206 protein-coding genes, 1 tRNA gene, 1 other RNA gene, 1 pseudogene, 1 riboswitch and 7 other annotated features (1 of these 217 running past the window's edge) are annotated in these 220,676 nt (G+C 40.1%); of the genes and pseudogenes, 32 read left to right on the plus strand and 177 right to left on the minus strand.

Annotated features, from left to right (window positions below; translation table 11 throughout):
* Positions 1-348, plus strand: the end of a protein-coding gene (locus tag CYJ36_RS09070; protein ID WP_101566943.1) for a replication-associated recombination protein A. It extends 918 nt beyond the left edge of the window; the window shows 348 of its 1,266 coding nt (coding positions 919-1,266); the start codon falls outside the window, past its left edge; it ends in the stop codon at positions 346-348.
* A gap of 88 nt (positions 349-436) precedes the next feature.
* Here the strand turns inward: CYJ36_RS09070 and CYJ36_RS09075 are convergent, their stop codons facing one another.
* The 5 genes from CYJ36_RS09075 to CYJ36_RS23595 all read right to left on the minus strand — a co-directional run bounded on the left by CYJ36_RS09075 (position 437) and on the right by CYJ36_RS23595 (position 5,222).
* Positions 437-1,198 carry a tRNA threonylcarbamoyladenosine dehydratase gene (locus tag CYJ36_RS09075; RefSeq protein ID WP_101566944.1) on the minus strand — a complete coding sequence of 254 codons (762 nt, stop codon included), beginning with the start codon at positions 1,196-1,198 and terminating at the stop codon, positions 437-439.
* Between the two features lie 175 nt (positions 1,199-1,373).
* A non-coding RNA gene (gene ssrS / locus CYJ36_RS09080) (6S RNA) lies at positions 1,374-1,562 on the minus strand.
* Positions 1,563-1,624: 62 nt separating this feature from the next.
* Positions 1,625-3,403, minus strand: coding sequence for an aspartate--tRNA ligase (aspS, locus tag CYJ36_RS09085; protein ID WP_101566945.1), 1,779 nt, complete (start codon positions 3,401-3,403; stop codon positions 1,625-1,627).
* Positions 3,404-3,422: 19 nt separating this feature from the next.
* The gene (gene hisS / locus CYJ36_RS09090) at positions 3,423-4,685 is read right to left on the minus strand and encodes a histidine--tRNA ligase (protein WP_101566946.1); all 1,263 of its coding nucleotides are present in this window, start codon (positions 4,683-4,685) and stop codon (positions 3,423-3,425) included.
* A 72-nt stretch (positions 4,686-4,757) separates the two neighbouring features.
* Positions 4,758-4,988, minus strand: a binding site (T-box leader).
* A gap of 57 nt (positions 4,989-5,045) precedes the next feature.
* On the minus strand, positions 5,046-5,222 hold the full coding sequence (locus tag CYJ36_RS23595; RefSeq protein WP_180850197.1) for a hypothetical protein: 177 nt from the start codon (positions 5,220-5,222) through the stop codon (positions 5,046-5,048).
* Between the two features lie 135 nt (positions 5,223-5,357).
* On the opposite strand from CYJ36_RS23595, the gene CYJ36_RS09095 reads away from it, so the two are divergent.
* Complete coding sequence (locus tag CYJ36_RS09095; RefSeq protein ID WP_101566947.1) at positions 5,358-7,124, plus strand: SH3 domain-containing protein; 1,767 nt, start codon at positions 5,358-5,360, stop codon at positions 7,122-7,124.
* Positions 7,125-7,514: 390 nt separating this feature from the next.
* Here CYJ36_RS09095 and dtd read toward each other — a convergent pair whose 3' ends face one another.
* From dtd to CYJ36_RS09130, 7 genes are all read right to left on the minus strand, one after another.
* A complete protein-coding gene (gene dtd, locus CYJ36_RS09100) occupies positions 7,515-7,952 on the minus strand; it encodes a D-aminoacyl-tRNA deacylase (protein WP_101566948.1) in 438 nt (145 codons plus the stop codon).
* Between the two features lie 15 nt (positions 7,953-7,967).
* Positions 7,968-10,160 carry a RelA/SpoT family protein gene (locus CYJ36_RS09105; RefSeq protein WP_101566949.1) on the minus strand — a complete coding sequence of 731 codons (2,193 nt, stop codon included), beginning with the start codon at positions 10,158-10,160 and terminating at the stop codon, positions 7,968-7,970.
* Between the two features lie 156 nt (positions 10,161-10,316).
* Positions 10,317-10,829, minus strand: coding sequence for an adenine phosphoribosyltransferase (locus tag CYJ36_RS09110; RefSeq protein ID WP_101566950.1), 513 nt, complete (start codon positions 10,827-10,829; stop codon positions 10,317-10,319).
* Between the two features lie 16 nt (positions 10,830-10,845).
* Positions 10,846-13,194 carry a single-stranded-DNA-specific exonuclease RecJ gene (gene recJ, locus CYJ36_RS09115; RefSeq protein WP_101566951.1) on the minus strand — a complete coding sequence of 783 codons (2,349 nt, stop codon included), beginning with the start codon at positions 13,192-13,194 and terminating at the stop codon, positions 10,846-10,848.
* A gap of 60 nt (positions 13,195-13,254) precedes the next feature.
* Entirely contained in the window at positions 13,255-13,599 is a 345-nt protein-coding gene (locus CYJ36_RS09120; RefSeq protein ID WP_101566952.1) for a LapA family protein, read from the minus strand.
* A gap of 143 nt (positions 13,600-13,742) precedes the next feature.
* Positions 13,743-15,992, minus strand: a complete 2,250-nt coding sequence (gene secDF / locus CYJ36_RS09125) for a protein translocase subunit SecDF (protein WP_101566953.1) — start codon at positions 15,990-15,992, stop codon at positions 13,743-13,745.
* Positions 15,993-16,029: 37 nt separating this feature from the next.
* A complete protein-coding gene (locus CYJ36_RS09130) occupies positions 16,030-16,323 on the minus strand; it encodes a post-transcriptional regulator (RefSeq protein WP_101566954.1) in 294 nt (97 codons plus the stop codon).
* Between the two features lie 289 nt (positions 16,324-16,612).
* Here CYJ36_RS09130 and spoVB point away from each other — a divergent pair, with 289 nt between their 5' ends.
* Entirely contained in the window at positions 16,613-18,181 is a 1,569-nt protein-coding gene (gene spoVB, locus CYJ36_RS09135; protein WP_101566955.1) for a stage V sporulation protein B, read from the plus strand.
* On the opposite strand, the gene CYJ36_RS09140 is transcribed toward spoVB, so the two are convergent.
* Positions 18,182-18,832 (minus strand): DUF421 domain-containing protein, encoded by a 651-nt coding sequence (locus CYJ36_RS09140; protein ID WP_101566956.1) that lies wholly within the window; start codon positions 18,830-18,832, stop codon positions 18,182-18,184.
* A 291-nt stretch (positions 18,833-19,123) separates the two neighbouring features.
* Between CYJ36_RS09140 and CYJ36_RS09145 the strand changes: the two genes are divergently transcribed.
* Complete coding sequence (locus CYJ36_RS09145) at positions 19,124-19,504, plus strand: TIGR04086 family membrane protein (RefSeq protein WP_101566957.1); 381 nt, start codon at positions 19,124-19,126, stop codon at positions 19,502-19,504.
* 96 nt (positions 19,505-19,600) lie between these two features.
* Here CYJ36_RS09145 and yajC read toward each other — a convergent pair whose 3' ends face one another.
* The 12 genes from yajC to nadB form a co-directional block, all read right to left on the minus strand.
* Entirely contained in the window at positions 19,601-19,885 is a 285-nt protein-coding gene (yajC, locus tag CYJ36_RS09150) for a preprotein translocase subunit YajC (protein ID WP_101566958.1), read from the minus strand.
* 21 nt (positions 19,886-19,906) lie between these two features.
* Positions 19,907-21,052, minus strand: a complete 1,146-nt coding sequence (tgt, locus tag CYJ36_RS09155) for a tRNA guanosine(34) transglycosylase Tgt (protein WP_101566959.1) — start codon at positions 21,050-21,052, stop codon at positions 19,907-19,909.
* Between the two features lie 119 nt (positions 21,053-21,171).
* The gene (gene queA, locus CYJ36_RS09160) at positions 21,172-22,200 is read right to left on the minus strand and encodes a tRNA preQ1(34) S-adenosylmethionine ribosyltransferase-isomerase QueA (protein WP_101566960.1); all 1,029 of its coding nucleotides are present in this window, start codon (positions 22,198-22,200) and stop codon (positions 21,172-21,174) included.
* Positions 22,201-22,232: 32 nt separating this feature from the next.
* Positions 22,233-22,433, minus strand: a complete 201-nt coding sequence (locus CYJ36_RS09165; RefSeq protein WP_101566961.1) for a DUF2905 domain-containing protein — start codon at positions 22,431-22,433, stop codon at positions 22,233-22,235.
* On the minus strand, positions 22,430-23,431 hold the full coding sequence (gene ruvB / locus CYJ36_RS09170) for a Holliday junction branch migration DNA helicase RuvB (protein ID WP_101566962.1): 1,002 nt from the start codon (positions 23,429-23,431) through the stop codon (positions 22,430-22,432). Before ruvB ends, CYJ36_RS09165 begins: the two co-directional genes overlap by 4 nt.
* A gap of 11 nt (positions 23,432-23,442) precedes the next feature.
* Complete coding sequence (gene ruvA / locus CYJ36_RS09175; RefSeq protein WP_101566963.1) at positions 23,443-24,051, minus strand: Holliday junction branch migration protein RuvA; 609 nt, start codon at positions 24,049-24,051, stop codon at positions 23,443-23,445.
* Positions 24,052-24,163: 112 nt separating this feature from the next.
* Entirely contained in the window at positions 24,164-24,727 is a 564-nt protein-coding gene (locus tag CYJ36_RS09180) for an intercompartmental signaling factor BofC (RefSeq protein ID WP_308315276.1), read from the minus strand.
* A gap of 415 nt (positions 24,728-25,142) precedes the next feature.
* Positions 25,143-25,871 carry a YhcN/YlaJ family sporulation lipoprotein gene (locus CYJ36_RS09185; protein WP_180850199.1) on the minus strand — a complete coding sequence of 243 codons (729 nt, stop codon included), beginning with the start codon at positions 25,869-25,871 and terminating at the stop codon, positions 25,143-25,145.
* Between the two features lie 380 nt (positions 25,872-26,251).
* Positions 26,252-27,856, minus strand: coding sequence for a SafA/ExsA family spore coat assembly protein (gene safA / locus CYJ36_RS24355; RefSeq protein WP_257962433.1), 1,605 nt, complete (start codon positions 27,854-27,856; stop codon positions 26,252-26,254).
* 186 nt (positions 27,857-28,042) lie between these two features.
* Positions 28,043-29,152 carry a quinolinate synthase NadA gene (gene nadA, locus CYJ36_RS09195; protein WP_101566965.1) on the minus strand — a complete coding sequence of 370 codons (1,110 nt, stop codon included), beginning with the start codon at positions 29,150-29,152 and terminating at the stop codon, positions 28,043-28,045.
* Positions 29,153-29,164: 12 nt separating this feature from the next.
* Positions 29,165-29,995, minus strand: a complete 831-nt coding sequence (gene nadC, locus CYJ36_RS09200) for a carboxylating nicotinate-nucleotide diphosphorylase (protein ID WP_101566966.1) — start codon at positions 29,993-29,995, stop codon at positions 29,165-29,167.
* Entirely contained in the window at positions 29,982-31,568 is a 1,587-nt protein-coding gene (nadB, locus tag CYJ36_RS09205) for an L-aspartate oxidase (RefSeq protein ID WP_101566967.1), read from the minus strand. The genes nadC and nadB overlap by 14 nt, the downstream gene beginning before the upstream one ends.
* Before the next feature lie 219 nt (positions 31,569-31,787).
* On the opposite strand from nadB, the gene CYJ36_RS09210 reads away from it, so the two are divergent.
* Entirely contained in the window at positions 31,788-32,948 is a 1,161-nt protein-coding gene (locus CYJ36_RS09210) for an IscS subfamily cysteine desulfurase (protein ID WP_180850201.1), read from the plus strand.
* Positions 32,941-33,486: a transcription repressor NadR gene (locus CYJ36_RS09215; RefSeq protein WP_101566969.1), complete on the plus strand. Its 546-nt coding sequence runs from the start codon at positions 32,941-32,943 to the stop codon at positions 33,484-33,486. The genes CYJ36_RS09210 and CYJ36_RS09215 overlap by 8 nt, the downstream gene beginning before the upstream one ends.
* A 43-nt stretch (positions 33,487-33,529) precedes the next feature.
* Here the strand turns inward: CYJ36_RS09215 and pheA are convergent, their stop codons facing one another.
* The 12 genes from pheA to minC all read right to left on the minus strand — a co-directional run bounded on the left by pheA (position 33,530) and on the right by minC (position 43,156).
* Complete coding sequence (gene pheA / locus CYJ36_RS09220) at positions 33,530-34,390, minus strand: prephenate dehydratase (protein WP_101566970.1); 861 nt, start codon at positions 34,388-34,390, stop codon at positions 33,530-33,532.
* 15 nt (positions 34,391-34,405) lie between these two features.
* Positions 34,406-34,849 (minus strand): ACT domain-containing protein, encoded by a 444-nt coding sequence (locus CYJ36_RS09225; RefSeq protein WP_101566971.1) that lies wholly within the window; start codon positions 34,847-34,849, stop codon positions 34,406-34,408.
* 64 nt (positions 34,850-34,913) lie between these two features.
* Positions 34,914-36,200 (minus strand): GTPase ObgE, encoded by a 1,287-nt coding sequence (obgE, locus tag CYJ36_RS09230; RefSeq protein ID WP_101566972.1) that lies wholly within the window; start codon positions 36,198-36,200, stop codon positions 34,914-34,916.
* Between the two features lie 23 nt (positions 36,201-36,223).
* A complete protein-coding gene (locus tag CYJ36_RS09235) occupies positions 36,224-36,772 on the minus strand; it encodes a sporulation initiation phosphotransferase B (RefSeq protein ID WP_101566973.1) in 549 nt (182 codons plus the stop codon).
* A 404-nt stretch (positions 36,773-37,176) separates the two neighbouring features.
* Positions 37,177-37,470: a 50S ribosomal protein L27 gene (gene rpmA / locus CYJ36_RS09240; protein ID WP_070879464.1), complete on the minus strand. Its 294-nt coding sequence runs from the start codon at positions 37,468-37,470 to the stop codon at positions 37,177-37,179.
* Position 37,471: 1 nt separating this feature from the next.
* Positions 37,472-37,825 carry a ribosomal-processing cysteine protease Prp gene (locus CYJ36_RS09245; RefSeq protein WP_101566974.1) on the minus strand — a complete coding sequence of 118 codons (354 nt, stop codon included), beginning with the start codon at positions 37,823-37,825 and terminating at the stop codon, positions 37,472-37,474.
* 11 nt (positions 37,826-37,836) lie between these two features.
* The gene (rplU, locus tag CYJ36_RS09250) at positions 37,837-38,145 is read right to left on the minus strand and encodes a 50S ribosomal protein L21 (RefSeq protein WP_070879462.1); all 309 of its coding nucleotides are present in this window, start codon (positions 38,143-38,145) and stop codon (positions 37,837-37,839) included.
* A gap of 15 nt (positions 38,146-38,160) precedes the next feature.
* Positions 38,161-38,245: a sequence feature (ribosomal protein L21 leader region), on the minus strand.
* 52 nt (positions 38,246-38,297) lie between these two features.
* Complete coding sequence (locus CYJ36_RS09255) at positions 38,298-39,734, minus strand: Rne/Rng family ribonuclease (protein ID WP_101566975.1); 1,437 nt, start codon at positions 39,732-39,734, stop codon at positions 38,298-38,300.
* Positions 39,735-39,821: 87 nt separating this feature from the next.
* Entirely contained in the window at positions 39,822-40,688 is an 867-nt protein-coding gene (locus CYJ36_RS09260; protein ID WP_101566976.1) for a M50 family metallopeptidase, read from the minus strand.
* Positions 40,681-41,457, minus strand: a complete 777-nt coding sequence (locus CYJ36_RS09265; RefSeq protein ID WP_101566977.1) for a M23 family metallopeptidase — start codon at positions 41,455-41,457, stop codon at positions 40,681-40,683. Before CYJ36_RS09265 ends, CYJ36_RS09260 begins: the two co-directional genes overlap by 8 nt.
* A gap of 206 nt (positions 41,458-41,663) precedes the next feature.
* A complete protein-coding gene (gene minD, locus CYJ36_RS09270; protein WP_101566978.1) occupies positions 41,664-42,470 on the minus strand; it encodes a septum site-determining protein MinD in 807 nt (268 codons plus the stop codon).
* Positions 42,471-42,472: 2 nt separating this feature from the next.
* On the minus strand, positions 42,473-43,156 hold the full coding sequence (minC, locus tag CYJ36_RS09275; RefSeq protein WP_101566979.1) for a septum site-determining protein MinC: 684 nt from the start codon (positions 43,154-43,156) through the stop codon (positions 42,473-42,475).
* Positions 43,157-43,268: 112 nt separating this feature from the next.
* On the opposite strand from minC, the gene CYJ36_RS24360 reads away from it, so the two are divergent.
* Positions 43,269-43,394 (plus strand): hypothetical protein, encoded by a 126-nt coding sequence (locus CYJ36_RS24360; RefSeq protein WP_257962434.1) that lies wholly within the window; start codon positions 43,269-43,271, stop codon positions 43,392-43,394.
* On the opposite strand, the gene mreD is transcribed toward CYJ36_RS24360, so the two are convergent.
* The 16 genes from mreD to CYJ36_RS09355 all read right to left on the minus strand — a co-directional run bounded on the left by mreD (position 43,379) and on the right by CYJ36_RS09355 (position 58,513).
* On the minus strand, positions 43,379-43,897 hold the full coding sequence (mreD, locus tag CYJ36_RS09280; RefSeq protein ID WP_101566980.1) for a rod shape-determining protein MreD: 519 nt from the start codon (positions 43,895-43,897) through the stop codon (positions 43,379-43,381). The two genes, CYJ36_RS24360 and mreD, sit on opposite strands and share 16 nt — an antisense overlap.
* Entirely contained in the window at positions 43,897-44,787 is an 891-nt protein-coding gene (mreC, locus tag CYJ36_RS09285) for a rod shape-determining protein MreC (RefSeq protein ID WP_101566981.1), read from the minus strand. The genes mreD and mreC overlap by 1 nt, the downstream gene beginning before the upstream one ends.
* Positions 44,788-44,989: 202 nt before the next feature.
* A complete protein-coding gene (locus CYJ36_RS09290) occupies positions 44,990-46,012 on the minus strand; it encodes a rod shape-determining protein (RefSeq protein ID WP_101566982.1) in 1,023 nt (340 codons plus the stop codon).
* A 119-nt stretch (positions 46,013-46,131) separates the two neighbouring features.
* Positions 46,132-46,815 (minus strand): RadC family protein, encoded by a 684-nt coding sequence (gene radC / locus CYJ36_RS09295; protein WP_224768225.1) that lies wholly within the window; start codon positions 46,813-46,815, stop codon positions 46,132-46,134.
* A gap of 39 nt (positions 46,816-46,854) precedes the next feature.
* Positions 46,855-47,427 carry a Maf family protein gene (locus tag CYJ36_RS09300; RefSeq protein WP_101566984.1) on the minus strand — a complete coding sequence of 191 codons (573 nt, stop codon included), beginning with the start codon at positions 47,425-47,427 and terminating at the stop codon, positions 46,855-46,857.
* Between the two features lie 270 nt (positions 47,428-47,697).
* On the minus strand, positions 47,698-48,750 hold the full coding sequence (locus tag CYJ36_RS09305; protein WP_101566985.1) for a hypothetical protein: 1,053 nt from the start codon (positions 48,748-48,750) through the stop codon (positions 47,698-47,700).
* A 95-nt stretch (positions 48,751-48,845) separates the two neighbouring features.
* Positions 48,846-49,688 carry a hypothetical protein gene (locus CYJ36_RS09310; RefSeq protein ID WP_101566986.1) on the minus strand — a complete coding sequence of 281 codons (843 nt, stop codon included), beginning with the start codon at positions 49,686-49,688 and terminating at the stop codon, positions 48,846-48,848.
* Positions 49,669-50,325, minus strand: coding sequence for a PilN domain-containing protein (locus tag CYJ36_RS09315; protein ID WP_101566987.1), 657 nt, complete (start codon positions 50,323-50,325; stop codon positions 49,669-49,671). Before CYJ36_RS09315 ends, CYJ36_RS09310 begins: the two co-directional genes overlap by 20 nt.
* Positions 50,326-51,351 carry a type IV pilus biogenesis protein PilM gene (pilM, locus tag CYJ36_RS09320; protein ID WP_101566988.1) on the minus strand — a complete coding sequence of 342 codons (1,026 nt, stop codon included), beginning with the start codon at positions 51,349-51,351 and terminating at the stop codon, positions 50,326-50,328.
* 16 nt (positions 51,352-51,367) lie between these two features.
* Positions 51,368-52,117, minus strand: coding sequence for a prepilin peptidase (locus CYJ36_RS09325; protein ID WP_101567148.1), 750 nt, complete (start codon positions 52,115-52,117; stop codon positions 51,368-51,370).
* Between the two features lie 14 nt (positions 52,118-52,131).
* Complete coding sequence (locus CYJ36_RS09330; RefSeq protein WP_101566989.1) at positions 52,132-52,566, minus strand: type IV pilin protein; 435 nt, start codon at positions 52,564-52,566, stop codon at positions 52,132-52,134.
* A gap of 104 nt (positions 52,567-52,670) precedes the next feature.
* Positions 52,671-53,876 (minus strand): type II secretion system F family protein, encoded by a 1,206-nt coding sequence (locus CYJ36_RS09335; RefSeq protein ID WP_101566990.1) that lies wholly within the window; start codon positions 53,874-53,876, stop codon positions 52,671-52,673.
* Positions 53,876-54,916 carry a type IV pilus twitching motility protein PilT gene (locus tag CYJ36_RS09340; RefSeq protein WP_101566991.1) on the minus strand — a complete coding sequence of 347 codons (1,041 nt, stop codon included), beginning with the start codon at positions 54,914-54,916 and terminating at the stop codon, positions 53,876-53,878. The genes CYJ36_RS09335 and CYJ36_RS09340 overlap by 1 nt, the downstream gene beginning before the upstream one ends.
* A 7-nt stretch (positions 54,917-54,923) precedes the next feature.
* Complete coding sequence (locus CYJ36_RS09345) at positions 54,924-56,579, minus strand: GspE/PulE family protein (protein WP_101566992.1); 1,656 nt, start codon at positions 56,577-56,579, stop codon at positions 54,924-54,926.
* 4 nt (positions 56,580-56,583) lie between these two features.
* Positions 56,584-57,954 (minus strand): G5 domain-containing protein, encoded by a 1,371-nt coding sequence (locus CYJ36_RS09350; RefSeq protein WP_101566993.1) that lies wholly within the window; start codon positions 57,952-57,954, stop codon positions 56,584-56,586.
* A 1-nt stretch (position 57,955) separates the two neighbouring features.
* Positions 57,956-58,513, minus strand: a complete 558-nt coding sequence (locus tag CYJ36_RS09355) for a hypothetical protein (protein ID WP_101566994.1) — start codon at positions 58,511-58,513, stop codon at positions 57,956-57,958.
* Positions 58,514-58,679: 166 nt separating this feature from the next.
* On the opposite strand from CYJ36_RS09355, the gene CYJ36_RS09360 reads away from it, so the two are divergent.
* The 3 genes from CYJ36_RS09360 to CYJ36_RS09370 are packed head-to-tail and all read left to right on the plus strand — an operon-like array spanning position 58,680 to position 61,254.
* Positions 58,680-59,114, plus strand: a complete 435-nt coding sequence (locus CYJ36_RS09360) for a type IV pilus modification PilV family protein (RefSeq protein ID WP_101566995.1) — start codon at positions 58,680-58,682, stop codon at positions 59,112-59,114.
* Positions 59,111-59,614, plus strand: coding sequence for a prepilin-type N-terminal cleavage/methylation domain-containing protein (locus CYJ36_RS09365; RefSeq protein ID WP_101566996.1), 504 nt, complete (start codon positions 59,111-59,113; stop codon positions 59,612-59,614). Before CYJ36_RS09360 ends, CYJ36_RS09365 begins: the two co-directional genes overlap by 4 nt.
* A 14-nt stretch (positions 59,615-59,628) precedes the next feature.
* Positions 59,629-61,254 (plus strand): hypothetical protein, encoded by a 1,626-nt coding sequence (locus CYJ36_RS09370; protein WP_101566997.1) that lies wholly within the window; start codon positions 59,629-59,631, stop codon positions 61,252-61,254.
* 45 nt (positions 61,255-61,299) lie between these two features.
* Here the strand turns inward: CYJ36_RS09370 and CYJ36_RS09375 are convergent, their stop codons facing one another.
* From CYJ36_RS09375 to CYJ36_RS09385, 3 genes are all read right to left on the minus strand, one after another.
* Positions 61,300-63,012, minus strand: a complete 1,713-nt coding sequence (locus tag CYJ36_RS09375) for a sensor domain-containing diguanylate cyclase (protein WP_101566998.1) — start codon at positions 63,010-63,012, stop codon at positions 61,300-61,302.
* A 79-nt stretch (positions 63,013-63,091) separates the two neighbouring features.
* On the minus strand, positions 63,092-64,396 hold the full coding sequence (locus CYJ36_RS09380; RefSeq protein ID WP_101566999.1) for a bifunctional folylpolyglutamate synthase/dihydrofolate synthase: 1,305 nt from the start codon (positions 64,394-64,396) through the stop codon (positions 63,092-63,094).
* A gap of 146 nt (positions 64,397-64,542) precedes the next feature.
* Positions 64,543-67,185, minus strand: coding sequence for a valine--tRNA ligase (locus tag CYJ36_RS09385; RefSeq protein ID WP_101567000.1), 2,643 nt, complete (start codon positions 67,183-67,185; stop codon positions 64,543-64,545).
* A 57-nt stretch (positions 67,186-67,242) separates the two neighbouring features.
* Positions 67,243-67,474 (minus strand) — a binding site (T-box leader).
* Positions 67,475-67,635: 161 nt separating this feature from the next.
* On the opposite strand from CYJ36_RS09385, the gene CYJ36_RS09390 reads away from it, so the two are divergent.
* The gene (locus CYJ36_RS09390) at positions 67,636-67,827 is read left to right on the plus strand and encodes a hypothetical protein (protein ID WP_101567001.1); all 192 of its coding nucleotides are present in this window, start codon (positions 67,636-67,638) and stop codon (positions 67,825-67,827) included.
* Positions 67,828-67,859: 32 nt separating this feature from the next.
* Here CYJ36_RS09390 and ysxE read toward each other — a convergent pair whose 3' ends face one another.
* Positions 67,860-68,912, minus strand: a complete 1,053-nt coding sequence (gene ysxE, locus CYJ36_RS09395) for a spore coat protein YsxE (protein ID WP_219621079.1) — start codon at positions 68,910-68,912, stop codon at positions 67,860-67,862.
* A gap of 100 nt (positions 68,913-69,012) precedes the next feature.
* Entirely contained in the window at positions 69,013-70,032 is a 1,020-nt protein-coding gene (gene spoVID / locus CYJ36_RS09400; RefSeq protein ID WP_101567003.1) for a stage VI sporulation protein D, read from the minus strand.
* Positions 70,033-70,336: 304 nt separating this feature from the next.
* Between spoVID and CYJ36_RS09405 the strand changes: the two genes are divergently transcribed.
* Together CYJ36_RS09405 and CYJ36_RS23600 are read left to right on the plus strand one after the other, a co-directional pair.
* A complete protein-coding gene (locus CYJ36_RS09405; protein ID WP_101567004.1) occupies positions 70,337-70,525 on the plus strand; it encodes a CsbD family protein in 189 nt (62 codons plus the stop codon).
* Between the two features lie 288 nt (positions 70,526-70,813).
* Positions 70,814-70,981 (plus strand): hypothetical protein, encoded by a 168-nt coding sequence (locus CYJ36_RS23600; RefSeq protein ID WP_180850203.1) that lies wholly within the window; start codon positions 70,814-70,816, stop codon positions 70,979-70,981.
* Between the two features lie 39 nt (positions 70,982-71,020).
* Here the strand turns inward: CYJ36_RS23600 and hemL are convergent, their stop codons facing one another.
* The 6 genes from hemL to hemA are packed head-to-tail and all read right to left on the minus strand — an operon-like array spanning position 71,021 to position 77,275.
* Positions 71,021-72,307, minus strand: a complete 1,287-nt coding sequence (hemL, locus tag CYJ36_RS09410; RefSeq protein ID WP_101567005.1) for a glutamate-1-semialdehyde 2,1-aminomutase — start codon at positions 72,305-72,307, stop codon at positions 71,021-71,023.
* A gap of 19 nt (positions 72,308-72,326) precedes the next feature.
* Positions 72,327-73,310, minus strand: coding sequence for a porphobilinogen synthase (hemB, locus tag CYJ36_RS09415; protein WP_101567006.1), 984 nt, complete (start codon positions 73,308-73,310; stop codon positions 72,327-72,329).
* Positions 73,310-74,098, minus strand: a complete 789-nt coding sequence (locus tag CYJ36_RS09420; protein ID WP_101567007.1) for a uroporphyrinogen-III synthase — start codon at positions 74,096-74,098, stop codon at positions 73,310-73,312. The genes hemB and CYJ36_RS09420 overlap by 1 nt, the downstream gene beginning before the upstream one ends.
* Complete coding sequence (gene hemC, locus CYJ36_RS09425; RefSeq protein WP_101567008.1) at positions 74,098-75,030, minus strand: hydroxymethylbilane synthase; 933 nt, start codon at positions 75,028-75,030, stop codon at positions 74,098-74,100. Before hemC ends, CYJ36_RS09420 begins: the two co-directional genes overlap by 1 nt.
* 37 nt (positions 75,031-75,067) lie before the next feature.
* Complete coding sequence (locus tag CYJ36_RS09430; protein ID WP_101567009.1) at positions 75,068-75,901, minus strand: cytochrome C assembly family protein; 834 nt, start codon at positions 75,899-75,901, stop codon at positions 75,068-75,070.
* Between the two features lie 18 nt (positions 75,902-75,919).
* The gene (gene hemA, locus CYJ36_RS09435) at positions 75,920-77,275 is read right to left on the minus strand and encodes a glutamyl-tRNA reductase (RefSeq protein ID WP_101567010.1); all 1,356 of its coding nucleotides are present in this window, start codon (positions 77,273-77,275) and stop codon (positions 75,920-75,922) included.
* A gap of 332 nt (positions 77,276-77,607) precedes the next feature.
* On the opposite strand from hemA, the gene CYJ36_RS09440 reads away from it, so the two are divergent.
* Positions 77,608-78,093 (plus strand): LiaI-LiaF-like domain-containing protein, encoded by a 486-nt coding sequence (locus tag CYJ36_RS09440; protein ID WP_101567011.1) that lies wholly within the window; start codon positions 77,608-77,610, stop codon positions 78,091-78,093.
* A 471-nt stretch (positions 78,094-78,564) separates the two neighbouring features.
* Here the strand turns inward: CYJ36_RS09440 and yihA are convergent, their stop codons facing one another.
* The 26 genes from yihA to CYJ36_RS09570 form a co-directional block, all read right to left on the minus strand.
* Positions 78,565-79,158 carry a ribosome biogenesis GTP-binding protein YihA/YsxC gene (gene yihA, locus CYJ36_RS09445; protein ID WP_101567012.1) on the minus strand — a complete coding sequence of 198 codons (594 nt, stop codon included), beginning with the start codon at positions 79,156-79,158 and terminating at the stop codon, positions 78,565-78,567.
* Positions 79,155-81,479: an endopeptidase La gene (lon, locus tag CYJ36_RS09450; protein ID WP_101567013.1), complete on the minus strand. Its 2,325-nt coding sequence runs from the start codon at positions 81,477-81,479 to the stop codon at positions 79,155-79,157. The genes yihA and lon overlap by 4 nt, the downstream gene beginning before the upstream one ends.
* Positions 81,480-81,667: 188 nt before the next feature.
* Entirely contained in the window at positions 81,668-83,329 is a 1,662-nt protein-coding gene (gene lonB / locus CYJ36_RS09455; protein WP_101567014.1) for an ATP-dependent protease LonB, read from the minus strand.
* Positions 83,330-83,819: 490 nt separating this feature from the next.
* Entirely contained in the window at positions 83,820-85,085 is a 1,266-nt protein-coding gene (gene clpX / locus CYJ36_RS09460) for an ATP-dependent protease ATP-binding subunit ClpX (RefSeq protein ID WP_101567015.1), read from the minus strand.
* A 460-nt stretch (positions 85,086-85,545) separates the two neighbouring features.
* Complete coding sequence (tig, locus tag CYJ36_RS09465) at positions 85,546-86,832, minus strand: trigger factor (protein ID WP_101567016.1); 1,287 nt, start codon at positions 86,830-86,832, stop codon at positions 85,546-85,548.
* 232 nt (positions 86,833-87,064) lie between these two features.
* Positions 87,065-88,075, minus strand: a complete 1,011-nt coding sequence (locus CYJ36_RS09470) for a tetratricopeptide repeat protein (RefSeq protein WP_101567017.1) — start codon at positions 88,073-88,075, stop codon at positions 87,065-87,067.
* An 83-nt stretch (positions 88,076-88,158) separates the two neighbouring features.
* A complete protein-coding gene (leuD, locus tag CYJ36_RS09475; protein ID WP_101567018.1) occupies positions 88,159-88,755 on the minus strand; it encodes a 3-isopropylmalate dehydratase small subunit in 597 nt (198 codons plus the stop codon).
* Positions 88,727-90,166, minus strand: coding sequence for a 3-isopropylmalate dehydratase large subunit (leuC, locus tag CYJ36_RS09480; RefSeq protein ID WP_101567019.1), 1,440 nt, complete (start codon positions 90,164-90,166; stop codon positions 88,727-88,729). Before leuC ends, leuD begins: the two co-directional genes overlap by 29 nt.
* A gap of 70 nt (positions 90,167-90,236) precedes the next feature.
* Positions 90,237-91,349: a 3-isopropylmalate dehydrogenase gene (gene leuB, locus CYJ36_RS09485; protein ID WP_101567020.1), complete on the minus strand. Its 1,113-nt coding sequence runs from the start codon at positions 91,347-91,349 to the stop codon at positions 90,237-90,239.
* 27 nt (positions 91,350-91,376) lie between these two features.
* The gene (locus tag CYJ36_RS09490; protein WP_101567021.1) at positions 91,377-92,921 is read right to left on the minus strand and encodes a 2-isopropylmalate synthase; all 1,545 of its coding nucleotides are present in this window, start codon (positions 92,919-92,921) and stop codon (positions 91,377-91,379) included.
* Complete coding sequence (gene ilvC / locus CYJ36_RS09495; RefSeq protein WP_101567022.1) at positions 92,908-93,930, minus strand: ketol-acid reductoisomerase; 1,023 nt, start codon at positions 93,928-93,930, stop codon at positions 92,908-92,910. The genes CYJ36_RS09490 and ilvC overlap by 14 nt, the downstream gene beginning before the upstream one ends.
* Positions 93,931-93,959: 29 nt before the next feature.
* Entirely contained in the window at positions 93,960-94,478 is a 519-nt protein-coding gene (gene ilvN, locus CYJ36_RS09500; RefSeq protein WP_101567023.1) for an acetolactate synthase small subunit, read from the minus strand.
* Positions 94,475-96,193 carry an acetolactate synthase large subunit gene (gene ilvB / locus CYJ36_RS09505; protein ID WP_101567024.1) on the minus strand — a complete coding sequence of 573 codons (1,719 nt, stop codon included), beginning with the start codon at positions 96,191-96,193 and terminating at the stop codon, positions 94,475-94,477. Before ilvB ends, ilvN begins: the two co-directional genes overlap by 4 nt.
* A gap of 112 nt (positions 96,194-96,305) precedes the next feature.
* Positions 96,306-96,561, minus strand: a binding site (T-box leader).
* An 11-nt stretch (positions 96,562-96,572) separates the two neighbouring features.
* Positions 96,573-97,478: a branched-chain-amino-acid transaminase gene (gene ilvE / locus CYJ36_RS09510; RefSeq protein WP_101567025.1), complete on the minus strand. Its 906-nt coding sequence runs from the start codon at positions 97,476-97,478 to the stop codon at positions 96,573-96,575.
* Between the two features lie 788 nt (positions 97,479-98,266).
* A tRNA-Arg gene (locus CYJ36_RS09515) sits at positions 98,267-98,343 on the minus strand.
* 125 nt (positions 98,344-98,468) lie between these two features.
* Complete coding sequence (locus tag CYJ36_RS09520; RefSeq protein WP_101567026.1) at positions 98,469-98,981, minus strand: metallophosphoesterase; 513 nt, start codon at positions 98,979-98,981, stop codon at positions 98,469-98,471.
* Between the two features lie 18 nt (positions 98,982-98,999).
* Positions 99,000-99,587, minus strand: a complete 588-nt coding sequence (locus tag CYJ36_RS09525; RefSeq protein WP_101567027.1) for an XTP/dITP diphosphatase — start codon at positions 99,585-99,587, stop codon at positions 99,000-99,002.
* Positions 99,588-99,591: 4 nt separating this feature from the next.
* Positions 99,592-100,350: a ribonuclease PH gene (rph, locus tag CYJ36_RS09530; protein WP_101567028.1), complete on the minus strand. Its 759-nt coding sequence runs from the start codon at positions 100,348-100,350 to the stop codon at positions 99,592-99,594.
* A 119-nt stretch (positions 100,351-100,469) separates the two neighbouring features.
* Entirely contained in the window at positions 100,470-101,552 is a 1,083-nt protein-coding gene (locus CYJ36_RS09535) for a GerMN domain-containing protein (RefSeq protein WP_374702794.1), read from the minus strand.
* 182 nt (positions 101,553-101,734) lie between these two features.
* Positions 101,735-102,532 (minus strand): glutamate racemase, encoded by a 798-nt coding sequence (gene racE, locus CYJ36_RS09540; RefSeq protein WP_101567029.1) that lies wholly within the window; start codon positions 102,530-102,532, stop codon positions 101,735-101,737.
* Between the two features lie 9 nt (positions 102,533-102,541).
* A complete protein-coding gene (locus CYJ36_RS09545) occupies positions 102,542-102,994 on the minus strand; it encodes a MarR family winged helix-turn-helix transcriptional regulator (RefSeq protein ID WP_101567030.1) in 453 nt (150 codons plus the stop codon).
* A gap of 347 nt (positions 102,995-103,341) precedes the next feature.
* The gene (gene gerE / locus CYJ36_RS09550; protein WP_029279253.1) at positions 103,342-103,566 is read right to left on the minus strand and encodes a spore germination transcription factor GerE; all 225 of its coding nucleotides are present in this window, start codon (positions 103,564-103,566) and stop codon (positions 103,342-103,344) included.
* 135 nt (positions 103,567-103,701) lie between these two features.
* On the minus strand, positions 103,702-104,169 hold the full coding sequence (locus tag CYJ36_RS09555) for an acyl-CoA thioesterase (protein WP_101567031.1): 468 nt from the start codon (positions 104,167-104,169) through the stop codon (positions 103,702-103,704).
* Positions 104,170-104,238: 69 nt separating this feature from the next.
* Entirely contained in the window at positions 104,239-105,003 is a 765-nt protein-coding gene (gene sdhB / locus CYJ36_RS09560; RefSeq protein WP_101567032.1) for a succinate dehydrogenase iron-sulfur subunit, read from the minus strand.
* Positions 105,004-105,007: 4 nt separating this feature from the next.
* Positions 105,008-106,768, minus strand: coding sequence for a succinate dehydrogenase flavoprotein subunit (gene sdhA / locus CYJ36_RS09565; protein WP_101567033.1), 1,761 nt, complete (start codon positions 106,766-106,768; stop codon positions 105,008-105,010).
* A gap of 30 nt (positions 106,769-106,798) precedes the next feature.
* A complete protein-coding gene (locus tag CYJ36_RS09570; RefSeq protein WP_101567034.1) occupies positions 106,799-107,407 on the minus strand; it encodes a succinate dehydrogenase cytochrome b558 subunit in 609 nt (202 codons plus the stop codon).
* Between the two features lie 327 nt (positions 107,408-107,734).
* On the opposite strand from CYJ36_RS09570, the gene CYJ36_RS09575 reads away from it, so the two are divergent.
* Entirely contained in the window at positions 107,735-108,169 is a 435-nt protein-coding gene (locus tag CYJ36_RS09575) for a YslB family protein (protein WP_142382698.1), read from the plus strand.
* A 159-nt stretch (positions 108,170-108,328) separates the two neighbouring features.
* Here CYJ36_RS09575 and CYJ36_RS09580 read toward each other — a convergent pair whose 3' ends face one another.
* The 13 genes from CYJ36_RS09580 to zapA all read right to left on the minus strand — a co-directional run bounded on the left by CYJ36_RS09580 (position 108,329) and on the right by zapA (position 123,861).
* On the minus strand, positions 108,329-109,561 hold the full coding sequence (locus CYJ36_RS09580; protein WP_101567035.1) for an aspartate kinase: 1,233 nt from the start codon (positions 109,559-109,561) through the stop codon (positions 108,329-108,331).
* Positions 109,562-109,691: 130 nt separating this feature from the next.
* Positions 109,692-109,872, minus strand: a riboswitch (Lysine riboswitch).
* A 67-nt stretch (positions 109,873-109,939) separates the two neighbouring features.
* The gene (gene uvrC / locus CYJ36_RS09585; RefSeq protein ID WP_101567036.1) at positions 109,940-111,712 is read right to left on the minus strand and encodes an excinuclease ABC subunit UvrC; all 1,773 of its coding nucleotides are present in this window, start codon (positions 111,710-111,712) and stop codon (positions 109,940-109,942) included.
* A gap of 246 nt (positions 111,713-111,958) precedes the next feature.
* Positions 111,959-112,273 carry a thioredoxin gene (gene trxA, locus CYJ36_RS09590; protein WP_101567037.1) on the minus strand — a complete coding sequence of 105 codons (315 nt, stop codon included), beginning with the start codon at positions 112,271-112,273 and terminating at the stop codon, positions 111,959-111,961.
* Positions 112,274-112,438: 165 nt separating this feature from the next.
* A complete protein-coding gene (locus tag CYJ36_RS09595) occupies positions 112,439-113,416 on the minus strand; it encodes an electron transfer flavoprotein subunit alpha/FixB family protein (RefSeq protein WP_101567038.1) in 978 nt (325 codons plus the stop codon).
* Between the two features lie 56 nt (positions 113,417-113,472).
* Positions 113,473-114,246, minus strand: a complete 774-nt coding sequence (locus CYJ36_RS09600) for an electron transfer flavoprotein subunit beta/FixA family protein (RefSeq protein ID WP_101567039.1) — start codon at positions 114,244-114,246, stop codon at positions 113,473-113,475.
* Between the two features lie 74 nt (positions 114,247-114,320).
* Positions 114,321-115,094, minus strand: a complete 774-nt coding sequence (locus tag CYJ36_RS09605) for an enoyl-CoA hydratase (protein ID WP_101567040.1) — start codon at positions 115,092-115,094, stop codon at positions 114,321-114,323.
* 46 nt (positions 115,095-115,140) lie between these two features.
* A complete protein-coding gene (locus CYJ36_RS09610; RefSeq protein ID WP_101567041.1) occupies positions 115,141-115,725 on the minus strand; it encodes a TetR/AcrR family transcriptional regulator in 585 nt (194 codons plus the stop codon).
* 230 nt (positions 115,726-115,955) lie between these two features.
* A complete protein-coding gene (locus CYJ36_RS09615; protein WP_101567042.1) occupies positions 115,956-117,644 on the minus strand; it encodes an AMP-binding protein in 1,689 nt (562 codons plus the stop codon).
* 261 nt (positions 117,645-117,905) lie between these two features.
* Positions 117,906-118,310: a DUF350 domain-containing protein gene (locus CYJ36_RS09620; protein WP_101567043.1), complete on the minus strand. Its 405-nt coding sequence runs from the start codon at positions 118,308-118,310 to the stop codon at positions 117,906-117,908.
* A 19-nt stretch (positions 118,311-118,329) separates the two neighbouring features.
* Positions 118,330-120,687: an endonuclease MutS2 gene (locus CYJ36_RS09625; protein WP_101567044.1), complete on the minus strand. Its 2,358-nt coding sequence runs from the start codon at positions 120,685-120,687 to the stop codon at positions 118,330-118,332.
* A 28-nt stretch (positions 120,688-120,715) separates the two neighbouring features.
* A complete protein-coding gene (gene polX / locus CYJ36_RS09630) occupies positions 120,716-122,437 on the minus strand; it encodes a DNA polymerase/3'-5' exonuclease PolX (RefSeq protein ID WP_101567045.1) in 1,722 nt (573 codons plus the stop codon).
* A 600-nt stretch (positions 122,438-123,037) separates the two neighbouring features.
* Positions 123,038-123,580 carry a CvpA family protein gene (locus CYJ36_RS09635; protein ID WP_101567046.1) on the minus strand — a complete coding sequence of 181 codons (543 nt, stop codon included), beginning with the start codon at positions 123,578-123,580 and terminating at the stop codon, positions 123,038-123,040.
* An 8-nt stretch (positions 123,581-123,588) separates the two neighbouring features.
* Entirely contained in the window at positions 123,589-123,861 is a 273-nt protein-coding gene (gene zapA / locus CYJ36_RS09640; RefSeq protein ID WP_101567047.1) for a cell division protein ZapA, read from the minus strand.
* Between the two features lie 105 nt (positions 123,862-123,966).
* Here zapA and rnhC point away from each other — a divergent pair, with 105 nt between their 5' ends.
* Complete coding sequence (rnhC, locus tag CYJ36_RS09645) at positions 123,967-124,905, plus strand: ribonuclease HIII (RefSeq protein ID WP_101567048.1); 939 nt, start codon at positions 123,967-123,969, stop codon at positions 124,903-124,905.
* An 18-nt stretch (positions 124,906-124,923) separates the two neighbouring features.
* Here rnhC and bioD read toward each other — a convergent pair whose 3' ends face one another.
* Both bioD and CYJ36_RS09655 read right to left on the minus strand, forming a co-directional pair.
* Positions 124,924-125,646: a dethiobiotin synthase gene (bioD, locus tag CYJ36_RS09650; RefSeq protein ID WP_101567049.1), complete on the minus strand. Its 723-nt coding sequence runs from the start codon at positions 125,644-125,646 to the stop codon at positions 124,924-124,926.
* A complete protein-coding gene (locus CYJ36_RS09655; RefSeq protein WP_101567050.1) occupies positions 125,643-126,236 on the minus strand; it encodes a biotin transporter BioY in 594 nt (197 codons plus the stop codon). Before CYJ36_RS09655 ends, bioD begins: the two co-directional genes overlap by 4 nt.
* A gap of 142 nt (positions 126,237-126,378) precedes the next feature.
* Between CYJ36_RS09655 and bioA the strand changes: the two genes are divergently transcribed.
* Positions 126,379-127,758: an adenosylmethionine--8-amino-7-oxononanoate transaminase gene (bioA, locus tag CYJ36_RS09660; protein ID WP_101567051.1), complete on the plus strand. Its 1,380-nt coding sequence runs from the start codon at positions 126,379-126,381 to the stop codon at positions 127,756-127,758.
* Positions 127,759-127,808: 50 nt separating this feature from the next.
* Here the strand turns inward: bioA and pheT are convergent, their stop codons facing one another.
* From pheT to CYJ36_RS09680, 4 genes are all read right to left on the minus strand, one after another.
* On the minus strand, positions 127,809-130,223 hold the full coding sequence (gene pheT / locus CYJ36_RS09665; protein WP_101567052.1) for a phenylalanine--tRNA ligase subunit beta: 2,415 nt from the start codon (positions 130,221-130,223) through the stop codon (positions 127,809-127,811).
* Between the two features lie 14 nt (positions 130,224-130,237).
* Entirely contained in the window at positions 130,238-131,272 is a 1,035-nt protein-coding gene (pheS, locus tag CYJ36_RS09670; protein WP_101567053.1) for a phenylalanine--tRNA ligase subunit alpha, read from the minus strand.
* A gap of 62 nt (positions 131,273-131,334) precedes the next feature.
* Positions 131,335-131,578 (minus strand) — a binding site (T-box leader).
* A 39-nt stretch (positions 131,579-131,617) separates the two neighbouring features.
* On the minus strand, positions 131,618-131,923 hold the full coding sequence (locus tag CYJ36_RS24050) for a hypothetical protein (protein WP_219621080.1): 306 nt from the start codon (positions 131,921-131,923) through the stop codon (positions 131,618-131,620).
* A 105-nt stretch (positions 131,924-132,028) separates the two neighbouring features.
* Positions 132,029-132,787 (minus strand): TrmH family RNA methyltransferase, encoded by a 759-nt coding sequence (locus CYJ36_RS09680; protein ID WP_101567055.1) that lies wholly within the window; start codon positions 132,785-132,787, stop codon positions 132,029-132,031.
* A 159-nt stretch (positions 132,788-132,946) separates the two neighbouring features.
* Between CYJ36_RS09680 and sspI the strand changes: the two genes are divergently transcribed.
* Positions 132,947-133,159, plus strand: a complete 213-nt coding sequence (sspI, locus tag CYJ36_RS09685; protein WP_101567056.1) for a small acid-soluble spore protein SspI — start codon at positions 132,947-132,949, stop codon at positions 133,157-133,159.
* A 29-nt stretch (positions 133,160-133,188) separates the two neighbouring features.
* On the opposite strand, the gene CYJ36_RS09690 is transcribed toward sspI, so the two are convergent.
* Together CYJ36_RS09690 and CYJ36_RS09695 are read right to left on the minus strand one after the other, a co-directional pair.
* Positions 133,189-134,274, minus strand: a complete 1,086-nt coding sequence (locus CYJ36_RS09690) for a M42 family metallopeptidase (RefSeq protein ID WP_101567057.1) — start codon at positions 134,272-134,274, stop codon at positions 133,189-133,191.
* Between the two features lie 61 nt (positions 134,275-134,335).
* Positions 134,336-134,824 (minus strand): dUTP diphosphatase, encoded by a 489-nt coding sequence (locus CYJ36_RS09695; RefSeq protein WP_101567058.1) that lies wholly within the window; start codon positions 134,822-134,824, stop codon positions 134,336-134,338.
* 137 nt (positions 134,825-134,961) lie between these two features.
* On the opposite strand from CYJ36_RS09695, the gene CYJ36_RS09700 reads away from it, so the two are divergent.
* Positions 134,962-135,357: a sigma-w pathway protein ysdB gene (locus tag CYJ36_RS09700; protein WP_101567059.1), complete on the plus strand. Its 396-nt coding sequence runs from the start codon at positions 134,962-134,964 to the stop codon at positions 135,355-135,357.
* A gap of 7 nt (positions 135,358-135,364) precedes the next feature.
* On the opposite strand, the gene CYJ36_RS09705 is transcribed toward CYJ36_RS09700, so the two are convergent.
* The 26 genes and pseudogenes from CYJ36_RS09705 to CYJ36_RS09830 all read right to left on the minus strand — a co-directional run bounded on the left by CYJ36_RS09705 (position 135,365) and on the right by CYJ36_RS09830 (position 162,906).
* A complete protein-coding gene (locus tag CYJ36_RS09705; protein ID WP_224768223.1) occupies positions 135,365-135,955 on the minus strand; it encodes a TVP38/TMEM64 family protein in 591 nt (196 codons plus the stop codon).
* A 73-nt stretch (positions 135,956-136,028) separates the two neighbouring features.
* A complete protein-coding gene (locus tag CYJ36_RS09710) occupies positions 136,029-136,304 on the minus strand; it encodes a DUF1294 domain-containing protein (protein ID WP_101567060.1) in 276 nt (91 codons plus the stop codon).
* Positions 136,305-136,373: 69 nt separating this feature from the next.
* The gene (gene rplT, locus CYJ36_RS09715; protein WP_101567061.1) at positions 136,374-136,733 is read right to left on the minus strand and encodes a 50S ribosomal protein L20; all 360 of its coding nucleotides are present in this window, start codon (positions 136,731-136,733) and stop codon (positions 136,374-136,376) included.
* Positions 136,734-136,760: 27 nt separating this feature from the next.
* Entirely contained in the window at positions 136,761-136,961 is a 201-nt protein-coding gene (gene rpmI / locus CYJ36_RS09720; protein ID WP_101567062.1) for a 50S ribosomal protein L35, read from the minus strand.
* A gap of 21 nt (positions 136,962-136,982) precedes the next feature.
* A complete protein-coding gene (infC, locus tag CYJ36_RS09725) occupies positions 136,983-137,501 on the minus strand; it encodes a translation initiation factor IF-3 (RefSeq protein WP_180850219.1) in 519 nt (172 codons plus the stop codon).
* Between the two features lie 59 nt (positions 137,502-137,560).
* Positions 137,561-137,688 (minus strand) — a sequence feature (ribosomal protein L20 leader region).
* Positions 137,689-137,821: 133 nt separating this feature from the next.
* On the minus strand, positions 137,822-139,753 hold the full coding sequence (gene thrS, locus CYJ36_RS09730) for a threonine--tRNA ligase (RefSeq protein WP_101567064.1): 1,932 nt from the start codon (positions 139,751-139,753) through the stop codon (positions 137,822-137,824).
* Between the two features lie 332 nt (positions 139,754-140,085).
* On the minus strand, positions 140,086-140,925 hold the full coding sequence (ytxC, locus tag CYJ36_RS09735) for a putative sporulation protein YtxC (RefSeq protein WP_101567065.1): 840 nt from the start codon (positions 140,923-140,925) through the stop codon (positions 140,086-140,088).
* A gap of 665 nt (positions 140,926-141,590) precedes the next feature.
* Positions 141,591-142,526, minus strand: a complete 936-nt coding sequence (dnaI, locus tag CYJ36_RS09740) for a primosomal protein DnaI (RefSeq protein WP_101567066.1) — start codon at positions 142,524-142,526, stop codon at positions 141,591-141,593.
* Between the two features lie 18 nt (positions 142,527-142,544).
* Positions 142,545-143,957: a replication initiation and membrane attachment family protein gene (locus tag CYJ36_RS09745; RefSeq protein ID WP_101567067.1), complete on the minus strand. Its 1,413-nt coding sequence runs from the start codon at positions 143,955-143,957 to the stop codon at positions 142,545-142,547.
* Between the two features lie 181 nt (positions 143,958-144,138).
* Complete coding sequence (nrdR, locus tag CYJ36_RS09750; RefSeq protein ID WP_101567068.1) at positions 144,139-144,597, minus strand: transcriptional regulator NrdR; 459 nt, start codon at positions 144,595-144,597, stop codon at positions 144,139-144,141.
* 72 nt (positions 144,598-144,669) lie between these two features.
* Positions 144,670-145,068, minus strand: coding sequence for a cytosolic protein (locus CYJ36_RS09755; protein WP_224773411.1), 399 nt, complete (start codon positions 145,066-145,068; stop codon positions 144,670-144,672).
* A 142-nt stretch (positions 145,069-145,210) separates the two neighbouring features.
* A complete protein-coding gene (gene speD, locus CYJ36_RS09760; protein ID WP_070877709.1) occupies positions 145,211-145,591 on the minus strand; it encodes an adenosylmethionine decarboxylase in 381 nt (126 codons plus the stop codon).
* 609 nt (positions 145,592-146,200) lie between these two features.
* Positions 146,201-147,223, minus strand: coding sequence for a glyceraldehyde-3-phosphate dehydrogenase (locus CYJ36_RS09765; protein ID WP_101567069.1), 1,023 nt, complete (start codon positions 147,221-147,223; stop codon positions 146,201-146,203).
* 123 nt (positions 147,224-147,346) lie between these two features.
* The gene (gene coaE, locus CYJ36_RS09770; protein WP_101567070.1) at positions 147,347-147,952 is read right to left on the minus strand and encodes a dephospho-CoA kinase; all 606 of its coding nucleotides are present in this window, start codon (positions 147,950-147,952) and stop codon (positions 147,347-147,349) included.
* 18 nt (positions 147,953-147,970) lie between these two features.
* A complete protein-coding gene (ytaF, locus tag CYJ36_RS09775; RefSeq protein WP_101567071.1) occupies positions 147,971-148,606 on the minus strand; it encodes a sporulation membrane protein YtaF in 636 nt (211 codons plus the stop codon).
* A gap of 65 nt (positions 148,607-148,671) precedes the next feature.
* Positions 148,672-149,496, minus strand: coding sequence for a DNA-formamidopyrimidine glycosylase (mutM, locus tag CYJ36_RS09780; RefSeq protein WP_101567072.1), 825 nt, complete (start codon positions 149,494-149,496; stop codon positions 148,672-148,674).
* A 12-nt stretch (positions 149,497-149,508) separates the two neighbouring features.
* Positions 149,509-152,139, minus strand: a complete 2,631-nt coding sequence (gene polA, locus CYJ36_RS09785) for a DNA polymerase I (protein ID WP_101567073.1) — start codon at positions 152,137-152,139, stop codon at positions 149,509-149,511.
* Positions 152,140-152,645: 506 nt separating this feature from the next.
* Positions 152,646-153,581: a protease modulator HflC gene (gene hflC, locus CYJ36_RS09790; RefSeq protein WP_101567074.1), complete on the minus strand. Its 936-nt coding sequence runs from the start codon at positions 153,579-153,581 to the stop codon at positions 152,646-152,648.
* Positions 153,571-154,548, minus strand: coding sequence for an FtsH protease activity modulator HflK (gene hflK, locus CYJ36_RS09795; protein WP_101567075.1), 978 nt, complete (start codon positions 154,546-154,548; stop codon positions 153,571-153,573). Before hflK ends, hflC begins: the two co-directional genes overlap by 11 nt.
* Before the next feature lie 208 nt (positions 154,549-154,756).
* A complete protein-coding gene (gene pnpS, locus CYJ36_RS09800) occupies positions 154,757-156,517 on the minus strand; it encodes a two-component system histidine kinase PnpS (RefSeq protein ID WP_101567076.1) in 1,761 nt (586 codons plus the stop codon).
* A pseudogene (locus CYJ36_RS09805) lies at positions 156,510-157,228 on the minus strand (winged helix-turn-helix domain-containing protein). Before CYJ36_RS09805 ends, pnpS begins: the two are co-directional and overlap by 8 nt.
* Before the next feature lie 530 nt (positions 157,229-157,758).
* Positions 157,759-158,235 carry a MaoC/PaaZ C-terminal domain-containing protein gene (locus CYJ36_RS09810; protein WP_101567077.1) on the minus strand — a complete coding sequence of 159 codons (477 nt, stop codon included), beginning with the start codon at positions 158,233-158,235 and terminating at the stop codon, positions 157,759-157,761.
* A gap of 88 nt (positions 158,236-158,323) precedes the next feature.
* The gene (mdh, locus tag CYJ36_RS09815) at positions 158,324-159,262 is read right to left on the minus strand and encodes a malate dehydrogenase (RefSeq protein ID WP_101567078.1); all 939 of its coding nucleotides are present in this window, start codon (positions 159,260-159,262) and stop codon (positions 158,324-158,326) included.
* A 71-nt stretch (positions 159,263-159,333) separates the two neighbouring features.
* The gene (gene icd, locus CYJ36_RS09820) at positions 159,334-160,602 is read right to left on the minus strand and encodes an NADP-dependent isocitrate dehydrogenase (RefSeq protein WP_101567079.1); all 1,269 of its coding nucleotides are present in this window, start codon (positions 160,600-160,602) and stop codon (positions 159,334-159,336) included.
* A gap of 335 nt (positions 160,603-160,937) precedes the next feature.
* Positions 160,938-162,056: a citrate synthase gene (gene citZ, locus CYJ36_RS09825; RefSeq protein ID WP_101567080.1), complete on the minus strand. Its 1,119-nt coding sequence runs from the start codon at positions 162,054-162,056 to the stop codon at positions 160,938-160,940.
* A 391-nt stretch (positions 162,057-162,447) separates the two neighbouring features.
* Positions 162,448-162,906: a DUF441 domain-containing protein gene (locus CYJ36_RS09830; RefSeq protein ID WP_101567081.1), complete on the minus strand. Its 459-nt coding sequence runs from the start codon at positions 162,904-162,906 to the stop codon at positions 162,448-162,450.
* A 254-nt stretch (positions 162,907-163,160) separates the two neighbouring features.
* Here CYJ36_RS09830 and ytvI point away from each other — a divergent pair, with 254 nt between their 5' ends.
* A complete protein-coding gene (gene ytvI / locus CYJ36_RS09835; RefSeq protein ID WP_257962436.1) occupies positions 163,161-164,270 on the plus strand; it encodes a sporulation integral membrane protein YtvI in 1,110 nt (369 codons plus the stop codon).
* Positions 164,271-164,331: 61 nt separating this feature from the next.
* Here the strand turns inward: ytvI and CYJ36_RS09840 are convergent, their stop codons facing one another.
* The 8 genes from CYJ36_RS09840 to dnaE form a co-directional block, all read right to left on the minus strand.
* Positions 164,332-164,718 carry an FxsA family protein gene (locus CYJ36_RS09840; RefSeq protein WP_101567083.1) on the minus strand — a complete coding sequence of 129 codons (387 nt, stop codon included), beginning with the start codon at positions 164,716-164,718 and terminating at the stop codon, positions 164,332-164,334.
* Positions 164,719-164,806: 88 nt separating this feature from the next.
* A complete protein-coding gene (pyk, locus tag CYJ36_RS09845; RefSeq protein ID WP_101567084.1) occupies positions 164,807-166,567 on the minus strand; it encodes a pyruvate kinase in 1,761 nt (586 codons plus the stop codon).
* Between the two features lie 53 nt (positions 166,568-166,620).
* Positions 166,621-167,580: a 6-phosphofructokinase gene (gene pfkA, locus CYJ36_RS09850; protein WP_101567085.1), complete on the minus strand. Its 960-nt coding sequence runs from the start codon at positions 167,578-167,580 to the stop codon at positions 166,621-166,623.
* A gap of 399 nt (positions 167,581-167,979) precedes the next feature.
* The gene (accA, locus tag CYJ36_RS09855) at positions 167,980-168,957 is read right to left on the minus strand and encodes an acetyl-CoA carboxylase carboxyl transferase subunit alpha (protein WP_101567086.1); all 978 of its coding nucleotides are present in this window, start codon (positions 168,955-168,957) and stop codon (positions 167,980-167,982) included.
* Positions 168,951-169,814: an acetyl-CoA carboxylase, carboxyltransferase subunit beta gene (gene accD, locus CYJ36_RS09860; protein ID WP_101567087.1), complete on the minus strand. Its 864-nt coding sequence runs from the start codon at positions 169,812-169,814 to the stop codon at positions 168,951-168,953. Before accD ends, accA begins: the two co-directional genes overlap by 7 nt.
* A gap of 453 nt (positions 169,815-170,267) precedes the next feature.
* Complete coding sequence (locus tag CYJ36_RS09865) at positions 170,268-170,885, minus strand: FadR/GntR family transcriptional regulator (RefSeq protein WP_180850208.1); 618 nt, start codon at positions 170,883-170,885, stop codon at positions 170,268-170,270.
* A gap of 10 nt (positions 170,886-170,895) precedes the next feature.
* Positions 170,896-172,131, minus strand: coding sequence for an NAD(P)-dependent malic enzyme (locus tag CYJ36_RS09870; RefSeq protein WP_101567089.1), 1,236 nt, complete (start codon positions 172,129-172,131; stop codon positions 170,896-170,898).
* A gap of 124 nt (positions 172,132-172,255) precedes the next feature.
* Positions 172,256-175,618, minus strand: coding sequence for a DNA polymerase III subunit alpha (gene dnaE / locus CYJ36_RS09875; protein ID WP_101567090.1), 3,363 nt, complete (start codon positions 175,616-175,618; stop codon positions 172,256-172,258).
* 134 nt (positions 175,619-175,752) lie between these two features.
* Here dnaE and CYJ36_RS09880 point away from each other — a divergent pair, with 134 nt between their 5' ends.
* The 3 genes from CYJ36_RS09880 to CYJ36_RS09890 all read left to right on the plus strand — a co-directional run bounded on the left by CYJ36_RS09880 (position 175,753) and on the right by CYJ36_RS09890 (position 176,944).
* A complete protein-coding gene (locus CYJ36_RS09880; protein ID WP_101567091.1) occupies positions 175,753-176,091 on the plus strand; it encodes a YtrH family sporulation protein in 339 nt (112 codons plus the stop codon).
* A complete protein-coding gene (gene ytrI / locus CYJ36_RS09885) occupies positions 176,064-176,591 on the plus strand; it encodes a sporulation membrane protein YtrI (protein WP_257962437.1) in 528 nt (175 codons plus the stop codon). The genes CYJ36_RS09880 and ytrI overlap by 28 nt, the downstream gene beginning before the upstream one ends.
* A 167-nt stretch (positions 176,592-176,758) precedes the next feature.
* A complete protein-coding gene (locus tag CYJ36_RS09890; protein WP_101567093.1) occupies positions 176,759-176,944 on the plus strand; it encodes a hypothetical protein in 186 nt (61 codons plus the stop codon).
* Here the strand turns inward: CYJ36_RS09890 and CYJ36_RS09895 are convergent.
* Entirely contained in the window at positions 176,941-177,879 is a 939-nt protein-coding gene (locus CYJ36_RS09895; protein ID WP_101567094.1) for a DHH family phosphoesterase, read from the minus strand. The two genes, CYJ36_RS09890 and CYJ36_RS09895, sit on opposite strands and share 4 nt — an antisense overlap.
* Positions 177,880-178,028: 149 nt before the next feature.
* Between CYJ36_RS09895 and CYJ36_RS09900 the strand changes: the two genes are divergently transcribed.
* Positions 178,029-178,325, plus strand: a complete 297-nt coding sequence (locus CYJ36_RS09900; RefSeq protein ID WP_101567095.1) for a YtpI family protein — start codon at positions 178,029-178,031, stop codon at positions 178,323-178,325.
* Positions 178,326-178,437: 112 nt separating this feature from the next.
* Here CYJ36_RS09900 and CYJ36_RS09905 read toward each other — a convergent pair whose 3' ends face one another.
* From CYJ36_RS09905 to CYJ36_RS09925, 5 genes are all read right to left on the minus strand, one after another.
* Positions 178,438-179,757, minus strand: a complete 1,320-nt coding sequence (locus CYJ36_RS09905) for a DRTGG domain-containing protein (protein ID WP_219621081.1) — start codon at positions 179,755-179,757, stop codon at positions 178,438-178,440.
* 68 nt (positions 179,758-179,825) lie between these two features.
* Positions 179,826-180,065, minus strand: a complete 240-nt coding sequence (locus CYJ36_RS09910; RefSeq protein WP_101567097.1) for a hypothetical protein — start codon at positions 180,063-180,065, stop codon at positions 179,826-179,828.
* A gap of 317 nt (positions 180,066-180,382) precedes the next feature.
* Positions 180,383-181,063, minus strand: coding sequence for a metal-dependent hydrolase (locus tag CYJ36_RS09915; protein WP_101567098.1), 681 nt, complete (start codon positions 181,061-181,063; stop codon positions 180,383-180,385).
* A 396-nt stretch (positions 181,064-181,459) separates the two neighbouring features.
* On the minus strand, positions 181,460-182,581 hold the full coding sequence (gene ald, locus CYJ36_RS09920) for an alanine dehydrogenase (RefSeq protein WP_101567099.1): 1,122 nt from the start codon (positions 182,579-182,581) through the stop codon (positions 181,460-181,462).
* Between the two features lie 192 nt (positions 182,582-182,773).
* Entirely contained in the window at positions 182,774-183,535 is a 762-nt protein-coding gene (locus CYJ36_RS09925; RefSeq protein WP_101567100.1) for an SDR family oxidoreductase, read from the minus strand.
* 168 nt (positions 183,536-183,703) lie between these two features.
* Between CYJ36_RS09925 and CYJ36_RS24055 the strand changes: the two genes are divergently transcribed.
* Positions 183,704-183,946: a hypothetical protein gene (locus CYJ36_RS24055; RefSeq protein WP_219621082.1), complete on the plus strand. Its 243-nt coding sequence runs from the start codon at positions 183,704-183,706 to the stop codon at positions 183,944-183,946.
* Between the two features lie 142 nt (positions 183,947-184,088).
* Here CYJ36_RS24055 and CYJ36_RS23605 read toward each other — a convergent pair whose 3' ends face one another.
* The 3 genes from CYJ36_RS23605 to CYJ36_RS09935 all read right to left on the minus strand — a co-directional run bounded on the left by CYJ36_RS23605 (position 184,089) and on the right by CYJ36_RS09935 (position 186,926).
* Positions 184,089-184,259 carry a hypothetical protein gene (locus tag CYJ36_RS23605; RefSeq protein WP_180850211.1) on the minus strand — a complete coding sequence of 57 codons (171 nt, stop codon included), beginning with the start codon at positions 184,257-184,259 and terminating at the stop codon, positions 184,089-184,091.
* Between the two features lie 61 nt (positions 184,260-184,320).
* Positions 184,321-185,718 carry an argininosuccinate lyase gene (gene argH, locus CYJ36_RS09930; protein WP_101567101.1) on the minus strand — a complete coding sequence of 466 codons (1,398 nt, stop codon included), beginning with the start codon at positions 185,716-185,718 and terminating at the stop codon, positions 184,321-184,323.
* Positions 185,715-186,926, minus strand: a complete 1,212-nt coding sequence (locus tag CYJ36_RS09935) for an argininosuccinate synthase (RefSeq protein ID WP_101567102.1) — start codon at positions 186,924-186,926, stop codon at positions 185,715-185,717. Before CYJ36_RS09935 ends, argH begins: the two co-directional genes overlap by 4 nt.
* Positions 186,927-187,113: 187 nt before the next feature.
* Between CYJ36_RS09935 and CYJ36_RS09940 the strand changes: the two genes are divergently transcribed.
* Positions 187,114-187,425 (plus strand): hypothetical protein, encoded by a 312-nt coding sequence (locus tag CYJ36_RS09940; protein ID WP_101567103.1) that lies wholly within the window; start codon positions 187,114-187,116, stop codon positions 187,423-187,425.
* Between the two features lie 198 nt (positions 187,426-187,623).
* Here the strand turns inward: CYJ36_RS09940 and CYJ36_RS09945 are convergent, their stop codons facing one another.
* The 10 genes from CYJ36_RS09945 to sppA all read right to left on the minus strand — a co-directional run bounded on the left by CYJ36_RS09945 (position 187,624) and on the right by sppA (position 196,964).
* Entirely contained in the window at positions 187,624-188,142 is a 519-nt protein-coding gene (locus tag CYJ36_RS09945) for a MogA/MoaB family molybdenum cofactor biosynthesis protein (protein ID WP_101567104.1), read from the minus strand.
* Between the two features lie 5 nt (positions 188,143-188,147).
* The gene (locus CYJ36_RS09950; protein WP_101567105.1) at positions 188,148-188,984 is read right to left on the minus strand and encodes an EcsC family protein; all 837 of its coding nucleotides are present in this window, start codon (positions 188,982-188,984) and stop codon (positions 188,148-188,150) included.
* 110 nt (positions 188,985-189,094) lie between these two features.
* On the minus strand, positions 189,095-190,516 hold the full coding sequence (locus CYJ36_RS09955; protein WP_101567106.1) for a Na+/H+ antiporter NhaC family protein: 1,422 nt from the start codon (positions 190,514-190,516) through the stop codon (positions 189,095-189,097).
* A 195-nt stretch (positions 190,517-190,711) separates the two neighbouring features.
* A complete protein-coding gene (locus CYJ36_RS09960) occupies positions 190,712-191,899 on the minus strand; it encodes an acetate kinase (RefSeq protein WP_101567107.1) in 1,188 nt (395 codons plus the stop codon).
* A gap of 245 nt (positions 191,900-192,144) precedes the next feature.
* Entirely contained in the window at positions 192,145-193,137 is a 993-nt protein-coding gene (locus tag CYJ36_RS09965) for a class I SAM-dependent methyltransferase (RefSeq protein WP_101567108.1), read from the minus strand.
* A gap of 154 nt (positions 193,138-193,291) precedes the next feature.
* The gene (tpx, locus tag CYJ36_RS09970; protein ID WP_101567109.1) at positions 193,292-193,792 is read right to left on the minus strand and encodes a thiol peroxidase; all 501 of its coding nucleotides are present in this window, start codon (positions 193,790-193,792) and stop codon (positions 193,292-193,294) included.
* 388 nt (positions 193,793-194,180) lie between these two features.
* Positions 194,181-194,654, minus strand: coding sequence for a GerW family sporulation protein (gene ytfJ, locus CYJ36_RS09975; protein WP_101567110.1), 474 nt, complete (start codon positions 194,652-194,654; stop codon positions 194,181-194,183).
* Positions 194,655-194,669: 15 nt separating this feature from the next.
* Positions 194,670-195,368, minus strand: coding sequence for a DUF2953 domain-containing protein (locus tag CYJ36_RS09980; protein WP_101567111.1), 699 nt, complete (start codon positions 195,366-195,368; stop codon positions 194,670-194,672).
* Positions 195,369-195,428: 60 nt separating this feature from the next.
* Positions 195,429-195,944 carry an RDD family protein gene (locus tag CYJ36_RS09985; RefSeq protein WP_101567112.1) on the minus strand — a complete coding sequence of 172 codons (516 nt, stop codon included), beginning with the start codon at positions 195,942-195,944 and terminating at the stop codon, positions 195,429-195,431.
* Positions 195,945-195,959: 15 nt separating this feature from the next.
* Entirely contained in the window at positions 195,960-196,964 is a 1,005-nt protein-coding gene (sppA, locus tag CYJ36_RS09990) for a signal peptide peptidase SppA (protein WP_101567113.1), read from the minus strand.
* Positions 196,965-197,114: 150 nt separating this feature from the next.
* Between sppA and CYJ36_RS09995 the strand changes: the two genes are divergently transcribed.
* Positions 197,115-197,918: an NAD kinase gene (locus CYJ36_RS09995; protein ID WP_101567114.1), complete on the plus strand. Its 804-nt coding sequence runs from the start codon at positions 197,115-197,117 to the stop codon at positions 197,916-197,918.
* A 216-nt stretch (positions 197,919-198,134) separates the two neighbouring features.
* On the opposite strand, the gene CYJ36_RS10000 is transcribed toward CYJ36_RS09995, so the two are convergent.
* From CYJ36_RS10000 to CYJ36_RS10020, 6 genes are all read right to left on the minus strand, one after another.
* Positions 198,135-199,721 (minus strand): amidohydrolase, encoded by a 1,587-nt coding sequence (locus CYJ36_RS10000; RefSeq protein ID WP_101567115.1) that lies wholly within the window; start codon positions 199,719-199,721, stop codon positions 198,135-198,137.
* A gap of 241 nt (positions 199,722-199,962) precedes the next feature.
* A complete protein-coding gene (gene mbcS, locus CYJ36_RS10005) occupies positions 199,963-201,540 on the minus strand; it encodes an acyl-CoA synthetase MbcS (protein ID WP_101567116.1) in 1,578 nt (525 codons plus the stop codon).
* A 158-nt stretch (positions 201,541-201,698) separates the two neighbouring features.
* Positions 201,699-201,851, minus strand: coding sequence for a hypothetical protein (locus tag CYJ36_RS23610; protein WP_180850213.1), 153 nt, complete (start codon positions 201,849-201,851; stop codon positions 201,699-201,701).
* Positions 201,852-201,956: 105 nt separating this feature from the next.
* Entirely contained in the window at positions 201,957-202,166 is a 210-nt protein-coding gene (locus CYJ36_RS10010) for an alpha/beta-type small acid-soluble spore protein (protein ID WP_101567117.1), read from the minus strand.
* A gap of 89 nt (positions 202,167-202,255) precedes the next feature.
* Positions 202,256-203,455 carry a tRNA uracil 4-sulfurtransferase ThiI gene (gene thiI, locus CYJ36_RS10015; protein WP_101567118.1) on the minus strand — a complete coding sequence of 400 codons (1,200 nt, stop codon included), beginning with the start codon at positions 203,453-203,455 and terminating at the stop codon, positions 202,256-202,258.
* A gap of 4 nt (positions 203,456-203,459) precedes the next feature.
* Entirely contained in the window at positions 203,460-204,599 is a 1,140-nt protein-coding gene (locus tag CYJ36_RS10020; protein WP_101567119.1) for a cysteine desulfurase family protein, read from the minus strand.
* Between the two features lie 255 nt (positions 204,600-204,854).
* Between CYJ36_RS10020 and brnQ the strand changes: the two genes are divergently transcribed.
* Complete coding sequence (gene brnQ / locus CYJ36_RS10025; protein WP_101567120.1) at positions 204,855-206,195, plus strand: branched-chain amino acid transport system II carrier protein; 1,341 nt, start codon at positions 204,855-204,857, stop codon at positions 206,193-206,195.
* A 91-nt stretch (positions 206,196-206,286) separates the two neighbouring features.
* Here brnQ and ezrA read toward each other — a convergent pair whose 3' ends face one another.
* Positions 206,287-207,984 (minus strand): septation ring formation regulator EzrA, encoded by a 1,698-nt coding sequence (gene ezrA / locus CYJ36_RS10030; protein WP_180850215.1) that lies wholly within the window; start codon positions 207,982-207,984, stop codon positions 206,287-206,289.
* A 227-nt stretch (positions 207,985-208,211) separates the two neighbouring features.
* On the opposite strand from ezrA, the gene hisJ reads away from it, so the two are divergent.
* Positions 208,212-209,015 (plus strand): histidinol-phosphatase HisJ, encoded by an 804-nt coding sequence (gene hisJ / locus CYJ36_RS10035; protein ID WP_101567122.1) that lies wholly within the window; start codon positions 208,212-208,214, stop codon positions 209,013-209,015.
* 49 nt (positions 209,016-209,064) lie between these two features.
* On the opposite strand, the gene refZ is transcribed toward hisJ, so the two are convergent.
* Positions 209,065-209,703 (minus strand): forespore capture DNA-binding protein RefZ, encoded by a 639-nt coding sequence (refZ, locus tag CYJ36_RS10040; RefSeq protein ID WP_101567153.1) that lies wholly within the window; start codon positions 209,701-209,703, stop codon positions 209,065-209,067.
* Between the two features lie 136 nt (positions 209,704-209,839).
* On the opposite strand from refZ, the gene CYJ36_RS10045 reads away from it, so the two are divergent.
* Positions 209,840-210,319, plus strand: coding sequence for a GAF domain-containing protein (locus tag CYJ36_RS10045; RefSeq protein ID WP_101567123.1), 480 nt, complete (start codon positions 209,840-209,842; stop codon positions 210,317-210,319).
* Positions 210,320-210,379: 60 nt separating this feature from the next.
* Here the strand turns inward: CYJ36_RS10045 and megL are convergent, their stop codons facing one another.
* Positions 210,380-211,588: a methionine gamma-lyase gene (gene megL, locus CYJ36_RS10050; RefSeq protein ID WP_101567154.1), complete on the minus strand. Its 1,209-nt coding sequence runs from the start codon at positions 211,586-211,588 to the stop codon at positions 210,380-210,382.
* Between the two features lie 82 nt (positions 211,589-211,670).
* Positions 211,671-213,461 carry a sensor domain-containing diguanylate cyclase gene (locus CYJ36_RS10055; protein ID WP_101567124.1) on the minus strand — a complete coding sequence of 597 codons (1,791 nt, stop codon included), beginning with the start codon at positions 213,459-213,461 and terminating at the stop codon, positions 211,671-211,673.
* A 345-nt stretch (positions 213,462-213,806) separates the two neighbouring features.
* Here CYJ36_RS10055 and rpsD point away from each other — a divergent pair, with 345 nt between their 5' ends.
* The gene (gene rpsD, locus CYJ36_RS10060; protein ID WP_101567125.1) at positions 213,807-214,409 is read left to right on the plus strand and encodes a 30S ribosomal protein S4; all 603 of its coding nucleotides are present in this window, start codon (positions 213,807-213,809) and stop codon (positions 214,407-214,409) included.
* 39 nt (positions 214,410-214,448) lie between these two features.
* Here rpsD and CYJ36_RS24365 read toward each other — a convergent pair whose 3' ends face one another.
* The 3 genes from CYJ36_RS24365 to tyrS form a co-directional block, all read right to left on the minus strand.
* Entirely contained in the window at positions 214,449-215,114 is a 666-nt protein-coding gene (locus CYJ36_RS24365; RefSeq protein ID WP_257962438.1) for an NAD-binding protein, read from the minus strand.
* Positions 215,092-215,475 (minus strand): potassium channel family protein, encoded by a 384-nt coding sequence (locus CYJ36_RS24370; RefSeq protein WP_257962439.1) that lies wholly within the window; start codon positions 215,473-215,475, stop codon positions 215,092-215,094. Before CYJ36_RS24370 ends, CYJ36_RS24365 begins: the two co-directional genes overlap by 23 nt.
* Positions 215,476-215,656: 181 nt before the next feature.
* On the minus strand, positions 215,657-216,919 hold the full coding sequence (gene tyrS, locus CYJ36_RS10070; protein WP_101567155.1) for a tyrosine--tRNA ligase: 1,263 nt from the start codon (positions 216,917-216,919) through the stop codon (positions 215,657-215,659).
* A gap of 152 nt (positions 216,920-217,071) precedes the next feature.
* Positions 217,072-217,304, minus strand: a binding site (T-box leader).
* 133 nt (positions 217,305-217,437) lie between these two features.
* On the opposite strand from tyrS, the gene CYJ36_RS10075 reads away from it, so the two are divergent.
* Entirely contained in the window at positions 217,438-220,311 is a 2,874-nt protein-coding gene (locus CYJ36_RS10075) for a transglycosylase domain-containing protein (protein WP_101567126.1), read from the plus strand.
* Positions 220,312-220,676 lie beyond the last annotated feature (365 nt).

Genomic DNA, 220,676 nt, shown 5'->3' on the forward strand with positions numbered 1-220,676 from the left:
CTTGGGCTGCCTGAAGCGAGGATCCCGCTGGCAAATGCTGTTATTGAGCTTTGTCTTTCACCAAAATCAAATAGCGCTTATGCCGCACTCGATGCAGCAATAGCCGATATCCGTGCAGGCAAAAGCGGTGAAATTCCCGCCCACTTACGCGATGCCCATTATAAAGGGGCTGAAAAGTTAGGCAGAGGAATTGAATATCAATATCCTCATAATTTTGAAAATGGATGGGTTAAACAGCAGTATCTTCCTGATACATTGAAAAAGAAAAAGTATTATGAACCTAAAAAGACAGGAAAATTCGAACTTTCACTTTCTCAAATCTACGAAAAGCTGATGAAGCAGCAATAGAAAGGAGCATGACACAAGGTCATGCTCCTTTTCTATTTGTCTTATTTTACTTACCGTACAAATTATCAGCCAGAAGGCTCCGCCATCCTCAGTCATTCACTCGAGAAATTTTAATATCCTTGAGGAGATCCATAATGGCATGTCCGCCCATAATTAATCCTGCAACAGATGGCACCCAGGCATTAGATGATGGCGGCATTTTAGCTTTGCGGATTTGCGCAGCATCGTTGCCCACTCGCACTCGAACATCCTCACGAATGACAATCGGGCTTTCGTCAGAGAACACAACCTGAATTCCTTTGCGGATTCCTTCTTTACGGAGTCGTGTTCTGACAACTTTTGCAATCGGGTCTGTATGTGTCTTCGAAATGTCTGCAACCTTAAATCTGGTCGGATCCGTTTTGTTTGCAGCACCCATGCTTGAAATGATCGGAATGCCCCGATTTAAACATTCTTTCATTAAGTGAATTTTATAAGAAATCGTATCTGAAGCATCAATGACATAATCCAGTCCATAGCTGAAAAACTCTTCATATGTTTCTTCTGTATAAAACATCTTTAATGCAATGACATCACACTCTGGATTGATTTCTTTAATACGGTCTCTCATTAAATCTGCTTTTGGTTTTCCGACAGTAGAAACCAGCGCGTGAATCTGACGGTTAACGTTTGTAATGTCAACATCATCTTTATCAACAAGCAAGATGCGTCCCACACCTGAGCGTGCAAGCGCCTCTGCAGAAAAAGAACCGACTCCTCCGATTCCGAGGACTGCAACCGTGCTATTTTTCAGAATTTCAATGCCTTCTTTGCCTATCGCAAGTTCATTGCGGGAAAATTGATTCAGCAAAACTCTCAACTCCATTATTAACTATAGTATTAAACCATGACAGTATTTTACCTGAAAATGAATATATCATACTTTGAATGAAAAACAAGTGCTTCTACCTATTTAATAAGAATTCACAGTAATTAAAAACCTGCATAAGCAGTATGCTCATGCAGGTTGATTCGCCACTCGGGAAAGAAGTCCCAATCGTGCCGTCGCTGATATCTTGGTTTTGAACCCGCTCACAGCAGGTGGGTGCCCTGTTCCATGTATAGTAAGTCCTCTAATCAGATGATAAGGCATTTACATATCAATGGAAACGCGAACTCCCGGATCAAGTAATGTTGGATCAAAACTAAGTGTACGACGTACACATCAGGACTTCTTTTTATCTTGTAAAAAGATTACCACACAAGGGGAAGGTTTTCAAGTAAATCCATATAGGCATTATTCACTCTTTTTCAGCTTTAATGCAAGATGCAAATCTGTTAATTGCTCTGTGCTGACTTCACTTGGAGCATTAGTCAGCAGGTCGCTTGCACTTGCTGTTTTAGGGAAGGCAATTGTATCGCGCAAGTTTGTTCTGCCTGCTAAAAGCATGACTAAACGGTCAAGTCCGAGGGCAATTCCGCCATGGGGAGGAGTGCCGTATTCAAACGCTTCTAAGAGGAAGCCAAATTGTTCTACTGCTTCTTCCTCAGAAAAACCAAGCAGCTTGAACATTTTTTGCTGTACTTCCTTTTCAAAAATACGGATTGATCCTCCGCCTAGTTCATATCCGTTTAATACAAGGTCATATGCTTGAGCTTTCATGCTGACCGGGCTGGTCTCGAACAGTTCAAGATCTTCGCGTGCAGGCATTGTAAATGGATGATGTGCAGCAAAGTAGCGGCCAGCTTCTTCGTCATATTCAACAAGCGGCCAATCAATAACCCATAGGAAATTGAACTTGCTTTCATCAATTAAACCTAATTCTTTTCCAAGTTTCAGTCGAAGAGCTCCAAGTGCATCAGCAACAACTTGCTTCTTGTCAGCTACAAACAGCAATAAATCTCCAGCTTCTGCATCAGTTACTGCTTTCAGGCTTTCCTGTTCTTCTGCAGGGAAGAATTTAGAGATCGGACCTTTCAGCTCTTGCTCCTCTACTTTTAACCAGGCAAGGCCTTTTGCGCCATATTGAGAAACAAACTCGGTCATTGCATCAATATCTTTTCTTGAATAAGAGGCAGCTGAGCCTTTCACGTTTATCACTTTTACTTCTCCGCCATTTTGAACCGCACCGCTGAATACTTTAAAACCGCTGTCTTTCACTAATTCAGACACATTAATCAGTTCAAGGCCAAAACGTGTATCCGGCTTATCCGAACCATAGCGTCCCATCGCTTCATCAAATGTCATTCGCGGAAGAGGCAGATTAAGCTCAATACCTTTTGTTTCTTTCATTATGCGTGTCATCATTTTTTCCATTAATGACATAATTTCATCCTGGCTCATGAAGGACATTTCAATATCGACTTGTGTAAATTCCGGCTGACGGTCAGCACGTAAATCTTCATCCCGGAAACAGCGGGCAATTTGGTAATAACGGTCAAAGCCGGAAACCATCAGCAGCTGTTTGAAAATTTGCGGTGATTGAGGCAATGCATAAAATTCGCCTTCGTGCACACGGCTTGGGACTAGATAATCACGAGCTCCCTCTGGAGTGCTTTTTGTTAAAATCGGTGTTTCGACATCTAAAAATCCATTTTCATCTAAGAAGTTGCGGATTGATTTCGAAACATTGTGGCGCATTTTGAAAGTATCTAACAAGGCAGGTCTTCTTAGGTCTAAATATCGGTATTTTAAGCGAACATCTTCTGATACTTCTTCTGATTTATCTTCAATTAGGAATGGGGGATTTTTAGCAGCATTGATAATTGTTACTCTTTCAACCTTTACCTCAATTTTTCCGGTAGCTAAGATAGGATTGACTGTTCCCTCAGTACGTCCAACGACAATTCCTTCTATGTCCAGGACATATTCGCTGCGGATCTTTTCAGCAATTTTCAAAGCTTCTTCTGAAACTTCTGTATTGATCACAATTTGAACAATTCCCGATCTGTCTCTTAAGTCAATGAAAATAAGTCCGCCCAAATCGCGTCGTTTTTGCACCCAGCCTTTTAATACTACTTTTTCTCCAATTGCTGATTCTGTTACTTCTCCGCAATAATACGTACGTCCAAACATGTTTGTCTCTCTCCTTTTGCTATGCTTTTATATAAGCAATAAGTTCATCTAATGCAACTTCTGTTTGACTGCCTGTTTCCATGTTCTTTACTGATATGATGTTCTTTTCAAGCTCATCTTCGCCTAACACAGCTACAAACTTAGCTTGAAAACGGTCAGCAGCCTTAAATTGAGCCTTCATTTTTTTATCTTCATAGTCTTTTTCAGCTGTCAGTCCAGCTTTTCTCATCTCATATAAAAGAGATACGGAGCGATCTTTGGCTTTATCTCCGAGCGCAACGACGTAGCAGTCAATTGATTGTTCAATCGGCAATTCTACTTTCTCGGCATCAAGTGCGGCAAGAAGTCTTTCAATGCTTAAGCCAAAGCCTATTCCCGGCGTTTCCGGTCCGCCGACGTCTTCAACAAGTCCGTTGTACCTGCCTCCGCCGCATAATGTTGTAATCGCACCGAAGCCTTCTGCATCGCTCATTATTTCAAATGCGGTGTGATTGTAATAGTCAAGTCCGCGCACTAAGTTAGGATCCACTACAAATTCAATATTCAAATCTGTTAAGTATTGCTGAACTTTTTCAAAATAAGCTCTCGACTCCTCGTTTAAGTAATCCATAATTGAAGGAGCTGTTTTCATTAGTTCATGATTGCGATCCACTTTACAATCCAGGATTCTTAAAGGATTTTGCTGCAATCGTTTTTGACAATCTGAGCAAAATTCACCAATTCTAGGTTCAAAGTGGGCAATTAAAGCCTCTTTGTGTGCTTTGCGGCTGTCTGCATCCCCTAGACTGTTGATAATTAATTTCAGGCTCTTTAACCCAACAGCACGGTAAAGCTCCATTGCAAGAGAAATCACTTCCGCATCCATTGCAGGACTATTGCTTCCAAGCGCCTCAACCCCAAACTGAACAAATTGACGATAGCGCCCAGTCTGCGGTCGTTCGTAGCGGAACATTGGCCCGATATAGTAAAGCTTCGTAGGCTGAATTACCTGTGCATACAGCTTTTTCTCAACAAAAGCGCGAACTGTTGATGCTGTTCCTTCAGGCCGAAGGGTCATGCTTCTTCCTTTACGATCCTGAAATGTATACATTTCCTTTTGAACGATATCTGTTGATTCTCCGACTCCTCTTTGAAACAATTCGGTATGTTCAAAAATAGGTGTGCGAATTTCTTTATACTGATATAGTCTGCATATCTCACGAGCCGTATTTTCAATATATTGCCAGCGTTCAACATCTCCAGGCAATATGTCCTGTGTTCCTCTCGGAATTTGAAATGACATGATTTTCTCCTCCAATTATCTTTTACCCAAATAATTTTGAAAAATAAAAAAACTCTCATCCCTACATAAAAATGTAGGGACGAGAGTTAGATCCCGTGGTGCCACCCTAGTTGAAGCAAAATTGCTCCCACTCGAGACAGTTAACGCCTGTCACGTCCACCTCCTACTCAGCACGAATGCCGTTCAGAGGGAAACCTAAGGAGTGTTCTCTTCATCAAGTCATCATGTGAAAAGCTTTCAGCCACGGCTTTTCTTCTCTTATCATGTGTAATCTTGACTACTCTTCTCCATCAATGGTTCAAAAATATGTAGTTCTTGCTAAGATTTATATACTATCATACGAATGTTTCAGGCTCTGTGTCAAGAGCGATTTAACTGTTTTTTTAATTTCTTTGCTTCTCTCAAATTCAAACCATATTCAGAAGCCAGCTCATATAAATTTGAATGCTGTTCCTTTTCTGCAAACTCATGAAAATTGACCCCGAATACATCATTACTATTGTAATGGCTTATTTCACCTTTATCACTATGCCTCATCTCATTGCTCCTTTATTTTGCTTTCGATTTCCATAGTGTTTCCTTTTTCCGAAAAAATATATCAAATGTACCAAGGGAATGCCGATATAAAAAGAGAAAGTATTATAAGTTATCTATGAAAAGGAGGATCGGTCATTGTTTCGAAAAATTTGCTTTGCCATCATTTGCTCTCTGCTTTTAGTGAGTCAGCTTCAAATGATGCCAGAAACTGCTGCAGCTGAAACAAATAAAGCTGTGATTGCAGTTGACGGTTTAAATATCAGAAGCGGTCCAGGACTAAGCTACTCGGTCATTGCCAGTGTGAAAAAAGGGGCTGTGTATTCGATCACAGACCAGAAAAAGGATTGGTACCAAATCCAATTATCCGGAAAAAACAAAGGGTGGGTTGCTTCATGGCTCGTAACCCTTCAACAGACATCCTCCGGAAATAATGCAAGCACAACCAGCTCATCAGACACAGTAAAATCGAACGCTGAAGATTTACGTATTCGAAGCGGTCCAGGAACAAGCTTTCAAGTAACCGGTACATTTGATAAAGGAGAAACAGCTTCCTTTATTGAACAAAACTCAAACTGGGTGAAAATATCCTATCAAGGACGATTGGGGTGGGTTTCAAGCCAATTTGTATCCGTTCAGAAGAAAGTTCAGGCTCCTTCAAATACTGGATCATCAGTATCGATGAGCGGCAAAGTGTCGGCTACATCTCTTAATGTCCGCAACCAGCCTTCAACAAAAGGGTCTACAATCGGCAGTTTAAAAAAGAATGCGGCCGTTACCATTACGAAGACGCAGGACAAATGGTACGAAATACAATATAACGGCCAAAAGGGCTGGGTACATAGTGATTTTATTTCTGCCAGTTCAGGAAAAGCGCCAACACCTGCACCTGCCATAGGCGGAAAAACAGGAAAAGTAACAGCAAGCTCCCTGAATATTCGGAGCAGCGGCAGCTTAAATGGATCTGTTGTTGGTTCTATTTCAAAGAATACTCAAGTCACCATTCTTGAAACGAAAAACGGCTGGCATCATATTCGTTATTCAAACAATAAGAATGGCTGGGTCTCAAGTTCCTATATTTCGATTGTTAATGAAAGTACAAACACAGATAAAGGAACGGGTGCTCCAAATCAATCTAAAGTAAGCATTCTTCAAAATGGGACAAACATCCGAAAAAGCCCTTCAACAAATGCAAGCATTCTAAAACGCGCTAATGCAGGCGAACAGTTTTCAGTCGTCAGTAAAGAAGGCGATTGGTTTAAAATTCAGCTTTCAGGAAACGCAACTGGATTTGTAGCAGGATGGGTCGTATCCCAGTCAAATGGAGGCGAATCCGTTTCAAGACCTGGCGGTGACGTAACTTCTTATTTGAAAAATAAAACCATCGTGATTGATCCAGGTCACGGAGGACGTGACAGCGGTGCAATCGGCACTAGAGGATCTCTCGAGAAAAACTTGACATTATCAACAGCTAAACTTGTTTATGACAAATTAAAAGCATCTGGAGCGAATGTACACCTGACTCGAAGCAACGACAGCTACATCAGCCTAAGCTCTCGAGTAAGCACGGCACATTACCGAAATGCAGATGCATTTATCAGTCTGCATTTTGACAGCATCAGCAACAAAACAGTCCATGGTATGACAGCATACTACTACAGCAGTTCAAAAGATAAGCCGCTTGCGAGTCCAGTGCATTCGGAATTGATGAAGCAAACCAAACTAAAAGACCGCGGAACCAAGGTAGGAAATTATCACGTGCTTCGTGAAAATAAACAGCCCTCTGTTCTGCTTGAATTAGGTTATGTAAGCAATAGCACAGAAGAGATGACAGTCAGCTCAAATGCGTTTCAGGAAAGAGTTGCACAAGGACTTTATTATGGATTGGCACAATATTTTAAGTAAGCATGCAAAAAACACTCTGGCACTTGCCAGAGTGTTTTTTTGCGGATGCTTGTTTGATTGAGAACTTGTCCGGAAAGGAATGATCAGTATTTGGTACCTCATAATAGATCTAATCTCTTTGCCGCACTTTTTTCAGCTTGGAGGCAATTTCTCTGTTCCATACACACGCTTTGCCTCACTTTTTTCAGCTTGGAAGCATTTTTCTGTTCCATGCACTCACTTTATCGCACTTTATCATAGACATAGCGATTTGTATAAGACAAACAACACACGTATTTAGCCTGCTGTTTTCCGATAAAACCATACACTCATATTTAGTTCCACAATTATTTCCTAAACAAAAGAAAAAACCGCCGGGCATAGTGCACGGCGGCGATCTTCGTAATTAGATTATGATTCAAGAATCAATGTAACAGGACCCACGTTTGTAAAGGTCACATTCATCATTGCACCAAATTCTCCAGTTTGAACGTCAATTCCTTTTTCTCGAAGCTTATCATTGAAAAATTCATAAAGCGGCAATGCCAATTCAGGCTTTGCAGCAGCCATGAAATTAGGTCTTCTTCCTTTTCTGCAATCTCCGTAGAGGGTAAATTGCGAGATTGATAAGACTTGTCCGCCGACATCAAGCAGGGAATGATTCATCTTTTCCTCATCATCTTCAAAAACTCTTAAATTGGCTATTTTATCTGCGAGGAATTCTGCATCCTGTTCTGTATCGTTATGGGTGACTCCGACTAGGAGCATGAACCCTTCTGATATTTTGCCAATCGTTTCGTTATTTACGGTTACTTCCGCATTTCGGGCACGCTGTACGACAATTTTCAAAACAAAAAATCCTTTCTAATTCATGATTCTTCTTACAGAATAGATATCAGAAATTTGCTTAATTCTCTCCACAACTTTATGGAGATGGCTTATGTTTGAGATTGCAATCGCCATATTGATGGTAGCCACTTTGTTGCGGTCAGATTTGCCTGCTACAGAAGAAATATTAGTTTTCGTTTCATTAACAGCCTGGAGGACTTCATTCAGCAAGCCCCTGCGATCATAGCCGAGTATTTCAATTTCAACATTGTACTCTTTGCGGCCATTGAGCTGAGTTTCCCACTCTACCGGAAGGAGACGCTCCTGTGCTTCGTCTGTGTGTACGTTAGGACAGTCGTCCCTATGCACAGATACTCCGCGTCCTTTTGTAATAAAGCCAACGATTTCATCACCTGGGACTGGGTTGCAGCATTTAGACAATCGGATTAATAAGTTATCGATTCCTGTTACACGAACACCGCTGTCCCGCTTCTTCGAAGAATATGGCCGAACTTCTGAAATAACTTCTGAAATATCTTTCTCTTGTTCTTGATCACGCTTTTTGCGCCACTTCTCTGTTAAGCGATTTGCAACCTGTGCAGCTGTAATGCCGTTATACCCAACCGCAGCATACATATCCTCATCGTTTGAGAAATTAAATTTCTCTGAAACGCGTTTTAAATTTTCTGCAGTTAAGACTTCTTTTAATTCAAAATCGAGATTCTTAATTTCTTTCTCGACCATCTCTTTGCCTTTTTCTACATTTTCTTCACGGCGCTGTTTTTTGAAAAACTGGCGGATTTTATTTTTCGCCTGAGACGTTTGTGCTAGCTTAAGCCAATCCTGACTTGGACCATAGGAATGCTTCGAAGTCATAATTTCAATAATGTCGCCTGTTTTTAATTTATAATCCAGGGTGACAATTTTGCCGTTTACTTTTGCGCCAATGGTTTTATTTCCGATTTCCGAATGAATCCTGTATGCAAAGTCTATCGGAACAGAGCCTGAAGGCATCTCTATGACATCGCCTTTAGGTGTGAAAATAAATACCATATCTGAAAATAAATCAATTTTTAAAGATTCCATAAACTCTTCAGCGTTCGTTGTATCGTTCTGGAACTCTAAAATTTCACGGAACCACGTTAATTTTTGTTCTAGTGTTGACTGCTCTTCAGCCTCTTTGCCTTCTTTGTAAGCCCAGTGAACAGCAATCCCGTATTCTGCAATCGTGTGCATTTCCTTTGTGCGGATCTGCACTTCAAGCGGGTCACCTTTAGGGCCAATCACCGTTGTATGAAGGGATTGATACATGTTAGGTTTCGGCATGGCAATATAATCTTTAAACCTGCCAGGCATCGGCTTCCAGCAAGTATGAATAATACCTAAAACGGCATAACAGTCTTTAATGCTGTTCACTATAATCCGGACTGCCAATAAGTCATATATTTCATTAAATTGTTTATTTTGAAGCGCCATCTTACGGTAAATGCTGTAAATATGCTTTGGTCGGCCTGAGAAGTCGGCTTTGATATTTACTTCATGAACACGGTTTTTCACTTCATCAATTACTTCATCTAAGTATAGCTCACGTTCTGCGCGTTTTTTCTTCATTAAATTAACGATGCGATAGTATTGCTGAGGATTTAAATAGCGCAAAGCCGTATCCTCAAGCTCCCATTTAATTTTTGAAATCCCTAAACGATGTGCCAAAGGAGCAAATATCTCAAGAGTTTCATTTGAAATTCTGCGCTGCTTTTCCTGAGGCAAATGCTTAAGAGTCCGCATGTTATGAAGACGATCTGCAAGTTTAATCAATATCACACGAATGTCCTGTGCCATTGCGACAAACATTTTACGATGATTTTCTGCCTGTTGTTCTTCGTGAGATTTATATTTGATTTTCCCGAGCTTTGTAACCCCATCTACCAGCATGGCGACTTCATCATTAAATGTTTGTTTCAAGTCATCAAGTGTCACGTCTGTATCTTCTACGACGTCATGTAAAAACCCACCCGCGATTGTCGACGGATCCATGTCCAAATCAACTAAAATCCCTGCGACCTGTATGGGATGAATAATATATGGTTCACCCGATTTTCGGTATTGTTCACGATGTGCCTCTTCAGCAAAATCATAGGCTCTTTGAATAAAGATCAAATCTTCACCTGTCAGATAGCGTTTAGCCTTCTCTATGACCTGCTCGGCAGTCAGTACTTGTTCATTAGCCATGGAATCACCTTTACAATGAGAACTTTATTGTACCTATTATCATTAAAAACACGGAAGAAGTAAAGAGAAATACTGTCATTTATATGTCCAATTAATGGCTGGAACTTGCCGTAATATAGAAAAAGCACCCTATTCCGAGTGCTTTTGCCTATTAGATTAAAACTTCATCAATGTTAAAATATCGTAATCATTTAATTTGCTGCGGCCATCAAGGTAGCTTAATTCGATTAAAAATGCGATGCCGGCAACAACTCCGCCAAGCTCTTCAACTAATTTAATCGTTGCTTCGATTGTTCCTCCTGTTGCAAGCAAATCATCTGTAATCAAAACGCGCTGTCCTGGTTTAATCGCATCCTTATGCATTGTCAGTACGTCTTTGCCGTATTCAAGGCCATACTCAACACGAACGACTTCGCGTGGAAGCTTGCCCTCTTTGCGCACAGGCGCAAAACCGACTCCAAGAGAATAGGCTACCGGACAGCCGATAATAAATCCGCGTGCTTCTGGTCCTACAATTATATCAACGTTTTGTTTGCGGGCATATTCAACAATTTGGTCTGTTGCATACCGATAAGCATCGCCATTGTCCATTAACGTTGTAATATCTTTAAATTGAATGCCTGGTTTTGGATAATCCGGCACCACTGTTACATATTTCTTTAAATCCATATTAAGTTTGTCCTCCTCATGCATTGACAAGCGTTGACGATTTTTTCATTCTTTCATCAAACCATTCTTTCAAATCCTGGTATGACGAATATAATAACGTATTTTCAAGCTCTAACTGCTGGAGTTTAGAGGCATACGCAGTAGATTCGGCTAGATCTCGTTTAGGTGGATGATGATTGACAGAAATAATGCCATTCTCTATTGTAGCAAATTCTAAGTCAAAAAACACCTGTGACATGAAATCTATTGTTTCATTTGACCAGCCTTTATGGCGGGCAAGAGCCTGGGCATGTTTTTTCAAATCAAATGTACCCTTTTGCTTTAAAAATCCATAGTACCATTTAAAGTGTTCCCTTGTAGGGATTGTTGCAAAGAAATGCTCAGCCTGCTGATGAAAAATAGCATAAATCCTTTCTGGCCGTGCTTCTTTAAAAAGGGCATCCAAGTGAGAAATGGAGGGCGGAGTATCAATAAGTGTCACATATTTATTAGTTATGTCCAAATCTGGAGCTGGTTTTCCGTCTTCAATGTATAAAAGATTCAGACCTGATTCTTTAAATATACCTAATGTTTCTTTCTGAAACACGATATGGATATTTTTTTCTCCATCTATTTTTTCAATGGCTTTTTGAAGATTTCTAGCGCCTCTCGCATCAAACAGCTGCCATTCATTCACCGACAAATCCTGTATCATAAGCTGCGGCTTACGAAAGTTATTCCACTCATTTATCGAGAGCTCCCCAATCATGGATACTTTTGACAGAGGCGCAATATGATCATGGAGATGTCCAAATCCAAATCCTATACAGTCTAATTGCTGATGTGCATGTTCTACTGAAAGCTTCAAATGTGTTTGATCAGAACCTATTTTCCGCATCGAACTTACCTGTACGGCATCCAGCAAGAAAAGAGGTTTTGGATTTCCCATGCCAAACGGTGCAAGCAGGTTCATTTCTTCAATTGATTCAACCGTAATCTCTTCCACTCCGCATGAGGCATCAATTGATTTAATGGGTGTAAAATCACTATCGGTCAGTTTATCATTTGCAAGCGAGATCAGACGTTCTCTTAATTGATCAACATCATTTATATCGAGGGTCATTCCTGCTGCCATAGGGTGACCACCAAAATGAGGCAGGATTTCGCGGCACGTTGATAAATTATCAAATAGATCAAATCCTGCAATGCTTCTTGCAGATCCTTTAGCAATTCCCTTTTCATGGTCAATACTTAAAATAATTGTTGGGCGGTAATACTTTTCAACCATTCTTGAAGCAACAATTCCGACTACACCAGGATTCCAATTTTCTTTTGCAAGAACGAGAACCGGGTTATCTTCAATCGGATATAATGACTCCACTTGCCGGATGGCTTCTTCAGTAATTTGAGAGACAATCTTCTGTCTATCTTTATTCAGCAAGTCTATGTCTTTAGCAAGACGTGCTGCTGCTTCTGGATCCCCTGTCATCAGTAAATGTACAGCAGGGTCAGCAGACTCTAATCGTCCAACTGCATTAATCCTCGGACCAATGGCAAATCCGATCGTCTCCTCGTTCACTTCTTTTCCATCAGAACCTGCGACCTTTAGCAGCGCCTTTAGCCCTTTTCGTTCTGTCCGGCTTAATTGAGAGATACCTAATCGAGCAATCAGTCGATTTTCTCCATGCAGCGGGACGAGATCAGCTATCGTTCCAATAGCAGCAAGTTCCAGAAGATGCTCCGGGGCATGCCCTAATAGTGCATGAGCAAGTTTAAAAGCAACTCCTACGCCCGCTAAGTCCTTAAACGGATAGGTGCACATAGGCTGCTTTGGGTGAATGATGGCATATGCATCAGGAAGCACGGGTCCTGGTTCATGATGATCTGTAATAATCAAATCAACGCCAAGTTCTTTTGCAATCGCTGCTTCGTGAACAGCTGATATTCCTGTATCAACTGTAATGATTAACGAATAACCTTCTGAATGTGCTTTCCGGAAAGCCATTTCATTCGGGCCATATCCTTCCGTAAAACGATTCGGTATATAAAAATCAGCATGGGCACCGAGCGAATTCAATGTTTCCAGCATAACAGCCGTTGAACTCACACCATCTGCATCATAATCTCCAAAAATCAATATCTTTTCATGATTCGCAATGGAATCTCTTATTCGTCTGACCGTTTTCTCCATTCCGTAAAGCAAGAAAGGATCTAAAAAACCATGTTTTTCAATGTGCAGGAAATGTTCAGCCTGTTCTGCCTCTTCAATTCCGCGGTTTACTAACAAGGAAGCGACCAAAGGTGTAATGTTCAGCGCATTTACTAATTCATCTGCTTTTTCTGATTGATGTTCTTGAACATCCCATCGCGTTTTCGCTTTCAACAAAAAAATCACCCCTTAACCACACTATTATACTAGAGTGGTTAAGGGGTGACAAACTGAAAATTACAGTTCTTCAGACGTTTGGCCAATTTGTTTGGCCCCATGTGAACTGCTTGTTGTTTCACGTACTAGCGGATCTTTTCTGAATGATTCATTTTCTTTGATCAGTGCTGCTTTTTCTTTTTCTAAGCCTTTCACTTTGCGCTGAAGGGCATAAATTCTTGTCAGACCGGCTGAGGCAATCATCAGTCCTCCCAGCAGAACGGATCCTAAAATGATAAGTATAAGCGGCCAGTCAGCCTCGCCGAACAAATAATCTACTTTAACTGGATTCACATTGATTACTGCAAAAATAGCAACAATAAGTGCAAATAGAATGGCAAAAATAAAACTCCATTGTCTTTTCATCTTTTTTCCCCCTCTTTTTTATTTACAAATTTTTTACCCTCTTCTCTTAAATTGCAAAACATTTGGCTTTTATTATGATATCCATACGAGGAGAAAGAATTGCGGAAATATAGAAAAACCGCGATTGCTCGCGGTTTTCCCTTTTATACGATTGGCTCGTCATTATCTTGAACTTTTTTCATCGTGCTCTTCTTTTTAATCTCTTTCCACTTCCAGATCATCCATAGCTGTGCAGCTATAAATAAAGAGGAGTATGCACCTGAAATTAATCCTACAAGCAAGGCAATTGAGAAGTTTCGAATGGACTCGCTTCCGAATATCATTAGTGCAATGACGCAGAAAACAACGGTTAGAACAGTATTTACCGAGCGGGTAAACGTCTGCTGCAAGCTGCGGTTCACGATGGATTTCAAATCATCATACGTTTTCACTTTTGTTTTTTTATAGAGCTCACGGATCCGGTCAAAGGTGACAATCGTGTCATTAATAGAGTAGCCGATAATTGTCAGTACCGCTGCTATGAACGTAACATCTACCTCAAGACGTGTAATGCTGAAGAACGCGATAATAAAGAAAGCGTCATAAAGCAGGGCAATAACAGCTGCTAAAGCCATTTTATATTCAAATCGCAAGGAAACATAAATGATGATCCCAAGTGATGCGATTAAAACACCATACATCGCATTTCTGGCCAATTCTTTTCCAACTGTAGACGAAACAGTACTTACACTTGGTTCTTTTCCATATTTTTCAATAAAATGTTCTTTTACTTCAGCTATCTCACCTTTATCGAGCACACCGATAAACCGGGCTACTGCAATTTGATTTTGATTTCCGGATAAAACGATATCTTTTGCCTCAAGATCAAGATTTGCAAGCTCTGATTCAATTTCTTCAGCTGTTAATGCCTTTTCCGATCCGATCTCAATGCGTGTTCCGCTTGAAAAATCAATACCAAGATTCAATCTAAAGACAAGAAGAAGAACAACTCCAACAGCAAGCAGAACTCCCGAGAAAGCAAAGAATTTTTTCCGGTGCTTAACGAAGTCTACTTTATCAAACTTAGTAGGTGCGTCAATATCTTCTGTTGATTTACTTAAATCAATTATGTCTTTTTTATTTACGCCAAAATATCCAGGTTTTTTATCTAGCCATTTGCTTTCCACCAATAGTCCAAGCAAGATTCTGCTTAAGAAAACCGAGGTCAAAAAGCTGACAAGGATGCTCAAAACAAGGCTGGTTGCGAAACCTTTAACCGCACTTGTTCCGAAGAAAAACAGCACACCGCCTGCAAGCATCGTAGTGATGTTCGCATCGAAAATCGTAGTGAATGACCGGCGGTTTCCCGCTCTGTAGGCAGATCTGATCGACTTGCCGAGTTTTATCTCCTCTTTAATTCTCTCGTATGTAATGATATTAGCATCAACTGCCATCCCAACTCCCAGAATCAAGGCAGCAATTCCAGGAAGTGTTAAAACGCCATTCATCCAATCAAAGACTTGAAGGACAACATAAAGATATGCGCTTAAAGTAACTATAGCAATAAATCCAGGCAAACGATAGAAATAGAGCATAAACAAGAAAATGAAACCAATACCTATAGCTCCTGCAAGCACCGTTTTCTGAAGAGCTTCTTCTCCAAATTGTGCTCCTACAGAAGTTGAATACGTTTCATCAAGTTTAACAGGAAGCGAACCTGCATTAAGCAAATTTGCCAAATCCTTCGCTTCTTCTAAAGTAAACTGCCCTGTAATGGTTACGTCTGTAGTATTAAATACTTCTCTAACACTCGGATTTGATAAAAATTTAGGCGATTCCTTCGTGACTTCTTTTTTATATGAGTCACCTTCTTGATAATCCAGCCAGATGACAAGCTGGTTTTCAGGCTGCATCGCTAATATTTGCTCTGTTACGTTTTTAAACTTCGCAGCATCCTTCAGTTTAACTGCTACAATTGGTTCCTGTGTATCCGGATCAAATGCTTGTTTTGATGCACCTTCCACTAGATCAGAACCATTCATCATGACTTTATCGTTTACATCACGGAATGTCAGTTCAGCCTGAGTAGAGAGGATCTCCCTTGCCTGATTTTGATCCTTTACGCCTGCCAGCTGAACCCTGATCCTATTTTCACCTTCAATTTGAATATTTGGTTCGCTTACGCCAAGCACATTTGCTCTCTTTTGAAGAGCATTAACTGTACTGACAAGTGCATTGCGGTCAATTTTATCGCCTTCATTCGCAGGCTTTACGTCATAAAGAATTTCAAACCCGCCCTGAAGATCAAGACCAAGCAAAATATTATCTGCAGCTTTGTTTCCAAAAGCTCCAATCAAACTCCCTACGCAAAGGACGAGTAAGAAAAAAGCAATAATGCGTCCTTTTTTTACCATGTTGTTTCCTCCTTAGAAAAAAACCGTTCAATATGTATTAACCTTCTTGTATGCCCAGCTTTTTGCCTTCTTCACTTTCAAACCAGCTTCCCGACTTATAGGACTGAATCGTAGCAAATGTCATAAATTCATTGGCCTTGATGGACATGATATCTGCGACCATTTCGTAAACCATTAGTTCATTCTTTTTTTTCCATTTTTTATTTCTTAGGAAATTCCAAAGCTCTTCTTCTGTCACCTCGCCATAATCAAGGATTTTGAATTCTTCAACCTTACTGACTAGTGCGGGCTTTACGTGATGGCGATATTTTTCAATTGCATCCTTTTCCATCAAGACACGCTCCTTCATTTAACATTTGTCGGATCATTTATTTTTCAGGCTATTTCATTGTTGTTTTTTTTCAATCGTATTTAGTCCTTTCGATCGTTATGTCAGGGTTAATTAAAGTTCACGAAACCCGCCTATAGACGTGAATGAGTCTTATTACGAATAACAACAATCTATCCGAAAACAGCCATTTTCAAAGCCGCTGCTTGAACATACTTGTCATGCTTGGCCATTCATAGCGCATATAGTAATTGTATATGATTACAAGCTATTTGAGAAGGCAGGGAAAGCCATGTCAAAGCAAACATTTTTACAGGGAACAATTATATTAATAGCTGCCGGTCTGATTACAAGAGTTCTGGGCTTTATTAATCGAATTGTTGTGGCACGTTTTATCGGGGAAGAAGGCGTTGGCTTATATATGATGGCAATGCCTACATTGGTTTTAATTATTACAATTACTCAATTCGGTTTGCCGGTTGCCATCTCAAAATTAGTCGCAGAAGCAGAGGCAGAAGGAAACCATCGAAAAATAAAAAAAATTCTGGTCGTATCACTTGCCATAACCGGAGCATTGAGTCTATTATTCACTCCGGCCATCATCCTGCTGGCTCCATATTTATCAAATTCGCTGCTGACAGATCCGAGAACTCTGTATCCCTTACTGGCCATTAGTCCAGTTGTTCCGATTATTGCGATATCATCCGTGCTAAGAGGATACTTTCAGGGAAAACAAAATATGAGACCTGCCGCGATTTCACAGGTGCTGGAGCAAATCGTCCGGATCTCACTGATTGCTGTTTTCACAAAGACATTCCTCCCCTATGGAATTGAATACGCCGCAGCAGGTGCAATGGCTTCAGCAGTTGTAGGGGAACTAATTTCTCTCATCTATTTATTCTCCATGTTCAAGATGAAAAAGAAATTTAGAATCAGAAGAAAATTTTTCAAATCACTTCATGATGGAAAAGATACGTTCCAAAATCTAATGAGCATCGCTTTGCCTACAACAGGGAGCAGAATGATTGGTTCCATTGCATGGTTTTTTGAGCCTATTGTTGTCGCACAAAGCCTTGCAATTGCAGGATTCACAGCAACGATGGCGACGAAGCAATACGGTGAATTAACGGGGTATGCACTTCCTCTGCTTATGCTCCCATCTTTTATTACATACTCCTTGTCAACAGCGCTTGTTCCCGCAATCAGTGAAGCAATGGCTCAAAATAAGCTCAATGTCGTTCAGCACAGACTGCAGCAGGCTTTTCGGCTGTCTTTAGTTACAGGGGGTTTTGCCGTTGTTATTTTATATATCTACGCCAAACCGATGATGACCGTTATGTACGGCAATAGCCACGCAGCTATGTTTGTGCAGGTGATGGCGCCGTTTTTTATCTTTTATTATTTTCAGGGACCCTTGCAGGCTGTATTGCAGGCGCTTAATCTTGCAAAGGCGGCGATGATTAATAGTTTTATCGGCTCTGCCATTAAGACAGCGCTGATTTTTCTTTTAGCAACTCGTCCTTCATTAGGCATCATGGGCGCAGCACTTGCAATCGTAGCAGGAATCATGCTTGTCACTTTGCTGCATTTGGCAACAGTCATGAAAGTGATTTCATTGACCATTCGGATTGGTGAATATGCACGATGTATTTTAACTATGATCATCACAGCCGCTGCCGGTTATTATTTCTATCCGCTGCTTTCCCTTGGCACCGGCTTAAATCTCATCATATCTGTCATATTTACATTTACCGTCTATGGTATTCTGTTAGTTGGTTTCCGGCTGGTCCATAAAGAAGAAATCAGGAGAATTCCATTTGCAGGAATCTATCTTTCTTATTTTGTCCCCCGCAGTAAATGATTATTTTTCTTCCTTTAAATCGATAAAAAATGCACCTTTATTATGTGTGCAAAAGGATATATTTTTTATCTCTGAATAACCTAGATCTCTCAGCTGCTGTCTAAGCCATAGATTGGTTTTTTCAATTCTGAATAAGTTTTCTTCCTGAATCAATCCATCGATAATCAGCGGCAGCTGCAGCTCTTGTTCTTCATCTTTTTCATCTTTTTTGATTACTGAAAGCTTTCCAGAGGGTTCGAGAATGGCAAAATCCACTTCTCTAATATCATTGATCTCTTTGTCCCTGAGCTGTGTCATCAAATCATCAAAATTGTATCGCTGGGTTTTCATCGCATGTTCGTTAATCTTGCCTCTATCAATGATGATCGTCGGACTTCCGTCCAGCACCTTTCTAAACTTTTGGTTTTTGAGCGAAAGGTAAGCCAGTCCTATCTGAATACCAAGCAGCAGAAACATCGGAATTATTGTATGTATCAAAGGATCATTTGTATTTTCTATTGCCATGACAGCCATTTCGGCAATCATTAAAAAGACAACAAGATCAAGAATGCTTAATTCACCAATTTCCCGCTTTCCCATCAGTCTGAAAATAATGACGATCAGCACATATAAAAAGATCGTTCGAGCCATTATGATTAAATTTTCTTCCATCACATGGCCTCCTTTGCTTCATAGATAGTTTTATTTTGAACGGATATATCATTTTCATGTAGTCTCTTTTTTAAAACATCAATTTTTCAATCGTATTTGCAAAATTCAATGTTAGAAAAGAGCTAATCCCTAATGGTAGTCACGGAAAAGTCCTCCATGAAAACAAGAATCTATGCGAACAGCCTTCCTGTTAGACAAATTAGATTCTATTTTTTTATGAAGTGAATAGGATTGTAATAAGACGAGCAAAAACAAGCTGATAAGATTTATTGGTAGGAGGAGGAGATTGCAATCGAGACGCGAAGATGGGGAAAAGCCATACTCTATGGGTTATCAAGTATTTTAATTTTAGCTCTTGTCACTAGTTTACTGTTTTCTGTACTTCTCAAATTCACCAGTTTAACAGAGACATCCATCACCTGGTTTATTGTTGGACTGTCGTTTTTAGCTGTATTCATTGGAGGATTTATTGCAGGAGGCAAAGGAAAGGAACGCGGATGGCTGATAGGAGGCACAACAGCTCTTCTCTATACATTAATCATCTTTTTATTTCAGTTTTTAGGTTATGGAAAAACATTTACAATGGAGCAAACGATGTATCACGGCGGATTTCTAGCGATCGCCATGCTCGGTGGAGTCATCGGGGTAAATTTATCAGGGTCACATAAATAGAAAAAGGGTGATCTATTTTTGATCACCCTTTTTCTATTTTGAAGAATTCAAAATAAAAAGCGTCTAAAATGACGCTTTTTTCTTTGCCTTATGTAATTAGGCTTTTTCCATGTTGATTCCATTTTGCTCAACAACATCGCGAATTGCGCGGCGTTCAAATGTCAAACGAGATCCGTCACCAGCTTTTACAATGACTTTTTCTTCGTCGATTGAATCAACAATGCCATGAAGGCCGCCAATCGTTACGATTTTGTCGCCTTTTGAAAGACTGTCCTGCATTTCACGCACTTTCTTCTGCTGTTTCTGCTGTGGACGAATCAATAAAAAGTAGAAAATCGCAAACATTAAGATTAACGGTCCAACCGTAGTCAATAGATCCATATTTTTCACCCCTTTCAGCGGTTAAAAGTTTTTAGCATTCGGTTTATTAAAACCGTATTGTTCAAAGAATTCATTTCTGAAATCGCCTAAACGATCTTCCCGAATTGCCTGTCTTACCTGCTCCATTAATTTTAACAGAAAATGAAGGTTATGGTAAGAAGTTAATCGGATGCCGAATGTCTCGTCACATTTCATTAAATGGCGAATGTAAGCGCGGCTATAATTGCGGCAAGTGTAGCAATCGCAGTTCTCATCAATCGGTCCGAAATCACGTGCGTACTTTGCATTCTTTACTACTAAGCGGCCATTGCTTGTCATTAATGTACCATTCCGGGCAATTCTTGTCGGAAGCACACAGTCAAACATATCAATTCCTCTGATTGCTCCATCTATCAATGAATCAGGAGATCCAACTCCCATTAAGTAACGGGGTTTGTTAGATGGCAGCAAAGGAGTCGTTGATTCAAGCACTCGGTTCATAACGTCCTTTGGTTCTCCCACAGAAAGACCTCCAACAGCATATCCCGGGAAATCAAGCGAGATTAAGTCCCTTGCACTTTGTTTTCTCAATTCTTCGTATTCTCCGCCTTGCACGATTCCGAAGAGACCTTGATCATTAGGACGCTCATGTGCGCTTAAGCAGCGCTCTGCCCATCTGCTAGTCCGTTCTACAGACTTTTTCATATAGTCATATTCAGCCGGATATGGAGGACATTCATCAAACGCCATCATAATATCAGAGCCCAGCGCATTTTGAATCTGCATTGCTTTTTCAGGTGAAAGAAACAGCTTGTCTCCGTTTAAATGATTTCTGAAATGAACGCCTTCTTCCTCAATTTTACGGAACTCGCTTAAACTGAACACCTGAAAACCGCCAGAATCCGTTAAGATAGCACGGTCCCAGTTCATGAATTTATGAAGGCCTCCAGCTTCCTTTACAATTTCGTGTCCAGGGCGGAGCCATAAATGATATGTGTTGCTTAAAATAATTCCTGCACCCATTTGCACAAGCTCCTCGGGTGACATTGTCTTTACTGTTGCCAGTGTTCCTACTGGCATAAATACCGGTGTTTCAAATGATCCATGAGGTGTATGAACACGGCCAAGTCTTGCTCCGGTCTGTTTACACGTTTTGATTAATTCATATCTGATTGGTGATGATGACACCTTTTTTCCTCCTTCAAGGCTGTTTTTTCTCCTTTTGAGGTTATAAGCCCTTGTTGTTGCGTTTAATCCTTGTTTTAAGGATTTATTAAAAAGCGTTTTATAATTTCTGCGTAAAAAGCTTAGATAATGAGCATGGCGTCGCCAAAGCTGAAAAAGCGGTATTTTTCTTTGACTGCCGTTTCATAGGCATTCATAACATGCTCTCTGGTAGCCAGCGCACTTACCAGCATAATCAAAGACGATTTCGGCAAGTGAAAGTTCGTAATCATTCCATCAATTGCACGGAATTCATAGCCAGGATAGATAAAAATATTAGTCCATCCGCTGTCTTCAATAAATACACCATCATTTTTTGTTGCGATAGTCTCAAGGGTACGGGTTGATGTAGTCCCTACCGAAATAATCCGTCCGCCTTGTGCACGCACTTGATTTAACAGCTGAGCTGTTCCTGCACTCATTTGATAAAATTCCGCATGCATTTCATGTTCTTCGACGACATCAACACCTACAGGACGGAATGTTCCAAGACCGACATGAAGAGTAATAAAAGCAATATGCACACCATTCTTCTGCAATTGTTCTAAAATTTCCTCTGTAAAATGCAGACCTGCTGTCGGAGCTGCAGCTGAACCTATTTCTCTAGAGAAAACAGTCTGATACCGTTCCTGATCATCAAGCTGTTCTTTTATATATGGAGGCAACGGCATTTTTCCGAGAGCCTCTAACGCTTCATAAAATATTCCATCATAGCTGAACTCAAGCAACCTGCCTCCGTGCTCTGCTTCGCCTGTGCAGACAGCCCGGAGGATGCCGTCGCCAAATACAAGCTCAGTGCCGATTTTTACGCGCTTAGCAGGTTTTGCCAGAACCTCCCAAACATCTCCTTGCTCTTGTTTTAGCAAAAGCAGTTCTATTTTAGCGCCTGTGTCTTTTTTCTCGCCTATTAAACGGGCTGGCAGTACACGGGTATTATTAAGAACTAGACAGTCTCCCTCATGAAGATAATCAATAATTGTCCTGAATTGCTCATGCTGAACCTTGCCTGTTTCTTTATCCAATACCATCAGCTTAGAAGCATCGCGTTCTAAAAGAGGCACTTGTGCAATTAATTCTTCAGGCAAATTAAAATCAAATAAGTCTACTTTCATTGTTTTTTCACCTTTTCTATTGTGCAAAATCCTTATTTAAATCGTCCAAATACATTAAACAAAATGGTCAGCAATATGCTGATCACGATCGATGTAACAATTGGAAAATAAAAAGTTGTAGTTCCCTTTTTAAAGACAAAATCACCAGGCAGCCTGCCAATCAGCTGCATGAATAATCCTGCGAAAAAAAGAACTGCGCCCATCATCATCAGAATTTTGGGAAATTGGGTCATCGTTCAGGAGCCTCCATATGAAAGTGATGATAAACTGCTTCCGTTACCATTCTACCCCTAGGAGTGCGTTGTATAAAACCGATTTGCAAAAGATATGGCTCATACACATCTTCAATGGTGTGAGATTCTTCCCCGATTGTAGCAGAAATTGTATCTATCCCGACCGGACCGCCCTTAAATTTTTCGATGATTCCCATTAAAAGTTTATGGTCTATATGATCTAATCCAAGCTTATCTACCTGCAGTTTTTCAAGTGCTTCGTTTGCAAGCTTGCCTGAAATAGACGTTTCTCCAATCACTTGGGCAAAATCACGCACCCGTCTTAATAACCTGTTCGCGATCCTCGGTGTCCCGCGTGATCTTCTCGCTAGCTCCAGCGAGGCTTCTTTTTCCATGCCCATTCCTAATATATCAGCAGTCCGCTCGACAATGTGTGAAAGCTGCTTTTCATTATAATATTCGAGTCTGCTGAGCACACCGAAACGATCACGGAGCGGGGCGGTAAGCAAGCCGACTCTTGTTGTTGCACCGACTAGCGTGAATGGCGGCAAATCAAGACGGACAGAACGGGCTGTCGAACCTTTGCCAATCACAATATCAAGACAAAAGTCTTCCATTGCAGGATATAAGACCTCTTCAATTGAACGCTGCAGGCGATGAATTTCATCAATAAACAATACATCTCCAGGTTCAAGAGCTGTTAAAATCGCAGCAAGGTCTCCAGGTCTTTCAATTGCAGGACCTGAAGTCGTACGTATATTCACGCCCATTTCATTCGCGATAATGGTTGCGAGTGTGGTTTTACCAAGCCCTGGAGGACCGTATAAAAGTACATGATCAAGCGTTTCGCTTCTGAGCTTAGCGGCCTCAATAAAAACTTTCAGATTTTCTTTTACTTTATCCTGACCGATGTATTGGGAAAGTGTTTGAGGCCTTAAACTCAGCTCAATGGCACCTTCATCTAACTCGGCTTCACTGGATACAAGACGTTCATCCATGTCTTATCACCTTACTTTAATAGCTTTTGCAAAGCTTTTTTCACATACTGATCGGTTGTTAAATCTTCCTCCATTAAGGACGGAACCACTTTATTAATTTCACGTTCAGCATAGCCTAGAACTTTAAGGGCTTCAAGCGCTTCGTTAAGCGCTCTTGAAGTCGTCTCTTTTTGCTCGTATTTCTCATGTGTAAAAAGATCCGGAGCAAGCTCTCCTGCGACGTCTGCAAGTTTTCCTTTAAGATCAAGAATAATCTGCCTTGCTGTTTTTTTGCCAACACCGGGAAACTTGATAAGAAACTTCTCGTCTTCATTTTCAATGGCTCCGACTACTTGTGACGGATTCCCTGAAGCAAGAATGGCGAGCGCTCCTTTTGGCCCGATTCCTGTTACATTTAGCAGTTTCATAAATAAAGCTTTTTCTTCTCTTGTATGAAAACCATATAAAGCGAGGATATCTTCTCTGACGTGCTGATATGTATAAATCGTCACTTCCGCGGAACGATTTCGCTGATAGCTGAATGGATTAGGAGTGTGTATCTGATACCCGATGCCACCGTGGTCAATGACAACGTATTCGGGAGTGACAAAATCAATATAGCCTTTTATATATTCGATCAAAACATTATTCACCTCTTCACAACTGTACCTCATTGTATCATAATTCGTTCATCTGCCTGTAGTAATAATCATTAAAAATTAGAAAAAGCCAGCGCTTTTGCACTAGCTTTCACTATTTCACATCTGCTGGAGAGGAATAAGCTTTATAAGATTCGATGACCTGCAAATATTGATCTTTTGATTGGATGCGTATGCCTTGGCGCAGTTCATCTTGCTTTCGGGTTTCCAGCTTCCTGACATCAATCTGAAAAAAGGATTGAATAATTTCCGAGGCATCATCAGGCTTTCCGTTAAAAATAGAAAAGACACCTTCTGATGAAATGCCAAAATACCCGTTCGCTTTAAGTAATGGGGAAATATCATCTACTTCTTTTTGGAAAATCATTTGTTTATCGTCCTGATCAATTAACTGCCAATCCTCATATTTAGCCCAGAAATCTTCCATTGCCAAAATGGTTTCTGTCTTTACTTCTTCACTGATTTCGCCATCAAGATAGATTCGTTCCAAAACAACTGTAACGGTTAATGGACCGCTTACCTCATAGACTTCATTTTCCTTTTCAGAAACATTCTCAGATGCCTTGGGTTCTTTTTCATTCAAAGAAGGAATTATGAAAAGCCATGTGACTATGACGCAGGCAATGGCACTAATCAGTAAACGTTTAGACGACATCATTACATACACCCCAAATCATGAGCTATTTACCTTTAAGGCAAGAATAAAAGCGCAGGCGCCTTGGTCAGCTCGCGAAGAATATAGGAATTGACCAGGGTTAATTGACTCATTCAAGATCAATTGTCAATTAACCGGAGAAGGCGCTTTTTGCCTTCTCCTGAGCAATTGTCTTTTTCATAGTGAGCTAGGCGCCGCAGCTGGACGCAGATAACTTTTTTTCATTATCCACAACCTAATGACTTTTATAATTTCCTATAAAAGAAAAAACTTCTATTCGTCATTTCTAGTTTGACCAAATTTAGAAGTTTTAACCACTCATGATTTTTGTTTTAAAGTACTTGTTTTCCTGTTTTTATTTGAAACTTCATACTGATTACTTAACCATCAAAAAACAGGGGTCTCCCCCTGTTTTCAGTTATCTTGCCTGCTGAAATGGCTCTCTCATGATATTGCCCATATCATCAAAAAGGTCTCTGATATCGGTATCAATTGTTTTTTTCGGCTGGCCGTTCTCAATGTTGTCATTAATAGTTCTTACACGTGTAAATGTGCCTTCATCCGTGACAACTTGAACTTCTTTACCTTTAGCTAACGGTTTTACAGCATTTAAAACTGCATTTTTAACGTTTTTGTCGTTTTTATCATCCGTATCAATGGCTACAAGCAGTTGATCTCCATTTACAATCGTACGAACATCATCAACGTTTTTGACGTCAGAAGCTTTTTCAGAAACTTTTTTCGCCAGTGATTCTTCTTGGTCATTATAATAGTTCACTTTTCTTGCCTGACCGTGATAATTCTCATCAGATCTGCTGAACCGATTATCCTTTTCAAGCATGCCATCTTCGTTTGAAAGAGGAACAGTCGGATTGTCCATTCTGCCATTATGAAACGCATCATCACGGTTATTCACGTTCGTGAAGTAGTTATCATTCATGTCCCCTTCCATCATTTCTGTTAGAGGACCATCGTTGTCAACACCATTATCATTGTTGTTGCGGTGTTCATCTGAATAATAACCAATTGGTCTTGCTGAGTCGTCATATCTGGTATCAAGCGCACCTTCATTGGCATTGTTATTGCAGCCCGCAAGGCCTGCAGTTACTAATGCAATCGCTGCAAATGCAGAAACTTTATTCCTCAATATAAAAACCCCCTGATTTTCCTATTGCGAGCAAGTTCCGCTCTTGTATAGGTTGCACGTTCAGGGGAGCAATATATCTGTTAGTTAACGGTAAGTTCTTAAAATAATGGACAGACTAAATAAGAGAAGTTGAATATTTCTTTTTTTAATAAAAAAGCTGTTCGCATTTAGTGTTGTTTTGCGTTTAGTTGTTTCACACTCCCAAAGTTCTCGGTCGTGCTATTTTCCTCTAGTTTCAATATACACAAATATGCTGAATCCCGTAAATACTGTAAAAAATCCAAAACTCGATTTTTCACTTACTAGCTTAAGCAACAATGTTTACGAAAAGAACCAATAAAAAAGAGACGAACAGCCTGCCTCGTCTCTTACCGCTTCTCTCAATCGTCATCGTCTTCTTCATCAAACCGCGGCATTTCAAACTGGCCTCCTTGAGGCTGGCCCCCAAACTGACCTGGCATTCCTCCAAATTGGCCACCCTGACCAAATTGCTGACCTGGCATCCCGCCATACTGACCTCCCTGACCAAATTGCTGACCTGGCATTCCTCCATATTGACCGCCTTGATCAAATGGCTGACCTGGCATCCCGCCATACTGACCTCCCTGACCAAATTGCTGACCTGGCATTCCTCCATATTGACCGCCTTGATCAAAAGGCTGCCCATGCATTCCCATTCCGCCGCCTTGGAATGGCTGTGCTCCGAATCCAGGTCCCATAAATCCTGGACCCTGCTGAGGAAATCCTTGGCCAAATCCAGGTTCAGGCCCTCCGCATCCGCAATCTTTTTTATGGTGCATGACAGGACTTAATCCAGGCTGCTGATTTTCCATTCCCGGGTCCATCGCTCCTGCTACTCCTTGCGGCATATTTGGCCACCCTGCATAAGCACCTTGCACTTGAGGGTAGAACCCGGGGCCTGGCATTGGAGGAGACATTGGGAAGCATCCCGGTGGATAGCCATATCCGGGAAAACCAAACCCAGGGCCGCCTCCAAATCCAGGTCCGCCATATCCTGGTCCACCGAATCCCGGACCTCCATAGCCCGGACCTCCATAGCCTTGCTGTCCGCCATATGGCATCTGCTGGGGCATATAAGCTCCCATTACTTCATCATCGTCATCATCATCAAAAGGCATTTGCTGAAAGGGCTGCTGCGGCATTCCCTGCATTCCTGGCATAACACCATATGGAGCTGGCATTCCCCATGGCTGTTGCGGATAGCCAAATCCAGGACCTGGCATTACAGGAGAAACAGGATAACAGTCGTCCTGACCCTGCCACCCAGGACCTTGATCCTCGGCACCTGCAACCTCATTTCCATTTTGGTACGGCGCTTGCCCTGGGAAAGGAAGAGATCCTTGGAACGCTCCTTGTACACCTTGCTGCGGCATGTTTGGCTTATTCTCCATGTGCTGTAATGCCTCCTCTTTATTAGCAGGTGAAATAAATTTCGGCTTTTCAACTGGTTTTTCTTTCGGCATTTCAATCGGTTTTTCCTTCATCTTTTCCATTGGTTTTTCTACGGGTTTCATCATTTCCGGCAGCACATTTGATGGCTTAGGCGGAAGCTGCGGCTGTGGAGCCTGCGGCATCATCGCCATATTCAGCATATAATAGTTATTAATGTCGAGCTCTGGATATACTGGCTGCTTAATATTTGGAACCGGGGGTACGTATGGAACAGATGGTTTCTCCTTCGGAACTTCTTTAGGTTTCGTGTCTGCAACTTCCATCACCTGTTTCGGCTTTTCTTTAGCAAAAGGATGCTCTGATTTCGGCATTTCCTTTTTACCAGAGAAATTGAGCTTTGTCTCATTTTTCACAGGAACTCCGCCACTTGGGACTTTTATCTTCATTCCTGGCATGATTAAATCAGGGTTGCTTAGTTGAGAGTTCATTTTTTTCAATTCTTCAAAATCTACTCCATATTTTTTGGCAATTTTCCAAAGCGTATCGCCTTTTTGAACAATGTGGATTTTCAACTTTTCCCCCTCCTATGCTTGAAACTTTATCGCATATGATTAGCAGGCAATTATGCCATTCTTCTTCATCACAACTTATGCTTAAGAAGACAAATATATGTTTAATGGCTAATAAAAAAACTGACAAACATAAGATCAAAGCAAGCAAGGATATTACTTGATTCATCTTATTTTGTCAGTTCAGCCTTATACGTTTGCAAGCATTCTATCCAGTGCCAAAACAGCTTGTGCTGTTGTTTCGGGATCAACTTTTATTGGATTAATTATTTTGCCTTCTTCAAGACCTTCAAGCGCCCATAATAAATGAGGGAGATCGATTCGATTCATCGTTAAGCATGGGCACATAAATGGATTGAGCGAGACAATTTCTTTGTCAGGATTCTGTTCAATGATCCTTTTCACCAGATTCATCTCGGTCCCAATCGCCCATTTGCTTCCAGCTTCTGCAGCTTCAATAGCATCAATAATATACTTTGTAGAACCAGCCAAATCGCTGACAGCAACAACTTCCCGACTGCATTCAGGATGTACGATGATTTTCATGTCAGGCTTCGTTTTCCGCAAATGTTCTACATTCTCTACAGTGAACTTTTCGTGAACAGAACAATGGCCTTTCCACAAAATAACAATTATATCTTCCGGATTCCCATCATATTCCAGTTCGTTTGTGATTGGATTCCAAATCGCCATTTTTTCAAGAGGTACCCCTAAATTAAAAGCAGTATTCCGTCCTAAGTGCTGATCTGGCAAAAATAGTATCCTCTGTTTTTGTTCAAACGACCAGTGCAGCATTTTCTCTGCATTTGAGGAGGTAACAGTAGCACCGCCATTTTTTCCAACAAAAGCTTTAATAGCTGCTGTTGAGTTAACATATGTTAATGGCAAAATGGTATCCCCAAACATCTTCTGCAGTTTTGTCCATGCCCGTTCTGTCTGTTCAATATCAGCCATATCCGCCATGGAACAGCCTGCTCTCATATCAGGCAGGATTACCTTTTGCTGACCGGTTGTCAGCATGTCAGCTGTTTCAGCCATGAAATGCACGCCGCAAAAGACGATAAATTCTGCTTCTTTATTAACGGCCGCCGCCTGAGCCAATTGCAGTGAATCTCCTGTAACATCTGCAAATTGCACAACCTCATCTTTTTGATAATGATGGCCCGGAATCAGCAGGCGTTTTCCAAATTTTTCTTTTATCTTTTTTACTCTCTCTATCATTTCTTCCTCTGGCAGCTCTTTATAATGAGGGGGCATTTTTTCATTTGTCTCAAATTGAAGCATCTCTAATACGTTCATCTATTATCCTCCTTATTCAACATTCATGCTAAGATCAAGTGATTTCACAGAATGAGTCAGCATTCCGAGTGAAATAAAATCCACACCTGTATCGCGGTACTGAGCCAGATTTTGAAGTGTGATTCCTCCAGAGGCTTCAGTAATAATGGACCCCGGTGTAAGGCGCACAAAAGCTGCAGTTTCTTCAGGTGTCCGATTATCAAACATAATGATGTCTGCTTTTGCTTCGATTGCTTCCAGCAGCTGTTCCTCGGATTCAATTTCGACTTCAACTTTGATCATATGCCCAGCCTGTTCCCGAACTTTTCTCACTGCATCAAAAATCGAGCCGCAGCTTGTGATGTGATTATCTTTCAGCATGATACCGTCGTATAAGCCAAATCTGTGGTTGAACCCGCCTCCGCACCGAACTGCATATTTCTCAATCATTCTCAGCCCTGGTGTTGTTTTACGGGTATCACAAATTTTTGTATGAGATGAATTGAGGCATATAACTGCCTGATTGGTTAAAGTTGCAATTCCGCTCATGCGCTGCAGTAAGTTTAATACAACCCTTTCCCCTGTCAAAAGCGAAGAAATCGGCCCTTCAATGATAGCTGTATTTTCACCTTTGCATATCTGATCACCATCTTGCTTCAACAGCTTAACCGTTACACGCTGATCTAGAATGCCATACCCGGTTCTGACAATATCAGCACCAGCAAAGATCCCGTCTTCTTTTGCTGTAATAATCGCTCTTCCATATTGTTCATTTGAAAAGACAATTGAGCTAGTCGCGTCATGATCTCCAATGTCTTCAATAAAAAAGGATTGGAGCTGTTCTTTAAGTTTAAGTGTATTCAATTTCCATCACCCCTGAACGATTCTGTAAATTAGACTGGATATCATCTTTAGAAAGCAGGATCTTCTTCTTGAGCCATAGCCTGTCATCTTTATGAGGATAATCTGTACGAAAATGGCCTCCCCTGCTTTCAGTTCTTCTTAATGCAGAGATGACAATAAGCCAGCCAGCGGTCATCATATTTATTTTTTCAACCTCAGAGTTTGTGAAATCATTCACATTAATATCCCAAAAAGAGATAGGCTGTAAAAATTTCTCAAACCAGTTTTTTGTATGGATCAGCCCTGCTTCAGAACGTTCAATGGCAGCATAGTTCGTCATCATCCATTGTATTTCTTGTTTCGAAGGCAGGATGAATTCTGATGTGCTAAATCGACCTGACAATTCTTCATGTTCAGTAACTGTAAAATCAGAAGAATTTAAAATGTGGATTCCAAGACGGCTGCCGAATACCAATCCCTCCAATAAGGAATTGCTTGCAAGCCGATTGGCTCCATGTACGCCAGTACAAGCTGCTTCTCCAATGGCGAATAAATGTCTGATGGAGGTTTTTCCAACAAGATCTGTTTTAATGCCGCCCATTAAAAAATGCATACCTGGTGATACAGGAATCAAACCTTCTTTTAAACAAACACCATGCTTTTTGCACATGGCTGAAATCGTAGGAAAGCGGCTTTCAAAGTTCTGAATGGACGTAATATTAAGGAAGACACAATGGCCATTTTTCATTTGAGAAAAGATCGTTCTTGCGACAATGTCTCTAGGTGCAAGATCTCCAAATGCATGCACCCCTTCCATAAAGGCATCCCCATCCTCATTTTGAAGAAAGGCTCCTTCTCCTCTGACAGCCTCTGAAATAAGGCCTACACATTCCCCGTCAATCAGCAGCATGGTTGGATGAAACTGAGTAAATTCCATATCTGTCAGGATCGCTCCAGCACGAAATGCCATCGCCAGTCCGTCACCCGTTATTGCGTTAGAATTGGAAGTATGCAAGTAAAGACCGCCGCAGCCGCCTGCAGCAAGAACCGTTTGCTGTGCCAAATGGGTTTGAATGTCACCAGTCGAATTTCTCGTGTACACACCTTTGCATGTTCCATCAGAAATGATGAGATCCAGTGCCATTTCATCTTCAATAATCTCTACATTATGATTTAGCTGAGAGAGTAAAAAGTGAATAACCGCTTTACCCGTTGCATCTCCTCCTGCATGCAAAATCCTGCTGAATCTGTGTGCACCTTCCTGACCAAAAAGCAAATTCCCTTCTGGATCCTGGTCAAAAGAAAAACCGCTCCGGATTAGTGCAAGCACTTCTTCTGCTCCTTGCTTTACAAGCAATTCAGCCGCGTTTGAATCATTATGATGGCACCCTGCTTCAATTGTGTCTTCGAAATGACCTTGCCAGCTGTCATTTGTGTCAATTGCTGCTGCAATGCCGCCTTGAGCAAGCATTGAATTGCTGTCGTATTTATTAGATTTAGAAAGAATCGTTACCTTTTTGGAAAATTGAAGCTGAAAGGCAGCAGATAGCGCCGCAATTCCGCTTCCGATAATAATAACGTCAGCTTGAGGCACAAAAAAACCCCCTATACTTTACAAGTGTCTTGACACCTATATTTACACAAAACTAAAATAATGACAAGAGGTTTTTTGATTGATTCTTTTGATTCTTTACCTTTTTCGCGTTATAAAAAATTCAGCCGATCTAAAAGGACGAAACCCAGATGATAGACGTAGATAAGCCTTTCTACGAAAAACAACAAACAGTCTTTTGATTTGAGAGGAGATCAGAATGTGATTTATTTAGATTACGCTTCAACAGCACCTATCAGCGATGAAGCTCTCCATGTTTTCGTTCAGGCTTCAAAACAAGCATTCGCGAACAGCAACAGTCTGCATGATGAAGGAGACCATGCGAGAACGATTTTAGAAGCGTGCCGCAAACAGCTTGCAGAGTTAATTGGGGGCTATCCTTCAGGTATTTATTTTACTGGAGGAGGGAGCGAATCCAATGTGCTTGCTATTGAGATGCTGCTTAAAAATTCACCAAAGCATAAAAATCATATCGTTGCATCAGCAATGGAGCATTCTTCAATCTATAACTATCTGAAATCCCTTGAGCATACGGGATATGAGATTACTTTTTTATTGCCTGACAAACATGGTAAACTGCATGTAGATACAATAAGGAGTTCTCTAAACAATCGAACTGCCCTTGTGTCCATCCAGCATGCCAATTCTGAAATTGGCTGTATCCAAAATGTGAAGGAAATCGGGCATTTATTACATGATAAATCGATTTATTTTCATAGCGATTGTGTTCAGTCGTTCGGAAAAATACCAATAGAAGCAGAGTTATGGAAAGCGGATGCGATTTCTCTTTCCAGTCATAAAGTGTATGGCCCTAAAGGTGTAGGCAGTCTTTATTTAAATTCCTGTGTTAATTGGCAGCCAGTCATACCTGGAGGCACACATGAAAATGGCGTTAGGGCAGGCACAGTGAATGTACCCGGCATCGCAGCATTTGTTGCTGCAGCTAAAACCCAATGTACGGTCATGCAGGAGGAGAACATCAGGCTGGAATCCTTAAAACATGCTTTCTTTGCTAAACTTGAAGCATATCGTGAACACGTGCACATTATTAATAAGGATATAGAAAATCAATTGCCAACGATCATTGGGCTGATCGTGCGCGGTATTGAAGGACAATATATGCTGCTTGAAAGCAATCGCCGCGGAGTCGCTATATCAACAGGGACAGCCTGTCAAATTGGGATGCAGACACCTTCAAAAGCATTATTGTCAACAGGACTGACAAAAGACGAAGCCTTGCAGTATATTCGCATTTCAACAGGAAAACAGACAAATGCCGCTGACCTTGATGCAATGGCGGAGATAATCGGGAAAGCAATAAAAGAGAGATATTCTGAAAGGACGGAAAGTCTTCATGAATGAAGGTAAAATTCTTGGAAATGAACGAAGAGAATTAATATTAAATTGGCTGAAGCAATCGAATTCGCCAATTAAAGGGAGCGAAATGGCAAAGAGAACAAATGTCAGCAGACAAGTAATTGTTCAAGATATTTCTTTGTTAAAAGCACATAATGAACCGATTCTGGCAACGAGCCAGGGCTATGTTTACATGAAACAGGAAAATGATGAGCTCCCCACATTTAAGCGTATCATCGCAAGCAGCCACACTCCATCCGCAGCTGCAGAAGAGCTGAATCTTATTGTTGATTACGGCGTGACCGTAAAGGATGTGATGGTTGAACATCCCGTCTACGGTGAATTGACGGCGTCTATTATGGTGAGCAACCGGAAGGAAGTAAGGGATTTCATCGCTAAAATTGAAGAAACAAAAGCAACCTATTTATCTCAGCTGACGGAAGGCCTGCATTTACATACATTAGTAGCTGACCGCGAAAAAAAATTAGAAGAAGTGTGCGCTGCTCTTAAGACTGCAGGATTCCTTGTTGATGAGGAGGATTGAATGCACAGGCAAAACCGGCTCGCAATCTGCGAGCCGGTATCATTTATATGGAATAAGCGCCATATGTTCCAAGAATTCTGACACTGCAGCCCAAGGCTTCAAGCTCTGCCATCGCTCCAGGAATCAGGACATCATCCATTTTCATATCAATATCGATGATAAAGAAGTAGTTTCCGAGGCCCGTTTTCATTGGTCTTGACTCGATTTTGGATAAATTGAGCTTTCTCCATGAAAAAGCGGATAGTACTTGATGAAGAGCACCAGATTGATCAGAAGGCAGTGTAATCATGAGCGTTGTTTTATCTGTGATCTTATTGTCTGTTTTCGGTTTAATGAGTGTATGCTGGTTCGGATGCAGCACTGCAAAACGAGTATGATTATGTGTGTAATCATGAATATTTTTACGGACAATTTCAAGCCCATATTCGTTTGCAGCTAATTCATTTGCTATAACCGCTATATTTTCTTTTGGCTTCTGCTGTATGTATTTTGCAGCTGCACCAGTTGAAGTAGCGTACTCGTACTTTGCCTTTGGCAGCTGCTGACGAAGAAATTTGTGACATTGTGCAATGGCATGAGAATGAGAATAGACTCTCTCAACATCTTCCCATTCGTTTGCGCGTGATGGATGGACCATTAAATGCTGCTGAATAGGCGCTGTAATTTCCCCGATGATTGCAAGCGGCTGTTCATGAACCAAATAATCTATCGTCAGGTTAACCGATCCTTCTAATGCATTTTCAAGCGGGACAACGGCAACATCAATGGTACCCTCTGCAACAGCATCCATACACTGCGGAATCGTCAAAAACGGAACATGCTCTGCGTGATCGTCAAAAAACTTTGTAACGGCAAGGTGTGTAAAGGTTGCCGCCGGACCTAAATAACCAACTCTATAAGACATAAGAAATCCTCTCCCCTAAGCTCCTGATCCTAATATCTCTACTTTCTCTACAAATTCAAGCCGTTTAAGCTTTGCCATAACGGTGTTAATATCTTCTTTCATTCCATTTGTGTTCAGTGATAGCGTGACATTGGCGCGGCCCTGAAGCGGAATTGTCTGATGAATGGTCAGAACATTGCACCCGGCTGTTGCAACGACAGCAAGCAGCTGTGATAATGTGCCTGATCGATCCTCAAGGTGAAAAAAGAGGGTGATAATCCGTTCGTTTACCATCGTATGAAATGGAAAAACAGCATCACGGTATTTATAATAAGCGCTTCTGCTCATGTCTACACGCTGAACGGCTTCGGCAACAGAATCTGCTTTTTTGCGCTCAATCAGCTTTTTGACTTCAAGCGTTTTCCTCATTGCCTCCGGCAGGACATCTTCCCTTACTAAAAAAAAGGTTTCTTCTTTCATAACCTGCTCCTTTTCTCTATCTGCCTGTGAAAAAAGAAGAGCGGCTTAAGCTCTTCTTTTTAGGCTACTCAATAAATTCAAATTCGAATTCAAGCAATCGCACGATATCCCCGTCTTTTGCACCTTTTTGACGAAGGGCTTCGTCGACACCCATTCCGCGGAGCTGTCTTGAGAAACGGCGAATCGATTCCTCACGCAGGAAGTTCGTCATCTTAAAGAGATATTCTACTTTCTCTCCAGATACGACAAATGTTCCATCACTGTCACGGGTAATTTCAAATTCTGCAGCTTCTTTATCGAATTTATAAAGAACGCGGTGATCGGAAAGATCTTCTTCCTCATATAGCGGGAATTCAGGTGTCTTTTCGATCGTATTCATAATTTCAAACAAGAGATCACGTACACCTTCACGCGTTACAGCTGAAATAGGGAAGATTGGAAGATCGTCCTCAAGCTTCTCTTTAAAAGCTGCCAGATTATCTTGTGATTCCGGCATGTCCATTTTGTTTGCAACAATGATTTGCGGTCTTTCAGTAAGTCGTAAATTATATTCTTTCAGTTCTTCGTTAATTGTTAGGTAGTCCTCGTAAGGATCACGTCCTTCACCGCTGGACATATCAATCACGTGAACGATAACACGTGTTCTTTCAATGTGGCGGAGGAATTGATGACCAAGTCCAACACCTTCATGTGCACCTTCAATCAAACCAGGCAAATCTGCCATAACAAAGCTGCGGCCATCACCAGTTTCAACAACACCAAGGTTTGGCACTAGCGTTGTAAAGTGATATTCGGCAATTTTTGGTCTTGCTGAGCTTACAACAGACAGCAAAGTTGATTTCCCAACACTCGGGAAGCCAACTAAACCAACATCTGCAAGCAGCTTTAGTTCCATGATGATATTGCGTTCTTGCCCTGGCTCACCATTTTCAGATAGCTCGGGAGCAGGGTTTGAAGGTGTTGCAAACCGGCTGTTCCCGCGTCCTCCGCGTCCGCCTTTTGCGATAACCGCCTGCTGGCCGTGTTCTGTTAAATCAGCAATAACAGCTCTTGTTTCTTCATCCATAACCACTGTTCCCGGCGGGACTTTAACAATCATTGGCGTTGCATTTCTGCCATGCTGATTTTTTGACATCCCGTGCTGTCCGCGGTCTGCTTTAAAATGACGCTGATAACGGAAATCCATTAATGTGCGCAGTCCTTCTTCTACTTCGAAAATAACATCTGCACCTTTACCGCCATCTCCGCCGGCAGGTCCGCCCTTTGGAACATATTTCTCACGGCGAAACGCAACAAGTCCGTTTCCGCCGTCGCCGCCTTTTACATATATTTTCACCTGATCTATAAACATGGTAATCCTCCGCTCCAAGCCAATTATGTAACTCCGACCGTAACGGTCAGTTCATCCGGGGATAGTTCATAATGCATGACTGACACTTGATTGCTTTCATTTGATTTCAGCCAATTCAGTAATATTGCTTTCTCTGTTATTATGCCTTTAAAATCAAAAAAGAATCGAACTTGTCCTTTATTGGCTTCTGTTTCAATTGTAATACTGATATGATTCTCTGAACATCTGTCAACCGATTCATCAAGAATTTGAAAAAATTGTCTGCACCAGTCGGTTACCTGAAGGTCATAGTGTGACAAGTCTTCAATGGAACCCAGCACTTCATACTCCAATGAATAATGATGCCTATTCCAATTAAACGTCATTAACAGACTTGCAAACGAAAGCATTTTTAAGTTGCACAGCTTTGATTCACTTTGTGCCTCAATGACGATTTCTTCGATAATCTGCTGGACGCGATCGTGTCTATTTAATGATAAATTTCCTTTTATTAATTGCAGCTTATTCATCCAATCGTGACGTGAATGACTTAACACATCGACAATATTCCACTCTTCATTTGTTTTTTTCATTTCGGCACTCCTACTCCCTTTTTTCTCTATTCTTTTTCTCTAGGAGCTTTAAGTCTTGGAAACTGAATGTCGTACTAAATTATAACAAACTATTTAGGGGAAAATAAGTGCAATTTGAAAAAAGCAAGAGGAAATCAAGGTTTCGGGGAGATTTTAGGGAATAAGAACAAACGCGGATAGCGCCTAATCAGTCCATGGAGAAAATAGGAATGGCCGAGATTCTTTTCACATTGATTATTCATGTGTTTAATCGTCCGAGGTTAATTACCACGTTAAATGTCAAAAGTCACTTAACCCGAAGGATGCGCTCTTACCTTCTTCTTACCCATTAATATCCACAGCTGAAAATTGTTCCTGTAAATGAAGAAAAACTCTAACCAGAGGCTAGAGTTTTCCTAAAAGAATTATGCTTCTTGTGCTACAGGATATACGCTAACTTTTTTACGGTCACGTCCGAAACGCTCGAAACGTACAACTCCGTCCACTTTCGCGAAAAGAGTGTCGTCACCGCCGCGGCCAACGTTTTCACCTGGGTAAATTTTCGTTCCGCGTTGACGGAAAAGGATAGAACCACCGCTTACGAATTCGCCATCCGCACTTTTAGCACCAAGGCGCTTAGAGATTGAATCACGACCGTTCTTAGTAGAACCTACTCCTTTTTTAGAAGCGAAGAACTGAAGATCTAAACTTAAAAACATTCTAGTCCACCTCCTGCTGATTGTTATTTATCGTAATTTTTATGAAATGTCCATAGTTCAATTCAATTGACTGAAGCGATACGAGCATGCCTTCAAGCAGCAGCTGAGCCTGTTCGCCCGCTTTCTGCCCGAGTTCATGAGGCAGCTGAAACGAAAGAAATCCTCCGTCTCCTCCCTGTTCAACAATCGGCGTTATGCCTGTTAACTTATGTATCGCATTAACAGCGCCAAATACGACAGCAGATGCTCCGGCACAGACAATATCTTTTCCATGTACATCGAAATCGGCATGTCCAGATAATGTAAAGGATTCAATTAAACCGCCGCTTGAGCGGTTAATGACTGCTTTTATCATCTTAAAAGGCCTTAAGCGTTGATTGCGTCAATAACAAGTTTCGTGTATGGTTGACGATGACCTTGTTTTTTGCGGTAGTTTTTCTTAGCTTTGTATTTGAATACAGTGATCTTTTTAGCGCGTCCTTGTTTTTCAACTTTCGCTGTAACAGTCGCACCATCAACGATCGGGCTACCAACTTTCACGTCATCTCCGCCAATGAATAAAACTCTGTCAAAAGTAACAGTGTCGCCTTGTTCACCAGCAAGCTTTTCAACGTAGATCGCTTGACCAGCTTCTACTTTGATTTGTTTTCCACCAGTTTCAATAATTGCGTACATTCCTATGCACCTCCTAATTAAACTCAGACTCGCCAGCAAACAGGTGATCCGGAGCAATCCGAAAAGCTTTGTACCTGCATCTGTGCGGTTGTAGCACGGGTGCTACAATCAATAACATAACAATACTATCAAAATAGGCCTATGTATGTCAATTATATTTTATCTTTATTTTTCATGAGCGCTCTAATGATTTCACGATCGCCAAGCTGAACAATTTTATATCGATCGATCCATTCCGTATTTACCTTCAGAAAAATCTCAAAGTGCAGAACCTGTTCTAAACGCTTGAGATGAACATCATTTTTGCCTCTGAATGCTTCTGCTGCCTCATAAGGCAGTTCAATTAATGCAGCTTCATGCTCCATAAATTGAAGTTCCCACAGTTCTCTTTCTAATTTAAACGCCACCGTATCAGGCGACAGCACTTGTCCTGTTCCGCTGCAAACGGGGCAATGGCGCATTATTCGGGATGCTAAATCTGGCCGCACCCTCTTTCGCGTCATTTGAAAAATATTCATTTGGGTAAATCCGATCATTCTCGATTGAACACGATCCCTTTTTGCTTCTTGCAGCATTTCCTTCAATACAGCTTGCTTGTCTTCATGATGATTCATATCAATAAAATCAATGATAATCATTCCGCTTAAATCACGCAGTCTGATCTGCCTTGCAGCCTCTCGTGCTGCTTCGATATTTGTTTTCAGCACAGTCTCACGCAAAGATGACTTACCTGAGAATTTCCCTGTATTCACATCGATTGCCGTTAACGCTTCCGTTTGATGTATCACTAGATAGGCCCCGTTTTTCAGCCAGACAATCCGTTTCAGCGCTTTATCGATTTCATGTTCAATTTTATAAGCATCAAAAATAGACAGTTTTGACTGATGAAAATGCACTTCCGTATTTTCATATCGGCTTTTTAAATCTTGAGTAAGCTCGAGATCATCGCAAATGATTTTCTGAATCGTTGCCGGATCAATTTCCCTCAGAATCCGGTCGAAGAAGGGTGTGCCTTCAGTTAAAAGGGCGGGAGCCTTTATTTGTGTATTCTCCAGCAGATCCTCGTATTTTTTCTTTAAATATTGATATTCTTTATAAAGCGTGGCTTCTGCCTGTCCATTAGCGGCGGTACGGAAGACAAGACCTTCGTTATCCCCGCAAAAATGAGTGCCAAGCGTTTGGAGGCGTTCCCTTTCATCAGGATTCTCAATTTTTTTGGATACAGCAATATAGCCAGAAGTCGGCATATAGACAAGATACTGTCCGCCAAATTCAAGATTTGCTGTCAGCTTTGGCCCTTTGTGTTCTGTTGCTTCTTTTGCAACCTGCACAAAAAGCTGCTGACCTTCGTGCAGGCTGCCTGCTTTTAATATGGCAGGCAAATCATTCATTGAAAGATAGCCATTCTTCTCTTGTCCGATATCGATAAAGGCGGCCTGCATCCCCTGCAGGAAATTCAAAACACGGCCCGCATAAATGCTGCCGGCCGTTTCATTTATATGATGAACGTGAATCTCTTGAACGACTTCATCTTCAAGCAGTACACAGCGATTTTGCCCGCCTTTTGCATTTAATACTAACGTACGCAATGGTAATCCTTCTTTCTTTAAGGCTCTTTCTTATTTTTTCAACTCGTATAATAATATTTTTTATTTACTCATTTTATCAAAATTACGTCAATAATCATAATTCAATTCCCCTACTGTCGATTGAGTTCTTTTATCAGCGAAAAAGGCATGAAGAAGTTCATTCTCATCCAGTTCAAACAGCTTCTTCCCATTGCGTTCAACAATAATCGGGTGCTTGCATCCTCTTCTGAATTTCAGCAGTGTTTGAAAAATGGGTTCCCCCTCATCCACGACAATTGGCATTAATGTCGCGGGATCCTGCTGATTTCCATAATACCTTTCCAGCAAAAATCTCATGCTTACATAACTGCGATGCTTATGCTCCATATATAAAGAATAAATAAGAAAACCCGCTATCACCCATACGTTCAGCTGCTGCGGAAATAATATTAAAAAAACAAGAAGATAAAGCGCCAGACATAGTGCTGACACCATCAGCATGGCCCTATGTGCATCCTGATAGGGCCGTGTCATGGATACAAATAGAAAAAGCAGCTTTCCCCCATCCAGGGGCCATATCGGCAGAAGATTGAACAAAAGAATCATGCCATTATAAAAGGTGAAAAGCTGATATGTTTCGTAACTGAGCAAGCCGAAAAACTGAAGTAGAAAAGCCGCCCCCTGAAGCCAGATATGCTGAAAGGGCCCGGCGAGAATCGTCAAAAGTTCTTCTTTCAAAGGACGGTTGCCGTGCTCATCCACTTCTGCAACTCCTCCAAAAGGCAATAGAACGATTGACTTCAGACGCCAGTTGAAATGTTTCGCTGTCATTGCATGTCCGAGCTCATGAACGAATACAATGAAGAGCAAGATCAGCAGTGACTTAAAATGAGCGGTCATAACGGAAATCCCCATGATCAGCCAAAGGATTGGATGAAAATGAATGTGAAGAAAGACAGATAAATATTTAGTCAAAGGATATCACCTGAATCGGGTCAATAAATTGATCTCCCTTTTTAATCGCAAAATAATACGTTCCTTTTTGATCTTTATCCGTTTTGATTTTGCCGACTGCTGTTCCGCTTTCTACAAAATCGTAAAGCGACACTTCTGCCTTTTCTAAATTCCCGTACCAGCTTTTCGTTGTATCGTCATGAAGAACAACAACCGTCAATCCAGAGTCTTCTTTCTCTCCAATCTCAACAACCGTTCCTTCGTTCATAACTTCAACAAGATCGCTGCTCGTTTCAACCATTACGCCCTGTCCATTATCTTCAAACGTCTCAAGCACTTTTCCGGAAGCAGGTGCTGTAAATACTTTTTCCTCAGCAGGAGCCTGCTGATCGGGCGTTTTAATTAATGAGAGCGGATCACCAAACTGGTCACCGTACCATTTTGAAATCATTGCGAATTGAAAATCCTCTTCAAACGTACTGGAAACCACTTGCTGAACTTTTTCAAACGGCGGGGAATCATTCTTAAATACAATGGCTGAAACAAGGACTAAACAAGCCCCGATGAGCAGCTTAAACATAAACACATCAGGCTTAAATAATGGATGAGACCCGCCTCCTCCACCACCGCCAGCCTCATACGAGTGGAAATCTCCTCCTCCAAATTTCTCTTCATCTGTGAATGATAGATTGGGCAGCTGTTTCTGAGGCTTAATCCTCTCAGTCTCCAAACTGCGGTCCCGTTTCCTTTTAGCCATTCTCTTGCGCAAATCATCCGCTCGATTACCCATTGCCACACCCATCCCCTCATGTCACATTTATTCAATTTTATGCCTTGTCCGAACGGAATATGACAAGCTTGGAGGGTCAGAATAGAAGTGAATTTTTTTAATTCGTTGTGTAATTAAAAGATTCATCTTAGAAAATGGGTTTTGAGAAAAAAGCAGCCGAAAAAAAACAATCTCCTAAACTCAGAGATTGCTTTTCTCACACTAATCTATACTCTTACGCCAAAAAAGCGTTTTATTTTCGTAAAGACTCCAGTATTAGGATCTTCTAATGATTGCAGCGGAATGGATTCGCCCAGAATGCGGCGGGCAATGTTCCGATATGCAATAGAAGCGCGGTTGTTTGAATCCATTGCAATCGGCTCTCCATTGTTAGAAGCTTTAATCACATCATCGTCATCCGCGACGATGCCGATTAAATCAATAGAAAGATGGGTAACGATTTCATCTACATCGAGCATGTCCCCATTTTTAACTAAATGGTTGCGGATTCGATTGATGACAAGCTTTGGCGGCTCAATGCTTTCTTCTTTTTCAAGCAAGCCGATAATACGGTCTGCATCGCGAACAGCTGAAATTTCGGGTGTAGTAACTACAATGGCCTTGTCAGCACCCGCGATAGCGTTTTTAAAGCCTTGTTCAATACCTGCTGGACAATCGATAACGATATAATCGTAATCCTGTTTAAGCTCATCAACAAGCTTCTTCATTTGCTCAGGGTTAACTGCTGATTTGTCGCTCGTCTGTGCGGCGGGCAGCAAATAAAGCAGGTCTTCAAACCGTTTATCTTTCACAAGTGCCTGATGAATTTTGCAGCGGCCTTCAACAACATCCACTAAATCATAAATAATGCGATTTTCAAGTCCCATCACAACATCAAGATTACGCAGGCCAATATCTGTATCAATCAGACAAACTCGTTTTCCTAAAATCGCTAATGATGTTCCTAAATTAGCTGAAGTCGTTGTTTTCCCAACTCCGCCTTTGCCAGAGGTTATAACGATAGCCTCACCCACGGTCAAATTCCCCCTTCAAACCTTGTCAAGTTAGGTCGTAAATGAGTCAACTGCTGCAGTCGATCAATGATGATAGTTTCATTTTCATCTATGTAAGCACATTCCATCTCGTGCTTCTCTGTCTGACTATGATCAGGGGCACGGCTTAAAATTTCACAGATTCTAAGCTGTGACGGTTTCATCACCGAAGCGGCAATGATTGCCGATTTATTCCCGTCATATCCAGCATGGGCAATTCCTCTCAGCGTTCCCATAATGAAGATATTTCCCCGTGCAATGACTGTTCCGCCAGGATTGACATCTCCAATCAGCAGCAAGTCACCTTCCACTTTTAGCACCTGTCCAGAGCGAATCATTTTAGCAACAGAGACCACTTCTGCTTCTTTTTTCATTTGCAGTGCATGATCTTTTGTCACAACGTTGCTTTCAAACGTTTCAACAACCAGATTTCGTTTTTTCTGTATAACAGCCTCAATTAAATCCTGCTGTTTTTTATGAAGGAGACGATTTCCCGCTTTTACATTAACGGTGATGTATGGTCCATCTTCATGAATATATTGCTTCAAAGATAACATTTGCTCAAGTTCATTCAGCAGTTCTTCAAAAGAACAAGAATCATCGAGATGCAGCGTTAATCCATCTTTTGTACCTTTAATAGTGACAAATTGCTGTTTTTGAGCCTTCATGACGTTCACCTCAACGACTATACTATTTCGACAGATATATGCAATCTTCCTCTTTTTTTAGGCTCTTTTCTTAAAATTAGTTGGTTTAATGTGAAAAAAGGCCGTCACAAAAATGAAGAGAATTAAGAAAGAAACCATTCTGGCTGAAGACCCAGCATATCTGTCCTTGCTAATCGTGTTTTACCAGAATGTGAATCATCAATATGAAAAACGAAAAACAGACTACTCATCCAGATAGTCGCTCTTTATTTTTGACAAAAAGCGGCTCATCGGATAAATGAGAATGACTGCCCCAACGGAATTTGCAATCAAAGTAGGCAGCAGCCTCAAATTAGTAAAATCATAGAATGATAAATGGGAATAGCCGATCAGCATTTGTATTCCGTATAAATAAAATTCCAGCAGCGTTACAGCAAGCAGAGACAGGAAAAGGACGACAAGCATATTTCCATGCAATGCTTTTAATGCTTTTGAAATCAAATAAGCAAACAGCGGATAAGCAAATAAATAAATGCCTAAAATTTCAGTGTACACAATGTCATGCAGCAACCCAAAGACAATACCATAGATCAATCCGAATTTTTGACTGTGATACGCTGTAATAAATACAAGTGACAGCATGACAAAGCGCGGAATAATGACTTGATCATCAGATGTAAACGGAAGCTCAATCAAGTCAACAAACGTACTTTCAGATATAAAAATAAATAACATCAAAAGAGGAAGGAGAATACGGTTCATTATTCTTCCTCCTCCTCTGGATCCATATTATCAATATCAATGGTTTCTTTTACACGTTTTGTAACAAACACACGATCAATATCATACAGGTCAGCTTCTGGTTTAATGTATGCCATTTGTGAAAGTCCATAGGAATCAGGCTCTACCTCCATAACTTCCCCAATGACAAGACCTGCAGGGAAAATTCCGCTGCTTCCTGATGTGACAACCTTTTGTCCTTTTTCAATTGGAACATCAGATTCAATTTTCTTAAGCAGCAGGGCTTTTTTCTTCTCATCATATCCTTCGATTAAACCAAAGATATTTGGCTGCCCTTCCTTGCCCTGAATCTCAGCAGCGATACGATTTTTGCGGTCTGGAGAACTTAAAAGCTGTACCGTAGAGTTGAATTTAGACGTGTTTTTAACTTTCCCAATCAGACCTTTATCCGTAATTACTGCCATATCCTTTTGAATTCCGTGCTGTGAACCTTTATCAATGGTAATCAGGTCAAACCAGCGCCCCGGATCTGGATTTCTTGCAATCAAAGTGGCAACAATCGGATTATATTCTCTAAGAGACTCAGCACCAAGTTCAGCTCTGAGCTTTTCATTATCCCGTTTCAGTTCCTGTACTTCTGTCTCGATTTTCATATGCTCATCAAGCTTGCTTTTCAGCAATTTATTTTCTTCATATGTATTTTTCAAATCGCCGACATTCTCAAAGAAGCCCGCTACATATTGTGCGGGCTTATGAAAAACGGTTTGGAATAGTCCTGTTGAATCTTTAACAAATTGTTCTGGCCATGTCAGCTGTCTGTCCTCTTTTAACGAGTAACCAATCAATGCCACTAAAAAGATAATGCTAACCAGCAACAATATAAGTCGTTTATTCAAGAAAAACTGTGGCATGTGACTTTACACCCTCTTAATGTTTAGCTGTTTTCGCAAAGATTGTTGTTTTTTCGAAACCGGCTTATTCACGTTTCTCACTAGGATTTCTTACTCTTTTCTAATCATTCATTTGACTTGATCCATGAAATCACAATTGAACGTATGAATACGATTCGAAAGCAACAGTGTTTTAGAAAAGAGCCTAATGTTTATTTCACAATTAGCGGCTGTCTCTTGCTTTTGTTTTGAACAAATGAATATGCTCAAGAGCTTTCCCTGTACCGATTGCAACACAATCAAGCGGGTTTTCTGCAATTAAAACAGGCATATTTGTTTCTTCACTGATTACTTTATCAATATTGCGAAGGAGCGCACCCCCGCCAGTCAGAACAATCCCGCGGTCCATAATATCAGCCGCAAGTTCAGGCGGTGTTTTTTCAAGTGTGTTTTTAACAGAATCAACAATTGAGTTCACAGTGTCGCGAAGAGCTTCAGCGATCTCTTTTGCCGTAATTTCAATCGTTTTAGGCAGACCTGTCAGCAAATCACGGCCGCGGATATCCATATTCTCGACACCTTCGGCAGAACCTGCAGATCCGATTTCCATTTTAATAGATTCGGAAGTGCGGTCTCCAATCATCAAGTTGTACGTTTTGCGGATGTAATTGACAATCGCATCATCCATTTCATCACCGGCAACGCGAATGGACTGGGAAGTAACAATACCGCCAAGCGAGATAATAGCTACCTCTGTTGTACCGCCGCCGATATCAACGACCATGCTTCCAGTCGGTTCCCATACAGGAAGATTTGCACCAATTGCAGCTGCAAATGGCTCTTCTATCGTATAAGCATCGCGTGCGCCTGCCTGTCTTGTCGCATCAATGACTGCACGCTCTTCTACTGCTGTAATGCCGGAAGGAACACAGACCATAACATAAGGTTTACTTGAGAAAATACCTTTACCTTTTGTTGCTTGTTTTATGTAATACTTCATCATTGCTGCAGTTGTTTCATAATCGGCAATTACGCCATCTTTCATCGGGCGGAGTGCCACAACATTTCCAGGAGTACGTCCAATCATATTCTTTGCATCATTCCCTACTGCTACGATAGACTTAGTGTCAGTCTGCATCGCTACAACAGATGGCTCACGAACCACAATTCCTTTTCCTTTTACGAAAACAAGGGTATTAGCAGTACCCAAATCTATACCAAGGTCTCTTGTCCCAATTCCAAACATCAGATGTATCTCCCTTTCTAAAAACCGAATTACTTTCTACTATTTTTTTAAAGTGGTTATTTGAGATCTAAAAAAACTCATAAACACTATTATAGCGTAATTACGCAAAAATAAAAGTGTTACAAATATCCTTTTTCTTTTAAACTCACATATTTTTGCTCACCGATAATAAGATGGTCCAAAAGTTCAATCCCTAACATTTTACCACACTCTGTTAATCTTTTTGTGACTTCAATATCTTCACGGCTTGGAGATGGGTCCCCAGATGGATGATTATGAATACAAATAATAGAGGCGGCAGAGCGTTTCAAAGCTTCCTTGTATACTTCCCGGGGGTGGACGATCGAGGCATTCAGACTTCCGATAAATACAGTCTGCTTATGAAGCACTTGGTTTTTGGTGTTTAAATAAAGGCAGACAAAATGCTCCTGAGATAAAAATCGCATTTCTTCCATTACATAATTTGCGCCATCTTGTGGCGATTTTATGACATATCGGTCTTCATAGGCGAGACGGTTAATTCTTCTGCCAAGCTCAAGGGCCGCCAGAATTTGCACGGCCTTTGCTTCACCAATTCCAGAAATGCACGTCATTTCATCAACAGTTGCTTCCTTAAGAAGTCTTAAGCCTTCAAAATGATTCAAAAGTCTGTTTGAAAGCTGCAGGACAGACTCCTTTTTCGTGCCCGTTCTAAGCAAAATGGCGAGTAATTCGTGATTAGCAAGACTTGCCGGACCATCATTCATTAATCGTTCGCGCGGTCTGTCTTCCTCAGGGAAATCATGGATTTTAACGGCTTCCAAGATCGGTTCCTCCTTGTTTCCCTCTCTGCTTTCTATCTGTTATTTCAGCTTAAACCCTGCCGTTCTCAGCTCTTTGACGGTACGGGATACAGGCAAACCAACCACTGTAAAATAATCGCCTTTTATTTCTTTTACAAATAACGAGCCGAGCCCCTGAATCCCATATGATCCAGCCTTGTCCATCGGCTCTTCGGTTAAAATGTAATTTTCGATTTCGTCCTCAGTCACTGGCCAAAACGTAACATCTGTCTGTTCATAAAATACGATTTTCTCGTTTTGAAAAATGATGGAAACTCCAGTTAAAACTTGGTGAGTATTACCTGAAAGTGCAGTCAGCATCCGCTTTGCATCCTCTGTATTTTCAGGCTTGCCTAAAATGTTTCCTTCATAGACAACAACCGTATCTGCGCCAAGAACAAACGATTCTTTAAACCTGTCTGCTACAGCGGCAGCTTTTTGTTCTGCAAGCGACATGACGATTTCAGAAGGCGGCAGCTTTGGATCAACAACCTCCTCGACATCACTGACAACGACTTTAAATGGAACTTTAACATTTTCAAGCAACTCTTTCCTGCGCGGGGAACTTGATGCCAATATAAGGTGCTGGTGCATCGTTCAACTTCCTCTCATTCGGTATAAAAAGGGAGATACATTGGTATCGTAGCAAACACTTTGAGGATATTCAAATGTGAAAAATTCGATTTTATATCGCAAAATAAACAAAAGCGCAGGCAGGCTAAAAAGAAGCTGACAAAAAAGTCCGGTTTTGACTTTACTGGCAGCTCCGTTCTGGCTTTAGAAGTTAGGCACCGGAGCTGAATGCAGAAATACATATTTTATTTATTCCTGGTAAACAAAAAGATTGCCCGCGAAGGACAATCTTTATTTTAATGATGCTAAAAGATCCATTAGCTTCTGCTGTGCTGCCCAGCCTGTTTTTTCGCTTGCATCTTCCTTTAAGAGGGTTGAGGCATCCGATAGGTTCTCCTTCATAGAAGCAAGTGATTCATCTTTAGGCTTCAGTTTGTTTAATTCCTTCAGAATCGCTTCAGACTTTGTTCCAATCTCATCTGATGGACTGACAACTGCTGACGAAGATAATGTTATCAATGATTTAAGATGATTGATAAGTGCACTTGCATCCTCACTCGATTTTAGTGAAAAAGCGGCCTTTTTTCCGCTCCAAGGTTCAATTGCATTTGATAAATACACATTGCTCAGACCATCTGTTTCTTTCTTCTCGTTCCCCACTCCGCCATATACAAAAAATGATCCACTTTCTTCAACGGCTATTGCTGGAAAACCTTTGCTCTTTAAATCAGATACCGTTGCATCTGCTCCATCTTTTGATGAAAATTTACCGATTTGTGCGAAGTACATCTGAATGTCTGCTGAAGCCTGGGCTGGATTTGCAGCTTTATCTCCGCTTTTAGAATCTGGTGAAGCTGCAGCTGGTTCAGTGTCACTTCCATCAGGCTGAAAAGCAGCCGGCAAATCATCATTTGAGATAAAATTAAGGGCAATGAAGCCAAAGCTTACCCCAAGCACAATCGCCAACACTACTGTTACAGCATACTGTTTAAATGGATATCCGCTTAATGAGTTCTTCTTAAATGAACTAAAATAAGGAGAGCCCTTTTGCTTAGCAGATGGTTTCTTCGCAACAACAACCTTTGGATCATCCTCAAAGACTTCTCCATCATCCTCTGGCAAGACCCAAGAAAATTCATCTTCTTTTCTTGAGCTTGAAGCAGCTACTTCTTTTTCTGCCATGACCTTCTCCTCCCAGCTTGTAACTGGAAATGCCGGAGATTGTATTTCTTCAGCTGATTCAGGCTGCTGATCTTTTTTCTGACCATACGACTTTCGTTCTTTACCGTTGATCTTAATCTTAATCGTGTTTGTCTGCTGCTTGTCCAATTCAACACCGCCCATCTAAAACGTCCTGAACCCAATGCTAGCATATGAATAAAAAAAAAGAACAAGACATTTGTCGTCTTGTTCAGAAAGGTTTTCGTCAAATAAACACTCTATTCGTCATCCTCATCATCAAGCGATGGAGTCAAAGGATTGGTTTTATCACTTGCCTCCGGTGCGATGACCTTTGGTGTTTCTTCTTTTAAGTCTTGCAAAGCATTCATATAGAAAGCGGAAACCTGCAAAGAGTAAATTAGCGGTTCTGCCTCCTGATCATGTAAGGTAAGCTCAGGAAGACCTTCAAACGCTAAAATGTCTACTTTCGTAATTCGGGGCTGCTGTTCCAGTGTTTCAATGAATGCTTTCATATCATAATAATTGTTTGAAGTAATTTGAAGCGTGATGATCACTCGTTTTAGTCCTTCTGGTGCATTAGGATGGGGTGCAGAGGCTTCTGGAGCTGCTTGGTCTGTATTTTGATCCGATTCGGGTCCTTCCTCTGTTTCAGCTGTTCCCTGTGCTTGCTCCGCATCCAGAGCTTCTGCTGACTGATCTTTTGCGTCATCAGGAAGTTCCTGATCTGCATCAGATTCTGACGGAACGCCAAGCGGCAGCAGAGCATCTTCACTTTCAGTAAATGTCATATTCTGTATGGTGCTGTTTGACACGGTTTCTGCTTTCTCGAGATCTAAAACGAGCTGCTCAACCATAGGGGAAACCGGCACTTTTCGCTGTAATTCTACAGAATTTACAACCGGTTTGCTTTCTGTCGAAGTCTCGCCGCTTGTTAACTCCTTATACTGCTGTTTCTGCATTTTTTTCGAAGAGAGCAGAGTTTCGATTTCTGCGTTCTTTGGCTTGATGAACAGATAATAAGCACCGGCATACAGCGAACCAAGCAATAGGACGGCTGCAAGCAGTATAATAATATGTTTTTTATGAAGATGGATTGTCATCGGTTTCATCCTCACTTGATGGATTAACGAAATCAGGATTAATTTTCAAAAAATATTGAGCTTCTGATCTCGGCATACTTTGATCGTCTTCTTCCCTTTCAGGCACACTTTCTGTAATTGGATTCTCCGGATTTACGACTGTTTCATCCTGCGATAAAGTCGTAATGCTGTTTAAATCTGCATCTGTAAAATAAGCTGATTCTTTTAATCTGGCCAAATAGTATGCAGCTTCACGATTTGTATCAAATTGAACAGCAAGCGTTATTTCACCTAAGTCATTATAAGAGTAAGCTTTGAAAAACCCCCGCTCCGGTAGCTGCTTTGTGAGTTCATTTAAAATCGGAACCGTATCCAGTGAAACTCCGTTTGAATAATCAACTGCTGACTGAAGTGATGCAATCGACGACTGTGAAGTGTTCCCATTTGTAGGAGAATTTTTCGATGACAGTGCAGCATTTTGCTCTTCAAGCTGCGAGACTTCTTTTTCGATTTCAACTCGTTTTTTTTCAACAGAATATTGCTGAATGAAAAAGAGACCCGCCAGGATGAGGGTAATAAAAGCAACAATTAGGCAGATTGAAAGATTCGCAACATTTCTAGAATCTCTTTTTGGCAGTAAATTAATATTCGCAAGCATTTACTGCACCTCTTTTAATGCGAGACCCGCAGTTAAATAGAAAGATGCAGGCAGGGAAGATTTATCTGCAAGTTCAGCTTGGACATGCTGCATTGTATCTATTTTCATGTCATAGCGGGCAGTAAGCGATTGATAAACGTGCTGAAGCATAGGATGATCACCAGCTAAAAGGAAAGACGACACTTCATCACTCCCTTGGTTTAAAGAAAAGCGATAGAAATTCAGCACATGATCAATTTCCTTCACAATCTCATTTACTTGCAGCAGAAATTCTTCTTTTGAAACCGTTAGCTTAACGTATTTATCACCGGATTGCTCAAAAACAAGCTCTCTATTTTCTTGAAATGTTATTTCTCCACGGTCGAGAATCATGTGTTTTTTTTCGATTTCAATATTGCGCATAAAAACAGGCTGCTCATTTTGAAAAATGCTTAAATTAACAGACGTCAAGTCAAATTGAATCAGCATCGTTGACTGTTGGTGAGGAACCGTTCCATACGAGTAAAGGCGATAGTTGCATAGGGGAGAAATATCTGCTGCAATCGTCTTAAGCCTTGCTCCATCCAATAAATCAGAATACGCTTTGACCAGTTCTTCCGAAGAAGCGAACAGCAGAATGTCAATCAGTTTATCATTGCGGGACAAAACAATATAATCAAACACAACTTCTTCAAACGGCAAATGAATTGAAGATCCAATTTCGATATAAAGATGCCCTCTAATCTCATCATCCTTCAAGTCTCCAGGAACAGAGAGCTTTCGAATGACGACAAACGGATCAGGAACCGTAAAGCGGACCTTCCTACCTTTAATGCCCCAATCCTGAACACACTCATCCATTATCATCGAAAGCGTATCAAAATCCTGAATCACGCCGCCACGAATCAGCCCTTCAGGCAGCCAGCGCTCCTCGCAGGTCTGCAAAACAAACGGCTTAGCCTGTTTCATCTCAACGTAGCGGATGACTTCATCCTTTATTGTGAAATTCCCTATTTTTTTACTGAATGAAAATGCAGATAAACCCATGACTTCCCCTCCAAGCCTAATAACCAATCAAACTGACATACCATCTAAGAAGCTCTACACCAAAGAAATAGGCCGCTAACGTTCCAACCATAATAGACGGACCAAACGGAATCGGCTGCTTTCGTTTCACCTTGCCTATCAAAATGCCAACAACACCGACAATGGATCCGACAAAACAAGATAAAAAGAAGGAAAGCAGAACAAGCTTCCAGCCAAGAACAAGCCCCAGAACTGCAAACAGTTTGATGTCTCCTCCGCCCATTCCTTTGCCTCTGCTTAAAAGAGCGATCCCATAAAGCAAAAAGAAACCTGCAGCTGCGCCAATCAGCGAATCCCACCACGGTGTAAGCGGAATAAAAATTCTCTCTATTATAAACAAACCTGCAAAAAACAGCAGCACTTTATCTGGAATAATCATAAATTTAATATCTGAAACAAACAAAATCATGAACAAAGAAATCAGCGTTAATGCAATAACCAATTCTTTTGACCATCCCACCAGCAGCGGTGATATCGTAAAAAGAATTGCAGTCATCAGCTCAACAAATGGATAAAGGGGAGAAATCCGCGCTTTGCACTTCCGACACTTCCCGCCCTGTAAAAGATAAGAAACAACAGGAATAAGCTCACCTGCTGTTAACGTATGATGACACCCCGGACAAGAGGACCGAGGCGCCACAATGGATTGTTTTTTTGGTATACGCAGGCCTGCTACGTTGAAGAAGGAGCCTAGTAGGAGGCCGTAGATAAGAAGAAGGAGATACATTTCGTTCATTTTTATTATGATCCTGAATCACCACTAGCTGGTGTTTTTGATGTATCTTTTGAACGTAATTTAGCTTCAGTTTCATATTCTACAGTTTTAGAATCTTTTGTAACTTCAATGTCTGCATAAGAATATTTTCCATCTGCATAGTTAACTGTTATTGAGTAAGTTCCTACACCATCTAAGTATTCATCAAGCTCTTTATTCGAATTTGCACCATCGTTTGTTAAAGTAGTAGTAGTTGCAGTAGGATTATTTGTAGATACATATAATTTTGCAGCATCAAGAACTTGTAAAGCCTCAGCGTGAACTGCATCCTCTTTTGATTTGTTAATAATCCCACCAATACTAGGCACAGCAATCGCAGCAATAATCCCCAAAATAACAACAACAGCAAGCAGCTCGATCAACGTTAAACCGCGTTCATTCTTTAACATTTTTTTGAACATGTTTTTCTCTCCTCAACTAGTAAATTAGTATATAGTCCTTTGTATGTATACTGCTGTCATTATATCATAGAAAAAATGGGTATAATGTAAATATTTTGTCGAAATTAATTAATTTTGTTGAATATATCAAACATTGGAACTAGGATAGAAGTCACCACTACTCCGACTATTCCAGCTAAAAAAACGATCATAAGCGGCTCAATTAATGATTTAAGCCGATCAGTTGCCTGTTCCACATCATCTTCGTAAAAATCCGCTACTTTTGAGAGCATTTCATCAAGTGATCCGGTTTCTTCTCCGATTGCAATCATTTGTGTGACAAGCGGCGGGAACACCCAGTGATCTTTCATTGGCTCTGTCAGCGAGTTTCCTTTTTCCAATGCATTTCTTGACTCTTTTAACACACGGCTGATGACTTCGTTTTCTACGATATTTTCAACAATCGAGATCGCCTGTAAGATTGGGACTGAGCTTGAGAACAATGAACTTAACGTACGGGTCATTCTTGCGAGCGCTGCTTTTTGCAGCATTTTCCCGAAGATAGGTGTTTTAAGAGCCATCACATCCAGGTAATATTTAGTTGATGGCTGTCCTTTCATTACAATCAGCGTAATAGATGCTACAATAATTGCTAAAATGACGATCCACCAATACGATTGCATCCATTCACTTGCTCCCAGCACGAATTGCGTGATCAACGGAAGATCCGCTCCAAAATCACTGAACATCGTTACAAAGGTTGGCACAACAGCAACAAGCAAGAAAATCACAACAGCAATCGCTACTATCCCAACGACAGCCGGATAAGCTAATGCAGAGATGATTTTCTGCTTTGTTTTATGCTGTTTTTCGTAATGGACAGCTAAACGGTCAAGTGTTTCATCCATATTCCCGGCTGCTTCGCCGGCTTTCACCATGTTTGTAAACATCGAGGTAAAGATCTTCTTATGCTTGCTCGTTGCTGCTGAAAGCGCCTTTCCGGATCTCAGTTCTTCTTCGACATCAAACAGAGCTTTGCTCAGCGCCTTGCTGTCCGTCTGTCTTGCCAAAATATTCGTTGCATCTACAACAGATATTCCTGCCTTCAATAACGTGGAAAACTGTCTTAAATAGATTACAAAATCCTGGAGTTTTACCGGATTTCCGATGCTGATTTCTTTTGTAAGCAGCGTTTCCTGCAGCTCCTCAATCTTTGTAATCCGCACACCTTTTTCCTGAAGCTTTAAAATCGCGTCACGCCTTGATGTGCCGACAATGACTCCGCTTGCCTGCCCGGTCTTGCCCCTGCCTTCATATTTGAACCTGGCCATTAACTTATCGACTCCTGTAGAAAAGGTTCTGCAATTTCACGCAGAATCACTCCAGATTGAACGAGGTCTTTGATGCTTGCTTCAAGAGTCATCATCCCTTGATCCCGGCTCGTCTGCAGGATGTTATGAATCTGGTGAATTTTTTCATTGCGGATTAAATTGGTAATCGCCGGATTATTCACCAGCACCTCTGTGGCTGCTCTGCGCCCTTTAAAATCAACTGTTTGAAACAGTCGCTGAGAAACAATGGATACTAGCACAGAAGCTAGCTGAATTCTCACCTGTGCCTGCTGATTTGGAGGAAACACATCGATAATCCGATCAATAGTAGATGGTGCGCTTGATGTATGCAGCGTCCCTAGGACAAGATGCCCTGTTTCAGCTGCCGTAATCGCCGTATGCACGGTCTCTAAATCTCTCATTTCTCCAACTAAAATGACATCAGGATCCTGGCGCAGCGCCGCTCTTAATCCATTCGCAAAGTTAAGCGTATCAAAGCCTACTTCACGCTGATCGATAATGCATGATCCGTGTTTGTGCAAGTATTCAATAGGATCTTCAAGTGTAATAATATGTTTTCTGCTTGACTGATTCATATAGTGAATCATAGCTGCAAGTGTTGTAGACTTCCCGCTTCCCGTTGGACCTGTAACTAAGATCAAACCTTGAGGCTTATGAGAAATCGCACTTAACACCTCAGGCAGCTGCAGCTCTTGCAGTGTAGGTATAGAGGTTGGAATGATTCGAATGGCAAGCGCTACGCAAGAACGCTGCTTATACGTATTGATTCTGAACCTTGAGACACCTTGAAAGCCGTAAGAAAAATCAAGTTCGCCTCTTTCCTGAAACTTGTCCCACATTGCCTGCGGTAGAATCGATCTTGCCATTTGTTCCGTGTCTTCCGGATGAAGAATCGTATTGCTGTACTTTTTTAATTCCCCATTAATCCGCAGCATTGGTGAAATTCCTACCGTTAAATGAATATCAGATGCTTTTAGTTCAAAGGCTGCCCTCATAATACTTTCTAGTTTTGTTTTCATTGCTTCATCACTCCGATATCGCAACACGCAGAATTTCTTCTGTTGTTGTCACTCCTTGCTTTACTTTCAGCAGACCATCGTCGATTAAAAAAAGCGTTTTATTTTTTATGGCAAGCTCACGAAGTCTAGAGAAAGATTCACCGTTCATAATGACTTTTTTCATGTCATCTGACATCACCAATAGTTCATGGATGGCAATTCGGCCTTTGTACCCTGTCATGTTGCACGTCCCGCATCCTCTTCCTCTGACAATAGATTCAACCGTCATTCCGCGTTTGGCAAAAATCTCTTTTTCCCTAACTGTCGGTTGAACCGTTTCTGCGCAATCCCTGCAAACTTTTCTGACAAGGCGCTGAGCAACCACGCCAGATAATGAAGTTGCAACCAGGAATGGCTCCACTCCCATATCAATTAACCGAGTAATGGTGCCGACTGAATCATTCGTGTGCAGTGTGCTTAACACCAGATGTCCAGTAAGCGATGCACGAATGGCAACCTCGGCTGTTTCTTTATCGCGAATTTCCCCGACCATAATAATGTTCGGATCTTGTCTTAAAATGGACCTGAGTCCTTTTGCAAACGTCATTCCGACTGTTGTGTTGACTTGAATTTGGTTTATGCCTTCAAGCTGATATTCAACTGGATCTTCAATTGTAATGACATTCACTTCTTCTGAATTCAGCTTGTTTAGTGCTGCATACAACGTTGACGATTTACCTGATCCAGTTGGCCCGGTAATGAGGACAATTCCAGATGGACGCTCAATCAGCTGTGTAAACCGCTGTAGGTTTACTTTATGAAATCCAAGCTGATTCATATCATTCAGCGCACTTCCAAGATCAAGCACCCTTAATACAATTTTCTCTCCAAAGACTGTCGGAAGGGTTGCAACACGCAAATCGATCGGATGAAAATCAAGATTCAGCTTAATCCTCCCGTCCTGCGGCACTCTCTGTTCAGTAATATCAAGATTTGACATAATTTTAATCCGTGCAGTTAACACACTTTGCATGTGCTTTGGAAGCGTTCGTTCTGTTTTCAGGACACCATCGATTCGATAGCGAATGGCAATTTTCGTTTCTTGAGGATCAATGTGTATATCACTCGCTCTTTGCTGTACGGCATTTTGCAGCAGCTGATTGACAAGCCTTACAATCGGCGAATCGGTTTCAGCCAGCTTGTCATCCTGCACAGCCTCTTCTGGCGCTCCAATCAGCTGATCAATGTCCTCTTCCATATCAAAATATTTCGTAATGGTTCTTAGAATATCATCTTTCGTTGCAATCGCCGGCTCAATTTGAAAGCCTGTTGACAGTCTTAGATCTTCAATTGCATAAAAGTCCATCGGGTCCGCCATTGCTACAAATAGCTTGTCTCCTTCTTTTTTCAAAGGAATCATATAATTACGCTTTGCGGTTTCTTTTGGAATCAGCGTAAACAGTTTCGAATCAAAGGGATAACGGAACAAGCTTACATGAGGAATGCCGAGCTGAAATTCCAGCACTTCAATCAGCTGCTGTTCAGTTATATATCCGCGCTGCAGCAGTGCATCACCGAGCTTTTGCACTTCGCTTTTTTCCCGCAATGTTGTTTGCAGCTGCTCTTCCGATATAAGACCTGTTTCGACGAGAAGGTCACCAAGTCTTTTTCTCATTTGCTTCATGACTTCAACCCTCTCCCTTTTCGAATGCCGGCTCTTCCCATAACTCATTTTCCTCAACTGTATTTTTCTCAGCTGGCGTTTGCTGATTTGGAACCTGTTTTTGGTTTAAATTCGGATTTTGATTTAAGTTTGTATTTTGTTCAGGATACTCTGACATTCCATTATTGAAATCATCTTCTGACTGGTCGAAATCCGGGTTTTCACTATCATTAGGCAGCAATGGATCTTGAAGATCAGGAACTTCTTCAATAGATTGCAATGCTGTTTTTTCAATCTGATGGACTGGTGCATAATAATCATCTGCAATTAAAACTGTGTTTGCAATGTTGCCGTTTTTATCTAATTCATTTCGATATACCGTAATAGATTGTCCATCTATGCCCTCTTGTTCGATTCGAGTCGTATTCTCAGGTAATTTAGGATCATATTGGACAATTTTTTTCGGCTTATATTTTTTATCATTTTCCATCGTTAAACTGTATGCTTTTTGAAGGTTTATACCTTCAAGCGTTATGTTTAAAAAGTTTTCGTCTTGTGTGAGTTTCAGTTCATAAGCTGTTTCGTTCGGGTTAAAGAAAATGAAATCCTGCTTGCCTGCTATGTAACTCGCTTCTTTTCCCAGTTCTGCATAAGACGGCAGGACATGACTTATATGTCTCTCCAAAATCACAAAGTTAGTGGGTAAAATCGTCTGGTAAATTGCCGTTGCAAGCCATTTTAATGTATGTTCATCAAGGGTTTTCAGTTTGTTTTCTTCTATATAAGAATGAAGTGAAAAAGTCTGTTTAGAATCAATCGTTACCGTAAGAGAATTTTCCAAGGTAAACGTCTCATTTGGAAGACTAGTGCTTAAAAGGATCGTTTTAGGCAGTTTTTCCTTGATGTAAAATTTATCGAGACTAATCGAATAAATCCCTTCCACAAGCTCTGATGCAGCAGCTGCCAGTTCTTTTGATAGCGCCTTTCTATCCAGTGCTTTCAATGTCTCTGAGCTTATTTCATTTTGCAAAAGCTGGTTGAGTCCTGCACCATCTATTTTTGCTGAAATGTTCGCTGTTTTGTTTTCTAAAGCAAGGTCAACCGTTTTATCAACATCAAATTTCACAACCGTTAAATCCAGACTCAATTCTTTATCAGCTTGGAGAAAATAAAAGGAATTTTCATACCAGGATTTAATCGCTGCATCGAGTTTGTCAGTTGCTTCTTTTTCAGATAATCCTGAAAGTTCAACTCCGCTGACTGTCACGCCTTCAGGAACTGTATCTTTAGTAAAAAATGCTCCGTATGCTTTCGCTCCGAAAAAGGAGAATCCAAAAACAAAGAAAACACAGCCTGCTAACAGGATAAACATTTTTAATTTAACTGTATTTTCCAATTCAGGATCCTCCTTTCACTAAATCTGTTTTTTTCAGCAATTCTTCAAAATCAATTTCTATTTCATTTTCTTTTGTAGAGACGTAAGCAAGCTCAGGAATATAATCATCCTCTAATAAACTTGAAGACGATTCAAACGGGGAACTGGCGCGGTCAGTAAGAAAATCAGTATCTTCACTGATAATAAATTCGGGTTCTGGAACTTGAAGATTAACAGAAGAAACTAGTTCATTGCGAACTTCTTCGATTTCTTCTGTAAAAGGTACTTGGAATGGTTTTTGGAAAGATTGATATTGTGGTTCAAACACAGGTGCAGAGGTCACAATTTTCAAAGAATTTACAAATAAATAACCTGCTGCTCCAGTTAAAGTGATTAAAATAAGCAATCCGATATAAAATGAGAAAAAATAACTAGCTGCTAATCCTGTCAAGGCAAGCAAAAATGAAAGAATGGCAACCATCCATAGCTTTTCTTTCTTAATAGGCAACTGTTGTCTCAAAACGAACGGAACGACAAGAAGAACACCAACCAAAGCTAAAATGATTTCTAAAGCACTCACAATTCCAACATCCTTTTCTAGTTAAATAAACCCATGAAATTAGTATTAAGTTTTTCCAAATACTAGACAAATTTCGACTAGTTTTATTGTATAATAGCTTAGAAGAGAAGAAAAGAAAGAAATGACATAATTACCAATAATTTTTTTTATAAAGCAGGTGTTCTTGATGAAAAAGGATTGCAGCAAGCAAAGCGGATTTACCTTAATCGAAGTCTTAGCATCCATCGTCATCCTCACAATCATGTTTTCAGTATTAAGCGGATTTTTTGTAAATAGTGCGTCTTATTCAAATACATTTGATAAAAAACTGACTGCTGTGCAGCTGAGTAAGAGTCTTTTGGAGAAGTATCAAGCTGAGGGATTTGACATAGCAGACAATAAAATTGGGCTTTTTCCTGAAAAATTATCTGGTGAAGAAATTGCAGATAAATTAGGATTAACTTCAGAAATGTTTGATACCTCTTATTATGAAGCTACTGTTTCATTCCAAAACCCAGATCGAATCCAAACAGATAAATTAATCAAAATTACAGTTACCGTTTCAGCTAAAACCGGAAATAAATCAGCTTCTTCTGAGCTAAAGGGGTATATTCGAAAATGAAGCAATATGTAATGAATCAAAAAGGGATTTCATTAATTGAATTGCTGCTTGTGCTTGCATTATCTTCAATGGTTATTATGTTAGGAGTTACATTTCAAGCTGGAATGTTTAAAGCGGGGAATCGTACTCTAAATGAAACTTATTTGAGAAATGAATCCATTCTTATTATCGATTTATTAAATAAAGCAATGGAGAATGCAGATCAATTCTCAGAGGATAGTCTTCGTGATACAGAGCTCAAAGCTATATATCTTGTGGATATAGAAAAAGTTTATGACGAAAATAAAAAAGAATTTATTGAGCAAAAAGTGACTATTCCTATTGAAATAAAAGGCAATACACTCTTTATTAATGGCAAGCAGGTTAGCGATGATCGCTATACCCTAAAAGATACTAAATTTTTCATTAAAGAGAATCAATTAGTTTGCACCATCAGCCTCAATAACAAGGAATCTAAGACAGATTCTTATGAAATTATTAAAATATTTGATTTGTCCTGATGGGGGAATTGGAAATGAAATTAAATAATCAAAAAGGATATGCCCTTTTAAATGTACTGCTTATTTTTACTATCATTACGATATTTGGACTTTCTTTAATTGGAATGACATTAAGTTCTCAAAAGTTTATCGCTTACTCTGAGGAATATACAGCAAATCTTTCACTAGCGGAAATGAAACTTGATGAGTCTATGATTAGATTAGAAAATGAGATAGACCAGCTTAATAATGAGGTAGATTTAAATAATGTAACTGCACAGTTATTAACATTAAAAATAAATAATCTCATTGAGTCATTAAATACTAGTAAAGATATTAAATTTTCTTCTCAAAATATAAGAAATATTACTTCAGAAGATAATCGTTTCTCAGAAATGGTCACTATAAAAGTTGAAATAGGCGATTCACATCGGTACATAATAAAAACGGTAACAATTACGACTGCTGCCGATGTTTTCAGGTTTAGTACAGTAACAGAAGGCAAGCTAACATTTAATGGTGCTGCTTCTATTAAGGGAGACATTTACGCTAATAACGGTATTTACTTAAGCAAATATGCAAAATTCATCAATGGAGATATTTATAGACCACTCTCAGCATACCCAGTCATCGATGGGAATATAACCGTTAAAGAAGCAACAGCGTTAGGAATGAAATTTTTTGAAGGCATTGATCCTACCTGGCATCCTGTCAAGGATTTGAATACACTATATACATTTTTGAATAATAAACCAACAATGAAGGACCGGTCTGTTCAATTCAATCAGTTTAATATATCAAACATTATTAATGATAAGAAAAAAATCTACAACAATGATAAGAATAATACGACAATCGTCTCACGAGAATCCTATTTTAATTCTTCAAAGGAAATAGATCAAAGTATTACCTTTAAAAATCTCCTTTATTTAGATAAAAACCTAGAAGTGAAAGGAAATCTATTTTTAGAAGATGGAATTATTATGACTTCACAAGGCAGTTTGAAAATATCCGGCAATATTTATATAAAAGAGAATAAACATATGAAAAATTATTTATCAGGAACAATCACTTTAGATAATGAAGAAAATTTTATTTATATAGATGGAAATACAAGTATTACTGATTTGAGCATCAATTCCCACATATACAGTTCAGGCAATGTTGACATAAAACATAATTTAAATATGAATGGGACAATATACGCATCGGGAGAAAGCACGATTGAAAATTTATCAAACGAAAGCGGAGGAACTGCTGTCATCCTAAGCAAAGGTAATTTAACTGTTTCCAATAATAATTTATACGAAAAAAATGTAAGACAAATTGACGCCTATCTATATTCAGATCAAGACCTTGAAATCTATGGAGTAGGTTCAAACATAAAAATAAACGGAGGAATATTTGGCAAAAATATAATTTTGAACGCTACTAAGGGGGAGACATATCCTACAAGAGGCTATTCTGCTTATAACCCAAATCTCAACTTAAGTAACTTTAGTTCAATCGGAGAATTGTATCTAGAAAAAAATCAATCTAACCCTAACTTGCCATCTCGGCTTCAAATAGAATTTGAACCCGATTTAATTCAAAATCCTCCAGTTGGAATCCCAACCGTGGAAAAACTGCAAATCACCGAAATCGACCAAAAAATCGAATAACCCAAAAACCAGCACCCATCAGGATGCTGGTTTTTCACATTCATTTCACTTCACATACTCAGCTACCTTATTCCTCCCCGCCTGCTTAGCACCAATGTACATCGCTCTGTCAGCATGCCTTATCAGGTCTAGCGGTCCATCGGCGTCGTATGGGGCGGTGGCATAGCCGATGCTTGCTGTGATGGTGACAGATTGGCGTTTGCCGATGTTTTGGATGTCTTGTTCGATGATGAATGTTCTGTTGGCAATTGTTTGCCGGATTCCTTCTGCGACGGCGAAGCTGGCCATTTTGTCTACGTTAGGCAAAAGAACGACAAATTCTTCTCCCCCATAGCGCGCAACCGTTCCGCGGTCACCGATAAATTTTACAAGCCGTTCTGCAAGTGCAATAAGTATTTCGTTCCCAGCCTGATGACCATATGTATCGTTCACTTTTTTGAAGTGGTCAATGTCCAGCAGAATGAGCGATAAATGGTTTAGATGGATCGTATTAAGCTTGAGATATTCGGATTCGAGCAATTTCTCCATGTATCTATAGTTATAGAGGCCAGTCAGTGCACAGCGTTCACTTTGTTTTTTTGTTTCTTCATAGCTTCTTGCATTATCAATCGCAACGCCGAGATATGCAGTTAATAAGTCAACAATCATCAGCTGTGAATTGTCGTAGGATCGTTTTTTGTCAGAAGCAAGAACCACAATTCCTACAACTTTTTGATTTCTGACAATGGGTACGGCAATCATGCTTTCAATTGATTCGGGAAGCAGTGTTTTTTCAAGTTTTGCCCAATGCTGCCGTTTGCGGTATAAAACACTTTTCTTTTTTGCATAGACTAATCCGCTGATTCCCTGATGTACAGAAAGCTTTTCCTCAGTATTGTTGATAATCTGCCCATCCTCAAGCTTACGGATAACCTTCAGCTCGTATTCATCAACAACATCAATGATATAAGCATAATCCGCCGAGATCATGGATGTTAACTTTTCAATATATACATTCAGCACCTCTTTTACTTCAAGGCGTTCTGTCAGCTGATGGCCGATTTCACTGGCTTGTCTTAAATATGTATTTAGTCGCTGGCTGTTCGATAGAAGAATCAGAATGAAGGATATTCCGACAAAAGGCACACCAACGTAGAGAACAGCAGCTAATCCAAGGTCAACATAAAGCAGATACAAGATAATTCCGACAGGAAGAAACATTAAGGTTGTACATATTTCCCATAAGAAATCTTTCGAAAAGAACTTTTCACACCTTTTATAAAAAAATCTCCGAATCACAAGCTGTAGGAAAAAATGATTGGCTAAACAAATCGAAAATGAATAAACAAGGATTTGCGCAAGAAAAGCGGAAGTAAAATCATTGTTGCCATGTGTTCCTCCGGCCATGTAGTATGCACCTGCACCAATAACCGAGACAACTAAAAACATTAAGGAATTCGTAGGATAGCGGAAGATTGACTTCATACCCACTCTTAATTTAATAAGAAGGACAGTAAGTGCAATCTGCATTAGAATCATTTCAACAAACGGGCCAAATAGTAAAAAAACTGAAATCGATATCCCTTGTGCAAAAAAAACGGGTGTATCGTTCACAATTATCGGAAAGACGGAGACAATACACATGAGAATAAGAAATGCCGCGATATCCCATTCATTACCTGTGATCATCGGCGGCCAAAAATAGTAAGCTGCAAACAAGGTAAACGGAAATAGAGCTGCCCACGATACCCACAATACAACTTTAAGATTTTTTTCCATGTATTGCCTCCTCTCAATCTTTTATTTTCTTATTTTAACAAAAATTCAGTTATCTGTCATTTGTTTTAGGACTATCAACCTAATATTCCGATAAATAATTCCGACAAAAAGGCCTAACTTCTGATATAAAATACAAGGAACCTGTTACAAGGTAGATATCATTTTGTTCTCCAGCTTCTATCATTTTCTGAAAAGCAGTTTCCCAATTTTCATCAAAATCCTTTTTTGCATGCATACATGCCTCAAAAAGCTCAGCTGCAGGAGCTGCTCTCGGAAAATCAAAGGTTGTAAAGTGCATGGTGTCTGCTATGGAAGAAAGGCGCTCTATCATATAATCATATTCCTTATCTTTTAATGCAGAAAAGAGGATATGTATCGTTTTGCCTTCAAAATGCCGCTGCATTGTAGAAACTAAGCTGTCTATTCCCTCTTTGTTATGAGCACCGTCAACGATAACAGCCGGATATTCAGAGACTTGCTCAAATCTTCCATTCCAGCTCGTTTGCAGGAGTCCTTTTATGACATGCTGTTCCTCGATTGCAAACAATTCGTTCACTCGCAGATAATCAAGCGCCATGACTGCGAGCGCGGCATTCTGGACTTGATGTTCTCCCCGCATGGATATTTCAAGGTTCTCAAAATGGCTGAAAGGTGTTTCCATTTCAAACCTTTCCCCCCTGTTAAGCGGCTGATGATTCAATACAGGGAAGCAGCCGTGGTAAAGCGCGGATTGATTTTCTTCAGCTTTCTCCTTGATTTCATTTAGGGCCAGTTCATTTGTGACAGAAGTCAGCATAGGGATACCTGGCTTTATGATACCCGCTTTTTCCCTCGCGATATCTTCGATTGCATGTCCAAGAATATTCATGTGATCATATCCGATGCTCGTGATCATCGTTAAGATCGGTTCGATAATATTCGTTGAATCATATGTACCGCCAAGACCTGTTTCGAGCAAAACAATGTCGCTTTTTTCATGTCTTCCAAAATAATAGAAAGCCATGGCCGTAATCACTTCAAATTCAGTTGGTCCGCCAAGTTCTGTCTGCTCAAGTCCAGCCGCAATCGGCTTAATGATGTTCGCTAAAAACAGCATTTCTTCATCAGAGATCGGTTTGCCGTTCACACTGATTCTTTCATTAAAGGTTTCTAAAAAAGGAGAGGTAAACGTACCTACCGTATAACCAGCCTCTTGCAATACGTTTCGCATATATGCAATGGTTGAACCCTTTCCGTTTGTGCCTGCTACATGAATGGCACGAACTTGCTTGTGAGGGTGATCCATTTTTTCCATCATCCATTTCATTCGCTTTAAACCTGGCTTGATTCCGAATCTAAGGCGCGAATGAATCCAATCTACTGCTTCATCGTAGGTTTGAAACATCTGTAACAGCCCCTTCTCTCTCTTTATAAGAAAAGCCAAGCTCCCTGTCTGACAGGTGCTTTTAGCTAAACTTATTATTATTCGCTCTGATTATATATGAAAACTCGGGTGTGATTCTAACAATCACACCCGAGCCTGTATGATAATTATCCCTTTAACTCACTGATTCTTGAAAGGACAGCTTCTCTTTTTTCAACATAGTCTTTTTCTTTTGCACGTTCTTCTTCAATGACTTTTTCAGGTGCTTTTTTCACAAAGCCTTCATTGCCCAGTTTCTTTTGAACACGTTCAACTTCGTTATTCAATTTATCGAGCTCTTTTTGCAGACGTAAAATTTCTTCGTCTAAATTAATTAGACCTTCAAGCGGAAAAATAAGCTCTGCTCCAGTTACTACTGCTGTCATCGCTTTTTCACCAGTTGCAGCATCTGTACTGATTGTCAGGCTGCTCGTGTTACAGAAGCGTTCAATATAAGCGCGGTTTTGATCAAGCTGTATTTGAATGTCTGCATTTTTCGCTTTAATGAAAAGCGGAATTTGCTTGCTCATCGGTGTGTTAACCTCTGCACGAACGTTACGTACGCTGCGAATCACTTCGACAAGCAATTTCATATTTGATGCTGCTTCCTGATCTGTTAATGAAGCATCTGCCTCAGGCCATTTCGCTATTGTAATGGATTCGCCTTTATGAGGAAGGTTCTGCCATATTTCCTCGGTAATGAAAGGCATAAAGGGATGAAGAAGTCTCATCGTGTTATCAAGGACATAAGCTAAAATCGAACGAGTCGTTTTCTTCGCTTCTTCATTGTCGCCGTATAATGGAAGCTTCGCCATTTCAATATACCAGTCACAGAAATCATCCCAGATAAAGTTATAAAGGTAGCGGCCTACTTCACCGAATTCATATTTATCAGCTAGTTTTGTCACTTGATCGATTGTTTCGTTTAAGCGAGTAAGAATCCATTTATCCGCTACCGATTTTTCACCAGTAATATCAATCTCTTCAACTTTCAGTCCATCCATGTTCATTAAAGCAAAGCGTGAAGCGTTCCAGATCTTGTTGGTAAAATTCCAAGTTGCTTCCACTTTTTCATAGCTGAAACGCAAGTCCTGGCCTGGAGAGCTACCTGTTGACAGGAAGTAGCGCAATGAATCTGCTCCATATTTCTCGATTACATCCATTGGATCGACGCCATTTCCAAGCGATTTACTCATTTTACGTCCTTGTTCATCGCGTACAAGTCCGTGAATCAGCACATCTTTAAATGGACGCTGTCCTGTAAATTCAAGGCCTTGGAAAATCATGCGAGAAACCCAGAAGAAAATAATATCATAACCCGTTACAAGTACATCCGTAGGATAGAAGCGCTGATAATCGATCGACTCTGTATCTGGCCAGCCTAATGTAGAAAACGGCCATAACGCAGAGCTGAACCAAGTATCAAGAACGTCTTTATCCTGTTCCCAGTTTTCAATATCTGCAGGCGGTGAGTGATCAACATGAACCTCTCCTGTTTCTTTGTTATACCAGGCCGGAATTCTATGTCCCCACCAAAGCTGTCTTGAAATACACCAGTCGCGGATGTTTTCCATCCAGCGCATGTACGTATTTTCAAATCGGTTTGGAATAAAGTTTACTTTTTCTTCTTTACTTTGAAGCTCAATCGCTGCATCAGCAAGCGGCTGCATTTTAACAAACCATTGTGTTGAAAGGTAAGGTTCAACAACTGCGCCGCTTCGTTCGCTGTGTCCAACAGAATGAATGTGCTCTTCAATTTTGAATAAAACTTCCATTTCCTGAAGATCTTTTACGATTTGCTTGCGGCATTCAAAACGGTCAAGACCATTATACTTGCCTGCATTTGCATTCATCGTTCCATCTTCGTTCATAACAAGTACACGCTCTAAGTTGTGACGGTTGCCAATTTCAAAGTCATTTGGGTCATGTGCAGGTGTGATTTTTACAGCACCTGAGCCAAATTCCATATCAACATAATCATCGCCTACGATTGGAATTTCACGGCCGACGATAGGAAGAATCACGGTTTTGCCGATTAAATGCTTGTAGCGGTCATCTTCAGGATGAACAGCTACAGCTGTATCTCCAAGCATTGTTTCAGGGCGCGTTGTTGCAATTTCAATGTGTCCTGATCCGTCTGATAGCTGATAACGCATGTGGTAGAAGGCACCTTGTACGTCTTGGTGAATTACCTCAATGTCCGATAAAGCTGTTTTCGTTTTTGGATCCCAGTTAATAATGTACTCGCCGCGGTAGATTAATCCTTTTCTATAAAGAGATACGAATACTTCATTTACTGCTTTTGAAAGGCCTTCATCAAGCGTGAAGCGCTCACGGGAGTAATCCAATCCTAACCCAAGCTTTGACCATTGTGCGCGGATATGGGAAGCATATTCCTCTTTCCATTTCCATGTTTCTGCAACGAATTTTTCACGGCCAAGATCATATCGTGATTTGCCTTCTTCACGCAGTTTGCCTTCTACCTTTGCCTGTGTGGCAATTCCTGCATGGTCCATTCCAGGAAGCCATAATACATCATAACCTTGCATTCTTTTCATGCGGGTAACAATATCTTGAAGCGTCGTGTCCCATGCATGCCCAAGATGCAATTTTCCTGTTACGTTTGGCGGCGGAATGACAATAGTATAAGGCTGCTTCTCCTGGTCATTTGTTGCTTCGAAGTATTTGCCTTTTAGCCAATAATCGTAGCGATCACGTTCAATTGCCTGCGGATCGTATTTTGTTGAGAGAGTTTGTTCATTTTTCTCCATTCTTCTTCCTCCTTATATATCAGCCAGAAAAAACAATAAAAAACTCCTCTCATCCAATAAAAGGACGAAAGGAGTTGATTTCGCGGTGCCACCTTTTTTCATAGGCAAAATACTGCAGCCTATGCTCTCAAATGGGATAACGGCTTTCGTGCCGATTCTCTCTACTTCAAGTTCAAGAGAATTACTCAAGGGCGACCTTCAAGCGAGCTTGTTTAAGAAATCTTTCAGCAAATGATTTCTCTCTCTAAAAACAGCTTTAGGCTTTACTCTTCCCTGTCAAAGTATGTTTTGTAATGATAAAAAGCATATATGTATTATTGTATACAATCTTTCCTTTTTACGTCAATCATCTTCTCCATTTTTCTTCACCTTTATACACGACAAGCGCACACAAATGGGTATATACACATACCTTGTTAGCAAGAAAAGGCTTTAGTAAGGAGATTTAAGATGCGAAAAAAATTTAATTCCTATAACTTTACCCCTTGGGTGAAGCAATTCCGCGGGATTGGAGTTCAATTTATTGTTCCGATTACAATTTTTCAAGCTGTACGGACACTGATATTTCCGACACCCATTGATATCATTTTATTGGCATTATTGATTTTCCTAGGTGTTGCCCTTCATATGGACTGGATTTAAAGAACCCAATCAGCTTATTGATTGGGATTCTTTTATGTTGATTGCTGCTCAGCAGCTATTTTTTTATTCTCTTCTATTTGTGTTACTTTCATTATAAAATATTCGATATTTTTAAACGTCCAGTACGATTTTATGATATCCTGATTTTTTTTCAGCTGTGTGGCGCCGCGATCTCCCTGATTCATATGTTTTTTTAAGTTTCTGTAGATGAAATCAGGATAAGCAGAATAGCTCATAAACAAAATCATCTCTTCAGCGCGGTAAGGAAAATTCTGCTGATACGTATACAGCCAATCCACACATTCATCACCGGCAAATGGGTACGTATGAAACGTACGGTGATAGAAGAGAAGCAAGTCGTCAATCGGAGATGAGACTCTTGATTGCTCAAAGTTTGTCAAAAATCCTGTGCCCTGTTCATCATATAAAAAATGATGAATGGAAGCTCTGCCGTGTATGATGACCTGGCGTGCATCTTCTTTTTCTTTCATGATCTCATACCATTCGTCAAGCTTTTTCCTTGCAAACTCAGTGGCTCTTGCTGTCTCAAAATAGTAAGTGACAGCCTGCAGTTCAAATGGAGACAAGTACCATCTTTTTTCGCATTCCTCTACATATTTCTCGTACATGTCTTTGTTATCAGCCCATTGTTTCGATAACGTTTCATAATGAAATTTCAGATGATCCTGATTCAATTTTTCCGTAATGACCGTTTTCTGATGAAGAGAAGCTAATTCCCTGAACATATTCTTATGCCGTTCATCTCGCTCATCTGCTGATTCATTGTGGAGCCAAGGCATGATGTAATACCAATTCTCGCCATCGGATGTGAAAAACTGCCGATGTTTATTTCTGAAGATCGGAACATAGGCAGAAAACCCTTTTTGATGCGCTGTATGAAGCGTTTCTATAAAATGGTCATTACGATGTGCAGAGACTTTTTTCAAAGCGTACGCCGCTCCTGAACTTGTATAGACTTTTACAAGTTTGTCACTGATTGATTCCGCATACTCTGCTGTCAAATCGTATTGATTCATAACCGGAATCAGCTTTTCCATTTGGTCTCTCACCACTTTTTGACTCACCTCCCTTTTAGAAGGAACAATGAAACAATCACATTTTGAAAAAGAGCTTTACAAAAAAAACAGCTGAGGAATGCTCCTCCCCCGAGCTGTTCTGAACATTTTAACGCGTGTTCGCATAAACCGGAATATATAAAGTCTGCCCTTCATGAACATCTGCATCTGAATTTAATTGATTTACACGATGCAGCTGCTGGGCAGTAATGTCATAGCGGTCGCAAATACTGTCAATTGACTCTCCCTGTTGAACAATGCAGATTTTAAGCTTTGAAAATTCTTCTTCATCTTCACGGCCAAAAAGCTTTGTTAAGTAAAGGGAATTTTCGGTTTGCTTTGGCTGTTCCTGTTGTTTTGCTTCTTCTTTTCTGCTCCGCGGGCTTAGTTTAGGCGGTGCCGCATATGCTTCTTCATGCTCATGCTCATCCTGAGGTTTGCTGAAGTTATAATGAATTTCCGGCTGGGCAATTTCTTCCTGAATGGCTTGTTTTCTGACCTCTACATCAAACGGCTGATATAATTCATCATCTTTGTCATTTTCATTTACTAAGACAGCTTCATAGGATTCTGTATAAGCTTCCTGTGTATCTTCCTCAGACAGGAGTGCTTGAGGTGTGCGAAAGAGAGGTTCAAGCTCTTCTTCAGAACTGCTGTGATCTTCTGATTGCTCTTCCTCTTCATACCCTTCTTCTGTATCCTGGCTTGCAATCCCGCTTATTTCCAAATCAGCAACCAATTTCAGATTGCGGCTCTCTGATAAATCATAGTCAAACGATTCAATGGTTACATACACTTCTTCTAGATTACCAATTCTGTTTCTAGGGATGGTAATATCGACAGGAAAGCGGTGGAGCAGCTGTGATATGCCATCTTCTCGTGTTTCAACATCACTGATAAACCTGAGATTGGCATATTCAAATCCCTCTTCGTTGTAATCCTCATCTATTTTGTACTCACCCGTTAGTTGCAGTGCACCCCGAATGGAGATGTACTGATCGTATTCCTGGATGGAGATGTCTGGATCTAATGAGATGGATAACAGCTCACCTACTTCCTGTCCCTTTTGAAACCAAACGGATTCTTCAACAGAAAACCGTAATGATGATTGTTGATCCTGTGACAACATAAACTCCTCCTTTCAATGGCCTAACCAAATAGCTGTGACATTAAAGGTTTATGTGACAGAATCAAAGATTATGAGTAATTTTTCTGGTCTCATTTCTAAAACATTGATCCTTTTTAATTGTATTTAGTATGTTCAATCGTTTTTTCAAGGATTGTTTCGAGCGATTTTATTCTAAAAGAGCACGATATCCAAATGATAGACGTAAATATTTCTTATACAATTTTTGAGTACACAGCTTTTGAGAGGTTTTGCAAAAACATTTACCGGGAATGTAACTATTAACAAACTAAAAGGAGTGATTGCAATGTCAAAGGATCAAGGTTTAAGCGATAAAGTGAAAGGTAAAGTGAATCAGGCTAAAGGTGAGGTAAAAGATCAAGTTGGCAATGCAACAGATAATCCGAATCTGCAGCGCGAAGGCAAAAAAGATAAACTCAAAGGGAACATTCAAGAGGGTGTAGGAAAAGCGAAGGATGATTCACACCGCTATTAATTAATTTCATAAGGCTGTTTTCGTATTGATTGTTATTTTTGGATTATAAATTTCACCAGATGGATTTCCGCTGCAGGCACTTGCTTTCCGCGGGGAGGGATGGGAGCCTCTATTTCCCGCAGGAGTCAAGTACCTTCCGCTACAATCCACTAAAGGTTTTAACCATTTCTCTAAAAGGCAACAAACTTTACGAAAAGAGCCTTTCATAAAAAGAGAATCGGCACAGGCCCGTTCTCTTTTTAATTCTATGAGTACGAGCTATACTAGAGTAAAAACACAGGAGTTATTATGAAACCCTTATTCTTTATTATCATAGGCGTAATATTTTTACTGCAAATACCATTATGGCTAGGTATTGTCGCTGACTGGCTGATGATTGCAGTCGGAGCAATAGGTTTAGCAATTATATTAATGAGTAAATGGCTAAGCCGCAAATCAGGTTATGAAAAGAAATAAAAACAAGCCCCCGCCATGCAAGCAGGGGCTTTCGTTTGCTTATTTTAATACAGAAAAAGCTTTTTCTGCGGCAGCAAGCGTTCTTGCAAGATCTTCATCCGTGTGAGCGGTTGATAAGAAAAGACCTTCAAACTGAGACGGCGGGAGGAAAACACCTTCGTTTGCCATTTCGCGATAAAATTTCGAGAAAAATTCTAAATTTGACGTTTTTGCTTTTTCGAAGTTCGTGACTTTTTCATTTGTAAAGAAGAAGCCAATCATCGAGCCAGCTCTGTTAACAGTAAGAGGAATCTCATATTTTTCAGCTGCTGCTGTTAAACCTTCTTCAAGGAGATCTGCTTTACTGCCAAATTCTTTATATGAATCAGGTGTCAGCTGTTTTAATGTCGCGTACCCCGCTGTCATCGCAAGAGGATTTCCGGACAATGTTCCTGCCTGATAGATCGGTCCGCTTGGAGCGATTTGCTTCATAATATCAGCACGTCCTCCGTAGGCACCAACAGGAAGCCCTCCGCCAATCACTTTACCAAGACACGTAATGTCAGGCGTTACACCAAAGTATCCTTGTGCACAGCCATAATCAACCCGAAATCCTGTCATAACTTCATCAAAGATTAACAGGGATCCATATTGATTCGTGATCTCTCTCAGATTTTCTAAAAATCCAGGAAGTGGAGGAACGACACCCATATTTCCTGCAACAGGTTCGACAATTACACCGGCAACATCGTCGCCGAATTGTTCAAATGCGTACTTTACGCTTTCAAGGTCATTATAAGGAACCGTAATCGTGTTCTTCGCAATGCCTTCAGGTACACCTGGGCTGTCAGGCAAACCAAGTGTCGCCACCCCAGATCCAGCTTTAATTAATAAAGAATCACCATGGCCGTGGTAGCATCCTTCAAACTTGAGAATTTTATTTCGTCCTGTAAAACCGCGGGCAAGACGCAATGCGCTCATCGTTGCTTCTGTGCCAGAGCTTACCATACGGATGACTTCGATTGAAGGAACGCGTTCGATGACAAGCTTAGCAAGTTCGTTTTCAATTAATGTAGGTGCACCGAAGCTCGTCCCGGATTCTGTCACTTTTTTAATGGCTTCAACTACTTCATCATTTGTATGGCCTAAAATAAGCGGTCCCCATGATAACACATAATCAATATATTCATTTCCATCAATGTCATAGATTTTAGAACCTTTTCCTCGTTCCATAAAAATCGGATCCATCGCTACAGATTTAAACGCGCGGACAGGGCTGTTTACACCGCCGGGCATTAAATTCAGCGCTTCTTGAAAGGCTTGTCTTGATTTTTCATAAGTGCGCATAAAGAATTCCCCCTTCCGATTATTGTTGTTCCTTGAGCCAGCGGGCAGCATCTTTTGCATGATAAGTCATAATCATATCTACTCCAGCACGCTTCATGCTGATCATCATTTCCATCACGATCGCTTTTTCATCAACCCAGCCATTTTGAGCAGCCGCTTTGATCATAGCGTATTCTCCGCTCACGTTATAAGCAACGATTGGCACATTGAAATTGTTTTTTACATCGCGGATGATATCCAGATAAGATAAAGCCGGCTTCACAATGAGAAAATCCGCACCTTCCATTAGGTCAGATTCAGCTTCTCTAAGTGCCTCAAAACGGTTTGCAGGGTCCATTTGGTACGTTTTGCGGTCACCAAATTGCGGTGTGCTGTGAGCAGCATCACGGAAAGGCCCGTAAAACGCACTTGAATATTTAATGCCATATGACATAATCGGCACATCTTCAAAGCCAGCTTCATCCAGCCCATGACGAATAGCCGCTACAAATCCGTCCATCATGTTAGATGGAGCGATAATATCGGCGCCTGCTTTTGCTTGGCTGACGGCTGTACGCGCTAATAAATCCAATGTGGGATCATTTAGAATCTTGCCTTCTTTTACAATTCCGCAATGTCCATGGTCTGTAAATTGGCAGAGGCATGTATCAGCAATGACAACAAGCTCCGGAAAGTTCTCTTTAATTTGAGTGATCGCTCTTTGAACAATCCCGTGATCGTGATAAGCTTGAGAACCAGCCTCGTCCTTTTCATCAGGAACACCAAACACAATGACGGACTTTATTCCAAGATCCGTTACTTCCTGCATTTCTGCATTCAAGTAATCGAGCGAAATTTGTTCAACGCCTGGCATTGATTTCACTTCATTTCTCTTTTTCTCTCCCTCTACTACAAAAATAGGATAAATGAAGTCTTCTGCATGCAAATGTGTTTCACGAACGATTGATCTCATGCTATTTGTACTGCGAAGTCTGCGATGTCTTGAAAACTGAAGATCCATGATTAATCATTTCCTTTCGATTCGATGTGAGTTTTGATTCTATCTATCATGGCATCGATTGTGTAAGTTTCACAAACGATGCCCTTAAATCCATATTGTGACAGTGTCTGCATTGTAATTGGTCCGATACTGACCAATGTGACACGGCCAAGTAAGGATACCAGATCTTTTGTTTGCATGACATTCATAAAAGCATCAACGGTTGAAGAGCTTGTAAACGTAATATAATCCAGCTCGTTTTGCTTTAATAATCGCTCTATAGTCTGTCCATCTTCTATATTATGTATTGTTTCATATAGTGTTACATCTGTCACGGAGTAACCCTTGTGCCGCAGCTCCTTAATGAGAATTTCCCTGGCCAGATTGCCTCTGAAAAGAAAAATATGCTGTGCTGATACCGTTTTCTCCGTAATTTCTTCTACCAGCTTTTCCGCCACATATTCTTGCGGAATGATTGTAACAGGAAAGCCGTTATTTTCAATCAATTGTTTCGTTTTTCTGCCAACAGCTGCAAATGTACAAGATGATAGTTTGCTTTTATTTATCTGGTGATTTTTTAAGAAATCAAAAAAATAGGAAACACCATTTGTGCTTGTAAAAACAAGGCAATCATTCGGCTTGATGCTCATTATAATCTCATGGATTTGTTCTTCATTCTTTGCTTTTTCAAAACGGATAAGCGGAGTTACAATGGGAACTCCGCCAGCGTTTTTTATTTTCTCGGCAAATGTGGTCGCCTGCGTATGCTCTCTCGTAATTAAAATCTTCTTACCGGAGAGTGCGGCGGCCATTATATGTTAAGCTCCTCTTTCACACGATCGATTAAATCTTTAGCACCTCGTTTGATTAGCCGTTCTGATACTTCTCTGCCGATGACCTCCGGATCTTTTCCTATAATCCGCTCTTTGTGAATCTCTTTTCCGTCTGGTGACGCAATTAAGGCAGTAAGTGAGATTTCTTTATTAAAATCGACTGTTGCATAGCCAGCGATCGGAACCTGACAGCCCCCCTCCATGACCTGAAGGAATGTTCTTTCAGCACGAACAGCAAGGTTTGTCGCTTCATCATTAAAATGTGACAAAAGCTCAAGCAGGTCATGATCGTCTTCTCTGCATTCAATGGAAAGCGCACCTTGTCCAACAGCAGGAACACATATATTTGCATCTATGAATTCTGTGACAACATCCTGACTCCAGCCCATTCTTGCCAAGCCCGCAGCCGCTAAAATGATGGCATCATACTCTTCATGCTGAAGCTTTGCAAGACGAGTATCAATGTTGCCTCGAATCCACTTAATTTCAAGATCCGGTCTCACCGCAAGCAGCTGGGCACTTCTTCTTAAACTGCTTGTCCCCACAATGGCACCAGCTGGAAGCTCGGCAAGCTTTACATGATTCTTAGAAATAAACGCATCCCTTGGGTCTTCTCTAAAAGGGATACAGCCAATTGTCAAGCCTTCAGGCAACACCGCAGGCATATCTTTCATGCTATGTACAGCCATATCAATTTCACGATTTTGCATTGCCTGTTCGATTTCTTTGACAAATAACCCTTTGCCTCCAACCTTCGATAACGTTACATCCAAGATCTGATCACCTTTGGTCACGATTTCACGTACTTCGAACTCGAATGGAAGCTCGAGCTTCTTCAGCTGGTCAATGACCCAATTGGTTTGTGTTAATGCTAATTTACTGCGTCTTGAGCCTACGATAATTTTACGCATAAGTACCTCCAACTTTAACCTGATGTATGATGAATCCTTATGAATCCCATATGTGAAAACGGGATAAACTTCCGAATAAGAAAAAGTTTATTAATAGAATTAAAAAGGATGCGACATTTAAATATGCTACATGTTTGCCCTGCCATTCTTTCACGATCCGGTAATATAAGTAAAAGCTGTAAACGAGAAGCATCATAAAGGATCCGAGTACTTTAGCATCGTACCAATGAAAATCTGGAAGTTTTAAATACGCCCAAATAACTCCTAGAATTAAGCTTAATAACAGCATCGGTACTCCAATGACATTTAATACATAGGACATATGATCAAGCTTTGTCAAATCGTCGATTCGGAGTAATTGTTTACCCCACTTTTTCTTTTTCAGCAAGTTATATTGAATTAAGTAAAGCAAAGAAAAAACAAATGACAGCGTGAAAGCCCCATAAGACAAAATCGCCATCGTAATGTGAATAAACAGCAGTTCAGAGATCAACTGGCCGGAAACTGCCGCTGATTCATATTGCGAAGGAGCAAATGTATGAATGGAGAGCATAATAAATCCTAATACATTTGTGAAAAAAATAATAAAATCGACTCGCAAAAACCGATTTAACACAACAGACAGAGTGACCAGCACCCATGAATAGAAATATAAACCTTCAGATATATTTAAAATCGGAAATCTGCCAGTCGTAAACATTTGATAAAATAAAAAAATTGTTTGCAGCAGCCAAACAATAGAAAGCAACCAGAAGGCAACTTTGTTTGCCTTCCGGTTGTTATGAATAAAATCTATGAAAAAAAACAGGACGCTAAGCGCATAAATAATAATAATCAATTCATTTATTCTTGTTAAACTCATCTCTGGCATAAATCAAATTCCTCTCACTTACGATTGAAGTGATGCTCTTAATGGCTCAATCGTTTCTTTTGAGCTGCCGAGCGGCATTGAGTTTTCAAGTCTTTTCTGTTCTTCTACCGCTTCTTCTATATCAAAAATTTTCATGAATAAATCAAGTGTATGGTCTGCATCAGGTTCAGCAGACAATTCTTTTACCTTTAATATTGGATCCCGGAGCATTTGATTTATTATGCTTTTCGTGTGTTTATTTAAAAGTTTTAATTCACGTTCTGTTAAGTTCGGCATTTTACGTTCAAGGCTTTGCATAGTTTCTGCTTGAATGCCAAGTGCTTTTTGACGAAGAGCAGAGATGACAGGGACAACACCAAGAGTTCCGAGCCACTGTTTGAAGGCAACAATTTCTCCTTCGACCATCAATCCGATTTCTTCAGCTGCTTTTTGTCTTTCCTGCAGATTTGCATCCACAATTCCCTGCAAATCATCTATATCGTATAAGAAAACACTTTCAAGCTCATCAAGACCTGGATCAAGATCGCGCGGAACAGCAATATCAACCATAAACAATGGTTTGCCTTTTCGTATTTTTTCAACACCTGCCATCATGTCTTTCGTGATGACGAAGTCCTTAGAACCAGTTGAACTGATTAAGATATCGGCTTCAACTAAAGCACATTGCAGTTCATTCATGCTTTTCGCCACGCCTGTAAATTTCAAAGCAAGCTGTTCTGCTTTTTCAAAGGTGCGGTTCATTACAGTAACTTTTCGAACACCGCTGCCATGCAGATTTTGCACCGCAAGCTCACCCATTTTCCCTGCACCCAGAATAAGAACATGCTTGTTTGATAAATCTCCGAATATTTTCTTTGCAAGCTCTACTGCTGCATAGCTCACTGAGACGGCATTTGCGGCGATATCTGTTTCGGAATGAGCTTTTTTAGCAAGAGTGATCGCTTGTTTAAATAAATGCTGAAAAACCGTTCCAATTGTACCTTCTGTTTGCCCAAGCATAAAGCTTGTACGCACTTGTCCGAGAATCTGTGTTTCTCCAAGAACCATAGAATTTAAGCCGCACGTAACGCTAAACAAATGGTCAATCGCTCCATCATGCTCGTACATTGTTAAAAATGGAGAAAATGAATCTTTGTCGATTCCAAACCACTCAGCTAAAAATGCTTTAATATAATAACGGCCAGTATGAAGCTGGTCCACAACGGTATAAATTTCTGTCCGATTACAAGTCGAAACAATGATATTCTCTAAGATGCTTTTCTTGCCTTTCAGTGCTTTCATCGCATCTCCGAGCTCATTTGGATTAAACGTTAATTTTTCACGGATTTCGACAGGGGCAGTTTTATAATTTAAGCCAACAACTAAAATATGCATGATTCTATACACCCCACATACAAGAATACTATTACCATTATACCATGACCTGCATTTTTCTCTTTTTATAAATGTGAACAGTTCTTGAAAGCTTGTTCGTCTATGGTATGATACTACTTAAAAGCGTAAGGCCTGTTTAGCTCCAAAAGGCAGATAAGGATTTGACAGAAAAGGACAGATTTGACTTTACTGGCGAAGCCGATCTGACTGGGGATTCAGGCACTGAAGCTAGATATATGATTACAAAAGTTATTACAAATTCGTCCACCTTGAACAATACCAAAAAAAGTGCTTACAATCAAGGAAATCGTTCTATTATGAGGTGAATAATCTTGAAAAAATCGACAAAATTCTCTGCACTCACACTATTGGCTATCGGATTTTACTATTTTCTCCAAACCTTTCAAATTCAGCTTTTTGAAAATCAGCAATCCTGGCAGACTCTTCTTATCCTGTTTGGACTCGTTTTTTTAATCGGCGGTCATTTCGACCAGGATGACAATGCCATCCTGCCTGGCATTCTCTTGCTTGGCCTTGGCACTCATTTTCTTGGCATCGAACGTTTTCCAAATTGGCCTGATCATGCACCAGCCATCACGTTTATTATCGGACTTGGCATGCTGCTTCGTGCTGCAAAAACAAAATCAGGGACCTTTCAAAGCTTCATTTTACTCTTGCTTGCCGTTTTCCTCCACTCATTCGACTCCATCATCAATGGGCTTGGATGGGTCGAACAAGGCATGCAGGTCATTCAGAGATTTTGGCCAGTCCTGCTAATTCTTGGAGGTTTTTACTTATTATTTATAAAAAGAAAGTAAAATATGTAAGATGAACCAGATAAAAGGTGAATGACCAGTCGCAGAATGCGGCTGGCTTTTGATTTTGAGGTGCTGCTGTAAAAATAGATTCAGTCTGAGTAAAGGATAGGTTATGGTAAATAATACGGATGCTGCGGCGATTGAGAGACTCTTTTTCTCGCTTGAAGAGACTCGTCGGATTATAAAATACCAATTTTAGATAATAAACTATGTGTTCCGGAGAATAAGAAGACTGGTTCGGCAAATAAGAGCCGTTTTCCAGATAATAGAGCTGGAAACATGTTATTGAAAGATGGTTCTTTTAATTGAAAGCGCCACCAAAAGAATGATTGCAATTTTATCCTCCCAGAGCATCTGAGAAAAGAACATTGTGTGACTGTTTAATATAAAAAGCAGACGAAGTTACCTTCCTCTAATTAATGAAAACGCACAAAAGAGAGTGCCCAAGATAAACTTTGGGCACTCTTTCTTTCATTTCTTCAAATTCGTATACTGCTCAATCATAGACCATGCTTCTACTTTGCCTTGTCCTGTTTCTGACGAAAAGCAGATAAGCGGATCATCAGGATCTTTGTTAAGTGTTTCCCTTACAACCTTCATATGCTTCTGCCATTTGCCTTTTGGTATTTTATCAGCTTTGGTTGCGACTACGATTACTGGGATCTCATAATGCTTGAGAAACTCATACATCATCACATCATCTTTTGATGGGGCATGACGGAGATCCACCAGCAAAACAGCTGCACAAAGCTGTCTGCGCTTTGTAAAGTATGTTTCGATCATTTTTCCCCATGCATCACGCTCTGATTTAGAGACTTTTGCGTAGCCATACCCTGGCACATCGACAAAATGAAGCACTTCATTAATGATATAGAAATTCAGTGTCTGTGTTTTCCCTGGCTTAGAAGAAGTACGGGCCAGATTTTTTCGATTCAGCAATTTATTGATAAAAGATGATTTTCCTACATTTGATCGTCCGGCAAGGGCAATTTCCGGCAAGTCCAAATCTGGATACTGGTCGGGCTTTACGGCACTGATGACAATCTCGGAACTTGTTACTTTCATTGATTTTCTCCCACTAACGCATGCTGCAGCACTTCATCAAGATGTGATACAGGTACAAATGTTAAATCATTGCGGACACTTTCAGGGATATCTTCAATATCTCTTTCATTGTCCTTCGGCATAATGATTTTCGTTAATCCTGCCCGGTGTGCACTCAGCGTCTTTTCTTTTAATCCACCGATTGGCAGTACTCTTCCTCTTAGCGTGATTTCTCCGGTCATGCCAACTTCTTTTCTAACAGGCCGGCCTGTTAATGCTGAAATCAGAGCAGTAGCTATCGTAATACCTGCAGAAGGTCCATCCTTTGGTACAGCACCTTCTGGAACATGAATATGAATGTCCTGCTTCTCATGGAAACCTTCGTCAATATTCAGCTCTTTTGCACGGGAGCGAATAAAGCTGAATGCAGCCTGAGCAGATTCTTTCATGACGTCTCCAAGTTTACCTGTTAAAATCAGTTTTCCTTTCCCAGGAGAAAGAGACACTTCAATCGACAATGTATCCCCGCCTACTGTTGTATATGCGAGGCCTGTTGCAACGCCGATTTGATCTTCAAGCTCTGCTTGGCCATAACGGAATTTGCTCTTGCCAAGATAGTCTGCAAGATTTTTATCTGTCACAGTTATTCTTTTTCTTGCTTCTGAGACAATTTGTTTTGCTGCTTTACGGCAAATAGCAGCAAGCTGTCTCTCCAAGCTTCGTACGCCAGCTTCACGAGTGTGGTAGCGAATCACATTTTGAATCGCTGAATCACGAATCTGCAGATGTGTTTTTTTCAAACCATGCTCTTTTAATTGCTTTGGCAGCAAGTGATCTTTGGCAATATGAATTTTTTCAATTTCTGTATACCCAGCAATTGTGATAATTTCCATTCGATCACGAAGAGGGCCAGGAATAGTTGATAAATTATTGGCGGTTGCAATAAACATTACCTTTGACAGATCATATGTCTCTTCAATGTAATGGTCACTGAACGTATGGTTTTGTTCAGGGTCAAGCACTTCAAGCATTGCAGAAGAAGGATCTCCTCTGAAATCACTGGACATTTTATCAATCTCATCTAATAAAAAGACTGGATTTATTGTTCCCGCTTTTTTCATGCCCTGGATAATCCGGCCTGGCATAGCGCCTACATACGTTCTGCGGTGTCCGCGGATCTCAGACTCATCTCTAACTCCGCCAAGGGAAATACGGACAAAATTTCGATCTAAAGACTTGGCTACAGAACGGGCAAGAGATGTTTTTCCGACGCCTGGAGGTCCTGATAAGCATAAAATCGGACCTTTAAGTGAATTTGTCAGTTTTTGGACAGCTAAGTATTCTAAGACACGGTCTTTTACTTTCTCAAGCCCATGGTGATCTTCATTCAAAATCGTTTCTGCACGTTTTAAATCAAGACGGTCCACGGTCGCATTTGACCATGGCAGCGAAGTGAGCCATTCTAGGTAGTTGCGCACAACTGAACTTTCTGCTGAGGTAGCAGGCACTTTCTCATAGCGCTCAAGTTCCTTTAATGCTGTAAGCTTGACATGATCCGGCATTCCAGCCTTTTCAATCTTTTCATTCAGCACTTCGACTTCGCCGGTTTTTCCTTCTTTATCGCCAAGTTCCTTTTGAATGGCCTTCATTTGTTCGCGGAGATAGTATTCTTTTTGTGTTCGCTCCATCGACCGTTTTACACGCTGGCCGATTTTCTTTTCCAGCTGAAGAACTTCTTTTTCGTTATGAATGATTTCAATTACACGATTTAAGCGTTCTTTAATATCGAGAGTTTCAAGTACTTCCTGTTTTTCTTTCAGTTTCAGAGGCAAATGGGAAGCGATAATATCAGCCATTCTTCCAGGCTCATCAATATCGGTCACAGTCGCAAGTGTCTCACCAGATATTTTTTTAGAAAGCTTTATGTATTGATCAAAGTGATCGAGCAGCGTTCTCATAAGTGCTTCATCTTCTGCATCTTTATCAGAGCGTTCTTCCAAAGAAGTCGCACTGACTGCAAAATAGTCACCTTCATCAACATAGTTTGTAATTTTACCGCGCTGCATGCCTTCTACAAGCACCCTGATTGTTCCATTTGGAAGCTTCAGCATTTGTTTTATTTTCGTCAATGTTCCTACTGGAAAGATATCGCTTTCTGTCGGTTCGTCAATTGAAATATCCCGTTGTGTCGTTAAAAAGATTATATGATCATCCATCATCGCTTTCTCAAGCGCCTGTACGGATTTTTCGCGTCCTACATCAAGGTGAAGTACCATTGTCGGGTACACTAACAATCCTCTAAGAGGTAGGAGGGGGACGATTTTCTCTTCTTTTTTCGCCAACTTTCATACACCTCCGTGACTATAGTATCAATCATTATAATATAATGAGTTCATTCTTGTACAATTCTATCTTATTGTCAAAACAGTGTCTATTTGTAAACATAATGAGGTTACCTTATGTAGTATACCCTTTACACTGACATAAGACTAACGAATTCACTCATATTTTGCATAAAAAAACCCCGAGATTACCCGAGGTCTTGTTTTATTAACGCGGTAATAGGCGCCGGCACCTCAGTCGGAGGATTCAGCAAGGCTATATCAAAAACTTCCTGTAAATGATCAACGGGGATGATGCGAATACCTTCAACTGTTTTTAAGATAGATTGCATATTTTCAGCTGGAATTATAACTGTTTTGGCTCCAGCAAGTTTAGCTGCTTTAATTTTTGGAACGACACCGCCGATTGGCTTGACATTACCATGAATGCTGATTTCCCCTGTCATCGCAACTGTATGATCAACGGGGATCTTATGAATGGCTGAGAAAATCCCTGTTGCCATCGCGATTCCCGCTGAAGGACCGTCAACAGGAATGCCACCGGGAAAATTGACATGGATATCAAAATCATCTGCTTTGATTCCCATTGATCGCAGAACCGTAATAACATTTTCAATCGAGCCTTTTGCCATGCTTTTGCGTCTTACTGATTTCCCTCTGTCACCAATGCTTTCTTCCTCTACAATTCCTGTTATATTGATGGTTCCGTTGTCTTTTGCATGAATAACGGTCACTTCAATTTCTAGGAGGGAACCAGAATTTGGACCGTGAACAGCAAGCCCGTTGACGAGACCAATTTTTGCATTGCCGTATATTTTTTTATCATATCGGGGTGAAAGCTGACTTGAACTTACGACCCATTCAATATCTTCAATTGTAATTTCTTTTCGATCCTCTGTCATCGCCATGCCGGCAGCAATTTGCATCATGTTGACGACTTCACGGCCGTTCCTCACATAGGAGGTCAAAGTTGAAATACTTTTCTCGCTTGTCTTCATATTCACTTTAGCCGCTGCTTTTCTTGCTACAATGGCAAGCTCTTCTTGCTCTAGATCCCTAAAAAAGACTTCCAGACAGCGTGATCGAATCGCTGGAGGTATTTCATTTGGAGTTCGTGTCGTGGCTCCAATTAAGCGGAAATCGGCAGGCAGGCCATTTTGAAAAATATCATGAATGTGATTTGGAATTTGTGTGTTTTCTTCGCTATAATAGGCGCTTTCTAAAAACACTTTGCGATCCTCGAGCACCTTCAGCAGCTTGTTCATTTGAATCGGATGCAATTCACCTATTTCGTCAATAAAAAGAACGCCTCCGTGTGCATGTGTGACAGCTCCCTGCTTTGGCTGAGGAATTCCGGCTTGTCCCATGGCACCTGCCCCTTGATAGATGGGGTCATGAACAGAGCCAATGAGCGGATCTGCAATTCCTCTTTCATCAAAACGGGCCGTCGTTGCATCTAATTCAATAAAAACCGCTGCTGGTTTAAAAGGCGACTTTGTATTTCTTTTAGCTTCCTCGAGAACAAGCCTTGCAGCAGCAGTCTTTCCTACTCCCGGAGGACCGTATATGATTACGTGCTGGGGATTGGGTCCGCAAAGAGCTGCTTTAAGAGCCTTAATTCCATCTTCCTGACCGACAATATCTGAAAAACTTTTAGGGCGGACTCTTTCAGCAAGAGGCTCCGATAATTTAATCGATCTCATCTTTTTTAACTGTTCCATTTCTTTTCGTGACTCACGGTCGATCGATACTTTTTGTGTACGCTGATTTTTTAATAAATTCCAAAAGTACAAGCCGATAATTACCCCGAAAAAAAGTTGTACAAATAATGCAATTCCAGTCCAGCTCATAGTGGTCCCTCCTACTGCGATGTCATATTTATAAGCTAGTATCTCCGAGGGGGTTCTTGAATAAACGTGAATATATTAACTATAATTTCGAGATTTATGTATAAAAATTATCAGTCTTTCACACATAGAACAAAAGCGCCTTGGTCAGTTCGAGATGAAAACAGGAATTGACCAAGGTTAATTTGCGCATTGAGAATACAAGCATCAATTAATCTGCTTTTTCAGAGCAATTGTCTTTTTCACAGTGGATAATCGTATAGCTGTGGCAGATCATTTCCTTTTATTATTTCCAAAACAAAAAAAGCCTTGCAGAATTATTCTGCAAGGCTTTTTAAAATGGTTATAATGTATAAAATTTTGCGCATTGATGACGAGCGGAATCACCCAACTCTCCGGCCAGAACAAATCCGCAGGAAAAGTCAAACCCGGACTTTTCTGACGGATTCTTTTCTGTCATGCCTGTGCGAAACGGGCGCTTGCGCTTTTCTAATTATGCAGATGTTTTTGTGTCTTCCTCGATGATCGTGCCATCATTCAGCACAAGCTTAGGGGGAACTTTATCTGTTACTGTTTCAGCAGTGACCACACATTTCGTAATATCATCACGTGAAGGAAGCTCGAACATAACTTCTAGCATTAGTCCTTCAATAATAGAACGCAGTCCGCGTGCTCCTGTTTTACGTTCAATCGCTTTTTTCGAGATTTCCATTAGCGCATTTTCTTCAAATTCAAGTTCTACGCCATCTAGATCAAGCATTTTCTGATATTGCTTCACTAAAGCATTTTTAGGTTTTGTTAAAATTTCAACCAATGCTTCTTCATCTAAAGGCTGAAGGCTTGCGATGACAGGCAAACGGCCGATGAATTCCGGAATAAGTCCAAAACGAAGCAGATCTTCCGGCAGCACTTTTGAAAGAAGCATTTTTTGATCCAATTCATCTTCTTTTTTCTCAGAGCCAAAGCCGATAACCTTTTGGCCTAAACGGCGTTTGACAATCTGCTCGATGCCATCGAAAGCTCCGCCGCAGATAAACAAGATGTTTGTTGTATCAATTTGAATAAATTCTTGATGCGGGTGTTTGCGTCCGCCTTGTGGAGGTACACTTGCAACCGTACCTTCAAGAATTTTAAGAAGCGCCTGCTGAACACCTTCACCAGATACATCACGTGTAATCGATGGATTTTCAGACTTGCGGGCAACCTTATCAATTTCATCAATGTAAATAATGCCTTTTTCAGCTTTCTCTACATCATAATCTGCAGCTTGAATCAATTTTAAGAGAATGTTTTCAACATCTTCCCCGACATATCCAGCTTCAGTTAAAGATGTAGCATCTGCAATGGCAAAAGGAACATTAAGAATACGGGCCAATGTTTGAGCAAGCAATGTTTTACCGCTTCCTGTAGGACCAATCATTGCGATGTTGCTCTTAGACAATTCCACATCATCGATCTTGCTGTTTGAATTGATTCGTTTGTAATGGTTATAAACCGCTACCGCAAGACTCTTTTTTGCTTGTTCCTGACCGATAACATATTCGTCTAAAATTTCGCGAATTTCTTTCGGTTTTGGAACATCTTTAAATTCAACTTCCTCTTCTGTTCCCAGCTCTTCTTCAACAATTTCTGTACAAAGTTCAATACACTCGTCACATATATAGACACCTGGTCCTGCAACTAATTTACGAACCTGGTCTTGAGTTTTACCGCAAAATGAACATTTAAGCTGACCTTTTTCGTCATTAAATTTAAACATGTTTTCACCCCTTATATCTTTGTATCATCAAAGTACCCATACATCTTCATCTATAGGAGCTGCATTTCTGGATGATCTTTTTTCTTTCTATCCATAAGTATAAAGGTAATGGGAATGAATATCACGTAACTTACCTTCGTCCGCCGGCCGCAGCGGTCAAAAACTTGAAATTTGGTATGTATTGCATTGTACCATAAGTATGTAGATTACTGGAAATAAAACCACTCTGACAAAACAGTTTTTAAATTCACGAAGTTAGAGTGTTTATATAGTATTCGCTTTCCCGTTTCAAAATCCTTGCCTGCCTGAAAAAAATAGAACATGTTTTATTCATGTAATCATTTGTTACCTTTATATGTATGTAGCATGCGGTAATTATATAGTACCCATTGCCGGTAAAAATAAATCTTATTTATAAAACAAGGCACGATCATCTCGCGCCTTGTTTCTTTTTTATCTATTATGCAGCATCTTTGCTGTTTTCAACAAGAAAGTCGATTGCTTTGCGTACTTTAAGATCTTCTTTTAATCCATCAACAGATCCTAGAGCTTGCTTGATGCTGTCAACAGGCATGTTGTACATTTCTGCCATTTTAGCAACTTCTGCATCAACTTCTTCATCTGTTACTTCGATGTTTTCAGCTTTAGCAATTGCTTCAAGAGTCAAGTTGTACTTCACGCGTTTAGAAGCATCTTCTTTCATTTGCTCTTTTAAAGCATCTTCATCTTGACCAGAGAATTGGAAGTATAATTCAAGGTTCATGCCTTGAGCTTGCAAACGCTGTTCAAACTCTTGCATCATGCGGTTTACTTCGTTTTCGATCAATATTTGAGGAATGTCCACTTCAGCATTATCAGAAGCTTTGTCTACAAGCGCATCACGAAGTGCATTTTCTGCTTCAGCTTTTCTAGTTTCTTCTAAGCGATTTTTTGTTTTCTCTTTTAATGCTTCAAGAGTTTCAACTTCTTCGTCAACATCTTTAGCAAATTCATCGTCTAAAGCAGGAAGTTCTTTCGCTTTGATTTCATGAAGTTTCACTTTAAACGTTGCAGGTTTTCCAGCAAGGTTTTCAGCGTGATATTCTTCAGGGAATGTTACTTCTACATCTTTCTCTCCGTTAGCCTCTAAGCCTACAAGCTGCTCTTCAAAGCCAGGAATGAAAGAACCTGAACCGATTTCAAGTGTGTAGTTTTCTGCAGTTCCGCCTTCGAATGCTTCACCATCGACGAAACCTTCAAAGTCAATCACTACTGTATCGCCATCTTCAACTGCGCCGTCTTCTTTTACAACAAGTTCAGCATGACGCTCCTGCAATGATTTCAATTCAGCATCTACATCTTCTTCAGATACTTCAGCATCGATCTTTTCTACTTCAAGACCTTTGTATTCGCCCAATTTCACTTCGGGCTTAACAATCACTTTTGCAGTGAAAATTAAGTTTTTGCCTTTTTCGATTTGTTCAACATCGATTTCAGGACGGTCGATTGGCTCAATGCCAGCCTCTTCAACTGCTTGAGGATATGCTTCTGGAAGAATGATATCCAAAGCATCTTGATAAAGTGATTCTGCGCCAAAACGCTGTTCAAACATTCCGCGCGGAATTTTACCTTTACGGAAACCAGGAATATTTACTTGTTTTGATACTTTTTTAAATGCTTCATCAAGGGCTTTGCTGAACGTTTCCGCATCAACTTCTACTGTCAGAACGCCTTGATTACCCTCTAACTTTTCCCATTTTGCAGACATATGTTTCCCTCCAAAAAATCTATTGAAATAGTGTCATAATCTAAGTCAGGTACGAACAAAGTATGCCTTGTCCATTTTGAACAAGTGATAAATTTGTTATACCTCTATGTAGATAAATTACTAAATCGGCCAGTGTAGTATATGAAGCCCGCCTGCTTTACGCATGGACAGGGAATCATCATTTTACAACCATTTTATTATAACATAGAAAAAATTCCTTTCAACATATACGTTAGATTTGCAAATAAGAAATTTCTTCTATTTCATAAATTTTTCCCGCTGCTTCCGCGAGCATGCTTTGTTTTACTTCGTATGTATAAGAGACCTCTTCTGGCGGCGCTGCAATGCCATGCATTTCGTAGCCGACAGAATGAAGTGCAGCCGCCCACAATTTTGCTTCTGCAGGTTCTGGCAAAAAAGGAAATAATACGTACAAATGACGAATCCATAATTCTTTGACAGCTTCAAAAAGGGAAGGGTTCTCTGCACCAAGAATATCGTCCAATACATTAAGGACCTTTTTAGTAAATGGCAGCTCTGATAAATCCTCAAGCTCTGCAGGGATAAGCGACATCGTTTTTCCGAACTTAACGATCTTGACCTCTTTTGAAACTTCATTTTCCATTAAAAGATGAAGAATCATCGATTGCACAACAGGATGGCTTCTTGCATCCTTTAAGATTGATTGCAGCTGCATCATATGCCTTGATACATTTCTGTCCTTTAACGATTGAATATAGGCAACCTGCTGATTAATATTCTCCAGCAAATTTCTTGGTTCTGTCCATTCTTCGTTTTCTTCGTCCTCTAAAGAATGCAATTCTTCGTCTTCGTTCATTTTCCGGCTGAAATCAAGCAGCTTATAAAAATGCTCCGCCTGATCATGAGGCAAATGATTTTCTTGAAGAACAGCTTCAATCGTCTGCTGCACTTCACCATACTGCCTCAATTGGATCAATATCGTTAAATATACCTGCAGGACAGTAAAATAATCACCAATGTCTTCGTGAAGCATTCTGCGGCAAACAGCTTTCGCTTCTTCCAGTTCCCCAAGTTCCATTAAACATAAGGCAATTCCGAGATGAATTTCAGCCCTTTCCTCTCCTAGCTCACGAACCTCATAAAAAAGATTGAGTGCTTCTTTAAATTGTTTATTTTTCAGCGCTTCCAATCCTTTATCAACTAAACGTTCGCTTAAATTAGGGAAGGGAATGACTTTTCTCTTTTTCTTTTCATCCATCATTAAGAATCATCTCCGGCATGCTATTTGCCTTCAAGTGTACCAATGGATCCTTTAGAAAACAAGAAAAGAAGAGAGTCCAGCAATTATGCCAGCCAGACTCTTCTTCTTTTTTCATAGGTTTTAATCTGTTCGTCATACATGAAAGTCAGGGAAATTTCATCATGACCATTAATCAGCATATCTTTCCAATATGGATCGATTGAGAACGAATACAGGACGTCTGTTCCTTCGGATATTTCCTGCTTCTCAAGGTCAATCATACACTCAAAATGAGGCTGCCTCGCCTTCTCAATTAATTTCTGATGAAATTCTTCTTCCACTCTAATAGGAAGCAATCCATTTTTTAAGCAATTTTGATGAAAGATATCGGCAAAGGAAGGTGCGATGATCACTTTAAAACCATAGTCTCCGAGAGCCCAAGGTGCATGTTCCCTTGATGAACCGCAGCCGAAATTTTCACCTGCCACTAAAATGCTTGCTCCTGCTGCTTCAGGCTTATTTAATTCAAACTTTGGATTATCGGAGCCGTCATTTAAATACCGCCAGTCAAAGAATGCAAATCTTCCGTATCCGGTCCGTTCAATTCTTTTTAAAAATTGCTTCGGAATAATTTGGTCTGTGTCAACATTTGAACGGTTTAATACTGCCAATTTACCCTTGTGCACTTGAAATGCTTCCATTAGCAATCCCTCCTGCCAATTCTCTTACATCAACGAATCTCCCGAATAAAGCTGCTGCTGCTGCCATAGCAGGACTGACTAGGTGTGTTCGCGCTCCTTTTCCCTGTCTGCCTTCAAAGTTGCGGTTTGATGTTGACGCACAGCGTTTTCCATCAGGCACAATATCATCATTCATGCTTAAACACATGCTGCATCCAGATTCTCTCCACTCAAATCCTGCTTCTATAAATTTGGTATGCAATCCTTCTGCTTCGGCTTGAAGTTTGACCTGCTGAGACCCTGGAACGACAATCGCACGGACTGATGGATTGACACGCTTGTTTTCAATGACTTCAGCAGCCTGTCTTAAATCCGTTATTCTTGAATTTGTGCACGATCCGATAAAAACGTAATCAATCTCAATTTCCTGGATAGGGGTATCAGGTTCAAGTCCCATGTAGAAATAAGCTCTTTCTGCTTCCTGCTTTTCTTCATGTTTATTGAACATGCTTGTGTTAGGCACTTTTTCATGAACAGGGACAGCCATTCCAGGATTCGTTCCCCAAGTGACCATCGGCGAAATGTCGGCAGCTTCGACTGTGATTCTGTCGTCATACTCTGCTCCCGGATCGCTTTTAAGTTCTTTCCAATAGGAAATAGCTGCCGTTAAATCTTCGCCCTTCGGAGCATATTGACGATTCTTTATATATTCAAATGTCTTTTCATCCGGTGCGATCAGCCCTGCACGAGCTCCAGCTTCGATTGACATGTTGCATACAGTCATTCGTTCGTCCATCGTCATTTGTTCAATGGCTTCACCTGAAAATTCAATCACATACCCCGTACCGAAACGGACACCAAAAGTTCCGATAATATATAAAATAACATCCTTTGCCGTAACCCCTTTTTTCAAAGATCCGTTAATATGAATGTTTAATGTTTTCGGTTTTTGCTGCCATAAAGTTTGAGTTGCGAGTACATGTTCCACTTCACTTGTTCCTATTCCAAAAGCTAACGCGCCAAAGGCTCCATGTGTAGATGTATGACTGTCTCCGCATACAATTGTTTTTCCAGGCAAGGTAAGACCAAGTTCAGGCCCGATTACATGCACAATTCCCTGATCCGTACTGTTCAAATCAGCAAGCCTGATTCCGAATTCCCGGCAATTGGTTTCAAGCGCACTCACTTGCATTTTGGCAATTTCATCTTTTATTTCAAATCGGTTCACTGTGGGGATATTATGATCCATTGTCGCAAATGTATTTTCAGGTCTTCTTACCTTTCTTCCGTTCTGCCTTAAACCCTCAAATGCCTGCGGGGATGTAACTTCATGAATCAGATGAAGATCTATATACAGCAGATCTGGCTGACCGTCTTTATGATAAACAACATGATCATCCCAAATTTTTTCTACGATCGTTCTGGCTTTCAAAAAAATACCCCCTCTTCAATTTCAATTAAGAGACAGGCGCTTTTATATAGAAGAAAAGCGCCGGTTTTTCTTATGCATAAGCTTCCATAATGTTGAAGATTGTGTGATCATCAGCAAGTGCTGCTTTAATTTCTTCCACAAGCTCGGATGTGGAGAAAGGTGTTTCCCCTTTTCTTGTTAAATCAGCTGTTCTTTTCCCCGAATCCAGTACATGCTTTACTGCATTTTCAATTGCTTCTGCTTCTTCTGCCATTTGGAATGAATGTCTCAGCATCATAGCTGTTGATAAAATCATGGCAACAGGATTTGCTTTGTTTGTGCCAGCGATATCAGGAGCAGAACCATGAACCGGCTCATAAAGGTGAAGTCCTGTTGCTGAAAGACTTGCTGATGGGAGCATGCCAAGTGATCCTGTCAGCATAGAAGCCTCGTCGCTTAGAATATCACCAAACATGTTTTCCGTTACGATCACATCAAACTGTTTCGGGTTGTGTATTAGCGCCATCGCTGCATGATCAACGAGCATATGCTGAAGATCAACATCTGGATATTTCATTGAAACTTCCTCTGCAACTTCTCTCCACATTCGGCTTGATTCTAAAACATTTGCTTTATCCACAGATGTCACTTTCTTTTTTCGGTCTTGCGCCAGCTGAAACGCCTTTTCAATGATGCGCTCCATTTCATCACGTTTATAGAACAGCGTATCCACTACTGTGTGCTCGCCATTTTTCACATTTCGTTCACTTGGTTTTCCGAAGTACAATCCGCCTGTTAGTTCCCTTACAATCATGAAGTCGACACCCTCCACATATTCACGCTTTAAAGGCGAAGAATCGAGCAGGCTTTCAACTGTTTGAACTGGACGAAGATTTGCATAAAGATCCAATTCTTTGCGAAGTGCAAGCAATCCTTTTTCAGGTCTTAAGTGAGAGGGATTTGAATCCCATTTCGGACCTCCGACTGAACCAAGCAGAACAGCATCTGAATCCTTGCACATTTGCAGCGTTTCGTTTGGAAGCGGAGAATTCATTTCATCAATCGCTGCTCCTCCAATCAATCCATATTGAAAATGAAAACGATGATAGTAATGTTCTTCGATCGCTTTTAAAATTTCAACAGCACCATCCATAACTTCTTTTCCAATACCGTCTCCCGGCAATAACGCAATTTTCTTCTCCATATTATTCTGCCTCCTTCATGATTTGTATTAAACGGTTGCTGTTAGCGAATCCTGAACTTGTGATTGCAGAATGAGGATGCGGTTAACTGCATTCAGATATGCTTTTGCAGATGCTTCAAGCACATCCTGAGCCATTCCTCTTCCGCTCGATTCCGTACCTCCGACAATGACTTTTACATATACTTGAGCAAAGGCATCACGCCCGCTGCTGTTTGATTGAATTCGATAGTCCAGCAGTTTAATTGAAAAACCTGTGCACCGCTCAAGGGTATTATAGATTGCCTCTACACTTCCACCGCCGGTTGCTGCTTCTTGCACGAGTTCTCCCTGCTGATTTTTAAGAGTCACAGTAGCAGTCGGCACTTGCGTTGTCCCGTATTGAACCTGTAAGGAAACAAGTTCAAACATGTCTTCACTTTTTTCAACTTTTTCTTCTATGACGAGTGCTGCAATATCTTCATCTGTGAATTCCTTCTTTTTCTCAGATAACGTTTTGAACGTCTTGAAGATTTTATGGCTTTCTTCTTCTGTCAGGCTGAAACCAAGTTCGATCAGCTTGCTTTTAAATGCATGACGTCCGGAATGCTTGCCAAGCACCATTGAGTTGGAGGCAACTCCTACAAGCTCTGGTGAAATGATTTCGTACGTTGTTTTTTCTTTCAGCACACCATCCTGATGAATGCCTGATTCATGTGCAAATGCATTTTTTCCAACAACTGCTTTGTTTGGCGGGATCATCATCCCAGTCAGCTTGCTCACCAAATCGCTCGTTTTTTTGATTTCATCAAGCTTCATATTTGTTTTAGCACCAAAGTAATCGGATCGGATATGAAGAGCTACGCCGATTTCCTCAAGAGAAGCATTTCCTGCCCGCTCGCCTATTCCATTGATCGTTCCTTCAATCTGACCAGCGCCATTTTCAATTGCAGCTAAGGAATTTGCAACGGCCATTCCTAGATCATCATGACAATGCGCGGATAAAATCACATTTTCAATGCCTCTGACATTCGATTTTAAATATTGAAAGATATTACCGTATTCTTTCGGATTAATGTAGCCAACCGTGTCAGGAATATTAATGACACTTGCACCTGCTGCAATGACCTCTTCGACGATTTTTGCAAGAAACGGAAGTTCGCTTCGGCATGCATCCTCGGCAGACCATTGGATTAGCGGGAAATATTTAGCCGCATATTTGACTGAATCAACAGCTGTTTGAATGACCTGATCTGGTGATTGCTTTAACTTATATTTCATATGAATGGGTGAAGTAGCCAAGAATACGTGCAGCCTTGGGTTAGCACCATCTTTCAGGGCGTCCCAGGCAGCATCAATATCTGTTTTTACTGATCTGGCAAGTCCTGTAACAGAGCAGTCTTTAATGGTTCTTGCAATCTCTTGAACTGCTGAAAAATCTCCTTTTGAGGAAGCCGGGAATCCGGCTTCCATAATATCAACTCCTAGACGCTCAAGCTGAAGGGCAATTTGCAGTTTTTCTTTTGCATTTAAATTGACTCCTGCTGATTGTTCACCATCTCTTAGGGTTGTATCAAATAAGTTAATTTTTCGCACTTACGACCACTTCTTTCCGTTTTGGCTTAACGAATGGCATCATTTCCCGAAGCTTTCTGCCTACAACTTCAATTTGATGTTCATTTTCTCTGTTGTTAATTGCATTGAATTGCGGACGATTCACTTGATTTTCAATGATCCAGTCTTTTGCAAATTTACCAGATTGAATATCGTTCAAGACTTCCTTCATTGATTCTTTTACTCTCTCATCTACAACTCTAGGTCCAGATACAAAATCTCCCCATTGGGCCGTATCTGAAATGGAATATCTCATTCCGGCCATTCCATCTTCATACATAAGGTCAACAATCAGCTTCAGCTCGTGCAAACACTCAAAGTATGCGAGTTCTGGCTGATAACCTGCCTCTACCAATGTTTCAAATCCAGCCTTTACAAGGGAAGTTAACCCTCCGCATAGAACAGCCTGCTCTCCGAATAGATCTGTTTCAGTCTCTTCTTTAAACGTTGTTTCCAGCACTCCTGCACGAGCGCCTCCAATTGCTTTTGCATAGGCTAATGCCAAATCTTTTGCATCTCCTGTAACATCCTGATGGACTGCGAATAATGCAGGAACACCGGCTCCGTCTTCAAATGTTCTTCTTACTAGATGACCTGGTCCTTTCGGTGCAACAAGGAATACATCAACGAATTCTGGAGGAACAATTTGATTGAAGTGAACGTTAAATCCATGAGCAAAAACTAATGCATTTCCCGGCTGTAATTGGTCTTTAATTTCAGCTTCATACACTTTTTGCTGCTGTTCATCAGGCAATAGCACCATCACAACATCCGCTTGAGCTGCTGCTTCTTGTACTGTTGTAACATCCAGTCCATCTGCCGCTGCTTTATTAAATGAATTGCCTTTACGGACACCTACAACTACATTTACGCCGCTGTCTTTTAAGTTCAGTGCATGTGCATGACCCTGTGAACCGTAGCCGATAACTGCAACCTTTTTCCCTGCTAATACTTCCTCTTTTACATCACCGTTATAATAAACTTTTACCATGTCCATTCTCTCCTTTTAATTTCAATTAGTTAGACGATTGAATATGTTTTTGCACCATTTGCAGCACGCTGTGTGCCTCTTGGGAATGCAGTTGTTCCAGTTCTCGCAATTTCTTTGATTCCGTATGGTCTCAATAGGTCGATGATTGCTTCAATTTTTTCCGATTCTCCTGTCACTTGAATGACAATGCTGTCTTTGCTGACGTCGATGACTGTTGCACGGAATGGCTCAATCACACCTTGAATCTCCATTCTTGTTGCTGGAGCTGCAATCACTTTTATAAGAGCAAGCTCTCTTGCGACAATCGATTGATTCGTAATATCCTGAACTTTTAAAACATCAATCTGTTTATTTAGCTGCTTTGTGATCTGTTCAACTTCTTTTTCGTCTTCAACATGGATGACAAAGGTCATTCTCGATATTCCTTCAATTTCTGCATGCCCAACTGTAATGCTTTCAATATTGTAATGCCGCTTTGTAAATAAACCGGTAATCCGATTTAGGACACCTGAGCGATTATTGACAGTTAAAGTAAGGATTCGCTTCACGGTCTAACACCCACCATTTCATGCAGTCCTTTGCCTGGGGCAATCATTGGATAAACATTTTCTTTTTGGCATACATTTACGTCGATTAACACTGGCTCATCTGATAAAAGTGCCTGTTTGAAAGCTGGGAAGTCTTTTTCAGTCTGAATTTTCAGTCCTTTCATCCCGTACGCTTCCGCTAATTTCACAAAATCAGGCTGTGACTGGAATACGGATTGTGAGTAGCGTTCCTCGTAGAAAATTTCCTGCCACTGTCTGACCATTCCAAGCACTCCATTGTTAAGCAAAATCACTTTAATCGGTAATTTCAGTTCGTGGATAACAGATAATTCCTGAAGTGTCATCTGAAACCCACCATCTCCAAGGATTGCGACGACATTTGCATTTTTTTCAGCAAGCTGGGCTCCGATAGCTGCCGGCAATCCGAACCCCATCGTGCCAAGCCCTCCCGACGTTACCCAGCGATTTGGCTGCTGCAGCCGGTAATATTGTGCCGCCCACATTTGATGCTGTCCGACATCTGTTGAAATAATGGCTTCCCCGTTTGTCCACTCATGAATGAGCTCTAACATATATTGCGGCTTTAATTCCTTTTCAGACTTTTCATACCAGAGGGGTGCTTCCGCTTTATTCTTCTGCAGGGCTGCATACCATTCATCATGCTGTCCGCGTTTCCCATTTTGGTGAATTAAATTTTCAAGAACAAGTCTTGCATCTCCAACTACTGGTATTTTCGTTTCTACTACTTTACCGATTTCAGCGGGATCGATATCAATGTGAGCAATCGTCGCACTTTTGGCAAAATGATTTAAATTTCCTGTTACCCTGTCATCGAACCTTGCTCCAACACTTATTAATAAATCACATTCATATAACGCCGTATTTGCGGTATATGTACCATGCATACCTGCCATCCCAAGGAAGAGCGGATGATCTGCCGGGAAGCTTCCGAGTCCGAGCAATGTATTTGCGACTGGAATATGCTGCTGCTCTGCGTATTTTTTTAATTGCTCGCTTGCCTTGGCATGCAGAACGCCTGCACCTGCTAGAATAACTGGCTTTTTAGCACTGCTTACTGCTTCGACAAGCTTTCTGATCTGAAGGTAATTCGGATCCATTTTTGGCTGATAGCCCGGCAGATGAACAGGATTATCATAATTAAAGATCCCTTCTGCGACTGCAATATCTTTTGGAACATCTATGAGTACCGGACCCGGTCTTCCCGTTGTTGCGATGTGAAAAGCTTCTTTGATGATTCGCGGAAAATCATTGACATCCCTTACTTGATAATTGTGCTTTGTGATTGGCATTGTAATTCCTAAAACATCTGCTTCCTGAAAGGCATCTGTCCCAATAACAGAAGATGCGACCTGGCCTGTGAATACGACCAGAGGCAGAGAATCAATCATGGCATCCGTAAGTCCTGTAATCAGGTTTGTCGCTCCTGGTCCTGAAGTTGCAATAACAACCCCAGGTTTCCCTGAAACTCTTGCATAGCCTTCTGCTGCGTGGATTCCGCCTTGCTCATGACGAGTTAAAATGTGATACATGCCGGAATCGTAGAGTTTGTCATAGATTGGAAGAACGGCACCGCCTGGATATCCGAAAATCACCTCTACCCTTTCCTGTTTTAAAGCTTCAATCATCATCATAGCCCCAGACATCGTTTTCGTACATTTGGCAGACTGTGCATCCAATTGTACTTTCATACTCATTGATTTTGCCTCCTTTTTCCCGCTTGCATCTTTAAGCCTTTTTTTATTTTTCTCTAATTATTTCAAAATAAAAAACCTTCCCTCCCCAATATTGCCCACGTATCATGTGAGTCAAAGGGGCGAGAAGGTTTGAGAACACTTTTCGCGGTACCACCCTTGTTCATGGCCATTAATTGGCCACCTTATGAAAGTCGATGACTTTCTTTTGATAACGAGTGCTGTGTAAATGGCACTCGGCTGATTCTACTAAACGTTCAAATCAGCACTCAGAGGTGAGTTCACCTAAAAAGGGACCGCCGGTTCTCAGCTCCACCAGCTCTCTTTAGATCCTTGTTTTTTGGGCTACTTTTCCTCTTCAGCGTTTTAATTTATAGTATCCTTAACTAACATGTAAACTTGGATTGCTGCCTTTTACTTTCACGCCATCTGAAATTACTTTTTCTCTAAAACACTCAAGCAATCTGTTTGTATGTTCTCCTGGCTGCCCGTCTCCAATTTCTCTTCCATCAACCTTTACAACTGCAATGACTTCAGCTGCAGTTCCAGTTAAGAAAACCTCATCCGCTGTATACACATCATGTCTGGTGAAAGGTTCTTCACGAACATCGTAGCCAAGTTCTTCTGCTATTTCGATAATGACATTGCGGGTAACTCCTTCAAGTGCTCCTAAGTAGCCTGGCGGAGTTAAAAGTTTTTTATTTTTATAGATAAAGACGTTGTCAGCAGATCCTTCTGCGACGTAGCCTTGATCATTCAGCATTAACGCTTCGCTTACATTTGCGAGATGCGCTTCAATTTTCACGAGGACATTGTTAAGGTAGTTCAGAGATTTAACTTTAGGACTGAGAACGTCCGGTCTATTGCGTCTTGTAGGAACTGTTACAATGTCTATCCCTGTTTCATACAAATGTTTTGGGAAGATTGACAGCGGTTCTACAATAATGACGACGTTCGCTTCTTTGCATTTATATGGATCAAGCCCAAGATCACCGACTCCTCTTGAGACAACCAGTCTGATGTATGCGTCATCTAAGCCATTTTTCTCAACCGTCTTTACTGTTAAATCCGTCATTTCCTCTTGCGTATATGGCATGTTGAGTAAAATGGATCTAGCAGACTCGTAAAGGCGTTTCATGTGCTCATTTAATCTGAAAATATTACCGCTGTAAACTCTGATTCCTTCGAAAATTCCATCTCCGTACAGGAACCCGTGATCATAAACTGAAACTTTAGCATCTTCTTTTTTTACAAATTCATTATTAAGAAAAATCCATTGGTCACCCACAAAGAGCACACCTTTCTTTTAAAGTCTAAACGCGTTAATCAGTTGAAATATAGTGTGTAAAAAAAATCCGTATAACGTTTGTTATGGACTCTTTTAAATGAACCTCACATGTTCATGTAACTTATATTTGAGCCTATATTACGCCCATTAAATAACGGTGTCAACCGTCTTTTTGTGAATTATTAGATAATTTAGATTTGTTTGTTTATTTGTATACGCTTACATGCCTGTCACAATAGGGAATTCATTTTTTTGAAGTTTTTTTGAAGTTTTTTTCTGTGAGATTGTCTGACAGAGTTTTGAGTGTTTTTTCAGGGTAAAAAGAGTGGCAAATTTGTTTTAGTGATATCGATTTTCGAGGATTCTTTATGAAGAACACAAGATAGATTGTTAGGGAAAGTAGCCCTTTTAACTGAGATTGTATTTAGCAGAAAAAAGGTGATCATTATTTTAGTTTTAAAGTTTGGCCTAGGAGCTGGTAAATTTGAACACCTGAGTTTATACTTCCGCAGGATTACAAAACAAGCATCTAAAATAGTAAAACTGGTATTCAGATTATAAAATACATCACGCGGAGAATAAGTACTCGATTTAGGATAATAAGCCGTGGATTTTGCTCGGATGGATGCCCTGATACTTTGAAGTATGTGCTTTCATATTACTTTCTTTCACAAATGGCCAAGTGCAGCTAGAAAAGTGGATTTCGAATTAAGAAACGGATCAGACCAAAAAAAATAAAACAAAAAACTTCTTCCGATCAAATCGAAAGAAGTTGTATGTATTTAGTATGGCGTCCCAGGAGAGATTCGAACTCCCGACCGTACGCTTAGAAGGCGTATGCTCTATCCGGCTGAGCTACTGGGACATCTTCATTTGTGAACATCGTGATAATGTATCAGCGACATTTTTTATTATATGTTCCTTCACGATAAAAGTCAATAACTTTTTCAATATTTTTATGAAAGAGGGAAAAATATCCCTCTTTCATGATTATACTAGCTCAAACCTTTGAGTCATGCTGGTTACAAGAGAACCATTTGGCTCGTAAAAGGTCAATTCCGCTACTTTATTTTGTATTTCTAATATAACATATGTTTTTTCATTTCGCATCCGCGGAAGTCTGATGCTGCCAGGATTGATGAAGAGAATATTGTCGACATATTCCGCTCCAGCAACATGGGAATGGCCAAAGCAGACAATCTTCGCAGCATGTTCAGCCGCACTGTATTTCAAGTTCATAAGGGTCGATTTTACATTGTGCAGATGTCCGTGAACAACAAAGAAACGGTATCCATCGACATCTTCAATGACTTCATTTGCAAACCGCTCTTCATAGTCACAATTTCCTCGGACAGCAGCAAACCCCTGTATAGCAGAATGATCGGCCTCTAGCTCGGAATCCCCGCAGTGAAACATCGCATCTGTTTCCCTTTGATGCCGTTCCCTGATTTCTTGAAGCTCATCCGTTAATCCGTGGCTGTCACTGATAATTAATACTTTCATGGTTAAAACTCCCCATCGTCAGGCTTGTAACAGTTTCGCAAGCTTTTGCAGCGCAACTGCACGATGGCTGATTTTGTTTTTTTCTTCCTTTGTCAATTGCGCCATCGTTTTAGCTTTATCTTTTACTAGAAAAATGGGATCATAGCCAAATCCATTTTCCCCGATTGGTTCATTCGTAATATAACCTTCAACAGATCCCTCTACTGTAATCGTTTCCCGGCCTGGTTCTGCAAGTGCAAGCGCACATCGGAATCTTGCATTCCGTTCTTCTTTTGTAATGCCATTTAATTTATTCAGCACTTTTTCAATATTTGCAGCATCGTTCTTATCAACACCTGCATAACGGGCTGAATAAATACCCGGTTCCCCTCCAAGAAAGTCGACAGATAGACCTGAATCATCCGCTATCGCCATTTTTCCATACATTTTTGAAATGGCTTCAGCTTTAAGTACGGCATTCTCTTCAAAAGTAGAGCCTGTTTCCTCGACATCAGGCGACTCTTCAAGATCAAGCAAAGAAATTGCCTTCAAATCATACGCTGACAGAATAGACTGGAATTCAACTAACTTTCCTGCATTTTTCGTTGCAATAATAACTTCCTTCATAGACTCATCCCTTTCCATCTTTTTGATCGATGATTTTTAGAGCTAAATCTCCAAGGGCCTCCATTTGAATTGATATGAGTGACTTAATCCCTTTTTCAGCTAAATCAAGCAATTCATTGAGTTCTTCTCTTGAAAAAGTTGCTTCTTCCCCAGTTCCCTGAAGCTCTACAAACTTTCCTGAAGATGTCATTATGACATTCATATCCACCTCAGCCGATGAATCCTCGATATAATTTAAATCTAAGATCTCACCTAGCTTTGAATCAATTCCGACTGAAGTTGCTGCAAGAAAATCAGTAATTGGCAGTGTGCTTATTTTTTTCTGAGATATAAGCTTTCCAAGTGCTAGTGTCATGGCTACGAAAGCTCCAGTGATGGATGCTGTTCTTGTCCCGCCATCTGCCTGAATGACGTCACAGTCAATCCAAATCGTTCGTTCGCCTAATTTATCCAGATCGACAACTGCACGCAAGGCTCGTCCAATTAAACGCTGAATCTCCATTGTGCGTCCGGTTATTTTACCTTTTGAAGATTCCCTGATTGTGCGCTGTTCCGTTGCACGGGGCAGCATCGAATATTCCGCTGTGATCCATCCTTTACCTTCCCCCCTCATAAAAGGAGGTACCCGGTCTTCAATGCTTGCGTTGCAAATGACTTTCGTATCGCCAACACTGATTAGCACAGAACCTTCAGGGTGCTTCACGAAATCCGCCACTATTTGAACTTTTCTTAACTCATCTTGTTTGCGTCCATCATGTCTCATCTTATTCCTCCGATCAATCCTAGTGCTGATCAAACTATTTATGTATAAACAATAAAGAAGAGGCAGCGCTTATGACTACCTCTTTTGTTCTCTTTATATAGTATATCAAAAATGGATGATTAAAAACTACCTGTGTTCACATTGACTGGACGAGAGACCGGCTCTGCAATTTTTTTGCCGTCTTCATTCACTAAATCCGCTTTTCCATCAACCGTTAAAACGACTTCTTCAATACCAGGCTGTTCTGTCAGTGATAAAACAAGAGAGTTCAGAACATGCTTAGACACCATCTTTTTCTCTTCATCAGCACTTCCATAGATTGATTCATTGAAATTAAGTGTTACCGTTCCATCTTCAACCTTAGGTTCATCCAGCAGTTTCACACTAGGCTCAAATGTACTGAGCAGTGCACTTGCAATCGAAGGGCCCTCTGTCAATTCTTTGACAACAGCTGCGATTGGATCTTTTTCATCATTGCTGATCCTTGTTGTAACAGGGACATAGTATTCCTGATCATTGTGCTGTGCTGTAAAATATACGGTCAGCGGTTTTGTATTTGTAATGTCCATGACATCTGCTGTATCAAAGTTAATTCCATCCGCACGGCTTAATTCACTGCTGATAGGCGTGCCATTAACCGGCATTTCCTTCTGTTCATGACCATTGATCATAATCTTAACCGTTTTTACAGAATCAAACTGCGTCAGCGTCCACGTAATGGATTGAAGGATTTTGAGCTCATCCTCAGCTTGATAGTTTTTAAATTCTTTTGAAAAGTCAACGATAGCTGTTCCATCTTTTACATTTACATCAACTTGAGTATCCTGCGGAATAACAGCTCTGAAACCATCAGGAAGGATATTGCTGACCGGTCCGCCTGCAACAAGGTATTCCAGCACTTGCTTTGCTACGCCTTCTTGCTTAGGCAAATCAAATGATTGGGCGACGACCAATCCATTGCTGTCAATTAAGTATAACTGCCTAGTATTCGTTTGAGCTTTTTCTTCTCCTTTTTCACCTGCAGCTGATTCTTCTTCTTTCAGTGTATCTTCGTTTACTTTATCACCATCTTCTACATACGAAACATCTTGCGGAGGATCTAATTCTTTTGGTTTTTCTCCGCCGAATAATCCGCATCCTGACATGAGCAGCGTCGAGGTAATAACTGTAGCAGCAATCTTCATGTTTCTATTTTGAGACATACAATTCCCTCCTAAGGCAGTTTGTACTACTATGTATACGAGCTCATTGATGTTTTAGACCGAATTTGAAAAGAAATTTTGTACGAGCAGATGGAGTATGTTTTAAATCGTTTTCTAGAGGAAATTAAGACCTTAAGATGTTTCCAAAAAGAAAAAGGAACCGATATCGGCTCCTTTTTTGACTATAATGTGATAGATCTTACATTTTCAACAGGCTGCTCAAATAATTGAGAAGCGATTCGCTGGAAAAGCTCCTTTGATCCTGTTGTTAAAAACAAATGTTGATTTTCAGCCCGCGTTTGATTTAAAGCATCTTTATAAGACAGGATTGTACTGACTTCACGAGCCGTTTCGTCTCCTGAGCTGATAATTTTTACCTTAGGTCCCATATACTCTTCAATTATTGTTTTTAAAACCGGGTAATGAGTACATCCAAGGATAAGCGTGTCAATTGGCTGATCCCTTAATGGAAAAAGAGATTCCTCAACGATGGATACCGCGTACTCATTTTCGTAATCGCCGCTTTCAACTAACGGTACGAAAGAAGGACATGCCAGACTTTCCACTTCAACGGTATTTTTAATTGTTTTGAGAGCATTCTCATATGCTTTGCTTGCAACCGTATTAACCGTTCCGATTACGCCTATATGATTATTTCTAGTTACTTTAATGGCTGTACGGGCTCCGGGGAAGATGACACCTACAACTGGTATGTCCAGTTCATCCTGAATTTCCTTCAATGCAATAGCGGTAGCTGTATTACATGCAATAACAAGCATTTTTATATGATGATTCGATAAGAGATAATTCGTCATTTCCCACGTGAATGATCGTACCTCTTCAAGCGGCCTCGGTCCATATGGACACCTTGCCGTATCACCCAAATAGATGATGTCTTCATTTGGTAATTGCCTCATGATTTCGCGTGCAACGGTAAGTCCGCCGACACCGGAATCAATGACGCCAATCGCTCTGTTCAAAAAATCGCCTCATTCTTCTCTCATTTCTTGATGTAATTTCAATAACGACTTTTCAAGTTCTACTATTTCCTGCATGTCATAATTTTTTAAGACATTTTTTAAGTATTGTTGACGTTCATGAATTACTTCTTCGATGATGCGCTGCCCCTCTTCAAGCAAATGCACCTGCACAACACGGCGGTCATTTGGATCCTTTATCCTTACGACAAGCTTATTTTTTTCCATGCGATCGACCAGATCCGTTGTGGTGCTGCAAGCAAGATACATCTTATTTGATAATTCACCAACCGTCATGTCACCAAATTCGGAAAGCCACTGCAGGGCCACAAACTGAGGCGGTGTAATCGGAAATTGATTGAGAATTTCTCGGCCCTTCTGTTTAACCATTACAGAAATATGCCTTAGTGACTTCTCCATATCCGCTACCATTTTATCACTTAATACATCATTATGAACTGTCATCTGCAACCCTCACTCATTCAATCTGACCGCACGAAATAAAACAAATTCTGCGATTGTGCGTATCACATACATTTTCTATGTTTTTGAGGAAAAATGCAAGTTTCATATATTTAACCGATATGGGAAATTGGAATTGCAGGCTCTTTTCAAACCCACTTTTGCTTTCATTCATACTTTTTGTATTCAATCTTTATATTAAGATTGCCCTTTATGTTTTAGATCACGTAATCCTAATGATAGACGTGAATAAGTCTATCTTCGGAAAACATCCATTTATGCGAACACAGTCTTCTTTTTTAACGAAAATAATAACCGGCTACCCTTAAATCAAGGTCAGCCGGTACGTATTAGAGCTCAAGTTCACCCATACGAAGGAGCTCAACAACAGCTTGTGATCTCCCCTTTACCCCAAGCTTTTGCATCGCATTGGAAATATGGTTCCGAACTGTTTTTTCACTAATAAAGAGCTCGCCCGCTATTTCTTTCGTTGTTTTGTCCTGAACTAATAATTCGAAAACTTCTCTCTCTCTTTTCGTGAGTAATGGCTTTGATTGAAACTCTTTCTCTTTCAAGAATTGTAACCCTCCTTGCTAGGTGCGAGCCGATCTAACGAATGGGTATAAGATTAGTCAACATATAGTATGTGCTCACTGCAAATGGGGTGACAGGAATCTTGGCTGAAATCCTTTTATTTCCGAGTCCATTTTTCAGGTTGCAAATACTTCAGATTGCGTGAGCATCTTCTTTTCCAATTCAAGAAACGGTACACTTTTTCCATTGTATTTCGAAATTTGCACAACGGTGCCTCGTCCTGTAAAACAAACGTCATCTTTTTCATTAACTGCACAATAATGAAGGTCCAATGAAGAATTGCCGATTGAAGCAACTTTTACATAAAGGCGAATCGTTTCATCAAAAAAGACTTGCTTCACGTAATCACATTGAATGTCTGCAACAACAGGAATAAGCTCGCTGTCTTTTTTTAGCCAGTTTTGCATGAGTCCGGCATGCTTAAAAAATTCAATCCGTGCTTCTTCAAAATATGAAATGGATGAAGTGTTGTTCATGTGTCCGAACATATCTGTTTCGGAAAAACGGACTTTTAAAGAATAATAGAACGAAAAGGATTCTCTCCATTGATTCAAAGGTGAATGTATGTATGATATTTGTTTCATTTTCTCTCCTCAATTCTAAAAAACACCTCTTCATCGTGATGAAGAGGTGTTCTCTTTTTATAAAATAAATTAAACTTGATCACTGCCGAAGAAGTTTTTGAATGCCTGGAATGTCGTATCTCTATTAAGTGCTGCAATCGATGTTGTCAAAGGAATTCCTTTTGGACATGACTGCACACAGTTTTGCGAATTTCCGCAATTGGCAAGACCGCCATCTCCCATAAGAGCCTCTAAGCGTTCAGACTTATTCAGCGCTCCTGTTGGATGTGCATTGAACAAACGAACCTGTGAAAGTGGAGCAGGACCGATAAAATCTGAATTGCTGTTTACATTTGGACATGCTTCTAAACAAACGCCGCAAGTCATGCATTTTGAAAGTTCATAAGCCCATTGGCGTTTTTTCTCAGGCATGCGCGGACCAGGACCTAAATCGTATGTTCCATCAATCGGTATCCATGCTTTTACCTTTTTCAAGGAATCGAACATGCGGCTGCGGTCCACCTGCAAGTCACGAACGACAGGGAATGTTCTCATCGGCTGAAGTCGAATTGGCTGTTCAAGCTGATCGACAAGTGCTGTACAAGACTGACGGGGCTTTCCGTTTATGACCATGGAACATGCACCGCAAACCTCTTCAAGGCAGTTCATATCCCAAGTAATCGGAGTCGTTTCTTTCCCTTGTGCATTGACAGGATTTCTTCTGATTTCCATAAGGGCTGAAATGACATTCATATTCGGACGGTATGGAATCTCAAACGTTTCATCGTAAGGGGCTTCTCCTGGCTGATCTTGGCGAGTGATAATAAAACGAACTGATTTTTTCTCAGAGCCCATTTTTTTATTCCCCCTTTTTCTTCTTCGAGTAGTCACGTTTACGCGGTTCTATTAAACTTACATCCACATCTTCATAATGGAACTGAGGTGCAGCTTTTTGGCCGGCAAACGTTGCCATCGTTGTTTTCAAGAATTCTTCATCATTACGCTCTGGGAAATCAGGCTTATAGTGAGCACCGCGGCTTTCATTACGGTTATATGCACCTAGAGTTACGACGCGGGACATTTGCAGCATGTTCTGCAGCTGTCTCGTAAATGTTGCACCCTGGTTGCTCCATCGCGCTGTGTCATTAATATTGATATTGTCAAAGCGCTCTAAAAGCTCTTGAATTTTTTCATCTGTTTTTAACAATTTATCATTGTAGCGTACAACTGTTACATTGTCAGTCATCCACTCACCAAGCTCTTTGTGAAGAACATAGGCATTTTCTGTACCATTCATGTTCATAATGCCCTGCCATTTTTCTTCTTCCTGCACAACATGTCCATCAAATAGGGACGAAGAAAGGTCCTCAGCAGACACATCAAGGCCGCTGACATATTCTACTGCTTTCGGTCCAGCTACCATTCCCCCGTAGATAGCTGACAGCAATGAGTTTGCTCCTAAACGGTTTGCACCATGCATCGAATAATCGCACTCTCCCGCAGCAAATAAGCCAGGAATGTTTGTCATCTGATCGTAATCAACCCATAATCCGCCCATTGAATAATGAACAGCAGGGAAAATCTTCATAGGAAGTTTTCGTGGATCATCGCCCATGAACTTCTCATAGATTTCAATAATACCGCCAAGCTTTATATCAAGCTCTTTTGGATCTTTATGTGAAAGGTCTAGGTAAACCATGTTTTCGCCATTGATTCCAAGCTTCTGTGATACACACACATCAAAAATTTCACGTGTCGCAATATCACGCGGTACAAGGTTTCCGTATGCAGGATATTTTTCCTCAAGGAAGTACCACGGTTTTCCATCTTTATATGTCCATACGCGTCCGCCTTCACCGCGGGCTGATTCGCTCATAAGTCGAAGCTTGTCATCTCCCGGAATGGCTGTTGGATGAATTTGAATAAATTCTCCGTTTGCGTAATTTACACCTTGCTGATAGACAATGGATGCCGCTGATCCAGTATTAATGACTGAATTTGTAGATTTTCCGAAAATGATTCCAGGTCCGCCAGTAGCCATAATGACAGCATCTGAGCGGAACGATTTAATTTCCATCGTTGTCAGGTCTTGTCCAGTAATTCCACGGCATACGCGATCATCATCAATAACTGCGCCAAGGAATTCCCAGCCCTCATATTTCGTTACTAAACCGGCAACTTCATAACGGCGCACTTGCTCATCAAGCGCATAGAGCAGCTGCTGGCCAGTCGTTGCACCTGCGAATGCTGTACGGTGATGCTGTGTTCCTCCAAAACGGCGAAAATCAAGAAGACCTTCAGGTGTACGGTTAAACATAACTCCCATACGGTCAAGCAAGTGAATAATGGAAGGAGCAGCCTCGCACATCGCTTTAACAGGGGGCTGATTCGCAAGGAAGTCCCCGCCATATACAGTGTCATCAAAATGCTCCCAAGGTGAATCTCCTTCACCTTTTGTATTTACAGCTCCATTAATCCCGCCCTGTGCACAAACAGAATGAGAACGCTTAACTGGAACTAAAGAAAATAAATCTACATGAACGCCGGTTTCTGCAGCTTTAATCGTAGCCATGAGGCCCGCTAAACCGCCGCCGACGACTATAATTCTACCTTTACTCATCTGGCCCACTCCCTTTGATTCTTGTACTCATCAAACAAATGCAAAAATAGTGCTTACTCCAACGTAGGATAATGCTAGGAAAAGTGCGATCGTCACATACGTTGAAATTAATTGAGATCTTGGAGTTACTGTAATTCCCCAGCTGACTGCAAATGACCACAGTCCGTTTGCAAAGTGGAAAATTGTAGAAACAACACCGACAATATAAAAGACAATCATAAATGGATTACTGAAAATGGATGCCATCATATCAAAATTAACATCCGCGCCAAATGCGGCTGCAATTCTTGTTTCCCATACATGCCATGAAACGAAGACAAGTGTGATAACACCTGAGATTCGCTGAAGCATAAACATCCAGTTGCGGAAGTAGCCAAACTTGCTTACATTGTTTTTAGCTGTAAAAGCAATATAAATTCCGTAGATCGCATGATATAAAAGCGGCAGGAATATAATAAATGTTTCCAGAACAATTCTAAATGGCAAGCTTTCCATAAAATGTGCAGCATTATTAAACGCTTCTTCTCCTCTTGTTGCAAAGTTGTTTACAACAAGATGCTGAATTAAGAAGACGCCAACCGGGATAACTCCAAGCAAAGAATGAAGTCTTCGGTTTAAATATTCTCTGTTTCCAGCCATCTGACATTACCCCCTAGTAATCTTAAAATCTTTTTTTTAATGTTTCTCCTATTCCCGGCAACCTTTTAAGTAAATAAACATTGTATGATAAAATGTGACAAATTTATTGTACTCCCAACAAGTTACAGCGTCAAGAAAACGCGTTCATAAATTTTAATTTTGTGACAAGTCGTATTTTTCACCTATTTTTATTTTCTTAAAATACTTTCAGGGCACGATTGTTTCATGCGATTTACTAATATTGCATGTTCTTATTCACTCAACATGAGATATAATAAATGCAGAAAGAGGGGGAAGAATGTGAAAAAAACGAGCGAACAAATTGACATGACACAGCTGCGGGATATGGAAGTACCTGCTTTCGCATATGAGCTGCTAAGAGAGGTGCTCATTCCTGATATTCTGGGACGGGACTCAGCATCCATGCTTTACTGGTCTGGAAAAAGTCTTGCCCGAAAGTACCCCGCTGAATCCATCGAGGAGCTCATCGCTTTCTTTTCTGCAGCCGGCTTTGGAACTCTTTCATTGGTACATAAGAAAAAAGATGAAATGGAATTTCAATTGGAGAGCGAATTGATCAAAGCCAGATTCAAAGCGATGAAAGAGCCTTCCTTCCAGCTGGAAGCAGGATTTTTAGCACAGCAGCTGCAGCGCATGAATAAGCAAATTACTGAAACGTATGAACAAGTGAAAAAACGGGCGGATAAAGTTGTCTTTACAGTAAAATGGGATTACAAAGATATGGAATTTAACAATGATTAAAGGGATGGGTCATTGCGGCCCACCCCTTTAATTTTTTTGCACTTTTCTAAGACAGAAATCCTTTTTAGGAAGTTAAACCTGTTTTCTGCCGATGATTCTATACAACTTATTAGAAATGAACAGGATTTTTAAGGAAAACAACTATCTGTGCGAAGTTTTTTATACGGCCGGTGCAGGCTGTTTGGATAATTCAAAGGCATCATGCAGGGCTTCCACTGCTTTTACCATATCATCATGCCCTATAACCGTTGATACCTTGATTTCAGAAGTGCTGACCATTTTAACTTCGATTCCTTCCTGTGCAAGCACATGAAACATTTCTGCTGCAACACCAGGATTTGAAACCATGCCAGAACCAACAATTGATACTTTAGACAGACCATTTTCCGATTCTATTTTTTCAAAGCCCAATTCTGACTGATGCATTTCAAGAACGTCGACTGTTTCTGCTACATCACCTGTTTTTACAGAAAAAGATAATGATGCTGTGTTGCTGTCCGTTGAACTTTGAATAATAATATCAACATTAAGTCCATGGCTTGCCAGTGTTTTAAAGATAGTGGAAAGCGACAATAAATTATTAGGCAATCCGCAAACAGTCACTCTTGATACTTGGTCTTCAAACGCGATTCCTCTTACTACTAAATTTTGTTCCATCATTGTTTCCTCCTCAATTAACGTGCCGCTTTCTGATTCTAAACTGGATCTGACTTCTAAAGGAACTCCGTAATTTTTTGCAAATTCAACTGCTCGCGGATGTAAAACACCAGCACCTAAATTAGCAAGCTCGAGCATTTCATCATAGGAGATGCCGTCAAGCTTTCTTGCAGTTTTCACTAAACGGGGATCGGTCGTGAAGACTCCCATTACATCTGTGTAGATATCACATTTATCAGCTTGCAGGGCAGCTGCCAGTGCAACAGCCGTTGTATCTGAACCGCCTCGTCCGAGTGTCGTAATCTCACTCCCGTCTGCAAATCCTTGAAATCCGGCAACAACTGCAATCTTTCCCTTCTGCAGCTGATTTTTTATTTTTTCAGAATCAATCCCAGTAATTCTTGCATTGCCATGAATATGTTCAGTTTGAATTCCAGCCTGCCAGCCAGTATAGGAGATTGCATCAAAGCCTTGTGCTTGAAGAGCCATCGTTAAAAGAGAGATGGTCACTTGTTCACCAGTTGTAAGGAGCATGTCCATTTCACGCTTACTCGGTTTACTGCTGATTTCTCCTGCAAGAGAAACTAGATGATCGGTTGTTTTTCCCATTGCCGAAACCACTACTACGATATCATTGCCTCTTTCTTTCTCTTCAATTACTCTTTGTGCAGCATTCATAATTCTTTCAGGAGATCCAACAGATGTTCCTCCAAATTTTTGTACAATTAATCCCATATCAGCCTCTCACCTTTCTAGTATGTTTGATCGTCAGCAGGTAAAAGGGAGAATCTCAGAAAACGCAAAAAAAGCAATGAGATTCTCTATCTCATTGCTTGCATAAACGAATATTGGGAATTCATTCATACAATGAGATAGCACTCCAAGAAAAACATCTTCTTGACAATTTTACGTTTGTTTAACGCAAAACCAGCAATAAAAGAAATGGCTCTATTATCACTTCGGCGACTCTTCCCTTTCACCCAGCTTCACAGGAATCCATTTTCCTCTGATGAGCTACTCTTGAAGGTCGCACCTCTACCATCATTTAACGAACTAAACGATCTGGTTATGAAATTAGTTAGAATTGTAGCAAAGATTTTCGATTCATGCAATCTATTCTTGCAATTTTGTTAAGATCAGCTGTGCCGTGTTTGCGGGCATACCTGCTGCAATCAGCTCATCAAGGCTGGCTTCTTTCATTTTCTTCACAGAACCGAAATGCTTTAATAGTGTTTTTCGGCGCTTTTCTCCAACACCAGGTATATCATCCAAAATGGATTGAAAGGCAGTTTTCCCTCTTGTCTGTCTATGGAAAGTAATCGCAAAACGATGCACTTCATCCTGAATTCTTTGAAGAAGATAAAATTCCTGGCTGTTCCGCTCAAGCTCAATGACAGTTGGCGGACTTCCCAACAATAAGTTTGAGGTCCTGTGCTTATCATCTTTAACTAATCCTGCGACTGGAACAGATAAACCGAGCTCATTTTCAAGAACATCCTGGGCAGCGGCCAAATGCCCTTTTCCCCCGTCAATAATGATTAAATCAGGAAGCGGCAGCTCGTCTTTAAGAACCCTTGAATATCTTCTTCGTACAACTTCTCGCATGGATTCATAATCATCTGGTCCCTGTACGCTTTTAATTTTATACTTTCGGTATTCTTTTTTTGCAGGCTTGCCGTCTATAAACACAATCATTGCTGATACAGGGTCTGTTCCTTGAATATTGGAGTTATCAAAAGCTTCAATTCTTGCAGGAGTATAGATACCCATTTTCTCTCCAAGCTGGTCGATCGCTCTTATCGTTCTTTCTTCATCCCGTTCAATGAGTGAGAATTTTTCTTTTAACGCAATTTTTGCATTTTGATGAGCAAGCAGCACTAAATCCTTCTTCTTTCCCCGTTTCGGATGAATAGCAGTAACGTGCAGAAGCTGTTCTGCCATTTCATTGTCTACGCTGTCAGGCAGAAGGATTTCTTTCGGAAGAAAATGATTGTTTTTTGAATAAAATTGGCCGAGAAATGTTAAGAACTCTTCATCTGGTTCCTGGTAAAGCGGGAACATTGCGATATCCCGTTCAATTAATTTCCCCTGTCGGATAAAGAAGACCTGAACACACATCCAGCCCTTATCATAGGAGTAGCCAAATACATCGCGATCCACAAAATCATTCATGGTCATTTTCTGTTTTTCCATTGTCGCATCAATATGCACGATCTGATCTCTATACTCTTTCGCCCGTTCAAAGTCTAAGTTCTCAGAAGCAGTCAGCATTTTTTTAGATAGTTCTTCTTTAATTTGCTTAAAACCGCCATTCAGGAATCGGGTCATTTCTTCGACCATTTGCCTGTTTTGCTCAGGTGTTACTTGATAAACACAAGGTGCCAGACATTGTCCCATATGATAATACAGGCATACCCGGTCAGGCAGAGTTGAACATTTTCTTAACGGATAAAGTCGGTCAAGAAGCTTTTTCGTTTCTCTGGCAGCCTGAACATTTGGATATGGTCCAAAATATTTCCCTTTATCTTTTTTGACATTTCTTGTCACGATAAGCCGCGGATGCCGTTCAGCTGTAATTTTGATAAAAGGATACGTTTTGTCATCCTTCAGCATGACATTATATTTAGGATCATGCTTTTTGATTAAGTTCAATTCTAAAATCAGAGCCTCGATGTTTGAGGAAGTTACAATATATTCAAAGTCTCTAATTTCACCTACAAGTCTTAATGTCTTTCCATCATGGGATCCCGTAAAGTAAGACCGCACCCGATTTTTAAGTACTTTCGCTTTTCCCACATATATGATTGTGCCGAAACGGTCTTTCATTAAATAACAGCCCGGCTGATCTGGCAGAAGTGCAAGCTTCTCTTTTATTAATTGCTCCATAGCGGACACTCCATTGTCTTAATCTTTTAACTGAAATTTTCGAAGTTATCTTTTTTACTATTTACTCCTATTCCTTATATTGTATCATTTAAGAACTTTCTCGTCTGTTTCGAACTGCGGCGAAAATCATTTCCTGAGCAATAATTGACATTTTTTTCAGCAAGGAGAGGTCATGATGGATTGTATAAGGGGATAAAAAAGAGGCCCAGATCAGGGCCCCATTTTCTTTTTAAATCAAATCAATTATTAGGCATGTTTATTTAATAATTCAGCTAAAGCTTCTTTCGGCTGGAAGCCAACTGTTTTATCAACAACTTCGCCATTTTTGAAGACAAGCAATGTTGGAATGCTCATTACTCCGTATTTACCAGCTGTTTCTTGGTTTTCGTCTACATCAAGTTTTACGATTTTAACTTTATCTCCTAATTCTTGATCTAGCTCTTCAAGTACTGGCGCAATCATTTTACAAGGTCCGCACCAAGGAGCCCAGAAATCAGCCAATACTACGCCTTCACTTGTTTCAGTTGAAAAGGTTTGATCTGTTACATTTGTAATTGCCATTATATTTTCCTCCTAATAGTTTAAGTTATTGAATGCCTAAAGTATAGCATTAAAGAATCTGACCTGCTAATTTTTTGCTCAAGTTTACTTTTCCCTATCTGTGTAATGAAAAACATACTTTCTTTCATAATAAAAACACGCCGCTGGGAGCGTGTTTTTAATGGATCAAGAATGCACTTTTAACTTTTTAAATTCTTCTGTCAGTAAAGGGACTACTTCGAAAAGATCCCCGACAATTCCATAATCGGCAACTTTGAAGATATTGGCCTCTGGATCTTTATTGATCGCAACGATTACTTTAGAGTTGGACATTCCCGCTAAATGCTGAATCGCACCAGAAATTCCGCAAGCAATGTATAAATCAGGTGTTACAACTTTTCCTGTTTGACCAATTTGCAGTGAATAATCGCAATAATCTGCGTCACATGCCCCGCGGGATGCGCCTACTGCTCCTCCTAGGACATCCGCAAGCTGTTTGAGAGGATTGAAGCCGTCTGTACTCTTAACACCGCGGCCGCCTGCCACAATCACTTTAGCTTCTGATAAATCCACACCTTCTGATGCTTTCCTGACTACTTCTTTCACGATTGTGCGAAGATCCTTGATTTCAGCAGAAACAGAAGATACCTCACCTGTTCTAGACTCATCTTTTTCAAGAGGAGCAATGTTGTTTGGTCTGATCGTTGCGAAAATAGTTCCATCTGTAACGATCTTTTTCTCAAATGCTTTACCTGAATAAATTGGACGTGTGAAAACAGCATTGTCTCCTGCAATCTCAATTTCTGTAGCATCTGAAATGAGTCCGGACCCAATTTTAGCTGCAATTTTCGGCGACAAATCTTTTCCTAAAGCCGTATGACCGAATATAATTCCTTCTGGCTTCTCAGCTTCAATTACAGCAAGCAATGCCTGAGAATAGCCATCAGGTGTATACGTTTTCAATTTTTCATCCTCAACAGTGATCACTCGATCTGCACCATAATGAATCATTTCTTCAGCAAGTGATGTCACGCTGTCTCCAAGTAAAACAGCCGTTACTTCGCCGCCTTCAGATATTGTTTTGCCTGCTGCGATTGTTTCAAAAGAAACATTGCGCAGTGATTGATCACGTACTTCTCCCAATACCAGTACTTTTCTTGCCATAATAAAGTCCCCCTGTTATACGTTTGATTGAAAAAATCCGCTTTATTGGTTAAGCATTAGATTACTTTAGCTTCATTGCGAAGAAGTGATACTAATTCTTTTACTTGTGCATCTAAATCGCCTTGCAATACTTTACCCGCTTCTTTTTTAGGCGGCATATATATTTCAATTGTTTTTGTTTTAGGTTTAACATCTTCTTCTTCAAGATCAAGATCATCCAGTTCAAGTTCTTCCAATGGTTTTTTCTTCGCCTTCATAATACCCGGTAAAGAAGGATAGCGCGGCTCATTCAGACCTTGCTGTGCCGTAGCCAATAATGGCAATGTCGTTTCAATTACTTCCGAATCTCCTTCAACATCACGCACAACAGTCGCTTTATTTCCTTCAATTTCAAGCTTAGTGATCGTTGTTACATAAGGAATATTAAGGAGCTCAGCCAGACGAGGCCCTACTTGACCAGATCCGCCGTCAATCGCTACATTTCCCCCTAAGATCAGGTCTGCATCTTTATCTTTGAAATACTCAGCAAGAATTTTGGAAGTTGTGTATTGGTCTCCATCTTCAAGATCGTCTTCAGTATTAATTAAAACAGCCTTGTCACACCCCATAGCAAGAGCTGTACGCAATTCTTTTTGTGACTCTTCTCCGCCAATCGTTACAACCGTTACTTCTCCGCTGTTTGCATCGCGAATCTGAATAGCCTCTTCAATCGCATATTCATCGTAAGGATTAATAATGAATTCTGCACCATCTTCATTGATCTTGCCGTTTTGAAGCGTTATTTTTTCTTCCGTATCAAACGTTTTCTTCATGATTACATAAATATTCATGTCCATCCCCCTATTACGTTAAGCATTTATTATAGTTGTTATATATAAAACGTTTTGAACGTTTTAATACAAAGTTATTCGCCTTTAAACTGCGGCTGCCGTTTCTCAAGAAAAGCGCTGATTCCTTCTTTTGCATCGGCACTTTCAAAGACTGTCCCGAAATATCCCGCTTCCTTTTTCACCCGGTCATGATAGGAAAGAGTTTTAGAAGCGTTGATTAGATCAATGGCTGCACTTACTGATATTGGACTTTTGGCAGCGAATTTTTTTGCAAGCTTCATCGTTTCATCAGCTAAAGACTCTTCTGCAAAAGCATGGTTGGCAAGTCCATAGTTTACAGCTCCCAAACCCGTTATCGGCTCGCTTGTTAACAGCATTTCAAGCGCTTTTGCTTCTCCTACATATTTAGGAAGTCGCTGTGAACCGGCGAATCCAGGGATAAGCCCCAGCTGAAGCTCAGGCAATCCAAGTTTAGCATTTTCTGTCACAAGCCTTATATGACAGCTCATTGCAAGCTCAAGTCCCCCGCCAAGCGCTGCACCATGAATGGACGCGATTACCGGTTTTGAAAACGTTTCAATTCTTTCAAACAGTTCTTGGCCATATGCTGCCAGTTTCGAGAACTCTTCTCCATTCGGCACAGAAACAAATTCTTTAATATCAGCGCCTGCTGAGAAGAACCGGCCTTCGCCTTTGATGACTATGACTCTGACTTCTTTGTTGTTTTCAAACTCATCCATGAGGGATGAAAGCTCTTTCAAAACATAAGACGAAAGTGCGTTTGCGGGAGGTTGTTGAATGGTTACGACCGCAACATAATCTTCTACTTTGACATTTAAATAGCTCACAACGCAGCCTCCTTGAATTTTTTTACAATAAGGCACATAGAGGGCTCTAAACCCTTCCGCAGCCTTTGATTAAAAGTTCATGAACATTTCCAGCAAGAGCAATTAGATCAAACTTTTGCTCATTCATGACCCATGTTGTTACCGTTTCATCAATGGTTCCGAAAATCATCTGTCTGGCTAACCGCGCATCGAGCGCTTCTCTGAATTCGGAAGTCTCTTTCCCTGTTTGAATAATGGAATCAAGAATATTCAAGTATCCTTTCAGGACCTCATTGATTCTCAGTCGCAATTCTTTATTCGACTGCCTAAGTTCAAGCTGGGTAACGATTGCGAGATGATGATCTTCTGCTAAAAGCGAAAAATGTTTTTCGATCAGCATGTATAACTTCTCCGCCGCCGTGTCCTTTCCTGCTATTTCTTGTTGAATTTTTTCGATAAATACACCCATTTTTTCCTGAAACAATGAAATGAGGATATCCTCTTTGTTCTTAAAATAAAGATAAATCGTTCCATCTGCGACTCCTGCTTGTTTTGCAATCTTTGAAACCTGTGCCTGATGATAGCCGTTTTCAGCGATCACGACGACAGCTGCATCTATTATTTGGAGATATTTTGGTCTTTTCTGTTTCAATGGAAATCTTCCTTTCAAACTGAATGAATCATCATTCATATTTCAATCATAAAAGTACATGTCGAATCTGTCAAGCATAAACCTCCATATATCATTTACAAAAAAGAACCATCTCAGCAACAGAAAGAGACAGTTCTTCTTTCATTGAGGTTTTGCTGTTTTTCGAATAAAACTCGTTATTGACTATCATTGAGGTTTTATAATTCATGACAATTGAAAGCAGCGAAACACTAATTTGCATTTTTTAATTTATCTTTTTCTTCCTCTACAAGTGAACGCCTTAATATTTTTCCGACTGCCGTTTTTGGCAGCTCTTTCCTGAATTCATAGATTCTCGGAATTTTATATGCTGCCATATGCTTGCGTGCAAATTCATCAAACTCCTGCTCGGTTGCTTGAGCTCCTTCTTTTAAGACGATATAAGCTTTCACGGTTTCTCCCCGATAAGGGTCTGGTACGCCTGCTACTACAACTTCCTGAACTTTTTTGTGTTCATACAGAACTTCTTCAATCTCACGCGGATAGATGTTGAATCCGCCTGCGATAATCATATCTTTTTTACGGTCAACGACATAAAAATAGCCTTCTTCATCCATATAGCCAATATCACCGGTCATAAGCCATCCGTCTTTTAAAACGGCATCCGTTTCTTCTTGGTTCTTCCAATATCCTTTCATAACCTGCGGGCCTCTTACAGCAATTTCGCCCAGCTCATTGTAATTTGCCTGTTTTCCTGTTTCAAAGGAGAGGATGATGGAGTCAGTATTCGGCCATGGCACACCGATGCTTCCTTTTTTTCTATGAGACCATAGGAAGTTAGAGTGTGTTACAGGTGAAGCCTCTGATAATCCGTAGCCTTCAACCAGCTTTCCCCCAGTCTCCTGTTCGAATTTTTCCTGCACTTCAACCGGAAGAGGCGCCGATCCGCTTATACATGATTCTACGGATGAAAGATCGTAGTTTTTCAAATCCGGATGATTCAGTAATGCAATATAGATTGTAGGTGCGCCTGGAAAGAGTGTCGGTTTTAACTTATCAATCGTTTTCAGGGTATCAGTTGCATCAAATTTAGGAAGAAGTATCATTTTAAACCCTTGCATAATGGAAAGGTTCATAACAGCTGTCATCCCGTAAACATGGAAAAACGGCAAAATTCCAAGCACTGATTCTTCTCCGCGTTTGCACTTATACATCCAGGCCGTGCACATGGAAGTATTCGCCACAAGATTTTCATGCGTCAGCATAACTCCCTTTGGAAATCCGGTTGTGCCTCCTGTATATTGCAATAATGCAATATCTTCTTTAGGATTTGTTTCGATTTGTTTAATTGACATATTTGTACGTTTCATTATTTCTTTAAATAAATGTGTGTGTCCTCTATGCTCTATTTTCACTACAATTTGGTTTTGCTTTTTTTGCACAAAAGGATACAGAAGATTTTTCGGAAATGGCAAGTAATCTTTAATGCTGGTCGTAATAATGTGGCCAAGTCCTGTTAACGCTTTCATTTTTGAGACTTTCGGATAGAGCAGATCCAGTGTAATAATGTATTTCGCATCAGAATCATTTAACTGATATTCAAGCTCTCTCTCCATGTATAATGGATTCGTTTGGACAACAATTCCGCCTGCAAATAAGATTCCGTAATAGGCAATAACAGCCTGTGGACAGTTCGGCAGCATGATGGATACTCTTTCGTCCTTCTTTAATCCAAGTTCCTGAAGATAACTTGCAAGTTTTAATGATTGTTCGTGAACTTCTGTAAAAGTCAGTTCCTTCCCTAAAAAGTGAATGGCTGTTTTTGTCGGAAATTCTTGAGCTGCTTGCACGAGATAAGATTGAAGAGGCATGTTGTCAATTTCTGCATAATGAGGTATTTCTTCCGGATATAAATGAAGCCAGGGTTTTTGAACTTCCATTTCAATTCCTCCTTTTGTGGCCATTATGACTTTTGGCTTATAAAGAAAGTATACCAAAGTTATATTCAGAATATAGAATATTTTTAGACTTATCATCTTAATGTATATAAAAAAATCCGGAATCATGTCATGAAATCCGGATTTCCCCTCATATTTATTCATTTTTCAAGCGAAAAAAACCATAAAGATAATGCCGACTACAATAAATAAACCGCATACTCCAAGCAGTACTTTTGCCAATGTTTCCACTGTTTTCTCCCCTTAAATGCCTGCGCCAATGACGTATGATAAGCCAACGGAAATCACCATTGAAATAAAGCCTACCGCACGATTGTCTTTTTGTATTTCTTCATCGATCCTGAATTTAGGCGTTAAAAACTCATAAATAAAATAACCCAAAAGCAATAAAACAAATCCAAACATCCCCCAGCCTACCATTTCAAGCAGCGTATCGTGCTGGCCAATCGAAAAACGGAACACGTTTGCAATCCCAAAAATTTTACCGCCTGTTGTCATCGCAACCGCTAAATTCCCTTTTTGAATTTCATCCCAGTTATTATATTTTGTCACCAATTCAAATATCGTTAAAAAAAGGACAACACACAATACAACGACACTATAATACGCTGCAGTCTGAACGAATTCATTTTCCCAAAATTGATTCATTTCCTATCTCCCAAATCGATTATTTTAATTCGACAATCGTAACACCTGATCCGCCTTCGCCTGATTCGCCATAACGGGCTCTCTTCACATTTCTGTGGTTTTTCAAGTATTCTTGAACACCGGTCCGCAGCGCGCCAGTTCCTTTGCCGTGAATAATTGAAATTCTTGGATAGCCTGCCAAAACGGCATCATCCATATACTTTTCTACCCTCTGAAGGGCATTCTCATATCGTTCCCCTCTTAAATCAAGTTCGAGAGAAACGTGATAATCTTTGCCTTTCACCATAGCAAGAGGTTTGTGTTCGACAGGTTTAGGCCTGCTGATATATTGAAGATCATCTTCTTTAACCTTCATTTTCAGAATGCCGATTTGCACCTGCCATTCTTGATCACCGACTTTTGAAAGTAAGTGTCCTTTTTGATTAAAGCTGATGACTTTCACTTCATCCCCTTCTGCATATTGATGCTTCTGAGGCTTGATTTTAGGCTGTTTACTGCTTTTTTCAAATTGGGGCACTGCTTCTTCAAGACGTTTTTTTGCATCAATTAATTCATGCTCTTTGATACCTGTACGATGCTCTTTCTGCATTTTTCTTAATTCGCGGATAATGGACTCTGCTTCAGCTTTTGCCGCTTCAACTTTCTCAGACGCTTTCTTCTCTGCTTCTTCATAAAGTTTATCCCGTTCTTCATTAAACGAAAGGATTTGATTTTGCAGATCTGTATGAAGCTTTTCGGCATCCTTTCGAAGCTGTTCTGCTTCATTTAATTCTATATCAGAACGTTTTTTGCTGTCTTCGAGCGATGCAATCATTGTATCTACTTCATTGCTTTCTGCTGTCATATGAGACTTAGCCCGGTCAATGACAGACTGCATTAATCCCAGACGCTTTGAAATTTCAAATGCATTGCTTCGGCCAGGCACCCCAATCAGAAGCCTATAGGTTGGACTTAATGTTTCGATATTAAATTCTACACTTGCATTCACAACGCCTATTCGGTTATACCCGTAAGCTTTCAGTTCAGGATAGTGCGTTGTTGCGATAACTCGTGCGCCGCGGTTGTGAACTTCATCCAGTATGGAGATCGCAAGTGCTGCTCCTTCTTGTGGATCTGTACCAGCGCCAAGTTCATCGAACAGCACTAAGCTGTTAAAGTCAACCCGCTTTAATATATCCACGATGTTCACCATGTGAGAAGAAAATGTACTTAAGCTTTGTTCGATTGACTGCTCGTCCCCGATATCGGCATATACATTTTCAAACACAGCCATTTCTGACCCGTCAAGTGCCGGAATCTGCAAGCCAGATTGCGCCATCAATGTAAATAAACCGACTGTCTTCAAGGTGACCGTTTTCCCGCCTGTATTTGGACCGGTAATGACGATTGTTGTAAACTCATCTCCTAGTTCGATGTCATTTGCGACAACTTCTTCATCATTCAGAAGGGGGTGCCTTGCTTTGAACAGTTTAATTCTGCCGCTGTCATTCATTTCAGGTTTGGAAGCTTTAATTTTTTTAGCATATGCAGCTTTCGTAAACATGAAATCCATTTCGCTAAGTGCTTCAACATTTACTAAAAGTGTGCTTGCTTCCTCGGCCACTTTTTCTGAGATTTCTCTTAAAATCCGTTCAATTTCTATTTTCTCTTTCATACGCGCTTGCTGCAGCGTATTGTTTAAGTCAACAACTACCTGAGGTTCTATAAATAAGGTTGCACCAGATGATGACTGGTCATGAACAATTCCGCCATATGCTGAACGGTATTCCTGTTTCACAGGCACGACATACCGATCATTTCGAATAGTAATAATCGCATCAGAAAGCATTTTTTGAGCAGACGATGAGCGAATCATTGACTCCAGTTTTTCTCTTACCCTCGCCTCTGTTGTTCTCAATGAATTTCGAATCATACGAAGCGTATCACTTGCCCCGTCAAGAACCTCCCCATTATCGCCGATACAGTGAAGGATGTGATGCTCTAAATCCTGCAAGGGCAGAATTTCAGATGCAAGCTCATCTAAGTGAGGGATCTCAATCCCGTTTTCCATCATGTCTTCTATGAATCGTTTCATATGCTTGCTTGCATAAAGGGTGCCTGCAATCTCCATCAGCTCATGAGGGTTCAGCATCCCGCCGATTTGAGCCCGTTTGACGCTTTGACGAATATCAACAAGTCCTCCAAGCGGAGCATTCCCTTTAAGACGTAAAACTTTCGCTGCTTCATCTGTCTGCTCCTGCAGTTTTCGGACCTCTTCGTAATCCGTTGAGGGAACAAGCTTTTCCACTTTTTCCTTCGCCAAAGAAGATGAAGTATGTTTTAGAAGCTGTTCTTTTACTTTATTAAATTCTAATACTTTAAACACGCGCTGTTGCACTATTTACAGCCTCCTTGCTGTCTGCGGGCTACTTATTATGCCGGTTAAAAAAGGATTGAAGCTGATTCAGATCCCATGTATTGATCACGTTCTCGCCTTTTACCCAGCCTTTAATCGCTGTAGAAACCCCAGTTTTCATATCATCGAGCATATCTATATTATGTGCGTCTGTATTGATGACTAGTTTCACACCTGCTTCGTGTGCTTTTTTTATATTTTCTGCGCTTAAATCCAGTCTGTTTGGATTAGCATTCAGTTCAAGTGCAGTATCAGTTTCCTTTGCAAGCTGAATGAGCATCTCTACATCTGGCTCATATCCGCTTCGCTTGCCGATTAGCCGCCCAGTAGGATGGGCAATCATATCAACGTGATGATTTTGCAAAGCCGTTTTCAATCGCTTCATAATTACGTCCTGTGACTGCGAAAAACTGGAATGGATGGAAGCAATGACAAAATCCATGCCTTCTAATACTTCGTCATCGTAATCAAGTGACCCATCAGGGAGAATATCCATTTCAACGCCTGCAAAGATTTTAAAATCAGCAAATTGCTCATTTAATTTGTCAATCTCTTTTCTTTGAGCCTTCAATCTTTCAGGTGTCAAGCCATTGGCAACCTTAAGATATTGGGAATGGTCTGTAATCGCCATATACTGATACCCTCTTGTTCTGCATGCTTCTGCCATTTCACTGATTGTAAAAGCACCATCGCTCCAAGTTGAATGCATATGAAGATCACCTTTTATATCTTCAGCAGAAATCAGTTTGATATCCCGGCTGTACTTTTCAACTTCTGTCCCATCTTCCCGAATTTCAGGCGGGAAAAAAGGAAGATCAAAATGAGCATAGAATTCCTCTTCTGATTGAAAAGTAGTGATTTCACCCGTTTCTATATTCTCCACACCATATTCACTGATTTTTTCTCCGCGCTCTTTTGCCAGCTGCCGCATTTTCACATTATGATCCTTTGAACCTGTGAAATGATGAAGCGTTGTAGCAAACTCATCAAGAGTGACTAAACGAAAATCAACGCCAATTTCATATTCGTATTGAAGCTGAACAGATACCTTTGTGTCACCGTTTGCGATGATTTCAGATACATTCGGAATCTTTAAAAGCTGATCTCTCACAAACTGCGGACGGTCTGTTGCAATAATAAAATCCAAATCTTTAACGGTTTCTCTTATGCGTCTCAAACTGCCTGCTCTGCTGTATTTTTGAATGTCTTCACATGATTCCAAATACGTCTCAATTTCCTCTGCAATCGGCAGAGCAAAAGAAAGCGGCAGTCTCTCAGGACGAGTACCAATCTCATCAATCCCAGCCAAGATCTTCTCTTCTGTTTTTTTGCCAAAACCGGCAAGCCCCTGCACTTTTTCCTCCATACAGGCTGTTTTAAGAGAATCCACGTCCGTTACTCCAAGCTCTTTATAAAGCTTTGCAATCTTTTTGCCGCCAAGTCCAGGCAGCTTTAATAAAGGAATCAAGCCTTGCGGAACTTCTGATTGAAGCTGTTCTAAAGTTTCAGATTTCCCGGCCTCTATAAATTCTGTTATGACTGCAGCTGTGCCTTTACCGATTCCCGGAATTTTTGTAAAATCTTCGATCGAAGATAAACTGCGGTCATCGGTCTCCAGTGCATTTGCAGCCTTGCGGAAAGCGGCAATTTTAAAAGGATTTTCACCCTTCAGCTCCATGTATATGGCTATATTTTCAAGTAATTTAATCACATCTTTTTTATGGATACTCATATTTTTTTCCCACCTTAGATCAGCTCATATGTTTATCTATATAAAATGATACAAATATTTTCATAAAAAGTACAACAGCAAGGCAAGCTGCTATTGTCAAAATCTCATGTAAACGGTTTGGAAAGTCTTTTAATCATTCCAAAAAGTGCCCGAATTAATTAGGAAAGACACTTAATTCCTTTACAAAGTCAGATCTTTACTAAAAGGATGCGTTCGCAAAGATTATTTTTATCGATTTCATCCAAGTTTGCATGATTTCGTACTCTACTCAAAATTGAAATTGCAAATTGCCCATTGGCAATACGATTAGAGAGGATTAATCTTTTAGAAAGGCTGTTTTCGCATTGAATGTTGTTTTGGTTATAAATTGTACCCGTAAATTTCCGCTGCAGGCACTTGCTTTCCGCTGTGAGGGATGGGAGCCTCCACGGCTATGATGCCTGTGAGGTCTCCCATACCCCTCTATTTCCCGAAGGAGTCAAGTGCCTTCCGCTACAATCCACTCAAGGTTTTAGTCATTTTTTCTAAAAGCAGCAAAACTTTACGAAAAGAGCCTTAGAAAGATCTTTACTAAAAAACTTCTCCTTATTGGAGGAGAAGTTAATTCGGAGCATATTGAATCCATAATTCCTGAACTTTATCAGAAAAATATGGCGTATGATGTACAATTAATTTTGCAAGTCCTGAATTCCCCATCGCTGACTGTACCTCTGGAATCGGCAGGAGACCGCCAATGAACAGCAGGATGAAAAGAATTAAATAGATTTCTAGAAATCCTAATATAGCGCCAGCCCATTTATTCAGCTGCTTCAGGATTGGCAGATATGTAACAAAATCAAGCATCGATCCTACAACTTGAAGTAAGATCTTTGTACCGATAAATAATATGACAAACGCTACAGCTCTATAATAGGCATCTTCAAGATTCCCGCCTGTGAAGAATGATATCGCAGATGAACCTTCTCCAAGTGTTGGATACGGAACCCATAGCTCTAACTTTGGTGCTAAAACACCAAAGTATTTATATGCTACAATATAGGCGATAATAAATCCTGTAAGATGAATGAATTGAAGAATAAAGCCGCGTTTAAGTCCGACTAATAGGCCCATTGCCAGGATGATAAAGAGTGCAATATCAAGCATTTACTGCGTCAATCCTTTTCTGTAATTTGTTTCTCTAGTTTTTCAAATTCTTCTTTTAATTTTAAATAGTCATGTACGACGTTGACTGCAGTTAAAACTGCCAGCTTATTTATATCAAGATTTGGACTTTTGCTGCCTATTTCACGCATTTTATCATCAACAATAGAAGCTACCAAGCGCACATGACTTGTGCTCTCCGTGCCTATTATTGAAAATTGCTGTCCATATATATCAACTGTCGTTTTCTTTTTTGAGTGATTATTCAACGAAAAATCCTCCATTCTTGAGAATCCTAATCTTTATCATAACATGATATCTAGTATAATGGAAAGATAATACCAATCAATATCTAGCATCAATCACTATTTTAGAAGAGGTGTCATTCCTTGTCCAATGCCGTTATTAAAATTGATCAGCCGACAATCCTGAAAATGAAATCTTATTACTCTGCCGATTCGGGAGCAAAGGTACCCCCTGGAGCCGTTTTTACTGCCAAGTCGAATGGATGTACAATTACTGCCTATAAATCAGGCAAAGTTCTTTTTCAAGGGAATCGGGCTTCAGAAGAAGCAGAAAAGTGGTCCAAGCCGGAACAAAAGACTACTAAGAAACCTTCGAAACCTCTTACTGTTTTTAGTCCGCCGCCGAACATTTCTACTCTCTCTATAATTGGATCAGATGAAGTTGGAACAGGGGATTTCTTCGGGCCGATTACAGTGGTTGCAGCCTATGTAAAAAAAGAACAGATCCAGCTGCTGCAGGAATTAGGGGTGAAAGATTCAAAGCACCTGAATGATAAACAGATTACATCTATCGCTAAAGACTTGCTTGTCACCATTCCTTACAGTCTGCTGATTTTACATAATGAAAAATACAACCAGCTCCAAAGCACAGGAATGTCTCAAGGGAAAATGAAAGCCATCCTTCATAATCAGGCAATCAACAAACTTTACGATAAAATTGCACCAGAAGTGCCAGATGGGGTTTTGATTGATCAATTCGCTGAGCCAGCCATCTATTTCAAACATATTAATGGGCATCAATACCGAACGGAAAATACCTTTTTCAGCACAAAAGCAGAGGGAATACACCTGGCAGTTGCGGCAGCTTCGATTCTAGCAAGATATTCTTTCCTTAAGGAAATGGACCTGCTATCTGTAAAAGCCGGTATGACTCTTCCTAAAGGTGCAGGTGCGAAGGTTGACGAAGCGGCAGCTGCTATTATAGCTAAAAAAGGAGAAAGCACGTTAAAAAGCTTAACAAAATTTCATTTTGCGAACTCGGAGAAAGCAAAAAAGCTTGCTATGAAGAAAAAAGGATTTTAATAAAACAACGGCAAAATCTCATTGATTTTGCCGCTGTTTTTTCACTATTTGATTTAGGCTGATAAGTGACTCTTCAGTAAATAATCTTTCAAACTCTGTCTGCCCTGCCAGATATGGAATTTTCCCAATAACAGGTACCCCGCTCAAAAGCTTCAGCATTCTCAAATTGTCTTGCTCCATTAGAGAATCTGCACTCGGCATTTTATTGACTACAAATCCAAGAACGGAAATCCCATATTTTATTGCATACTCTGCTGTCAGAATAGAATGATTGATCGTTCCTAGAGACGGATGAGTCACAATTATAATCGGAATGTTCAGTTCTTTAATGAAATCTTTCGTTAAGTATACACCATCTTCATTTTCAGCTAATGGCACTGCAAGTCCGCCTGCACCTTCAACAATCACTACTTCATTTTCTTTTTGCAGCTTATGATAGTGATTAATCATTCTATCCTTCTCTATTTTCACACCTGAAATTCTCGCGGCTAAATGCGGGGAAACGGGTGCTTCCAAACAGTATGTACACAACTCTTCTTGCCGATATGGCAATTGAGCAGCCTGTTGATATATCTCAATATCCTCTGCAATCAATTCACCATTTTCCCGTCTGCCTCCACTCTGAATTGGTTTATACGGAACAGCCTTCACACCAGACCTTTGGAGAATACCAGTTAAATAGGCTGTTACAAATGTTTTTCCGATTCCTGTATCTGTTCCTGTAATAAAAATTCCGCTCATCCCTTTACAGACCCAGTATAGGATACATCGGCCCTTTGAATGGGTCTGCGTATCGCTTTATACAATCTCAAAGCTAATAATGACGCACCAAAACAAAGAAGAAAATCACCGAAAACACTTAACAAAAAGCCGCTGTAAAATGCAGCGCTAAATGAAATGCCTGTTCCAATCCAAGTGTTTAACGACAAATATAAGTATCCTACTCCAAATAAATAAACAATTAAGAGACCAGCAAAATTTGCAAAAAGGAAATGTTTCAGCTTTGGCTGCTCGAATTTCTCAATTATTAAGCCAATACCAAAGCTTGCGGCTATAAAACCTATTAAGTAGCCAAATGTCGGCTGAAAGATATAAGAGAGTCCTCCTCCGCTTGAAAAAACCGGTAATCCCGCTAATCCGATCCCAACATACAGACATTGACTTAAAGCTCCAAGCCTGCTGCCAAGCAGAGCCCCTGCAAGGTAAACAAATAAAATCTGCAAAGTAAATGGAACAACCGGAAATGGTATTTTTATAAACGCACCCACTGCTGTTAAGGCCGCAAACATAGATACAACCGAAATTGAATAAACCGATAATGAACGTCTCATCCTTCTTCTTCCTTTCTCTTAATTTGATTTAATTTTAGATCTACACAAATATATATGTCAACTTAATTTTTTTTTAGTTGACATATAATCCGCTCTATCTTTACGATAGATCTATAGGACACATTCTTGAAGGGGGCAACTCATGAGCAGAAGCACTTTAGAAACACAGTTCAGCTACGAAGAACTTGCTGAAATGAACAAAAAGTATATTTGGCATCCTTTTACACAAATGAAAGATTATTTGGAAGATAATCCTGTCATTATTGCTGAAGGAAAAGGCAGAAAATTAATTGACGTAAACGGCAATGAATATTGGGATGGCGTTTCTTCCATCTGGTTAAATGTACATGGGCACAATATAGAAGAATTAAATGAAGCCATTAAACAGCAGCTGGGTAAAGTAGCACATTCAACTCTGCTTGGAATGGCAAATGTTCCTGCGATTTTATTGGCTGAAAAAGTAGTAGCTCTTATGCCCAAAGGACTCACAAAAGTTTTCTATTCAGATTCAGGTGCAACTTCTGTTGAGATAGCTATTAAAATGGCCTTTCAATACTGGCAGCATCGTGGCAAAACTGAAAAAAAGCAGTTCATTACAATGAAAGAAGCCTATCATGGTGATACAATTGGCGCTGTTTCAGTTGGGGCAATTGACCTGTTTCATAAAGCATATAGCTCTCTTTTGTTTGAATGCATAAAAATGCCTTATCCCACTACATATCGTTCACCATACGGAATTAAGAAGAGCGTAATAGTGAACGAATCGTTAAAAGAATTAGAAAAGCTTTTAAGTGAAAGATCGGATGAAATAGCTGCTTTAATTATTGAGCCGATTGTTCAAGGTGCCAGCGGAATCATAGTAATGCCAGAAGGTTACCTAAGAGGTGTGAGAGAACTTTGCACTACATATGACGTTCTCATGATAGCCGATGAAGTGGCTACTGGTTTTGGCAGAACAGGGAAAATGTTTGCCTGTGAACACGAGCAAGTAACTCCAGATATTTTGACAGCGGGAAAAGGATTAACAGGGGGGTATCTCCCTGTGGCGATTACAGTTGCCACTGATGAGATTTATAAAGGATTTTTAGGAGATTATGAGGAGCAAAAAACGTTTTTCCACGGCCATAGCTATACAGGAAATCCCTTAGGCTGTGCTGTTGCGATAGCAAATCTTGAATTAATGGAAAAACGTAATCTAGTGAAAGAAGTGGAGTTCCTGTCAGATTATTTAGCAGACAGATTAACCGGGTTTTCACAGTTAGCTCATGTTGGTGACATTCGTCAAAAAGGATTTATGATAGGGATAGAATTAGTCAGAGATCCGGGCAATGCTGAACCGTTTGACTGGAAAGAAAGAATAGGTGTAAAAGTTTGCCGCCGTGCAAAAGAGCTTGGAATGCTGCTCAGACCACTAGGGAATGTGATCGTTTTTATGCCTCCTCTAGCAGCTTCAAAAGAAGAATTAGATGTGATGCTGGACATACTTTATTTATCCATTTCTGAAGTAACAGAGAAATCATAAATAAAAAGCAGTGAAATCTAACTGGATTTCACTGCTTTTTCATATTTAAATTATCCTCTTAACACAGCTGCAAATTTTTCTTCAACTGCGCGAAGTACTTTTTCATGCGCTTTTGTTACTTCCTCATCAGTTAATGTACGTTCTGGATCGAAGTAGCGCAGAGAGAAGGCAAGAGATTTTTTGTTTTCTTCCAATTTATCGCCCTCATACAAATCGAATACAGATACTTCTTTTAAAAGCTTTCCGCCCGCTTCAGAAATCGCTTCTTTAAGATCTCCAGCAACAATTTCCCTGTCAACAACCAGTGCGATATCTCGTGTCATCGAAGGGAAACGAGGGATCACAGCGAACTTTAGTTCTTCTAAGTTCGTTTGCAAAAGCTGCTGTAAAGCAAGTTCAAACACGTAAGTCTCAGTTAAATCCATTTGTTTTTGAAGTTTCGGATGAACTTGGCCGATGAATCCGAACGTCTGGCCATTGAGCACGATTTCAGCTGTGCGTCCTGGGTGAAGACCATCTCGCTTTGCTTGCTTGTAGGTCACATGCTCTGTCAAGCCAAGTACATCAAACAATCCATCAAGAATACCTTTTACAACATAGAAATCAACAGGTTTTTTCTCTCCCTGCCATTGATTCAGATGCCATAAACCAGTAACCGCACCGCTAAGGCGTTCTTTTTCAACAGGCTGCTCTCCTGCACCATTAGAAATGAAAACTGAGCTCATTTCATAAAGGGCTACTTGATCATTTTGACGGGCAAGATTGTATTTCAGTGTTTCCAGCAAATGCGGAAGTAAGCTCAAACGAAGCACGCTGCGCTCCTCGCTCATCGGCATTGCAAGACGAGTATAATCTGATACTTCCAAAGCAAATTGTGATGCTTTTTCTTCACTCGTTAATGAATACGTAATGGCTTGGTATAGTCCAGCCCCTTCAAGATAACGGCGTGCTTTCCGGCGATTTGCCTGATATTCAGTCAATCTCCCTGGTGAAGATGCACTAACCGGGAACGTAGAGGGAATATTATCATATCCATACAGTCTAGCTACTTCTTCAATCAAATCTTCTTCAATTGTAATATCCCCGCGTCTTGTCGGTACTGTAACAGTGAATGTTCCGTTGTCTTCCTTCACTTCAAATCCAAGACGGGTAAAAATAGATTGAATTTCATTCGTTGAAATGTTCATGCCGAGCACTTTATTTATTTTATCCTCATGAATGCTCACGACAGCCGGTTCTGCTTCTAAGTAATTTACTTCTGCAGATCCATTTAAGACTTCTCCGCCAGCAAGCTCGATCATTAATTGTGCTGCACGCTCTGCAGCAGCACGGACACGATTCGGATCTACACCTTTTTCAAATCGGGCACTTGCTTCACTGCGAAGTCCATGATCTTTTGACGCTTTACGAACGGTTTGACCATTGAAATAAGCAGACTCAAGCAGGATTGATGTTGTATCAGAGTGTACTTCAGAGTTTTCTCCGCCCATAACTCCTGCAAGTGCAACAGGTTCTGTACCATTTGTAATTACAAGATGTTCAGCAGTTAAAGTTCGTTTTTGACCGTCTAATGTAATAAGCTCTTCTCCATCTTTAGCAAGACGAACAAGTATTTCTTTTGAACCTAAACGGTCATAGTCAAAAGCATGCAATGGCTGGCCATATTCAATCAATACATAGTTTGTAATATCCACGACATTGTTGTGAGGACGAATGCCTGCAGCCATTAACCTTGTTTGCAGCCATAAAGGTGATGGTGCAATTTTCACATTGCGGATCACTTTAGCCACATATAGCGGATTTTCTTCTTTTGCTTCTACTGTAAGAGAGATGACATCAGATGCCTTTTCAGAAGATTCCTCGTGTGTAAGATCAGGATATGCTACGCTTCTTCCTAAAATCGCTGCCACTTCGTGAGCGACACCAAGCATACTTAAGCAATCTGAACGGTTTGGCGTTAAACCAAGCTCAAGAATCTGATCATCACGGCTTAACTCGGCAAGTGCATCAGCACCTGGCTGAACTTCATTCGGAAAGACAAAGATTCCTTCAGAAAACTCTTTTGCAACAAGCTTAGACTCAATTCCGAGCTCTTGCAGGGAGCAAATCATGCCGTTTGATTCCTCACCGCGCAGCTTTGCTTTTTTAATTTTAAAGTTTCCAGGCAAGACGGCTCCAACAGTTGCAACCGCTACTTTTTGGCCTTTGTCCACATTTGCAGCTCCGCAAATGATTTGTACAGGTTGCTCTGCTCCAATATCGACTAAGCATTTGTTCAGCTTATCAGCATTTGGATGCTGTTCTTTTTCAAGGACATGGCCGATAACAACACCGCTCATGCCTTCATTCAGTGTTTCCACACCTTCTACTTCAATTCCGCTTCTCGTAATCTTTTCTGCAAGTTCTTCAGCTGAAATCCCGTTTAAATCAACGTAATTCTGCAGCCATTTATATGAAACAAACATCGGTAGCCCTCCTTTTATGCTCTTTTAAATTGTTTTAAGAAACGAACATCATTTGTGTAGTAGTGACGAATATCATCGATGCCGTATTTTAGCATTGCAATGCGCTCCGGTCCCATTCCAAATGCGAATCCGCTGTATTTTTTCGAATCAAATCCAGCCATTTCAAGAACATTTGGATGAACCATTCCTGCTCCTAAAATCTCAATCCAGCCTGTGCCTTTGCACACATTACAGCCATGTCCTCCGCATGCGAAGCATGAAACATCAATCTCAACTGAAGGCTCTGTAAATGGGAAGAAGCTTGGGCGCAAACGAATTTCACGGTCTTCGCCAAACATTTTCTTCGCAAAAGCTTCAAGTGTTCCTTTTAAATCACTCATGCTGATGTTTTCATCAATGACTAAGCCCTCAATTTGTGTAAACTGATGGGAATGTGTCGCATCATCGTTGTCGCGGCGGTATACTTTTCCTGGACAAATGATTTTAACTGGTCCTTGCCCTTTATATTTTTGCATCGTTCTTGCCTGTACAGGGGATGTATGGGTACGAAGCAAAGTTTCTTCTGTAATGTAGAATGAATCCTGCATATCACGAGCCGGATGTCCTTTTGGAAGATTCAATGCTTCAAAGTTATAATAATCTGTTTCAACTTCGGGTCCTTCTTCAACTGAGTAGCCCATCCCAAGGAAAAGATCTTCAATTTCTTCAATAACAGCAGTAATCGGATGATGATTTCCTGTGCGGACTGGTCGTCCAGGCAGGGTAACATCAATCGTTTCAGCAGCTAATTTTTCTTCAACAGCCGCTTCCTCAAGTCCTTCTTGTTTTGCTGCAATGCTAGTCGCAATGCTTTCCCGCACTTCGTTTGCAAGTGCCCCCATTAACGGACGCTCTTCTGCAGAAAGTTTCCCCATTCCGCGCAGTGCTTCTGTAATCGGTCCTTTTTTACCTAAGTATGAGACGCGAATCTCATTCAAGCTTTTTAAATCATTTGCAGCGCTGATTTTTTCAAGTGCTTCTAATTGAAGCTGTTTTAACTGCTCCTGCATGCTGTTTCCTCCTTTATTTCAAATGAATGCTCATTTTTTTCCAAAATAAAAAACCCGCCCAAAAAAGGGACGAGTTGAATATCGCGGTACCACCCTTGTTAACAGCTAATAAAGCAATAAGCTGCTCACTTCGTTCTAAGATAACGGAATTGATCCGGAACACCTTTACATTCAATATTTGAATGGTCCTGATGCCAACTAAAGAGGTGAATTCATTTACTGCTGTCATAAAAATGCTTTCAGTCTGCGGCATTTTCTCCCTGATTGACGCTTACGTAAACTACTCTTCTCTATCACGGTTGTTAAAGTATGTAACTGTATCTTATTATAATGAAAAGATTTTGTTCATGCAACATCGAAAAGCGGAACCGACTGGTCAGACCCGACAGACAGATAAGAAATCACCCGAAAAGTCCGGTTTTGACTTTTTGGGGGATTTTGTTCTGGCCGAGGGGCTAGGAGGTGGAGCTGGACAACATCGAAAAGCGGAATCGCCCGGTTAGCTCCGACAGACAGATAAGAAATCACCCGAAAAGTCCGGTTTTGACTTTTTGGGGGATTTTGTTCTGGCCGAGGAGTTGGGCGATGGAGCTGGACAACATCGAAAAGCGGAACCGACTGGTCAGACCCGACAGACAGATAAGAAATCACCTGAAAAGTCCGGTTTTGACTTTTTGGGGGATTTTGTTCTGGCCGAGGGGCTAGGAGGTGGAGCTGGACAAAGAAAACCTCTTTTATTTTCCATATCCGTTGTATTTACTTATTTCCTAAGCAATGATACAAGAGGATCCCTGCTGCAATCCCGGCATTAAGTGATTCAGCTTTCCCATAAATCGGAATGTACAAATTCTGATTAGTCAGCTTCAGCCAATTTTCATTTACACCGCTTCCTTCATTTCCAATGAGCAAAGCGAATGATTCCTTTATTTCTGCTTTTCGGTAATCGACTCCATTTTGAAGCGATGTTCCGTAAATCGCAACATCCTGATCCTTGAGCTCGCTAATGGCCTGATCCAGCTTCCTTTTAATGATTGGAATGTGAAAGATTGATCCTTGACTTGAACGAATAACCTTTGAATTGTAGGGATCAACCGTTCCATCCCCAAGAATAATACCATCTATCCCTGCAGCATCTGCAGTCCTGATTATTGTTCCTAAATTTCCGGGATCCTGGATAGCGTCTATCAATACAGCCTTTTTCCACGAAACAATTTCTTGCTGTTCTGATTGGGCACAAACAGCCGCAGCTCCTTGAGGGGACTCGGTTTCAGAAATGGCTTTCATAATTTCATTTGTGACATATGTGATTGACAGATCATCCACATTCCAATGAGTAGGAATAGACGTTTCTTCTGAAATAATCAATTCTTTAATCACTGATTTATCCTTTAAAGCTTCTTCTACTAAATGTAATCCTTCAATTAAAAAAGTATTTGTTGTCTCTCGCTCTTTTTTTGTATGTAATTTACGCCATTGTTTTACTTTCTGATTTTGTACAGATTCAATTCGTTTCAAGTGTCTTGCTCCTTTATTTACTGCTTTTCTTTAAAAGGCGGCTACGTCTGATAAAGACGGCTCCTCATTTCTATATTATATCTTATTAAAGATACATAAAAAACACAAAATAACAAAGGATAAAGACAGGTAAATATTATAAATAATGGAGTGATTAAGATGGATTTAAATTTAAGAAATGCGATTATCTCAAATGTATCTGGTAATGATCAAAGTCAGCTGGAGGATACAATTGTTGATGCGATTCAAAACGGAGAAGAAAAAATGCTTCCTGGATTAGGTGTATTATTCGAGGTTATCTGGCAGAATTCGAACGAGGATGAAAAAACAGAAATGCTGACTATTTTAGAAGAAGGCTTAAAAAAGAAATAAATGCTGGGCAGCTGCCCAGCATTTTTTAATTAATCGAAAGTAATGGTTTTAACTGTTTCTTCGTCTAAGCGTTTAATAACTTCCGTAATTAATTTTACCGCATTTTCATAATCATCTCGATGAAGCATCGCTGCATGAGAATGAATGTATCTAGTAGCAATTGTAATGGAAAGTGCAGGAACACCATTCGCTGTCATGTGGATGGCACCTGAATCCGTGCCTCCGCCTGCAATCGCATCAAATTGGTATGGAATGCTCAGCTCATCAGCAACACCAACAACAAAGTCACGCAATCCTTTGTGAGATACCATCGATGCATCATAAAGAATGATTTGCGGACCTTCTCCCATTTTGCTTGAAGCTTCCTTCTCCGTGACTCCAGGTGTATCTCCCGCAATTCCAACATCGACTCCAAAACCAATATCAGGCTGAATGAAGTGAGCAGACGTACGCGCTCCGCGAAGCCCTACCTCTTCTTGAATGGTTCCAACACCGTATACCACGTTTGGATGATCCGTATTTTTTAATCCTTTTAAGACATCAATTGCGATAGCACAGCCGATGCGGTTGTCCCACGCTTTTGCTAACAGCATCTTTTCATTGTTCATTACCGTAAATTCAAAGTAAGGAACAATCTGATCGCCAGGTAGGACGCCGAACTCCATAGCTTCCTCACGGCTTGATGCTCCGATATCTATAAACATGTCTTTGATTTCAACTGGTTTCTTTCTTGCTTCCGGTGGAAGGATGTGCGGAGGTTTTGAACCGATGACACCTGTTACATCGCCTTTTTTCGTTACAATCGTCACACGCTGTGCAAGCATAACCTGTGACCACCATCCGCCTACAGTCTGAAAACGAAGAAATCCTTTATCATCAATTTGGGTGACCATAAAGCCCACTTCATCTAAATGGCCGGCAACCATAATTTTTGGACCGCCTTCTTTACCCGTTTTTTTGGCTATCAAACTGCCAAGGCCATCTGTTGTTACTTCGTCAGCATATGCCGTTATGTATTTCTTCATGACTTCTCTCGGCTCTCGTTCATTGCCGGGAATACCTTTTGCATCTGTTAAGTCTTTTAGCATTTGTAATGTTTCATCTAATTTCGCCATTCATTTACCCCCTTTTCATCTTCCCACTATTATACTAAACGCTGGAAAGTAAAACAAAATCTTAGTAGCCCTGTTTTTGGCGATCGTGGTTCACTTCATTTTTCAAAACATAGGCAGCCTCTACTTGTTCTCCCGAAAACCCGAGAGCTTGACCTAACATAAGGTACTGTCTGAACAGCTTAAGATAGTGATCTTCTGAGTGACTCTTTTCAAACTGTGCAATCTTTTCATAAACCTGCATAAAATGCTCAGTTAAAGTTTGTTCGCTATCGTTAGACTCATACTTAATGTTAGCTGTTATGCCAATTTCAATTCCAAGCGATAAAATAAAGTGAACGCCGTCTACATATTCCTCAAGAATGACACTAGCTTCTGCAGGCGGCTTCAAGCTCCAAAATTTAAAGCATCTTGTTTCATTTGCAAGCTCGCCTACCTCAACAAGTAAAGCTAATATCTTCTTTTCAAGCAGCGGCTCATGTTCTAGATTGTGCTGTTTTTCTATTTTCGAATCCAAGTTTTTCTGCATCTCAAATAATTTTTCTAAATTCATTGTTCACCTCTCCTTTACTCGCCAAGTGTACCATTTGCACATCCTTACTTCAAAAAAAATGAATGATTTCAAAAAAAGTTGAAACCAAATCCATGATTGATTCGTAATGTAACAAAATACGTTTGGGAGGCACTTTCATGATAGTAATCCTGTTACGATTACTTTTGCTTGCAATAATTGTCTTTGTTCTATACTCCCTTGTGAGATATGTGGTGAATCCTAAGCGAAAGCTGGAACTTGCTCTTGAACAAAAGCAATTTTTCCTGCTGGACGAACGAGACAATGTGCGTAAAAACTTCTTTTTAACGTACAAAGGTGTTTTATTCGAAGGGGAAAAATACCTCGGGACAACAGATCAGGCATTTGAGGTTGTGTCCATTTTCATGTGGACCGGCAATCCGAGTCAATTACAAGGGCTGACTCTTTCTGACTTCGAATTTATAGAAGGTAAAGTAAAGGACAGGTATCCGCATGCCGCACTGGATTGGAAAAGTCCTGTAAAAGAATTTCTATTAAAAAGCCAAAAGCCGTGACATGAGATCACGGCTTTTGCATTGTTTTAATAAAAAAATCGTTCCATTTAATGATAACTCTTCGTTCTCTCAACAAATAAACAAATAAAATCAGCAATCCTATTAACACAATAGTTGTAATTAATGAGAACTTCCCGAAATATGCGCCAAATGAAGTAAAGCAAAAGGCTGCAGGGATATGAGTCCAAAAAGAAAGCTTTGCGTAATCTTTAAAAGAAGTCGATCTATCAAGGATACATAACGATAAAATAGAAAAATTTACGAAGGGAATCATCCTGAGCACAGTAATTTGTCCTACTGAAAGTCTGGTATACTTACCAAGCCATTTTTTCTTCAAACCTGAAAACCGCTGCAAAAAGGACGGAAATTGTTTTGAGATGATATAAAAGCTTAAGCTCGCTACAGTCAGGCCAATGATCGAATAAAATGTCCCGAAATGGGTCCCGAATAAAATTCCTCCAATTATGCAAATCACAACAACAGGAATAAACAAAAACTGTCTTAATATATGCATAAAAATGAAAAAGAGCGGCGCCAGGAAACCAGTAGATTGAACGGTTGAAACGACTGCAGAAGTTGCAAGATCGATTATCCTCACCTCATTCCCGCATTTCTTTTATGGCTTATTGTGAGAAACTCGCGTACTAAAGTGTATCTATATCAAGTTTGTACTATGACATTTTATATAAAAAATAGCTGAACAATACGATGTGAACCATCATTAAAATAGGAAATCCAGCGACAAACGTTTTATGCTTTGTTTTATGGCGGAAAGCATTCATACCAACAGTCAGTCCAATTGCTCCGCCAATGAATCCAACAAGCCAAAGTGTGCTTTCTTTAATTCTCCACTTGCCCTTTTTTGCTTTATTCTTATCTGCACCCATTAAATAAAATCCATAAATATTCAGTAAAACGTAATAACTGATCAGCAATGCCACTTTCATTATCCTCTCTGAATTAAAATGAGAAAAAAGGCCATTCTCGGGACGGTGAGAATGACCTTTCAATGAATATTAGCTGTTAAGCTTTGCTTTAGCAGCGTCTGCTAATTGAGCAAATGCTGCAGTATCAGTAACTGCAAGCTCAGCAAGCATTTTGCGGTTTACTTCGATGCCGGCAAGCTTTAAGCCATGCATTAAACGGCTGTATGAAAGACCATTTAAGCGAGCAGCTGCGTTGATACGAGTAATCCAAAGCTGACGGAAATCGCGTTTTTTCTGACGGCGATCGCGGTAAGCATACATTAATGATTTCATTACTTGCTGGTTAGCAACTTTGTATAATGTATGTTTTGAACCGTAATAACCTTTAGCTAATTTAAGAACTTTTTTACGTCTTTGACGTGAGACAGTACCGCCTTTTACTCTTGGCATGTCAATTCCCTCCTATGTGAAAACGAATTATTTAATATTGTCTAATAAATGACGGATGCGTTTGAAGTCACCTTTACTTACTAATGAGCCTTTGCGAAGTTTACGTTTTGCTTTTGTAGATTTGTTAGCAAATAAATGGCTAGTGTAAGCGTGTGAACGTTTTAATTTACCTGATCCAGTCTTTTTGAAACGCTTTGCAGCGCCGCGATGAGTTTTCATTTTTGGCATAAGGTATTCCTCCTCGTATCTTTACTTTTCTACTTTAGGTGCTAGAACCAAGAACATGCTTCGTCCATCCATTTTCGGATGAGACTCAATTGTACTTAAATCTTCACAAGCTTTAGAAAAACGGTCTAATACACGTTGACCAATTTCTTTATGAGTGATTGCACGGCCTTTAAAACGGATAGAAGCTTTCACCTTATCTCCTTTTTCAAGGAACTTGCGTGCATTTTTAAGTTTTGTGTTAAAATCATGCTCATCAATCGTCGGGCTGAAGCGAACCTCTTTAATACTGATGATCTTTTGATTTTTACGTGCTTCTTTGTCTTTCTTTTGCTGCTCAAAGCGGAATTTTCCGTAGTCCATAATACGACATACAGGAGGCTTCGCGTTTGCAGCAACTAATACTAAATCAAGATTCGATCTGGCAGCAATCTCTAACGCCTCTTGGCGAGATTTAATTCCAAGCTGGTCGCCGTTTGCACCAATCAGACGAACCTCACGAGCGCGAATTCCATCGTTTACCATCATGTCTTTGCTAATAATTAGCCACCTCCAAGGATTTTTAACAGAATAGATGAATTGTTTGTGCTACACTTTCTTGAAAAAACAAAAAAGTGTGGGCGCACAAAACACCCACACTACGATTTAGTATACTAAGTATATAGTCGTAAACCTGCAGACTGCACAAATGCGTCGATCAGGTGAGAAGCGGGTGCTTCTGCTTGCAAGACAAACTTCTATTCAATTACCCTGCAAATTATATCACGAATAAATTCACGGTGTCAAGTCATGTTGGTTTATCACAACAAAATGAATTGTACCAAACATTTAAAGGAAGTGCAATACTTTTTTTCGTGAAGATTTTAACGCTTTACTTCTTTAACGATCCCAGCAATAAATTCTTGAAGGGCAATTGTTTCAGACTTTTGTTCACCATATTTACGGACGTTAACAGCTGATTCAGCTGCTTCATTGTCACCAACAACAAGCATATAAGGTGTTTTTTGGATTTGCGCCTCACGGATTTTATAGCCAATCTTTTCATCGCGTGCATCAAGTTCTACGCGGATTCCTTCTGCCTGCAGCAGTTCCTGAACTTTTTTCGCATAATCAAGATGCACAGAAGGCGATACTGGGATCACCTGCACTTGAGTTGGAGCGAGCCAAGTCGGGAAAGCTCCTTTGTATTCTTCAATTAAGAAGGCTACAAAACGTTCCATTGTGGATACTACTCCGCGGTGAATGACAACTGGGCGATGCTGTTTGCCGTCTTCCCCTACATACGTTAAATCAAAGCGTTCCGGCAATAAGAAATCAAGCTGAACAGTTGATAATGTTTCATCTTTCCCAAGCGCAGTACGAACTTGCACATCAAGCTTAGGACCGTAGAATGCCGCTTCGCCATCCGCTTCAAAATAATCAAGATCAAGCTCATCCATTGCTGACTTCAGCATACTTTGCGCTTTTTCCCACATCGCATCATCATCAAAGTATTTTTCCTTATCTTCTGGATCACGGTAAGAAAGACGGAAGGAATAATCTTTGATTCCGAAATCTTTATAAACTTCTTCAATCAATCTGACCACTCGGATAAACTCGTCTTTAATTTGATCTGGACGGACAAAGATATGTGCATCATTAAGTGTCATCGCACGAACACGCTGAAGTCCGCTCAGTGCACCTGACATTTCATACCGGTGCATCGTTCCAAGCTCTGCAACACGGATTGGCAGTTCGCGATAGCTGTGGATATCGTGCTTGTATACCATCATATGATGAGGGCAGTTCATCGGACGAAGAACAAGGTCCTCGTTATCCATTGACATCGGAGGGAACATATCATCCTGATAGTGGTCCCAATGGCCCGATGTTTTATAAAGTTCTACACTGCCTAGAACAGGAGTGTATACGTGCTGATAGCCTAAGCGCTCTTCTTTATCTACGATGTAGCGCTCAACGATGCGTCGGATCGTTGCACCTTTTGGAAGCCAGATCGGAAGCCCTTGGCCTACTTTTTGGGAAGTCGTAAATAAGCTCAGTTCTTTTCCTAATTTACGATGATCGCGTTCTTTCGCTTCTTCTAACAAACGAAGATGCTCATCCAAGTCCGCTTTTTTTATAAATGCAGTACCATATATACGCTGAAGCATTTTATTGTTGCTGTCACCGCGCCAATATGCACCCGCTACACTTAAAAGTTTAAACTCTTTTAATTTTCCAGTTGAAGGAACGTGTATTCCTCTGCAAAGGTCAAAGAAATCACCTTGTTCATAGATTGTCACCTTCTCGCCTTCTGGAATGGCATCAAGAAGTTCAAGTTTAAGGTCATCGCCAATCTCTTCATAGATCGCTTTCGCTTCTTCGCGTGTTGCCTCTTTGCGGACAACCTCGATATTTTCATTGATGATTTTCTTCATTTCTTTCTCAATTGCCGGAAGATCTTCAACCGAAATGGATTCCTCCATATCGATATCATAATAAAACCCATTTTCGATAACCGGGCCAATTCCAAGCTTCACATCTTTGTATAAACGTTTAATTGCCTGCGCCAAAACGTGTGCAGAACTATGACGGATTATCCCTAATGCATCAGGGCTGTCGAATGTCACAATCTCAATGCTTCCATCTTGTTCGATCGGTGTTTTTAAATCGATTAATTCACCATTAAATTTGCCTGCTAATGATTTTTTTCTAAGCCCAGGGCTGATGGATGCCGCAATATCTTCAGTAGTTGTGCCTGCTTGATACTCCTTTACAGCTCCGTCAGGAAATGAAATTTTTACAGCGTCTGACATCCTTGTCACTCCTTATCATTTTTTTAAAAAATAAAAAACTCGTCCCTATAGTAAGGGACGAGTGATTATTCGCCGTGGTTCCACCCTTGTTTCCATTCAGCAATGAGAGATGAATGGCTCAATAAAATCTGTAACGGGAATACCCGTCAGCAATTACTTGGCAACCTTGCCTTTCACAGCTGAAGTTTAGAGGTGGTAAGTGAATTATTCATGCCAGGAAGCTTTCAGCCTTGACTTCCCTCTCTAATGCCGTGATAACACGCTCATGTCCTCATCATAACTTATCATGTATTTACTACGTATTATAAAATCATTTCCAGGGGAAATCAAGGTTATTCACTATTTTTTTGAAGACCTGCCTTTTTTCTCGGAAAAATTTTCACACGCTCTAAAAAAATATTCTGAATGGTCTGAACCATTCCAAAGTCTGGAAAGTCTGTATATAAACAAATTTTGATTGGTGCAATTGATACGAGAGGTGCTAAAAGGGCAGAATCAATGTACATAGGATGCTTATGAAAAAATGATCTGTCGATATGCTTCCTCAGATCGTCCTGACTCAACTGAGAAAAATGTTCATTAAATACCATCAGATCTTTTTCATGCACAATATGAAGCACCTTCATTTTTGATTCCCTGTTCATGACAAAGTCTCTTAAACTTTGAATGAAAGATTGATAATCCTGCTCAAGCTTGTACTCCTCAATTGCAATTTCAACATATCTATTTAAACGCTTCACATACTGGTGAAGACGAAATTTTATAAAGGAAGGCAGGGCAAATGATAGATTTGGCTTGATAAATTCAGCTAACGCTTCATAAATTGGCGTTTCTCTTAAAGGAAGTTGATTAACTTTAGGAATTTCGTTTCGTTCTCCTTCAATGATGGACTGGGCAATATGTATTATTTGCTGCTGCTCCTCAGGCTCATGAAAATAAAATCGGTCTTTTATTATAGAGAGCATCAGGTGATATTCTTTGTACTTTAAAATATATCGGACGATCACAGGAATCAGAAGGACTTGAATCATTTCATCAAAATCAGTGCTTACAATCTGCAGTCCATGCTCCTGTATTCTCACAATCTCAGCTTTCCATTTTTTTTGTTCATGATCCAGCATGCTATGAACTGTTTCTGCTTCATACGGAGAATTGAAAAATATTTCGATCATGGTTGTCCCCCCTTTTTAGCCAATACCTGATTTCATGTATATGGCGGATAGAGGGAAATTAGAATCGGAAAATTAAAACGATGAAGTGAAAAGAAGCTATTTGGTTTAACCTAAATTTTCATTGTGGATTGTGCTATTGAGGACTTGCACGTCATGTTATTGTGATTGGCTGTACTCAAAGACCTGTATGGGCGGCTAATACAGTTCATTAACAATTTGTGCTCGGTTTACCGGGAACTGTGCTCGCTTTGCACCGGTTTCTGTCTGCTCACACGTAATTTATGCCCGCTCTGACATTTAACTCCTAATTCCAGATTCCGTTTTGCTCCCTTACCCCTTTCAGAACATCTATCCTCATCCAAACGATGAATATATCTTTTCCTAGCAAAAGAGCACTCTTTCTTAGACTGTGATCGCGATCATGCATTGGTTTGACCGCTCAAACATTGTTTCTGACCGCTTGGTTCAAATTTATGACCGTTCATTCCTGTTTATGACCGATTAACTTCGTTTGTGACCGTTCAGTCAATTACTGTCAGATTTCCATACGTTATTCTGGATTTGACCTTACTAACTCCAATCAAAATAGCTAGGAAGACATTTCAATTCATAAAAATGACAAAACCACAGTCTATAAAAAACTGTGGTTCACTAGAGGCTGCTCTTTATCTTTCTCGCCAGTTCCGTCCCTTTAATTCGTAAGAATCGGCAAGATATTTTATACGCTCCATGATTCTTGCTGACTTAACAGGTTCATCTTCTCCGCGCTGAGTCACGGATAAATGGCTCTGCAAGTCCTTCATGCTGAAGTTTGATGTGAAGAAAGTCGGCAGATTTTCAAGCATGCGGTATTGGAGGATGGATCCTAAAATGTCATCCCGAATCCAGCTTGACATCGCTTCAGCGCCTATGTCATCGAGCATAAGGACGGGAACTTTTTTCACGGCATCAATTTTGTCTTCAAGTGAATTGTCATGCAATGAACTTTTGAGCTCTCTCATAAATTCAGGGACATACACGAGCATGGAAGAGATTTTCTTCTTTGCCAGCTCATTTGCAATCGCACCAAGAATGTATGTTTTGCCGACTCCAAACGATCCGTAAAGGTACATCCCTTTTACATTTTTCCCAGGTTCATAATCATTGCTGAAGCTGAGAGCCCTATTGACAGCCTTTATCCGGCTGTCTTCTTTTATATCAATGTCTTCCATCTTTGCATTCAAAATATCACGTGGAATAAACATTGATTTTATCAAAGCCTGATGTTTTTTCCGTTCATCCTCTGCTTCTTTCATTGGACAAACCTCATATTTCAAATCAATTGTTTTCCCTTGAAGAATAAGATGAGGATGATACCCTTCGACTAAATTTTTGCACTCTGACAGGCTGGGACAATCTGCGCATCGTTTGCTTTGCCCGATGTATTCATACAATTTTATTAAGCTTCGATTAACCATCGCATCGTCTATTTCCGATCGATGCTCGTCAAGGAATTTTTGAACATCCGGATGTTTCATAATTTGCGCTTTCATCGTGCTCATCCGTTTTTGAAAATCCTTACGATTTGCTAGTCCATTTAATGTTTTATTGATTGATTCCACCTGATCACACCTCCCCTATTATTCAGACTTCTGCTCCCTGAATTGTCTTAATTTTTCTTCAAGCTGCTTTCGCTCCAGGTCAACTTCTTTTTGATCAATTTCCTGTTTCGTTTCCGGTTTTTCCAAATCATCTTTCAGCCAATCAGGCAATCGTTCTTTCCGAATCACCTTTTTGCCCGTTTTGGCCGCAGTCGTTTTCTTCTCGGCCCATTCTTGATATTGACGGTGTTCCTGTTTGGCAAGGTCCATAGCCGCTTTTACAGTTGTTACTTGTTTTCTTGCCCAATGGCTGGCAATTTTTTGTACATATGTTTTTGAAAGCTTCATATCTGTTTTTAACATAACATAATAAATCAATACATTTACTACACCAGGATGCAGCTTTTGTTTAAACATCACTTCTTCAACAATTTGCAAATCTGCAGCTGAAGGCTCAATTCCATCCGCCAGGTCCATCAAAAATTGCTTTGGCGAAATAGAATCAAGCTGTTTGATGATCATTTCCTCCTGTGAAAGTTCCTTGTTTGAAGAAGGTCCAGACTTTAAAAAAACAGGCTGAATTTTATCCGCAAGTGCAGGCAGTTTTTCACCGTGCTCAAATTGATACCAATCTCTTGCAGCCTTTCTCAGGTTCTCCACTTGGATTGTTTCATTTGCATCAATAGCATTCATGACTACATTTTTCATTTCCATTGCGTTAATGCCATATAAGTAAGAAAGCTTTTTAATGGTTTCTTTCACTTTTTTCGTAATCGATTTTTTCGGAATGACTGCATCAGACAAGCCTGCAAAAAATAAGTCAAAATCAAAAACATCGTCTGTCATCTGCGGAGATGCAGCTTCCCCTGATTGGAAAAATTCTGAGTCCTTTCTCAAATTTAGATCCTCTTCTGCTTCGTCTGCCATTCTTGACATCATTTCGCTCGGCTGCAGGGATTGAAATACCTCATTAAAAGGCCGTGTAATCTGAATCAGATCTTGCGGCAGGCTGCTGTCAGCAAAAAACTTTTTCAGCTGATTATATTTGGTTTTGCCGACGCGATTATATAAATAAATGTTTAATACACCGTCCTGAAAAAACTCCCCGGGCAATAGAGGCGGTATTAATTCGTAGATGTATAGATTTGAGTCTTCTTGTTCTTTCTGATGTGTTCTTAATAAGCCGATGCCTTCAAGCTTAATCCGCTCTTCATAAATTTCTCTTAAATTGCTTTGCATGAGCGACATTAAACCGTGATGCGTCGTTTCCTTGCTCCATAGCCGGTCCTGCTCCAGTTCCGCCCAGAGCGTCATATAAAGGCCATAGCATTTAGCACCTAAAAGCGGCTGGTAGAGCAGCGTTAAGATTTTACGGTCAAAATCCTGAAGCACACCATTCATTTTGACCAAATACCGATCCACAGGCAATAGCTGTTTCCAATGCTTGTCCATTTCGTTCCCTCTATTTCATAGGCTCTTTTCTAAGGCACTGCTGTTTTTTTATCCTTTTAATGTTGTTTATCTATGTTTAAGTTCATAATAAAATGAGGAATTTGGAAAACAGCAATCACTTTCGAAAAAAGCCATTTACTAAGTTGAAAAAAGAGCTTGAAGCGATTCCTTCATAAGCTCTTTATTTTACCTTTTTAATCAGTTCTGATAATTCCTGTATAAAAACATTAATATCCTTAAATTGACGGTAAACAGAAGCAAAACGGACGTATGCCACCTCATCAACAAGTGCCAGCCTGTCCATCACCATTTCACCGATGATTTCACTGTTCACTTCTGAAACCCCTTGATTTCTAAGTTCTTTTTCAATATCTTGAACGATTTCTTCTAATTGCGTAAGCGGGACGGGACGCTTTTCACATGCTTTAATCAAGCCCCTCAGGATTTTCTCCTTGCTGAACTCTTCTCTAACGCCTTCTTTTTTTACAACGATCAGCGGAATTTCCTCCACTTTTTCAAATGTAGTGAAGCGATATTGGCATTCTTCGCATTCGCGCCGTCTTCTGATCGACTTACCTTCATCAACAGGCCGGGAATCAAGCACCCTTGTTCCATTATGCTGACAAGAAGGACATTTCATACTACCAGCTCCAATCCACAAGCATCAAGGTTGTTCTTTTATTTTATGAAAATAATCTTTAAGCAGCAAGAATCACTTTGAATGCAGTCCTGTACCTATAAACGGAAGAGCTTTATTCAGCTTCTCGTAGGCTTCTATAATTAGTTTGCGGCTAAAGCCAAAATCAGATGCAAGTTTTGTATCCGCTGATACATTAAAATCAATGGCCGTTTCATAAGGTCTCACTGAAACAATGGTTACGGTCATCAATGCTTTTTTGGGTTTTTCAAAAACAATGCATATCTCGCCCCGCTCTTCTGATACAGAGGTAATAGAGACTCCAGGCTGTCTGCTGAATACGTTTTCAACTGCTTCAATCGCTTTTTTAGCAGTTATTTTGTAATAATGGCTTTTTAAAGCTTCATCATAATGATTCTCTGATGTTTCCTGATCTTTCGAAAGGAACGTCTTCATTTTTCTAAGCATACTCATAATCGGCGTAAAGCTCCTTTACTAGATTCTCTCAATATGTATATCCTGCAATATCTGCGGTTTTATTCATAACTTTCACTATAAAATAAGAAAAAGAGGTGCAGTTCGCACCTCTTTTATTTTACATTAAAATCAATCATCATTAAAGAGCTTTTACTTGAGCTTGTTTAACTTGTACTGGACCCATGCCGCGAGGAATCTCAATATTCTCACGCGTTTGCGCACCAAGAGCTTCCGCAATATAGTCTGCAGCAATATTCGGATTTAAGTCACCGCATGTATATACATCGATGCTTGCATATCCGTGTTCAGGAAAGCTGTGAATTGTTAAATGTGATTCAGAGATAATAACAACGCCGCTTACACCTTGTGGAGCAAATTTATGAAAGGCAACCTCGCGTACTTCGGCACCTGATTTTAAAGCAGCATTTACAAACGTTTTCTCAATGTATTCCATATCATTCAGTTTATCAAAATCGCATCCCCATAATTCTGAGATGACGTGACGTCCCATTGTTTCCATTTTTAATGGATCCCCCTTTAGCAAAATTAGTTTACATGAATTCTTCGCAAATGGTTTGTTCAACTACCACGGGGGAAAGTTAGTCCAAAGAGGTCCTAACCCTTTAAGTAGCCACAAGGCCGTGCTTAATAAGAAGTTCACGAAAAATAGTATACTTCCTTTAGTTTATTTTTGCAACAAACTTTTTTCGAAAAATATGAAGCTCTTAATTTCATAAGAACCGCAGTGCCCGCTATTGCTCATTTTGTTTTACTTGCCTATTTTTAAGCAAAAGCGTTGGCGTTATCTTCTAATTTTTCTATTTCTGATGATATTGGCATTTTTATACTATATTTTCAATAAAATCCTTTTCAGCACAAGATTACTCTTTTTGGGGATTGGATCGATATATTTTTCAGTTTTAGACTGTAAATTCCTGTTTGGTAATAATTTTTTATTTTTATATTCACTTTATCCTGATTTACTATCTTGAAAGCGACTCTAATAATCCGACCCGAGGCCATTTTTATCCGGTAATCTTCATTAACGATCCGAAATGGAGTTCTTATTATCTGTACTTTGAGACAATAAAAAACAGGCTGACAGCGCAGCCTGTTTTTGAATCCTATATTATACAGCTGATAATCGCTTCATTTTTGAAGCGACGAATTGGACTAAATCAACGACCCGGCATGAGTAGCCCCATTCATTGTCATACCATGCAAGGACTTTTATTTTGCGGTTTGCCATGACCATTGTCGATAATCCATCAATGATTGCTGAATGAGGATTTGTGTTAAAATCAATGGAAACGAGCGGCTCTGTCGTGAAATCAAGGACGCCATGAAGGGATCCGCTTGCAGCTGTCATAAATGCTGAGCTGACTTCTTCAACTGTTACGTCTCTTTTCACATCGACTACAAGATCAACAAGGGATACATTTGGCGTCGGAACTCGAAGCGCCATACCGTGCAGCTTCCCTTGCAGATGAGGCAATACGAGTGACAGCGCTTTTGCTGCTCCTGTCGTTGTCGGAATAATCGACTGGCCGCATGCTCTTGCTCTGCGCAAATCTTTATGAGGATTATCTATATTTTTTTGATCGTTTGTGTAGGCATGTACAGTTGTCATTAATCCATTTTCGATTCCAAATTGCTCATCAAGCACTTTTACAACTGGTGCCAGACAGTTTGTTGTACAAGAAGCATTTGAAATAATAACATGCTGATCATGATTGTAAGCCTCTTCATTTACACCCATCACAACCGTTATGTCTTCATTTTTTCCAGGTGCTGTCAAGACGACTTTCTTGGCTCCTGCCTGTACGTGATACATTGCTTTTTCTCCGTCATTGAATTTACCCGTAGCTTCAATCACGATGTCAATATCCAACAATCCCCAAGGCAATTCCCTTGGATCTCTGAAATTTAAAAGCTGAATTTTTTGCCCGTTTACGATTAAACACTCATCACCAGGAATAACTTCCCCATCGAATTTCCCGTGATTTGTATCATATTTTATCATGTGCGCCAACGTTTCAGCAGGATAGCTTGCGTTGATCGCCACAATCGATAAATTCTCTTCAAATATTGCTTTTCTAAATACCATTCTCCCAATGCGACCAAAACCGTTAATGGCAATCTTCGCTTTCATACCATTACCCCTTCCGGATTATGTGATATACTAATATATGCTTAATTTCATAATTAGTATATCACATTTAACTATAAATAGGATAATTAAAATGTTTTTTTTCAAAAAAAAAGAAATCCTGCCTCATATAGAAGCTAGATTCCATTTGTTCAGGAGCATTTCAAATTGTTTTTCCGTCTGTTCCAGCGATCCATTGTTGTCAATTACTTCATCGGCCATGTCTTTTTTATCTTGCAAAGGCAGCTGTGACTGAATTCGCCACTGTGCTTCTTCCTTTGTAAAATGATTTCGTTTCATCAGCCTCTCCAGCTGAACGTGTGGATCAACATAGACTACAAGTGTCACATCAGACAAATAAGAAAGCTTGCTTTCAAATAGCAGCGGGATATCGAGTACAACTGCAGGCTCATTTCTATTTTCTGCTTCTTCTTTTTGCTTGAGCATTTCCATGCGGACAGCAGGATGAACGATGTTATTCAATTTTTTCCGCTCCGTCTCATTTTGAAAAACAATCGTGCCTAATTTTTCACGGTCAATGGAACCATCTTCTTTTAAGATGGAAGGACCGAATGTATCTGTCACTTGCAGATACGCAGGTTCTCCTACTTCAACTACCTGCTTGGCGATCAAGTCTGCATCAATAACTGGTATGTTTTTTTCCTTAAACATATTTGATACGGTGCTTTTTCCGCTTGCAATTCCGCCTGTTAATCCTATCGTCAACGTCATTTCCAACCCCACCAATCGCTATAGCTTCCATATTCCTAACACGATCAGCAGCACTCCCGGTAAAAATGAGAGTTTATCCATCCAGCTGAATCGTGAAAATAGATGTCCGGATTTAATACCTAACGCAACAAAGAGTGAACTCATAACTGCCACTAATAGACTCATCATGATCGGTGAATACCCTAAAAGCGCTGCACCAATTCCCGCTCCGAAAGCATCCAAAGACAGCGCGAATCCCAGCAGCAAAGCCTCGACTCCAGTAATGGTCCCAGACTTATCAATATCCGCCGCAGCCGGACGGCTTAAGATATTGATCACAATCCCGAACGATTTAATTTCCAAGTTAAGCAATGTTTTCTCTGATTCTTCCTGTGTCATTTCTTTTACCGGCTGGAAAAATTGATACAGCACCCAAGCACCGATCGCAATTAATATCATACCGCCAAGCTTTGAAGTCAGGCTGTGCGGGAGAAATGAAGTGAGCAAGTGACCGACTCCCATTGCCAAAAGCAATGTGACTGCTGAACAGCAGGCAATAATTATAATTGATTTAAATGGCATGCTCATTCTTCTTAAACCATAGGTAAAGCCTACTGAAAAACTATCCAAACTTACTGCAAATGCTAATAATATGAGTGATGCAGCTGCAACCATAAACCATGCCCCTTCCGAAAAAAAGCTACGGTAGTATATGACAATGGCCTATTGGTTGTTAATGATTAGCTTTGGCAGTCCCCGCAATAGTGGGTGCCCCTTCCTCCAACAGCTGTTTTTGTTAATGTCTTTCCGCAAATTTTACAAGGTTCATTCGTTCTGCCGTAAACGAATAAATCAAGCTGAAACATTCCAATTTGTCCCTGTGTGTTCACATACGATCTGATTGTGCTCCCGCCTTTTTCTACAGCGTCTTTAAGTGTTAACACAATCTCGCGGTGCAGCTTTACCAATTCTTCCTCTGTTAACTCATTAGCAGGCCTTTCGGGGTGTATGCCTGCTCTGAATAAAGCTTCATCGACATAGATATTCCCTAGTCCAACGACAGCTTTTTGATCAAGGAGGACAACCTTAATTTTTCGATTTGTCTTTTGAAGCTTATCATTTAAATATTGAACGGTGAAATCATCTGATAATGGTTCGATTCCAAGTTGTGATAACGGAAGAGTCATTTCTTCCTCGCCCTTTTTAAACAGATGCATCGTTCCAAACTTGCGGACATCTTTATATCTCAGTTCTGTACCATCTGTCATCGCAAAAATAACATGTGTATGTTTTTCGACTGGATCAGAATTTTTGTAGAGTCCGTATCTGCCTTCCATTCTCAAATGGGAAACAAGGACATAATCGTCAAGGATAAACTTAAGAAATTTGCCCCGTCTCCCTACGTCATTAATCGTCTGGCCAATAAGCTCATCCTGAAATTGTTCTGTCACATCAGGTTTTTTTATGATTTTTGGCCAATGAATGTAGACAGCGGCAATTGTTTTTCCTTTTACAAGCTCGATCAGTGTTCTTCTTACTGTTTCTACCTCTGGCAACTCAGGCATCCTATCACTTCCTTATTTTGCGTCATACCATGATGGACCAAACGAATAGTCAACCTTGAGCGGCACTTTTAATTCAACAGCATGCTCCATCACCTGAGGCACTAATTTTTCAAGCTTTGCAATTTCATCTTTTGGCGCTTCAAAAATCAATTCATCATGAACTTGAAGCAATAATCGCGTCTTCAGTTTATGTTCTTTGAGCTGTGCCGCCATATCAATCATTGCTTTTTTAATAATATCTGCCGCACTTCCTTGTATCGGCGTATTCATCGCCGTTCTCTCAGCAAAACTCCGTACATTGAAATTCCTGCTCGTAATCTCGGGGATATAGCGGCGCCGCTGAAGCAGTGTTTTGACAAACCCGTTTTGTTTCGCTTCTTGAACACTCTCTTCCATATACTCTTTAACGCCTTCAAAGCTTTCAAGATAGCGTTTTATGAATTCTCCAGCTTCTTTGCGGGTAATATTTAAGCTTTGGGATAACCCATAATCGCTTATGCCGTATACAATTCCGAAGTTAACCGCCTTCGCTTGCCTTCTCATATTAGATGTAACTTCGCTTGCTTCAACGTGAAAAACATCCATTGCTGTTTTCGTATGAATATCAAGATCATTTTGGAAAGCCTCAATTAAATTGATGTCTCCTGCAATATGGGCAAGCACTCTCAATTCGATTTGAGAATAGTCTGCTGCAAACATTACCCAGTCCTTTTCTGATGGAACGAAAGCCTGACGGATTTTACGTCCCTCCTCCAATCGAATTGGAATGTTTTGCAGATTCGGATCTGTAGAGCTTAAGCGGCCTGTTTGCGTTAATGTTTGTACGTACCTCGTATGAACTTTATTTGAGTCATGATGTACAACTTTAAGCAATCCTTCAATATATGTTGACTGGAGCTTGCCCAGCTGACGGTAATGCAGAATTTCTTGAACAATTTCATGCTTGTCTGCAAGCTTTTCCAGAACGTCTGCTGATGTAGAATATCCCGTTTTTGTCTTCTTTGCGGCTGGCAGCTGAAGCTTATCAAATAAAATGACTCCGAGCTGTTTCGGAGAATTAATATTGAATGCTTCACCAGCTAATCGATGAATTTTTTCTTCAAGGTCTATTAACCGCTCAGTTAATTGATGCCCCATATTTTTTAAGCGATCCACGTCCACAGTAACACCAGTCGCTTCCATATCAGCCAAAATTATCGATAAAGGCATTTCAAGATCCTGATAAAGCTCAAGCTGTTCATTTTCTTCAAGCTCAAGCTGAAGCTTTTCTCTTACCATTTTTAGAGCAATGGCTTTGCGCACTAAATGTTCTGCAAGTTTTTCGCTGTCAGGAATTCCCCGTTTAGCACCCTTTCCATAAACAGCTTCATTCGACTGAACGATATGTATACCTTTATGGCGTGCCACACTTGCCGCATCATCAAACGATTGAGAGGGATCCAGTATATATGCAGCAAGCAAAACATCAAATTCAACTGCATTCAGATCAATGCCCTGCCAATGAAGCGCTACAATCGATTGTTTAGCATCGTAGACGGTTTTGCGCTTTGTATCATCTGAAGCCCATTTTGAAAACTTCTCTGATTTTAATGCTATATCCGTAGGTACGTAGAAGTTACCATTATCATTTACGATGGCAAGACCAATGATTGAACTGTTATGATAGTTTTCTTCCAATACTTCCACAATCAGCACAGCTTCATCAGTAAGGAGATCGTCTGTTATTTCTTCAACGATTTCAAACTGAACGTCCTCAATCGGTTCTTCCTCAATTTCAGCCTCTGCTCCAAGCTTATCAAGTAAGGAATTAAAGCCAAGTTCTTTGTAAATCCCGACTACTTTTTTTACATCATAGCCTTCGTACAAGACATCGGATAATGTAATTTCAATAGGTGCTGCACAATTAATCGTTGCAAGCTCCTTGCTCATAATCGCTTGATCTTTATTTTCCTCGAGGTTTTCTTTTAATTTTTTTCCGCTCACGTTTTCTAACGATTCCAGCAGCAATTCAAGTGTTTCGTACTCCTTTAAAAGCTTAATTGCTGTTTTTTCACCGATGCCCGGAACACCGGGAATATTATCAGAGCTATCACCCATCAGCCCTTTCATATCCACAATTTGAGCTGGAACAAGACCATATTTCTCCTGAACAAAATCTGGTGTATAAGAATCGACATCTGTAATGCCTTTTCGAGTAATATCAACTGTAATATGATCAGAAACAAGCTGTGTTAAATCTTTATCTCCTGAGATAACCTTCACTTCGAATCCATATTGCTCAGCCTGTCTGGAAAGAGTTCCGATTATATCATCTGCCTCATAGTTCGGGAGCTCATAGCGAGAGATGCTGTATGCGTCCAACAGCTCGCGGATAAATGGAAACTGCTCAGAAAGTTCCGGCGGAGTCTTTTGGCGCCCTCCCTTATATTCTTTGTACGTCTCATGGCGGAATGTAGTTTTCCCTGCATCAAACGCTACAAGAAGATGAGAGGGCTGTTCATCCTCAAGAATTTTCATTAATATCATTGTAAAACCATATATAGCATTCGTATGTACGCCTTTATCGTTATTCAGCAGCGGCAATGCGAAAAAAGCGCGGTAGGCAATGCTGTTCCCGTCAATTAGAACGAGTTTTTTGGTCATAATAAACCTCCTTTTCAAGCTTAAATAACTTCAAAAACCATTAAATTATTGCTTAATATTAAAGACTCTTTTCAAAATAAAGTTGCTCAACAATCGAATTTTGCGTCTAATCGAAGTACAATCAAGTGAATTAGCAGAAAAGAGCACGAAGCTATATTCGAAAGGCTGTATTCGCATTGATTGTTGTTTATGGGTATAAATTTGCCCGTTGCTTTCCGCGGTCCGGCTGGGAGCCTCCTCGGCTATGCCTGTGTGGTCTCCCATATCCCTCTATTTCCCGCAGGATTCAAGTGCCTTCCGCTCCAACCCACTCAAAGTTTATAATCATTTTTTCTAAAAGCAACAATCTTTACGAAAAGAGCCATACGAAAAAACAACAATCTATACAAACAAAGCAATATAAAAAAACCCAAGATTTCTCCTTCTCTATTCTACCATGAGAGGCAGAGAGAAATAAAATCAAGGGCTGTTGATTTTTCAGAAGTAATCTGAGCTTGAAGACTTGCTTACTCCATCTCACCCATCAGCGTTTTTGCATAAGGCGAGTCAAACGGCATAATAATCACCGTTTCATCATTAATCGTTTTCTTATAGGATTCTAGCGTGCGATATAGCTCATAGAATCCAGGGTCTTTTGAATAGGATCCATTGTATACTTTAGCTGCTTCTTGTTCCCCCTGACTTCTGATCACATCTGCTTCCGCTGCAGCTTTAGCCAGCATTTCTTTAACTGTACGGTCTGTTTCAGCAATGATCGTGTTTTTCTTAGCATCTCCCATTGATAAGTATTCCTGCGCAGTTGATTGACGTTCTGAAATCATTCTCGTGTAAACAGATTCTTCATTATCTGCAGGCAAGTCTGTTCTTTTAATGCGAACATCTGTCACACTGATGCCATACCCATCTTTCTCAAGCAGAGAGTTTACGATATCTGTCACTTTATCATTTATGCTGCCCCTGGATGATTTTTCATCATTAATAATTTCATCGTAATTCAGCTGTCCAAGTTCAGAACGAACGGTCGAGAACGTAAATTCCGCCATTTTTGTTTCAGCATTTACAAGTGTCCTTGCATTGGCAATTAGTTTTTTCGGATCATCAACTTTCCAGACCGCATAGTTATCTATCAAAATTCGCTTTTTATCTTTCGTATTAATTTCAGCTTCTTCTACGTCGTATGTCATTTGATATTTAGGGATAGAAGATACAGATTGAACAAAAGGAACTTTCACATGCAAACCTGGTTTTTCAATAATCTTTACCACTTCTCCAAATTGGCGAATGACTTTATATTCATTCTCTTTTACAACAAATAGGTTCGCAAAGAGAAGGATGGCCAGTACAAGCGTTAAGACGATCCAAATACCTGCACGGAAATACTTTCGGTACCCGCTAAAGTCCCTTCGCTGCTCTTTCATATTCACTATATTATCATTGGCCATCTTTTTCACTTCCTTCTTCTTCAGCTTTAGGCTTCACTTCTGTTTGTTTTTGTAATTCACCAATCGGCAAGTACTTCATTGTGTTTCCGTCATCTTTCATGAAATAAATGCTTGCTCCCGGCAGCACTTGATCAATGGTTTCAAGGATTAATCTCTTTTCAGTGATGCCTTTTGCATTCTGGTATTCAGCTAAAACAGCATTGAAGTTCGCGACATCTCCGATTGCTTGCTGAGTCCGTGCCGTTTTATCTCCTTTAGCTTTAGAAATCAGTGCATTCTTTTCTCCTTCAGCTTCCTGTGTGCGCTGATTTTTATATTTCTCGGCTTCATTTATTTTCGTATTCATCGTTTCACGTGCACTCGTTACGTCTGTAAAAGCTTTTCGAACCTCATCATTCGGAAGATCTACATCCTGTAATTTTACTGCAAGGACTGAAATTCCGATATCGTATTTTTCTAGCAGAGAGATTAATAGCTCTTGAACTTGCTCCTCAATTTCTACCTTTCCAGAAGTAAGAGCATCGTCAATAATGGAACTTCCAATAATACTTCTTAAAGATGCTGAAGTGGCATCATATAAGATTTCCTGTGGATCCTCTGAATTAAAAAGATATTTTTCCGGATTGGTAATTTTCCATTGCACAACCATATCCGCTAAGACAATATTTTCATCCCCTGTAATCATTTTTGTATCCTTCGGAAAGGATTTGACATCTCCTTCTTTTTCTTCATAGCCAAATTGCAGGGAGAACGTTTCCTTCGATAATTTTTCTACAGATTGAATCGGCCATGGCATCTTAAAGTGAAGACCTGGTTCACTAATGCCCTCTTTCACTTCTCCAAATGTAATAATCACCGCCTGATCGGATTCATCGACCGTATACCAGGTTGTAAATGCTAATATAGCAAGAAGAATGACTACTAAAACAGCTCCAATAATTGTATAAATGCGTTTGATGCTAACCATACTCTCTGCCCCCTTTTCACCTTCACAATTATTTACGAAATTTCCATGAAAAGGTTTCATTTATATAACCTTTTCTAAACAAAAAAAGGGACGAGAACTGGAGTGTTCTCGTCCAAAAGATTGGCTCCTTGGATGAAGGGGTTTTCACTTATTATATTATCAGTACATTATTAAGCAAAATTAAATGTGATGTAAATATAATGTAAAACTATTCAACTAGCTGCTCTTTATTTAGTTTTACAGTAAATGTAGTTCCTTCACCAACAGAGCTATTTACAAAAATCTGACCTTTATGCGCTTCAATCAAATGCTTCACGATGGCAAGACCTAGTCCAGTACCGCCTGAATTTCTGCTCCTTGCTTTATCCACCCTGTAAAAACGTTCAAAAATCCGCGGAATTTCTTCTTTTTCAATTCCTACACCAGTATCGCTAACGATAAAGGTAACGTGCTTTTCCCCGTCTTTTAAGAACACATTGACATTGCCGCCTTTAGTTGTATAGTTCAATGCATTGCTTATAAGATTAATAAAAATTTGTTTCAGCCGGTAGTCATCGCCATATACATACAGTTCTTCAGCATTTACATGCAGCGTAAGACTGATTTCTTTTTCTTCTGCTCTGCTTCTGAGCATTATAATGACTTCTTCAAGAATTTCCTTTAGATTGCAGTTTTGAAGGTTAAGCTTAAAGCCTTGCTGTTCAATTTTTGATAAATCGAGCAAGTCCTGAATCAGAGTTTTCAGCCTGTCGCTTTCCTTCAAAATGATTGATAGAAAATATTCAAGTGTTTGCCGGTCTTCAAGTGCACCATCAAGCAAGGTCTCGGTAAACCCTTTAATGGAGGTGATTGGAGTCTTTAGCTCATGCGAAACATTTGCTACAAAGTCTTTTCTCATTTGTTCCAGTTTTTTCAGTTCAGTTATATCATGAAAAACGAGGACAATGCCTTTCCATTCATCGTTTGTGCCTATAATTGGAGCTCCATACACCTCGAAATGCCTGCGCTCAATTTTCAGCGGAAGATGAAGCTGTTTTCGAGCCTTAATTTCCGTCATAAAAATGTGTTCTACTAAATCAATGATTTCCTGATGTTCAAATGCTTCATAATAAAGTTTATATAAAAAATGAGTGGATTCAATATTAAAGAGTTCTTTATAGGCGCGGTTTACAAGATTGATATAGCCCCGTCCATCGATTAATATCAACCCGCTGCCCATATTTTCAATTAAAGTCTGCAGACGATCCTGCTGCATTTCCTGGGCACGATTCATATCCTGCAAATTCCTTGCCAGCACATTGATCGATTGACTCAGCATTCCTGTCTCATCGAGATGATCTTCATATGTTCTAGCCTTATAGTTGCCCTTAGCAAGTTCCATCGCAACTTTTGTTGCAGATTCAATCGGTCTTGTGTACCGAGATGTAATTCTGACAGCGAGCAAAAGAATAACAATCAAAGCAATTCCTAAACTTGCAACGAGAAGCCCCCAAATTTGCTGATTGATTTTCTTTAATGAATTTTCAGTAGAGGTTAGCACTATGTAGCCTTGCTTCTCATCATTTTCTATGATGGGCAAGCCATAATAATAGAGATCTTTTTCATCAATATTCAGTTTGAAGCCTTTTTGCGAATTGCGATGCTTCAGCAGAATCTCTTTGGCAATAGCGTCATGGTTCTGCCGAAACGTACCGGCATCATTTAATACATTGCCGTTTCTGTCATAAATCGTAATATGCGAATTTATCGCATAGCTGTATTTTTGCAAAAAAGAATTAAAATCTGATGAGGCTAATCCTTTTTCCTGGATCATTAATTCTGTTACCTTCGCTTCTTTTTCCACATGTTCCTGAAAAGAACTTGTATAGTAACTGCCGAAAATTTGTCCGAGCAGAAGTCCAAGTCCAATCAGGACAGCAATTATTAGTGTGATGAGTGCAAATATTAGGCGTGAACGAAACCTAGTCATCCATTCTTGGCTCCTCAAGCTTGTAGCCTAATCCGCGAATGGTTTTAATATAAAGTGGTTTTTTTGTGTTTCTTTCGATTTTTTCACGCAAGTGGCTAATATGAACATCTACAATGCGCGTATCTCCTGCAAAATCATAGTTCCATACCGCACTCAGCAATTGGTCTCTAGTCAGGACTCTCCCTTTGTGTCTAGCCAAATACACAAGCAATTCAAACTCTTTCGGAGTAAGCTCAAGGCGTTCATCACCATAATACGCTTCATAATGTTCAGGGAGGATTTTCAGATCTCCAATCATCATTCTTTCTGACGTATCAACCTCTTTAGTATCTGTTTCTGCTGACACTTGTGTTCTTCTTAAAATAGCCTTTACCCGTGCAACAACTTCTCTTGGGCTGAAAGGCTTTGTCATATAATCATCTGCGCCGAGTTCCAAACCAAGCACTTTATCAAATTCATCATCTTTAGCCGTAAGCATTAAGATCGGAACCATGATTTTTTTTGTCTCAGCTGTTTGCAGACTTCAATGCCATCCATCTTTGGCAGCATAAGATCAAGAACCATTAAATCGGGTGATTCGTTTAATCCTTTTTGAAGACCTTCTTCTCCATCGATTGCTGTAATTACTTCAAAACCTGCTTGAATAAGATTATATTGAAGCAAGGTTAAAATTGATTGTTCATCATCTACGACTAAAATTTTCTTACTCATATAAGCCTCCACCAATAGTTTTACCCCAAGCGATCCAAAACGCTTTTTCTCTTTTTCTATCTCCATTATAGAGGATAGAAGCAATTGAACAAACGTTTTCTTTTGGATTCGTGCCGTTTTAGCTGCGAAAAAAAGTTTTCTTTTTATTATAATGACCTAATTTGAGCAACAAATTCCAATCTTTGCAGAGAGCAGGCTCATGAATAGACAGATGCTGTTACGCCTGATTTTCAGCAAGTATTTTTTAAACTTCGGGGTTTCGTGGAATTAACTTTATTATCCTCATTTTTCTGAAGGCTGTTTTCGCATTGATTGTTGTTTTAGGTGTTTAATTATACCCGTGGATTTCCGCTGCAAGGCACTTGCTTTCAGCGAGGAGGGATGGGAGCCTCTATTTCCCGCAGGAGACAAGTGCCTTCCGCTACAACCCACTTAAGGTTTAACCATTTTTTCTAAAAGTAACAAACTTTACGAAAAGAGCCTTTCTGAAAAATAAAAACCAGCAACCATTTAGGGTGCTGGGATTAATTTTAGAAATTTTCGAGAGCATTTCCGTCCATTGAAGTCAATTGAACTGGCGGCATAACAGAAATTGTTCCTTCAATGACCGTTGCTTCTTTGTCATTCAATGCTGTGACATGCAGCGTGATTTGATTATCTGACGTATTGACTTCTGTCACTTCAAAGAAAAATTGGATCATGCTGTAGTGATAAACAGGTTCTGGAAATGATATAGATTGCTTTAAAATATGGCTTCCGGGTCCAGGCAAATATTTTGAAACAGCGGATGTAATGATTCCTGTCAGCATAATACTTGGGACAATCGGTTTTTCATAGGGTGTTAATGAAGCATAGTCATGCTGAATGTAAAGCGGATTCGCATCATTCGTCAATCCAAGATACAAGAGCAAATCTTTATCTTCAATCTTTTCGGTCAACGTTAATTTCTCACCTGCTGTGATTTCGCCGACTTGCCTGCCAAGCTTTCTTTTTTTGCCAAGCAGCATCCATAAACACCTCCCTTTTTTGAAAACGTTTACAATAATTGCTTTAAAGATGTTAGAGATTTCTCCCCAACTTCTTAGGATATTTCTTTTACGAAAGAACCTTCATAACGCTTTTCACAGATTCAGCAGACTTTGCTAAAGCTTCTTTTTCATCATTTTTTAATTCAAGTTCGATAATTTGCTCGAGGCCATTTCCGCCAAGAATAGTTGGAACACCCAAATAAATTCCATTAAAGCCATACTCACCTTCTAAGTACACAATCGCAGGAATAACGCGGCGCTGATCTTTAAGAATAGCTTCAGACATTTCTACTAATGAAGCTGCTGGAGCATAATACGCGCTTCCATTTCCCAGTAGATTAACAATCTCCCCTCCGCCTTTACGAGTTCTCTCAACAATCGCTTCTAAACGATCTTTAGGGATGAGTGTTTCAAGAGGAATACCGCCTGCATAAGAGTAACGCACTAGAGGCACCATATCGTCTCCATGTCCGCCAAGAACGAAGCCTGTTACATCTTTCACAGAAAGATTCAGCTCCTGAGCAACAAATGTACGGAAACGGGCTGTATCCAGAACGCCTGATTGTCCGATTACACGGCTTTTCGGGAATCCAGATTCTTTGTAAACTGTATATGTCATTGCATCAACAGGGTTTGTTAAAACAATGATAATCGTATTTGGGGAATATTTTACGATTTCATGTGTAACGCTCTTCATGATCTTTTGATTTGTCTGGACAAGATCGTCACGGCTCATGCCGGGTTTACGTGCAATGCCCGCTGTGATGATGACGATATCAGAATCAGCTGTGTCAGCATAATCGCTTGTTCCAGTAATGTTAGCATCAAATCCTTGTACTGGGCTTGCTTCAAGCATATCCAAAGCTTTCCCTTTAGTAGGATTCTCAAGCTGCGGAATATCTACTAATACAACATCGGAAAGTTCTTTTTGAGCTAATAAAAATGCTGTTGTAGCACCAGTAAAACCAGCACCGATAACTGAGACCTTTTTACGTTTCATACCCATTCAAAACATCCCCTTTAACTAAGTATAGTTAAGGCTATTTTTCAAGTGAAAAATAGCCTTAACCTGTTTACTTACATTTTGCTGATTAAAGCATCCGCGAACTCAGAGCATTTTACTTCTTTAGCACCGTCCATTAAACGGGCAAAGTCATACGTAACCACTTTATCTGAAATTGATTTTTCCATCGCGTCAACAACTAATTTAGCTGCTTCATTCCAGCCTAAGTGCTCAAGCATTAACACACCAGATAGAATAACAGATGATGGATTTACTTTATCAAGACCTGCGTATTTTGGCGCTGTGCCATGCGTAGCTTCAAAAATAGCATGTCCAGTTTCATAGTTAATATTAGCTCCCGGAGCGATGCCAATTCCGCCTACTTGAGCAGCAAGTGCATCAGAAATGTAATCTCCATTTAAGTTCATTGTTGCAACTACGTCAAATTCACGAGGACGAGTCAAGATTTGCTGTAAGAAGATATCTGCAATTGAATCTTTGACGATGATTTTGCCTGCATTTTCTGCATCCTGCTGTGCTTTGTTCGCAGCATCCTTGCCGTCTTTTTCAACGATTCGGTCGTATTCAGCCCAAGTAAATACTTGATCGCCGAATTCTTTTTCAGCTAATTCGTAGCCCCAGTTCTTGAAAGCACCCTCAGTATATTTCATAATATTTCCTTTATGAACTAATGTAACTGATTTGCGTCCTTCTTTAATTGCGTAGTTGATGGCTGCACGCACTAAACGCTGTGTTCCTTCTTCAGAAACTGGCTTAATGCCGATTCCAGAAGTTTCAGGGAAGCGAATTTTATTAACGCCTAATTCATTTTTCAAGAAATTAATAAGCTTTTCAACTTCAACAGATCCTTTTGCATACTCAATTCCAGCATAGATATCTTCAGTATTTTCACGGAAAATAACCATGTCAGTATCTTCTGGACGCTTGATCGGAGATGGCACACCATTAAAATAGCGGACAGGACGCAGGCAAGTAAACAAATCAAGTTCTTGACGAAGAGCAACGTTTAATGAACGAATTCCTCCGCCGACAGGAGTTGTTAAAGGGCCTTTAATCGCAATGAAGTATTCACGGATAACATCTAGTGTTTCTTCTGGCAGCCATTCGCCAGTTTGATTGAATGCTTTTTCTCCAGCCAATACTTCTTTCCATGAAATTTGTTTCTCGCCATTGTATGCTTTTTCAACTGCTGCTTCTAAAACACGTGATGCTGCTGCCCAAATATCAGGACCAATGCCGTCTCCTTCAATAAATGGAATGACCGGGTTATTAGGTACGTTTAATACTCCATCTGTTACTGTAATTTTTTGTCCTTGTGTCAAAATAATTACCTCCTGTTATGTATTATTTGAAAAGCGGAACCGCCTGTTTAGCTCCGACAGACAGATAAGAAATCACCCGAAAAGTCCGGTTTTGACTTTTTAGGGGATTTTGTTCTGGCCGAGGAGTTAGGCGGTGGAGCTAGACATCGCAAGTAAAGCGGAACCGCCTGTTTAGCTCCGCTGGACAGATAGGGATCTGACGGGGAAGTCCGATTTTGACTTCATCGGCGGAACTGTTCTGGCCAGGGAGTTAGGCGGTGAGTCTGGATGCAGAATATTTCATACCTTCTGATCATCCAGGAAAAGGCTGTGTCAGTCTCATATTCATCCGAAATTTAACCGCGCTGCTCAATCGGAATGTACTTTTGCATATCTGGACCTGTATAATCTGCACGAGGGCGGATCAGGCGATTGTTGTCGTATTGCTCCAGAATATGTGCAAGCCAGCCAGATACACGGCTTACAGCAAAGATTGGCGTGAACAAATCGTGGTCAATTCCTAAGCTATGGTACATGGATGCTGAATAGAAATCAACATTTGGCGGAATGGCCTTTTCACTTGTTACAACTTCCTCAACCTTCGTTGAAATTTCGAACCATTTTGGCTCGCCTGTCAGGTTTGTCATTTTTTCAGACATTTCCTTCAGATGTTTCGCTCTCGGGTCACCTTGACGGTAAACACGATGACCGAAGCCCATGATTTTCTCTTTTCTAGCAAATTTTTCATGAACATACGAATCTACGTTATCAATATCGCCTATTTCTTTCAGCATCTTCATTACGGCTTCATTCGCTCCGCCATGAAGCGGGCCTTTAAGCGCTCCAATTGCAGCTGTTACACCAGAATATACATCTGATAGAGTCGCTACGCAAACGCGTGCAGTGAATGTAGATGCATTGAGTTCATGATCTGCATGGAGAACTAGTGCTTTGTTAAAAGCTTCTACTGCAACTTCACTTGGTTCTTCACCAGTTAAAGTATACAGGAAATTAGCTGCTAAACTAACATCTGTTTTCGGCTTAATTGGTTCAAGTCCTTTGCGGATGCGCGCAAATGCTGTCACAATTGTAGGAAGTTTTGCCTGAAGGCGTATTGCTTTTCGGTAGTTCGATTCCGTTTCCATCACATCTGCTTCGCTGTCAAATAGACCAAGAAGGGAAACAGCTGTGCGCAGGGCCGCCATCGGATGAACGGATTGAAGATCATATGATTTAAAATGATCGACAATCTGCTGCGGAATCTCTGCATTTTCAGCGAGTTCTTTTTTAATTTCTTCTAACTGCGCTTTTGTTGGAAGCTTTCTGTGCCACAATAAATAAACAACCTCTTCGAAACTAGCATTCTCTGCTAAATCATCGATGTTATACCCTGCATATGTAAGAGTATCATCAATTATTGAACTTACTGATGAAGTAGTTGCAACTACTCCTTCAAGACCCCGTGTTGTTGTCATGTAAATCTCTCCTTTGCAAAAAATATCCCCATTGATCGCTCTTCTCGTCAACAATAAAAGATAGCATTCGACAAAATGGTCTTTTCTTTTTATTTGCCCTTTCTTTTCATCGTTTAAACGACCGAGCGCTTGCTCAATACACAAGCATTTTTAAAAAGAAAATGCTTACATTTACAGCCAATATAATAGCCACATCGAATGTTATCTTCAATTGTGACTTTACTTAAGAAGAAGGCGAAAATAAACTGCCTATACCCATTATAAACAATTATCTGATTTTTGTGAACGAAAAGAATTTCCAGAACCAAAAAATTTGTCAGAAAAATGATATTTAAGAAGAATCATGGGTTTTTAGCGTGCCTTCTCACTCATTGTATCAGAATTTATTATATTAACCAAAAAATTTGACGGTTTGCATCACCAAATAGGCAATCCCTGCTCCAATCAACGGCCCGACTGCTACTCCGCCAAATAAAGATACAGCCAAAATCGTTCCAAACACAAGGGCAGTCGTGATATGGGGGTCTTCGGCAAGCAGTGTCAAACCGTTTTTCGCAATTAGTGCAACAGCTATTCCTGCTCCAAGCGCTATCCATGCATATGAAGATTTCATTGCCTCTGTCAGCTGTTTAAACCCAATATCTCCAGTTGCAATCGGCACTAAAACAGCAATTGTTATGACTGTGACGCCCCAATTTATTCCCTTTGACTGAATATGAGGGAACAGCTTATGATCAAGACCGGTTAATTTAATCAGCAGCAAAAAGCCCACTGCGAACATTAATGATTGATTTTTGGCAATAAATCCGATGAACAATAATATGATTAAAAATAGGACAGGTTGATTCATTTTCTTACATCCTTTCAAAACGTGTTTTCCTATTAAAATTCTTTTCTATTGGCTGTTTTCGCATTGAGTGTTGCTTTACGCAGGGTTATCGCACACGCGCTAAGTTCCCGGTCGAGCTCTTTTCCTCAAATTACCAAACTGATTTGAACGCAGAAAATATTGTAAAAAATTCAAAACCCGATTTTTTACTGACCAGCAAAAGCAACAATATTTACGAAAAGAGCCTTTCTAATAAAATAATGGGAGGGGAAATTTTGAGTGCCTATTTTGTTCAAGTAACAGTAAGACTAGTGCTTGTGATAAGTGTGATAATAGCTTCAATCGCATCCGTCTATTATATTTCAGCGCTCACTTATCCATTTATAATAGGCTTCATTCTTGCAATTCTTATTAACCCGATTGTCAATATCCTTGAAAAAAGCGTGGCACGCGGTGCAGCTGTTTTTCTTGCCATTTCATTTTTGTTCGTTATTCTTGCAGGAATCGTCACATTATTGATATCTGAACTTGTAACAGGTACGACTTATTTAGCAACATCCGTTCCCGAGCATTTCAAAACACTGATTGTATACATTGAAACGTTTATTGCGAACAGAGTGGTTCCAGTATATGAAGACATAGCCGCCATTTTTAATACGCTGGATCCGAATCAGCAAGCAACTATTTTATCAAATATCCAAAGTGCAGGTGAAAAAATCAGTTCTAATGCAGGCGAGTTTTTAAAAAATCTTCTGGAAAATATTCCCGCATTCATCAGCTGGCTTCCTAATGCTGCCACCGTTACGATCTTTTCACTGCTTGCTGCTTTTTTCATAAGCAAAGACTGGTATAAGTTTAAGGCGATGATGCGAAAATACCTCCCTCTCAAAGCAAGAAAAAGCGGAAGAACTGTACTTGATGACTTAAAAAAAGCACTGCTGGGCTTTATGAAAGCACAGCTTATTCTGATCAGCATCACAACAATTATGGTATTAATAGGGTTACTCTTTTTAAGGGTTGATTATGCAATTACCATCGCTTTATTGATTGGCATTGTCGATTTGCTTCCTTATCTTGGCACTGGTCTTGTCTTCGTTCCATGGATCGTTTATTCAGCCTTCAGCGGTGATATGCCGCTTGCGATTGGATTAGGGGTTCTTTACATTATTATCTTAATTCAGCGTCAGATGATGGAACCAAAGATTTTATCTACAACTATTGGACTAGATCCTCTCGCCACTTTAATTTCGCTTTTTGTCGGATTTAAACTGATTGGGTTTCTTGGACTCATTGCAGGACCTGTTGCTTTAGTTATCTTTAATGCTCTCCATAATGCAAGAGTTTTTGAAGACATTTGGCGATTTATTGCTGCAAAAAAGGTTTAAAGGCAGCTTTTCAATTTCGGACTGAATAAAAAACCGCTGATGCAGCCTGCACCGGCGGTTTTTATCGTATGATTTTAAAACGATTTTGGTCAATGCTTTTGCTGATCGCTTTTTGCAAAAGAGGTTTCACAAATTTTCTAGTTGCCGGGATTAATAAAATAAATCCCGTTAAATCTGTTACAAAACCAGGTGTCAATAAAAGTAATCCGCCAACGAGAATGCAGAGACCATCTAAAATGGATTCTCCAGGAATCTTGCCAAAGCTCATTTCCTGCTGTACTTTTCGTATCGCCTCAAGTCCTTGCTTCTTCGCAAGCCACGCTCCAGCTATACCAGTAGCAATGATCAGGAGAATTGTAGGAATAATTCCAATCGTTTTTCCTGAAAAAAGAAGAATGCCAATTTCACAAGCAGGTATGATGATTAAAAACGGAAGCAAATAACGCATTCTTTTGCACCTCATTTATCCTTTTATCAAGAGTATATTTAAACCATGCAAAAAAGAGAAGGAAAAGCCCTTCTCTTTTCGTATTATTTTAAAGAACGCTTGCGTGTCCCTGGTAGACCGCACCGCGAGAACCATCAACTGTGATTTCCTGGCCATCTTTAAAAATTGAAGTTGCATTTTCTACTCCAACGATAACTGGAATTCCAAGGCTTAAGCCAACAACAGCTGCATGGCTTGTTAATCCGCCTTCTTCTGTAATTAATGCGGATGCTTTTTCCAAAGCAGCAATCATATCTCTATCCGTGGACTGGGATACTAAAATGGCTCCTTGCGTCATTTTTGCTTCAGCATCTGCAGCTGAACTGGCAACTACAACTTTACCGAAAGCGGATTTGCGTCCGATTCCTTGGCCTTTAGCAATTACATCGCCGACAACATGAACTTTCATTAAGTTTGTAGTGCCAGTTTCGCCAATTGGCACGCCAGCTGTAATAACAACTAAATCACCATGTTTTACAATGCCGGATTGCAGCGATTCTTGTACAGCTGCCTCAAGCATTTCATCTGTTGATGTTGTTTGTTCGCCCGTGCGCGGGTATACACCCCACACCAAAGCAAGCTTGCGTGAAACTGACTCACATGAAGTAACCGCCACAATCGGAGCTTTTGGACGATATTTTGAGATCATTCGTGCTGTATGGCCGCTTTCTGTAGTTGCTACAATTGCAGCTGCCTTTAAGTTAAGGCCTGTATGCGCAACCGATTGTCCGATTGCATCTGTAATTGTCATGTCAACTTGTTCACTGCGTTTCGCAAGAATTTGTTTGTAATCAAGTGCTTGTTCTGCCCGTGAAGCAATATTATTCATTGTTTGAACTGCTTCTACCGGATATGAACCTGCAGCCGTTTCACCTGAAAGCATGATTGCATCAGTACCGTCGAAGATCGCGTTAGCAACATCACTTGCTTCAGCGCGTGTCGGACGAGGGTTGCGCTGCATGCTGTCAAGCATTTGAGTCGCAGTGATAACTGGTTTGCCTAAAGCATTGCATTTTTTAATGAGATCTTTTTGAACTAATGGCACTTCTTCAGCAGGAATCTCAACACCTAAATCACCGCGTGCAACCATTAAACCATCTGAAACTTCCAGGATTTCGTTAATGTTATCAACGCCTTCCTGGTTTTCGATTTTAGGAATGATTTGGATGTGGCCTGCATCATGTCTTTCAAGCAATTCACGAATCTCAAGAACATCTGCTGCACGGCGTACAAATGAAGCAGCAATGAAGTCTACTCCCTGTTCAATTCCAAAAATGATATCTTTTGCATCTTTCTCTGTGATGCCTGGAAGTTTTACGCTCACACCCGGAACGTTAACGCCTTTTTTATTTTTCAATGTTCCTGTATTTAATATCTTAGTTCTGATTTCTTTCGCTTCTTTGTTCATTTCAAGAACTTCAAGTCCGATCAGTCCATCATCCAATAATATGATAGATCCTGCATGAACATCATCGATTAATCCTTCGTACGAGATAGAGAACTTATCGGCTGTTCCTAAAACCTCAGTCATGGAAACGATCACTTCAGATCCTGCAACAAGCTCAATTGCACCATCCTGCATAGAATGTGTACGGATTTCAGGTCCTTTTGTATCCAAAAGGATCGCGATATCTTTCTTTAATTTCCCTGATGCCTCACGGATATTTTTGATTCGTGCTCCGTGCTCTTCAAAATCACCGTGTGAGAAATTCAAACGGGAAACGTTCATTCCCGCTTCCATTAATTGCGAGAGCTTTTCAACACTTTCACTTGCAGGGCCGATCGTACAGACTATTTTCGTTTTTCTCATTCGATTTATTCCTCCTATAGATAGTTGTGAAAACGATACCAAACTGATTTTATTTAGATTGATAATTCTTTAGAAAGCTGATACATGTTTTGATCAACTGTGTGTTTCGTATCTAAAATCTCAAGGATATCATGGTTCGTTAATTTGTTGCTTTGAATTCCTACTGCACGCCCGCCCTTGCCTTCAAGCAATAATTCTACGGCATAAGCACCTAGACGGCTTGCTAATACACGATCAAACGCTGTCGGTGATCCTCCGCGCTGTATATGTCCTAAAACAGAAACACGTGTTTCAAGGCTTGTAGCCTCTTCGATTTTTCTCCCGAAGTCAACTCCGCTGCCTACTCCTTCTGCAACAATAATGATACTGTGCTTTTTGCCGCGGTCTGTTCCGTGCTTCAGACGGGCAAGTATATCTTCCATGTCATAGTCCACTTCAGGAATCAGAATGGTTTCTGCTCCTCCTGCAAGTCCTGACCATAAAGCAAGATCTCCTGCATGTCTTCCCATAACTTCAATCACGTATGTACGTTCATGTGAGGTTGCTGTATCTCGAATTTTATCGATCGCATCGATAACCGTATTTAAAGCTGTATCAAATCCAATAGTAAAATCAGTGCCTGGAATATCATTATCAATGGTTCCCGGAACGCCTACACATGGAAAACCATGTTCTGTCAGCTTTTTGGCTCCCATATAAGATCCATCGCCGCCGATGACAACTAAGCCTTCAATTCCATGTTTCTTTAATTGCTCAATGCCTTTTAATTGTCCCTCTACAGTTCTAAATTCGGGACAGCGTGCTGTATAGAGCTTTGTACCCCCGCGGTGGATAATATCTCCTACAGAACCAAGTTCAAGCTTTTCAATATGTCCAGCAATTAATCCAGAATAACCGTGATAAATTCCGAACACTTCTATATCATGATAGATCGCTTTTCGTACAACAGCTCGTACGGCTGCGTTCATACCAGGCGAATCTCCTCCACTAGTTAACACGCCAATTTTTTTCATTTTTCTCACCCCAAAGTAGTATGTGATATTAAAATAACATGAAGAAATGGGCAACACAATAGACAAGAAACGACAAATGTCGAATTTTCACGTTACATTTAAACCTTCCTCATTATACAATAAATCCTCATGTTTTGAGCGGTTTTCAGCGAATCTTTGAAAATTAAATCAAGTAAACGCTTCCTTTTAGACTTGTCGAATAATCTTATATGAATATCGGCATATATTTTCCATGTATTACTATTTCAAACTTTTATTTAGTAGATTAAATTGTTTATTAAGCAAAAACCTTTTAGTGATTTTATTATAAAAGAGCATGAAATCCCAATCTTAGACGTGCATAAGTCTAATTCTTTAAAAAAAGAAACGTGCTGCCTTTAATGAAGGCTACACGTTAATCTATTTTACCCCAAGTATTTCGTCCGCAAACGAAACTTGGCCGATTCTTTTGTACTTTTCATAACGATGCTGGATTAATGCAGGTCCATCCAATTTCAATAATTCTTTCAGTGAAGAGTGAATGACTTTGTCAATATTCTTCGCCTGTTCAGCGACATTTCGGTGAGCGCCGCCTTTTACTTCAGGAATAATGTCATCAATAACTCCAAGATTCTTTAAATCAGGTGCTGTAATTTTCATTGTTTCTGCAGCTTTTTTGGCAAGCCCTGCATCCTTCCATAAAAGTGCAGCTGCTCCTTCAGGAGAAATAACAGAGTAGGTTGAATTCTCAAGCATATGAATATGATTGCCTACACCAAGTGCAAGTGCTCCGCCGCTTCCGCCTTCTCCGATGACAATGCAGATGACAGGAACAGATAAACCCGCCATTTCAAACAAATTTTTAGCGATTGCTTCACTCTGCCCGCGTTCTTCTGCAGCTTTGCCCGGATATGCACCTTTAGTATCAATAAAGCAGATAATCGGACGATTGAATTTATCGGCCTGATGCATCAATCGCAAGGCTTTGCGGTAGCCTTCCGGATGTGGCATTCCAAAATTGCGGCGTATATTTTCTTTAGTATCCTTGCCGCGCTGATGGCCAATTACCGTGACAGGCAGACCATCAAATTTTGCAATTCCGCCGACAATAGCTTCATCGTCGCCATAATAGCGGTCGCCATGACACTCAAAAAAGTTTGTGAACAGCTTTTCTATATAATCAGTTGTAGTAGGACGATTCGGATGTCTTGCTATTTGAACACGGTCCCATGGCTGAATATTGGAATAGATGTCTCTTTCAAGCTTTTCAAGCCGGCCTTCCAGCTTTTCAATCTCAGCTGAAAGATCAACATCCGTATTTTCAGTAAACTCTTTAAGCTCACTTATTTTCTTTCTTAGCTCTGTGACTGGTTTTTCAAACTCTAATTCTCCTACCATGAAGGCCCACCGCCTGACGTATGAAGTTCGAGGATGTTTGAAAGAGTGTCCTTCATATCCAATCGATTAATAACGGCATCAAGCTGTCCGTGTTTCATTAAAAATTCTGCCGTTTGAAAGTCCTCAGGCAGATCCTCTCTGATGGTCTGCTCAATGATTCTTCTTCCTGCAAAACCAATCAGTGCTTTCGGCTCTGCAAAATTATAGTCTCCCAGTGATGCAAAACTGGCTGAAACTCCGCCAGTCGTTGGATTGGTCATAACAGAAATGATAAGACCTCCATTATCACTGAAAATTTTAAGTGCAGAGCTCGTTTTGGCCATTTGCATTAAGCTGAGAACACCTTCTTGCATTCTTGCCCCGCCAGATGCAGTAAAAATGATAAAAGGCAGTTCCCGATCGTTTGCACGCTCAATCGCTCTAGTAATCTTTTCGCCAACGACAGATCCCATGCTGCCCATTCTGAAGCTCGCATCCATAATAGCAACAATGGTTTTATTGCCGTTAATGGTTCCTTCTCCAGTAACAACTGCTTCATTCAAGTTTGTTTTCTTGCGGTCTTTTTCAACCTTTTCCATATAACCTGGAAAATTCAATGGATTTTCTGAAACCATTTCTTTATCAAACTCTGTAAAAGTATGCTCATCAAATAAACTTTTAATTCTTTCTCTTGCATTCATAGTGTGATGATGACCGCAGTTCATGCACACTCGTAAATTTTTATTCAGTTCTTTCGAGTACATAATCTTTTTACAGCTAGGACACTTTGTCATAATTCCTTCAGGCACGTCGTGCTTTGCCTGCTCAGAAGGAATGGATGCATATTTCTTCTTTTTCGAAAATAAATCCTTTAACAAAACGCTGCCTCCTTTTCTATGAAAATGATTCGTTCTCTCCCGACCAGCGGTAGCCCCAATAAGGCAGTTTCGCTGGACAACGATACAAGATAAATATTCTATCTTTTAAAAATTTCAATATTTATCTACTTTAACGAAACACCTTCAATCTTTTTGTAAAAAGGTGTCATGTCCTATTCGACATTTTCTTTATTTATTACTATAGATGACTTATCCACAACAATGTTTTAGAAAGGTTGTTTTCTCATTGATTGTTGTTTTTGGATATAAATCGTAACCGTGGATTTCCACTGCAGGCACTTGCTTTCACTGTGAGGGATGGGAGCCTCCTCGGCTATGCCTGTGGGGTCTTCCATTGCGCTCTATTTCCCGCAGGAGTCAAGTGCCTTCCGCTGCAATCACATAGCAGTAAACATTTTTTTCTAAAAGCAACAAACTTTACGATTAGAGCTTTTAGAAAAGAGCCTTATTTTTAAGATTGTGATAGGAGTCGAAAACCAGTTTTTCATCTTTAGACAGCAATCCTTGAATGATTTTTTCATAAACAGCTGTTTCAAAAACCGGCTGATTCGGTTCAATCACTTTCAAATATTCATTTAAGACTACCCATATTCTGAATAAAAGGTAGTTGTCTGCAAACTTTAATAGTCTGGTTATCACCTCTTGATGACTAAGACCGTTATGCTGAATTTCTCCCAGCAGACTTTTTAATTCTAGTTCACAATCTTTTTCAAGCAATAGGTTTAGAGCATTTCTTTCTAATAAAACATTCATTTCAACAAGGCCTTCTATTGCTTTTTTGTCCTGTAAAATAAACGTTCCCAATATTTCAACAAGATCATGATCACGGAAATCCTTTATATACGTGCCTTCCCCGCGCCTTGTTTCAATGATGCCCAGCAGTTCGAGCGCGCGGAGAGCTTCTCTGACTGAAGATCGTCCTGCGTTCAGGCGTTCTGCAAGCTCACGCTCAGACGGTATTTTATCTCCAGGGCCTAGACCGTCTTCTTGAATAATGGATCTGATTTGACGAAGTATCTCAATATATACCTTCGACTTTGGTGTTGTCACAATACACCACTCACTTTTGGTCAATGATCGCTAACTGTCTTGTTTTTTCAGCTATTTCATTTGGATCGACCTTAAGTCTGGCTACACCCGTTTCCATAGCAGCTTTTGCTACTGCTGCTGCAACAGCAGGAGCAACACGTGCATCAAATGGAGCTGGAATAACATAATCAGCCGTTAGTTCCTCAGATGAAATTAAAGATGCAATTGCTTCAACAGCGGCAATTTTCATTTGCTCATTAATATGAGTCGCACGAACATCCAATGCTCCGCGGAAAATACCTGGAAAAGCAAGAACATTGTTCACTTGGTTTGGAAAATCCGAACGGCCAGTTCCAATAACCATGGCTCCTGCTTCCTTCGCCTCACTTGGCATAATTTCAGGGTTAGGATTTGCCATTGCAAAGATAATTGGATCTTGCTTCATGGTGACGATCATTTCTTTTGTTAAGGATCCCTCAACAGAAACACCAATAAATACATCCGCATCCTTAATCACATCTGCTAAAGTGCCTTCTGCACGATCACGATTTGTATATTTAGCAACTTCCGCTTTCACATTATTCATTCCAAAAGCACGGCCTTCAAAGATTGCACCTTTAGAATCACACATAATGATATCGCGCACTCCGTAGCGATATAACAGCTTGATGATCGCAATTCCCGCTGCACCGGCACCATTTGCCACAACTTTGATATTCGACATTTGTTTGCCTGTAAGCTTCAGCGCATTCACCAATCCTGCAACAGTAACAATAGCTGTCCCGTGCTGGTCATCGTGAAAAACAGGAATGTTCGTTTCCTTCTTCAATCTTTCTTCTATGACAAAGCAATTTGGGGCTGCAATATCCTCAAGGTTAATTCCTCCGAATGTAGGTTCAAGCAATTTTACCGTTTCTACAATCTTATCCACATCTGTTGTATTCAAACAGATTGGAAATGCATCGACTCCTGCAAAGCTTTTAAATAAAACGGCTTTCCCTTCCATTACAGGGAGTGCTGCTTCTGGTCCTATATTCCCAAGACCGAGCACAGCAGTTCCGTCAGAGACTACAGCAACCATGTTGCCCTTCATCGTATAATCGTACACTTTATTTTTGTCGTCATAAATAGCCTTACAAGGTTCAGCGACCCCCGGAGAATAAGCTAAGCTTAAGTCTTTAGCATTTCTGACTGGTACTTTTGATTTTGATTCCAGCTTTCCTTTATGAATTAGATGCATATGTAATGCTTCTTCGCGCAATGACATCTTCTCACTCCTTAGGGTCATATCTGAGTGGTCTGACCACTCCAGCCAATAATAAATCATAACATAATTTTGTTTATTGTAAAGTCTTGTATTTTATAAAACTCAAAGCACTGTTGTCCAAAAACTAATCTTTCACTGCAACATTCCGCTCGCCCAGCAGGCCTTTCAGCTTCGATAAACACTCTTCATTTGCCTTCACAAAATAGTCTCTTGGCAATTGCACCGTTTTTTTGTCCTTCTCATAATAAAGAAAAACAGGTGAACTGCCCCTGTGCTGTTTAAGAGTCTCCTGCACAATTTGCAGCTTTCCTTGTGCAAGGTGGGACTCTTCAATTTTAAGAAAGAGAGTCGAGGCTTTTGCTTGTTTCTCTAGATTTTCTATTGTTTCTGCATCAGAAACAATCAGCTGAATGCGATCATTGCGCTTCTCCACCTTGCCATTTAATATAACCACTTGACCTTGAGATAAGAATTCACGTGCCTTAGTATATACAGCCGGAAAAGCAACTGCCTCAAGTTCCCCGCTTTCATCACTTAAAGCAAGAAAAGCCATAACCTCTCCTTTTTTCGTCCGAATGGTACGTATGGCTGTTATAAATACGCCTACTTTAACCTTCTTCTGAAGCATTGTTTGTGCATCACTGATTTTAGAAAGCTGAAATCGATTGAATAAGAACGAATATGCTGACGCTGGATGACTTGAAAAGTAAAATCCGAGCGCTTCTTTTTCAAACTTGAGCTTTTCCTCAATTTTAAATGGTTCGGCTTCTATATACTTCGGCTTGATGTTGAATTCTTCCTCTTCTAAAAATAAATCATATTGATTTTCATCATCTGCGGTTAACAGTGATGCATGCTCCATGGCTAAATCAAGGCTTGCAAGCAGTGTTGATCGCTCTATTTTGAATTCATCCATTGCACCTGAAAAAATTAGTGATTCCATCACTCTGCGGTTGACAATTTTCGTTGATACTCTTACACAAAAGTCAAAAAGATCTGCGAATTGTCTCTTTTGTCTTGCTTTATAAATCTCTTTAACTGCATTTGTCCCCACGTTCTTAATCGCATTCAGACTGAACCGGATGCTGCCTTTTTCTACTGTAAACGGGTATTCGCTTCGGTTAATTGAAGGCGGTAAAATGACCGCGCCCAATTGCTTGGATTCTCTTATATACTGAGCAACTTTTTCATCATTGCCGATCACGCTAGTTAAGAGGGCAGCCATAAAATATACGGGATAATGGGCTTTTAAATAAGCAAGCTGAAAAGAAATCATGCTATAGGCAACCGCATGGCTCCGATTGAAACCATAATTGGCAAACTTTACAATTAAATCATAAATCTGATTAGCAGAGACCTGATCGTAGCCGTTATCTATACATCCTGATACGAAATGTTCTCTTTCCTTATCAAGCATTTCTTTTATTTTCTTCCCAACGGCTCTCCTTAATAAATCGGCTTCACCTAAAGAGAACCCGGCCATTTTTGAAGCGATCTCCATAATCTGTTCCTGATAGACGATGACGCCGTTTGTTGATTTTAAAATTGGCTCAAGTGCTGGGTGTGGATATTCAACCTTTTCTTTATGGTGTTTCCGATTGATATATACAGGTATATTTTCCATAGGTCCTGGACGAAAAAGAGCATTCACTGCGACAATATCTTCAAGATCTGTCGGCTTCAGCCTTCTAAGAACACTTCTCATCCCCTCAGACTCCAGCTGGAAGACACCGGTTGTGTCCCCTTGTCCGAGCAATTCAAATGTTTTTTCATCTTTATAGGAGATGTGATCAAAGTTGATTTTCTTTTTCTCATTCCGTTCGATAAGACCGGTTATTTTTTCAATCAGCGTTAAATTTCTAAGACCAAGAAAGTCCATTTTCAATAAGCCAAGGTCCTCAAGGTAATCCATAGAAAATTGAGTTAAATAAATGCCATTATGGCCCTCCTGAATTGGAATAATGTCAGTCAGAGGTTCACTGCTGAACACAACACCAGCAGCATGGGTGGACGTGTGCCGCGGCAATCCTTCAAGTTTTACAGCCGTTTCATAAATTTTCTTATAAAGTTCTGAATCTGATATCAGGTTCTGCAGTGCTTTGGACTCTGATAAAGCCTGTTTTAATGTAGTGCCAGGCTTAGAAGGAATCAGCTTCGCCAGCACGTCTGCTTCTTTTGTTGAAGCCCCCATGACTCTGCCGACATCACGCAATGATGCTTTTGCTGCAAGTGTCCCGAACGTAACAATTTGGGCAACATGCATGGATCCGTACTTTTCTGCAACATAGGCAATGATTTCATCTCGTTTCACATCTGGGAAATCAATATCAATATCTGGCATATTGATGCGTTCCGGATTTAAAAACCGTTCAAATAAAAGATGATGTTCAATTGGATCTACATCTGTGATTTTTAACACATATGCAACTAATGATCCTGCTGCAGAACCCCTTCCAGGACCTGTTAATATTTGATGATCGTGGGCATATTTCATGAAATCCCACACAATTAGGAAATAATCACTGAACTTCATTTGTTTGATTACATCAAGTTCATATTCAAGTCTTTTATAATATGTATCTTTCGGTTCAGGAAACCGTTGCTTCAGACCTTGCAGACAAAGCCTTTCCAAATATTCATCAGCCGATTGCCCTGATGGTGCAGGATACGCTGGCAGCTGAGTTTTTCCAAGTTCAAGCTCCACATTGCACTGACCTGCTATCGTAAGAGTATTCTCCAAAGCATCAGGACAATCTTCAAAAAGCTCCGCCATTTCAGCAGGTGATTTTAAGTAGTACTGATTTGACGGCAATGAATAGTCACTGTCATCTTCCATTTTTGATCCGTGTTTAATTGAAAGCAAGCAGTTATGTGCAAATGCATCCTCTTTCTCAACATAATGAACGTCATTTGCTGCAACAATCGGCAGTCCAGTCTGATGACCTAATGCAATTATTTCTTCATGATTTTTCAAGTCTCTTTGAAGGGAATGCTTTTGAACCGATAAATAAAAGTCACCGGCATTAAAAAGGGATCGATATGCATTCACAATGATGCTGGCTTCCTCCGTGTTCCCTTCCTGTAAGTGCTTTTCTATGAGTCCTGTTCTTCCAGGCGTAAATGCAAGTATGCCTTTATTATAAGATTTCAGCCATCGGCTTTTTATTCCTTGCGGGGAATTTGTCTGGAGCACACTGCTGATTTTCAAAAGATTTCGATAGCCATCGTTATTCTTGGCGAGCAGAACTAAAGGAAATCCATCATCCATCTCTTCCAGGATGACAGAAGCAGTAAGTCCGATAATTGGCTTAATACCGTGCTTTTTGCATTGTTTATAAAAAGCAATTGCCCCGTACATCGTATGCAAGTCTGTAATCGCCAGGGCACTGCTGTTAAATGATTTTGCTTTCTCGATAAGTTTGTCCAATCGTGCTGAGCTGTTTAACAGACTATATGCACTTTGAACTTGAAGGTGAACAAATGGCAATCTATGTTCCCATCCTTTCCGGCAATCTCTTCTTTTTATTATATTCCTGAATGAAAAGTGACACAAATTGGAGCTAACTTGTCACATACTTCCTACTGTTCGTCCATATACATAATAATAAGGGGATGATGAAAATGGAGGTAAAAGAAGCCTTTATACCAGCATTTATTAACAGCTATTTCATTGCGCTCGGGGTCATATTAGGAGGTTCAATCATTGGAGGATTAGGAGCATACCTAGCCGGAGAGCCCCCGCTGTCAACCATTTACAGTCTAGCAAACAGATTGAAAATCTGGGCCCTCGTTGCTGCGATCGGCGGTACATTCGATGCGTTTTACAGCTTTGAGAGAGGCTTTTTTGAAGGAGAAACCAGAGATGTCATCAAACAGGTCCTTCTCATTATATCAGCAATGGGAGGAGCACAGACAGGCTGGCTTCTCATTTCATGGCTGACACAGGAGCAGCCGCAATGAGAATTCCGCCTTTATATAAAAAACCATCCTGGCAAAGGCTTTTCGCAGGCATGGTTCTTGGCGCCATTATCAGCTGGTGTATCTTTCTCTATACATTTGGGGAATGGCAGGAAGATCTGGTAACGGAAATTGAAGATCAGGCGTATTCCATTGAGGAATTAAAAAAAACAAACAAAATCTATAAAGAAGAAATAACTGCTTTAAATAAAATCAATCAGGAAAAACTGAGAGTTCAAAGCATACATGTGACACTATTGAATGGAGAACGATACCAATTTACATCCTTAAATACCTATATGATTCAAGATCATGTAAAAGAGGATATTTCAGATGTCATTGCAAAGGATCTGGAGAGTGTATATAAAAGCCGGAAGCTGCTGAAAAAAGCAATTGAAAATAAAATATATAAAATTGATGATAAACAGTATAAAGTGGAAATTGAGGAAATGTTCATATATACGACTCTTTTCATTGAACTCAAAGTATCATTCGCAAAGTGAAACCTAGGTCTTATGAACCTATTTTACCGGCAGGAAGGATTAATACCTAAATAAATTGAATTATTTTTTGAAATTTCTAACAATTAAATCGCACTCCCTCACATCTTTCGGGTAAAATGGTAATAGTATCAGGACCGATTATCATTATAAAAGAAGGAGGGAATGTGATGTATGTTTTAAATCATAAAAAGATTGCCCGTGAAAAAGTAGAACGAATCAAGAATGGATATTCAGCTTATGCAGAATCTCACCAGCTTGCATCTTTAATAAAGAAAGAGCTGCTTGCCCAAGGATTAACCTTTCATGAAGATTCAACCGAATTCGGATATTGGTTCATTCCTGAAAAAATCTAGTTTGATTGACACACCTTTTCAAGATCTGCAAGCACCTGCTCAGCTTCTTCCCAGTTGTAAATGGATGCTCCTGAAGCAAGCGGGTGACCTCCGCCGCGGTATTTCTTAGCTAGTTCATTGATGATCGGTCCTTTAGATCTTAAGCGCACTCTAATTTGATCCGTTTCCTCTACAAAGAAGACCCATGCCAGAAGTCCTTCTATATTTCCCAGCATACCAACCAATTGTGAAGCCTCAGATGCACTTACATCAAATTTTTCAAGAGTTTCCTTTGTCAGGATCATTGATGCTGCACCAGACGAAGAAAGCTTAAAGTTTTGCAGAACGTAACCGCTCAGTTTAGCTGCATTTATCTTTGTTTTGTATAGTTCATCATAAATTTCTGTGAATGCAAAATTGTATTCCACAAGCTCACTTGCATATCTCAGCGTTTTTTTCGTCGTGCTTGGAAAAAGGAAACGCCCAGTATCTCCTACAATACCAGCATAAATCAATTGAGCAGCTTTATCTGGCAAAACAAGTCCATCTTCTTTTCCAGAAAGATAAAACTCATAAATCATTTCACTAACGGAGCTAGCTTTTGTATCAACCCACAGAAGATCCCCATACGGGTCTTCGTTTGGATGATGATCGATTTTAATCAGCTTTGCTCCTGAATGATAACGCTGATCGCAAATTCGCTCTTGATTTGCTGTGTCACATACAATAACTAATGCACCCTCAAAATCCTGATCTTGAACGAGATCCATTTTATACAAAAATTCGAGAGTAGGCTCACCTGATCCGGCCGTTAAAATTCTTTTATGAGGAAATGATGCTTTTAAAATCTCAGCGAGTCCGCACTGGGATCCATATGCATCCGGATCCGGACGTACGTGGCGATGAATAATGATCGTTTGATATTCTTTAATGACTGACAATATTTCACTTTTCATATGTATTCTCCTTTACGTTCCTTGCTCTTATAGACTAATTAAAACACAAACACTTTATGCAGAAAAGCGAATAATATCTTTGATTATGGCAATTCGGTGTAAGAATGATTAAAATAGAGGTTGTAAGTTTAATATGGAGGTTTTACTTAATGCCTGTATTCGTAATTCTGATTATCTTTGCATTTTCTTTTTATCTCTTTTATAAAGTGAAATATTACAGAACGAGAAAGCCTATGGAAAAACAATGGCTTTCAGCTAAATCAAGTATTGCCCTTGGAATTTTCGTCTTTTTCTTCGGATTGAATCAATTATTCTTATTCAATTCAACTGTATCATTGGTCGTTGGGATTATCTTTATGATCGTTGGGATTGCCAGCAGCTGGGCAGGATACAAAGCATATAAGCATTATCTGCCTTATGCCGTTCAGGAAGCAAAGGAAGGCTAAAACGAACACCGGAACCGCCCAGTACAACTCAGCATTTTTCTTTATTGAGTCGATCATAATTCAGCCAAAAAAGGACGGCTTGCACCGTCCTTTTTACGTTAAAAATATATCGTCAGCTTCTTTCAATAAGCTGAACCATCATCATCGCTTTTCCAACGACAACGCCATCGTTGAATACTTCAACATCGATTTTTCCAAACTTGCGCCCGACTTCAAGTATTTTAGGATGGACCTCAAGCAGACTATCCATTTGGACAGGTTTCATAAAATAAATCGTTATGTTTTCCACAACTATTTCGCCCTTCTTCTGTGTTCTCAAGTAGCGATTTGTTGCCTCCGTCACAACGGTAGTAAACACGCCGTAAGAAATGGTTCCGAGATGATTGGTCATCTGCGGACTTACTTGGAACCGATACACATTTGACTTCTTCGTATCCTCAGCAATGACAACAAATTGATTTGTCACGATATCATCCAGTTTTTCGCCAATTTGAGGCTGCCTTTGGATCATCTGTAATGCCTGAAGAACATCCTGACGGCTGATCATGCCCTCAAGCCGATTGTTTTGATCGACTACCGGCAATACTTCAATCCCTTCCCATACCATCATTTGAGCTGCAGATGCTACAGATGTTTTGCCGATTACCGTAATCGGATTTTTTGTCATGATCTTTTCAGTAAGCGTTCTGCGATCATATCCCATCACATCTTTTGATGTAACAATTCCCTGCACCTTTAAGTTTTGGTCAATGACTGGAAAACGTCCGTGTCCTGTATTTAAATTGTACTGATACCATTCTTCAATAGGATCTGTTGTTTTCAGACAGACCGTTTTATCAACCGGTGTTAAAATATCCTCTACAAGAACAATTTCTTTTTTTATCAGCTGATCGTATATGGCTCTGTTTATCATCGTTGCTACAGTGAACGTATCATAGCTTGTTGAGATGATCGGAAGTTCGGCTAGATCGGCGATTTTTTTCACATGCTCATCGGTATCAAAACCGCCTGTTATCAGAACTGCAGCACCCGCTTCAATCGCAAGCTGATGGGCATTCGTCCGATTGCCGACAATCAGCAGGTTGCCTGCACCTGTATAACGCATCATTGCTTCCAATTTCATGGCGCCTATTACAAATTTATTCAGCGTTTTATGAAGTCCCGCCCGTCCTCCAAGGACTTGTCCGTCAACAATGTTAACAACCTCAGCGTACGTAAGTTTTTCAATGTTCTCTTTTTTCTTTTTCTCGATCCGGATTGTACCAACTCGTTCTATTGTACTGACATATCCTTTATTTTCTGCTTCTTTTATTGCGCGATATGCCGTACCCTCGCTCACATTCATATCCTTTGCTATCTGCCTGACGGATATTTTTTCTCCAATCGGGAGGGTATCAATATGCTGCAGTATTTGCTCATGCTTCGTTGCCAAGCTTCTCACCCTTTTTTCATCAGCCATCTTATCTTCCAATTTCATTATACGGGTGTGAACGCTTTATATCAACGAGCCGCTGCACGCTGCTTTGTTTTTGCACTCATTTTCTGCAGGGCAGCATGCCGTGTGATCCGTTTTTTTGGTGCATAGATGATCCCTACCAGGTTTCCGCCAATTACGAGCAACGCAAATAGGAGCCAAATGAGGGAAAATAGGCTTTCAAGTGAGCTGCTGCTTGAAAAATCTAAACGAGGGACAGCAAAATATACTGCAACCCCCGCTAGTAAAATATAAAGAATACGCACTTTCTACCAACTCCTTCTTACAGCTTGATCTATTTTATGCGCGGAACTATGCATACATGCAGAAAGATTGATAATATTGGAAGATTTGCGGTTTAATCTAGTAAATGCCAAGGAACGTTTGAACAGTCGGTTTCCGATATCAGTTGAAAAAGCGATTTTATCAGTGAAAATTCGTCTTTTATCAGTCTAAACGGCAGTTTTATCAATTTAAACCGGACTTTTATCAGTCTAAATAGCGGTTTTATCAGTTTAACACTTGGTCAAAGAAAAATGACTATCATTAAAAAAACGAGGGAAACCTCCCCTCGCCATCACAATTATAGTTTAATAGATTCTCCTGCTTCCATCACTTTTCCAGTATTTTCGGAGAGCAGCCGGACAAATTCATTTGGATCCTGTTCAATGACAGGATATGTATTGTAATGCATTGGAACAACCGTTTTTGCTTGTATCCATTTTGCCGCAATTGCAGCATCTTCCGGTCCCATTGTAAAATTATCGCCAATCGGCAAGAAAGCCAAATCTATATCTTCAAATTCGCCAAGCAGTTTCATGTCTGAATAGAGTGCTGTATCACCTGCATGGTAAACGGTTTTCCCTTCATTTTTGAAAAGAATTCCGGCTGGCATGCCTGTATATACGATCTTTTGATCCTCTTCCTCATAACTTGAGCCATGAAATGCCTGAGTAAATTTAACCGTTCCAAAATCGAATTTATGGGATCCGCCAATATGCATCGGATGAACGTTTAACCCTTTCCATCCTAAATAGGTAGCCAGTTCAAAAGGAGCAACAACTAGAGCATCGTTTTGTTTTGCAAGCTGAATGGTGTCTCCCACGTGGTCATTGTGGCCGTGAGTAAGCAAAATTACATCAACTTTTAAATCCTCTACCTTCAAGTCTGTTTGTCCATTGCCATTAATGAATGGGTCGATGACGATCGAATGCTTTTTTGTTTGAATTTTGACTACTGAATGTCCGTGGTATGAAACTTTCATTTTCTCACTCCCATTTTTTATGATAGTTTTATCGTACTAAAAATGAGGATTGATGTCATTAATTAAGCTTTAACAGAACAAATGCGCAGGCGCCTTGGTCAGCTAGCGAAGAAAATAGGAATTGACTAGGGTTAATTGACGCACCTGAGAATCAAGTGTCATTTAACCGGAGAAGACGCTTTTTGCCTTCTCCTGAGCAATTGTCTTTTTCATAGTAAGCTAGGCGCCGAAGCTTGACGAAGATCCCACAACATAATGACTTTTATAATTTCCTATATGATGAGAAAAGCGCAAGCGCCCATTCAGCCCCGGCAGACAGATAGGAATCAATGCGCAGAAATTTATACTTTCTTATCTCTGCAAAAAAAAAGCGAACATCCGCTAAGATGCCCGCTTCTAATTACTGCCTAGCAATGATTTAGCATCAGAATAGGTTAATCCATGAGATTCTGCAACTGCTTCATAAGTAACAAAGCCATTCAATGTGTTAATGCCTTTTAAAAGCGAGTCATTATCTAGACAAGCTTTTTTATAGCCTTTATTTGCTATTTGAACAGCATATGGAACGGTCACATTCGTAAGAGCAATCGTTGACGTTCTCGGTACAGCACCAGGCATGTTTGCAACCGCATAATGCAGGACACCGTGTTTTTCATAAGTCGGATTATCATGTGTTGTAATTCGGTCAGTTGTTGCAAAAATTCCGCCTTGATCAATTGCAATATCAACAATGACTGAACCTGCTGTCATACTTCTCACCATTTCTTCAGTTACTAGTTTCGGAGCTCGGGCACCCGGAATTAAGACAGCGCCAATGACAAGGTCTGATTGGCTTACTGAATAGGCAATGTTGTATGGATTAGACATCAGAGTCGTAATTTCTTTGCCGAAAATGTCATCCAATTGCCGTAATCGATCTGGATTCACATCAAGCATCGTTACATCCGCACCGAGGCCAACTGCAATTTTCGCTGCGTTTGTCCCTGCTACCCCACCGCCAATGATCGCTACTTTCCCGCGCTTTACTCCAGGAACACCGGATAATAAAATCCCCATTCCGCCTTTTGGCTTTTCTAAAAATTGCGCGCCAATTTGGGAAGCCATTCTTCCTGCCACCTCACTCATTGGTGTTAACAGAGGAAGCGAACGATTTGGAAGCTGAACGGTTTCATATGCAATGCCGACTACTTTCCGGTCAATCAGCGCACGTGTAAGCTCTGATTCAGCAGCAAGGTGCAAGTACGTGAATAGAATTAAGCCTTCGCGAAAATATTGGTACTCAGATGGTAGCGGCTCCTTTACCTTCATGACCATTTCCATCGACCACGCCTCTTCTGGTGTAGCCACAATATGCGCTCCAGCTTCAGCATATTGATGATCAGGAAACCCCGATCCTTCCCCGGCGTTTTGTTCAATAAATACCTCATGTCCAGCCAGGATGAGGGGAATCACTCCAGCAGGTGTCATAGCTACACGGTTCTCATTATTTTTAATTTCTCTAGGTATGCCGATTTTCATTGCCTTTCCTCCTGTATGCTTTTCCAATTCGTTCCGTTTCTATTTAAAGTATTTCCTTAATTCATCATATGAAAACAAGTTTAAATTGGAAATCTATTCTAGGAAATGTGTGTTTCAAATCATTAAAAAGGCTATATTCCCCCAAATCTGAATCCAAGGATACAACACTCTGTAAAGCATTAAAAACAGATCTCATACAGGACGGCGATTCAGCACATTTACAGCACCTGTTGCTTCAATAATTGCGCCAGTAATCATATCTGAATTTTCTTCACATAAGAACGCTATTAGCCGACCAATATCTTCTCCTGTTCCAGATCTCCCGATTGGAGTGTCAGGATCAGTAATTTCTCTTGCCTTTGAAATTGAGGCCTCTTTCATATCCCCTATAATATTGCCAGGGCAAACCATGTTTGCTGTGATGCCGTGCTCTGCTTCCTCGATTGCAATTGTTTTTGTCAGAGAAGCAAGGCCCGTTTTTGCTGCACTGAACGCTGAACGATGGAGCCAGCCCGATGATGAATCTGCTCCCTGAAAACCATAGGTGATAATACGCCCATACTTTTGTTCACGCATGATAGGAATAACTTTTTTCAGCAGATGAAAAACAGCACTCAAATTGCCTTCTATCATCTCATGCCATTCTTCATCAAGATAATCTGCAAGTTTTTTTCTTTCAAATATGTACGGCCCAGCGTTATTGATTAAACAATCAATACGGCCAAATTTATTATAGCTTTCTTCAACTAAAACGATTAAGTCTTCTTTTTTCGTTACATCACCTTTTATAAAGAGCATGCGATTTTCTAAATGTGCAAATTGTTTCTTTAGCTGCAAAACAGCAGATTCATCACTGCGGTAATTAATAGTGACAGAGTAGCCTTTTTCCAGAAACAGCTCTGTTACTTTTCTTCCTAAACCTTTTGAACCAGCTGTTATGATGGCATGTCTCAACTTAAAATCCTCCTCGGAACACCGGGGTTTTGTCATTTCTATCTTTTCATTGTATTGAAGTGAAAACAATCTTACAATATTCTTGGCTCAGCTTAGTTATTAATAGGACAGGAATTTATTATTTACCTGTATTTTACTACAAACACGGCAAAGCTATCATCAATTGATATGCCTCAAGACTCAGATTCTGCATTTTTGACAATGGCACTATATTCAAGCCTTTTGTTTGTACAGTACATTTCAGACGTCTGTGCATCAGCGGATATGGCGAGATATGCTATTTCACCGAAGCGTAGTTTCTTTGGTCTATATGCCGGCAATCTGTTTGGATTCTTTATTACCGTTTGTCTTGGCTCTTTTAGTGCATTTTATTTTCAGCAGCTGAATCCTTTTATAACAGCAAGTCATTAACGGCTACGCTCCCAATAGTGATGACCATTTTGCAATGCTCTATTTCTTTTGAATGCTGTATTTAATACTGGAAAAATAAGAAAAAAGTCACCATAACGATGACTTCTTCTCTTACTATTATTTATTTGGATAAAATCCAATCCTACTCTTGCTCTTCTTTTATAGACTGCAAATTCTCCTGCAGGAAATTTTGCTCGTATTGCTGTTCAACTACCCCGCTAGAGTAAGCGTCCGTAATTTGCTGAGATGTTTCATTTTCTCCTTCATAATCATAATAAGCTGAATGATTTTTAGGATCCTTTTCTTTTGCCAACGAGATCAGCTCCTCATTATAGTGTTGTACTCTACATTATCATTTGTGAAAAAGAGGATGTTTACGATGGTAAAACCTGTATATTTTTGATCAGCGTTTTTTCTGCCTTTTCAATTGCTTCTTTTACTTTCGTAAAACCAGTACCGCCGTCGCTGATTCTTTTTGCAACAGCTGTATACGGATCGATTGCCTCAAACAAATCTGAAGTGAATAAAGAAGAAGCTGCCTGATATTCTGCTAATGAAAGATCTTTCAAGTAAATATCTTTTTGAATGCAAGTAAACACTAGTTTTCCAACAACTTCATGTGCTTCTCTGAATGGCATGCCTTTTTTGGCAAGATAATCAGCCAGTTCAGTTGCATTTGAAAAATCCTCTGTTGTCGCTTTCTTCATGTTGTCTTCTTTTACTTTCAATGTTTCAATCATCCCGATGAATATTTGCAGGCTGCCTTCTACCGTGCGGACCGTATCGAACATGCCTTCCTTGTCCTCCTGCATATCTTTGTTATAGGCGAGAGGCAAGCCTTTTAATGTAGTCAGCAATGAAAACAAGTTTCCGTAAACACGTCCAGTTTTTCCGCGAATTAATTCTGCCATATCAGGGTTTTTCTTCTGCGGCATCATCGAGCTCCCCGTAGCGTAAGTATCATCAAGCTCTACAAACTGAAATTCCTGACTGCACCACAAAATCAATTCTTCGCAAAACCGTGAAAGGTGCATCATCAGAAGGGAGCTGTTGCTTAAAAATTCAACGATAAAATCACGATCGCTTACTCCATCAAGGCTATTTTCATATATTCCGTCAAATTCAAGCAGTTCTGCGGTTAAGTGACGATCAATTGGAAACGTTGTACCTGCGAGTGCCCCGCAGCCAAGCGGGGAAATGTTCACACGCTTCAACGATTCCTCAAACCGCTGTTTATCGCGTTCAAGCATCCAGAAATAAGCTAACAGGTGATGAGCAAATGAAATCGGCTGTGCCCGCTGAAGATGGGTATATCCCGGCAAGATCGTTTCAACATTATCTTTTGCTTTATTTATAAGCGTCAGCTGAAAAGCCGAAATCAGCTGGCTGATTTCATTAACGTGATTTCTTAAATATAGATGCATATCCGCAGCCACCTGGTCATTTCTGCTTCTGGCTGTATGCAGCTTCCCTCCGACTGGGCCGATTTCATCAATAAGCAGCTTTTCCAGATTTAAATGAATATCTTCATAATCTACAGAAAAGACGAGATCATCGTTTTCTGCTTTTTCTTTTAAAGTTTGCAGGCCTTCCTTAATTTGCTGGGCTTCAATCGGTTCAATTATTCCGCACTGCCCGAGCATGCTCACATGTGCCAGGCTTCCTTGAATATCTTCCAGTACAAGCTCTTTATCAAATGAAATGGATGCTCCAAATTCATCTACCCATTTTTCAGGCGTTTTTTGAAAGCGGCCACCCCACAGTTTTTTCATATGTTCACCTTCTTCTTGCCTTGTACCATGCTGCTGACTTTTGTAGGCAGACCATAAAGTGAAATGAATCCAACTGCTGCCTGATGGTCAAAAGAGTCTTCATTCGTATATGTTGCAAGCTTTTCATCATATAGAGAGTATACTGACTTTCTTCCTTCAACTATCGCATGACCTTTAAAAAGTTTTACACGAACGGTACCTGTCACATGTGTTTGTGTCTCCTTCAGGAATCCTAGAAGAGCTTGCTTCAGCGGTGAAAACCATAAGCCATTATAGATGAGCTCTGTAAGCTTCATTTCAATCACAGGTTTAAAGTGTGCGACTTCTTTTACAAGTGTCAGATCTTCTAATTCCTTATGTGCTTTAAGCAGCGTAATTGCTGCCGGGCATTCATACACCTCACGTGATTTAATTCCGACGAGGCGATTCTCGACATGATCGATTCTGCCCACTCCATGCTTTCCAGCGAGTGTGTTTAAGTGAAGAATTAGCTCTGCAAGCGGATAAGAAACGCCATTTAATGAAACTGGAACACCCTGTTCAAATTCAATTTCAACCATTTCAGGCACATCAGGTGTTTTTTCAATAGAATTTGTCAAATCATATGCTTCTTCAGGAGGAGCTGCCCATGGATCCTCAAGCACTCCGCATTCATTGCTTCTTCCCCATAAGTTTTGATCGATTGAAAATGGGCTTCCAAGATTGATCGGAATCGGGATATTGTTTTCCTGTGCATATTGAATTTCTTCCTCCCGTGACCAGCTCCATTCACGGACAGGCGCCAGTACTTCAAGATCAGGATTTAATGCTTTAATAGATACTTCAAAACGGACCTGATCATTCCCTTTCCCCGTACACCCATGTGCAACTGCAATTGCATCTTCCTGTTCGGCAACCTCCACAAGTTTTTTAGCAATTAAAGGGCGGGACAATGCCGATACTAATGGATATTTCCCTTCATATAATGCATGTGATTGCAGAGCTACCAGAGCATATTCTTCTGCAAATTCCTTTTTTGCGTCAATCACGTATGATTTAGCTGCGCCAACCTGTAATGCTTTATTTTGAACAAATGCGAGGTCTTTTCCTTCACCGACGTCCAGGCAGCATGCAATCACTTCATATCCTTGATCCTGAAGCCATTTAATTGCTACTGAAGTATCTAATCCTCCAGAATAAGCCAACACTACTTTTTTATTTAAACTCATCTTATTATTTCCCCTCTCAGATGTATAAATATTAATTTAAATACATAACTATTCATTTGATAAATACCACTTTAACAACTTCTTCTTTGTTTTTCAATAGTTTTCGCAAAAGTTTTTATTAAAAATTCGTGAGTTTTATACACGTGACATGTAGAATAAAGGAAATCATATGTACGGGGGAATTCGAATGAAACATTTTCGTTTTAGTGAGCGGCTGGGAATCAGCCTTCCTGACATCCAGGGTAAGTGGGAAAAGATCCATACAGATGAACAGGAATTGATTTTAATACAATGGGAGAAAATCCGCGGTTCCATTCCCGATCAAATCGCTAAAATTGAAGAACTGATTAATGCAAAACAAGAAGAATTGAATAACGAAGAAAATTTTTCAAGATCTTGTCAGCTTAATGCCGAAATTTCTGAACATGCATCCATAATCAATGATCTATGGCTTTGGTTTAGGCTTCATCAGGATGTATCAGAGCGAGTTCATCACTAAAAAAGGGTATGTTAGCCAAGATTGTATTGGGACACATATGTGTTAGCAGCGCTTTGTGCTCTTGCTGCTGCATTCAAAAGATTTATACATTTCATAACGATTGAACGCTCTTAATACGGCCGCAAATCAACAATGTTTTAGAATAGACCAAAAAAACATCACCGGAACCGGAGATGTTTTTTAAACTCGTATAAATATTCAACCCATTAAGTCTTTTCTGACTTCCCTAACTGTATGTCCAAGTTCAGGAATGATTAATTTTTCCATTGCCAATCTTACTGCACCTGATGATCCTGGCATTGAAAAGATGACAGTATCATCCCCTACCCCTGCAACTGCCCTGCTGAGGATAGCTGAAGAACCGATATCTTCTTGATAGCTGAGCATTCTGAACAGCTCTCCAAAGCCTGGGATTTCCTTTTCAAGCAAGCTCTGTACAGCTTCAATTGTTACATCTCTTTTGGCGATCCCTGTGCCGCCATTTATGAGAATGACGTCAACTTGATCTGACATACATCCGCTTTTAACAGCGTTTTTGATTAATGCCTCTTCATCTGGAATGATTTCATATTGAGCGATTTCATGACCAGCTTCTTTTATTAGCTTTGAAATGAGCTGGCCGCTTTTATCCGTATCTGCGGTCCTCGTATCGCTAACTGTAATAATTTTACACGATACTCTGGCAGGAGATTGTAATTTATGTTCAATTGAACTCATGGCAGTCATCCTTTTTTTTCAAGCAATAGTCTGTAACGATAGTATTGATGAGCAAATTCTGTAATTTGCCTTGTCATCTGATAATTGATTCCCGCCCCTATCGCGATGCCTATTAAAGGAATACCGCCAATCATCTTCTTCCGCAGCATATAAATGGCCGAAACCTTAACAAGCTGCTTCATAAGATGATCAATGCTTGACTGATTCGCAAGCTTGTCTTCTCCTTCATATAAAAACGGGTTATCCTCATGATTATTTAATTCTTCCGTAAGAGAAATCCATTGTTTATAGCGCAAATGTTTCGGGAGCAGTGCAGCGTTATACACCTTTAAAGAAGTCATCATTTCAAAAGGAGCATTCACTTCAAAACCATAGCTCAATGCAGTCATTTGAACAGCCCGCAAGTTTATCAGCATTTGAGCAGGCAGATCAACTCCCATTAATAATAGTCCGCCTGTTCCTGCCAGTCCGCCCTGAACAAATGAATACAGGCGATGCTTGGACAGCTGTAAATCTGATATGTAATGTAATTGATCGACACTGAGTCTCTTCAAATCATAAATCTGCTGAATATCTTCATCAAACGTCTTGGCCGTCATGAGTAACTGCTGTCTAGCATCATGGTGTAAATGTGAATTTTGAATAAATGAGTGTAAATGAAAGAGAATGCCATCCAGCTTATCAAAGAATTTTCTTTGTACCGGCTCTGGAATCTCATTGAACTTCCGATTCAGCCATTTGTCATATGTGCGCCCAAAATCTGAACGAAGATCTTCACGCAAGTGCTTTTCCCACTCTTGTATTTCTGCGAGCAATTGATTCTCCCGTTTTGACAGCGTCATATTCTTCCCTCCCGTTTTCAAACCTCACCATTATTTATTTATTATATCATAATGGATGATCTGCTTTCAGTATGGTAAACAGATGATGGACTGAAAACTGCCCGATTTCTTCAACCTGAAAAGAATCCAAAAGAAACATATAAAACAATAGCTGCGGCTCCTCCCATAGCCGTGAATTTCAATTTATACCTTGCATATTCCACAAGAGGCATTTCCAGGATCGAAGCAGTAGTAATGGTTGTATCGCCGAGCGGCGAGGTCATCGCTCCAAATGATCCGGCTGCAAAAACGGCTCCCACGGTAAGTGGAATTGAAGCCCCTGAAGAGATAGCTAATGTCATGCCAAGCGGCATAAACAATCCCCACGTCCCCCAGGAAGATCCGATAAAATAACCGACTGCAGAACCGATGACAAAAATGATGGCTGGAACAAGATAAGAAGGTAAAAAAGTACCAAGCGTTGAACTGATAAAATCTGAAAAGCCAAGATCCTCTGCTGCTAAAGATAGCGACCATACTAGAATGAGGAGAATAATCGCCTGCATGAGCTGGTTTCCCCCATCGTAAAAATGGTACAAAATTTCTTTTAGAGGGACATGACGAATGACATAAAAAATAAAAGTGATTACGAGTGTGATAAAAACGGACAGCAGCATGACAAATGTTGCGTCTGCCTTAGAAAAAGCCTGAAAGACTGACTTGCCGCCATTTGCAATGCCATCCTGCCACAAAAGAAATAAGGATAAACCAAGGAGCAGAAAGAGCGGTACAATTAAATTCCAAGGCTGTGCTTTTACCAGAGCTAATTCTTGTTTGATGCCAATGCCGTGATAAGGATGCTGTTCCATCTTTTCATTGTTTTTCTGATGAACTGGCCTCTTCTTTTTAGGAGAAAGCCAAAAGGTATTCACTAGACCAACAAGGAGCATCGCAATAGCAAAGAAGTTAAACGGAATACTGAGCAAAAAAACTTGATAAGGTGAAAAATCGATCTGATGCCTTTGAATACCGGCTTCCACTAGAGAGATCATGAATCCAGTAAAGGCAGTGCCTGCCGGTAAAAGAACAATCGTGGATGCTGTTGAAACATCCATGGTAAAACCGACTTTTTGTTTTGATAGATTGCTTTTCTCCATAAGAGATTTCACAACTGGACCAATCATCATGATGCGAAACATTGGCATCATAAACGTAAACGGCAACGTTAGCCAAATGAGTCCGAGCAGTCCACGCTTGGACTTCACCTTTGTCCCAACCCATTCTGAAAACCCTTTTATTCCCCCAGCTATTTTCATCATCCCCACTAGTCCGCCAAACAAATAAAGGAAACCGATGATTTTAATATTTGTCTCATCTGATAATGTTTTGACAAGATAATTTATTACTTGCTGCAGACCTTCTAATATATTGCCCTTTGCAATAATTGAACCCGTAAGCAGGCCAAGAACAAGTCCAGGTAAGATTTCTTTGAGCCAAATGGAGATCGCTATGACAATTATAAATGGAACAAGTGAGAGCCAGGCTGACTCCAAAAAAATTCCCCCTTCCTTTTAGCAGTCATTCAGGACTTTTCTTAGTGTTTCCAAAACAGGATTTTTTTTGCGGATGAATGAAGCGGGTTTTTACTAGTTCCCGTTTTTCCTTGTATTTCGTGCTCTTTTAAAAGGAGCTAATTTAGAGCTCAAAAAAAAGACAGCCACCAAATGATGACTGTCTCTTCTAATTATTTATTTTGCAATTCGTTCAACATCACGGGCAATCATAACTTCTTCGTTAGTCGGAATGATGATTACTTTTACAGGAGAATGAGGATAGCTTACGAACGCCTCTTCACCGCGAACCTGATTAAGAGCAGGATCCCAGTATACACCCATAAATTCTAAACCGCGTAGTACACGCTCGCGGATATCGATGCTGTTTTCGCCGATTCCGGCTGTAAAGATAATCGCATCAACGCCTGACATACGGGCTGCATATGATCCAATATATTTATGGATTCTGCTTGCGAATACTTCTAATGAAGTTCTTGCACGCTCATTTCCCTCTTCTGCAGCTTTTGTAATGTCGCGAAGGTCTGATGATAAACCTGATATACCAAGCAGACCGCTTTTTTTGTTTAAAATGTCCAGTACTTCAATCGCAGAATGACCAGTTTTCTCCATGATAAATGGAATTAAAGCTGGATCAATATTTCCTGAACGTGTTCCCATTGCTACACCAGCAAGCGGGGTAAAGCCCATAGAGGTATCAATGGATTTTCCGCCTTCGATGGCTGCAATACTTGCACCGTTTCCTAAGTGACAAGAAATAAGACGCAGCTGTTCAATCGGACGGCCTAGTAATTCGGCTGCTCTTTCTGAAACATATTTATGAGATGTTCCATGGAAGCCGTATTTGCGGATTCCATAATTTTCGTAATACTCATATGGAAGGCTGTACAAGAAAGATTGGTCTGGCATTGTTTGGTGAAAGGCTGTATCAAAAACCGCTACCGCTGGAACGTTCGGCAGAACCTCTTTGAATGCTTTGATTCCAACGACGTTTGCCGGATTATGAAGAGGTGCTAATTCTGATAGCTCTTCAATTTCTATAAGTGTTTCATCTGTAATAAGAACAGAATCGTTGAATTTTTCTCCGCCGTGAACTACACGGTGTCCAATACCTTCAATTTCATCTAATGATTGAATGATATTAAGCTCCGTCAATTTTGAAAGAAGAATTTTAACAGCAACAGCATGATCTGGGATATCCGTTATTTCTGTTTGTTTTTCTCCATTCACTGAAATCGTAAATACTGCTTGATCCATACCGATGCGCTCAACTAACCCAGCCGTTAAAACTTCTTCAGCCGGCATTTCGAATAATTGAAACTTCAAAGAAGAGCTCCCTGCATTAATTGCAATTACTTTTGCCATGATGTTTACCGCTCCTTTATATATAAAGCACTTTGCATATTTTAGAATTAAGGCAAAATGTTCACTTCTTTATTCTTTACAAATGAACCTCAATATTATCTGACTTTCTCATTTAAACATTGGATGTCAGACATTTCAAGTACATTTCCCGCTTGCAATCGTTTACAGGTTATATTCAATTTATTCTGATTTTTAAAGTATACATTTTGTCCTTGAACAAAGAAAAAGAACCACATTTGTGATTCTTATTTTTTATTCTCGAGAAACCAGCTATCTAATTGTTTCATGATTGATTGCATTCCACTTTTATCTGAGAATTTCGGGAGATTAGCAAGCATCGCTTGTTTAGGAGCGCTGATTCCCTCGCCCTTTTTTTGAAGGATAAAAATACTTTTGGCATGCTGTTTATCTTTGAAAAGAGATGATGGCAGCTGAAGCAAACCTTGTACAATCACATTTTCTTTTAAATATTCCTTCAGTTTTGGAGCTTCTTTCGATTCAAAAAGATGATTTGGCACAATAAAAAATAAATAACCGCCTGCTTTTGTATACTTAATGCTTTGTTCAATAAAAAGATGATGGGAATAAGAATGGCCGCTGGCCGCTTTTAATTCATATTTATCTGCTCCGACATCGTTCGGGTAATATCCGATTGGCAGATCACAAATCACATAATCAACAGGATCAATGTAAAGCGGTTCTAAGGAATCCTGATTGAAAAACTGAACAGCATGCTCTCCGAGATTCGCATTCAGGTATGCAAGCTTTATCAGTAAATCATCCACTTCAATTCCGAAGCTTTCCGCTTGATTTTGTTTAAGGTGATTCAGAACCGTTGTTAATAAATTTCCTGTGCCAACTGCTGGATCAAGAATCGTTAAATCCGTTTGATTTGCAGCAAATTTATTAACAAGATATCCTGTAAATAATCCAACCGTGTCAGGTGTCATTTGATGGTTGGCATGCGCGCCTTCTTTCAGCCCTTTTAATATGACAAGCTGAAATGCTTTGCGGATTTCTTCTTTTTCGTATGAACTTATCTTTGCCTGCTCATATTTTTTTTCAAGACTTCGTTTTGTGATTTCGCTCATGTCCTCTTGAAGGACGTCACCGTGAAACAAATTTTCTCCTGTTTCAGCTACTGCCTCAATATATGTACAATTTAATTCTTTAGAGATTAATTCAGCTGATTCATTCATTAAACTAAACAGCTTCTCTACTTTCGAAACGGCTTGCATGGTCGTTTCCTCCTTCAATGTTCGTATCACTATTCTACTGATTGATGTCCTACTTTTCAAGCAGAACAAAAGCGCAGAAACCTGCTCTTTGTTAATTTCACATTGCATAAAAAAGAACCTCAGTGCCTCACACTGAGGTTCTTTATAGCCGTGATTAGTTTGCAGCTTTAGCAGCTTCAATCGCAGCATCGTAGTTAGGATGATCTGTTGCTTCGCTTACATATTCCACATATGTCACCTTGTCATTGCTGTCTACAACAAATACAGCACGCGCCAGCAATCTTAATTCCTGGATGTGAACACCATATGCTTCTCCAAAAGATAGATCGCGGTGATCAGACACGGTTTGAACATTTTCAATGCCATTTGCTGCACACCAGCGTTTTTGTGCAAAAGGAAGATCTACACTGACTGTTAATACCTTTAAGTTGTCCAATTTAGATGCTTCTTCATTGAAACGGCGTGTTTGTGCGTCACATACACCAGTATCAATTGAAGGCACAACAGATAAAATACGGACTTGTCCTTTTGAATCAGCAAGAGATACTTCTGACAAATCATTTGCAAGCACCGTGAAATTTGGAGCGGTGTCTCCAACTTTTACCTCGTTGCCAATAAGCGTTACAGGATTTTGTTTAAATGTAATAGATGCCATGAAAGATTCCTCCCTAATAAGTATGTACAGTGTAAATATAGCTTGATTAGAGATGGTTTGCAATGTTTACGCCTGATAATTTACGAAATATTTAAATTAATTAGGTTCTTTTCTAAAGGCTGTTTTCGCATTGATTGCTGGTTTTGGTTATTAATTGTACCCGTGGATTTCCGCTGCAGGCACTTGCTTTCCGCTACAATCCACTAAAAGGTTTTAACCATTTAAAAGCAACAAACTTTACGAAAAGAGCCTTTCTAATAGAGAGCAGGAAACCTTTCTAACAAACGTGTTTGAGTCTTAATAAGAAAATTAACAATCTTTCATTCATTAAAATGAAATTCTCTGCCAAAAATAAGACGCCTGTTGCTGAAGCAACTGGCGCCCATGTTCAAATATCAAAATCTTCTTTATTCTGCTGCTGATTTTTTGATTGGTTTTGATCATTGTTATTTTTTTTGAAAATTCCTTGAATTTTTTCAACTGCCTGAGGTGCGGTATCCAGTATTTTTTCATACAAATGGGTGCTTTCATCTAAGTGAAGCATTTTTACGCCATTTGATCCGACAATTAAGAACGCGATTGGTGTAATAGAGACACCGCCGCCGCTTCCGCCGCCAAATGGGAGTTTATTGCTGCCCGAGGATCCGCCGTTTCCAGCTCCGTTATAATTTTTATCTTCAATACCTTGGCCGTTAAACTCACTTCCTCCTGCTGCAAATCCGAAGCCTACCTTTGAAACAGTTAAAATGACACTGCCATCAGGTGTTTCAACTGGATCTCCAATGATCGTATTGACATCAATCATTTGTTTCAGGTTTTCCATTGCTGTTTTCATAAGTCCTTGAATCGGATGATCACTCATGATAAAAAGCCTCCTCTAAGCTGATTTATTTTTCTTTTCCTTTGAAAGGAAAGAAAATGGCTGATTAATAAAGGTTGGACGTCCGCCTCTCCAATATTTGAGCAAGCGTATTCCTGCCACAATAGCATGCCCGATTCGAAAGTGAAGCATACATGACAGATTCGTTTTTGAACTCTTTTGATAAAAATTCGGTTCAATTGATAAGTTCGGACGGCTCTTCAATTTCATATAACTGCTGATGATGCCAACTACAGAACCTTTTAATGTCCAGCCTGGACCTATGATCATGCCTGTGGTTGCAGCATCACCTGTTCCTAATTGGGAATGCCATTTAAACTTTGAAATTTGAACATGACTTAAAAATTTGCGTACGATTTTATTTAAATGGACGATATGCTCAGTAAGTTCTTTAAAATCTTTAATGCTTGCTAACATATCATTCGGAGAAATTTTTTCATCTATTTCTTTCGGCTCACTTGTACCACCCATTTTTTTTTCTTCTTTTATAAGAATATTAGGTCCATTTGGATCTACTTTTACAAGAGGAATTTTGATAGTGTACTTCAGTATTCCGAAAATCGCTTTAAATTTTACTTTTATCTCATCATCATCACCAACATGTTTTAAATCGAAGATCACCGTTATCTTCATATAAATAAGCAAAAAAATGAACAGAAAAAGTGCACTTGCAGTGATCCATATCCATAACACCATTATTCACAACCTTTCAATCTTTCATTATCACCTTTCGTAAAAAAAATAAACCTGCGGCCATTATTCGGCAGCAGGTTCATTTTTTTTCATATATTCGGTTGTGACTGTTGTTTCCGCAAAAAGATCATGTACTCCTTGCTTTTTAGGAGTAAACGCTGTGACAAGGTATCCGATCCATGTGAATTTAGATATAAATCGCCCAATCAGCTCTCTGAATAGGACTGTGCTCCAAGTCAATTTTTCCTGATGCAAAGAAACGACTCTCAATCCAAAAACCATTTTCCCTAACGTTTGCCCTAAATATTTCGTCATGAAAACGAAGTATAGATAAAATGATAAGGCGGTACATATTTGGATTGGAGAGAAAATAAACCGGTCAGATGTCGGAATATCAAGCCAAGTAAATAAAGGATGAAAAAAAATGCGATTTACGCTTCCAATTACAATTAAATCAATTAAATATGCCCAAAACCGGAGCCAGAAGCCTGCGTAATGAACGTTCATCACTGGATGGCTTTCTTCGAATTTCTGAAGAGGCTGCTCGTGGTTATGTTCTTCTTCAAACGTAGCATCCATTTGCAAAACCTCCTCTTATTCTGAGTACAAATACATCATTCTAGGTGAATTAGATTGAGAGAAAAAGCGGTATAAACCCATCATTTCGAATTCATCATTAAAGACTTTATTTGCTCCTAATGAAAGCAATGAATCAAAACCTGCTGCCGCTTCATACTCGATCACTTGTGCACCTTCGATTTTCAAGTCCTTTTTCATTCCTGTTAACGCATCATCCAGAAACCCAAGCTCATCAATTAAGTTTAATTGTTTAGCCTGACGCCCATCATAGATTCGTCCATCTGCAGCTTTTCGAACTTCTTCTTCAGACAATCCGCGCCCATTGCCAATTACATCTACAAATCCCTGGTACGCATTATCCACCATTGCTTGAAGAATCTCTCTATCTTCTGTTGTCATTTCACGGGCAGGGGACATGATGTCTTTAAATTCTCCGCTTTTTACTGTTTCAAATTTCACACCATATTTTTCAGCCAGCCCGCTGTAGTTAATGCCCTGCATGATGACACCTAAAGATCCTGTTAAAGTATCAGGAGCAGCATATATTTTATCAGCTGGCGCGGAAATGTAATAGCCGCCGGAAGCAGCAGTGGTACCCATTGAGACATAAATTTTCTTTTTGTATTTTTCTTTTGCATCTATTATATGTTTATGTATTTCTGCACTTTCAACGACTCCGCCTCCAGGAGAATTCACGCGAAGCATTATGCCGCGTACATTTTTATCTTTCGCAGCCGCATCAATCATTTTAAGGAATTGCTGATGCTGATATCCTGCTGTCTCGAAAAATGAAGTGACATTTTCTCCTGTATCCTGAATTACACCATTTACTTCAAGGACAACAATCTTTTTAGATTCATTCCCATTTTCCAAAACCGTTTCTGTAAACTCTTCATTTGAAGCAAGAGCATTTGTAAAAGCATTGCTGTTTGCTAAAGCCATATTTGTCAGACTAATGACAATTGAAATCCCAAATAGGACAGCAGCAATGACAAGTGCCCCCCATCGTTTCCCATTCATGTTGATTCCTCCTTGATTTTCACAAAAACGTATTCATCATCGTTCAATACTTTCAATCTTTGAGCTAGAAATGGTAAACTAAACACCATAGAGTATTGTAACACCATTTGCTAAGATTGTGTAACTTTTCCAACATTAAGGAGGATAAGCATGACTGATAATCGCCGCAACGTTTATTTTTATTACAAAAAAGAGGACGAACTCGTACATAAAGTGGAAGGGCTTACTTCTCTTGCCGATCAGCATGGATTTAAAGTAGTTGACGATTCAAAACAAGCAAATATAATTGTAAGCATCGGCGGCGACGGCACATTTCTCCAAGCCGTAAGGAAAACAAACTTCCGGGATGACTGTCTATATGTAGGAATCTCAATTAAAGGAACCGTCAGCCTCTACTGTGATTTTAAAATTGAAGAAACAGATAAAATCATTGAAGCGATGAAAGAAGCGCAAATTGAAGTAAGACGCTATCCAATTCTCGATGTCACGATTGACGGTCACACAACTTTCCAGTGTCTGAATGAGTGCTCTATTCGTTCTGGCATCATTAAAACGTTTGTTATTGATGTCTTTATCGACAATCTTCACTTCGAAACATTCAGAGGCGATGGCATGATTATTTCTACGCCAACAGGAAGTACCGCATACAATAAATCGGTTCAAGGAGCTGTAGTTGATCCCCTTCTTCCTTGTCTGCAAGTAAGCGAACTTGCATCATTGAATAACAATAAGTACAGAACACTGGGATCTCCATTTATCTTAGGTCAGAACCGTAAGCTAACTCTGAAGATAGTCCAAGATGGCAATGATCATCCCGTAATCGGAATGGACAACGATGCACTAAGCATTCGTCATGTTGAAAACATTGAACTATCACTAAGCACTTCGATCATTAAAACAGTCAAATTAAAAGACAACTCTTTCTGGGAAAAAGTGAAAAGAACGTTTTTGTAAGTTGCCGGATTACACAGAGGTTTGGCCGATAACTCTGTTTTTTCAGCAAAAAAAAACGTTTAACTGATTAATCTTGAATTTTAGCTGATAAATCCATGTTTTCAACTGATAAAGTCTTCATTTAGACTGATAAAACCGGATTTCAACTGATAAAACCTCAGTTTAGACTGATAACAGTTTTGTCAGATCTTTCTCTGTATACAAAACACGCAGACATTAGCCTGCGTGTTTTTTTCTTTCATATACTATGGTATTATCTACAACCGTCATGACGACTTCTGTTTCCAGAAGAACATCTTCTTTGAAGATATCACGGTTTAGCACTGTAAAATCAGCTAAAAATCCCTTTGCAATGCAGCCTTGATCTGCTTCATGGTGGACGGCATACGCGCTTCCTTTTGTGTAAAGTTCTACTGCTTCAAATACAGTAAGCTTCTCTTCAGGCATATATACTTTATGATCGTATATGCTTTCCCTCTTCACTGCTGAATAAATTCCAAGCAAAGGATCAATCGGTTCAATTGGAGCATCAGAACCGCCTGCACATTTAAGTCCCTCAGTTATCAGCGTTTTCCATGCATAGCAATTTTTCATTCTTTCTTCGCCTATTCGGTCGATCACCCATGGAAAATCGCTTGAAACAAACCTTGGCTGAATATCTAATATGATCGGAAGCTTTTTTGCCCGTTCAATTAAATCACTTCTTAAAATTTGAGCGTGTATAAGACGATCATGCTGATTTTCTTTCACCGGCGGATATGCTTCGATGGCATCAAGCGCCTTTTCAAACGCCAGGTCACCGATTGTATGAATCGCCGCTTCCATTTTGTAGCTTCTCGCTGTTTGAATCAGCTGATGCAGTCCCTCTTCTGAATGGATGCTGACACCGCTTGTCTCGTTATCATCTTGATATGGAGCACTTAAAAGTGCTGTTCTTCCTCCCAGCGCACCATCTGCAAATAGCTTCATTGCCCCGAATTCAATATATGGACCAAGATCTCGGTCTTCTTGCTGAAATTCATCTGCAACTAAATGATGGACGAGAAGATGGGCTCTGAATTTCTTATTTTCATCGTTAATGACTGTATCAAATGCCCGCAATGTATTTTCAAGGCTGCCATAATAAGCTAAATCCTCAGTATGTCCACCGACTAGACCCATTCTATGACAATCTTCAATCGATTTTGAAAGAGCATCCCTTAAATAAGCTTCGGAGACTTGCGGCTGAGCTTGAAAAATCAGCTCTTGTGCTTGATCCAGCAAATATCCAGTCGGGTCCCCATTTGTGTCTTTTACAATGACGCCGCCTTCAGGATCAGGTGTAGCAGCAGAAATGCCAGCAAGCTCCATCGCTTTTGTATTAACGATAACTGCATGATGGCAAATTCGTTTTAGCATGACAGGGTGTAAGTCTGTCACTTCATCCAGTTCTGTGCGGTGTATGATTTTCTTATCAGTAAATTGATTTTCGTTCCAGCCTTCGCCGATTATCCATGTACCCGGCTCAAGTTCATGAGATCTCGTACGGAGACTCTCCAAAATCTGATCAGATGAATCCACCTCTGAAAAATCCAGCCTAATCAGTTTTTCACCATGGCCAATTACATGCATATGGCTATCAGTAAATCCAGGAATCATGATGTTTCCTTTAAGATTCACTTCTTCCGTACAAGGATATGCGGAACGAAGATGTTCCACATATCCAGTGTCAATGATTTTCCCATTTTCGGCATAGACAGCTTCAACTGTATCACTTTCTTCTATTAAAGTATAAATTTTTCCGCCAAACCAAAGCGTGCCCAAGGTGACATTCCTCCAGCTTTCTTTTTCATCGGCTTTGTTCGAATAGATTGCTGTTTCCGCAGTTAGATGTATTCATGTCTATTAGTAGGATTTCGTGCTCTTTACTAATGAAAACACATGAAACTCCTTATTTTATCGATTGAGTACTAGCAACAATCTTTTAGAAATGAGCCTTTTCAATCTATGTTATCATTCGCTGCTATTAAAAACCAGACAGAGTCATCTGCCCGGTTTCATCACCTTATGCTTCTGCATGTTCACGCTGCCGTAATTCAATTCTTCTGATCTTACCCGAAGTTGTTTTAGGCAGCTCCTCCACAAATTCAATTTTGCGGGGATATTTATATGGAGCTGTCAGCGCTTTTACATGATCCTGCAAAACAGCAATTAGTTCTGGTGATTCTGCGTCTACCTCATCCTGAAGAACAATAAAAGCTTTCACGATGCTTCCGCGAAGCTCATCAGGACTTGCCACAACAGCGCATTCTTTTACATACGGATGCTTGACCAGCGCATCTTCAACCTCAAATGGTCCAATTGTATAGCCTGAGCTGATGATAATATCATCACGTCTTCCTTCAAACCAGAAATAGCCGTCTTCATCTTTTCTGGCTCTATCTCCGGTAATATAGTATCTGCCTCTAAATTGCATGGCCGTTCGCTCAGGATCTTTATAATATTCCTTGAATAATGCAGGGGTATCTACATGAACAGCTATGTCTCCGACTTCTCCTGTCTTGCAAATTCCGCCTTCATCATTGATAATTTCAACTTTATTTCCAGGCGTCGGTTTACCCATTGAGCCTGGTTTTACCTCCATGCCTTTCATAACTCCTACTAAAAGCGTATTCTCTGTTTGTCCGTACCCGTCTCTAACCTCGATGTTAAAGTAATGTCTGAATGTGTCAATGACTTCACGGTTCAATGGCTCACCAGCTGAAACAGCGCTGTGCAGGGCAGGAAGCGAGTAATCCTTTAAATTATCTACTTTAGCCATTAATCGATATTCAGTTGGCGTACAGCATAAGACGTTCACTTGATAATCCTGCAAAAGCTGCAAGTATTTCTTTGGTTCAAAACGGCCATTGTAGACAATGCCTGTTGCACCTGACCCCAGTACGGATAAGAACGGACTCCAAATCCATTTTTGCCAGCCCGGCCCAGCTGTTGCCCAGACAACATCTTTCTCTTCAATGCTGAGCCAATTTGCAGCAGCTGTTTTTAAATGGGCATAAGCCCACCCATGTGTATGAACGACGCCTTTTGGATTGCCGGTTGTGCCTGATGTATATGATAAAAAGGCATGACTGTCTCTTCTAGTCTCAGCGAGAGCAAGCTCTCCAGATTGTTTGTCCGCTTCTTCTTCAAGCGAATGCCAATCCTCTGTCTTTCCTCCAATTGAAAATTTATGAAGAGAATGAAATTCATTTATTTCTTTACATTCACCTGTAAAATCAGCATAAGAGATGATCCCTTTTACATCTCCATGAGTGACTCGGTATTGAAGATCTTTTGTGCGCAGCATTTCGGAGCTTGGAATCACAACAAACCCGGCTTTTAAAGCTCCTAAGTATACGGCATACGCTTCAGGAAACCTCGGAATGATGACAAGAATTTTATCACCTTGCGTGAGACCTTTACTTAATAAAGCGCTTCCAATTCGATTTGCTTTATCAAGCAGCTGCCCATATGTAAGTTCTTCTCTATCTCCATGTTCATTCTCCCACTTCAATGCAATTCTATCTGCATCCTTTGCATGTTTTTCAACTTCTTGTACAAGATTATAGTTTTCTGGCGCAATTAGCTCATCTCTTAACATTGTGACCCCTCCTTGTTATCTTCTTTTAGATTATACATAATATTTAAACATTTTTGAATATTATTGCAAAATATCTTATCAGAAGTGTTAAATGAGGAACTTGATTCCTATTTCCCAGCCAATAAAAGAGCGCGGATTCTATGTCCGCGCTCATAAACTTAACTTTGCTCATTCGATTCTACTGCATTTTTAGGTTCGCTTCTGCGTTTTCTTCCTTGTTTTTTGGACTTTTGCAGCTTTTGGTTCTGCTCTTGTCCGCCCTCAAATTCTCGCCCAAACTCTGAATCATTCCGATTATGATTTTTAGTCATAAAAAACGGCCTCCTCTATTTAAAATGCCGGGAAAGCATATAAAAGCGTAAAGAAAAGAGTGGGGTTTGTTCCCCACCCTTCGTAGCCATATCTATTTAGTTCAATTATTTTGAAAAACCACTCATGTTTGATTGAGCGTAAGATACTAAACGTTTAGTAATCTCTCCGCCTACAGAACCGTTAGCACGAGAAGTTGTTTCTGCGCCTAAGTTCACTCCGAACTCAGAAGCGATTTCATATTTCATTTGGTCGATTGCTTGTTGTGCACCTGGCACTAGCAATTCGTTTCTGCTGCCGCTGTTGTTGTTTGCCATGTGTTTTCACCTCCTTGTGAGGTTAGATTGTGTAAAAACACATGGCTTCATTCAAACTAATTTTGGTAATTGTTCACAATTATATATTTTTAAAATAGACGCTCGTAATCCTGGTTATCACTAGTTGAAATTTTAATTATTTCTGTCTGTTCAACGGCTTTATCAAGAAGCAGATCAAAATCCAAAAAGCTTTCAAATCTTTCTGCCTTTTCAAGCTTCGGTTTTGTTGCAGGCGAGGCAGGTGTAAAAATAGTACAGCAATCTTCATAAGGAAGAATGGAAATATCATGCGTTCCTATTTCTTTAGAGATTGAAATAATATCTGTTTTATCAAATGTAATTAACGGACGGATGATTGGAGTGCTTGTGACATCATTTATTGCAAACATGCTTTCTAATGTTTGGCTTGCCACTTGGCCTAGGCTTTCTCCAGTAATAATGGCAAGTCCTCCCTGCCTTTCTCGAATCCTGTCGGATATTTTAAGCATCATTCGCCGAGTCGATGTCATAATATAGCTTTCAGGAACTTGTTTTTGAATGGTTTCCTGTATTTCAGTAAATGGAACAATATGAAGGTTGACCTGACCGCCTAATGCAGTAAGTTTGCGAGCGAGATCAATGACCTTCTGCTTTGCTCGTTCACTCGTATAGGGGGGGCTAAAGAAATGTATCGCATCAACCTCGATTCCGCGTTTCATAGCATAATACCCGGCAACGGGACTGTCAATTCCTCCTGAAAGCATCAACACGGCTTTTCCGCTTACTCCGGCTGGCAGGCCGCCTGCCCCTTGATAATCCTTACATGTCAAGTAAGTTCCTTCAGAACGAACTTCCACTCTTAAATCAATGTCAGGGTCATGCACATCAACTGTTAAACCATCCGTGTTTTGCAAAATGTGGCTGCCGATTGCATAGTTAATTTCATTTGTCAGAAGCGGAAACGTTTTGTCGGCTCTTCTTGCAGATACTTTAAAAGTATTACCCGGCTTATATTTTTCAGTCATCAGCTGAAGTGAACTATTTTTTATTTCCTCTAATTCACTTTTGCATTTTAACGCCAGACTGAATGAGTGAATCCCAAAAACGTTCGAAAGTTTTTCTAGAATTTTTTCATGATTTTCCCCATTTAGCTTTATGTAGAGCCGATCACGGTTGCTGCTGAAACCAAGCACGGGAAATGCAGTCAAAACTAGTTTTAGATTATGTTTTAATTGATCAATAAAACGTTTGCGATTTTTTCCTTTTGTTGAAATCTCTCCATATCGAATTAATATGTGATCATAATTCATATAACTACCTCGTTACTTTCATTAATTTTCCCAATGATTTCTTTAAAACATCTATAAAGACCTTTAGTTCATGTTCCGTATTTTCATACGAAAGACTGATCCGAAGTGAACTTGATGCAATCGCATCTCCTTTGCCCATTGCAAGAAGAACGTTGCTGATGCGCTTCCTTTTAGAAGAACATGCTGATGTAGTGGACACGAAAACACCGCTTTGCTCCAGCATGTGAACGAGCACTTCTGCTTGAAATCCTGGAGCAGAAAAATTGAGGATATGCGGCGCTGATGATTGTTCAGGTGTATTTACGACAATTTCATTCATCTTGGTTAGTTCATGGATTGTCTTATTTTTCATCTTTCGCAAATCATCTTTGCAGATATCATATTTTTCAATTGACATTCTTAATGCTTTTGCCATGGAAACAGCAAGAGCAATACTTTCTGTACCTGAACGGGCTTGCATTTCCTGCAGTCCTCCTGTTAAAAGAGGCTTTACTCGAGTGCCTTTTCGAACAAACAAAGCGCCGCACCCATTAAGTGCATGAAATTTATGCCCAGAGATGCTGCATAAATCAATATTTTCAAGTGAAAGAGGAACTTTTGTTACTCCTTGAACATCATCCACGTGAAAGTAAATCCCCGGAAACATTCTCAGCAAATTTCCTATTTCTTCAATTGGCTGAATCGATCCTGTTTCATTATTGACATGCATAATGGAAACTAAAATCGTATCTTTTCTTATATGTTTTTCAACGTCTTTGATTGAAACAATTCCCTCTTCATTTACAGGTAAATAGGTGATCTCAAAATCAAACAGCTCTTGCAGCTGCCTGCAGCTTTCAATGACAGAAGGATGTTCAATTTGTGTTGTAATAATATGTTTCCCTTTGTTTTTTAAAGCAAGTGCTGTTCCTTTAATTGCTAAATTATTCCCTTCAGTACCTCCAGATGTAAAAATAATTTCTTCTGCTTCTGCACCTAGAAGTTCCGCAATCTGCTTTCTTGCCTGTGTTAATAGATTTTCTGCTTCTGCACCAAGTCCGTGCAGAGAAGAAGGATTTGCAAAATAACGGGTTGCAACATGTGTAAAAGAATGCAATACTTCTTCGTATGTTCTTGTGGTTGCACTATTATCTAAATATATCAAGGTATTCTGTCCTCCAATAAAAAAGTAGGGAGTTTCAGTCTAGATTTTATGTATAGTGGTTATTTAGTATGAAACAAACAATCATAATAACATAAAACCAATAAATATGAAATGAATTATCTTACTATTTGACATATTAAATTTTTTGAATATAATAAAAATTGATTCAATCTTATTTTTCGACAAATTTTTCAGGAAATGTGATAGTATGAAAACGGATACATCACTTAACACTTAGTCTTCAGGGGGATTTACATGACAAAGTCATTACCATTAAAAGAAACATTTACTATAGGACTTATGCTCTTTGCCTTATTTTTTGGAGCAGGAAATTTAATCTTTCCTCCTGCTTTAGGCCAGCTAGCCGGTGTAAACATGTGGGAAGCGATTCTCGGATTTCTGATCACAGGTGTTGGACTTCCTCTCCTTGGAGTTGTCGCAATTGGCATTTCAGGCAGTGATGTTCAATCTTTAGCAAGCAGGGTTCATCCTGTTTTCGGTTTAGTATTTACTTTTGTATTATACCTAGCCATCGGTCCGGTTTTTGCAATTCCAAGAACGGGAACGGTCACATATGAAATTGGTATACTGCCATTCCTGCCAGAAGCAGCTGGTCAAAGCAGCTTGCCATTGTTTCTATTTACCATTATCTTTTTCGGAATAACTCTATGGCTTTCGCTAAACCCGACAAAGCTTGTGGATACTGTTGGAAAGCTGCTCACACCAATCTTGCTGATTGTGCTGGCTCTTATTTCGGTCAAGATGTTCATTACACCTTTGGGAGAAATGCAGGCTCCTAAGGGAGAGTACGCAGATGGGTCCTTTTTCAAAGGATTTTTAGAAGGCTATTTGACAATGGATACTCTTGCAGCTTTAGTTTTCAGTATCGTTGTCATCAATGCAGTAAAAGAGAGAGGAGTAACAGAACGCTCAGAAATTGCTAAAATATGCATCAAATGCGGATTAATAGCTGCTGCAGGACTTGCGGCTGTTTATATCTCACTTGCGTATTTAGGAGCTACAAGCGTGTCTCAAATTGGATATCTGGATAATGGCGGATCCGTTTTATCTGAATCAGTCACTATTTTATTTGGCTCCTTAGGCAATGTAGTCTTAAGTACTGCCATTACGTTTGCTTGCTTGACAACCAGCATTGGACTGGTTTCAGCGTGCGGGAATTATTTTTCAAAGGTTTTCCCTGGCATTTCATATAAGATGATCATTACAGTTATTTGTTTATTCAGTTTAGTTGTTGCAAATGTCGGATTAACAAATTTGATTGCCTTTTCAGTTCCAGTTCTTGTTGGTATTTACCCGCTTGCTATTGTTCTGATTGCCCTATCCTTTCTCCATCATTATTTTAAAGGGGCACCTGAAGTTTATATCGGCAGCTTATTACTGACAACAATCATAAGTATTGCAGATGGTTTAAAAGCCGGCGGACTATTACCAGGTTCTATTGATGAATCTCTTATTGCAGTCATCCCTTTATACGAATATGGCATCGGATTTGTTGTCCCGGCAATGATAGGGGGACTCATCGGATTGGCCTTCTCATCAGGCCGTACTCGGCATCGAACGGAATATAGTAAATAAGACAAGAAGGAAAAAAGAGAGGCTTGTTCTTCCCCTTCTCACTATTACCCAAAAAAGATCCCATACCAGACTGGTATGGGATCTTTTTTGATTATGATTTTGTCTCTTCATCCAGAATAGCCTGGAGTCTTGTCAGTGAACCTGGTTCAACCTGTTCAAGGGCAGCTGCAGCTATTTCCAGTGACTCACTGTATTCATACTTCCGGAAGTGATATTCTGCCTCTTTTAATTGTTCGGCAACATTTCGGTTTCTTCTTCTGAATTTATTTCCGTACTGTATCACTTTTTCAGCCAGGTAAACTTGCTCAATCATTTCTTCTGACTGCTTAGAAAAGATAGCGATGTTCTGAACTGCATCTTCTAATAACATGTTAACTGCAAGCATATCAAGGGGGATTTCTTCAATTTTAATGGAAACCTTTGCAATCGATTCTTTCGCTTCATGCAATAGCTGAGCCAGACTTTCAGGCAATCCGGGAACATTGCTTTTTTGAATGTTCCTGCTTGAATCGAGCAGTTGTTTTTTTGCCTCAGCCAATGCTTGACGTGCTCCCCGTTCTTCTTTTCGAAGTGCCTGAAGCATTTCCTTGAATTCCTGATGCTCAATTTTAACGTTGTCTATCTGCTTTTCAAGCTCTTCAAGCTCTTCTTTCATGATTGAATAAGCAAGCTGATCCGTTTGAAGATTTGTTGAAATGAGTGAGAATTGTTTGTGAAGCGAATTCATTTGTTTTTCAAGCTTTCTCTGTCTATCCAGATCTATATCTGAAATATGATAGCTCTGCTTAACCAGCTCAGCTTCTTCCTGTGTTTCTTTTCGCTGCATGAGGAGATCTGCCAGCTGCTGATCAATTTTATTCGTTGCAGATTGCACATAATGATGGGCAAGTACTTCTTTTTCAAGAAGATCATAGAAGGTATCAATCGATTCTTGAATTTCTTCTATGTTTTCTTTTACTTCAGCCGTTTCTGTTTCGGAAAGCAGCTCTACATAAGCTTGAAGCTGTTTAGTCATCTTCTCAAGTTCGGCACCCAGCTGTATATGTTTCAAATGGAACCCATTATCCAACATTTCCTGATAGCCTTCAGCAAGCTCTGCCAGCTGGTTTGGAATAACTGTTTGGCACTCGGACAAAAGCTTTGGAATGTCGTCTATTTTGGCAAGCAAATTAAGAATCTCTTTGCTTTGCAGAATGAGAATCTCTCTTGCAGCCAAATAATTCCCCGCTTCTGTTTCCGTATCAAATTGCTTTAAAGCTTCGTAGATCTCACCAAGCTTTGCATCCAGTTTAGCGTGTGCTTTGCCAAATGTATGGCTATGAGCGAGAAGTGTTTTCTTTGCTTTCTTAACGTTCGATTTGACATCTTCAATTTCAATTGTGTTTTTCTCTTCACTGGTAATAAGTTCATTAATCTCAGAAATAATGATTTCAATTGATTCATCTACATGCTTTAAGGTTTTCTCAATGTGCTCCAAAACCTTCTTGGATTTATTGAAGCGGTATTTATCTGCGTAGTCTTCAGCATCAAAGAGAAGCTCCTCCACTTCTGGAAGCTGGGCAGTAATAATTTCATCCCATTCCTTCCGCCACCGCTCAAATAATTCTTCAGCCTGCCCAGTCATTTTCAAGTCTTTGACTTTTGAGAGCTCATCTACAATCGACCGGTTCATTATTTCAATTTTCAAAGCTTCCAAACGATCTACTTCTTTGTATATGTTTCTTCTGATCATGTAGCCGGCACCAAATAAAACCAGCAAAATGACAATAAGTCCAATAACGACTTCCATAATGAGCCCCCTCGTTGTGTTCCAGCAAATCGTCATAACAAGGTATAAGATTTTTATATGAATGTAAGTAACGATTGTCGAATTTCTTATGTAAAGTAATTTTTTTATGATTGATGTTATTTCATAGTTTTTATGATACCATGTAAACGACAATTTTTGACCCATAATTTAAATTTTTTTACATAATTTATCGCCATATTTCGCAGTTTTCGAGAGGTGTGACACAGTTGAGAAAAAAAGATGGACACGTTCATACGCCTTTTTGTCCTCACGGTACTTTAGACAGTCTGGAAATGTATATTGATCAGGCGCTAAATGAAGGGTTTGATGAGCTGACTTTTACAGAACATGCTCCATTGCCTGAAGGTTTTTCTGACCCTGTTCCCGATGGGGACAGTGCTATAGCTTTGAGCGTATTAGAAGACTATATCTCACATGTAACAAAGCTTAAAAAGAATTATTCGGACAGCATCAAAATTAACCTTGGCTTTGAAGTGGATTATATCGAGGGATTTGAAGAAGAAACAACTTCTTTTTTAAATGATTACGGTTCTTATATCGATGATTCGATATTATCTGTTCATTTTTTAAAATTTAATAAACAGTACTACTGCCTGGATTTTCATGAAGATACTTATCTGGAAATGATTCAAACAGCAGGGACATTAAAGCAGGTACATGAACAATACTATATAACTCTTCTTGCAGCCGTGAAATCCAATCTCGGTCCTTTCAAACCGAAAAGGCTGGGCCATCTTACCTTGATTAACAAATTCCAAAAACAGTTTCCGGTTCAATTTGACTTGAAGAACCTGCAGAATGAATTGCTCAATGCCATTAAAAAAGAAGGTATGGAGCTTGATTTTAACGTCGCAGGATTGAGGAAGAATTTGTGCGGAGCAATTTATCTTGATCAGTGGATGATTGAAGAGGCAAAAAAACAAAACATCCCTCTCGTGTACGGGTCTGACGCCCATAGTGCAAAGGATGTTGGTGCGAATTATTCTCTTTTTAGGAAGACGCTCTTATAAAACAATATTGGTTTATGCAGAACAGCAATCTATGCAAAAACAGCCTTTATTAAACAATCACTTCTTTTTGAACAGAATTGCACAGCAAATGATCGATCCAAATTTCGATTTCGTGAAAATATTGTTTTACAAAATACGTTTCGTGGGTTTGTAAATACAGCACTTCACTCATATATTGCGGCTGAAGATAAGGCATATTCAGCAGACTCTTTAATTGGACCAGAATATGCGCCATTGGCGCTTTACGAAAGACTCCTGTTTTAATGCCTTGCTCGAGAATGGCTTTAAAAAAGTATTTTTCCTTTGTCAGATAGGTTGTCATCACTTCTCTAATTAAGGTTGAATCTAATGTCACTTCTCTAAGGACAAATCTCGCAAGTTGACGATTTTGATGCTGATAGTTTAAAATATCCTGAATTAAGAGCAGCAGGCAGTTTTTCGGAGTTTCATGAGCCAGGCGAATGTAGCCTGTCTCAATGACAGAAAGGTATCCTTCATAATACTGGGAGACTAAATATTCCAGCAAACCGCCCTTTCCTTTAAAATAGTAGGAGATGTGAGCAACATTAACATTCGCTTTTTTGGCAATTTCTCTGACAGAAGTCCCATTAAAGCCCTGTGTGTTAAATAGTCCTATGGCGGCGTCAATAATCTTTTCCTTTGTTTGATTGGAGGCGTTCGGCTGCATTGGCATAATTCTCACCCCTTTCATCATTACTATAAGTAGTTCAAGGTGCGGAAGGTTTATCCTCTATTGTTTTCTCGACAAAGTTTGTCTGAGTGCTCATAAATTGAAGAAAAAAAAGGAAAGGTGGGGAAGCCTCGTGTTTCATGTCGAAAAGTACAGCGGCAAACAAGAAGATAACTATAAAATGCTGATCAAACAATTACGGGCTCTGCTGGAAGGCGAAAACGACCAGATCGCCAATTTATCAAATGCTTCTGCTTTATTAAATCAGTTTTTACAGGAAACCAATTGGGTAGGTTTTTATTTATATAAAGAAGATCAGCTGATTTTAGGACCGTTTCAAGGTCTGCCAGCATGTGTCAGAATCCCTATGGGAAAAGGCGTTTGCGGAACAGCTGCATTAAATCAGCGTACAGAGCGTATTGCTGATGTTCATTCATTCCCTGGCCATATTGCGTGTGATGCGGCTTCTCAATCAGAAATTGTCATTCCGATCATCAAAGAAGGACGTTTGATTGGTGTTCTTGACATTGATAGTCCTATTCAAAATCGATTCAATGAAATGGATCAAGAATATTTAGAGAAATTTGTGCAAGCACTGGTTGACTATATTTAAGAACTGTAGAACTTTTATAGTTTACAAAAAAAACGGAACCGCTGCCTGCGGTTCCGTTTTTTAGAGTCTGTCTAAAGCCTGCTCAAGATCATCCCATATATCGAGATGACTTTCAAGGCCTACTGACAAACGCACCATATTATCTTCAATTCCCATCAGCTTTCTTTCATGTTCAGGAATCACGGAATGAGTCATCGTTGAAGGATGCTGAATCAAAGACTCTGCATCTCCCAAACTGACAGCAATTTTGATGAGCTTCAGTGAGTTTAAAAAGGATTGAGTCTTCGCTTTTCCACAATTTTTAAGAGTGAATGTAATCAGTCCGCCGCCTTTTTTCATTTGTTTTTTTGCAGCTGCAACCTGCTCTTCATTTCCCAAAAATGGATATGTTACATGTTCTACAGATGGATGGGCAATCAGCCTATCTGCAATGATTTCAGCATTTTCACAGTGCCGGTCCATACGAATCGGCAGTGTTTTTAAACCTCTTAGCAGCAGCCATGCATCAAAAGGTGACATAATGGCTCCAATATCTTTTCTTTCTGTCATCGCAAGATTGTGAATATATTCTTTCTTCCCGGCAACAAAACCGCCTATTACATCTCCATGACCACTTATATATTTCGTCGCACTGTGCAGAACAATGTCACATCCCAGAGTGAGCGGCTGCTGAAGATACGGTGAACAAAACGTATTATCAACAATAACTTTTAGTCCATGTCTCTTTGCTGCAGCATTTACTATTTCCAAATCGATTAATTGCATCGTCGGATTAATCGGAGTTTCTATATAGATACAGACCGTATCCTGAGTGATCGCTTTTTCTATTTCATCCTCATCCCTTAACTCTGAAAATGAGTGTGTGACCTGGAATTTATCTTCCATCATTTTCAAAAATCCGAATGTACATCCATAAATCCCTTTGGAGCATAAAATATGAGCACCCGTCTTGGCCATTGACATCAGAACAGCAGATACAGCTCCCATTCCAGAACCGAAAGCAAGAGCAGACTCTGCATTTTCAAGGGCAGCTATTTTCTGTTCAGCTAAATGAACCGTTGGATTTCCTAAGCGTGAATAAATATATCCCTCTTCTTCTGCTGCAAAACGTTTTTCACCGGTTTCTGCCTGGTCAAATATAAACGTTGCGGTTTGATAAAGAGGCGGTGTTAAACTGTTATATGGGTCTTTCATTGCTTTTGGTCCGTGAATGACTTTTGTTTCAAAACTGAATTCCTTCCCCAGTATCCTCTCCCCCTTTCCATTCATCAATATCATATGACAGTTCCAATATTTTTGAAAGCGCTTTCTTAATACTCGACTAAAAAGATGCCTCATAAAAAATGGCATCCTACAGTATAATTTCAATATCCTCTTGATAAATAACGCGATTTTTTCCGCTTTCTTTAGCACTGTATAAAGCTTTATCAGCACGCCTTACTATTTTTTTCATTGTATCTTTGCGATCTGCCCTCCAATGAGCAACACCGCATGATATAGTGACCGTAGGTTCTGTATGTTTCCTCACCATCTCAACGAGGCGGCCAGCAACAGAGATTCCTGTCGGGAGATCTACCTGCGGCAAATAGATGGCCAGTTCTTCCCCGCCCCATCTTGCTCCAACATCATTTCCACGAATATTATTCTTCAGCACGGTAGCAACCTGTATAAGAACATCATCTCCTACTTGATGTCCATATGTATCATTAACCAGCTTAAAGTCATCTATATCAATGAGTATAAATGTCCCCTGCTGGTCTCTTTCCAGTGAGTGCTGAACGGTTTCATCCAAATAGTTTCTGGAGAATAGTTTCGTTAAGTGATCGGTCTTAACTAGAAACTCTAATTCTTCTCTCAGCATCGAATTCATCAGTGCAAGTGTTGAGTGATGAATAAGTGACTGAAGCAGCTTGAACGTTTCAAACGTAAAATAATACGAATCTTTATGGAGAACAATTGCAAATCCTTTCAGCTGATCACTCTGTATCATCGGAACAGCAATCAGTGAAGAATAATCCCCATGATCCATTTGCACTTCCCCTATAAAAAGACCTTCTAAATCCTGCTGTATTCTATTCTTTACGAGCTCAAGATACATCTGCGATCCGTGAGTGTGAAAAAAAGTCGTGCTGCCAGGCAAAATGCGTGCTTGTCCGTTTTGATCGATATAATAAAAACCAACCTCTTCTGCTGAAAATGAGCTCATAATCCGATCTGACATATACGTCATCGTTTCATTCAGACGTAAATTTTTATTCAGCTGATGAGAAGTTTCATTAATAAGCTGCAGATCTGATACGAGTTTTTTTGACTGTTCGTAAAGTTTTGCATTTTCAAGGGCATTTCCGGCTGCTTTCGCAAGGGATGTAATAAAATGAAGGTCATCCTTGTTTAATTCCTGTTTATTTTGCTGAGTGATTTCAACAACGCCATAAACGCCTTGATTGCCTTTAAGCGGAGCATACAGCACAAGCTGATTAGCCTGTTTACAGTGCTCCCATTGAACATTGCCAGTCAAATAAGCTTCCAGTGCTTTTTCATTGCCGTTATTCTCTTCATAATCCAAGCCTTTGATCGGCAAGTTTTGTTTATTTTCATTATCATGTGACAAAAACAAATAAAACAGATATTCAGGAAACATAGTTTGCAGAGATGTAATAAGCTGATTCAGAACATCGTCTTTGTTCATTGTTGTATGAAACTTTTCTGTTGATTGATAAAGCAATTTATACTTCGCTTCATTTTGAGTCTTGGCTGTCAGCGTGTTAAAATGGAATAAGAATTTCTCGCATTCTTCCTTCAGCTTTTCGTAAAACTCATTGCCATAGAGAGTCTGCTTTGCTTTTATCATTAATAGAGATTTGTCCGTGAGCATCAGCTCAATCTCATGATCATTCATCAAAACTCTTTCTTTATCATCCGCTAAGCGTATGGAGTGATAGGAGCCCGCAGTTGTGGCTTGAAGGACAAAGGATTTGTTCTCGCTTTTAAACAGTGAAACATACTCGGTTTGCATGGCCTTATGCAGAGAACTCACAAGGTATTCTTCATAGGATTTGCTTTCCCGCATATACTCACTGCTAAGGTAATCGAAAAAAAGCCCCTTTATAGACATAAGTGTAAACTCTGTAAGATGCGTCACCAAAAATCCCCCACATTTTCGTATCCTGCTGATTTCTATTAGTATAACATAAAATATTTTCCAATTTATCTATTTAATGTGTTTTTTATATTATTTTCATATATTCTTCATGAAAGTTTTCTTGACTTTGTTTTATTAAAATCATATAATGATCGTTGTGTAAAATAAATATTCGCAGCCTATTGATACCATTGGTGTGATTTCATTTTGTTCCTCATTTGTGAGGTGTATCGTGTAACTCTCTGCTGCTGGAGCGAGGATATATGAAAACAAAATGTGCATGTCATTCAGGATCAGTCTGTTTTTATTTTATGCCAAATAAAAACATGTAGGGAGGAGACATATATGTCTCGTTATACAGGTCCAAGTTGGAAACTTTCCCGCCGTTTGGGAATTTCATTAAGCGGAACAGGTAAAGAATTAGAAAAGCGTCCATTCGCGCCAGGTCAACACGGCCCGACTCAACGCAAAAAATTATCTGAGTACGGTTTACAATTGCAAGAAAAACAAAAGCTTCGTCACATGTTCGGTGTGAACGAGCGTCAATTCCGCAACACGTTTGACAAAGCTGCTAAAATGACTGGTAAACACGGTGAAAACTTCATGATTCTTCTTGAATCTCGTTTAGACAACGTTGTATACCGTCTTGGCTTAGCTCGCACTCGCCGTCAAGCACGTCAAGTTGTTAACCACGGTCACATCATGGTTGATGGTAGTCGCGTAGATATCCCATCATTCCAAGTAAAACCTGGTCAAACAATCACTTTGCGTGAAAAATCACGTAACCTTGACATCGTTAAAGAATCAATCGAAGTAAGCAACTTCGTACCTGAATTCTTAACATTCGATGCTGACAAATTAGAAGGTACTTTCACTCGCTTGCCTGAGCGTTCTGAATTGCCTGCTGAAATTAACGAAGCTCTTATCGTTGAGTTCTACTCTCGTTAATAAAATGAACCCGCGCCTGGTTTTCCAGGGCGGGTTTTTTTAATGACGTATTTTCAGATATGTCGGCTCATCGCATATTACAAACATTTTTGCATCCTCAGGAATTCTTTCATTATGTCTTCGTGCTATATCTAAATGGCTCCCATCTGATATTAGAATTGCACCCGCATCAAAAAGTTCCATAGAAGCATCTTTGTATGTCAGCCAATGAGGCTTTTTAATAATTTCATATAAATTTTCGCCGTCAGCCTTGCTTAAAAGCTGCTTAAATAGGCTGCTTGATCCAGGGTGAATCGCAGCCTGTGCCATTAACCTTGAAACAGACTCGTTCGAAAGGACAAATTCATCAACTTTTGCATGTTCAAATAACGAAATATGCTTTTCCTTCTTGATTTCCGCTATTGTATATATGCTTTTCTCATACGATTTGGAAATATGCTCAACTCTTGAGGCAATAAGAAGTGTTTTTCCATCTGCATATTCCGAGAGGTTCAGACTTTCATCAGTAAAGATCGAAACCGATTTAGACTCAAGGATATTCGCTTTCATCAGTACCTCTTCTTCTGACGGATCCCCGCTGATAAAGTGAACTCTATCATCGTCAATCGGACAGCTGTCTGCATTATCAATAATAACAATGCCGCATGTCTTTTCCGCGGCAGTAAATTCTACAACTGCATTTTCATTTTTCTTTTGACGAACCAATTAGAATATAATGTCCCCGACCTGAATAATTCAATTTCCCTTCCTCCTTGAGTTTGCGGAACAATGTAAAACTTTCAAAAATTTTACCGATAATAACCCCCATTCCTCCGATTCCAACTGTATACAGCAGAAGCATCGTAAAAATCCTTCCCGTATCCGTTTTCGGATAAAAATCACCGTATCCGACTGTCACAACAGTTGTCATCGTCCACCATACAGCATCCAGAAACTCTGGAAATGTGTCTGGTTCAAGATAATACATAAAGAGGCTGCTCAAAAAAATGATGCATGTTGTTAACGCGACAATTTGCCATAGCTTAATTTTTACTAACCTTGAAAAAACTCGTTGTAAAATCAACATTAAACTTCCTCCATATATCTGCCAATGCAAGCAATCTTCGTTTCTTTCTGTATATGCAAGTTACAGCTTTCTTCCACATCCTTAAAGTGACAAACAATTTTCATAAGAAAAACATTCAAAAATCTATGTAAATATCATTGCAAAAATGAAAGGAAGCCTCTATGAGACTTCCCAATTCGTTTTAGTACTGAATCAAGCTGTACTTTTTCTTTCCGCGGCGGATGACGGTAAATTTATCATCAATGCGGTCTTCAGCTGAGATTACCTTATCTGTATCCTGTACACGTTCGCCATTCACATAAACAGCACCATTTGAAACATCTTCTCTCGCCTGGCGTTTTGAAGGAGAAATTTTAGCATTTACAAGCAAATCAATCAGGCTGATTTCAGGTTCTTCCACTTTAAAAGTAGGGACATCCTTAAATCCCTGTTCAATTTCTGATCCTGTTAATTCTTTAATATTCCCGCTGAATAATGCCTGTGAAATTTTTATGGCCTGCTGCAGGGACTCTTCACCATGGACAAGCTTCGTCATATCCTCTGCCAAAGCCTTTTGAGCCGCACGTTTTTCTGGAGCATTTAAAAGCTCTTGCTCAAGGGATTCAATCTCATCATGAGACAAGAACGTGAAAAACTTAATGTATTTCATGACATCGCGGTCATCTGTATTGATCCAGAACTGGTAAAACTCATAAGGAGTTGTTTTGTCTTTATCTAACCAGATTGCGCCGCCTTCTGTTTTCCCGAATTTTGTGCCGTCTGATTTTGTAACCAATGGAACCGTCAATCCGAATGCTTTTGAATTCTCTTCAGATTTGCGGATGAGTTCAAGACCTGCTGTAATGTTGCCCCACTGATCGCTTCCCCCGATTTGAAGTCTGCAGTCTTGTGCTCTGTATAAATTTAAAAAGTCATATGACTGCAGAATCATGTAGCTGAACTCTGTGTAGGAGATTCCGGATTCAATTCTTGACGACACCGTATCTTTTGCAAGCATGTAGTTGATGCCGAAGTTTTTCCCAACATCCCTTAAGAAAGTAATTAAATCCATTGAGCCGATCCAGTCAAAGTTGTTGGCTAATGTTGCCGGATTTTCACTAGAAGGATCAAAATCAAGGAAACGGGAAAGCTGGTTTTTAATTTTGTTTGACCACTCCTGGACAATATCGGAAGTGTTTAATGTTCGCTCTGCTTTTTTGCCGCTTGGGTCTCCAATTAGACCTGTAGCTCCGCCGACCAGAGCAATCGGACGATGTCCAGCAAGCTGAAAACGGCGCAGCGTTAAAATCGGAAGCAAATGTCCAATATGCAAGCTGTCTGCAGTAGGATCAAAACCAGAATATAACTTTACTGATTCTTCTTCCAATATCTTTTTCAGACCTTCTTCGTCTGTCATTTGATTAATTAATCCTCTAAACTGCAAATCATTCAGTAATTCACTCACTCTGATCAGCTCCTTCGTAATATTAAGGTTTCGGGTACCTTTTCTTATAAATTGTCTTAAGTTTAATAATGGATGCAGATTTTCTGTGTTAAAAACAATAAAAATCAAGAAAAGAACCTTCTTAAAAAATACAAAAACGCCCCTTCAATAAATGAAGGGGCGTGATTACGCGGTACCACCCTACTTAGGATGAAGACAAACTTTATCCTATCTCGGCATTCATAACGGCATTCTAACCGTCTTTCGCTATTCGGCACGCAGTCTGCCTTTCACAAAAGAAGCTCCTGGAGGTAATTCATGATTCCATCTATGTGCTGATTTTCATCGGCCATCAGCTTTCTAAAACAGGGAGATGTTCACTACTCGTTCCATTCAAAGCAATATCGTTTTCTACTAAACCTGTTTTATCATATAGCGCTAACTTTGTCAAACGATTCGTCCCCATTTGACAAGATCATACAAAAGTACTGTTTTTATGTGATATAATTGAAAGGATTGTATAGGGGGATGATACACTTATGGATAAATTCAAAATTTGGTACAGCAAATTTATGCCTTATAGACACAAAACTTTAAAAGGCTTTCATATTACATACGGCGTCATTTGGAATCTTATGCTGATCTTTTTTGTAATCGGTTTAATTGCTGCCTCCTTCGGCGGCGGACTTGGAGCAGGATACTTTGCCTCACTTGTAAAAGATGAACCAATCCGCACTTATAGCTCTATGCAAAAAGACATTTATAATTACGAAGAAACCTCGCAGATTTATTTCTCTGATTCTGTCTATTTAGGAAAACTTCGTGCAGATATAGAAAGACAGGAAGTTAAGAGCGCTGACATTTCAAACCATTTAAAAAATGCGGTGATTGCGACTGAAGACGAATTCTTCTATGAGCATGATGGGGTAGTTCCAAAAGCGATTATGCGTGCCCTTTTTCAAGAATTCACAAACTCTTCCAGCCGTTCTGGCGGAAGCACCCTTACTCAGCAGCTGATAAAGAATCAAATCCTGACGGATGAAGTGTCCTTTGACCGAAAAGCAAAGGAAATTTTGCTTGCTCTCAGACTTGAACGCTTTTTTGAAAAAGAAGAAATTTTAGAAGCTTATCTGAATGTAGCTGACTTAGGCAGAAATGCTTCAGGTAGAAATATAGCTGGAGTACAGGCTGCAGCACAAGGTATTTTCGGGGTTGACGCCAAGGACCTTACTCTTCCGCAATCCGCATTTATTGCTGGACTGCCGCAGAGTCCATTTGGGTATACCCCATTTACCAATACAGGTGAAGTTAAAGAAAACCTTAACCCCGGGACAGCTAGAATGAAAACGGTTTTGAATCGCATGCTTGCAAAAGGATTCATTACTCAAAAAGAATATGAGGAAGCAAGTCTTTTTGATTTAAAAGCAAGCTTAACAAAGAGCAACCCTTCTTCTATTGAACAATATCCATGGCTGACATATGAAATAGAAGAACGTGCTTCAGAAATTATTCTTAAACAGCTTGCTGAAAAAGATGGACATAAAATGGAGGAATTGAAGCAGAACAAAGAGCTTTATGCCGAATACAAAGCACTGGCAGACCGAAACTTAAGACAGAATGGCTATAAAATCCATACAACGATCCAAAAAGATATTTATGACAAAATGAAAACAGTGGCCGAAAGCTATGAATATTACGGCAGCGATAAGCCGGAAATGAAAGTTGACAAAGATACCGGAAAAGAAATACAGGTTCAAGAGCCTGTAGAGGTTGGAGCTGTTTTGATCGAAAATAAAACAGGTAAAATCATCAGCTTTGTAGGAGGCAGAAATCATAAAAACTCGCAGGTAAATCACGCTACAGATGCACCAAGATCCAATGGATCTACGATGAAGCCGCTGCTTGCATATGCTCCTGCTATGGAAATGGGGGCGATTCAGCCTGGATCCGTTTTAGCGGATGTACCCCTACCAGGTAAATATTCACCTGGTAACTTTGATGGCCGCTTTCACGGATTTACAAGTGCAAGGTTCGCCTTGGAAAAATCGTATAATGTTCCTGCTGTCAAAACCTATATGAAAATAATGGATCGGGATCCACTCTCTTATCTTAAAAAGATGGGAATGACCACCATACATAAAAATGACGGAGGTCCAGCAACTGCGCTTGGCGGATTGACAGAGGGTGTCTCTGTCGAAGAAAATGTCAACGCCTATGCCACTTTTGCAAATGGCGGTAAATTCATTGATGCCTATCTAATAGAGAAAATTGAAACAAAAAATGGCGAAGTCATTTATCAGCATAAATCAGAAGCGGTAGATGTATTTACTCCACAAACTGCCTATTTAACCCTGGATATGATGCGTGATGTAGTCAGACAAGGAACTGGCGCGTCCGTTAAAGATTACCTCTCCTTTAGCGCTGACTGGGCCGGAAAAACGGGAACAAGTCAGGAGTACAAGGATATTTGGTTTGTCGGAACGAATCCCAATGTGTCATTCGGAACGTGGATAGGATATGATACGCCAAAATCTGTTGAAAAAGATTATAAAGGAATGTCATACAGCCGCAGAAATATTTTACTATGGTCAAAGCTCCTGAATGCAGCCCATGAAGTAAACCCGTCTCTGCTGGCACCTAAAGAAACATTTAAAATGCCAGGCGGAATTGTTCAAAAGTCATATTGTGCCCTGTCAGGAGATTTGCCGTCAACAATGTGTTCACAGGCTGGACTTGTCGCAACAGATCTCTTTAACGCTAAATTTGTACCCAAAAAAGTGGATGACAGCTTAACAACTGGAAAATATGTATATGTCAGAGACAGAGCATATAAAGTCCCTCCTTCAGCGCCTGCTGAGTTTGTCCAGCAAGGACTAATGCTAAAAAAAGAAATTCTTTCAAAACACAATCTAAGCAGTCTCAGCGATTTAAAAGAACTGCTCCCCAATAAGACCAATTGGGGGAATATTGTTGTAACAGACGGGAAAGAATTGAGAGACAACGGCTCGAATCCTGCACAAGTTTCAGGTACGCGGATTAGCGGAGGCAGCTTGATTTGGAACCGAAATGCAGATTCAGATGTACTTGGATACCGGATATATGCAGCAGGAAACTTCTCAAAGGATTTCCGAAAAGTGGCCAGCATTCCTGCTTCAAAAAGCCTGTCAGCTTCAATCGGCAATACACCTGGTGCATACTATGTAGTAGCCGTTGACGTAGCGGGCAAAGAATCTCCAGCATCAGCCATTGTAAAAAATGGTGATTATCAAGAGCAAAAACCAGCTGAGCCTAAACCTGCGGAACCTAAACCTCAAGATTCTAAGCCAGCTGAGCCTAAGCCTCCTCAGCCGCCAGGCAAGCCTGAGGGAAATGGGAAACCGCCAATTCCACCGAAAGATAAGCCGAATGGCTGATGATTTGGAAAAGCGATTCCTGAGGGAATCGCTTTTTATGTTTTTTGAAAACCACTAATACCTTGCAAATGTTCCCTATGCTGATCTCATTTCCCTGACAAATTTATGCTTAGAAAAACATAGTTTATGCCCGCTCACTTCCCTTTTCTGCTCGCTTATCTATCATTTGTGCCCGCCCGGAAACAATTTATGCTCGCTTATCCCATATTTCTGCTCGTTCATCCAATTCATTTCCAATTTCAGTGTATTTGCAACAGCCTATCTAGTTTCAGCCTCCCTGCCATCTCCATTAATAAAAACCACCCGTGAGAACGGGTGGTTTTCTCTGCGGCTGAAAGCCTTTGTTACTGACCACACCCTAAAGG

It is taken from the genome of Bacillus sp. UMB0893, from assembly GCF_002858905.1.
Taxonomy (GTDB): Bacteria; Bacillota; Bacilli; order Bacillales; family Bacillaceae; genus Bacillus_P.

Coding starts and splice junctions, on each gene's coding strand:
- aspS (WP_101566945.1), bottom strand. CDS start 3,403: ATGTTTGGACGTACGTATTATTGCGGAGAAGTAACAGAATCAGCAATT.
- hisS (WP_101566946.1), bottom strand. CDS start 4,685: ATGTCATTTCAAATTCCGAGAGGAACACAGGACATATTGCCTGGAGAT.
- CYJ36_RS23595 (WP_180850197.1), bottom strand. CDS start 5,222: ATGAGGCATAGTGATAAAGGTGAAATAAGCCATTACAATAGTAATGAT.
- CYJ36_RS09105 (WP_101566949.1), bottom strand. CDS start 10,160: ATGGCTAATGAACAAGTACTGACTGCCGAGCAGGTCATAGAGAAGGCT.
- CYJ36_RS09110 (WP_101566950.1), bottom strand. CDS start 10,829: ATGGATTTAAAGAAATATGTAACAGTGGTGCCGGATTATCCAAAACCA.
- CYJ36_RS09120 (WP_101566952.1), bottom strand. CDS start 13,599: ATGAAAAGACAATGGAGTTTTATTTTTGCCATTCTATTTGCACTTATT.
- secDF (WP_101566953.1), bottom strand. CDS start 15,992: ATGGTAAAAAAAGGACGCATTATTGCTTTTTTCTTACTCGTCCTTTGC.
- CYJ36_RS09130 (WP_101566954.1), bottom strand. CDS start 16,323: ATGGAAAAGGATGCAATTGAAAAATATCGCCATCACGTAAAGCCCGCA.
- spoVB (WP_101566955.1), top strand. CDS start 16,613: ATGTCAAAGCAAACATTTTTACAGGGAACAATTATATTAATAGCTGCC.
- CYJ36_RS09140 (WP_101566956.1), bottom strand. CDS start 18,832: ATGGAAGAAAATTTAATCATAATGGCTCGAACGATCTTTTTATATGTG.
- yajC (WP_101566958.1), bottom strand. CDS start 19,885: ATGGATCTATTGACTACGGTTGGACCGTTAATCTTAATGTTTGCGATT.
- queA (WP_101566960.1), bottom strand. CDS start 22,200: ATGAAAGTAGACTTATTTGATTTTAATTTGCCTGAAGAATTAATTGCA.
- CYJ36_RS09165 (WP_101566961.1), bottom strand. CDS start 22,433: ATGACCCAATTTCCCAAAATTCTGATGATGATGGGCGCAGTTCTTTTT.
- ruvB (WP_101566962.1), bottom strand. CDS start 23,431: ATGGATGAACGTCTTGTATCCAGTGAAGCCGAGTTAGATGAAGGTGCC.
- CYJ36_RS09180 (WP_308315276.1), bottom strand. CDS start 24,727: ATGATGTCGTCTAAACGTTTACTGATTAGTGCCATTGCCTGCGTCATA.
- nadA (WP_101566965.1), bottom strand. CDS start 29,152: ATGAACGTATTAGAGATGCTTCAATTTGAGACAAATGAAAAAATGCCC.
- CYJ36_RS09215 (WP_101566969.1), top strand. CDS start 32,941: ATGAATGAAGGTAAAATTCTTGGAAATGAACGAAGAGAATTAATATTA.
- pheA (WP_101566970.1), bottom strand. CDS start 34,390: ATGTCTTATAGAGTTGGTTATTTAGGTCCGGCGGCAACCTTTACACAC.
- CYJ36_RS09225 (WP_101566971.1), bottom strand. CDS start 34,849: ATGAAAGAAGAAACCTTTTTTTTAGTAAGGGAAGATGTCCTGCCGGAG.
- obgE (WP_101566972.1), bottom strand. CDS start 36,200: ATGTTTATAGATCAGGTGAAAATATATGTAAAAGGCGGCGACGGCGGA.
- CYJ36_RS09235 (WP_101566973.1), bottom strand. CDS start 36,772: ATGAAAAAAACAAATGAAGAGTGGAATATTGTCGATGTGTTAAGTCAT.
- rpmA (WP_070879464.1), bottom strand. CDS start 37,470: ATGTTTTTAAGTTTAGATCTTCAGTTCTTCGCTTCTAAAAAAGGAGTA.
- CYJ36_RS09245 (WP_101566974.1), bottom strand. CDS start 37,825: ATGATAAAAGCAGTCATTAACCGCTCAAGCGGCGGTTTAATTGAATCC.
- rplU (WP_070879462.1), bottom strand. CDS start 38,145: ATGTACGCAATTATTGAAACTGGTGGAAAACAAATCAAAGTAGAAGCT.
- CYJ36_RS09265 (WP_101566977.1), bottom strand. CDS start 41,457: ATGGGTAATCGAGCGGATGATTTGCGCAAGAGAATGGCTAAAAGGAAA.
- minC (WP_101566979.1), bottom strand. CDS start 43,156: ATGAAGGCTCAAAAACAGCAATTTGTCACTATTAAAGGTACAAAAGAT.
- CYJ36_RS24360 (WP_257962434.1), top strand. CDS start 43,269: ATGAAGAGAATTAAGAAAGAAACCATTCTGGCTGAAGACCCAGCATAT.
- mreD (WP_101566980.1), bottom strand. CDS start 43,897: ATGAACCGTATTCTCCTTCCTCTTTTGATGTTATTTATTTTTATATCT.
- mreC (WP_101566981.1), bottom strand. CDS start 44,787: ATGCCACAGTTTTTCTTGAATAAACGACTTATATTGTTGCTGGTTAGC.
- CYJ36_RS09290 (WP_101566982.1), bottom strand. CDS start 46,012: ATGTTTGGAATTGGGACAAGAGACCTTGGTATAGATTTGGGTACTGCT.
- CYJ36_RS09300 (WP_101566984.1), bottom strand. CDS start 47,427: ATGCACCAGCACCTTATATTGGCATCAAGTTCCCCGCGCAGGAAAGAG.
- CYJ36_RS09305 (WP_101566985.1), bottom strand. CDS start 48,750: ATGGGCGGTGTTGAATTGGACAAGCAGCAGACAAACACGATTAAGATT.
- CYJ36_RS09310 (WP_101566986.1), bottom strand. CDS start 49,688: ATGACAATCCATCTTCATAAAAAACATATTATTATACTGCTTGCAGCC.
- CYJ36_RS09315 (WP_101566987.1), bottom strand. CDS start 50,325: ATGCTTGCGAATATTAATTTACTGCCAAAAAGAGATTCTAGAAATGTT.
- pilM (WP_101566988.1), bottom strand. CDS start 51,351: ATGGGTTTATCTGCATTTTCATTCAGTAAAAAAATAGGGAATTTCACA.
- CYJ36_RS09325 (WP_101567148.1), bottom strand. CDS start 52,117: ATGTATCTCCTTCTTCTTATCTACGGCCTCCTACTAGGCTCCTTCTTC.
- CYJ36_RS09330 (WP_101566989.1), bottom strand. CDS start 52,566: ATGTTCAAAAAAATGTTAAAGAATGAACGCGGTTTAACGTTGATCGAG.
- CYJ36_RS09335 (WP_101566990.1), bottom strand. CDS start 53,876: ATGGCCAGGTTCAAATATGAAGGCAGGGGCAAGACCGGGCAGGCAAGC.
- CYJ36_RS09340 (WP_101566991.1), bottom strand. CDS start 54,916: ATGAAAACAAAACTAGAAAGTATTATGAGGGCAGCCTTTGAACTAAAA.
- CYJ36_RS09345 (WP_101566992.1), bottom strand. CDS start 56,579: ATGAAGCAAATGAGAAAAAGACTTGGTGACCTTCTCGTCGAAACAGGT.
- CYJ36_RS09360 (WP_101566995.1), top strand. CDS start 58,680: ATGAAAAAGGATTGCAGCAAGCAAAGCGGATTTACCTTAATCGAAGTC.
- CYJ36_RS09365 (WP_101566996.1), top strand. CDS start 59,111: ATGAAGCAATATGTAATGAATCAAAAAGGGATTTCATTAATTGAATTG.
- CYJ36_RS09370 (WP_101566997.1), top strand. CDS start 59,629: ATGAAATTAAATAATCAAAAAGGATATGCCCTTTTAAATGTACTGCTT.
- CYJ36_RS09375 (WP_101566998.1), bottom strand. CDS start 63,012: ATGGAAAAAAATCTTAAAGTTGTATTGTGGGTATCGTGGGCAGCTCTA.
- CYJ36_RS09380 (WP_101566999.1), bottom strand. CDS start 64,396: ATGTTTCAAACCTACGATGAAGCAGTAGATTGGATTCATTCGCGCCTT.
- CYJ36_RS09385 (WP_101567000.1), bottom strand. CDS start 67,185: ATGGAGAAAAATGAACAAACTCTCTCAACAAAATACGATCCGCAGGCA.
- CYJ36_RS09390 (WP_101567001.1), top strand. CDS start 67,636: ATGCGAAAAAAATTTAATTCCTATAACTTTACCCCTTGGGTGAAGCAA.
- spoVID (WP_101567003.1), bottom strand. CDS start 70,032: ATGTTGTCACAGGATCAACAATCATCATTACGGTTTTCTGTTGAAGAA.
- CYJ36_RS09405 (WP_101567004.1), top strand. CDS start 70,337: ATGTCAAAGGATCAAGGTTTAAGCGATAAAGTGAAAGGTAAAGTGAAT.
- CYJ36_RS23600 (WP_180850203.1), top strand. CDS start 70,814: ATGAAACCCTTATTCTTTATTATCATAGGCGTAATATTTTTACTGCAA.
- hemL (WP_101567005.1), bottom strand. CDS start 72,307: ATGCGCACTTATGAAAAATCAAGACAAGCCTTTCAAGAAGCGCTGAAT.
- CYJ36_RS09420 (WP_101567007.1), bottom strand. CDS start 74,098: ATGGCCGCCGCACTCTCCGGTAAGAAGATTTTAATTACGAGAGAGCAT.
- hemC (WP_101567008.1), bottom strand. CDS start 75,030: ATGCGTAAAATTATCGTAGGCTCAAGACGCAGTAAATTAGCATTAACA.
- CYJ36_RS09430 (WP_101567009.1), bottom strand. CDS start 75,901: ATGCCAGAGATGAGTTTAACAAGAATAAATGAATTGATTATTATTATT.
- hemA (WP_101567010.1), bottom strand. CDS start 77,275: ATGCATATTTTAGTTGTTGGCTTAAATTATAAAACTGCCCCTGTCGAA.
- yihA (WP_101567012.1), bottom strand. CDS start 79,158: ATGAAAGTAACAAGTTCCGAGATTGTCATCAGTGCCGTAAAGCCCGAC.
- lonB (WP_101567014.1), bottom strand. CDS start 83,329: ATGAGCTGGACTGGAATTGCATTATTTGTACAACTTTTTTTCGGGGTA.
- clpX (WP_101567015.1), bottom strand. CDS start 85,085: ATGTTTAAATTTAATGACGAAAAAGGTCAGCTTAAATGTTCATTTTGC.
- tig (WP_101567016.1), bottom strand. CDS start 86,832: ATGTCTGCAAAATGGGAAAAGTTAGAGGGTAATCAAGGCGTTCTGACA.
- CYJ36_RS09470 (WP_101567017.1), bottom strand. CDS start 88,075: ATGATGGATGAAAAGAAAAAGAGAAAAGTCATTCCCTTCCCTAATTTA.
- leuD (WP_101567018.1), bottom strand. CDS start 88,755: ATGGAAGCATTTCAAGTGCACAAGGGTAAATTGGCAGTATTAAACCGT.
- leuB (WP_101567020.1), bottom strand. CDS start 91,349: ATGGAGAAGAAAATTGCGTTATTGCCGGGAGACGGTATTGGAAAAGAA.
- ilvC (WP_101567022.1), bottom strand. CDS start 93,930: ATGGTAAAAGTTTATTATAACGGTGATGTAAAAGAGGAAGTATTAGCA.
- ilvB (WP_101567024.1), bottom strand. CDS start 96,193: ATGAGTATGAAAGTACAATTGGATGCACAGTCTGCCAAATGTACGAAA.
- CYJ36_RS09520 (WP_101567026.1), bottom strand. CDS start 98,981: ATGAAAGTATTAATTATCAGTGACAGCCACGGATTAACGGATGAGCTT.
- CYJ36_RS09525 (WP_101567027.1), bottom strand. CDS start 99,587: ATGAAGGAAGTTATTATTGCAACGAAAAATGCAGGAAAGTTAGTTGAA.
- rph (WP_101567028.1), bottom strand. CDS start 100,350: ATGAGACATGATGGACGCAAACAAGATGAGTTAAGAAAAGTTCAAATA.
- CYJ36_RS09535 (WP_374702794.1), bottom strand. CDS start 101,552: ATGTCTCAAAATAGAAACATGAAGATTGCTGCTACAGTTATTACCTCG.
- CYJ36_RS09545 (WP_101567030.1), bottom strand. CDS start 102,994: ATGACAGTTCATAATGATGTATTAAGTGATAAAATGGTAGCGGATATG.
- CYJ36_RS09555 (WP_101567031.1), bottom strand. CDS start 104,169: ATGAAACAAATATCATACATACATTCACCTTTGAATCAATGGAGAGAA.
- sdhB (WP_101567032.1), bottom strand. CDS start 105,003: ATGGGCTCTGAGAAAAAATCAGTTCGTTTTATTATCACTCGCCAAGAT.
- sdhA (WP_101567033.1), bottom strand. CDS start 106,768: ATGAGTAAAGGTAGAATTATAGTCGTCGGCGGCGGTTTAGCGGGCCTC.
- CYJ36_RS09570 (WP_101567034.1), bottom strand. CDS start 107,407: ATGGCTGGAAACAGAGAATATTTAAACCGAAGACTTCATTCTTTGCTT.
- CYJ36_RS09575 (WP_142382698.1), top strand. CDS start 107,735: ATGACACAGCTGCGGGATATGGAAGTACCTGCTTTCGCATATGAGCTG.
- CYJ36_RS09580 (WP_101567035.1), bottom strand. CDS start 109,561: ATGGGATTAATTGTACAAAAATTTGGAGGAACATCTGTTGGATCTCCT.
- uvrC (WP_101567036.1), bottom strand. CDS start 111,712: ATGGAGCAATTAATAAAAGAGAAGCTTGCACTTCTGCCAGATCAGCCG.
- trxA (WP_101567037.1), bottom strand. CDS start 112,273: ATGGCAATTACAAATGTAACAGATCAAACCTTTTCAACTGAAACAAGT.
- CYJ36_RS09595 (WP_101567038.1), bottom strand. CDS start 113,416: ATGGCAAGAAAAGTACTGGTATTGGGAGAAGTACGTGATCAATCACTG.
- CYJ36_RS09600 (WP_101567039.1), bottom strand. CDS start 114,246: ATGAATATTTATGTAATCATGAAGAAAACGTTTGATACGGAAGAAAAA.
- CYJ36_RS09615 (WP_101567042.1), bottom strand. CDS start 117,644: ATGGAAGTTCAAAAACCCTGGCTTCATTTATATCCGGAAGAAATACCT.
- CYJ36_RS09620 (WP_101567043.1), bottom strand. CDS start 118,310: ATGAATCAATTTTGGGAAAATGAATTCGTTCAGACTGCAGCGTATTAT.
- polX (WP_101567045.1), bottom strand. CDS start 122,437: ATGAGTATCCATAAAAAAGATGTGATTAAATTACTTGAAAATATAGCC.
- CYJ36_RS09635 (WP_101567046.1), bottom strand. CDS start 123,580: ATGCTTGATATTGCACTCTTTATCATCCTGGCAATGGGCCTATTAGTC.
- zapA (WP_101567047.1), bottom strand. CDS start 123,861: ATGGAGGATTTTTCGTTGAATAATCACTCAAAAAAGAAAACGACAGTT.
- bioD (WP_101567049.1), bottom strand. CDS start 125,646: ATGAGCGGAATTTTTATTACAGGAACAGATACAGGAATCGGAAAAACA.
- CYJ36_RS09655 (WP_101567050.1), bottom strand. CDS start 126,236: ATGAGACGTTCATTATCGGTTTATTCAATTTCGGTTGTATCTATGTTT.
- bioA (WP_101567051.1), top strand. CDS start 126,379: ATGAGCAGAAGCACTTTAGAAACACAGTTCAGCTACGAAGAACTTGCT.
- pheT (WP_101567052.1), bottom strand. CDS start 130,223: ATGTTTGTTTCATATAAATGGCTGCAGAATTACGTTGATTTAAACGGG.
- pheS (WP_101567053.1), bottom strand. CDS start 131,272: ATGCAGGAGCAGTTAAAACAGCTTCAATTAGAAGCACTTGAAAAAATC.
- sspI (WP_101567056.1), top strand. CDS start 132,947: ATGGATTTAAATTTAAGAAATGCGATTATCTCAAATGTATCTGGTAAT.
- CYJ36_RS09690 (WP_101567057.1), bottom strand. CDS start 134,274: ATGGCGAAATTAGATGAAACATTACAAATGCTAAAAGACTTAACAGAT.
- CYJ36_RS09695 (WP_101567058.1), bottom strand. CDS start 134,824: ATGAATTTAGAAAAATTATTTGAGATGCAGAAAAACTTGGATTCGAAA.
- CYJ36_RS09700 (WP_101567059.1), top strand. CDS start 134,962: ATGATAGTAATCCTGTTACGATTACTTTTGCTTGCAATAATTGTCTTT.
- CYJ36_RS09710 (WP_101567060.1), bottom strand. CDS start 136,304: ATGAAAGTGGCATTGCTGATCAGTTATTACGTTTTACTGAATATTTAT.
- rplT (WP_101567061.1), bottom strand. CDS start 136,733: ATGCCAAGAGTAAAAGGCGGTACTGTCTCACGTCAAAGACGTAAAAAA.
- rpmI (WP_101567062.1), bottom strand. CDS start 136,961: ATGCCAAAAATGAAAACTCATCGCGGCGCTGCAAAGCGTTTCAAAAAG.
- thrS (WP_101567064.1), bottom strand. CDS start 139,753: ATGTCAGACGCTGTAAAAATTTCATTTCCTGACGGAGCTGTAAAGGAG.
- ytxC (WP_101567065.1), bottom strand. CDS start 140,925: ATGATCGAAATATTTTTCAATTCTCCGTATGAAGCAGAAACAGTTCAT.
- CYJ36_RS09745 (WP_101567067.1), bottom strand. CDS start 143,957: ATGGACAAGCATTGGAAACAGCTATTGCCTGTGGATCGGTATTTGGTC.
- nrdR (WP_101567068.1), bottom strand. CDS start 144,597: ATGAAATGTCCTTCTTGTCAGCATAATGGAACAAGGGTGCTTGATTCC.
- CYJ36_RS09755 (WP_224773411.1), bottom strand. CDS start 145,068: ATGAGTATGCTTAGAAAAATGAAGACGTTCCTTTCGAAAGATCAGGAA.
- speD (WP_070877709.1), bottom strand. CDS start 145,591: ATGGAAACAATGGGACGTCACGTCATCTCAGAATTATGGGGATGCGAT.
- CYJ36_RS09765 (WP_101567069.1), bottom strand. CDS start 147,223: ATGAAAGCGAAGATTGCCATTAACGGTTTTGGTCGCATTGGGAGAATG.
- coaE (WP_101567070.1), bottom strand. CDS start 147,952: ATGACGTTGACGATAGGATTAACAGGCGGAATTGCAAGCGGAAAAAGC.
- ytaF (WP_101567071.1), bottom strand. CDS start 148,606: ATGGTTGCAGCTGCATCACTCATATTATTAGCATTTGCAGTAAGTTTG.
- mutM (WP_101567072.1), bottom strand. CDS start 149,496: ATGCCTGAGTTGCCAGAGGTAGAAACAGTAAGAAGAACACTGATCGAG.
- polA (WP_101567073.1), bottom strand. CDS start 152,139: ATGACCAAAAAACTCGTTCTAATTGACGGGAACAGCATTGCCTACCGC.
- hflC (WP_101567074.1), bottom strand. CDS start 153,581: ATGGCCAATGATAATATAGTGAATATGAAAGAGCAGCGAAGGGACTTT.
- hflK (WP_101567075.1), bottom strand. CDS start 154,548: ATGGTTAGCATCAAACGCATTTATACAATTATTGGAGCTGTTTTAGTA.
- pnpS (WP_101567076.1), bottom strand. CDS start 156,517: ATGACTAGGTTTCGTTCACGCCTAATATTTGCACTCATCACACTAATA.
- CYJ36_RS09810 (WP_101567077.1), bottom strand. CDS start 158,235: ATGCTGCTTGGCAAAAAAAGAAAGCTTGGCAGGCAAGTCGGCGAAATC.
- mdh (WP_101567078.1), bottom strand. CDS start 159,262: ATGGGTATGAAACGTAAAAAGGTCTCAGTTATCGGTGCTGGTTTTACT.
- citZ (WP_101567080.1), bottom strand. CDS start 162,056: ATGACAACAACACGGGGTCTTGAAGGAGTAGTTGCAACTACTTCATCA.
- CYJ36_RS09830 (WP_101567081.1), bottom strand. CDS start 162,906: ATGAATCAACCTGTCCTATTTTTAATCATATTATTGTTCATCGGATTT.
- CYJ36_RS09840 (WP_101567083.1), bottom strand. CDS start 164,718: ATGCGTTATTTGCTTCCGTTTTTAATCATCATACCTGCTTGTGAAATT.
- pyk (WP_101567084.1), bottom strand. CDS start 166,567: ATGAGAAAAACGAAAATAGTCTGTACGATCGGCCCTGCAAGTGAAAGT.
- pfkA (WP_101567085.1), bottom strand. CDS start 167,580: ATGAAAAAAATTGGCGTGTTAACTAGTGGAGGAGATTCGCCTGGTATG.
- accA (WP_101567086.1), bottom strand. CDS start 168,957: ATGGTAGGAGAATTAGAGTTTGAAAAACCAGTCACAGAGCTAAGAAAG.
- CYJ36_RS09870 (WP_101567089.1), bottom strand. CDS start 172,131: ATGTCATTGCGCGAAGAAGCATTACATATGCATCTAATTCATAAAGGA.
- CYJ36_RS09880 (WP_101567091.1), top strand. CDS start 175,753: ATGGAGGTAAAAGAAGCCTTTATACCAGCATTTATTAACAGCTATTTC.
- ytrI (WP_257962437.1), top strand. CDS start 176,064: ATGGCTGACACAGGAGCAGCCGCAATGAGAATTCCGCCTTTATATAAA.
- CYJ36_RS09890 (WP_101567093.1), top strand. CDS start 176,759: ATGTATGTTTTAAATCATAAAAAGATTGCCCGTGAAAAAGTAGAACGA.
- CYJ36_RS09895 (WP_101567094.1), bottom strand. CDS start 177,879: ATGAAAAGTGAAATATTGTCAGTCATTAAAGAATATCAAACGATCATT.
- CYJ36_RS09900 (WP_101567095.1), top strand. CDS start 178,029: ATGCCTGTATTCGTAATTCTGATTATCTTTGCATTTTCTTTTTATCTC.
- CYJ36_RS09915 (WP_101567098.1), bottom strand. CDS start 181,063: ATGAAAGTTTCATACCACGGACATTCAGTAGTCAAAATTCAAACAAAA.
- ald (WP_101567099.1), bottom strand. CDS start 182,581: ATGAAAATCGGCATACCTAGAGAAATTAAAAATAATGAGAACCGTGTA.
- CYJ36_RS24055 (WP_219621082.1), top strand. CDS start 183,704: ATGCCTCAAGACTCAGATTCTGCATTTTTGACAATGGCACTATATTCA.
- argH (WP_101567101.1), bottom strand. CDS start 185,718: ATGAAAAAACTGTGGGGTGGCCGCTTTCAAAAAACGCCTGAAAAATGG.
- CYJ36_RS09935 (WP_101567102.1), bottom strand. CDS start 186,926: ATGAGTTTAAATAAAAAAGTAGTGTTGGCTTATTCTGGAGGATTAGAT.
- CYJ36_RS09940 (WP_101567103.1), top strand. CDS start 187,114: ATGAAACATTTTCGTTTTAGTGAGCGGCTGGGAATCAGCCTTCCTGAC.
- CYJ36_RS09945 (WP_101567104.1), bottom strand. CDS start 188,142: ATGAGTTCAATTGAACATAAATTACAATCTCCTGCCAGAGTATCGTGT.
- CYJ36_RS09950 (WP_101567105.1), bottom strand. CDS start 188,984: ATGACGCTGTCAAAACGGGAGAATCAATTGCTCGCAGAAATACAAGAG.
- CYJ36_RS09960 (WP_101567107.1), bottom strand. CDS start 191,899: ATGGCAAAAGTAATTGCAATTAATGCAGGGAGCTCTTCTTTGAAGTTT.
- CYJ36_RS09965 (WP_101567108.1), bottom strand. CDS start 193,137: ATGCAAGCCGTTTCGAAAGTAGAGAAGCTGTTTAGTTTAATGAATGAA.
- tpx (WP_101567109.1), bottom strand. CDS start 193,792: ATGGCATCTATTACATTTAAACAAAATCCTGTAACGCTTATTGGCAAC.
- ytfJ (WP_101567110.1), bottom strand. CDS start 194,654: ATGAGTGATCATCCGATTCAAGGACTTATGAAAACAGCAATGGAAAAC.
- CYJ36_RS09980 (WP_101567111.1), bottom strand. CDS start 195,368: ATGGTGTTATGGATATGGATCACTGCAAGTGCACTTTTTCTGTTCATT.
- CYJ36_RS09985 (WP_101567112.1), bottom strand. CDS start 195,944: ATGGATGCTACGTTTGAAGAAGAACATAACCACGAGCAGCCTCTTCAG.
- sppA (WP_101567113.1), bottom strand. CDS start 196,964: ATGAATGGGAAACGATGGGGGGCACTTGTCATTGCTGCTGTCCTATTT.
- CYJ36_RS09995 (WP_101567114.1), top strand. CDS start 197,115: ATGACTGATAATCGCCGCAACGTTTATTTTTATTACAAAAAAGAGGAC.
- mbcS (WP_101567116.1), bottom strand. CDS start 201,540: ATGTTAAGAGATGAGCTAATTGCGCCAGAAAACTATAATCTTGTACAA.
- CYJ36_RS23610 (WP_180850213.1), bottom strand. CDS start 201,851: ATGACTAAAAATCATAATCGGAATGATTCAGAGTTTGGGCGAGAATTT.
- CYJ36_RS10010 (WP_101567117.1), bottom strand. CDS start 202,166: ATGGCAAACAACAACAGCGGCAGCAGAAACGAATTGCTAGTGCCAGGT.
- thiI (WP_101567118.1), bottom strand. CDS start 203,455: ATGAATTATGATCACATATTAATTCGATATGGAGAGATTTCAACAAAA.
- brnQ (WP_101567120.1), top strand. CDS start 204,855: ATGACAAAGTCATTACCATTAAAAGAAACATTTACTATAGGACTTATG.
- ezrA (WP_180850215.1), bottom strand. CDS start 207,984: ATGGAAGTCGTTATTGGACTTATTGTCATTTTGCTGGTTTTATTTGGT.
- refZ (WP_101567153.1), bottom strand. CDS start 209,703: ATGCAGCCGAACGCCTCCAATCAAACAAAGGAAAAGATTATTGACGCC.
- megL (WP_101567154.1), bottom strand. CDS start 211,588: ATGAATGGAAAGGGGGAGAGGATACTGGGGAAGGAATTCAGTTTTGAA.
- rpsD (WP_101567125.1), top strand. CDS start 213,807: ATGTCTCGTTATACAGGTCCAAGTTGGAAACTTTCCCGCCGTTTGGGA.
- CYJ36_RS24370 (WP_257962439.1), bottom strand. CDS start 215,475: ATGTTGATTTTACAACGAGTTTTTTCAAGGTTAGTAAAAATTAAGCTA.
- CYJ36_RS10075 (WP_101567126.1), top strand. CDS start 217,438: ATGGATAAATTCAAAATTTGGTACAGCAAATTTATGCCTTATAGACAC.